Origin of the sequence: Streptomyces sp. DT190 (assembly GCF_049846985.1) — a bacterium.
GTDB lineage: Bacteria > Actinomycetota > Actinomycetes > Streptomycetales > Streptomycetaceae > Streptomyces.
On the sequence record NZ_JBNCNM010000001.1, the window covers coordinates 56163 to 286848 of the forward strand.

Consider the following 230686-nt stretch of genomic DNA (forward strand, 5'->3'; position numbering starts at 1 on the left):
CCGTGGCGAACGGACTGCCCGCGAAGTCGACCCCGACCCGCGAGGTCGTCGCCCTTATGACCGGCCGCAACGTCGAGTACGTCTTCCCGGAGCGGCCCGTCGCCCCGCCGCGCGCCGAACCCGTGCTGACGGTGCGAGGGCTGTCCCGCCAGGGGGAGTTCGAGACCCTCGACCTCGAGGTGCGGCCGGGCGAGATCGTCGGCCTGGCCGGACTCGTCGGCTCCGGCCGCTCCGAGATCCTGGAGACCGTCTACGGCGCCCGCAAACCGACGACCGGTCAGGTGCTGGTCGAGGGCCGGCCGTTGCGGCCCGGCAGCGTCCGCGCCGCCGTCCGCGCCGGGCTCGGCCTCGCCCCCGAGGAACGCAAGGCCCAGGCCCTGCTGATGCTGGAGTCCGTCACCCGCAACGTGTCGGTCTCCTCCATGTCCCGCTTCGCGCGCGCCGGGTGGATCGACCGGGGCGCCGAACTCGGCGCCGCCCGGGCCGCCACCCGCGAGCTGTCGCTGAGGCCCGACAACCCGTCCGTGCCGGTGCGCACCCTGTCGGGCGGCAACCAGCAGAAGGCCGTCCTGGCCCGCTGGCTGCTGCGCGGCTGCAAGGTGCTGCTGCTCGACGAACCCACCCGCGGCGTCGACGTCGGCGCCCGCGCCGAGCTCTACGCGGTCATCCGCCGCCTCGCCGACGAGGGCCTCGCCGTGCTGCTGGTCTCCAGCGAGGTGCCCGAGGTGCTCGGCCTCGCCGACCGTGTCCTGGTGCTGCGCGAGGGACGGGTCGTCCACACGGCCCCCGCGCGCGAACTCGACGAACACCGCGTACTCGACCTGGTCATGGAAGGAAGCCCGGCGTCATGACGCAGCCCGTCTCCCCGCCGCTGGACAGCAGCACCGACAAGGTGCCCCAGGCCCGGCCCCCGGCCTGGCGCGGCCTGCTGTTCCGCGCCGACGTCCGTACCCTGTCCCTGCTCGGCGTGCTCGCCGCGCTGGTCCTCATCGGCGGCATCACCAAGCCCGACGAGTTCCTCGACACCCGCAACCTGCAACTCGTCCTCACCCAGGCGTCCGTCATCGGCGTCGTCACCGTCGGCATGACCTTCGTCATCGTCTCCGGCGGCATCGACCTTTCGGTCGGCGCGATCGTCGCCCTCGCCTCCGTGTGGGCCACCACCGTCGCCACCCAGGAGTTCGGCTTCGCCGGCATCCTCTTCACGGCGATCGTCGTCGGGGTCGGCTGCGGCCTGGTCAACGGGGTGCTCATCGCCTACGGCGCGATGGTGCCGTTCATCGCCACCCTGGCCATGCTGGCCTCCGCCCGCGGCCTCGCCCTGCAGATCACCGACGGCAAGACGCAGATCGTCACCGTGCCGTCCGTGCTCGACCTCGGGGAGCGGGACGCCTACGTCCTCGGCATCCCGCCGCTGGTCATGGTGTTCGCCGTGGTCACGGTCATCGGCTGGCTGGTGCTCAACCGCACCACCTTCGGCCGCCGCACGGTCGCCGTCGGCGGCAACCCGGAGGCCGCCCGGCTCGCCGGCATCGACGTCCGCCGCCAGCGGCTCTACCTCTACCTGCTGTCCGGACTGTGCTGCGGCATCGCCGCCTTCCTGCTGATCATCCTGTCCGGCTCCGGCCAGAACACCAACGGCAACCTCTACGAACTCGACGCCATCGCCGCCGCCATCATCGGCGGCACCCTCCTCACCGGCGGCCGCGGCACCATCACCGGCTCCGTCCTCGGCGTCCTGATCTTCACCACGATCACCAACATCTTCGCCCTGAACAACCTGCAGAGCGACGTCCAGCAGATCGCCAAGGGCGCGATCATCGTCGCCGCCGTGCTGGTCCAGCGCCGTACCGCGAGCACGACCTGAGGAAAGGGTTCACCGCCATGCCAGAGATCACGAGCCGCAGAGGGCTGCTCTTCGGGGCCGCCGCCGTCTCCGCCGGTGCCCTCCTGACGGGGTGCACCAGCAACGAGCCGTCCGAGTCGAAGGACGAGCCGGCGGGCAACAACCAGCCGGCCGCCGACGACAAGCCCGGCAAGCAGGTCACCATCGGCTTCGCCGGACCGCAGGCCGACCACGGCTGGCTCAACGCCATCAACGACAACGCCAAGAACCGCGCCGAGAAGTACTCCGACGTCACCTTGGAGATCACCGAGGGCTCCAACGACACCGCCCAGCAGATCGGCCAGATCGAGACCCTCATCAACAAGAAGGTCGACGTCCTCGTCGTGCTCCCGGCCGACGGCAAGGCCCTCACCCAGGTCGGGTTGAAGGCGATGCGCGCCGGCATCCCGGTCATCAACCTGGACCGGATCTTCAACACCCCGCAGGCCTACCGCTGCTGGATCGGCGGCGACAACTACGGCATGGGCCTCAACGCCGGGCACTACATCGGCGAGAAGCTCAAGGACAAGCCCGACGCCCGCGTCATCGAACTCGCCGGCCTCGACAACCTGGAGCTCACCAAGCAGCGCACCAAGGGCTTCGACGACGCCCTGAAGAACTACCCCAACATCAAGAAGGTCGCCCGCCAGGCCGCCGAGTTCACCGTGGAGTCCGGGCAGGCCAAGATGGCCCAGCTGCTGCAGGCCCAGTCGAAGTTCGACGCGCTGTGGAACCACGACGACGACCAGGGCGTCGGAGCGCTGCGCGCCATCGAGCAGGCCGGGCGCGACGACTTCCTGATGGTCGGCGGCGCGGGCGCGCTGGCCGCGTTCCAGGCCATCAAAAAGGACGACGGCGTGCTCAAGGCGACCGTGCTGTACCCGCCGACCATGGCCGCCTCCGCGATCGACCTCGCCCGCGCCCTCGGCCAGGGCAAGGGCATCGGCGGCATGGCCGAGTTCGAGATCCCCGCCTCCCTCACGCTCTACTCGGCGGTCGTCGACAAGACCAACGTCGACCAGTACATGCCCACCGGCTTCCAGTGATCCCACCCGCACCCCCCACGTGCGCCACCCCGACCAGGACGAGGAGGACACCCGTATGGGACAGCCGCAAGCGCCGTCAGATGGGACCGAGGCAGGCAAACCACCCCTGCGCGTGGGCATGGTGGGTTACGCCTTCATGGGCGCCGCCCACTCGCAGGGCTGGCGCACCGCGGGCCGCGTCTTCGACCTGCCGCTGAACCCCGTGCAGGCCGTGATCTGCGGCCGGGACCGGTCCGCCGTGCAGACGGCGGCCGACCGGCACGGCTGGGCGTCCGTCGAGACCGACTGGCGTGCCCTCGTCGCCCGGGACGACGTCGACCTCGTCGACATCTGCACCCCCGGCGACAGCCACGCCGAGATCGCGCTGGCCGCCCTGGCCGCGGGCAAGCACGTGCTGTGCGAGAAGCCGCTCGCCAACACCGTCGCGGAGGCCACCTCGATGGCCCGGGCGGCCGAGGAGGCGTACGGGCGGGGGCAGGTGGCGATGGTCGGCTTCAACTACCGCCGGGTGCCGGCCACCGCCCAGGCCCGCCGGATGGTCGCCGAGGGCCGGCTCGGGCGGCTGCGGCACGTGCGCGTGACGTACCTCCAGGACTGGCTGGTGGACCCCGAGTTCCCGCTGACCTGGCGGCTGCGCAAGGAGCAGGCCGGCTCGGGCTCGCTGGGCGACCTGGGAGCGCACATCGTCGACCTCGCCCAGTACCTGGTCGGGGAGCCGCTGGCCGGGGTCTCCGCGCTGACGGAGACCTTCGTCCGGGAGCGGCCGCTGCCCACCGGCGCCAGCAGCGGACTGTCCTCCGTCTCGGCCGCGGGCAAGGGCGAGGTCACCGTGGACGACGCGGCCCTGTTCACGGCCCGCTTCCCCTCCGGCGCGATCGCCACCTTCGAGGCCACCCGCTACGCCACCGGCCGCAAGAACGCCCTGCGCATCGAGCTCAACGGCGAGCGCGGCTCGCTCGCCTTCGACCTGGAGCGGCTCAACGAGCTGTCCTTCCACGACGGCACCGAGCCGGGCGCGGAGGCGGGCTTCCGCCGCATCCTCGTCACCGAACCCGACCACCCCTACCTGGAGGCCTGGTGGCCGCCGGGCCACGGCCTCGGCTACGAGCACACCTTCGTCCACCAGGTCCGCGACCTCGTCCACGCCATCGCCGAGGGCCGCCGCCCCGAGCCCTCCTTCACCGACGGGCTCCAGGTGCAGCGGGTGCTCGCCGCGGTGGAGGAGAGCGCCGAGAAGAACTCCGTCTACACCCCGATCGCGGTCTGAGGAGGCCCCTTTCCATGCCGCGCACCTTCACGCTCTTCACCGGCCAGTGGGCGGACCTGCCCCTGGAGGAGGTCTGCCGCCTGGCCCGCGACTTCGGCTACGACGGCCTCGAACTCGCCTGCTGGGGCGACCACTTCGAAGTCGACAAGGCGCTGGAGGACCCCTCCTATGTGGAGTCCAGGCACCAGCTCCTCGACAAGTACGGCCTCAAATGCTGGGCGATCTCCAACCACCTGGTCGGCCAGGCCGTCTGCGACGCCATCATCGACGAACGGCACCAGGCGATCCTCCCGGCGGCGATCTGGGGCGACGGTGACCCGGAAGGGGTCCGGCAGCGGGCCGCCGAGCGCATGAAGGACACCGCGCGGGCCGCGGCCGCCTTCGGCGTCGACACCGTCATCGGCTTCACCGGCTCCGCCATCTGGCACCTCGTCGCCATGTTCCCGCCCGCGCCCGACGCGATGATCGAACGCGGCTACCAGGACTTCGCCGACCGCTGGAACCCGATCCTGGACGTCTTCGACGCCGAGGGCGTGCGGTTCGCGCACGAGGTCCACCCCAGCGAGATCGCCTACGACTACTGGACGACCCAGCGGGCCCTCGAAGCCGTCGACCGGCGCCCCGCCTTCGGCCTCAACTTCGACCCCTCGCACTTCGTGTGGCAGGACCTCGACCCGGTCGGCTTCCTGTGGGACTTCCGCGACCGCATCTATCACGTCGACTGCAAGGAGGCCCGCAAACGCCTCGACGGCCGCAACGGCCGGCTCGGCTCCCATCTGCCCTGGGGCGACCCGCGGCGCGGCTGGGACTTCGTCTCCGCCGGGCACGGTGACGTGCCCTGGGAGGACGTCTTCCGGATGCTGCGCTCCATCGACTACCAGGGCCCGGTCTCCGTCGAGTGGGAGGACGCCGGCATGGACCGGCTCCAGGGGGCACCCGAGGCGCTGACCCGCCTCAAGGCCTTCGACTTCGAACCCCCGAGCGCGTCCTTCGACGCGGCGTTCAACAGCTGAACCGCACACCCGGCCCAGGTCGGGGACGGGGACCGGCACCTCCCGCCGGTCCCCTCTCCGACCTGCCCGGATACCGCTTTGTCCTGCGCTGGGAGAAAGCTGAACCGATCCTGACGCAAGGGGTGTTCGCCCCGGACGGAGACGGTTACCGTCCTTGAAGTGTTCAGGACACACGCACCTCCGGGGTGACGGCGCACCCCGGCGCCCGCACCGCACGTCTTCGTACCCACCCCGTACGGCCCACCCGTTCCCGGAGGGACTTCGTGCACAGAACCAGCCCCACCCGCACCCGCACCCCCAGACGGCCCACCCTGCGCACCACCCTCGCCCTGTTCACCGGCCTGCTCCTGGCCGTGGGCACCCCCGCCACCGTCGCGGGCGCCCACCCCGGTCACCCGGAGCACGACGAACCGGCGGCCGCCGAGGGCCAGTTCCAGCAGGTTCCGCTCGCCAAGGGCGAGCCCGAGACGGGCGAGCCGATGTCGCTCGCCGTGCTCCCCGACCGCAGCGTCCTGCACACCTCGCGCGACGGCACGCTGCGCCTGACCGACCAGGGCGGCGTCACCAAGGTCGCCGGCAAGATCCCCGTCTACACCCATGACGAGGAAGGCCTCCAAGGCGTCGGCGTCGACCCGGACTTCAAGAACAACCGGGCGATCTACCTCTACTACGCCCCGCCGCTGGACACCCCCGCGGGCGACGCCCCGGAGACCGGCACCCCCGAGGACTTCAAGAAGTTCGACGGCGTCAACCGCCTCTCCCGCTTCACGCTGAACGCCAACGGCACGCTGAACCTGGCCAGCGAGAAGAAGGTCATCGACGTCGCGGCCTCCCGCGGACTGTGCTGCCACGTCGGCGGCGACATCGACTTCGACGCCGAGGGCAACCTCTACCTGTCCACCGGCGACGACACCAACCCCTTCGCCTCCGACGGCTACACCCCCATCGACGACCGGCCGGGCCGCAACCCGGCCTTCGACGCCCGCCGCAGCTCCGGCAACACCAACGACCTGCGCGGCAAGATCCTGCGCATCAAGGTCGCCGAGGACGGCTCCTACACGATCCCCGAGGGCAACCTCTTCGCCCCGGGCACCGACAAGACCCGCCCCGAGATCTACGCGATGGGCTTCCGCAACCCGTTCCGGATGAGCGTCGACGACAAGACGGGCATCGTCTACGTCGGCGACTACGGCCCCGACGCCGGCGCCGCCGACCCCGAGCGCGGCCCGGCCGGACAGGTCGAGTTCGCCAAGGTGACCAAGGCGGCCAACTTCGGCTGGCCGTTCTGCACCGGGAACAACGACGCCTACGTCGACTACGACTTCGCCACCAAGGAGTCCGGCGCGAAGTTCGACTGCGCCGCCCCGAAGAACACCTCCCCGCACAACACGGGCCTGGTCGACCTGCCGCCCGCGCAGGCCGCCTGGATCCCGTACGACGGCGGCTCCGTGCCCGAGTTCGGCACCGGCTCCGAGTCCCCGATGGCCGGCCCGGTCTACCGCTACGACCCCGAACTCGACTCCAGCGTGAAGTTCCCCGAGGCCTACGACGGCGACTTCTTCGCCGGTGAGTTCGGCCGCCGCTGGATCAAGCGGATCGAGCAGACCGGGGACGGGGCGGTCGCGAAGATCAACGACTTCCCCTGGACCGGCACCCAGATCATGGACATGGAGTTCGGCCCCGACGGCGCGCTCTACGTCCTCGACTACGGCGTCTCCTGGTTCCAGGGCGACGAGCACTCCGCGCTGTACCGGATCGAGAACGCCGAGGACGGCTTCTCCCCGATCGCCGAGGTGAGCGCCGACAAGACGTCCGGAGCGGCCGGGCTGAAGGTCACCTTCACCGGGTCCGCCAAGGACGCCGACTCGACCGACCTCACCTACAGCTGGGACTTCGGCGACGGCACCAAGGGCGAGGGCCTCAACCCCACCCACCGGTACAAGAAGGCCGGCACCTACAGCGCCACCTTCACCGCCAAGGACCCCGAGGGCAACACGGGCAACGCCAGCGTCCGGATCGTGGTCGGCAACACCGAGCCCAAGGTGACGATCGAGACCCCGGCCAACGGCACCCTGGCCGCCTTCGGCCAGCCCGTCCCCTTCAAGGTGAAGGTCACCGATCCCGAGGAGACCGTCGACTGCTCCAAGGTCAAGGTCACCTACAGCCTCGGCCACGACTCCCACGCCCACGAACTGACCAGCGAGATGGGCTGCGAGGGCACCCTGAAGCCGCCGCCCGGTGACGGCGGCCACGACCCCAACGCCAACATCTACGGCGTCGTCGGCGCCAGCTACACCGACGGCGGCGCGAACGGCCAGGAGGAGCTGACGGGCACCGCCCGCACCGTCCTGCAGCCGCTGCACCGCCAGGGCGAGCACTTCACCACCCAGTCCGGCGTGTCCGTCATCGACAAGACCGGCGCCCACGGCGGCAAGACCGTCGGCGACATCAGCGACGGCGACTGGATCTCCTTCACCCCCTACCGGTTCGACGGCCAGAAGAAGCTGACCGTACGGGCCTCCTCCGGCGGCGCGGGCGGTTTCGTCGAGCTGCGCACCGGCTCGCCCGAGGGACCGCTGCACGGCTCGGCGTACATCCCGCCGACCGGCGGCTGGGAGACGTTCCAGAACGTCGACGTGCCGCTGCGGTCGCTGCCGAAGAAGACCACCGACATCTACCTGGTCTTCAAGGGCGGCGAGGGCGCGCTGTTCGACGTGGACGACTTCGAGTTCTCCAAGGAGCCGTTCAAGGGCGGCAGGAAGGTCCTGGTCTTCTCCAAGACCGCCGGCTTCCGCCACGACTCCATCCCGGCCGGCATCGCCGCACTGAAGGAGCTCGGCGGCCCGGCCGGCATCACGGTCGACGCGACCGAGGAGGCCCGTCAGTTCACCACCACCAACCTCGCCAAATACGACGCCGTGGCCTTCCTGTCCACCACCGGCGACGTCCTCAACGCCGAGCAGCAGAAGGCGTTCGAGGACTACGTGGCCGGCGGCGGCGGGTACATGGGCATCCACGCGGCGGCCGACACCGAGTACGACTGGGAGTTCTACGGCGGCCTCGTCGGCGCCTACTTCCACTCGCACCCGGCCATCCAGAAGGCCACCGTCCGCGTCGAGGACCACGACCACCCGTCCACCGCGCACCTGGGTGACGCCTGGGAGCGCACCGACGAGTGGTACAACTACCGCACCAACCCGCGCGAGCAGGCCAAGGTCCTCGCCACCCTGGACGAGACCACCTACCAGGGCGGCACCATGAAGGGCGACCACCCGATCGCCTGGTGCCAGAGCTACGGCGGCGGCCGGTCCTTCTACACCGGCGGTGGCCACACCAAGGAGTCCTACACCGACGAGGCCTTCCGCGCCCACCTGCTCGGCGGCCTGCAGTACGCCACCGGCCAGGTCAAGGCGGACTGCAAGCCGGGCAAGGACTACCGGAAGATCTTCAACGGCCAGACCCTGGACGGCTGGAAGCAGGCCGGCCCCGGCAAGTTCGTCGTCAAGGACGGCGTGATGGAGTCCGAGGGCGGCATGGGCCTGCTCTGGTACCAGGCCAAGGAACTCAAGTCGTACTCCCTCAAGCTCGACTGGAAGATGCGGGGCGACGACAACTCCGGGATCTTCGTGGGCTTCCCCGCCTCCGACGACCCCTGGTCCGCGGTGAACAAGGGCTACGAGATCCAGATCGACGCCACGGACGCCGCCGACCGCACCACGGGCTCGGTCTACTCCTTCAAGTCGGCCAACATCAAGGCCCGTGACCAGGTTCTGCGGCCGCCCGGCCAGTGGAACTCCTACGAGATCAAGGTCCAGGGCGAACGCCTCCAGGTGTTCCTCAACGGAGTCAAGATCAACGACTTCACCAACAAGGACCCCCAGCGGAGCCTGACCGACGGCTACATCGGCCTGCAGAACCACGGCGCCGACGACCAGGTCTCCTTCCGCAACATCCAGCTCAAGGAACTGCCCGTCCAGGGCCAGTGAACGGCGGCGGGCGGGGGACGCCGGACCCCCGCCCGCCGTCTCCCCCCTCCCCCCGGGTTCGCGCACGACCAGGAGGCTGCCCATGTCCGCGTCCCTCTCCCGACCGCGTGTGGGGGTGTGGCTGATCGGAGCCCGAGGCTCCGTCGCCACCACCGTCGTCACGGGGTGCGCCGCCGTCACCGCGGGACTGCACCCGCCCACCGGCATGGTGACCGAGACCCCCGCGTTCTCCGACAGCGGCCTGCCGGCCCTGTCCGACCTCGTCTTCGGCGGCCACGACACCCTCGACTGCCCGCTGCCCAAGCGCGCCGAGACCCTGACCGCCGGCGGCGTCCTGCCCCCCGGCGTGGCCACCGCCGTCGGCGCCGAACTCGGCGCCGCCGACCGGGAGATCCGCCCCGGCGGCCCCACGCCCGGCGACACCCGCAGCGAGGCCGACCTGATCGCGGCCTTCACCCACGACATCCGCGACTTCACCCGCCGCCACGCACTGGAGCGGACCGTGGTGGTGAACGTCGCCTCCACCGAACCCGCCTCCCAGGGCCCCGGCGCCCCGCTCCCGGCCAGCACCCTGTACGCCCTGGCCGCCCTGCGCGCGGGCTGCCCCTACGTCAACTTCACCCCCTCCGAGGGCATGCACCACCCCGTAGCCGCCCGCGAGGCCGAAGGGAGCGGCCTGCCCTTCGCCGGCCGGGACGGCAAGACCGGGCAGACCCTGCTGCGGGCCGTGCTGGGCCCGATGTTCGCGCAGCGCGCCCTGCGGGTCCGGGCCTGGTCCGGCACGAACCTGCTCGGCGGCGGAGACGGCGCCGCCCTGGCCGACCCGGCCGCGGCCGCCGCGAAGAACGCCGGCAAGGAACGCGTCCTCGCCGACACCCTCGGCGGCGTCCCCGAGGGCGAGGTGCACATCGACGACGTGCCCGCCCTCGGCGACTGGAAGACCGCCTGGGACCACATCGCCTTCGACGGTTTCCTCGGCACCCGCATGGTCCTGCAGACCATCTGGCAGGGCTGCGACTCGGCACTGGCGGCCCCCCTGGTGCTCGACCTCGCCCGGCTGACCGCCCGCGCCCACGAGACGGGCTTGTCCGGCCCGCTCGACGCCCTCGGGTTCTACTTCAAGGACCCGGTGGGACGGGGACCCGCGGGCCTGTCCGAGCAGTACGAGGAACTGGTCCGGTTCGGGCGGGGGCTGGGGCGGGCCGGGGCAGCGGGCGACGGGACAGGGCCGGGGGAGCGGTCCGGCACGGGGGAGCGGTCCGGCACATCGGGAGAAGCACTGTGACCCTGCGCGAGAACCCGTGCGCGTGCACCGCCGGCCCGCCCACGGCCGGCGGTGAGGGCGGCGCGCACCACAAGGCCTCCTGCCCGTCCTCGTCGTCGGCGGCGGGCGGGCCGGCGGACGGGCGCACCGCCGGGGCGTCCGTGGCCGACGGCGACCGCACGGCAAGCGACACGGGCCTCGGTGCGGGCACGGGCAGGACTCCGGGCGTGAGGGTGGGCACGGACACGGCTCTCGGCGCGGGCACCGGTATGGCCCTTGGCGTGGGCGCGGGCACCGGCATCGCCCTTGGCGCGGGCACGGGCGCGGCTCTCGGCCTGGGCAGCGGCTCGGCCCGCGTGGGCACCGGCCGCCGCTCGCGCACGCGGCGCGCGTGGGCCGAACTCCTGCGGCTGCCGGCCCTGTTCAGCGTCCCCGGCGACGCCCTGGCCGGCGCGGCCGCGGCCGGGGCGCGGCCCGGCGCCCGCACCCTGCTGGCCATCGGTTCCTCCCTCTGCCTCTACGAGGCCGGCATGGCCCTCAACGACTGGGCGGACCGGAACATCGACGCCGTCGAACGCCCGCACCGCCCCCTGCCGTCCGGCCGCATCCGCCCCGCCGCCGCACTCACGGCGGCCTGCGCGCTCACCGGGGCAGGACTCGCCCTGGCCGCCCGCGCCGGACGACCGGCCCTGGCCGTGGCCGCACCCCTGGCGGTCACCGTCTGGGCATACGACCTCGGCCTGAAGCACACCCCGGCCGGCCCTCTGGCCATGGGGGCCGCCCGGGGCCTGGACCTGCTCCTGGGAGCCGCGGCCACCACCGGCCGCCCCGGCCCGGCCCTGCCCTCCGCCGCCCTCCTCGGCACCCACACCGTCGCCGTGACGACGGTCTCCCGCCACGAGGCCCAGGGCGGCGCACCCCTGGCCCCACTGGCGGCCCTCGCGACGACCGCCCTGCTGACCCGTCTGGTGACGCACCGATCCGCGAGGCCGGCGCCCGGCCGACCGCCGGCGGACACGCTCGGGGCGTCGGGCCCTCGATCCGTCCGGGATCCCTCCGGGCGTCCGTCCGCGTCGACCCTGCTCACCGGCGCTTGCGCGGCCGCCTACGCCGCGACCGCCGCCCGCCCGTACGTCCACGCCGCCCTGAATCCCTCACCTCCGCTCACCCAACGCGCCGTCGGCGCAGGCATACGCGCCACGATTCCCCTCCAGGCCGCTCTCACCGCGCGCGCCCGGGGCACGGCCGGAGCGCTCCTCATCGCCGCCCTCGCCCCCATGGGAGCCAAGTTCGCGAAGAAGGTGAGCGTCACGTGAGCTCACGGAGTCCTGCCCTCGGCGCCCTCCCCGCCCTCCGTTTCGGCTACGGCACCAACGGTCTCACCGACCTGCGTCTCGACGACGCGCTCCGCCTCCTCGCCGACCTCGGCTACGACGGCGTCGGCCTGACCCTCGACCACATGCACCTCGACCCGCTCGCCCCCGACCTCGCCGACCGCACCCGCCGTGTCGCGCACCGGCTGGACGCGCTGGGCCTGGGCGTCACCGTGGAGACCGGCGCCCGCTATGTGCTCGACCCGCGGCGCAAGCACGGCCCGTCCCTGCTCGACCCGGACCCCGACGACCGGGCCCGCCGCGTCGACCTCCTCGTCCGGGCCGTGCGCGTCGCCGCCGACCTCGGCGCCCACGCGGTGCACTGCTTCAGCGGCATCGTCCCGGAGGGCACCGACTCCGGCACCGCCTGGAAACGCCTCACCGAGACCCTCACCCCCGTCCTGGACGCCGCCGCCGACGCCGGCATCCCGCTCGCCGTCGAACCCGAACCCGGCCACCTCCTCGCCACCCTCGCCGACTTCCACCACCTGCGCCGCGCCCTCGGCGACCCCGAGCCGCTCGGCCTGACCCTCGACATCGGCCACTGCCAGTGCCTCGAACCCCGCCCGCCGGCCGACTGCGTGCGGGAGGCCGGACCCTGGCTGCGGCACGTCCAGATCGAGGACATGCGGCGCGGCGTCCACGAGCACCTGCCCTTCGGGGACGGGGAGATCGACTTCCCGCCGGTCCTGGCGGCCCTCGCCGCCACCGGCTACCAGGGCCTGACCGTCGTCGAACTGCCCCGCCACTCCCACGCGGGCCCGCACTTCGCCGCCCACTCCCTGCCCTTCCTCCGCCACGCCGAGCGCGCCGCGGCCACCGCGCCGCCGTCCCCCGCTCCGGCCCTCCAGCAGGCCGCGCCACCCCACGGCGCTCCCTCCACCACCCCTGAAGGGAGCAGCACCCCATGACCCACCACCGCGCCACACCCACGGCGAGAACCGAGAACACCGCTCCCCCCGCCCCCCTGCCCCCACTCGCCGAGCTCCGCCACCGCCTGACCGCCGAACTCGACGAGCCCGCCCGTACCTGGCTGGAGCGCGCCCTGGACGAGGCCGCCGCCCATCCCGGCATCCACGGGCCCATCTCCGCCTGGGAGCTGCGTCTCGCCGAGGCCGGCCGCCGCTGCGGGCCCGCGCACGCCGACACCGCACGCGTCCTCATCCTGCACGCGGCCCGGGCCGGCACCGAGGCCCTGACCCGCGTGTACTTCCAGGGCACCGCCGACGAGCGCCGCGCCGTCCTGCACGCCCTGCCCCACCTCGTGCCCGGGCCCGCCGCCCTGCCGCTCGTCGAGGACGCCCTGCGCACCAACGACACCCGGCTTCTCGCCGCCGCCGTCGGCCCGTACGCCGCCCGGCACCTGGATGCCCACGCCTGGCGGCACGCCGTGCTGAAGTGCCTGTTCACCGGCGTGTCCGTCGAGCAGGTGGCGGAGCTGCCCCGGCGGGCCCGCGGCGACGGCGAACTCGCCCGGATGCTGGGCGACTACGCCGCCGAACGCACGGCCGCCGGCCGGCCCGTCCCCGAGGACCTGTACCGCGTCCTGGACCTGACCGAGTCCGCGACCGCCGCCCCGGGCCCGGACCACCCCCACGGCAAGGAGTCCTGATGCGCATCTTCGACCCCCACATCCACATGACCTCCCGGACCACCGACGACTACGAGGCCATGTACGCCGCCGGCGTCCGCGCCGTCGTGGAGCCCGCCTTCTGGCTCGGGCAGCCCCGCACCTCGCCCGCCTCCTTCCGCGACTACTTCGACGCCCTGCTCGGCTGGGAGCCCTTCCGCGCCGCCCAGTACGGCATCGCCCACCACTGCACGATCGCCCTCAACCCCAAGGAGGCGAACGACCCGCGCTGCGTGCCCGTCCTCGACGAACTGCCCCGCTATCTCGTCAAGGACAACGTCGTCGCCGTCGGCGAGATCGGCTACGACTCGATGACCCCCGCCGAGGACACCGCCCTCGCCGCGCAGCTGCAGCTCGCCGCCGACCACGGCCTGCCCGCCCTGGTGCACACCCCGCACCGCGACAAGCTCGCCGGGCTGCGCCGCACCCTCGACGTCGTCCGGGAGTCCGCCCTGCCCGCCGAACGCGTCCTGGTCGACCACCTCAACGAGACCACCGTCAAGGAGGCCAAGGACAGCGGCTGCTGGCTGGGCTTCTCCGTCTACCCGGACACCAAGATGGACGAGGAGCGGATGGTCGCGATCCTGCGCGCCTACGGCCCCGAGCAGGTCCTGGTCAACTCCGCCGCCGACTGGGGCAGGAGCGACCCCCTCAAGACCCGCAAGGTCGCCGACCTGATGCTCGCCGAGGGCTTCGACGAGGACACCGTCGACCAGGTGCTGTGGCGCAACCCCGTCGCCTTCTACGGACTCAGCGGCCGGCTGAACCTCGACGTCACCGGCACCGAGGCCACCCACGAGGGCAACTCCATCCTGCGCGGCGCCCCGAAGGACCCGCACGAGCCGGTCCCCGGGCCCGGGGACACCGCCGGCGTCCCCGCCGCGGGGGCGTGAGCCATGCGCTTCCGCCACCCGGACGGCACCACCGTCCACCTCGCCTACTGCACCAACGTCCACCCCGCCGAGACCCTCGACGGCGTCCTCGCCCAGCTCCGCGACCACTGCGAACCCGTCCGCCGCCGCCTCGGCCGCGACCGGCTCGGCATCGGGCTGTGGCTCGCCAGGGACGCCGCCCACGCCCTCGTCACCGACCCGTCGGCGCTGCGGGGCCTGCGCACCGAACTCGACCGGCGCGGCCTGGAGGTCGTCACCCTCAACGGCTTCCCCTATGAGGGCTTCGGAGCCGAAGAGGTCAAATACCGCGTCTACAAACCCGACTGGGCCGATCCGGAACGCCTCGACCACACCACCGCCCTGGCGCGCGTCCTCGCCGGGCTGCTCCCCGACGACGTCACCGACGGCACCATCTCCACCCTGCCCCTGGCCTGGCGCACCGCCTACGACGACCGGCGCGCCGAAGCCGCCACGACGGCGCTGCGCACCCTCGCCGAACGCCTCGACGCCATCGAGGACCTCACCGGCCGCTCCCTGCGCGTCGGACTGGAGCCGGAACCCGGCTGCGTCGTCGAGACCACCCGCGACGCCATCGCCCCGCTCACCGCGATCGGCCGCGACCGCATCGGCATCTGTGTGGACACCTGCCACCTCGCCACCTCCTTCGAGGACCCGCACACCGCCCTGGACGCCCTCGCCGAAGCCCGCGTCCCCGTCGTCAAGTCCCAGCTCTCCGCCGCCCTGCACGCCGAACACCCCCATCTGCCCGAGGTCCGCGAGGCACTCGCCGCCTTCGCCGAACCCCGCTTCCTGCACCAGACCCGCACGGCCACCGCCGCCGGGCTGCGCGCCACCGACGACCTCGACGAGGCCCTCGCCGGACACGCCCTGCCGGACGCCTCACCCTGGCGCTCCCACTTCCACGTCCCCCTGCACGCGGCCCCCGCCGCGCCCCTCACCTCCACCCTCCCGGTCCTGAAGGCCGCACTGACCCGGCTCGTCGGCGGCCCGGCCCCGCTCACCCGCCACCTGGAGGTCGAGACCTACACCTGGCAGGCCCTCCCGCCCGAGCTGCGCCCCAAGGGCCGCAGCCAGCTCGCCGACGGCATCGCCGCCGAACTCACCCTCGCCCGCGACCTGCTGACGGACCTCGGCCTGAAGGAGCTGCCATGAGCACCCCCGAGCAGCCGGCCCCGGCCGGCGCCGACCGGCCCACCCCGCTCCTCGTCCTCGACGTCGTCGGCCTCACCCCCCGTCTCCTCGATCACATGCCCCACCTCAAGGCCCTCGGCCGGTCCGGCTCCATGGCCCCGCTCGGCACCGTCCTGCCCGCCGTCACCTGCGCCGCCCAGTCGACGTTCCTCACCGGCACCATGCCCTCGGAGCACGGCATCGTCGGCAACGGCTGGTACTTCCGCGAACTCGGCGACGTCCTGCTGTGGCGCCAGCACAACGGGCTCGTGGCCGGCGACAAGCTCTGGGACGCCGCCCGCCGCGCCCACCCCGGCTACACCGTCGCCAACATCTGCTGGTGGTACGCCATGGGCGCCGACACCGACATCACCGTCACCCCCCGCCCCGTCTACTACGCCGACGGCCGCAAGGAGCCCGACTGCTACACGCGGCCACCCGCCCTCCACGACGAACTCACCGAGGAACTCGGCGTCTTCCCCCTGTTCCACTTCTGGGGCCCCGGGGCGGACCTCGTCTCCAGCCGGTGGATCATCGACGCGACCCGCCACGTCATCCGCACCCGCCACCCCGACCTGGCGCTGTCCTACCTCCCCCATCTCGACTACGACCTGCAGCGGTTCGGCCCGGACGACCCGCGTTCCCTGAAGGCTGCCGCCGACCTCGACACGGCCCTGGTCCCGCTCCTGGACGAGGCCCGGGCCGAGGGACGCACGGTCGTCGCGCTGTCCGAGTACGGCATCACCCGGGTGAACCGGCCGGTCGACATCAACCGCGCCCTGCGCCGCGCGGGCCTGCTGGAAGTGCACACGCAGGACGGCATGGAGTACCTGGACCCGATGGCCTCACGGGCCTTCGCGGTCGCCGACCACCAGATCGCCCATGTCTACGTGCGCCGCCCCGAGGACCTCGACGCCACCCGCGCGGCCCTGGACGGTCTGCCCGGCATCGAGCAACTCCTGGACGACGAAGGCAAGAAGACCCACCATCTCGACCATCCGCGCGCCGGCGAACTCGTCGCCGTGGCGGAGCCGGACGCCTGGTTCACGTACTACTACTGGCTCGACGACGCCCGCGCACCCGACTTCGCGCAGCTCGTCGAGATCCACCGCAAACCCGGCTACGACCCGGTCGAGCTGTTCATGGATCCCCTCGACCCCTACGTCAAGGTCAAGGCGGCCACCGCGCTGGCGCGCAAGAAACTCGGCATGCGCTACCGCATGGCGGTGGTGCCCCTGGATCCCTCACCTATTCGCGGCAGCCACGGCCGCCTTCCGCAGAGCGACGACGACGGTCCGCTCCTCATCTGCTCCACCCCCCGCGCTGTCGGCGACCGCGTCGCGGCCACCGATGTGAAGTCACTGCTGCTCCGACTCGCCGGTCTCGGCTGAGGCCGTAGCCCTCAGTCCCGACCGGTCACCAGTGAAGCACTCACCACTGACAACGCCCCGCGATCACGAGGAGTTCCCCGCATGAGCCGCTTCTCCCAGCCCGACCCGGAGCTGAGCCACCGCCTCAGCAGACGAGGCATGCTCGGCGTGGCCGCCGGTGCCACCGCCGCCGCCCTGCTCGGCGCCGCGGCCCCCGCGACCGCCGCCCCCGCGGCCACCACCGGCACCGCCGCCGGCGCCAAGGGCCGCGGCCGGCCGGTCCTGCCGCCCGGCCGCCTCGGCATCCAGCTGTACAGCCTGCGCGACAAGGTCTCCACCCTCGGCTTCGGCCCCGTCTTCGCCGAACTGGAGCGGTACGGCTACGACGAGGTCGAGTTCGCCGGCTACACCCAGGGCTCGGCGGGACCCATCACGCTCGCCCAGCTCAAGCGGCTGGCGCGCAGCCACGGCCTGAACCCGATCGGCAGCCACGTCGGCTACTACTCCAGCGACCCGAACGCCTACACCTTCGCGCAGAACCTCACCAAGGTCCTCGACGACGCCCAGGCCCTCGGCCTCAAGCACATCGGCACGGCCTCCGGCCCGTTCCGCTACGGCTCGACCGTCGACGCCTTCAAGCGCGCCGCCGAGGACTTCAACACCTACGGCGCCGCGGCGAAGGCCCGGGGCATGAAGTTCTACCAGCACAACCACTCCGAGGAGTTCTCCTTCGCCACCGACAACCCCAAGGTCCGCCTCTACGACATCCTGCTCAAGGAGACCGACCCGGACCTGGTGTACCTGGAGATGGACATCTACTGGGCGTACGTCGGCCAGTTCCGCTTCTCCAAGCGGCCCGACGGCACGGCCGCGCCGTTCGAGCCGCTCGACTACGTCCTGCGGCAGCCCGACCGCTTCCCGCTGTTCCACGTCAAGGACGGCGAGAGCGCCCCGCAGGACCCGTACGGCTACCGCATGACCGACGTCGGCGACGGCGACATCGACTACCAGCGGTTCATCTCCGCCGTGACCCGGCTGCGCGGTCACCGCCTGGCCCACCACTGGCAGGCCGAGCACGACAACCCGGCCGAGTCCTTCACCTTCGCCCGCCGCTCCAGCGCGCACCTGCACTCGCTGCGGGAGAAGTGCTGACAGCGGCGACGGCATGAGGAGGCCCCTCCCCGGCCGGGGAGGGGCCTCCTCACGTGGGGCGGGCTCAGCCCACGGGCCGGGTCCGGCCGGGATCGGGCCCGCCGGTCCCACCTGGGCGGTGGACGCGGCCGTGCGGGTCGGTCGTGCGGCGGGTGGGGACGGTGCGCGGCGGCGCCGGCACGGACACTGCGGCGGGCGGCAGCGGTGTCATGTCAGGTCGTGTCCTCGCCGAGCGGTTGCGGGTTCGGGGAGATGCGGCGCGGCTGCTTGTCGCGCCCCGGCGGTGTCAGGAACACGGCCACGCAGCCGGCGAAGAGGGAGATGGAGCCGGCCAGGACGAAGGCTCCGGAGTGCCCCCAGGCCCCGACGACCACGGCACCCATGCCGGCGCCCAGACCGGAGACGAGCTTGGCGCTGTAGACCATGCCGTAGTTGGACGCGTTGTTGTTCTCACCGAAGTAGTCGGCCGTGAGCGCGGCGAACATCGGGAAGATGGCGCCGCCGCCGAAGCCGGAGACGGAGGAGAAGACCAGGAACAGCGGGAGGTTCTCGGCGTTCGCCGACCAGAGGATGCCGTACTGCGACAGGCCCAGGATGACGCACACGACGAGCAGGCACCGCTTGCGGCCGTAGAGGTCGGAGAGCCAGCCGATGACGCCGCGGCCGGTGCCGTTGACGATGGCCTTCAGGGACATGGCCGTGGCGACGATCCCGCCCGCGAATCCGGCCTCCTCGCCGATCTCCACCTGGAAGGCGATGCCGAAGATGTTCACGCCGGACGTGCACGCCAGGCAGAACCACATCAGGGCCACCCGGCCGGTCTTCCACGCCTCCCTGGGGGAGTACTGGCGCACCGCCGGCGGGTTCATGCGCAGCGAGCGGGCCGCGCGCGGGTCCTTCGGCGGGTTGAGCGGGTCGATGTCGGCGGGCCACCAGTTCTTCGGCGGGTCCTTGAAGAAGTAGCCGGAGCAGGCCACGATCCCGGCCAGGAACACGCCCACCGAGACCAGCACCCAGCGGAAGTTGGTGAGGTCCATGTAGCCGTTGAAGAGGAACACGAAGGGCACCGAGCCGTAGGCGAAACCGCCGTTGACGAAGCCGGTCTTGCCGCCCTTGCGCTCCGGATACCACTTGCCGACCATGTTGACGCAGGTGGCGTACACCATGCCCGCGCCCATGCCGCTGAACATGCTGAAGCCGATGTAGGCGAAGACGACGTGCGGCGCGAAGGCCAGGGAAAGGTAGCCCATGAGGGTCCCCACCGCGCCGCACATCATCGCCCAGCGGGCCGGAAGCCTTCCGCTCTCACGCAGTTTTCCCGCGGGGAAGGCCACCGCGGCCTGGAAGAAGACCCAGACGGTCATCATCCAGAAGATGTGCATGCTGTTCCAGCTGTGCGCCGTGTGCAGGGTCTCCTCGGCGGACGCGAACGCGTACTCGGCGGAGGAGATGCCCATCATGCCGATCCAGGGCAGGATCACCATCCACTTGCGTTTGCGGCCCATGATGTCGATGTCGGTCTCACCGAGGCGGTAGACGCGACCGTTCGCGTCGGTGACCTCCCGGTAGGGAACCGTGGTGGGCAGATCGGTCGTTGTCATGTCGTGTCGCACCCCTTGCGTCGAAAGATCTGGCCAGCGCCCCCTGTCCCATGCCTTTCGTGCGCGTGCGGGTCCCGGGGCCGGCCGACGCGCACCGTCGGCCGGCCCCCCGCTGCCTCACCTCATGTACCGCCCCCCAGCAGCCCCGCCTCCCGCGCCCAGCGGTACTTCGCGCCGAGCACGGCCACCGGCTTCTCGGTCGTGTACGGGTACGCCACGACCCCACGCTCGAAGAGGTACTGGCAGGCCTCCTCGACCTCCACGTCGCCCGCCAGCGACGCCACCACGGGCTTCTCGATCCCGCGCTCGCGGAACTCGGCCACCACGCGCGCGGTGAGCTCGGCGAAGACCATCGGGGGAGTGACGATCGTGTGCCAGTAGCCCAGGACCAGCGCGTGGATGCGCGGGTCCTCCAGCCCCAGCCGGATCGTCGCCTCGTACGTCGACGGCGGCTCGCCCCCGGTGATGTCCACCGGGTTGCCCGCCGCCCCGAAGGGCGGGATGAACGTGCGGAACGCCTCGTCCAGGTCCGGCGGGATCTCCATCAGGGACAGGCCGTTGTCCGTCACGGCGTCCGAGAGCAGCACACCGCTGCCGCCGGCGCCCGTGATGATCACGACGTTGTCGCCCCGGGGAGCGGGCAGCACGGGCAACGCGCGCGCGTACTCCAGCATGTCGTTCAGCCCGGGCGCCCGGATGACACCGGCCTGCCGGAGGATGTCGTCGTAGACCGCGTCGTCACCGGCCAGGGCGCCGGTGTGCGAACCGGCCGCCCTGGCACCGGCCGCGGTCCGGCCCGCCTTGAGCACGACCACCGGCTTCTTCGGCACGGTCGCCCGTGCGGCCGCCACGAAGGCGCGGCCGTCCTTCAGGTCCTCCAGGTGCATCGCGATGCACTCGGTGTGCGGGTCCTCGCCGAACCAGGTCAGCAGGTCGTCCTCGTCCAGGTCCGACTTGTTGCCGAGCCCGACGATCGCGGACACACCCGTCTTGGTGGTGCGCGCGAAGCCCAGGATGGCCATCCCGATGCCGCCCGACTGCGAGGTCAGCGCCACCCCGCCCTTGACGTCGTACGGCGTGCAGAAGGTGGCGCACAGGTCCTGCCAGGTCGAGTAGTAGCCGTAGATGTTCGGCCCCAGCAGCCGTACCCCGTACCGCTCGGCGATGGCCACGATCTCCGCCTGGAGTTCGTGCTCGCCGGTCTCCGCGAACCCCGAGGGGATGAGCACGGCGTTCGGGATCTTCTTGCGTCCCACCTCTTCCAGCGCCGCGGCCACGAACTTGGCGGGGATCGCGAAGACCGCCACATCCACCTCACCGGGAACGTCGGTGACACTCTTGTACGCCTTGCGGCCCAGAATGTCGTCGGCCTTGGGGTTCACCGGGTGGATGTCGCCCGCGAAACCTCCGTCGACGAGGTTGCGCATCACGGAGTTGCCGATCTTGCCCTGCTCGTTGGAGGCGCCGATGACGGCGACCGCGGTGGGCTGCATCAGGCGGCGCATCGAGGCGAGGATCTCCTCCCTCGAGTACGTCCGGCGCGGCGGGGGCTGCGACTCGGCGAGGATCACCCGGATGTCGGCCGCCACCGCCCCCTGCGCGGTGGCGATCACCGGGTTGAGGTCGACCTCCGCGATCTCGGGGAAGTCGGCGACGAGTTCGGAGACCCGCCGGATCTGCTCCGCGACGGCCCACCGGTCCACTCCCGGCCGGCCGCGCACCCCGCGCAGGATCTCCGCCGAGCGGATCGAGTCCAGCATCGACAGCGCCTCGTCGGCGTCCACCGGCGCGAGCCGGAAGGTGACGTCCTTGAGGACCTCGACGAGCACCCCGCCGAGCCCGAACGCGACCACCTTGCCGAACGTCGGGTCCGTGACCGCTCCGACGATGACCTCCTGCCCCTGCGGCAGCAGTTCCTGCACCTGCACGCCCGAGATGCGGGCCTTCGGGTCGTAGGCGCGCGCGTTGTCGACGATGGTGTGGAACGCGGCCCGCACGTCGGCTGCGCCCTCGACGCCGACGATCACCCCGCCCGCGTCGGTCTTGTGCAGGATGTCCGGCGAGACGATCTTCATCACGACCGGTCCGCCGAAGCGCGCGGCGAACGCGACGGCCTCGTCGACGTCGGTCGCCAGTTCCTCGCCCGGTACGGCGATGCCGTACGCGTCGGCGAGCACCTTGCCCTCGGGCGCGGTCAGCGCGGTCCGGCCCTCGGCCCGCACGGAGTCGAACAGGGAGCGCACCCGCGCCAGGCGGTCCTCGGCCATCACGTCAGATCACCCCGTTCGACTTGAGCAGGCGCACTTCCTCGTCACCGAGGCCGAGTTCGCCGACGTAGACCTCTTCGTTGTGCTCGCCGAGCAGGGGGGAAGTGGTCACCTCGACGGGTGAGTCGGACAGCTTGAGCGGGCTGCCGACCGTCACGAACTCGCCCCGCTCCGGGTGGGGCACGGTGACGACCATCTCGTTGGCGACCAGCGACCGGTCCTCGATGATCTCCCGCGTGGACAGGATCGGCCCGCACGGGATGTTGTGCGCGTTGAGCCGCTCCAGCACCTCCCACTTGGGCAGGGTCGAGGACCACTCCTCGATCAGCTGGAACATCTTGCTGAGCTTGGGCAGCCGCGCCTCGGGCGTCGCCCACTCGGGGTCGTCGGCCAGCTCGGGCCGGCCGATGAGCTCGCTGAGCGGACGCCAGCCGACGGGCTGCACGATGACGTACACGTAGTCGTTCGGCCCGCCCGGCGCACACTTGACCGCCCAGCCGGGCTGGCCGCCGCCGGAGGCGTTGCCGGACCGGGGAACCTCGTCGCCGAAGTCCTCGTTGGGATATTCAGCGAGCGGCCCGTGTGCCAGACGCTGCTGGTCCCGCAGCTTCACCCGGCACAGGTTCAGTACGGCGTGCTGCATGGCCACGTTGACCCGCTGCCCGCGACCGGTGCGCTCCCGTTGGTAGAGCGCGGCGAGGATGCCCGCCACGGCGTGCACACCCGTCCCCGAGTCCCCGATCTGGGCCCCCGTCGCCAGCGGCGGCCCGTCCTCGAAGCCGGTGGTCGACATCGACCCGCCCATGGCCTGCGCGACGACCTCGTACGCCTTGAAGTTGGTGTACGGGCCCTCGCCGAACCCCTTGATGGAGGCATAGACGATACGCGGATTGATCTCCTGGATGCGGTCCCAGGTGAAGCCCATGCGGTCGACCGCGCCCGGCCCGAAGTTCTCGACCATCACGTCGGAACGCCGGATCAGTTCGGTCAGGATGTCCTTGCCGCGTTCGGTCTTGGTGTTGAGGGTGATGCTCCGCTTGTTGCAGTTGAGCATCGTGAAGTAGAGGGAGTCGACGTCCGGCAGATCACGCAACTGCTTGCGCGTGATGTCACCGGTCGGTGCCTCCAGCTTGACGACGTCCGCGCCGAGCCAGGCGAGCAGCTGGGTCGCCGAGGGCCCGGACTGGACGTGGGTCATGTCCAGGACGCGGATGCCGTCGAGAGCCCTGGTCGAGGTCTGGGTCATGCCAAGCGCTCCTCACTTGTACATGGTCTGGTTCATGGTTCCGGGGGCGTACGCGTCGGGGTCGACCCAGACGTTGATCAGGGACGGCTTGCCGGACTCGCGGGCGCGCCGCAGGGCCGGGCCGATGTCGGCGGGGTCGCGGACCTCCTCGCCGTAACCGCCCAGCATCTGGGCGAACTTGTCGTAGTGGACGTCGCCGAGGGTGTTGCCGACCCGCTCGCGGTCCTTGCCGTACTTGGCGGCCTGGCCGTAGCGGATCTGGTTCATGGAGGAGTTGTTGCCGACGATGCCGACGAAGGGGAGGTCGTAGCGGACCAGGGTCTCGAAGTCCCAGCCGGTCAGGGAGAAGGCGCCGTCGCCGAAGAGCGCGACGACCTCCTTGTCGGGCCGGGCCTGCTTGGCCGCGAGCACGAACGGGACGCCGACACCGAGCGTGCCGAGCGGGCCCGGGTCCATCCAGTGCCCGGGCGACTTGGGCTGCACGACCTGCCCGGAGAAGGTGACGATGTCGCCGCCGTCGCCGATGTAGATGGAGTCCTCGGTGAGGAAGTCGTTGATCTCGCTGACCAGGCGGTAGGGGTGGATGGGTGAGGCGTCCGACCGCAGGCTGGGCAGCCGCTTCTCCAGGGCGGTCTGCTCGGCCGCCCGCAGCTCGTCCAGCCACTCCTTGCGCCTGGACGCCCCGCCGTTGACGCGCCCGGAGGCGGCCTCGGTCACCGACTTCAGCACGAGCCCGGCGTCGCCGACGATGCCGAGGTCGATGTCGCGGTTCTTGCCGACGGTGCGGTAGTCGAGGTCGATCTGCACGACGGTCGCGTCCGCCGACAGCCGCTTGCCGTAGCCCATGCGGAAGTCGAAGGGCGTGCCGACGATGACGATGACGTCGGCGTTGGAGAAGGCGTACCGGCGCGAGAGCTGGAAGTGGTGCGGGTCGCCGGGGGGCAGGGTGCCGCGTCCGGCGCCGTTCATGTAGGCGGGGATGTTCAGCGTGCGCACCAGCTCGATGGCCGACTCGGTGCCCCGGGTCGTCCACACCTGGCTGCCGAGCAGGATGGCCGGCTTCTCGGCGTGCACGAGCAGGTCGGCGAGTTTCTCGACGGCCTCCGGGTCGCCGGCCGAGCGGGTGGAGGCCCGGTAGGCGCCGGCCCGGGGCACGCGTGCCCGGCCGGCCGGCACCTTGGCGTCGAGCACGTCGCGCGGGATCTCCAGGAAGGAGGGCCCCGGCGCGCCGTGGAAGCACTCGCGGAACGCCATGGACACCATGTCCGCCGCGCGCGCCGTGTCCGGCACGGTCGCCGCGAACTTGGTGATGGGGTTCATCATGTCGACGTGCGGCAGGTCCTGCAGGGAGCCCATCTTGTGCTGGGTGAGGGCTCCTTGGCCGCCGATCAGCAGCATCGGGGACTCCGCGCGGAAGGCGTTGGCGACCCCGGTGACGGCGTCGGTGGTGCCCGGGCCGGCGGTGACCACCGCGCAGCCGGGCCTGCCGGTGATCCGGGCGTAGCCGTCGGCGGCATGGGCGGCGACCTGCTCGTGGCGGACGTCGACCACCTCGATGCCCTCGTCGACGCAGCCGTCGTAGATGTCGATGATGTGGCCGCCGCACAGCGTGTAGATGCGGTCGACCCCCTCGGCCTTCAGCGCCTTGGCTACGAGATGACCACCGGAGATCACGTCCTGGGTGTCGTCGGGCATGGCGAAGTCCTGTCCCTTCGTAGGGGGGTGGAGCGGCTCGCGGTACATTGCATACAGTCGACGAATACTGTATGAAGCTTGTTATCCCGCATCCGGTGGGTGGTGTCCAGGGGGCGTGCGGCACTTTCAGTCAGGAGCCGGAATGGACCTGTACGAACACCAGGCAAGGGAACTCTTCGAAGAACACGGCATCCCGGTGCCGAGGGCCGAGGTCACCGACTCGCCCAAGGAGGCACGGGACATCGCGCGCGGGCTCGGCGGGCGCGTGGTGGTGAAAGCCCAGGTGAAGACCGGTGGACGGGGCAAGGCGGGCGGCGTGAAGCTCGCCGCCGACCCGGCCGCCGCCGAGCTCACCGCCCGTCAGATCCTCGGCATGGACATCAAGGGCCACACGGTCGGCACGGTGATGCTGGCCCAGCCCGTGGACATCGAGGCCGAGTTCTACGTGTCCTACGTGCTCGACCGCGCGGCGGGCCGGTTCCTCGCGATCGCCTCGGCCGAGGGCGGCATGGACATCGAGGAGGTGGCCGCCACCCGGCCCGAGGCCGTGGCCCGCGTCCCCGTCGACCCGGCCCGGGGCGTCACCTCCGCCAAGGCGGGCGAGATCGCCGAGGCGGCCGGACTGCCACCGCAGACCGTCGACGTCCTCGTCCGGCTCTGGCAGGTCCTGGTGCGCGAGGACGCCCTCCTGGTCGAGGTGAACCCGCTCGTGCGCACCCGGCACGGGCGGATCCTCGCCCTCGACGGCAAGGTCACCCTCGACGACAACGCCCGCTTCCGGCAGTCCCGGTGGGGCGCCGACGGCGTGGCGCACGACGACGCGCTGGAGGCCGCGGCCGCCGCCAAGGGCCTCAACTACGTCAAGCTCGACGGCGAGGTCGGCATCATCGGCAACGGCGCCGGCCTCGTCATGTCGACCCTGGACGTGGTCGCGGGCTGCGGTGCGCGCCCCGCCAACTTCCTCGACATCGGCGGCGGCGCCAGCGCCGAGGTCATGGCGGACGGATTGTCCGTCGTCCTGTCCGACCCGGCCGTCCGGTCCGTCTTCGTCAACGTCTTCGGCGGCATCACCGCCTGCGACGCGGTCGCCGACGGCATCGTCCGGGCGCTGGACACCGTCCGGCTGACCAAGCCGCTCGTCGTCCGCCTCGACGGCAACAACGCGGCCCGGGGCCGGGCCATCCTCGACGCGCACGCGCATCCCCTGGTCGAACAGGTCACCACCATGGACGGCGCCGCCGCCCGTGCCGCCGAACTCGCCACCGCGGCCTGAGAAGAGGGAACGCCATGGCCATCTACCTCACCAAGGAGAGCAAGGTCCTCGTCCAGGGCATGACCGGCGGCGAGGGCATGAAGCACACCCGGCGGATGCTCGCCGCCGGCACGAACGTCGTCGGCGGCGTCAACCCCCGCAAGGCCGGCGGGACCGTCGACTTCGACGACCGTGCCGTACCCGTCTTCGGCTCGGTCGCCGACGGCATGCGCGCCACCGGGGCGGACGTCACCGTCGTCTTCGTGCCGCCCGCCTTCGCCAAGGCGGCCGTCGTGGAGGCCGCCGACGCCGGTATCGGGCTCGCGGTCGTCATCACCGAGGGCATCCCCGTGCACGACTCCGTCGCCTTCACCGCCCACGCCCGGCACCGGGGCACCCGCGTCGTCGGACCCAACTGCCCGGGCCTGATCACCCCGGGCCAGTCCAACGCCGGCATCATCCCGGCCGACATCACCAAGCCGGGCCGCATCGGCCTGGTCTCCAAGTCGGGCACGCTGACCTACCAGCTCATGTACGAGCTGCGCGACATCGGCTTCTCCACCTGCGTCGGCATCGGCGGCGACCCCGTCGTCGGCACCACGCACATCGACTGCCTCGCCGCCTTCCAGGACGACCCCGACACGGAACTGATCGTCCTCATCGGCGAGATCGGCGGCGACGCCGAGGAACGCGCGGCGGCCTACGTCCGCGAGCACGTCACCAAGCCCGTCGTCGGCTACATCGCCGGTTTCACCGCGCCCGAGGGCAAGACCATGGGGCACGCGGGCGCCATCGTGTCCGGCTCCTCCGGCACGGCGCAGGCGAAGAAGGAGGCACTGGAAGCGGTCGGTGTCCGGGTGGGCAGCACCCCGACCGAGACCGCCAGGCTCGTGCTCGCGCTGCTCGCCGACCGGCAGCGGGGCGTCTGAACCCCGCCCTTCCGCCCCCGACCGTGCACCGAGAGCGGAGCATCCGCATGGCATCCACCCGCACCCTCAAATCCGGCACGTCCTGGCCCGACGCGTGGCAGCGCTGCCTCGCCGCCGCCCCCGAGGCCTTCCGGGACGACCGGGTCCTCAACCTCTGGAACGCCGCCTGGCAACCCGGCGGCCGGGTCCTGCCCGCCGTCAGCCCGGTCGACGGCAGTCCCGTCGCCGGCCCACCGCGCGTGGACGGGGCCACCGCGCGGCAGGCCGTGCGCGCCGCCCTCGACCAGCACCGGGCCTGGCGGCACGTCCCGCTGGAGGAACGCCGGGCCCGAGTGGCGGCCACCCTCGACGCCCTCGCCGAACACCGGACCCTCCTCGCGCTGCTGCTCGTCTGGGAGATCGGCAAGCCCTGGCGGCTCGCCCTGGCGGACGTCGACCGGGCCGTCGACGGGGTCCGCTGGTACGTCGACGGCATCGAGCCGATGCTCACCGGCCGGGCCCCGCTGGACGGACCGGTGTCCAACATCGCCAGCTGGAACTACCCCATGAGCGTGCTCGTTCACGCGGTGCTGGTGCAGGCACTGGCGGGCAACGCGGTCATCGCCAAGACCCCGACCGACGGCGGTGTCGCCTGTCTCACCCTGGCCTGCGCGCTCGCCGCCCGCGAGGGGATACCCGTGACCCTCGTCAGCGGCAGCGGGGGCGAGCTGTCCGAGGCGCTCGTACGGGCGCCCGAGATCGGCTGCGTCTCCTTCGTCGGCGGCCGCGACACCGGCGCCGCGGTGGCCACGGCCGTCGCCGACCTCGGCAAACGACACGTACTCGAACAGGAGGGACTCAACACCTGGGGCATCTGGAACCACTCGGACTGGGACACGCTCACCGCGGTGGTCCCCAAGCTCTTCGATTACGGCAAGCAGCGCTGCACGGCGTACCCGCGCTTCGTCGTCCAGCGGCAGCTGTTCGACGCGTTCCTCGCGGCGTACCTCCCGGCGGTGCGCGCGCTCAGGGTCGGGCATCCGCTCGCCGTGGAGAAGCCCGATGACCCCTTCCCGGAGCTGGACTTCGGGCCGGTGATCAACGCGGCCAAGGCGAAGGAGCTGCAGGACCAGGTCGCCGAGGCGGTCGAACGCGGAGCGGTACCGCTGCACCGCGGCAGCCCGGACGACGCGCACTTCCTGCCCGGGCAGGACACCTCCGCCTACGTCCAGCCCGTCACGCTCCTCAACCCGCCGCGCTCCTCCCCGCTGCACCACGCGGAGCCCTTCGGCCCGGTCGACACGATCGTCCTGGTCGACACGGAGGCGGAGCTGCTGGCCGCGATGAACGCCTCCAACGGCGCGCTGGTGGCCACGCTGTCCACGGACGACCGGGCCACCTACGAGCGACTCGCCCCGCAGATCCGCGCGTTCAAGGTCGGCCACGGCCGACCCCGTTCCCGGGGCGACCGCGACGAACTGTTCGGCGGCCTCGGCGCGTCCTGGCGCGGCGCGTTCGTGGGCGGCGAGCTGCTGGTGCGCGCGGTGACACGCGGACCGGCGGGGGAGCGGCTGCCGGGGAATTTCCCGGAGTACCAGCTGCTGCCGTGAGGGGGAGGGGGCGGCGTCCGGTGCCGGGTCCTGTGCTCCACCCGGGGGCGGGGCGAGGGCTCGGCGCCGGACGTCGGCGTGCGGTCGGCACACAGGGGCGGCGGCCAGGCGTCATGCCATGCCGCGCCGCAGCCGCCGGTCGGGCCGCCCGCCCGCCCCGACCGCGCGCTCGGCGTCGCGTTCAGCCGATGCCCTGCCGGTCCGGATGCAGGGCGAAGGCGCGGTCCGCGGGGGTCGGGGTCGTGCGGGCGATCTCCTGCCGGAGCAGTTCGCGGTGGCGCAGCAGCGGCTCCCGGCGGTCCTGCGGCGCGAGCAGGAGCAGATCGTCCAGCCCGGCCAGCAGGCGCCGCGACACCTGCGGGTTCCCCACGGCGCAGACCCGCACCTCCGTGAACCCGAGATCCACCAGCTCGGTCCACTCCGGCACGGGCTGCACCAGCCGCACCGCACCGCCCCGGTCCCGGTGCAGCGCGGCGTCCAGCGGACGCCGGCTCATCACGGCCAGGAACTGCACGATGCGGTCCAGCGCCTGGACGGCGGTCGTCGGATCGTTGATCGCGGCCGACAGGGCGCGCAACGCGATGTCGGCCAACTGCCGCAGCCCGAAACCGAGATCCTGGTGGTAGGTCCGCTCCACCCCCACCGAGACGCTGCGGCGCAGCGCCCCGCGCGGCGGGGCGGCCCCACCGTGGACCGCCAGCACGGGCGTGCCCGGCACCACGAAGTCCCCGATCCGCGGGATCAGCCGCAGCACGACCCCGTGCTTGCGCGCCACCCGCACCAGCCGCGCGATGTGCACGTCCCGCAGCACCCCGGCCCGGCCCTCGTGCGGCACCCACGCCGTCGCGGCATCCAGGCCGGGCACCTCCCGCCCGTCCGCCGGCCCGGGCATCGAGGCGGCCACCCGGAAGGACTCCGTGGCGATCCGCGCGATCACCTGGCTGATCCGCATCAGCCGCAGGGTGGTGTTCACGTACAGCACGAAGAGCAGCAGGCTCAGCGCGACCATGCAGAGCGTGAGGGCGGACTGCACCAGCGGCAGCGACGTCACGGCACGGGGGTCGCCCACGCTGTCGAAGGAGGTCAGGACCAGCAGGGTCAGCACGAACGTGGCCAGGAAGACCGCGAAGGTCGCCTTCGTGATCCGGCTGCGGACGAAGAGCCGCACCACACGCGGGGTGAACTGCCCGCTCGCCATCTGCACGGCCACCAGCGAGATGCTGAAGACCACACCGATGAAGGTCATCATCGCCGAGCCGACCGCGCTCACCACGGCCTTCGTGTCCTCGGCGAACCGCAGCAGGTCGTCGAGCGTCTCGTGGTCGCCCTCCTCCTGCAGCGCCTCCACGATGGCCGTGTCCAGCGCCTGCGCCCCCAGCCACACCAGGAAGACGGCGGCCATCGCCGCGGTGGGCGCGAACCAGAACGTGTCCCGCAGGTGCTCCCTGAGCGGTGACAGGGCACGCGGGCGACGCCCCCTGGCAGGGCTCTGCGTCACCATCCAGTCACTCATGGTGTGACCCTAGGGGCAATGGCCCGTGAGGTCCCGGACCCCCGCCCGGCGGACGGAAACGCAGGTGAAAGGCACTCCGAAACCTTGGTATTGTTGTGCCTGTCGCCGCGGGGAGCACCCCTGGCAAGGCGGCAGACACCTGGTCCGGGTGGCGGAATGGCAGACGCGCTAGCTTGAGGTGCTAGTGCCCTTTATCGGGCGTGGGGGTTCAAGTCCCCCCTCGGACACTCATGCGAAAAGGGTGCCGACCAGTTCCTGGTCGGCACCCTTTCTCGTGCCGCGGACGCGGGCGAGATCCTCACGTACGGCAGGGCGACGACCTCCGGACCCTCAGACCCGGTACCCCCGCAGCTTGCGGTACAGCGTCGCCCGGCCTATCCCCAGCGCCGCCGCCGCGCGGGCCTTGTTGCCGCCGTGGCGGCGCAAGGCCTCCAGGATGGCTCCGCGTTCGGCGTGCTCCATCGGGCTGAGAGGGCGCGCGGCCGGACCTTCGCGGACGGCGTCCGGCAGTTCCGCCCGGCGGACCGGGCCGGACTGCCGGCGGTCTTCCGCCAGGGCCCGTACGACGTGGGCCAGTTCCGTGACGTTGCCGGGCCACGGGTACTGCTCCAGCGCGCGCAGGGCGTCCAGGGTCCAGGTCAGCGGCGGCCGTCCCGGCGCCGGGCGCGGGGCGAGGGCCGGCAGCAGCTCCCGTACGTCCTCGGCGCGTTCCCGCAGCGGGGGCAGGGTCACCGTCCGGGCCGACAGGATGTCCAGCAGGCGCTGCAGGCACGGGCCGGCCGGTGTGCCCGGCGTGTACGTGACCAGGAGCGGGGTGTCCGGGCGGGCGTCGAGCAGGGAGTTGAGCGCGGCCACGCCCGGCTGTGCGAGGCGCTCGGCGTGCCGCAGCAGCAGCGGACGGCCGGGCTGCCGTGTCCGCAGGGCCTGTTCGAGTCCGGGATCCTGCGCGGCGTCGGCGTCCTGGACCGGGCCCGGGCCCAGCAGCGCGCGGGCCAGGGCGGACTTGCCCGTGCCCCGCTCCCCGGCCAGCAGCAGTGGCTCCCGGGAGCGCGCCAGCTCCGCCGCACGTGCCACGGCATGCCGCCAGGGGAGCGAGGAGCCGGTCAGGGCGACCGTCGCGGACGGCGGCGGGGCCGGTACCGGAGGCGCCTGATCGCCCAGCGGTTCCAGGACGGCCACGATCCCCACGACGGTGCCGTCCAGGCGCAGCGGTGTGACGTGCGCGGTGCAACCGGCTCCTTCCGGCAGCACCACCGTGCTCGCGGCCGTCTCCGATGCCGTGCCCGCCGCTGTTTCCGCCGCCGTGCTCGTCACCGTTCCCGGCGCCGTGGCCTCCCCGGCTGGCCCCCCGGGTTCCTCCGCGGGGGCCGGGGCCCCGGCGCGTCGCGCGGCCACCGCCGTCCGCTCCAGCGCGTCGAGTACCTCGGGCGTCAGCAGCCCCCGCGCCGCTTCGTTGATCAGCCGGCTGCGGCCGTCGAGGGCGGCCACGGCCCGGTCGCGGCCCCGCGACGCCCGCAGATACGCGTCCAGCAGCACCCGCTCGGCCTGCCCCGACCGCGCCCGCAGTTCCGACTCGACCGCTGCGGCGGCGGCCTCCGCGAGAGCCGCCTGGTGATGGGGCGGCTGGGGATACGGAGCCCGCGGCGTCTGGTGATGCGGCGCCTGGGGACGGGGTCCCGGCACCCACGGGGCGCACAGGCGGCTCGCCACGGTCAGCGTGCCCAGGACCTGGCCGTTGTCCGGGGCGAGCACCGGGACGCTGACCGCGGACACCTCCTGCCACCGGTCCAGGAAGTGCTCGGGGCCGTGCACCTCGGCCCGGCGCCGGGTGCGCAGTGCCAGGGCCGCGCTGTTGTGGCCGACCTCCTGCTCCGCCAGCACGGGGCACGGTTCGACACCGGGCACGCTTCCCGCCGTCCACAGCACGCGCAGCCGCTCGTCGGTCAGCACGAGCAGGGACCGGTCCGTGCCGAGGGCCGGGACGATCCGCTCCAGCACCGGACGGGCCGCGGCGAGCAGCGCCGACTCGGTGGGGCCCACCGGGGGTGCCGGGCGGGCCGCCGGCTCGCCCAGGTCGTGCCGCACCCCGAAGAACCGGGCCCGCCGCCACGCCGCGAGGACCTCCTCCGGCACGCCTGCGGGCAGCGGGTCTCCCGACAGGAAGCGCTCACGGGCCAGGCGCAGTGAGGGCAGGGTGGGGGTGGGGGTGGGGGAAGGATCTGTGGTGGTCACGGCACATCCCACCGTAGCGGGTTCGGTTGAACGGGCAACAACCGCGGTCGCCCGCACGCTCCTTCACACGTCCGGCCGCTGTCTCGTATTGAGACACCCGCGAACCCCCCGCCCCCTCCAGGATCATGACCGCTCGATGTTCCCCGACCCCTCTCGCAGGAGCACCCCGTGTCCACCGTCGTCGAGACCGACGTCCTCATCGTGGGCAGCGGCCCGGCCGCGCTCGCCCTGAGCACCTACGGCGTGCCCAACATCGTCGTCACCCGCTACGCGAGCCTCGCCGACACCCCCCGCGCGCACATCACCAACCAGCGCACCATGGAGGTGCTGCGCGACCTCGGCGTCGAGCAGGAGGTCGTCGCGAAGGCGACCCCGCAGCACCTGATGGGGAACACCACCTTCTGCACCAGTCTGGCGGGCGAGGAGCTGGGCCGGGTGCGCTCCTGGGGCAACGACCCGCTCGCGCGCGCCGGGCACGAACTGGCCAGCCCCACCCGCATGTGCGACCTGCCGCAGCACCTCATGGAGCCGGTCCTCGTCGGCGCGGCCGTCGCCCGCGGCACCCGGCTGCGCTTCGAGACCGAGTACCTCTCCCACACGCAGGACGCCGACGGCGTCACGGCCACCGTCCGCGACCGGCTGCGCGGGGACACCTACCGGATCCGGGCCCGGTACCTGATCGGCGCCGACGGCGGACGGTCCAGGGTCGCCGAGGACGCCGGGCTGCCGATGGGCGGCCGGATGGGCGTGGCCGGCAGCATCAACATCGTCTTCGAGGCGGACCTGACCCGCTACACCGCCCACCGGCCCTCCACCCTCTACTGGGTCCTCGCCCCCGGCGCCACCGTCGGCGGCATCGGCGCCGGCCTGGTGCGGTGCGTACGGCCCTGGAACGAGTGGCTCATCGTCTGGGGCTACGACGTCACCGCGGGCGCCCCCGACCTGACCACCGAGTACGCCGAGTCGGTCGTCCGCAAGCTCGTCGGGGACGACGAGATCCCCGTGACCGTCACCTCGTCCTCGGCGTGGACCGTCAACGAGATGTACGCCGAGACGTACGCCAACGGCCGCGTCTTCTGCGCCGGCGACGCCGTGCACCGTCACCCGCCGTCCAACGGCCTCGGCTCCAACACCTCCATCCAGGACGCACACAACCTCGCCTGGAAGCTCAAGCTGGTGCTGGACGGCACCGCCCACCCCAGGCTGCTCGACTCCTACACCGCCGAACGCGCCCCGGTCGGACGGCAGGTCGTCACCCGCGCCAACCGGTCCATCCGCGAGACCGCGCCCGTCTTCGAGGCCCTCGACGGACTCGCCCCGCAGACCCCCGAACAGCTGTGGGCCAACATCGACGCCCGCAAGGACGCCACCGAGGCCGCCGAGAAGCAGCGTGCCGCGCTGCGTGAGGCGATCGCCTTCAAGGTGTACGAGTTCGACGCGCACGGCGTGGACCTCAACCAGCGCTACACCTCCGGCGCGATCGTCCCCGACGGCACCCCCGACCCCGGTTTCCCCCGCGACCCCGAACTGCACCACCAGCCCTCCTCCCGCCCCGGTGCCCGGCTCCCGCACGCCTGGATCACCTCCGGATCCCGCACGCTCTCCACCCTCGACACGGTCGGCCGGGGCCGCTTCGCCCTGCTGACCGGCATCGGCGGTCAGGCCTGGGTGCGGGCGGCCCGGGAGCAGGACGTCGAGATCGCCACGGTGGTGATCGGCCCGGGGCAGGAGTACGAGGACCCCTACGGAGACTGGGCCAGGTTGCGGGAGATCCCGGACGCCGGCGCGCTCCTCGTGCGGCCGGACGGCTTCGTCGCCTTCCGGCACCCGGGCGCCGCCCCCGAAGCCGCCGGTGACCTGCTCGCGGACGCGCTGCGGCGCATCCTCGGACACGCCTGAGCGCACGCCATGATGGACGAAGCGGACGTCGACGACGAGGAGCCGGCATGACCACCGACGCGACCGGGACCGGCGTCACCGAGCAGGCCGTGGCCAGCCTGGCGGCTACCGCCGACCCGAGACTGCGCGAACTGCTCACCGGGCTCGTGCGGCATCTGCACGACTTCGCCCGCGAGACCCGGCTCACCCCGCAGGAATGGGAGCGGGCGATCGCCTTCCTGACCGCGACCGGGCAGGCCTGCACCGGCACCCGGCAGGAGTTCATCCTGCTGTCGGACGTGCTGGGCCTGTCCATGCTGGTGGAGACCGTGCACGGCGAGCGCGCGCCCGGCACGACCGAGTCGACGGTGCTCGGTCCGTTCCACCTGACCGAGTCGCCGGTGCGCGAACTCGGCGACGACATCGACCTGGTGGGCGGCGGCGAGCCGTGCGTGGTCAGCGGCCGGGTGCGCGCCGCCGACGGCACCCCGCTGCCCGGCGCCCTCGTCGACGTCTGGCAGGCCGACGACCAGGGCTACTACGACGTCCAGCAGCCGGGCGTGCAGCCCGCGGGCAACGGACGCGGGCTGTTCACCGCCGACGCCGAGGGCCGCTTCTGGTTCCGCACCTGCGTGCCGGCGCCGTACCCGATCCCCACGGACGGGCCGGTCGGCGGGCTGCTGCGCGCGACCGGGCGGCACCCCTACCGCCCCGCGCACATCCACTTCATCGCCTCGGCCGAGGGGCACACGCCGGTCACCACGCACCTCTTCGTGGCCGGCGGCGACTACCTCGACTCCGACGCGGTGTTCGCCGTGAAGGAGAGCCTGGTGCAGGACTTCGCCTCGACCGACGACCCGGCGCTGGCACGGGAGTTCGGCGTGCCCAACCCCTTCCGGCACGCCCGCTTCGACCTCGTTCTGGAGCCCGCCGTATGACGTACCAGGACGAGTTCACCTACGAGACCCGGCCGGTGCGCGTCGTGTTCCGGCCCGGTGCGGCCGTCGGCGCCACCCCGGGCGAGGCCGACCGGCTGGGCCTTCGGCGGCTGCTCGTGGTGTGCGGCAGCCGGGGCGAGGCAGTGGCCCGGGCGGTCGCCGACGCGCTCGGCGACCGCTGTGCCGGAGTGCACGCCCAGGCGCGGATGCACGTACCCGTCGAGGACGCCGACCGGGCCGTCGCGGCCGTGCGGGCGGCGGGGGCGGACGGCTGCGTCGCGGTCGGCGGGGGTTCCGCGATCGGCCTCGGCAAGGCGATCGCCCTGTGCACCGGACTGCCGCTGATCGCCGTCCCGTCGACCTACTCCGGTTCCGAGATGACCCCGGTGTGGGGCCTGACCGAGCACGGCGTCAAGCGCACCGGCCGCGATCCTGCCGTACAGCCCCGCAGCGTCGTCTACGACCCCCGGCTCACCCTCTCCCTGCCCGTGCCGCTGACGGTGACCAGCGGTGTCAACGCGCTCGCGCACGCGGTCGAGGCGCTGTACGCGCCGGACGTCTCGCCGCCGGTCGCCGCCATGGCCGAGGAGGGCGTGCGGGAGATGGCCGGCGCGCTGCCCCGGCTGGCCGCCGGCCCGCAGGACCTTCAGGCGCGCAGCCGGGCGCTGTACGCGGCCTGGCTGTGCGGCGCCTGCCTCGGCGCGACCACCATGGGGCTGCACCACAAGCTGTGCCACGTCCTGGGCGGCACCCACGCACTGCCGCACGCCGAGACGCACACGGTGGTCCTCCCCTACGCCCTCGCTTTCAACGCCCCCGCGGCGCCGCGGGCGTTGACCGTGCTGCGCCGGGCGCTCGACGCCGAGGACGTGCCACGGGCCCTGTGGGACCTGGCCGGACGCCTCGGCGCGCCCCGCTCCCTGGCCGAACTGGGCCTCACGGAGGGTGATCTGACCCCGGCGGCCCGGCAGGTGGCGGGAGAGCCGTACGCCAACCCGCGCGCGGTGACGGAACAGGACGCGCGCGGTGTGCTGCGCGCGGCCTACGAAGGAGGCCCGCCCGGTTCGGGCCCGGCGCCGTCGAGGACAGCGGGTGACCGCAAGCCTTCCTAGGGTCGCGGCATGACCGAGACGCAGAAGATCCTTGTCACCGGAGCCACCGGAACCGTCGGGCGCCGGATCGTCGCCGAACTGCTCGCCCGGGGCCACCGGGTGCGGGCCCTGACCCGCGACACCGCGAAGGCCGCCTTCCCGGACGGGGTCGAGGTCGTGCGGGGCGACCTGACCGAGCCCGACGGCCTGGCCCCGGCCCTTCAGGGCGTGACCGGACTCCACCTGATCACGTTCGGCGGCGCCGCCTTCACGCCGCTGCCGACCGGCCCGCGGATCCTGGAACTGGCCCGCGCGGCCGGCGTCCGCCGCGTCACCGTGCTGCACGGCGGTGGCCCGACCCCGCTGGAGGACGCCGTGCGGGCCGGCGGCGGCCTGGACTGGACGGTGCTCATGCCGGTCGAGTTCATGGCGAACGCCCTGGAATGGGCGGACGGCATCAGGGCGTCGGGCGAGGTGCGCGAGCCGTTCACGTCCCGGCTCAGCGCCATGGTCCACGAGGGCGACATCGGCGCCGTCGCCGCGGTCGCGCTGACCGAGGAGGGCCACGCGGGCCAGGAGTACGTGATCACCGGCCCCGAGGTGCTCTCCGTCGGCGACAAGGTGGACACCCTCGCCGCCGCCGTCGGCCGGGAGATCGCCCTGGTCGAGCTGACCGAGGAGCAGGCCGTCGCCCGGTGGCGGGCCGCGTACCTGCCGGAGGACGTGATCGGCTTCCTGCTGCGGACCTACGGCGACACGCCCGAGGTGGGCCGCACCGTCTCCGGCACCGTCGAGAAGGTCACCGGCCGCCCGGCGCGCACCTTCGCCCAGTGGGCCGCCGAACACGCCGGCGCCTTCCGGTGACGGCGTGGAGTGTCTCGTATTGAGACACCCGCGCGTCACGCCGGCACATCAAGATCGACAGGGGGGTGTGACCGCAGCCAGGTGCGGCCGTCGGCGTGCGCTGCAACGCCGCCGGGCGGCCGCACACCCGAAGAAAGGTGAACCACATGGCCCTCGCACTGCTCCGGCGCCGGTGGCTCAAAGGCACCTCCGCCGCAGCGGCGGGCCTCGCCGTCCCCCTCCCGAACGGTGCCGGTGCCGTCGCCCGCGAGGTCGTCGACCCGATGGGCGCGCCCCTGGCCGGCGCGGACGTCACCGTCACCGCCCTGGACACCCACCGGGTGGCCGCCCGCGGTACGACCGACCCGTACGGCTACTTCCTCGCGGCGCTGCCGCCCGCCCGGTACAGCCTGCTGGTCTCCGCGCAGGGCCTGCGGCCGCACCGCGAGACGATCGACATCGCCGCCGGCGCCTCCACCCCCACCGAGCGCGTCTGGCTGCAGCCGGCCGAGGCGCTCCAGCTGCCGAGCCCCGGCACCTGGCTCTTCGACCCCCCGCACACCGCGATCCGGTTCATCGCCAAGCACGTCGGGATGGCCCATGTGCACGGCCGGTTCGAGCGCTTCGACGGCGGCATCCAGGTCGCCCGGGACATGGCCGACTCGCGGGTGCGCGTCCGCATCGACGCCGCCAGCATCACCACCGGCAACACCACCCGCGACAACCACCTGCGCTCCGCCGACTTCCTGGACGTCGAACGCTTCCCGTACATCGACTTCACGAGCACGCGCTTCGCGTACCGGGGCGGCAGCAAGTGGTCGCTGCTGGGCACCCTCACGATGCACGGCGTGAGCCGCTCGGTGTCGCTGGACACGACCTACCTGGGCACGGTCAACGGCGGCTACGGCCAGGAACTGCGCTGCGCGGCCCTCGCGACGGCGGAACTGCACCGCGAGGACTACACCCTCAACTGGCGTTCCATGCTGGCCCGAGGCATCGCCGTGGTCGGCCCGACCGTCCAACTGGAGCTGGACGTCCAGGCGATGTACCGCACCCACGACACACCGACCCCGCCGGAGTAGGTGTCTCGACTGCGCGTTTTCTGAACGGGTGGGAGCGGTCGCCCGACGAGGCGGCCGCTCGCGGGCCAGGAGAACCTGGCTAGTCAGGCCGTCCTTTTCCTGGCGAAATCGCACCCTTGCCGACAAGTCGTCACCGCACGACCCTTTCAAGGTCACCAGTGACCGCAAGGGGGGAAGCGTGCCATTCGGCAGTGGAGACCGAGCTCAGCTTCAGCAGGTCATCGAGCAGCTCGGGAAGCTCGCCACCGACCTCGCCGCCGTCAGGCAGCAGGTCGCGGACCAGCAGGACACCATCAACCAGATCCGTCAGGACACCACCGCCGCCATGACCAGCGGCCTCACCGAGATGCGGGCAATCGCCCGTGACGCTCTGACCCGCACCGACGAAGTCACCAGCGGGCCCCTCGCTGGCATCGGCGGCGAACTCGTCGCCCTCCGAGGAGCCATCAGCCAACTGGACAGCCGACTGCAAGTCAGGGCCGTAGGCCCGCCGGAGACCCCGACGGACCCGCCGAGCCCGGAGCCCGAGGTCGAGAAGCCCCAGGTGACGCCCGATCCGGAACCGCCCGAACTCGCGCCTCAGCCGATCAGCGAACCCGGCAGCATCCCCGAGCCCGACGAAGAAACCCTGCAAGCAGCAGCCGGTATCTCCGCCGCCACCCTCCACGCCCACCGCGACACCTGGGAGTTCCTCGTCAAGCACGCGGGAACGGACCAGCACTTCCACCTCCCGGCCGGCGTCCACGACACCGAAGGCACGATCCTGGCCAAGGTTTCCGGCCCCAGCCTCGTCGCCGCCCTGACCAGCCTCCACAACGTCAGCCACATCGCCGCCGACCCGGGAACTCGCGCCATCGCCGCCCACCTCCACGAGCGACTCACCGAGACCGTGCAAGAGATCCTCACCCGCCCCCACCGCGGCGACGGAGCCGACCCGGTCCGCATCGTCATCGACGACCGAGCCGCCCCGGACGACAGGGGAGACAGCGCGCAGTGACAGCACGGAGCCCTCGATCGCCGCAGCGGGCGAGGGCTCCGGCCCTGAGCTCATGCGCGCGTCATCCGAGCGGAGACGGCATCAGTGGGGCACCGGCCCGGCCCCTCCGCCGGCAGCGTGCACCTCTGCCGCGTGCTTGTGGAACCCTCAAGCGATGGCGGAACTGAGCAGGGACGACGGCCACCCTTTCCGGTGCGAAGTCGAACGGGTCGTCAACGAGGCGGCGCAAGGGCTGCGCACGTTGGACGCCTGCGTGGGGTGGTTCTGCGACCTGGCCCCGACGCGCCGACAGGAGGTGCTGCGGGAAGTCGCCGGCTACGCGATGCAGGCGCATGTCACCGCCGCGGACGGGCGTGCGGGGGTGGCGCGGTCGGGGGTGAAGACCACCGCCAATCCCGCGGTGATGATCTGCATGGACCCGCCCCGCTACGGGTTCGCCGACCTCCCTGCCGCCGAACACGTCGCGGCGTTTCGCGTCCTCGTTTCCGCATTCGCCGTCGCCGACGCGCGCCGCCGCGCGACGTACTGCCAAGGCGCTTGCGGACATCCATGGCACAACCTGGGCTCGTTCGCCGGCTCGCCTGCGCCCGGTCCTGACCGTGTTGAAGGTCAGGAGACGTGCCCAGAGTTGCGGAATGCATCCGAGAGGGCCGGCTCGGGCGTCGGCGGCGCCCCGGCCCCGCCGGAATAATCCCTGGCACCGGCCACTCGCAGCTCCCTACACTCACGCACGTACCCGCGCCGCCCACGACCCGGGCGGTGCGCCGGCGTGACGAACGAAGGGAGACGGCCGTGCGTGATCACACCGCTGCCGCCGTCGCCCTCCCGCGCTACGAGGTGATCCTCGTGTCTTCGTCCCTCCGGTGCCCGCTGCGCGGCGGCATCGGCTGACCGGGACGAACTCCGGGCACTCAGCGCCTACTCGACGTGAGTCGGGTCCGCGCGTCTGCCTGCCCCCTCTCGCCGCCCCGGAATCGCGCTGCCCTTTTCCCGACCCGCATCGAAAGGCCCCGGGCCGTGCGCACCATCCACCACCCGCTCGCCGCCGTCCGCAACCTCGGCATCCTCGCCCACGTCGACGCCGGCAAGACCACCGTCACAGAACGGATCCTGTTCGCCACCGGAACCACGCACAAGCGCGGTGAGGTCCACGACGGCACGACCGTCACGGACTTCGACCCGCAGGAGCGGGACCGGGGCATCACCATCTTCGCCGCGGCGGTCAGCTGCGCCTGGGACGGGCACCGGATCAACCTCATCGACACCCCCGGGCACGTCGACTTCGCCGACGAGGTGGAGCGCGCGCTGCGGGTGCTGGACGGTGCCGTGGCCGTGTTCGACGCGGTGGCCGGGGTGGAGCCGCAGAGCGAGTCGGTGTGGCGGCAGGCCGACCGGCACGGCGTGCCGAGGATCGCGTTCGTCAACAAGATGGACCGGGCCGGCGCGGACCTCGACGCGGCCGTGGCGTCGATCCGGGAGCGACTGCATCCCGCGCCGCTCGCCGTCCAGCTGCCGATCGGCGCGGAGGACGCCTTCGCCGGCGTCGTCGACCTGGTCCGTATGCGCGCGCTGCTGTGGGGCGACGGCGACACCCCGGACGACCTGCCGGTGCCGGACGGCCTGCGGGACGAGGCCCTCGCCCGCCGCCGGGCCCTGGAGGAGGCCGTGGCGGAGCTGCATCCGGGCGCCCTGGAGGAGTACTGCTCCACCGGCGCGCTCTCGGAGCGGACACTCGTCACGGCCCTGCGGGACCTGACCCGGGACGGTGACGGCGTGGTCGTGCTGTGCGGCTCCGCGTACCGCAACCGGGGGATCGAGCCGCTGCTCGACGCCGTCGTGGCCTGGCTGCCCTCGCCGCTGGACGTGCCGCCCGTGCGCGGCACGTACGAGGGCGAGGAGCGGCGACGGCCCGCCGACCCGGCGGCGCCGCCGGTCGCCCTCGCGTTCAAGGTGCAGGCCACCGCGACCGGGCGGCTGACGTACCTGCGGATCTACTCGGGGACGATCGCGAAGGGGGACACGCTGTGGGACGCGACCGCGGGCCGCACCGAGCGGGTCGGCCGGATCCTGCGTGTGCGGGCCGACCGGCACGCGCCGCTGGACAGCGCCGTCGCCGGGGACATCGTCGCCGTCGTCGGGCTGAAGTCGGCCCGGGCCGGTTCGACCCTGTGCGCGCCGGACGCTCCCCTGCTGCTGGAACCGCCCGGTACGCCCGAGCCGGTGGTGTCGGTCGCCGTCGAGGCGCGCGGGGCGGGCGACACCGACCGCCTCGCGTCGGGGCTGGCCCGGCTGACCGAGGAGGACCCCTCGCTGGTCGCGCGCACCGACCCGGAGACCGGGCAGACCGTCCTCTCCGGCATGGGTGAACTGCACCTGGAGGTGGCGGTGGAGAAGCTGCGGCGCGACCTCGGCGTGGAGGTCACCGTGGGCCGGCCCCGGGTCAGTCACCGCGAGACCGTGGGCCGGGGCGTGTCGGGGCTGGTGTACCGGCACGTCAAACAGGACGGCGGGGCCGGGCAGTTCGCCCATGTCGTGCTCGACGTGGAGCCGTACGAGGAGGGCGCCTTCGCGTTCCGCTCGGCCGTGGTCGGCGGGCGGGTGCCCCAGGAGTACGTCCGGGCGGTCGAGGCGGGCTGCCGGGACGCCCTCGCGGAGGGGCCGCTCGGCGGGCACCCGGTGACCGGGCTGCGCGTCACGCTCACCGACGGGGCCACCCATGTGAAGGACTCCTCGGACACGGCGTTCCGCACCGCCGGCCGGCTGGGACTGCGCGCGGCCCTGCGCGCCTGCGCGATGCTCCTGCTGGAGCCGGTCGCCGAGGTCACCGTCACGGTGCCCGAGGACGCGGTCGGCGGTGTCCTCGGCGACCTGGCCGCCCGGCGCGGCCGGGTGACCGGCTCGGTCACCCGGGCGGGCGCGGCGGTCGTCACCGCGACCGTGCCGCTGGCCGAACTGTTCGGCTGGGCGACCCGGTTGCGCAGCCGCACCCAGGGCCGCGGCACGTTCACGGCCCGGCCCACCGGGTTCGCGCCGGCGCCGGTGGCCGCCACCGCGGTGCGGTAGGGACCCGGCCCCTTCCCTTCGGCGTAGGGAAGGGGCCGGCCCGCCCCTACGGGCGGGTCATGAGCGCCCCTGGGCACCAAGTCCCTGGGCACAAGCGCCCCTGCGCATGAGCGTCCCCGGGCACGAGGGCCCCGCGACAGGGGCCCCGTGGGCAGGGACCCCCATGGGCAGGAGTCCCCATGGGCTGGACACGAGCCTCCCTACGGGTAGGACACGATCGTCGACGGCACGGTCGAGGTGCCCGACGTGGGCGCCCCCGTGTCGTTGATGACGCACTCGTACTGCCCGTTGCCGCCCAGCGACACCACGAGCAGGTCGTGGAAGCGCACCCCGGGCCGGTTCGGCGCGGCGAAGCCGTGGTGCTGCACGATGCTCGGGTCGACGTTGTAATAGCAGTAGCTGCCCAGGCCCCAGCCCTCGTGGCTGGTCACGTTGTCCCCGACCCGGTAGGCCGCGTAGCCCTTGACCGAGCCGTTCTGGATCGCGGCCTGGTTCGGCGCGTCGTACGCCTTCTCGTTCTGGAAGAAGATCGTGCGGCCGCGCTCGCCGAACCACTGCACGTCGTACTTGTTGAAGTGCTCCACGAACAGGCCGGTCGCCAGGACGTCGTGGCCGTTGACGACGACGCCGTAGTCGGCCCGGTTGGTCTCCCAGCCGACGCCGTCGCCGTGGTCGGCGCGCCAGACCCAGGTGTGGTCGACGATGGTGTGGCGGCTGTTGACGACCATGCTGGTGGTGGCCTTGCCGGCGCCCGCCCCGCCGATGCGGACGAACACGTCCTGGACGGTGGTCGGGTTGGCGGAGTGGTCCCGGGCGGCCCCGGGCGGGCCGATCTCCAGCAGGGTCGCGGAGTTGACCGGACCGGCGTCGACCAGGAACCCGGCCAGCCGGACGCCGTCGACGTCGGCGACCTTGAGCGCCGTGACCCCGTTGTCGGGGATGAGGGTCGCGTAACCGAGGCCCAGGACCACGGTGTTGGCGCGGTCCACCCGAAGCGGCTGGTCGAGGCGGTAGATGCCAGGCGTCAGCAGCAGGTGCAGGCCTTCGGACAGGGCCTGGTTGAGGGTGGCCGCTGAGACGCCCGGCTTGGCGACGTAGAAGCGGGTCAGCGGCAGGGAGGTGCCGCGCGGGGTGCCGCTGCCCCAGGTGACGCCGCGGGCGTTGGTCCGCTTCTCGGGCAGGAAGACCCGGTACTCGTTGCCGCTGAGGTAGAGGAACGGCTTCTCGCGGGAGACCGGCGTCGTGGCCAGCGTGGTGTACGGCGGGTTGGGGAAGCCCTGCGCGGGAGCGCCCTCGACGCCGGAGAACACCATGTTCCACACGCCGTTGAGCCAGCCGCCGATCGCGCTGTCCCGGGTGTACCACTGCTGCTGCGAGTACGGCTGCACCTGGCCGTCGATCCGGCTGTCGGCGATGTAGCCGCCGCTGGACCAGCCGTACCCGGTCGGGGCGAGGTTGAGGTTGCCGCGGACGTGCATCCGGCGGAACGGGGCGGCCTGGGAGACGGCCCAGCGGTTGGTGCCGTTGACGGGGACCACCGCCAGGTTCTCCGCCGAACGCCAGAAGTTCTGTGTGGCGTTGCCGTTGAACCAGCCCGCGTCGACCGTGATGTCGCCGTTGATGGTGGTGTCGTCGGGGGAGAGGCCGAGGCCGGAGATCGAGGTGTAGAAGCCGATCTGCGCGTTGAGCCCGTGGTAGGTGCCGGGCTTGAACAGCAGCTGGTAGCGGCCGGTGCCGAACTGGGCCGACTCCTGACGCCGGAAGATCTCGTCCAGTCTGCCCTGGATGTTCGGCGTGGAGGGGTCGAAGACGACGACGTTGGGGCCGAGGTCGCCGCCGCCGGGCAGGGCCCGGGCCTTCTTCGTGCGGGCGGGCTTCCTGCCCTCGGCGGGGGCGGCCGCGGCCGTGCCGGGCAGGCCGGCGAGCACGGTGGCCGCCGCGGCGGCGCCGAGGACGGCCCGGCGGCCGGGGGAGGGCAGACCGGATGACGGGGAGTCGGTGGGCATGGGGCGGCTCTCCTGGTTCATGAAGTGAACGGTGTGGGGTGCGGGGAGCGCTCTCTCGCCGCTGAATGGTTCATCCCTGGAACAGTCGCGTCAAGAGGTGCGGCAGGACTTCACGGAGTGCGTCCAAACCCTTGACGGGCCTGCCCTCCGGGGGTTAACTCACGTCCTAAATTAAGCCATGACGACTCCCTCCCGGCGGGGGAGCACGGTCTGGGGGGACGTACTCCCGTACTCCCGGAAGGGACACGAGCAGCATGCGCAGTACCCGAGCCGCGGCCGCAGGCGCCGTCACACTGTCACTCGTCCTCGCGGCCACGGCCTGCGGAGGCGGCTCCGCCACGGGTGGCGGGTCGAACGACTCGCCCAAGACGCTGACGTACTGGGCGTCCAACCAGGGCGCCAGCATCGAGATCGACAAGAAGGTCCTCCAGCCCGAACTCGACAAGTTCGAGAAGCAGACCGGGATCAAGGTGAAGCTGGAGGTCGTCCCCTGGTCCGACCTGCTCAACCGGATCCTCACCGCCACCACCTCCGGCCAGGGCCCGGACGTGCTGAACATCGGCAACACCTGGAGCGCCTCGCTCCAGGCCACCGGCGCCCTGCTGCCCTGGGACGCGAAGAACTTCGACAAGATCGGCGGCCGGGACCGGTTCGTCGACTCGGCGCTCGGCTCCACCGGCGCCGAGGGCGAGGACCCGGCCGCGGTCCCGCTGTACTCGATGTCGTACGCGCTCTACTACAACAAGAAGATGTTCGCCGAGGCGGGCATCTCCAAGCCGCCGGCCACCTGGGACGAGCTGGTCGCCGACGGCAGGAAGCTCTCCAAGGACGGCAAGTGGGGGCTGGGCGCCGAGGGTTCGAACCCGTCCGAGAACATCCACCACGCCTACGTCTTCGCCAAGCAGCACGGCGCCGACTTCTTCACCGCCGACGGCAAGCCGGACTTCACGGGCGACGCCACGGTCGCCGCGGTCAAGCAGTACGTCGACCTGATGGCCAAGGACAAGGTCATCGCACCCGGCAACGCCGAGTACGCGCAGAACCAGTCCGTCAGCGACTTCGCCAAGGGCAAGACGGCGATGCTGCTGTGGCAGTCCGCCTCCGCCAACCTCAAGTCCCAGGGCATGAGCGAGGACGACTACGGCATCGCGCCCGTGCCCGTGCAGTCCGGCACCCCGGGCACCGGCAAGCAGGTCAACTCGATGGTGGCGGGCATCAACCTCGCCGTCTTCAAGAACACCGACAACCTCGACGGCGCCACCACGTTCGTGAAGTTCATGACCAGCGACGACGAGCAGAAGATCCTCAACAAGGCCTACAGCTCGATCCCGCCGGTGAAGACCGCCCAGTCGGACGCCGCGTTCGCCACCCCGGCCAACGCGGTCCTGAAGGACACTCTCGCCAAGAGCGCCGTCGCGCTGCCGCAGGTCGCCGACGAGTCGCAGTTCGAGACGGCCGTCGGCACGGCCATCAAGGACCTGTTCGCCGACGCGGCCGCGGGACGCGCCGTCACCACGGCGTCGGTGAAGGCGGCCCTGGAGAAGGCCCAGCAGCAGATGCCGGCGGCCTGAACGACATGACCACCACGGTTGAAGCCGGCACGCCGCCGGTCCGCAAGAGCCCGTCCGGTGCGGCGCACGGCCCCCGCCGCCGCACCGGACGGATCCGCCGCGTCGGCCTGCCCTACCTGTTGCTGGTGCCCGCGCTGCTGCTCGAACTGCTCGTCCACCTGGTGCCGATGGTGATCGGCGTCGTGATGAGCTTCAAGGAGCTCACGCAGTTCTACATCCGCGACTGGGGCGCCGCCCCCTGGTCCGCCCTGGACAACTACAAGGTGTCGGTGGACTTCGACGCCCCCGTCGGCGAGGCGCTGCTGCACTCCTTCCTCGTCACCGTCGCCTTCACGCTGCTGTCGGTGGGCCTGTGCTGGCTGATCGGCACCGCCGCGGCCGTCTTCATGCAGGACACCTTCCGGGGCCGCGGCCTGCTGCGGGCGCTGTTCCTGGTGCCGTACGCGCTGCCGGTCTACGCGGCCGTCATCACCTGGGTGTTCATGTTCCAGCACGACAACGGCCTGGTGAACCACGTCCTGCACGACCAGCTCGGCCTCACCGACAAGCCGTCCTTCTGGCTCATCGGCGACAACAGCTTCATCGCGCTGCTGACGGTGTCGGTGTGGAAGGGCTGGCCGTTCGCCTTCCTCATCGTGATGGCCGGACTGCAGAACATCCCGCGCGAGCTGTACGAGGCGGCCGCCCTGGACGGCGCCGGGGTGTGGCAGCAGATCCGCCGCATCACCCTGCCGTCGCTGCGCCCGGTCAACCAGGTGCTGGTCCTCGTGCTGTTCCTGTGGACGTTCAACGACTTCAACACGCCGTACGTCCTGTTCGGCAGGACCGCGCCGGCGGCGGCCGACCTCATCTCGGTGCACATCTACCAGGCGTCGTTCGTCACCTGGAACTTCGGCACGGGCTCGGCGATGTCGGTGCTCCTGCTGCTGTTCCTGCTGCTGGTGACGGGCGTGTACCTGGTGCTGACCTCGCGCGGACGGAGGACCGCCTCATGAGTTCGCCCCTGGCCCCGCCGCGGTCCTTCCTGTGGTCCCGGCGCGTCTTCCTGACGCTGCTGACGGGCTTCGTGCTGCTGCCGGTCTACGTCATGGTCTCCAGCTCGCTGAAGCCGCTCGCGGACGTCACGGGCAAGTTCCGCTGGCTGCCGACCGAGCTGACGATCCGCCCGTACATCGACATCTGGTCGACCGTCCCCCTCGCCCGCTACTTCGTCAACTCCCTGATCGTGGCGGGCGCGGCGACGGTCTGCTCGGTGGTGATCGCGGTCTTCGCGGCGTACGCGGTGAGCCGCTACGACTTCCGCGGCAAGCGCGTCTTCACGGTCACCGTGCTGTCGACGCAGATGTTCCCCGGCATCCTGTTCCTGCTGCCGCTGTTCCTCATCTACGTCAACATCGGCAACGCGACGGGCATCGCCCTGTTCGGCTCGCGCGGCGGGCTGATCCTGACCTATCTCACCTTCTCGCTGCCGTTCTCGATCTGGATGCTGATCGGCTACTTCGACTCGGTGCCGCGCGACCTGGACGAGGCGGCGCTGGTCGACGGCTGCGGCCCGCTGGGCGCGCTGTTCCGGGTGGTGGTCCCGGCGGCCGTGCCGGGCATCGTCGCGGTGGCCGTCTACGCCTTCATGACCGCCTGGGGCGAGGTGCTGTTCGCCTCGGTGATGACCAACGACACCACCCGCACCCTCGCCGTCGGCCTCCAGGGCTACTCGACCCTCAACGACGTGTACTGGAACCAGATCATGGCCGCCTCGCTGGTCGTCAGCGTCCCCGTGGTCGCGGGCTTCCTGCTGCTCCAGCGCTATCTCGTCGCCGGCCTGACGGCGGGAGCCGTCAAGTGACCCACCCGTACGTTCCCGAGAGGACCTCCGTGACCATCGACCATGCCGCCCTCCCCGACGACTTCCTGTGGGGCACCGCCACGTCCGCGTACCAGATCGAGGGCGCCGTGGCGGAGGACGGCCGTGCGCCGTCGATCTGGGACACCTTCTCGCACACCCCGGGCAAGACCGCCGGCGGCGACCACGGCGACGTCGCCTGCGACCACTACCACCGCTGGCGCGAGGACATCGCCCTGATGCGGCAGCTCGGCGTGAACGCCTACCGCCTGTCGGTCGCCTGGCCGCGCATCGTGCCGGGCGGCGACGGCCCCGTGAACCCCAAGGGCCTGGCCTTCTACGACGAGCTGATCGACGGCCTGCTGGAGGCCGGCATCACCCCGTCGGTCACGCTCTACCACTGGGACCTGCCGCAGGCGCTGCAGGACCGCGGCGGCTGGCCGGAGCGCGACACGGCCCACGCGTTCGCGGAGTACGCCTCGGTCGTGGCCGGGCGGCTCGGCGACCGCGTCACCCACTGGGCCACCCTCAACGAGCCCCTGTGCTCGGCGTGGATCGGCCACCTCGAAGGCAAGATGGCCCCCGGCTGGACCGACCTGACCGCCGCCGTCCGCGCCAGCTACCACCTGCTGCTCGGCCACGGCCTGGCCGCCGGGGCGATCCGGGCGGCGGTCCCGGACGCCCAGGTGGGCATCGTCAACAACCTCTCCACCATCCACGCCGCCTCCGACCGCCCCGAGGACCTCGCCGCGGCCCGCCGCATGGACGGCCACACCAACCGCTGGTGGCTCGACCCGGTGCACGGCCGGGGCTTCCCGGACGACATGCGCGAGGTCTACGGCGTCGAACTCCCCGAGCGGGACGGCGACTCGGCGGTCATCGCCGCGCCCCTGGACTGGCTGGGCCTGAACTACTACTTCCCGCAGACCGTGGCCGACGACCCGGACGGCCCCGCGCCGTACGCCCGTGCCGTGCGGCGCGAGGGCGTCCCGCGCACCGGCATGGACTGGGAGATCGACGCGGGCGGCATCGAGGAGCTGCTGCTCCGCCTCACGCGGGAGTACGGCGCGCGCCGGCTGTACGTCACGGAGAACGGCTCGGCCTTCCCCGACGTCGTCCGCCCCGACGGCACCGTCGACGACCCCGAGCGGCAGGACTACCTCCTGGGCCACCTCGCCGCCTGCGCCTCCGCCGCCCGCAAGGGCGCCCCGCTGGCCGGCTACTTCGCCTGGTCCCTGCTCGACAACTTCGAGTGGGCGTATGGCTACGAGAAGCGGTTCGGGCTCGTCCACGTGGACTACGCGACGCAGAAGCGGACGATCAAGGGGACGGGGCATCGGTACGCCGAGGTGGTGCGCGACCACCGGAGCCGGGCCCGCAAGGCGGCCTGATCCGAACGCCGGGGTGGGCGGGACGCGGGAGTCCGCGCCCACCCCGGCCCGCTCCGCTTCGACCTATGAACTGTCAGGTACACGCCATCACTCACGGGTCATTCGACCCTTCCCCGCCCCCCTGTGCACATCGAACCGGAGGAGAGCCATGCCGTCCCGTACGCCCCGCACCCTCCTGACCGCGCTCGCGGCCCTCACGCTGCTGACCGCGGGTCCCGCCTTCGCCGCCCCCGCCCCCGAGCCGCGCGCCGCGGCCGCCGCCTGGGACACCGACCGAGCGGCGGCCGCCCACGCCGCGAACCCGGCCGCCGTCACGGCGTCCGGCAGCGAGAACCCCGACACGTCCCCCGGCCGCGCCTTCGACGGCAACGGCTCCACCCGCTGGTCCAGCGACTTCTCCGACACCGCCTGGATCCGCGTCGACCTCGGCTCGACGATCCGCGTCGACCGGGTCGTCCTGGACTGGGAGGCCGCGTACGGCAAGCGCTACGTCCTGGAGGCCTCGAAGAACGGCACCGACTGGACGCCCTTCTTCACCGAGACCGCCGGCACCGGAGGCTCGGTCACGGCCCACACCTACCCCCAGGAGGTCACGGCCCGCTACGTGCGCCTGCGCGGCGTCGAACGCGCCACCCCCTACGGCTACTCCCTCTGGTCGATGAGGGTCTACGGCGGCGAACCGGCCCCCGCCTCCACGACCCGCACCAACCTCGCCCTGAACCACCCGGCCTACGCGAACTACTACCAGCACGCCGGCAACTCCCCGGCGTTCGTGACGGACGGCGGCCGGCCGGCGGACCTCAAGGCCGACGTCAGCCGCTGGTCGAGCGACTGGAACGCCAACCGCTGGGTCTCGGTCGACCTCGGCGCACCCGCGACGATCGACTCGGTCGACCTGTACTGGGAGGCGGCCTACGCCGTCGACTACGAACTCCAGGTCTCCGACGACAACCGCACCTGGCGCACGGTGTACCGCCCGTCGGCCGCCGAGGTCGCGACGCGTCGCGCGAACGTGAAGTCACCGGCGGAAGCCGTCGGCCTGCACGACTCCGTCCGGCTGCCCCAGCCCGTCACGGGCCGCTATGTCCGCATGCTCGGCAAGGAACGGCGCTCCTTCCACAACCCGGCCCCCGCCACGGCCCAGTTCGGCTACTCCCTCTACGAGTTCGAGGTCTGGGGCACGGGAGGCAGCGCGACGGCCGCGTACCCGGCACTGCCCGTCGAGCAGACCGGCACCTACCGCACCACGTTCTTCGACGACTTCACCGGCCCGGCCCTGGACCGCGGCAAGTGGCGGGTGGTGCGCACGGGCACCGAGATGGGCTCGGTCAACGGCGAGGCGCAGGCGTACGTCGACTCGACGGACAACATCCGCACGGAGAACGGCGCCCTGCTGCTGTCGGCGAAGCACTGCAAGGGCTGCACACAAGCGGGCGGCGCCACCTACGACTTCACCTCCGGCCGTATCGACACCCACACCCGGTTCGACTTCACCTACGGCAAGGTCAGCGCCCGCATGAAACTCCCGGTCGGCGACGGCTTCTGGCCGGCCTTCTGGCTCCTGGGCAGCGACGTCGACGACCCCTCGGTCGGCTGGCCCTCCTCCGGCGAGACCGACATCATGGAGAACATCGGCTACGCGGACTGGACCAGCACCGCCCTGCACGGCCCCGGCTACTCGGCGGACGGCAACATCGGCGCCCGCCAGGTGTACCCCGGGGGCGGCCGCGCGGACGAATGGCACACCTACGCGGTCGAATGGACCCCGACGACGATGCGCTTCTTCGTCGACGACCGCCTGGTCCAGGAGACGACCCGCAACAAACTGGAGTCCACCCGCGGCCAGTGGGTCTTCGCCCACCACCAGTACGTGATCCTCAACCTGGCCCTGGGCGGCGCCTACCCCGCCGGCTGGAACAAGGTGACGACCCCCTACTGGGGCCTGCCGCAGTCCAGCGTGGACCGGATCGCGGGCGGGGGAGTGCGGGCGGAGGTGGACTGGGTGCGGGTGGAGCAGAAGGGCTGACCGTCGCGCCGTGCACGGGTCGCCGGGGGCAAGACGAACAACCGCCGGTGCCGCTCCTCGGCCGAGAGCGGTGCGGGGTCCGCCGACGGTGATCCCGGTCGCCTCAGAGCAGGGCCGGAGGTCCCGGTACGTACTCCGGATCCACCTGCGCCGCCAAGTCCTCTCCCGTGCGGGCGTCCGCCCAGGCCCTGGCGTTGCGCAGGTGGAACTCGACCGCGTGACGGTGGAGCCGGGTCCAGTCGCGGACCTGGGCGTCGACCGTCTCGCGCAGGACGTTCAGCGCGTGGCGGTTGTGGGGTTCCAACTCGCCCGACGCCCGGCCCTGTTCCGCCGCGCGGACCCAGGGGGAGTGCACCAGGTGCGTCAGCAGGTCGTCGCCCACCTGTTCCTTGAGGAAGAGCAGGTCGTCCTCGCACGTGACCTTGTTGCCGACGACCGCGACGCGGATGCCGAACTGCTCGGCGTGGTCGCGGTACTGGCGGTAGACCGAGACGCCCTTGCGGGTCGGCTCCGCCACCAGGAACGTGAGGTCGAAGCGGGTGAACAGGCCCGATGCGAAGGCGTCCGCGCCCGCTGTCATGTCGACCACGACGTACTCGCCGGGGCCGTCCAGCAGGTGGCCCAGGTACAGCTCGACCGCGCCGAGCTTGGAGTGGTAGCAGGCCACTCCGAGGTCGGACTCGTCGAACTCGCCCGTCACCATCAGGGGTACGCCGCCGGCCCGGCCCACGTGGCGGGCGTGCAGTGCGTCGTCGCCCAGGGGGCGCAGGAGGCGCGAGCCGCGGCCGGGCGGGGTCGTCTTGAGCATCGCCTCGGTGGAGGTGATGCGCGGGTTGTCGCCCCGGAGAAAGTCCTTGATCTCGGCGAGACACGGGCCCAGGGGGACGGCGGGCCGTTCCTCGAGGCCCAGGGCCTCGGCCAGGTGCTGGTTGATGTCGCCGTCGACGGCGAGGACCGGGGCGCCGGAGCGCGCGAGGTGGCGGGAGAAGAGCGCCGACAGCGTGGTCTTGCCGCTGCCGCCCTTGCCGACGAACGCGACCCTCATGACCGGCCCGGCGTTTTGAAAATGGATGTCATGTGACTAGGTTTTAGGGAGTGACCGTCGCCACTGTCAAATCCCCTGGGCCGATCGGGCCGGACCGTGGTGCATAGGATGTGCAAGTGCGTGTCCAGAGCAGTAAGCGTCCCGCCCGGTTCCTCGCCGCCCTCGTCCTCCTCCCCGGACTGGCCGGCTGCTTCGCCTCACCCGGCGGGGAGTCCTCGTCGGACGGCGCGCAACCCGGCTCCCGGCTGCGCGTCGCCCTCGCCTTCCCGCCCGCCGAGAACTTCTCGCCGTACGGAGCCGACGCCACGCTGCTCAGCCGCCTCGGCGTCACCGAAGGACTGACCGCGCTGGACGCCAACGGCGCAGCGACCCCCGCACTCGCCCGGTCCTGGACCCGTGTGAACGAGCGCACCTGGCACTTCACCCTGCGCGAGGCCACCTTCCAGGACGGCACCGAGGTCACCCCGTCGGCCGTGGCCGGTGCGCTCACCCACGCGGCGGAGGCGAAGCCCGTGCCCGCCCCCCTCGCCGGCGTCACCCTCACCGCGCGGCCCGACGGCGACGACGGCGTACGGGCCACGACCGCCGCCCCCGACCCCGTCCTGCCCATGCGCCTGGCCGGCCCGAGCCTGGCGGTCCTCTCCCCGAAGGCCTACCGGAAGCCGGGCCACCCCACACCGGTCGGCACCGCCACGGGCCCCTTCGAGATCATCCGCGTCGACGGCACCGGCTCCGCCACCCTCGACCGCTTCGAGGATCACTGGGGCGGCCTCGCCCAGGCCTCCGGCATCGACGCGCGCTTCGTCAAGGACGGCACCGCCCGCGCCAACGCCGTACGCACCGGCGACGTCGACATCGCCGAGGCCGTGCCCGTCGCCCAGGCCGCCACCCTCGACGGGGACGCCCGCCGGGAGGCCGGCACCACGCGCACCACCAGCCTGCACCTCAACACCAGGAGCGGCCCCTTCGAGGACCCCCGGCTGCGCGCCGCCGCCCGCGCGGCGATCGACTCCTCCGCCCTCGTCAAGGGTGTCTTCGAGGGGTACGCCGACCCGGGCGCCGGCCTCTACGGCCCCGCCGTCACCTGGGCGAAGGGCAAGCGCGTGAAGCCGTCCGGGCGGGCCGCGCCGGCCCGGCCCGACGGGACCTCCCTCACCCTCGCCACGTACGACAACCGGCCCGAACTCCCCGAGGTGGCCCAGGTCGTGCAGCAGCAGCTGGAGAAGGCCGGGTTCGAGGTGAAGCTGCAGGTGCGTGAGTACTCGCGGCTGGAGAGCGACGCGCTGGCGGGGAAGTTCGACGCCTTCATCGGCGCCCGCAACAGCCTCCTGGACACCGGTGACCCCGTCGGCATCCTCGCCGGCGACTACACCTGCGACGGCGGCTACAACCTCGCCCTGCTGTGCGACCGGAAGGTCGACCGGGCCGTCGCGAAGGCCGACCGGGCCGACGGCACGGGGGAGCGGCAGGACGCGGCGATGGCCGCGGAGGCGGCGATCCTCGGCACGGACGCGGTCGTGCCGCTCGCCCACCAGCGGATCGTCCTCGGCGTCTCCCCGAAGGTCCGGGGCGTGCTCCTCGACCCCTACGAGCGGACCCTGGTGGGGCCCGGCACGCGTCGCTGAACGGGCCTCCCGCGTCAGGCCGGCATCCGCGTGTCGACCACGCAGCTGATCTCGATCGACTGCCCGGGGAAGGTCAGTTCGGTGGCGCCCAGTGCCGTGCTGACCGGGCGGTGCGAGCCGAAGTAGGTGCGGTTGGCCTCCGCCACCACCTCCGCGTTGCGCACCAGGTCCACCACGTACAGCGTCTGCGAGACGATCTGGTCGCGGGTGACGCCGTAGTGGGCCAGGACCTTGTCGAGGTTGACGTAGGTGCGCGCGAGCTGCGCGGCCACGTCGTCCTCGGGGCTGAAGCCGCCCGCGTCGTCGAAGGAGAGCTGGCCGGAGACGTGGATCAGCTCGCCGGACCTGATCGCCTGCGTGTAGCCGAAGTACTTCTCGGCCGGGATGCCGTGGTCATAGAGGTCGAGGGTGGTCATGGTTCCCGTCCTTCCGTCGAGCCCGGGTCCGTCCGTGCTCTCTTGTGGTTACTCAGGAACCGTAGGAGAGTGAACGCCGGCCTGGAAGAACGCACTTTTCGGTGACAGGGGAACCAGATGGTGACCAAGCAGCTCAGGGACGTGCCGGAGAACGCGGACCTCCGGCGGGCGGACTCGCTGGCGCGGGAGATCTTCTCCGACGTCGCCAACAAGTGGGCGCTGCTGATCATCGAGGCCCTCGGCGAACGCACGCTCCGCTTCAGCGAGTTGCGCGACGAGGTCGAGGGCGTCAGCCACAAGATGCTGACCCAGAACCTGCGGATGCTGGAGCGCAACGGCCTGGTCGACCGGACGGTCCACCCCACCGTGCCGCCCAAGGTCGAGTACACGCTTACCGAACCGGGCCGGGCCCTGCGCGCCACGGTCGACCTGATTTGCGGCTGGACCCATGAGTACCTCGGTCACATCGAGGCGGCCCGGGGGCGCTTCGGCGCCTGACCGGGCCGGGGCGTCAGCCCGCGACCAGTTCCCGCACCGGACGCGGCGCCGGGGCCTCCTCGGTCCGCGACGTCCGGTACAGCCACAGCACGTCCCGCCCGAACGACCAGACCAGCAGCGCCAGGGCCAGCGCGGCCACGCCGAAACCGGCCGCGTACGGCAGCAGTTCGGCGCCCGCCAGCAGAAGGAGCACGCCCTGCAGGGCGGCGACCGTCTTGCGGGCCGTGCTCGGCGGGAGCGCCGCCGTCAGCCAGGGCCAGACCCGGGCCGCGGCGACGAAGACGTACCGCATGCCGCCGATCAGCAGCACCCACGGTCCCAGTTGCGTCGCCACGTACACGCTCAGCACCAGGATCAGGAACGCGTCGACCTCCATGTCGAAGCGCGCGCCCAGCGGGGACGAGGTGCCGGTGCGGCGGGCGACCTTGCCGTCGACGCCGTCCAGGATCAGCGCCACCGCCGTCAGACCGACGAACAGCGACACCGGGGGCGAACTCTGGAAGGAGTCCGCGACCAGCGCGGTCACGCCGCCCACCAGGGTGGCCCGGCCGAGGGTGACCCGGTTCGCCGCGCCGAACGAGCGCAGTCCGGAGCGGTGCAGGGCCCGGGAGAGGACCGCCCAGGTGGCGATCGCGAACGCGAGGCCGCTCAGCCAGCCCACCGGGCCCATCCCGATCGCCGTGCCGATTAGGGCCAGCAGCAGGACCTGCACACCCGCCCCCACGGCGGTCTCCTGCTGGACGAACCTCGCGTCGTACGTGTTGTTCAGGGCCACCGAACACCCTCCGGCCGTGTGACAGAGTCGATCAACGCCGCTACCTTGTGCGCGGCCTGTGCACCCCTCGGTACGCAAGCAGCTTCCCGATCGTTCAGGAGGACCTCGATGAAGCACACCGGACGCGCTTTCTGGATCGACTCGCCTGGCCGAGGCGCGATCCGGGACGTCGCCCTGCCGGATCCCGGCGAGGGCGAGGTGCTGGTCCGCACGCTGTTCTCCGGCGTCAGCCGCGGCACCGAGACACTCGTCTTCCGCGGCGGCGTGCCCGTCAGCCAGCACTCGGTCATGCGGGCGCCCTTCCAGGAGGGCGACTTCCCGGGCCCGGTGAAGTACGGCTACCTCAACGTCGGCGTGGTGGAGGAGGGACCCGAAGCGCTCGCCGGCCGGACGGTGTTCTGCCTCTACCCGCACCAGACCCGCTACGTCGTGCCGGCGAGCGCCGTGACGCCCGTCCCGGACAGCGTGCCCGCCGAACGGGCCGTGCTCGCCGGAACGGTGGAGACCGCCGTCAACGCCCTGTGGGACGCCGCGCCCCTGATCGGCGACCGGATCGCCGTGGTCGGCGGCGGCATGGTCGGCTGCTCGGTCGCCGGGCTGCTCGCCCGGTTCCCCGGCGTCCGCGTCCAGCTGGTCGACGCCGACCCCGCCCGCGCGAAGACCGCCGAGGCGCTCGGTGTGTCCTTCGCCACCCCGCAGGACGCCGACGGCGCCTGCGACCTGGTCGTCCACGCCAGCGCCACCGAACAGGGACTCGCCCGGTCCCTGGAGCTGCTCACCGCCGAGGGCACCGTCGTCGAACTGAGCTGGTACGGCGACCGGAAGGTGAGCCTGCCGCTCGGCGAGGCCTTCCACTCCCGGCGCCTGGCCATCCGCTCCAGCCAGGTCGGCACCGTCTCCCCGGCCCGCCCCGGCCGCACCTACGCCGACCGGCTCGCCCTCGCCCTCGATCTGCTCGCCGACCCGGCGCTCGACGCCCTCGTCACGGGCGAATCCGCCTTCCAGGACCTGCCCGAGGTGCTGCCGCGGCTCGCCTCGGGGGAGATCCCCGCCCTGTGCCACCGGGTCCGTTACGACGAGAGCGATTGACGCATCGGCTGACGATTCGTTCCATCAGGTACGACATCGGCCGGGACAAGAGCGCCTGACCTGAGAAAAGACGTAGCCGACGCTGAACGGGGGAAGGCAAGCAGCCGTACTACCCGGCATCCCCGGCAGCCATCGCGGGGGAGCAGACGCGCCGCACCTGGAGGGTCGTCCGTTGTTCAGCATCACCGTCCGCGATCACATCATGATCGCCCACAGCTTCCGCGGCGAGGTCTTCGGACCGGCGCAGCGCCTGCACGGCGCCACGTTCCTGGTGGACGCCACGTTCCGGCGCGAACAGCTGGACGAGGACAACATCGTCGTCGACATCGGACTGGCCACCCAGGAACTGGGGGCCGTCGTCAGCGAGCTGAACTACCGCAACCTCGACAACGAACCGGACTTCGCCGGGGTCAACACCTCCACGGAGTTCCTGGCGAAGGTCATCGCCGACCGGCTCGCCGAGCGGATCCACAAGGGCGCGCTGGGCGAAGGCGCCAAGGGCATCGCCGGCCTCACCGTCACGCTGCACGAGTCGCACATCGCCTGGGCGAGTTACGAGCGTGCGCTGTGACCGACACCACCCTCGAGCGGCCCGGGCCGACCGGACCGGCGGCACCGGCGCGGCTCGACTACGTGCCCGTGCAGCACGCCGCCCTGAAGAACGCCGAGATCATCCCGATGTCCCTGCGCACCGTGCACTTCGTGCTGCCGGGCGGTGTCGACGACCTGGCCACCCCGAGCGGCGGCAACGCCTACGACCGGCGCGTCTGCCTGGACCTGCCCGGCTTCGGCTGGCAGGTCAGCAAGCACACCGTCGCCGGTGAGTGGCCCCGGCCCGGGGCGGCCGCCCGGACGGAACTCGCCCGCGCGCTCGCCGCGTTGCCCGACGGCGCCGTCGTCCTGCTCGACGGGCTGGTCGCCTGCGGTGTGCCGGAGATCGTCGTCCCGGAGGCGGAACGGCTGCGCATGGCCGTGCTCGTGCACCTCCCGCTCGGCGACGAGACGGGACTCGACGCGACGGTCGCCGCCGAACTCGACGCCAGGGAGCGGGCGGTGCTGCGGGCGGTGCCCGCGGTGATCGCCACCAGCGACTGGGCGGTCCGCCGGCTGGTCGCCCACCACGGGCTGCCCCCGGAGCGGGTCCATGTCGCGGCCCCCGGCGCCGACATCGCGCCCCTCGCGCCCGGCACCGACGGTGTGTCGCGGCTGCTGTGCGTGGCCGCCGTGACCCCGCGCAAGGGACAGCACCGGCTGGTGGAGGCCCTGGCCGCGGTGACCGACCTGCCGTGGAGTTGCGTGTGCGTCGGCGCCCTCACCCAGGACCCGGAGTACGTCGCCCATCTGCGGTCCCTGATCGCCCGGCACGGCCTGCAGGACCGGCTGGAGCTGGCCGGACCGCAGTCCGGCGCCGCGCTGGACGCCAGTTACGCCACCGCCGACCTGATGGTCCTCACCTCCTACGCCGAGACCTACGGCATGGCCGTGACCGAGGCGCTGGCCCGGGGCATCCCGGTGCTGGCGACGGACGTCGGCGGCCTGCCCGAGGCGGTCGGCCGCGCCCCCGACGGCGGCGTGCCCGGCATCCTCGTCCCGCCGGAGAACCCCGCCGCCATCGCCGCCGAACTGCGCGGCTGGTTCGGCGAGGCGGACGTACGACGCCGGCTGAAGGCCGCCGCCCGCGGCCGCCGCGCCGCCCTCGACGGCTGGGCGACGACCGCACAGAGCCTGGCGGCGGTCCTGCGCCGGCTTCCGACCGAACCCCGGAGGGCCGTATGACGAACCCGGCGACGACCAGGCGCAGCGGGCCGATCCCGGCCCGGCCCGGGCGCGTGGAGGCCGTGGACGCGCAGGACGGCGTGACGCCCGGCGCGGGCGCCCCGGACGCCGGCTCGGGTTCCGGTTCCGTTTCCGGTCCCGGTGGTTCGCACGCGGCGGGGCGGTCCGCCGAGGTCGCGGAGGCGAGTGCCGGCGCGCGGGGCGGGACCGGCCGGGAGAGCTCCACCGGCACGGTCCCCGCGTGGCCCGGACCCACGGGCCCGGCCGCGCCGGTCCAGGCCGCCGGTGCGGTCATCCCCGGCGCCGGCCCCAGCGGCACACCCGGCTCGCGCCCCACCGTCAAGCTGCGCGAGGCCTCTCCCGAGGATCCGCCCCGCTACGCGCCCGAGTGGCTGGAGCTGCGCGAGCCGGCCGACGCCGCCGCGCGGGCCCACGACCTGCTCGACCCGCTGCGGATCCGGCTCGCCAACATGCCGGGCAAGCCGGGCGGTGTCGTCATCCACGACCTGGGCTGCGGCACCGGCTCGATGGGCCGCTGGCTCGCCTCCCGCCTGGACGGCGCGCAGCACTGGATCCTGCACGACCGCGACCCCTACCTGCTGCACTTCGCCGCCGTCGCCTCCCCGCGCTCGGCCGCCGACGGCAGCCGGGTCAGCGTGGAGACGCGGCGCGGTGACGTCGCCCGCCTCACCGCGGACGCCCTGCACGGCGCCTCCCTGGTGACGGCGTCCGCCCTGCTCGACGTCCTCACCCGCGAGGAGATCGACACGCTCGCCGCCGCCTGCGCCGGAGCGGGCTGCCCCGCCCTGCTGACGCTGTCCGTGGCCGGGCGCGTGGAACTGACCCCCTCCCACCCGCTCGACGCGGAGATCGCCTGGGCGTTCAACGACCACCAGCGCCGCGACGGCCTGCTCGGCCCCGACGCGGTCACGGCGGCGGCCGAGGCGTTCTCCGAGCACGGCGCGACCGTACGGCTGCATCCGAGCCCCTGGCGGCTCGGTCCCGAGCAGGGCGCGCTCACCGAGCAGTGGCTGCGCGGCTGGGTCGGCGCGGCGGTCGAGCAGCGTCCCGAGCTGCGGGCGGAGGCGGAACTCTACCTGAACAACCGTCTGCGGCAGTGCGCGGCCGGTGAGCTGCGCGTCACGGTGCACCACACCGACCTCCTTGCCCTGTGCCGTCCGGTGGGCGGAGCGTCATGACCCCCCGGGCGACGGGCACGCGCCCCCGGCCCGCGCCGGCCCTGCCGACGACGGAAATGCCGGGCCCGGCCCGGGCGACCCCGGCCCGGCCGGTTCCGGTGGTCCTGGTGGCCCCGGCGGACTCCGGGCGGGCGCGCCGCCGCCACGCCGGCCGGACCGGGGTGACCGTGCCCGCCGCCGCGTCCGGCACCGGGCACGGCGACGTGGCGGTCGTGGTGCTGTCGGGCCCCGACAGGGGCGCCTCTTCGGAGCACCGCACGGGCGAGGGCCACACGGCCCGCTCGGCCGAGCGTGCGGACGCGGCAGGCTCAGGCGAGGCATTGGACGCGGCGCGTACCGCCGGGCTGCCGGACATGGACATGCCGCGCACTGCCGAGGTTTCGTACACGGCCCGGACCGCCGACGGTTCGGGTGCGGCGCGCAACGCCGAGCTTTCGGCTACGGCCCGCCCCGCCGAGGTTTCGGACGCGGCCGGTCCCGCCGAGCCATTGGACGCGGCGCGCACCGTCGGGCTTTCGGGCACGGCGCGTGCTGCCGGGGGTTCGGGCACGGCGCGCACCGCCGAGGTTTCGGACGCGGCCCGCCCCGCCGAGCCATCGGACGCGGCCCGCCCCGGCGAGCCGTCGGACGCGGCCCGCACCGCCAAGCCATCGGACGCGGCCCGCCCCGCCGAGTGTTCGGACGCGGCCCGCCCCGGCGAGGTACCCGACGTCCCGTCGTCCACGACGGACTCGGCGGTGCCCGGTCACCGCACCGGGGCCCCCGTGCCCGGCTCCCCGCGGGCCTTCCTCGCCCGGCTCGGTTCGCGGAAGGCGCGGACGCGGCTCGGGACCGTCGCCGGGGTCGCCATCGTCGGGGTGCTGTTCTGGCGGCTCGGCACCGGTGCCTTCGTGGACGGGCTGCGCCGGATCGACGCCGTGACGCTGCTGCTCGCGCTCGGGATCGGTGCCGTCACCACCGTGTTCAGCGCGTGGCGGTGGGCCCTGGTCGCGCGCGGTCTGCGCATCCGGCTGCCGTTCGGGCCCGCCGTCGCCGACTACTACCGCGCGCTGTTCCTCAACGCGGCCCTGCCCGGTGGTGTCCTCGGCGACGTCCACCGGGCGGTGCGGCACGGGCAGAGCCAGGGTGACCTGCGGCGCGGTGTGAAGGCCGTCGTCCTCGAACGGGCCGCCGGGCAGCTCGCGCTGTTCGCCGCGGCCGCGGTGGTCCTGCTGACCATGCCGTCCCCGGTGCTCGGCCAGGCCCGCCACATCGCCCCGCTCGCGGCCCTGGCCGGACTGGGCGCCCTCGCCGTCGTCCTCGCGCTGCGCATGAACCGGGCCGCGTCCGCGCGCCGGGCCGGGAAGGCGCGCGCGCTGCTCGCCGAGGCACGCGAAGGTCTGCTGTCCCGCCGCAACGGACCCGGAGTGCTTGCCTCCTCGGTGGTCGTCCTGGCAGGTTACGTCGCCATGTTCGTCCTCGCCGCCCGCGTCGCCGGGACCACCGCCTCCGTGGCCGTGCTGGTGCCGCTCGCGGTGCTGGCCCTGCTGGCGATGGGACTGCCGCTGAACGTCGGCGGCTGGGGTCCCAGGGAGGGCGTCACCGCCTGGGCGTTCGGCGCCGCGGGCCTCGGCGCCGACCGGGGCCTGGCCGTCGCCGTCGTCTACGGGGTGCTCAGCCTCGTGGCGAGCCTGCCCGGCCTGGCCGTCCTCGTCGCCCGCTGGTACGGGGGCCTGCGCGCCGCGGACCGGGCCCGCGCCGCCGCGGCGGGCCCGGACGCCGGCCCCGCGCCGCGGAGTGCCTACGCCTCGGAGGTCAGCATCGAGAAATACGTCCCGAAGGATTCCGCGAGGCTCGCCAGGAGTTCCTTCCCCTTTTCCGCCGAACCCAGTGAAGGACGGCCGATGACACCGGAATCGGTATAGCCGGACATGCCGAGGGTGAGCAGATGACGCCGGTCGTCAGCGACGAAATCGGAGGTCTCATAACCGGGTCGGAGCATTTCGGGATGAGCGTGCAGAAGGATGGAGGTTTCTATTTCCCCCGCGTGCATGTCGGTGAGCAGCGAGGTGACCACACCCGCCCGCTGACGCGCCGCCTCCCAGTCCTCCGGGGCCGGGAAGAGCGCCATCCGCTCGCCGCGGGCGGACGACTCCTGAACGACGTTGCCCAGCACGTAGTTACCGCCGTGCCCGTTGACCACCACCAGGGCGTCGACTCCGGACCGGCGGAGCGACGCCGCTATGTCCCGTACCACCGCATGAAGGGTCACCGAGGAGATGCTGACGGTCCCCGGCCAGGCCGCGTGCTCGTGCGAGCACGAGATCGTCACCGGAGGAAGGAGGTGCACCGGGTACGTGCCGGCGATCTCCCGCGCGACGGCACAGGCGACGAGCGTGTCGGTCGCCAGCGGAAGATACGGACCGTGCTGCTCGAAGCTGCCCACGGGAAGCACCGCGACCTGCCGTGAGACATCGGCGCCCCGCGTCCGTACGTCCTCCGTGGTGTCCGCCGGCACCAGTTCACTCATCACGTCACGGCCTTTCGTCTCTGCTTAGGAACTCGAGAATCATGACAGACAACATTGGCGTACTCGGCAAGAAGTCACCGCAGCGGACCGGCGTGGAACGCGTCGTGAATGCACCCCTGCCCACCGTGTACGGGAAATTCCAGGCGATCGGCTACATGGACCACGACCGCGGGGACGAACAGGTGGCCCTGGTCCACGGCGAGATCGGCACGGACGACGTCCTCATACGGCTGCACTCGGAATGCCTCACCGGTGACGCCTTCGGCTCCCAGCACTGCGAGTGCGGCGACCAGTTGGACGCCGCCCTGCGCGCGGTGGTCGCCGAGGGCGCCGGTGTCGTCGTCTACCTCAGAGGGCACGAGGGCCGCGGCATCGGCCTGCTCGCCAAGCTGCGCGCGATGGCCCTGCAGGCGGAGGGCCTGGACACCGTCGAGGCCAACCTCGCGCTCGGCCTGCCGGTCGACGCGCGCGACTACGGCGTGGCCGCCCGCATCCTGGACGACCTGGGCGTGCGCTCCGTGCGCCTGATGTCCAACAACCCGCGCAAGCGCGAGGCACTGGTGAGCCACGGCATCGGCGTCGCCGAGCAGGTGCCGCTGCTGATCCCGCCGTGCGAGAACAACATCACCTACCTGCGGACCAAGAGGGAGCGCCTCGACCACCACCTGCCCCACCTGGACGCGGTGGTCAGCTCCTCCTGACACGCCGGGGCCGGTTCCGGCCCCCCGCGACGTGACCTGGGCGGATTCGTGCGCGACCCGTAGTCGGGCCGCGTACGCTTCGTGAACGTCCGCCCCTTGAGCGTCGGCCCCCACGCGGCCGACGCCTCACGTCCGGAGGCTCACCCGGTATGACCGAGCTCCATCTGTGGCTGCGCCACGAGGCCCGAACGACCGAGCGCCGCACGCCCGTCGTGCCCGACGACGCCCGTCGGCTCGTCGAGCACGGAGTGGCGCTGACCGTCGAGGAGTCCCCGCAGCGGGTCTTCCCGATCGAGGAGTACGAGGCGGCCGGCTGCCGCGTCGCCCCCGCGGGCTCCTGGGTGTCGGCCCCGCGGGACGCCGTCGTGCTCGGGCTGAAGGAACTGCCCGGCCGGCCGGACGAACTGACGCACCGGCACATCTTCTTCGGCCACGCCTACAAGGGCCAGCCGGGAGCCGCGGAGCTGCTGGGCCGCTTCGCCGCCGGCGGCGGGACGCTGTTCGACCTGGAGTACCTGGTGGACGACTCCGGCCGGCGCCTCGCCGCCTTCGGCTTCTGGGCGGGCTACCTGGGCGCCGCCCTGGCGGTGCTCCGGCACCGGGGCCGGCTGCGGGCGCCGCTCGTGCCGACGACCAAGGCCGAACTGGACGAGACCCTCAAGCCCGCCGCCGACGACGCCGACTTCACCGGCCTGGTCGTCGGCGCCCTGGGGCGCAGCGGCCGGGGCGCCCGCGTGGCCTTCGCCACCGCCGGTGTGGACCCGACCTGCTGGGACCTCGACGAGACCCGCGACCTGGACCGTGCCGCCCTGCTGCGGCACGACGTGATGGTGAACGCGGTGCTCGCCACCGGCCCCGTCCCGCCGTTCCTGCGCGAGCAGGACCTCGACAGCCCCGACCGCCGCCTGCGCACCCTGTGCGACGTGACGTGCGACGTCGGCTCACCGCTCAACGTCCTGCCCGTGTACGACGAGACCACCAGCTGGGACGAGCCGGTGCGGCGGCTGCGCGCGCAGCCGCCGCTCGACCTGATCGCCATCGACAACCTGCCCTCCCTGCTGCCGCTGGAGTCCAGCGCCGACTTCTCGGCCGCGCTGCTGCCCCAGCTGCTCGACTTCGGTGTCACCGGGCCCTGGGGGCGCTGCCTCGACCGGTTCCGCCAGGCGAACCGTGAGCACGGCTTCGAGAAGGGGGACGTCCTTGACCACTGACCCGGTCCCCGCGAGCGGCACCGTCCACTGGATCGGCGCCGGCCTGTCCACCGGCAGCGGCCTGGCCGCGCTGTGCGACACCGCCGAGCGCGTACGGCTGTGGCACCGCACCGAGAGCCGCGCCGCCGACGCCCTGGGCCGGCTGGGCCTGGCCGGCCGGGCCGAGCCCCGCGCCTACACCCTGGCCGCACTCACCGCCGAACTGGCGCCCGGCGACGTCGTGGTGTCCATGCTGCCCGCGCCCGGGCACGCGCCGCTGCTCGCCGAGTGCGTACGGCTGGGCGCCCACTTCGCCTGCTCCAGCTATGTGTCGGAAGCGGTGCTCGCGCAGGTGCCCGCCGCCGAGAAGGCCGGGGTCGTCGTCCTCACGGAGGCCGGGCTCGATCCCGGAATCGACCACCTCTTCGCGCACGACCTGGTGGCCCGGGCCCGGGAGGCGATCGGCGACCGGACGCCCGCCTCGTACACCCTCACCTCCTACTGCGGCGGCGTCCCCGCCGTGCCGAACGACTTCACCTACCGCTTCAGCTGGGCCCCCGCGGGCGTCCTCAACGCCCTGCGCTCCCCGGCCCGTTACCTCGACGGCGGTGCCGAGACGGTGGCCGAGCGCCCCTGGGAGGCGACCCGGCGGCACGTCGTCGACGGGGAGACCTTCGAGGTCTACCCCAACCGCGACAGCGTCCCCTTCGTCGCGCAGTACGGGCTGCCGCAGGCCTGGGCCCCGCGGACGTTCGTGCGGGGCACGCTGCGCCTGGAGGGCTGGCTGCGGGCCTGGGACGCGGTGTTCGAGGAGCTCGAGCGCGGCGACGACGCCCGGATCGCCGAGCTGGCCCGGGAACTGGCCGCCGCGTACCCGACCACGGACGACGACCGGGACCGGGTCGTCCTCGCCGTGTCCCTGGACGTGCGGTCCGACGGTGGAGCGGCCTGGTCCGGCAGCTACCTCCTGGACCTGGTGGGCGACGCCGGGGAGAGCGCGATGGCCCGCTGCGTCTCGCGCACCCTCGCCCTGGGCGTCCGCCACGTCCTGGACGGTTCCCTGCCGCCGGGCCTGAGCCGGGCGGCCGAGACGGCGGCCAGGTCACGGCAGTGGCTCGGTGAACTCGGCCGTGACGGGATCGAGTTCACACTCCGGGTCGACAGTTAGCCGACCGGGGCCCGGTCGGTGAGGGCCTCGTGCACGAGTCGCTTGAGGTCCTTGAAGACCGTGTGCGGGGTCTTGGGCCGCACCTGTGTCATGAACTGCACCGTCAGGTCGCGGCCCGGGTCCACCCAGAACGTCGTCGTGGCCACGCCGCTCCAGCCGAAGGCGCCGAGCCCGGACGGCACCTGGGTGCGGCCCGGGTCGATCACCACCGAGCAGTTGAAGCCGAAGCCCAGCCCCTCGTTGCCGGGCTCGTCGTGGGCGGGGCGGCTGCCGAAGGCGCGCAGATCGGCGCCGCCGGGCAGGTGGTTGCGGGTCATCAGGTCCACGGTCGCGGGGGCCAGGAGCCGGACGCCGTCCAGTTCGCCCCGGCGCCGCAGCAGCTCCATGAAGCGGTGGTAGTCGTGGGCCGAGCACACCATGCCGCCGCTGCCCGACAGGAACCGCGGCCGGCCCCGCAGTGGCAGCCCGGGGGTCGGCTCGATGCCGCCGCCCTCCTTCTCGCCGTACATCTCGGACAGCCGGGGCGCCTGCTCGTCGGTGACGTGGAAGCCCGCGTCGGTCATGCCGAGCGGCCCGAAGATCCGCTCGGCGCAGAACGCGTCGAGCGGCCGGCCGGAGACGACCTCGATGACGCGGCCCAGGACGTTGCTGGCCACCGAGTAGTTCCACTGGGTGCCCGGCTCGAACTGCAGGGGCAGGCTCGCGTACACCTCGATGGTCTCGGCCAGGTCGGCGCCCGGCGGCACGGACGACTCCAGACCGGCCCGGCGGTACAGGGCGTCGACCGGGTGGGAGTGGTAGAAGCCGAAGGTCAGGCCCGAGGTGTGGGTCAGCAGGTGCCGGACGCGTATGGGTCCGCCGGCCGGACGGGTCCGCACGTCGTCGCCCGAGCCGCCCACCCAGACCCGCGGCTCGGCGAAGGCGGGCAGGTGGTCGGCGACCGGGTCGTCCAGGGAGAGCCGGCCCTCCTCCACGAGCAGCAGCGCGGCGACGGCGGTGACCGGTTTGGTCATGGAGTAGACCCGCCACAGCGTGTCGGGCTCGACGGGGAGCCCGGCGGCCAGGTCGCGTGATCCGTGGGTGGCGAGGTGGGCGACGCGTCCGCCGCGGGCGATCGAGACGAGGAACCCGGGCAGCCGCCCCTCCTCCACGAAGCGGGCGAAGTGCCGGTCCAGGCGCTCCAGCGCCCGGGGGTCCAGCCCCGCCTCGACCGGTTCGACCTCTTCTCGCAGCTGTGCCATGGCTCTTCCTCCGTCGCGCTCGTCGAGGTGAGATCCGGCATACCCCGCCCGGACCGCCTCCGATCCCATCCTGCTGCAGGAAGCCTTCATGATCGCGCAGGAGGAGGCGGGCGGGCACGACGGTGTGAACGAAGGGGCGGCGGGGGAGCGACGGTGCGACGCGGGGGCGTGGGGGCCGTACGGCCGGCCCCCACGTCCCGCGCCCGACCGCTCAGGTGCTCAGACGGCCACCTTGTCGGCCCGCGCCGCCGGACGGGCGGCGCGCTCGCCCAGCGCCTCGGTGGGCACCCGGTGGGTCTCCCGCGCCGACACCGCCGCGAGCACCGGCGGTACGCACAGCGCCGCCGTGAACAGGGCCACCGCCGACCAGTCGTCCCCACCCGGCCCGGCGATCTGCGCGGCGAACGTCACCGCGAAGCCGGCCGCAGCGAAGCCGATCTGGGTGCCGATGGCCACGCCCGACAGCCGCACCCGGGTCGCGAACATCTCGCCGTAGAAGGCCGGCCACACGCCGTTCGCCGCGCTGTAGACGACGCCGAAGCAGATAACGCCCGTCACGAAGGTCAGCGGGTAGGAGCCCGTGGAGACCGCCCACAGGTACAGGAACATCGTCACCGCGCTGCCGGCCGCGCCGATCAGGAACACCGGGCGGCGGCCGATCCGGTCGGAGAGCGTGGCCCACAGCGGGATCGCCGCCAGCGCGACGACGTTGGCCAGGGCGCCCACCCAGAGCATGGCCGTGCGGGACATGCCGACCGCGTCGCTGGTGGCGTACGCCAGCGCCCACACCGTGAAGATCGTGCTGACCGAGGCGATCAGCGCCGCCGCGATCACCCGCAGGACATCCGCCCAGTGCTCGCGCACCAGCACCAGCAGCGGCATCTTCACGACGCCCTCCTCGGCCGCCTGCTGGGCGAACGCCGGCGTCTCGTCCAGCTTGCGCCGGATGACGTACCCGGCGACGGCGACCGCGACGCTCAGCCAGAACGGCACCCGCCAGCCCCACGACAGCAGCTGCTCCTCGGGCAGCGCCGCGACGGGGATGAAGACCAGCGTGGCCAGCAGCTGGCCGCCCTGTGTGCCGCTGAGGGTGAAGCTGGTGAAGAAGCCGCGCCGGTCCGGTGGTGCGTGTTCCAGCGTCATGGAGTTGGCGCTGGCCTGCTCGCCCGCGGCCGAGATGCCCTGCAGGACCCGGCACAGCACCAGCAGCACCGGGGCGAGGGTGCCGACCTGGTCCCGGGTCGGCAGACAGCCGATCAGGAATGTGGACAGGCCCATCAGCATCAGCGTGAAGACCATGATCTTCTTGCGGCCGAGCCGGTCCCCGAAGTGGCCGAGGACCAGCGCGCCGACCGGGCGGGCGGCGTAGGCGACACCGAACGTGCCCAGCGACAGCAGGGTCGCGGTGGCCGGATCGGACTCGTCGAAGAACACCTCGGGGAAGATCAGCGCGGCGGCGCTGCCGTAGATGAAGAAGTCGTAGTACTCCAGTGCGCTGCCGATCCACGCGGCGGTGGCGGCTTTCCTGGGCTGGGCGGGCGGGGCGGCGGCCCCTTCGGGCGTGGCGGGGACGGACACGGCGGCTCCTCGGGGGGCTCCACCACAGGCGGAGCGGGACACGGGGCGAGCAGAGGGGGACGGGCCGGATCGCGGCTAATTAACCCACTGGGTAGTTAGTAGGGGATGGCCAGTGATGCTGCGCTCGCCTGCCGCCGGTGTCAAGGGGTCGTGCGCCGGGCGTTCAGCCGGTCGTGCGCTCCGCCGTCAGGTACGCGATCACCATGTCGCCGAGCATGGCCCGGTAGTGCGCGCGCTGCGCCGGATCGAGCAGGTCGCGGCCGAACAGGGCGCCGAAGGTGTGCCGGTTGGAGACCCGGAAGAAGCAGAACGAGGAGATCATCGCGTGCAGGTCGACGGCGTCGACGTCGGCCGTGAACAGGCCCGACTCCCGCCCCGACGTCAGGATCCGGCGGATCACGTCCAGGGCCGGTGAGCCGATCCTGCCGAGCCGCTCGGAGCCGGCGATGTGGTGCGCCTCGTGGATGTTCTCGATGCTGACCAGGCGGATGAAGTCCGGGTGCTGCTCGTGGTGGTCGAAGGTCAGCTCGGCCAGGCGCCGGATCGCGGCCACCGGGTCGAGGTGGTCGACGTCGAGTTGCTGCTCGGCCTCGCGGATCACGCCGTAGGCCCGCTCCAGCACGGTCGTGAACAGCTGTTCCTTGCCGCCGAAGTAGTAGTAGATCATCCGTTTCGTGGTGCGGGTGCGGGCGGCGATCTCGTCGACGCGGGCCCCGTCGTACCCGGCCCGGGCGAACTCCTGGGTGGCGACGTCGAGGATCTCGGCCCGGGTGCGGGCGGCGTCACGGATGCGCTCGCCGGGACGTGCCGGTTCTTCGACGCTGGTCATCAGGTTCCTTCGGGCGGAGGGTCCGGTGCCGGTGATTGTAGAAGCAGGGACCCGGCCGCCCGGGGGTCTTCCCGGGCCCGCCCTCGGCTGATATAGCTAACGTACTAGTTCGTACATTGGTGAGCGCTCGGGAGGCGTGCGTGCCCAAGGACTCGTATCTGGCCGGACTGATCGGTTCCGGCATCGGACCGTCGCTCAGCCCGGCTCTGCACGAGCGAGAAGCCGACCGCCAGGGCCTGCGCCTGCTGTACCGGCTCATCGACATCGATCCCCTCGGCCTGCCGCCCGAAGCCGTGGGCGACCTGGTGCGGGCCGCCCGCGACCTGGGGTTCGACGGGCTCAACATCACCCACCCCTGCAAACAGCTCGTCCTGGAGCACCTGGACGCGCTCGCCCCGCAGGCCGAGGCGCTGGGCGCGGTGAACACGGTCGTCTTCGAGGACGGCCGGGCCGTCGGCCACAACACGGACGTCACCGGCTTCGCCGCGTCCTTCGCCCGAGGCCTGCCCGACGCGCCGCTGGAGCGGGTCGTGCAGCTCGGCGCCGGCGGTGCGGGCGCGGCCGTCGCGCACGCCCTGCTCACCCTCGGCGCCGGACACGTCACCGTCGTCGACGCCCTGCCCGGGCGGGCCGCCGCCCTCGCGGACGCCCTGAACCGCGCCTTCGGCACCGACCGGGCGGCCGCCGCGTCCCCGGACCGGCAGGCGGGGCTGCTCGCGCACGCCGACGGCATCGTCCACGCCACCCCCACCGGCATGGCCGCCCACCCCGGCCTGCCCCTGCCCGCCGGACTGCTCCACCCCGGTCTGTGGGTCGCCGAGGTGGTCTACCGCCCGCTGGAGACCGAGCTGCTGCGCACCGCCCGTGCGCTGGGCTGCGCCACCCTCGACGGCGGCGGCATGGCCGCCTTCCAGGCCGCCGACGCGTTCCGTCTGTTCACCGGGCGGGAACCCGACGCCGCGCGGATGCTGGCGGACCTGACCGAACTGGCCGGCGTCGTCGGCGCACGCCACTAGGAAGGGACACCGACGTTGCGCACGTCCATCGCCACCGTCTCCCTCAGCGGATCCCTCACCGAGAAGCTCGACGCTGCCGCCCGGGCCGGGTTCGACGGGGTGGAGATCTTCGAGAACGACCTGCTGGCCAGCCCCCTCGCCCCCGAGGACATCCGGGCCCGCTGCGCCGACCTGGGCCTGGGGATCGACCTGTACCAGCCGATGCGGGACATCGAGGCCGTCCCCGAGCCCGAGTTCGCCCGGAACCTGCGGCGCGCGAGGCACAAGTTCGAGCTGATGCGCAGACTGGGCGCCGACACGGTCCTCGTCTGCTCCAGCGTCTCCCCGCACGCCGTGGACGACGACGCCCTCGCCGCCGAGCAGCTCAGCCGGCTCGCCGACGCGGCACGCGAGTCCGGGGTCCGGGTGGCCTACGAGGCGCTGGCGTGGGGCCGGCACGTCAGCACCTACGACCACGCCTGGCGCATCGTCGAGGCGGCCGGGCACCCCGCGCTCGGCACCTGCCTGGACAGCTTCCACATCCTCTCGCGCGGCTCGGACCCCCGGGGCATCGAGGACGTCCCCGGCGAGAAGATCTTCTTCCTCCAGCTCGCGGACGCCCCGCTGCTCGCCATGGACGTCCTGCAGTGGAGCCGCCACTACCGCTGCTTCCCCGGCCAGGGCGGCTTCGACGTCGCGGGCCTGGTGCGGCACGTACTCGCCACCGGGTACGACGGGCCGCTGTCGCTTGAGGTGTTCAACGACGTGTTCCGGCAGGCCGAGTCCGGCCCGACCGCCGTGGACGCCCGGCGCTCCCTGCTGCTCCTGCAGGAGGCGGTGGGGCGGGCGGCGCTGCCGGGCCCCGTCGTCCCGACCGGGGTCGCCTTCGCCGAGCTGGTCACCTCCGACGCCGAGCCCCTCACGGCCCTGCTGAAGGCCCTGGGCTTCACCCGTACCGCACGGCACCGCGGCAAGCCCGTCGCCCTGTGGGAGCAGGGGGACGCCCGGATCCTGGTCAACACCGGCCCGGCCGTCCGCCGGGACGGCGCCCAGCTCGCCGCGATCGGCCTGGAGTCGCCGGACCCGGCCGGGGCGGCCCGGCGCGCCGAGGCGCTGCTCGCGCCCGTGCTGCCGCGCCGCCGGGCGAGCGAGGACGCCGCGCTGGAGGCGGTCGCCGCCCCCGACGGCACGGAGCTGTTCTTCTGTCCCACCGGCCGCCCGGAACCCCCCGACTGGCGGGCCGACTTCGAGGACACCGGGGAGGCCGCCACCGGCCGGGGCATCAGGGCCGTCGACCACCTCGCCCTCACCCAGCCCTGGCACCAGTTCGACGAGGCGGCCCTCTTCCACCGCGGGGTGCTCGGCCTGGACGCGCAGGAGAGCGTGGACGTCGCCGACCCCTACGGGCTGCTGCGCAGCCGGGCGCTCACCAGTGCCGACGGCGGCGTCCGGATCGTCCTCACCGTCGGCGCCGCGCCCACGGACGACACCGTCCACGCCCAGCACATCGCCCTGGCCACCGACGACGTGGTCGCCGCGGCCCGGGCCTTCCGCGCGGCGGGCGGCGGCCTGCTGCCCGTCCCGGCCAACTACCACGACGACCTCGCCGCCCGCTTCGACTTCGCCGACGGCGAGCTGGAGACCTACCGGGACCTCGGCATCCTCTACGACCGCGACGCCCGGGGCGTCTTCCGCCACTGCTACACCCGCACGGTCGGCCGGGTCTTCTTCGAACTGGTCCAGCGCGACGGCGGCTACCGGGGCTACGGCGCGGCCAATGCGCCGGTGCGGCTGGCGGCGCAGCACGCGGTGCGCGGACTCACTGGCGGCTGACGGTCCGGGTGACGCCGGTGACGACCGTCGTGGCGAGGATCCAGCCGGTGAGGACCAGGGCGTAGGAGAGCCACTGGTACCAGCCGGTGGGCGCGAACGCGCCCTCCTGGCCGAAGGAGATCACCGGCAGCAGCAGATCGAGGGTGTAGAAGACGGGGTTGAACTCGGGGGCCTCGCCCGGCTTCAGCGGCTCGGGGTGGTGCAGGGCGTAGGCGAGGGAGCCCGTCAGCAGCAGCGACACCAGCCAGCCCGCCGCGCGCAGCGGGCGGAAGCCGTAGCCGACGGTGGCGTCCTGCACGCGGCCCCACAGCCTGCCGTACCAGGGCAGGGTGGCGCGCCGACGGCGCTGCTTGGCGAGCTGGACGAGGCGGGCGGCGTCGTCGTCGCCGATCCGGCGGTAGGCGGCGGTCAACTGCTCGTAGGCGTGCGGGACATAGCCCTCGCGGTCCCGTTCCAGCATCGTCAGGCGCCGCTCGGCGGGTTCGTGCGGGGTGAGGGAGGTGTAGACGAGGCTGTCGAGGAGGACCTCCCCGGGAACCTTGTCCGGGTCCAGGAACAGCACGTCCACGTGGGCGCGGCGCAGGTTGAGCGCGCCCGACACCGGCGGGCCGTTGCGCAGCCACAGCTCTCCGATCGTGCAACTGCTGGCTTGCAGCGCCGTGCCACCGGGATGGGCCAGGCGGGCGCGGGAGAAGTCCAGACGGCCCGCGACACGGGCGCCGCGCAGGCCGATCCAGCCGCGCACGTCCGCCTCGCGCAGCAGGACGTCGCCCTCCACGGTGAGGGTGACCGCGTCGAGCGCGGCCGTCTCCGGCCCGGCGTCCAGCCGCGCCCCGCTGAGGTCGATCGTGCCGGCGGTGGAGGCACCCGTCAGCCGGATCTCGCCGCGCGTGCGCAGCCCCGGCGCCGACAGGCCGTCGCCGACGGTGACGTGGTTGAGCTGGAGCGCGGGCTGCCCGGCCGGCGGTTCGCCGGCGTCGGCCCCGTCCAGGAACAGCGCTCCGGCTATCTGCGCCCCGGCGAGCCGGACGGGACCGGCGAAGCGGCAGCCCGACAGGCGCAGCAGGCCGTCCACGCGCAGGTTCTCGGCGCTCAGCCCGTGGCAGCACGGAGCCGCGCAGGTTGAGCTGCCGCAGCCGCGCCGCGTACAGCACGGGCGGGTGCTCGAAGAAGCAGCCGCTGAGGCGTACGGCGTGGTCGACGTCGGCGTACTGCAGGCGGAGCTCGCCGGTGATGCGCGCCCCCGCCAGCCGGAGGGCGGCCGTCTCGCCCTCCTCCTGCGGAGCGTTCAGCAGCAGGGCCCGCAGCACGGCGGCCCGTACGGTCCGTTCGGGTCCCCAGGCCGCGCCCCGCGCCGGGTCCTCGTCCGCCGGGTCGCGCCAGTCCACGTCCGCCCCGTGTGCGAAGGCCCGCCACACCCGCTGCTCGGCGGGGGTCATGCCGTCGATCTCCATCAGCGGGGACTCTGGCGCGCCCGGCCGGAGGCTGTCAACTCACCTCCGGCCGGGGCCGGTTACGCCCTGGTGTTCCACTCCGCGATGACCGGCCGGCCGTGTTCGGCCGACAGCCGGCAGAGGGTGCCCGTCTCCAGCCGGAACAACCGCCCCTCCGACGGCGGCAGGCCCAGCCGGCGGGCCGTCAGGACGCGGAGGAAGTGGCCGTGCGCCACCAGCAGCACGTCGCCCCCGGGCAGCGCCTCGGCCACCCGGGCCAGCACCCGGTCGGCGCGCTTGCCGACCTCCTCGGGGGACTCCCCGGGCCCGTCGGGCCCGGACGGGGCCCCGTCGCTCCACAGGTCCCAGTCGGGGCGGGTGCGGTGTATCTCGTCCGTGGTGACGCCCTCGTAGGCGCCGTAGTACCACTCGTGCAGGTCAGGGTCCTGCTCGGTGCCCGTCAGGCCCGCGAGCGCGGCGGTGCGCACCGCGCGGGCGAGGGGGCTGGTGAGGACGAGCGCGAAGGGACGGCCCGCCAGGAGCGGGGCCAGCGACCCGGCCTGCTCCTCACCGCGCGGGGTGAGGGGCAGGTCGGTGAAGCTGGTGTGCTGTCCGCTCCGGCTCCACTCCGTCTCGCCGTGGCGGACCAGCAGCAGATCACCCACGGTGCTACGCCTTCTTCGCGGACTCGACGGCGTGACCGCCGAACTGGTTGCGCAGCGCCGCGATCATCTTCATCTGCGGCGAGTCGTCCTGCCGGGAGGCGAACCGGGAGTACAGGGAGGCGGTGATGGCGGGCAGCGGCACGGAGTTGTCGATCGCCGCCTCCACCGTCCAGCGTCCCTCGCCGGAGTCCTGGGCGTAGCCGCGCAGGTTCTCCAGGTGCTCGTCCTGGTCGAGCGCGTTGACCGCGAGGTCGAGCAGCCAGGAGCGGATGACGGTGCCGTCCTGCCAGGAGCGGAACACCTCGCGGACGTTGTCCACGGAGTCCACGGCCTCCAGCAGTTCCCAGCCCTCGGCGTAGGCCTGCATCATGGCGTACTCGATGCCGTTGTGGACCATCTTGGCGAAGTGCCCGGCGCCCACCCGCCCGGCGTGGACGTAGCCGTACGGGCCCTCCGGCTTGAGCGCCTCGAAGATCGGCCGCAGCCGGTCGACGTACTCCTTCTCGCCGCCGACCATGAGGGCGTAGCCGTTCTTCAGGCCCCACACGCCGCCGGAGACGCCGGCGTCGACGAAGCCGATACCGCGCTTGCTCAGTTCCTCGGCGTGCTTCTCGTCGTCCGTCCAGCGGGAGTTGCCACCGTCGACCACCGTGTCGTACGGCTTGAGCAGGCCGGCGAGCTGGTCGATGACGTGCTGCGTGGGGGCGCCGGCCGGGACCATCACCCAGACCGTGCGGGGCGCCTCCAGCTGGTTGACGAGGTCGGCGAGGCTGGAGGCGTCCGACTTCTCGGGGTCGGTGTCGTAACCGATGACGGTGTGGCCGGCGTTGCGCAGGCGCTCGCGCATGTTGCCGCCCATCTTGCCGAGACCCACAAGTCCGATCTGCATGTCAGTTCACTTCCCGAAGGTTGCGGTAGGCGGCCACCAGGGCGGCCGTGGACGGGTCGAGACCGGGGACGTCCGCGCCCTCGGTCAGGGCGGGTTCGACGCGCTTGGCGAGGACCTTGCCGAGTTCGACGCCCCACTGGTCGAAGGAGTCGATGTTCCACACCGCGCCCTGGACGAACACCTTGTGCTCGTAGAGGGCGACGAGCTGGCCGAGGACCGACGGGGTCAGCTCGGTGGCCAGGATCGTGGTGGTGGGGTGGTTGCCCTGGAAGGTGCGGTGCGGCACCTGCTCCTCGGGCACGCCCTCCGCGCGCACCTCCTCGGCGGTCTTGCCGAAGGCGAGCGCCTGCCCCTGGGCGAACAGGTTCGCCATCAACAGGTCGTGCTGCGCCTTGAGTTCGTCGCTCAGCTCGGCGACCGGCCGGGCGAAGCCGATCAGGTCGGCCGGGATGAGCTTGGTGCCCTGGTGGATCAACTGGTAGTAGGCGTGCTGCCCGTTGGTGCCGGGCGTGCCCCAGACCACCGGCCCGGTCTGCCACTCCACCTCGCGCCCGTCCCGGCCGACGTACTTGCCGTTGGACTCCATGTCGAGCTGCTGGAGGTAGGCGGTGAACTTGGACAGGTAGTGGCTGTAGGGCAGGACGGCGTGCGACTGGGCGTCGTGGAAGTTGCCGTACCAGATGCCCAGCAGGCCCATGATGAGCGGGGCGTTGGCCTCGGCGGGGGCGTTGCGGAAGTGCTCGTCGACGATGCGGAAGCCGTCGAGCATCTCCCGGAAGCGGTCCGGGCCGATCGCGATCATCAGGGAGAGGCCGATCGCGGAGTCGTACGAGTAGCGGCCGCCGACCCAGTCCCAGAACTCGAACATGTTGTCGACGTCGATGCCGAACCCGGCGACCTTCTCCGCGTTGGTCGACAGCGCCACGAAGTGCCGGGCGACCGCCTTCTCGTCGCCCCCGAGTCCCGCCAGCAGCCAGGACCGCGCCGAGGTCGCGTTGGTGATCGTCTCGATCGTGGTGAAGGTCTTGGACGCGACGATGAACAGCGTCTCCGCCGGGTCCAGGTCGCGGACGGCCTCGTGCAGGTCGGAGCCGTCCACGTTCGACACGAAGCGGAACGTCAGCGAGCGGTCCGTGAAGGGCCGCAGCGCCTCGTAGGCCATCGCCGGTCCGAGGTCGGAGCCGCCGATGCCGATGTTGACGACGTTGCGGATGCGCTTGCCGGTGTGGCCGGTCCACTCGCCCGAGCGGACCCGGTCCGCGAAGGCGGCCATCTTGTCCAGCACGGCGTGCACGCCCGGCACGACGTTCTCCCCGTCGACCTCGATCACCGCCTCCCGCGGCGCCCGGAGCGCGGTGTGCAGCACGGCCCGGTCCTCGGTGGTGTTGATCTTCTCACCGCGGAACATGGCGTCCCGCAGCCCGAAGACGTCGGTGGCGGCGGCCAGTTCCTGGAGCAGGGCCAGCGTCTCGTCGGTGATCAGGTGCTTGGAGTAGTCGATGCGCAGGTCGCCGACGTGCACGACGTAGCGCTCGGCGCGGCCCGGGTCCGCCTCGAACAGCTGCCGCAGGTCCGGCTGCGGCAGGGCGTCGGCACGGTGGTCCTCCAGGGCGGTCCACTCGGGCCGGCGGGTGAGCCGGGGCGAGCCGGCGGGGGAGTCAGACATGAGCGGGGGTCTCCTCGGTTGCCTCGCCGTTCAGGGCGATGGCGTACATCTCGTCCGCGTCGAGGCGCCGCAGCTCCTCGGCGATGAGTTCGGAAGTGGCACGGACCTTCAGTGCCAGGGTCCGGGACGGCTGGCCCGGCAGGGTCAGCGTGGCCAGCGGCCCTTCGGGGCGGTCGATGACGATCTCGCCGTTCTCGGTGCCCAGCCGCACGGCCGTCACCACCGGCCCGGCGGTGACCACGCGGTCCACCCGGACGTGCAGCCGGGCCTCCAGCCAGCGGGCCAGCAGCTCGGCGGCCGGGTTCTCGGCCTCGGCCTCCACCGCCGCCGAGATCACCTGCACCCGGGCCTGGTCCAGGGCCGCCGCCAGCATCGAGCGCCAGGGCGTCAGCCGGGTCCAGGCCAGGTCGGTGTCGCCGGGCGCGTAGGAGCGGACCCGCCGCTGCAGGGTCCCGAGCGGGTCCTCGACGGCGTACAGGTCGGTGATCCGCCGCTGCGCCAGGGCGCCGAGCGGGTCCTTGGAGGGGACGTCCGGGGCGTCCACCGGCCACCACACCACCACCGGCGCGTCCGGCAGCAGCAGCGGCAGCACGACCGAGTCGGCGTGGTCGGACACCTCGCCGTAGGTCCGCAGGATCACCGTCTCGCCGGTGCCCGCGTCGGCGCCCACCCGGACCTCGGCGTCCAGCCGGGAGGACTGGCGGTCGCGCGGGGTGCGGGCGTGCCGCTTGATGACGACCAGGGTGCGTGAGGGGTGCTCGTGCGAGGCCTCCTCGGCCGCCTTGATCGCGTCGTAGGCGTTCTCCTCGTCCGTGACGATCACCATCGTCAGGACCATGCCCACGGCGGGGGTGCCGATGGCGCGGCGGCCCTGCACCAGCGCCTTGTTGATCTTGCTTGCCGTGGTGTCGGTCAGGTCGATCTTCATGGCCTGCGCCAGCTCCGTCCGTCTCGTGCGAGCATCTCGTCGGCTTCCGCGGGTCCCCAGCTGCCCGAGGCGTACTGCGCGGGCCGGCCGTTCGTGGCCCAGTACTGTTCGATCGGGTCGAGGATCTTCCAGGACTCTTCCACTTCCTGGTGGCGCGGGAACAGGTTGGCGTCGCCCAGGAGGACGTCCAGGATCAGCCGTTCGTACGCCTCGGGGCTCGATTCGGTGAACGACTCGCCGTAGGCGAAGTCCATCGTCACGTCCCGGATCTCCATCGACGTGCCCGGCACCTTGGAGCCGAAGCGGACCGTCATGCCCTCGTCCGGCTGGACGCGGATGACGATCGCGTTGGCGCCGAGCTCCTCGGTGGCGGTGGAGTCGAAGGGGGAGTGCGGGGCCCGCTGGAAGACCACCGCGATCTCCGTCACCCGGCGGCCGAGCCGCTTGCCGGTGCGCAGGTAGAACGGGACACCGGCCCAGCGCCGGTTGTCCACCTGCAGCCGGATCGCGGCGTAGGTGTCGGTCGTGGAGGACGGGTCGATGCCCTCCTCCTCCAGGTAGCCGCGCACCTTCGCGCCGCCCTGCCAGGCCGCCGCGTACTGCCCGCGCACGGTGCCCTGCCCCAGGTCCTGCGGCAGCCGCACGGCCTTGAGGACCTTCAGCTTCTCGGTCAGCAACGAGGGGGCGTCGAACGCGGCCGGCTCCTCCATCGCGGTGAGCGCCATCAGCTGCAGCAGGTGGTTCTGGATGACGTCACGGGCGGCGCCGATGCCGTCGTAGTAACCGGCCCGGCCGCCGATGCCGATGTCCTCGGCCATGGTGATCTGCACGTGGTCGACGAAGGACCGGTTCCAGATCGGTTCGAACATCTGGTTGGCGAAGCGCAGCGCCAGGAGGTTCTGGACCGTCTCCTTGCCCAGGTAGTGGTCGATGCGGAAGACCTGCTCCGGATCGAACACCTCGTGCACGATCCGGTTGAGCTCCTCGGCGGAGGCCAGGTCGTGCCCGAACGGCTTCTCGATGACCGCGCGGCGCCAGGAGCCCTCCGGGGCGTCGGCCAGCTTGTGCTTCTTCAGCTGCTGGACGACCTTGGGGAAGAACTTCGGCGGCACCGAGAGGTAGAAGGCGTAGTTGCCGCTGGTGCCCCGGGAGGCGTCCAGCTCCTCCACGGCGGAGCGCAGCTGCTTGAACGCCGTGTCGTCGTCGAAGTCGCCCGGGATGAACCGCATGCCCTCGGCGAGCTGCTGCCAGACCTCCTCGCGGAACGGGGTGCGGGCGTGCTCGCGCACCGCGTCGTGCACGACCTGCGCGAAGTCCTGGTCCTCCCAGTCCCGGCGGGCGAAGCCCACCAGGGAGAAGCCCGGCGGCAGCAGGCCGCGGTTGGCCAGGTCGTACACGGCCGGCATCAGCTTCTTGCGGGACAGGTCGCCGGTGACGCCGAAGATGACGAGCCCGGAGGGGCCCGCGATCCTGGGCAGGCGGCGGTCGCGCGCGTCGCGCAGCGGGTTGGTGAAGTCGGGGCCGGCCCCGTCCGTGCGCGGGGCGGCGGCTCCCACCGGGCCGGCGTCGCCGCTCTGCCCGTCTTCGGCCGCCTCCGTCGTGCCGCCGTCGCCGGTCCGCTCGCCCTCGGCCGTCCCGGCCGTGCCGTCGGCCCCGGTCTGCTCGACCCCGGCCGCCTCCTGGGCCGCCCGGGCCTCCTTGTCCTCCTTGGTCCCCTTCGTCTCCTGCTCGGCCGTCCGGTGGATGCCCTCGCTCATTCCGCGTCAACTCCCTCGCTGTTCAAGGACTTGGTGACCGCGTCCAGCAGGTCCTGCCAGGCCACCTCGAACTTGGCCACTCCCTCGTCCTCCAGTTGCCGCACCACCTCGTCGTACCCGATGCCGAGCCGTTCGACGGCCGCCAGGTCCGCCCGGGCCCGGTCGTAACCGCCGGTGACCGTGTCGCCCCGGACGTCGCCGTGGTCGGCGACGGCGTTCAGCGTGGCCTCCGGCATGGTGTTGACCGTGCCGGGGGCGACCAGTCCGTCCACGTACAGGGTGTCCTCGTAGGCGGGGTCCTTCACACCGGTGGAGGCCCAAAGGGGGCGCTGGCGGTTCGCCCCGGCCTCCTCCAGGGCCTGCCAGCGCGGCCCGGCGAAGGCCTGCTCGTACGCCTCGTAGGCGAGCCGCGCGTTGGCCAGGGCCGCCCGGCCCTTCAGGGCGAGGGCCTCGTCCGTGCCCAGCAGCGTCAGCCGCTTGTCGATCTCGGCGTCCACCCGGGAGACGAAGAACGACGCCACCGAGTGCACGGCCGACAGGTCCAGGCCCGCCGCCCTCGCCCGCTCCAGACCGGCGAGGTAGGCGTCCATCACCTCGCGGTGGCGCTCCAGGGAGAAGATCAGGGTCACGTTGACACTGATACCCGCGCCGACCACCTCGGTGATCGCGGGCAGCCCCGCCTTCGTCGCCGGGATCTTGATCATCACGTTGGGGCGGTCCACCAGCCAGGCCAGCTGCCGGGCCTCGGCGACGGTGGCCGCCGTGTCGTGGGCCAGCCGGGGGTCGACCTCGATGGAGACCCGGCCGTCCCGGCCGCCCGTCGCCTCGTACACCGGGCGCAGCACGTCGGCGGCGGCCCGGACGTCGGCGGTCGTCATCATCCGGACGGCCTCGTCGACGGTCACGCCCCGCACCGCCAGGTCGGCGAGCTGCTCCTCGTAGCCGTCGCCGGAACCGATGGCGGCCTGGAAGATCGACGGGTTCGTGGTGACGCCGACGACGCCCTTCGTCCGCACGAGCCGGGCCAGGTGGCCGGACTCGATCCGCCGGCGGGACAGGTCGTCCAGCCAGATCGACACGCCCGCCTCGGACAGGCGCTTGAGTGCTCCCGCGGTCGCGGTTGCTTCGGTCACAGTGATCATCTTCCTTCGGGCGGTCGGATCAACCGCGTGCGGCGGCCAGGGATTCCCGGGCGGCCGCGACGACGTTCTCGGGGGTGAAGCCGTACTCGGCGAACAGGGTCTTCGCGTCGGCGGAGGCGCCGAAGTGCTCCAGGGAGACGATGCGTCCCGCGTCCCCCACGAACCGGTGCCAGGTCAGGCCGATGCCGGCCTCGACCGCGACCCGGGCCTTCACGGACGGCGGGAGCACACTGTCGCGGTAGGCCCGCGGCTGCTGCTCGAACCACTCCACGGACGGCATCGACACCACCCGGGTGCCGATCCCCTCGGCCTGCAGCGCCTCGCGCGCGGCGACGGCGAGCTGCACCTCGGAACCGGTGGCCACGATCACCACCTCGGGCACCTCGGTGGAGGAGTCGGCGAGGACGTACCCGCCGCGCGCCGCGTCCGGGTTCGGCTCGTACGTGGGCACACCCTGACGGGTGAGCGCCAGACCGTGCGGGGCCGGGTCGGTGGTGTGCCGCCGCAGGATCTCGGCCCAGACGACCGCGGTCTCGTTGGCGTCGGCGGGCCGTACGACGTTCAGGCCGGGGATGGCCCGCAGCGCGGCCAGGTGCTCCACCGGCTGGTGGGTCGGGCCGTCCTCGCCCAGGCCGACCGAGTCGTGCGTCCACACGTACGTCACCGGCAGCTGCATCAGGGCCGACATGCGGACGGCGTTGCGCATGTAGTCGGAGAAGACCAGGAAGGTGCCGCCGTAGATCCGCGTGTTGCCGTGCAGGGCGATGCCGTTCATCTCGGCGGCCATGGAGAACTCGCGGATGCCGAAGTGCACGGTGCGGCCGTACGGGTCGGCCTGCGGCAGCGGGTTGCCCCGCGGCAGGAAGGACGACGTCTTGTCGATGGTGGTGTTGTTGGAACCGGCGAGGTCGGCGGAGCCGCCCCACAGCTCGGGCAGGACCGCGCCGAGCGCCTGGAGCACCTTGCCGGACGCCGCACGGGTCGCGACCGCCTTGCCCGGCTCGAACACCGGCAGGGCGTCCTCCCAGCCCTCGGGCAGGTCGCCCTTGCTGACGCGGTCGAAGGTCGCCGCCCGCTCGGGGTGCTCACCGCGCCAGGCGGCGATCCGCTTGTCCCAGGCGGCGTGCGCCTCGGCGCCCCGGTCCAGCGCCGTGCGGGTGTGGGCCAGCACCTCGTCGGCGACCTCGAAGGTCCGGTCCGGGTCGAAGCCGAGCAGGCGCTTGGTGGCGGCGACCTCCTCCTCGCCGAGCGCCGAGCCGTGCGAGGCCTCGGTGTTGCGGGCGTTCGGGGCGGGCCAGGCGATGATCGTGCGCATCGCGATGATCGAGGGGCGCGCGGTCTCGGCCTGCGCCGCCCGCAGCGCCGCGTGCAGTGCCCGCACGTCGACGTCGCCGTCCTCCTGCGGGGCGATGCGCTGCACGTGCCAGCCGTAGGCCTCGTAGCGCTTCAGCACGTCCTCGGAGAACGCGGTCGCGGTGTCGCCCTCGATGGAGATGTGGTTGTCGTCGTAGAGGAAGACCAGGTTGCCGAGCCGCTGGTGGCCGGCGAGCGAGGAGGCCTCGGCGGAGACGCCCTCCTGGAGGTCGCCGTCGGAGACGATCGCCCAGACGGTGTGGTCGAAGGGCGACTCCCCCTCGGGGGCGTCCGGGTCGAACAGGCCGCGCTCGTAGCGGGCGGCCATGGCCATGCCGACCGCGTTGGCGACGCCCTGGCCCAGCGGTCCGGTGGTGGTCTCCACCCCCGCGGTGTGGCCGTACTCGGGGTGCCCCGGCGTCTTCGAGCCGTGCGTGCGGAACGCCTTCAGGTCGTCCAGCGCCAGCTCGTAGCCCGCGAGGTACAGCTGCGTGTAGAGGGTCAGGGAGGTGTGCCCGGGGGAGAGGACGAAGCGGTCACGACCCGTCCACTCCGGGTCGGCCGGGTCGTGCCGCATCACCTTCTGAAAGAGCGTGTACGCGGCCGGAGCCAGGCTCATGGCGGTGCCGGGGTGCCCGTTGCCCACCCGCTGCACGGCATCGGCCGCCAGCAGACGGGCGGTGTCGACGGCACGCCGGTCGAGATCGGTCCATTCGAAGCTGTCCGCTGTCTGCGTGCTCATCTTCAAGAAGTCCTCGATAGGAGCGAAGTGGCTGGTCTGACACGTTCAAAATTAAAAGTCTGACTTTTTCCGTGGAAGGTCGCGGTGTGTCAGCCTGTGGTGAAAGTGGGACACCCGCGGGCGGCCGGGGTGGCACGGCACGGTGACGGGGCGGTACGAGACGGACATGGCGGACAGAAGCATCCACGGCGGCGACGGGATCAGAACGTTCCCCTTCCCGGTCGAGCTGAGCGTCGGCGGAGTCGGCATGCAGGTCGGCCCGATGGGCACCGGCCGCACCTGGCACGCCGACGCGCCGCTGGAGCGCGTGCACCGCATCGACTTCCACGTCGTGATGCTGTTCGGCGCGGGCCCGGTCCGGCACATGGTCGACTTCACCGAGTACGAGGCCGGCGCCGGGGACCTGCTGTGGATCCGCCCGGGGCAGGTCCACCGCTTCTCGCGCACCAGCGAGTACCGCGGAACGGTGCTCACCATGCAGCCGGGCTTCCTGCCCCGCTCGACGGTGGAGGCCACCGGCCTGTACCGCTACGACCTGCCGCCGCTGCTGCGCCCCGACGCCGCCCAGCTCGCCGGACTGCGCGCCGCGCTCGGCCAGTTGCGGCGCGAGTACGAGGACACCGCCACGCTGCCCCAGAGCCTGCACACCGCCGTCCTGCGCCACTCCCTGACGGCGTTCCTGCTGCGTCTGGCCCACCTGGCGGCCAGTGCGGCCGAGGCGCAGCGGCAGTGGACCGACTCCACGTTCACCCTCTTCCGGGACGCCGTGGAGCGGGACTTCGCCACCAACCACAGCGTCAGCGCCTATGCCGACGCGCTCGGTTACTCCCGCCGCACCCTGGTCCGCGCGGTCCGGGCCGCCACCGGCGAGACGCCCAAGTCCTTCATCGACAAGCGCGTGGTCCTGGAGGCCAAACGCCTCCTCGCCCACACCGACCTGCCGATCGGCCGGGTGGGGGTGGCGGTCGGCTTCCCGGACGCCGCCAACTTCTCCAAGTTCTTCCACCAGCACACGGACCGGACTCCGGCGGCGTTCCGCGCGGAGTTGCGCTGAGCACGCCCAAAAGGGGCTCCACGCGTGCGTGGAGCCCCTTCCCGGGTTCGGATCAGCGCCCGAAGGTGAACCAGTTGACGTTCACGAAGTCCGCGGGCTGTCCACTGGTGAAGGTCAGATAGACGTCGTGGGTGCCCGTCACGGAGCCGATGTCGGCGGGAACCGTCCGCCACGACTGCCAGCCGCCGGTGTTGCCCACCGCGAAACTCCCGATGGGCGCGTTGCTCCGGCTGTCCAGCCGTACTTCGACCAGCCCGCTGACGCCGGCGGCGGCGCCGCTCGCGACCCGGGCGCTGAACTGCCGGGCCGCCGTGGAACCGAAGTTCACGCCCTTGAACTGCAGCCAGTCGCCGTTGGCCAGCGCGCCGACGTTCTGGCCGCCGCCGGAGTCGGTGGTCGTCTCGGTCATGGTGCCGGACTGGCCGTCGAAGGACTCGGCCTGGATGGTGCCGTAGGCGTCGCGGTTGCCGGTGGGCGGAGGCGTGGTGCCCCCGCCACCCGAGGACAGCACCTGCACGTAGTCGACGAGCATCGCGTGGCCGGGCTGGGTGCCCGCGTCCGGGCCGCCGCCGAACGCGTCCGGGAAGCCGCCGCCCATCGCCACGTTGAGGATGATGAAGAAGCCGTGGTCGGTGGCGTTGCGCCAGGTCGTGGCGTCGACCTGGTTGGCGCGCACGGTGTGGAAGTTGACGCCGTCGAGGTAGAAGCGGATCTCCTCCACGCTCGTCGAACGGTCCCACTCCATCCGGTAGGTGTGGAAGCCCGCCTGGCAGGTGGTGCCCTGGCAGGTGGTCGAGGAGCCGATGCCGCTGGTCTCGTTGCAGGGGCCGCCCGGCGAGGTGCCGCAGTGCATCGTCGCGAACACCGTGTTCATGCCCTGGGTGTTCTCCATGATGTCCAGCTCGCCGACCGCCGGCCAGTTCCAGTAGTTGCCGCGGTACGGCGCGCCGAGCATCCAGAACGCGGGCCAGTAGCCCTTGGCGGCGGCCCCGGTGACGTTGGGCACCTGGATGCGCGACTCGACGCGGAGCTTGCCGCCGGCCGGGGGCTGGAAGTCGGTGCGGTTGGTCTCGACACGGCCGGAGGTCCAGTTCCCGGCGGCGTCGCGGCGGGGTGTGATGCGCAGGTTGCCGTTGCCGTCGAGGGAGACGTTGTCCGTGCTGCTCGTCATCGTCTCGATCTCGCCGGTGCCCCAGTTGGCGGGGCCTCCCGGGTAGCCCTTGCCGGTGGCGTACTGCCAGTTCGCGGTGTTGACGCCGCTGCCGGCGGGGCCGGTGAAGTCGTCGAGGAACACCTGCGTCCAGCCCGACGGGGGCGGCGGGGCCGCGGCGCCGGCCGGCGGGGTGGCGACCGCTGCGGCGGCCGCCACGAGGCCGAGCGTGCCGGCGACGGCGACGAACACCCGCCTGAGGGAGCGGGGTCTGCGGGGGGTGCTTGAGGTCTCGCTCATGTGGGGGCTCCTCGGGGAAGGGGGTGAGAGCGCTCTCAAAGTGCCGCCAATGTGCTCCGCCGCGTCGGGGCCGTCAAGGGATGAAGACGAGAAAACCAGGGCGCGGTCGCCGGGTGCAGAGCCTGAACGAAACGAACCGGGATCAGCCGGGCGCCTGCTCGCCACGCTGCGGTTCCGGAGCAGCCGACCAGCGCTTCACGTACCGGCCTACGGCGTCGTCCATGACCAGCACGAGGGCGACGACGATCGCGGGCGTCCAGTCGGGCAGTCCGCCGGCGGCCAGGACGATGACGAGGGGCATCCCGACGACCGTCATCAGCAGCCACCGCACCCCGTGCTGCCACCACCGGTGCGCCGCCAGCCACCGTGCCCACCGTCGTGCCCACCGCCGTGCCCCGTCCGACCGCGCCATCGCCGCTCTCCCCCCGTCGAGCACCTCGCCGGGTTCGACTCGCGCCGGGGCACGACGGTTGCCCCCGGGTTGTGAAACGGGCCCGGCGGGGCACTCGGGACGCACAACCCGGTCCAGGCAGCAGGAGGCACCCGTGGCCGTACGACATCACCTGATCCGAGTCCCGCCGAGCGCCGTGTGGGACGTCCTCGCCGACGGCAACCGCTACGGGGAGTGGGTGGTGGGCACCTCCGAGTCCCACCCGGTGCGCGGGCACTGGCCGCACAAGGACGCCGCGATCCGCTACCGGGTCCGGCTCGGTCCCGTGCATCTGGACAACGAGACGACCGTGCGCCACTGCGAGGTGGGCAGCCGGCTGGAGCTGGAGGCCAACGCCGGTGCGCTCGGTACCGCACGCATCGCGATCGAGCTGCGGCCCTGGGGCGAGCACTGCCTGGTCATCGTCGACGAGCATCCCCTGCGCGGGGCCGGTGGCCGGCTGCACAACGTCGGCTTCGAAGCGCTGATCCAGTTGCGCCACCGCGCCATGCTGGCCCGGCTGGCCCGCCTGTGCGAGGCCGAGGCCGGAGTGGGGACGGAGGGCGGCGGCCGCCGCGCCCTGGGCCAGGTGACCGTCGGCTCCGACCCGGACGGGGCCCGCCGTGCCTGACGCCGTGGTGATCGGCGCGGGACCCAACGGCCTGGTGGCCGCCAACCTCCTGGCGGACGCCGGGTGGGGTGTCGAGGTGCTGGAGGAGCAGCCCGAACCGGGTGGCGCGGTGCGCCACGACCGGGGCGTGGACCCCGCCTTCGTCAACGACCTGTTCAGCTCCTTCTATCCCCTCGCGGCCGCCTCGCCGGTCCTGGCCACCCTGCGTCTGCAGGACCACGGACTGCGCTGGAGCCACGCGCCCAGCGTGCTGGCGCACCCCCTCACCGACGGCAGCTGCGCCGTCCTGGACCGCGACATCGCGACCACCGCCGCCTCCCTCGACGCCTTCGACCCGGCCGACGGTGACGCCTGGCGGCGGCTGCACGACGTGTGGCAGGGCCTGCGCCCCGACCTCCTGGACGCCCTGTTCACCCCCTTCCCGCCGGTGCGCGCGACGGCCCGGCTGGCGCTGCGGCTGCGCGCGGCGGGCGGCCTGCGCATGGCCCGCTCCCTGGTGCTGCCGGTGCGCCGCCTGGGCGAGGAGGAGTTCCGCGGCCAGGGCGGCCGGCTGCTGCTGGCCGGCAACGCCCTGCACGCCGACCTCGCACCCGAGTCGGCGGGCAGCGGCGGCTTCGGCTGGCTGATGGCGATGCTGGGGCAGACGTACGGCTTCCCGGTCCCGGCGGGCGGCTCCGGCGCGCTGACCTCGGCCCTGGTGCGCCGTCTGGAGAGCCTCGGCGGGCGAGTGCGCTGCGGGCAGCGCGTCGAGCGGGTCGTGGTCCGCGGCGGGCGGGCCGTCGGGGTGCGCACGGCGGCCGGTGACGCAGTGCCCGCACGCCGCGCGGTGCTCGCGGACGTCTCGGTGCCCGCCCTGTACGGGCAGCTGGTCGAGCCCGAACACCTGCCCGCGCAGCTCCTGGACGACCTGCGGCGCTTCCAGTGGGACTTCGCCACCTTCAAGGTCGACTGGGCGCTCGACGGCCCGGTGCCCTGGCAGGCCGAGCAGGCGGCCGGAGCCGGGACCGTGCACCTGGCCGACGGCATGGACGAGCTCACCCGGTTCGCCGCCCAGATCGCCATGCGGCAGGTCCCGGACCGCCCGTTCGTGATCTTCGGCCAGATGACCACCTCCGACGCCACCCGCTCCCCGCGGGGCACCGAGTCGGCCTGGGCCTACACCCACATCCCGCACGAGATCCGCGCCGACGCGGGAGACGAGGGCATCACCGGCGACTGGTCAGCCAAGGACCAGGAGCTCTTCGCCGACCGGGTCGAGCGCCAGGTGGAACGGTTCGCGCCGGGCTTCCGCGAAAGGATCCGGGCCCGCCGGATCCTGGCGCCCCCGACGCTGGAGGCGATGGACGGCAATCTCGCGGGCGGCGCCATCAACGGCGGCACGACCGCGATGCACCAGCAGCTCGTCTTCCGCCCCCTGCCCGGCACCGGCCGCCCGGAGACCCCGCTGCCCGGCCTGTACCTCGCCTCCTCGGGAGCCCACCCGGGCGGCGGCGTGCACGGCGCTCCCGGAGCCAACGCCGCCCGGGCCGCGCTGCGCCGCAACCTGCCGCCCGGCCTCGCCGGGGCGCAACGGCTGCTGGCCCGCCGCGACCGCACCGGAACCAGGCGCCGAACCCCGTAGCCCCCAGCGGGCGGGAAGGAGGGCGGCCCATGCGCAGCAGTCCGCTCGCCGACCGCACGGTCGTCATCACCGGGGCCGCCCGCGGCGTGGGCGCCGCCCTGGCCCGCGCCACCGCCCGGCGCGGCGCCCGCGTGGCGCTCCTCGGGCACGAGAGGAGCTCCCTGGAATCGGTGGCCGCCTCCCTGCCGGGCCCGGCGCTGGCCGTGGAGGTGGACATCACCGACCTCTCCGCCCTGCGGGCGGCCGCCGGGACCGTGCGCGACGCCCTCGGCCGCCCCTCGGCGGTGGTGGCGAACGCCGGTATCGCCGAGGGCGGCGCGTTCCTGGACTCCGACCCGGACGTCTGGCGGCGCGTGATCGACGTCAACCTCACCGGCAGCGCCCACACGGCCCGGGCGTTCCTGCCGGACCTGTTGGACACCGCGGGCTACTTCCTCCAGGTCGCCTCCCTGGCGTCCATCGGCGCCGCCCCGCTGATGAGCGCCTACTGCGCCTCCAAGGCGGGCGTCGAGGCGTTCGCGCACGCCCTGCGGGCGGAGGTGGCGCACCGGGGCGTGGGCGTCGGCATCGCCTACATCAACTGGACCGACACCGACATGATCCGCGACGCCGACCGCCACGCCGTGCTGCGGGAGCTGCGCGCCCACATGCCCCCGCCCGCCCGCCGCGTGCACCCCGTGGACGAGGTCACCGCCCGCCTGGCCGAATGCCTGGAGCGCCGCCGCACGGCGGTGTACGTGCCCGCCTGGCTGCGGCTGGCCCAGCCGGTCCGCTCGGCCCTGCCGCCCGTGGTGCTGCGCGTGGCGCGGCGCGCGCTGCCCCGCCTGGAGGCCTCCGGTTCGCTCCGCGCCACCGGGCCGCTCGGCGCGGGCGGCAGGGCCGACAGCGCGGCGGCGCGGCCCCCGGCCTGACGCGGGCGGCCCCGTCCGGCGCGGATGACGGACACTGGTCGGCAGGGGAAGGGAGGCCGACCGTGCTGACCGCAGTCCGCGAACAACTGGGCCAGGCCCTGTTCCGCCGCGTCGCGGGACCCGGCGGGCCCGCGACACGTGCGCGCATCCACCACACGCCCGGGCCGCGCTGGTTCGGGCCCGACCGGCCGATCCGCACGGTCCACGGCGACGCCTCCATGTTCATCGGCGGCCTCGCCGCGCTGCTGCTGCAGTCGCTGCACCCCCTGGCGATGGCGGCGGTCGCCGGGCACTCCGGCTACCGCGGTGATCCGTGGGGCCGCCTGCAGCGCACCAGCACCTTCCTGGCCGTCACCACCTACGGCACGGACGAGGACGCCCGGCTGGCCGTCGACCGGGTCCGGGCCATCCACGCGCGCATCCGCGGCACGACGGCCGAGGGCGAGCCGTACCACGCGGCCGACCCGCACCTGCTGGCCTGGGTGCACGCCGCCGAGACGGACAGCTTCCTGCGCGCCCACGAGCGCTACGGGGCCCGTCCCCTGGACGCCGCGGGCTACGACGCCTACGTCGCCGACACCGCCCGCGTCGCCGCGGCCCTGGGCGCCGAGGACCCGCCGCGCAGCCGCCGCGAGCTGACCGAGCGGCTGACCGCCTACCGGCCCGAGCTGCGGGCCACGCCCGAGGCCCGCGCGGCCGCCCGCTTCCTGCTCTTCCAGCCGCCCCTGCCCCTGGCGGTGCGCCCCTTCTACGGCGGCCTGGCCGCCAACGCCGTCACCCTGCTGCCGCCCTGGGCACGCGGCATGCTGTGGCTGCCGCGGGTGCCGGTCGTGGAGTACCTCGCCGTCCGCCCCACCGGGCAGGCCCTGACGCGGACCATCCGCTGGGCGATGACCCCGGGCCGGGAGGCGTCAGGGCTGCCACCCCAGCGCGCGTGAGATGCCCCGCGCCGCCAGCCGCACCGCCGGGGCCAGGACCGGGACCTGGGCGTCCGCGTAGGGCACCACGACGGACACGGCGGCGGTGACCGAACCGTCCGCGCCGCGCACCGGCGCCGCCACCGACAGGGCGTCCTCCGTCACCTGCCGGTCGCTCACGGCGACACCCGACCGCCGCACCTCGGCCAGCGCCCGCCGCAGCCGTACCGGGTCGGTGATCGTGTACGGGGTGAAGGAGGCCAGCTCGCCCGCGCAGTACGCGTCCTGCAGCTCCGGGCCGCCGTGGGCCAGCAGGGCCAGTCCGACGCCGGTGGCGTGCAGGGGCCAGCGGGCGCCGACGCGGATGTGCACCCCGACCGCCGACCGCCCCGACAGCCACTCGGTGTAGACGACGTCCCGGCCGTCCCGCACGGCCAGCTGCACGTTCTCGTGCGTCGCCTCGTACAGGTCCTCCAGGTACGGCAGCGCGATCTGCCGCAGGGCGAGTCCGCGCGGGGCCAGAGCGGCGAGCTCCCACAGCCTGAGTCCCACGTGGTAGACGCCGGACTCGTCCCGCTCCAGGGCGCCCCACTCGGTGAGCGCCCCGACCAGCCGGTGCGTGGTGGTCAGGCTCAGTCCCGCCCGCCGGCTGATGTCCGTCAGGCACAGGGCCGGATGCTCGTGGTCGAAGGCCGCGAGCACGGACAGCAGCCGGCCGGAGGCGGTAGGGGCGGTCATGGCCGGGCGTCCCCCGGGTGGGACAGGTCGTAGGGACGGGGGTAGGCGGCCGGGCGGTAGGCCACGTAGCGGGGCGCGGACGCCGGATCCTGCTGCCTGGCGCGGGAGTTGAGGGCGCGCGGCGAGGCGTCCCAGCGGCCCGTGTCCAGGCGGTGCTCCAGGGTGCGCAGGGCGGCCAGCGTCTCGCCGGTGGTGAACGTGCAGTGGCCCGGGCCGTCGACGTACGCCTGCCGCAGCAGACCCGCGGAGCCCGCCGCGCCCGCCGCCCGCCGGTAGGCGCTCTCGGCGTGCACCGGAATCAGCGCGTCGCCGGTCGTGTGGAGGGTCAGCTGCGGGTCGGCGAGCCGGCCGGAGAGCACGCTGGTGTTCCGCATCCACCGCACGGCCGGCGGGTCGGCGGCGATCCGGGGCGCCCGGTCCAGGGCCGACAGGTCGGTGCGCAAGGACAGTCCCGCCTCCTTGTAGAGCTCGGTCACCTCTTTGTACAGCGGGGAGCGGGCCAGCAGGGCGGAGTAGTCGACGCCGGTGTTCCAGGACGGGTTGCCGCCCGCCCGGGCCTCGGCCTCCTGCCGCCAGGCGAACGCGGGCATCTGGAGCAGCCCCCGGACGGCGGCGTACTGGTTGGCCTGCTGCCCCTGCCAGTCGGTGGGGCCGGGCTCGATCTGCGCGGCGTCGTTGTAGCCCGGGATGCCGTGCAGGGCGGCGGCGAGGGCGATGCGGGCCCGGCCCTGCGGCGTCCGCTGGGCGGCCTCGGCCTTCGAGGTGAGCGACTTGGCCGCCGCGACTGCCTCGGCCTGGTCCGCGAACCCCGCGAGCCGGACGCCGGAGCCGGGGGCGAGCAGGGTGCGCAGCGCGAACACCGGGTCCAGAGTGCTGTTCCAGTTGGCGATTCCGCCCTGCAGCAGGCCGCACATCGACAACGACCCGTCGAACCGGCCGGCGTGCCGCTCGGCGAGCATGCCGGTGACGAAACCGCCGTACGAGGTGCCCCAGGCGAGGCTGCGGCGGGCCTTGCCGAACGTCGAGGTGAACAGGTCCAGGGTGGCGAGCTGGTCGGGCACGGCCTCGGTGACGGCCCAGCCGTTGGTCGCGTAGGACGAGCCGATCAGTGCGTATCCCTCGGCCAGCAGCCGGTCCCGGGCGGCCGGACCGGGCGTGTTCTGGGCCGGGTTGGGGGCGCCCGCCGGGGTGTACCCGTGGCTGTAGAGCAGCACCGTGCCGTTCCAGGACGCCGGTACGTCCATCACGTACGCGGCGCCGGAGGGCAGCCGGCCCTCCAGGTGGGTGGGGGTGGCGGCGGCCCGCGCGGGCAGGGCGGTGGCGGCCAGGGCCAGCGTGGCGGTCAGCAGGGCGAGGCGGATCCTCAACGGGGGGTCCCTTCCAGGGCGGGGGAGGTGGCGGGGGAGTCGAGGGCGTCGGTGTGGGTCTCGCGCAGCCGCCACACGGTGACCGCGGTGATCGCCGCGCCCGCGCACAGCAGCAGCGACACCGGTGTGCTGCCGCCGCCGAAGGAGGCGAGGAGGCTGCCCGCGATCAGCGGGGAGAACCCGGCGCCGATCAGGGTCGCCCCCTGGTAGCCGAGGGAGGCGCCGGTATAGCGCACGCGGGTGCCGAACATCTCGCTGAGCAGGGCGCCCAGCGGCCCGTACATCGTCGACTGGGCGACGCCGTGGCCGAGGGCCAGGGCGAGGATCAGCAGTCCGGGCGAGCCGGAGTCGACCAGGGCCAGCACCGGGAAGGCGAGCGCGGCCGAGGCGAGCGCACCGGTGAGGACGACGGGCCGGCGCCCGACCCGGTCCGACAGCGCGGACGCGGTGGGCAGCACCACGAGGGCCACGCAGGAGGCGACGGTCACCGCGGTCAGCACCTGCGGGCGGGTGTACCCCTGGTCGACGGCGTAGGAGATCATGAAGCTGGTCAGCAGCGACTGGGCGGTGAAGGCGCCGATGCCCACGCAGGCGGCCAGCAGCACGGGCTTGGGGCGGCGCAGCACCTCCAGGATCGGCGGCCCGGCCACCGGCTCCGCGCGCACCTGCGCGAACAGCGGGCTCTCGGCGACCCGCAGCCGGACGAACAGCCCGACGGCCAGCAGCACGATGCTCAGCAGGAACGGCACGCGCCAGCCCCAGGAGCGGAACTGCTCGTCCGGCAGGGCGGCGACGAGCGTGACCACACCGGCGGACAGCACGGAGCCGAGCGGGGCGCCCAGCTGCGTGAAGCTGGACCACAGGCCGCGCCGGGAGCCCTGCGTGTGCTCGGCGTGCTCGACGACCATCAGCATCGCGCCGCCCCACTCGCCGCCGATCGCGAGGCCCTGCACCACGCGCAGGGCGACCAGCAGCACCGGCGCCCAGACACCGATCGCGTCGTAGGTGGGCAGCAGGCCGATGAGGAAACTGCCCGCCCCCATCAGGACCATGGTCAGCAGCATCATCGACTTGCGGCCGAGCCGGTCGCCGAAGTGGCCGAAGACGATGCCGCCGAGGGGGCGGGCGAGGTAGCCCGCGGCGAAGGTGCCGAAGGCCGCGACGGTGCCGACCGCCGGGTCGGCCCGCGGGAAGAACAGGTCGCCGAAGACGAGGGCGGCGACCGTGCCGTAGACGAGGAAGTCGTAGAACTCGACGGTCGTGCCCAGCAGGCCGGACACGGCGACGCGGCGCAACTGCCGTGGATCGGGGGCGGGACGGGCGGCTGACGGGGATGACTGCACGGTGGGCTCCCTGGGGACGGGGCGCGGTTGGTCCGTGAAGTTATGCATCCCTGGTGCAGCAGTCAATCATTTGCACAACATCAGTGGGAGCCGGTCAGGTCAGGCCGTCCTCCGCGATCCGCAGCAGCAGCGCGTGCAGCGTCTCGCGCTCGGACGGGTCCAGGGGACCCAGGAGTTCGCCGGTCACGCGCAGGCCGGCCTCGTCGGTGTCGCGCAGGAAGGCGCGCCCGGCCCCGGTCAGGACGACGATCCGGCTGCGGCGGTCGTCGGGGGAGGGGCGGCGCTCGGCGAAGCCCAGCTTCTCCAGGTCGTCGACCAGGCCGACGATCGCGCTCGGGTCGTAGCCGAGCCGGCTGCTCAACTCCCTCTGCAAAGCACCCTCGGTGGTGGCGAGGAAGCGCAGCACCGCGTAATGGCGCAGGCGCAGGCCCGACTCCTGCAGGCAGGCGTTGAAGAGCTGCCCCGAGCGCAGGCCCAGGCGGTACAGCAGATAGCCCGTGTCGGCGTGCAGCCCTCGCATCCAGGGCTCGTCCGCGTCGATGGGCTTCGGGGTGGCGTTCTGGCGTGTGATGGCGGGCTCCCTGTGCTCGGTGCGTCCCGGAGATTCCAGCATCCCGCACCCGTGGATCACAACAACTATTGACGTCAACAATTATTGCTTTTAGCTTCGATCTCGTGAGCCGACCCCTGGGCTCGCACCGAACCCCCGTGTGAAGGGATCCCCCGTGCCCCGCATCGATCTCTCCGGCAAGGCCGCCGTCGTCACCGGCGGCGGCCGGGGCCTCGGCCTCGCCTACGCCCGTGCCCTGGCCGCCCACGGCGCGTCCGTCGTCGTCAACGACATCGACGAGGCCGTGGCGGCGGCGGCCGTGAAGTCCCTCCGGGAGGCCGGCGGCAGGGCCGTCGCCGAGGTCGTCCCGGTCGGCACCGCCGAAGCCGCCGAGCGGCTGGTGGGCCGCGCCGTCGAGGAGTTCGGCCGGCTGGACGTCCTGGTCACCAACGCGGGCATCCTGCGCGACAAGGTGCTGTGGAAGATGTCCGACGAGGACTTCGACGCGGTGCTCACCACCCACCTCAGGGGCACCTTCACCTGCGCCCGGGCCGCCGCCGTCCGGATGCGCGAGCAGGGCGGGGGCGGCACCCTGATCCTGGTCGGCTCCCCGGCGGGCCAGCGCGGCAACTTCGGCCAGACGAACTACGCCGCCGCCAAGGCCGGCATCGCGGCGATGGCCCGCACCTGGTCGATGGAGCTGGGCCGGGCGGGCATCACCGTCAACGCGATCGTGCCGGTCGCGGCGACCGCGATGACCGAGACGATCCCGGCCTTCGCCCCGTACGTCGAGGCCCTGCGCGCCGGTGAGCCGCTGCCGGACGTCCTGCGCAAGGGCGAGGGCTTCGGCACCCCCGAGGACTGCGCGGCCCTCGTGCCCTTCCTCGCCTCCGAGGCCGCGCGCGGCGTCACCGGTCAATGCATCGGCATCGGCGGCGACAAGGTGGCACTCTGGTCGCATCCGCAGGAGATCCGGGCGGCCTACGCCGACGGCGGCTGGACCCCTGACGCCCTCGCGGACGCCTGGCCCACCTCGGTCGGCGCCGAGCTCCAGCCGGTCGGCATCCCGGCGCCGAAGCTCCCGGAGGCGTGATGGAACCCTCCCTGAAGGTCGAGGACCTGGTCGCGATCGACGTCCACACCCACGCCGAGGTCTCCGCCAGGGGCCACTCCTCCCTCGACGACGACCTGCACGCCGCCTCCTCGGCCTACTTCAAGGTCGAGGGCAAGCGGAAGCCCACGCTGGAGGAGACCGCCGCCTACTACCGCGAGCGGAGGATGGCCGCGGTGATTTTCACGGTGGACGCGGAGTCCGCGACCGGCACCCCGCCCGTCCCCAACGAGGAGGTCGCCGAGGCGGCCGCCGCCAACCCGGACGTCCTCATCCCCTTCGCCTCCGTCGACCCCTTCCGGGGCAGGGCGGGGGTGCGGCAGGCCCGCCGCCTGGTCGAGGAGTACGGGGTGAAGGGCTTCAAGTTCCACCCCAGCATCCAGGGGTTCTTCCCCGACGACCGCGCGGTGGCGTACGGCCTGTACGAGGTGATCGAGGAGACCGGCGCGATCGCCCTGTTCCACACCGGGCAGACGGGCATCGGCGCCGGCGTCCCCGGCGGGGGCGGGATCAGGCTGAAGTACTCCAACCCGCTCCACGTGGACGACGTGGCGGCCGACTTCCCGCACCTGAAGATCATCCTGGCGCACCCGTCCTTCCCCTGGCAGGACGAGGCCCTGGCCGTCGCCACGCACAAGCCGGGCGTGCACATCGACCTGTCCGGCTGGTCGCCGAAGTACTTCCCGCCGCAGCTCGTGCAGTACGCCAACACCCTGCTGAAGGACAAGGTCCTCTTCGGCTCCGACTTCCCCGTCCTCACCCCCGACCGCTGGCTCGCCGACTTCGACAAGCTGACCATCAAGGAGGAGGTCCGGCCGAAGATCCTCAAGGAGAACGCCGCCCGCCTGCTCGGGCTGGCCGCACCGCAAGGGGCGTGACATGCGCAACGAGGGACTGGGGTCGTGGCCCGCCCGCCGGGCCCGCAAGACCCCGCACCGCACCGCCCTGGTCCACGGCGGCCACGCCGTCGACTACGGCACGCTGCACACCCGCACCACGCGTCTGGCCCACGCCCTGCGCGCCCGGGGCGTGCGCCGCGGCGACCGCATCGCCTACCTGGGCCCGAACCACCCCTCCTACCTGGAGACCCTGTTCGCGGCCGGCACCCTCGGCGCGGTCTTCGTCCCGCTCAACATCCGCCTCACCGGACCGGAGATCGCCTACCAGCTCACCGACTCCGGAGCGAAGGCCCTCGTGTACGGCCCCTCCCACGCCGGCCTGGTCGCGGGCCTGCCCGGCAGCACCGATGTCCGTCTCTACCTGGAGACCGGCCCGGAGTACGAGGCGGCCCTCGCCGAGGCGTCCGGGGAGCCGGTCGACGAACCGGTCGGTGCCGACGACACCTGCATCATCATGTACACCTCGGGCACGACCGGCCGCCCCAAGGGCGCCATGCTCACCCACGGCAACCTCACCTGGAACGCGCTGAACGTCCTCGTCGACACCGACCTGACCGCCGACGAACGCGCCCTGGTCTGCGCCCCGTTGTTCCACACGGCCGGGCTGAACATGCTGACCCTGCCGGTCCTGCTCAAGGGCGGCGCCTGCGTCCTGGTCGAGGCCTTCGACCCGGACGCCGCCTTCGACCTGGTCGCACGGCACCGGATCACCTTCATGTTCGGCGTGCCGACCATGTTCGACCGGATGGCCCGGCACCCGCGCTGGCCGGACGCCGACCTGTCCTCGCTGCGCCTCCTCACCTGCGGCGGCTCCCCGGTCCCCACCCCGCTGATCGCCGCCTACCAGGAGCGCGGACTGACCTTCCTGCAGGGCTACGGCATGACCGAGGCCGCCCCCGGCACGCTCTTCCTGGACGCCGAGCACGCCGTGAGCAAGGCGGGGTCGGCGGGCGTGCCGCACTTCTTCAGCGACGTGCGCGTCGTACGGCCGGACCTGACACCGGTCGACGTCGGCGAGGTCGGGGAGGTCGTGGTGCGGGGGCCGCACGTGATGCCCGGCTACTGGGGGCTGCCCGAGGAGACGGCCGCGTCCTTCGCCGACGGCTGGTTCCGCAGCGGCGACGCCGCCCGGGTCGACGAGGACGGCTACGTCCACATCGTCGACCGCCTCAAGGACATGATCATCTCCGGTGGCGAGAACGTCTACCCCGCCGAGATCGAGGACCGGATCCTCGCCCACCCCGACGTCGCCGAGTGCGCGGTGATCGGCGTGCCCGACGCCACGTGGGGCGAGGTGCCGCGCGCGGTCGTGGTGGCCCGCGAGGGCGCCGTCCTCGACCCCGGCGAGGTGCTCGCCTCCCTCGCCGGGCGCCTCGCCAAGTACAAGATCCCGAAGTCGGTGGTCCTCGCGGACGCACTCCCGCGCACCGCCTCCGGGAAACTCCTCAAGTCCCGCGTCCGTACCCGCTACGGCAACCCGTAAGGAACCGCATGACCATCACCGTCAACGGCCTCGGCGAACTGAGGAAGCTCGCCGGCGGCGACCTCGGCAGCAGCGAGTGGATCGAGGTCACGCAGGAGCGCGTCGACACCTTCGCCGACGCCACGGGCGACCACCAGTGGATCCACGTGGACCCCGGGCGGGCGAAGGAGGGCCCCTTCGGCGCCCCCATCGCGCACGGCTACCTCACGCTCTCCCTGTTCATCCCGCTCTTCACCGAGCTGCTGGACGTCCGAGGCGTGACGACGAAGGTCAACTACGGTCTCGACAAGGTGCGTTTCCCGTCCCCCGTGAAGGTGGGCTCCCGCATCCGGCTGACCGCACGGCTCGACGAGGTCGAGGACGTGCCGGGCGGCGCGCAGATCACCGTGGCGGGCACCATCGAGATCGAGGGCGCCGCCAAGCCGGCGGCGGTGCTGCGGAGCCTGTCGCGGTTCTACGCCTGAGGCCGGACGGGCACCAGGTCCAGCAGACGTTCCGAGGCCGCCCGGGCGAGGGGCGAGAGCCGTTCGTGCACGGTCCGGAACGTCTTCTCGGCCTGCTCCGCCGGCCAGTCGTCCGGCAGGTGCTTCACCGGCAGGCGCGGGTCCCGCCGGACGATCCGCAGCCACTCCGTCTGCAGGCGCAGGCGCAGCACGAGCGCGTCGTCGGCGTCCGGCAGGTCGTCCTCCCAGGGCTGCCAGCGCCGCACGAAGCCCGCGTAGCGCGCGGCCAGGTCGGACAGCTCCCAGGTCTCCTCGATCATCTGCCCGATGTCCATGCCGGCGTCCGCCTGCGCCCGGAACACCTTCACGTGGGCGGACAGACCGAGTTCGGCCACCAGGGCCGACACGTCGATCTCGCCCGGGGCGATCCACAGGCCGTTGAACAGCGGGCCGAAGCCGCTCCAGGTGAGCCGGGAGCGCAGGTCGTGGCGCTGGCGCTGCCAGGACTCGGGCAGCGAGAAGCCGAGCAGGGTCCAGGTGCCGTCCCAGTGCCGGTTGACGGCACCGGTCCGCCAGATGCGCTGCTCGCCGTCGCGCAGCACCGCCTCCGCGCGGCCGGTCAGCCCGAAGTACATGCGGCGCCCCTCACGCTGGCGGCGCAGCAGGTCGCGGCCGGCCATGCGGGTCAGCGTGGAGCGGGTGGCCTGCTCGCCGATGCCGGCGCGGGCGAACACGTCGATGACGCTGCCCGAGTACACGCACACGTCACGGCCGAGCACCTGGTCGCCCAGGAACGTCAGCATCAGGGACTGGGGCCGCAGCGACTCTTCACCGGTCACGCGGCCCACCGTACCTCCGCCCGATCAGTCCGTGACCTGCCGGTACGCGGCGGGGGAGCCGGCCACGCCGACGAAGACGGGGTGCGACCGGAACCAGGTGTCCGCCCACGGGCCGCCGTCCCCGGGCGGGTGCGGCACCGGCCCGTGCGGGTCGACCGCGGCACCGAGGCAGCCGGTGCCGTGCCGGTTGCCGTCGCTGCCGCGCAGCCGGATGCGGAACGACTCCGCGCCCGCGCTCAGCGGGTCGCGCAGCGTCCAGGTGCCCGTGCGGCCGGAGACGTCGACCGACCGGACGCCCCCGGTGTCCGGGGCCTTCCAGGTGTCACGATCGGCGACCGGGCCGCGCACCGCGCCCCGGATGACGTCGACGTGCGCCAACTCGGGCAGGACGCCGTGCGGGGTGGGCCGCGAGGCGGTCGTCACGCTGAGGTGCGGCGTCAGCCGGTCACCTGGGCGCACCCGCAGCCGGCCGCCCGGCGGATGGTGGCGCACGCGCCTCGTCCGGGCCGTGGTCGTGCCAGGTGCACAGGGGTGTTCCGGTGCGGACGGGAAGCGGAGGGGGTCAGAGAACGCGCAGCGTCCAGCTCCAGCGGTGGACACCGGCCGGGACGAGATAGGAGGCGAAGGTGTCGGGCCCGCACGAGGCGGTGCCCAGCCCGCGGTGCGCCGCGTCGATGTGCACCACGCACCCCGCCCGCGGCACCAGTTCGTCATGGTGCGCCACGGCCGTGAGGTCCGCCGCGCGGTGCCGGGTCACCGAGACCTGCCTGGGCCGGTCCAGCCGCACCGCGAGGCCCGTGGCGTCCGGCGCGGACAGCGTGAACCGCCGCACACCGTGCCGTCCGCCGCTCTCCTGCGGGCGCAGGTACGGCGTGAACAGCTCGTCCACCGGCAGCGCGTGGTGACCGACGGGCGCGCCCGCGGCCCGGTCCGGATACGACTCCCAGGGGCCCTGCCCGAACCACTCCCACAGGGTGAGCCCCGCGACCGTCTCGAACACCGTGCCGACCCGGGCCACGTCGTGCAGGGTCCCGGGCAGCTCGGCGCACTCCTCGACGAGCAGCCCGTCCTCGACGGCCGTGAACACCTGCTCGTGCCGGACGGTCCCGCCCGCGCAGTGGTGGTCGGCGACCACCGTCACCCGGCCCGGTTCACGCCGTACGGCCACGACCTCACGGGTGGGCCGGTCGAGGCCCCACGCGCGCCAGCGGTCCGCCATGCCGCCCAGTTCGTCGTTGTCGGTGGGCGCCCGCCACAGCGACAGCGCCGGCGCGGCCGTCAGCAGCGGATGGACCAGCAGCCCGTCGTCGCCGACGTCGACCGTGTGCCGCGCGACGCGGGCGCGTGGCGCCGGGGACGCCGCCCGCAGCCGCACCCGGGGCAGGCACACGACCGTGCCGCGCGGCGCCCAGGGCTCGTCGCTGGCCGTCGTGACGCGCAGCGTCAGCCACGCCTCGCCGCCGTCCTCGGGCAGCGTGAACGGCAGCGGCACCGCGGCCGTCTCGCCGGGCCGCAGGTCGGGCAGGTCGGCGGGGGCCGTCAGGGTGCCGCCGTCGGCGAGGGACAGCTCCCACTCGCCGGCCAGCCAGTCCAGGCCCCGGAAGTGCTGGTGGTTGCTCAGGACGACGCCCTCGTGCCGGAAGCACGCGATGCGCACCGGCGCGGCGATCTCCCGGTGCTCGAACAGCACCGGCTTGGGGGTGCGGTCGGGGAAGACGACCCCGTCGGCGATGAAGGCGCCGTCGTGGTCCGTCTCGCCGAAGTCGCCGCCGTACGCCCAGCGGTGCCCGGGCGCGGCGACACCGTTGCCGTAGAGCCCGGCTCCCCCGCGCCCGGCTGGTCTGCCGTCGCTCACACGCTGCAGGATGCCGTGGTCCCAGAACTCCCAGATGAATCCGCCCTGAAGACCCGGGGTGGCCTCGATGGCCGCCCAATGGTCCGCCAGCGTGCCGTTGCTGTTGCCCATGGCGTGCGAGTACTCGCACTGGATGAGCGGCTTGGTCTGGGTCCCCGACTCGGCGTGCGCGACGCACTCCTCCAGTGGCGCGTACATCGGGCAGGCGATGTCGGAGGCCACGCCGGGATCGGCCCAGCCGAGCCGGGCGGCGCCCTCGTACTGCACCGGACGGGTCGGGTCGTGCCGGCGCACCCAGCCGGCGGCCGCGTCGTGGTTGGCACCGTAGTCGGACTCGTTGCCCAGCGACCAGACGATGACGCACGGGTGGTTCTTGTCGCGCAGCACCATCCGCGCGACCCGGTCGACGAAGGCGGCCAGGTAGCGCGGGTCGTCGGCGAGTTCGTGCGCGTGGTCGTGGGACTCGATGTCGGCCTCGTCGACCACGTAGAAGCCGAGCTCGTCGGCGAGGTCGTACAGGGCCGGGTCGTTCGGGTAGTGCGCGGTGCGGATCGCGTTGAAGCCGAACCGCTTCAGCAGGACGAGGTCGGCGCGCAGGTCCGCGGGCGTCACCGCCCGGCCGGTCAGCGGATGGAAGTCGTGCCGGTTGACGCCCCGGATGAAGACGCGTTCGCCGTTGACCAGCAGGTCGCGGCCGACGATCTCGACGTCGCGGAAGCCGACGCGGTGCCGGGAGGTGTCGGCGACCGTGCCGTCGGCGCGGTGCAGGCGGACGGTCAGGCCGTACAGCTCGGGCGTCTCGGCGTTCCAGGCGCGCACGTCCGGCACGACGGTGCGCAGCCGTGCCTCGCCGAGGAAGGCGGAGACCCGCTCGTCCTCGGCGTTGGCCCGGTCGAACTCCGCGTCCTGCGTGAGCGGGTGCCCGTCCAGTTCCCCGCTGACGTACCAGCCCCGCGGCAGCGCCCCGCCCGCGTCCCGCACCCGGCAGTCCACCCGCAGGTCCCCGTCGCGGCGGGCCCGCACGGTCACGTCCGCCAGCCGCAGCGGGTCGGTCGCGTACAGCAGCACCGAGCGGGTGATCCCGCCGTGCCACCACTGGTCCTGGTCCTCCAGGTGCGACGCGTCGGACCACTTGACGACGGTCAGGCGCAGGACGGCCCGCTCACCGGGGCGCACCACGTCCGTCAGGTCGAACTCGGCGGCCAGGTGGGAGTCCTTGGAGATCCCGACGGGCCGCCCGTCCACGTGCACCAGCAGCACGCTCTCGGCGGCGCCGACCTGGAGCACGATCCGCTGCCCGGCCCACCCGGCCGGCACGTCGACGTCACGCTCGTACACCCCGGTCGGGTTCGCGGCCGGCACGCCGGGCGGGAACTCGGGGAACGGCATACGGACGTTGAGGTAGTGCGGGAGGTCGCCGGTGCCCTGCAGCGTCCACACCCCCGGCACGTACGCCGACGACCAGGACCGCCCGGGCGGGGCGTCCGGCGCGGGCAGCAGCTGGAAGCGCCAGTCCCCGTCGAGGACCACGGCCGCGGAGCGCCGGTCCACGGCGTTCATCGGCAGCCGCCCCCAGGAGGTCACCTCGGGTGCCTCCCAGGGGCGCAGGGCGAGCAGGGGATCGCTCGTCATCCGCGGACGGCTCCCTTCGCCAGGTCGCCGATGATCTGCCGGGCACCGATCGCGAACACGATCAGCAGGGGGATCAGGGCGAGCAGCGCGCCGGTCATCACCATGCCGTAGTCGGTCGTGCCGTGCGTGCCGTTGAGCTGGGACAGCGCCACCTGGAGCGTGACGTTGCCGGGGTCGGTGAGGGCGATCAACGGCCAGGCGTAGTCGTTCCACTGGCCCATGAAGGTGAAGATGCCGAGGAACGCCAGCCCCGGGCGGACCACGGGCAGGGCCACGTGCCAGTACTGGCGCAGGAAGCCGGCCCCGTCCAGCCGGGAGGCGTCGATCAGTTCGTCGTGGATGGCGCTCTTCATGTACTGGCGCATCCAGAAGATGCCGAACGCGTTGGCCGCCGCCGGCACGATCAGCGACGTCATCGACCCGATCCAGCCCAGCTTCGCCATGATCACGAACTGCGGGATGGCCTGGAGCTGCATCGGCACCATGAAGATGAGCATCAGCAGCGCGAACAGCGCCCGCTTGCCGGGGAAGTCGAACTTGGCGAAGACGAAGGCCGCGAGGGAGTCGAAGAACAGCACCAGCACCGTCACGGTGACCGCGACGAGCAGGGAGTTGAACATCGAGCCGAAGAAGTCGACGGTGTCGAAGAGGCTGCGGACGTTCTCCGTGAAGTGCGAGCCCGGCAGCAGCTTCGGCGGGTAGGAGAAGATCTCGGTCGACGTGTGCGTCGACATGACGACGGCCCAGTAGAAGGGGAAGGCCGACAGCAGCAGGCCGAGGACGAGGACCGCGTGCAGTGCGATGCCCCGGCCGCGGGAGCCCTTGATGGATGCCATGGTGACCGTGCCTCCCTAGTCTTCGCCCCGGCGCCGCACCAGGCGCCAGTTGATGATCGAGAAGAGGACGACGACGAGGAAGATGCCCCAGGCCACGGCGGCGCCGTAGCCGAAGTCGTTGTTGTCGAACGTCTGCTGGAAGAAGTAGAGGACCATCGTCCGGCCGGCGTGGTCGGGGCCGCCCGAGAACGTGGACTCGTTCGCCGTGGTCTGCAGCAGCACCTGCGGTTCGGCGAAGCTCTGCAGCCCGGTGACCGTCGAGACGACCAGCACGAACAGCAGGGTCGGCCGCAGCAGCGGCAGCGTGACCCGGAAGAAGGTCTGCACCGGCCCCGCGCCGTCGATCCGCGCCGCCTCGTACATCTCGCCCGGGATCGTCTGCAGTCCGGCGAGGAAGATGATCGCGTTGTAGCCGGTCCACTGCCAGGTCATCAGCGTCGCGATGGCGACCTTGATGCCCCACGGCGTGTTCAGCCACGCCACCTGGTCCAGGCCCACCGCCTGCAACAGGGCGTTCACGAGTCCGAAGTTGGTGGAGAACACCGAGCCGAAGACGATCGCGACGGCGACGATCGAGGTGACGTTGGGCAGGAAGTAGGCGAACCGGTAGACGTTCTTGAAGCGGACCGCCGAGTTGAGCATCACGGCCGTCACCATCGCCAGGAAGATCATGGGGAAGGTGGCCAGCGCCCAGATGATCAGGGTGTTCCCGATGGAGCTCCAGAAGTCGGTGTCGCCGAGCAGATAGCGGAACTGCGCCAGGCCGGCCCACTCCATCGCGCCCAGGCCGTCCCAGCGGTGGAAGGACAGATAGAGCGAGAAGCCGACGGGGACCAGGCCGAAGCAGAGGAAGAGCAGGTAGAACGGGGAGATCGCGGCGTAGAGCCGCCAGTGGCTCGCCACGCTCCTGCGGCGGTGGACCGCCGGTGTCCCGGTCGCGACCGCCGGGGGCTTGCCGACCGTGGGTGCGGTGGTCATCAGTACGTCACCCCCAGGTGGTCCGCGATGCGCCGGCACTTGCCCATGGCGTCCTTCCAGGCCTTGTCCGGGTCCTTGCCGAGGACGCCGACGTTCTTGATCTCGTCGCGGACCGGCTGCCCGAGCGCGATGTCGTAGGGGCTGTTGTAGGCCACCGGGATCCTTTCGGCCGCCGGGCCGTAGACGTCCATGGTGATCTGGCCGCCGAAGAACGGGTCGGGCTCGCGCAGCTTGCTCATCGCGTACGAGGCCGGGGTCGACGGGAAGAGCCCGGCGTCGACGAAGCCTTGCGCCTGGTTGTCCGCGTCGAGCATCCAGGTGATGATCTCGAAGGCCCGCTCGGGCTCCCGGCACGCCTTGGTGATCGCCAGGAAGGAGCCGCCGACGTTGGACGGGCCGCCCGGGCACTCGGCCACCCGCCATCGGCCCTTGGTCTTCGGCAGGCCGAGCTTGAGGTCGCCGGCGGCCCAGGAGGCGTTGAGCTGGCTGGGCAGCAGTCCCCGCTCGGCGGCGGAGTTCCAGTCCGGGGTGCCGCTGACGATGTCCGACACCAGACCGCGCCGTCCGGCCTCCACGGCCCGGTCCCAGCAGGCGCGGACGTGCCGGCCGTCGCCGATGAAGTGCCGGTCCTGATCGACGAACCGGGTGGTGCCCTGCCCGAGCGACATCTCGAAGACGCTGCCGACGTCGGTGAGCAGGAACGCCCCGGGCACCCGCTTGCGCAGCCGCTCGCCGGCGGCGAAGAACTTCTCCCAGGTGTCCAGCTCGCGGGAGACGTCGGCCGGCTCGTGGGGCAGCCCGGCCTTCTCGAACACGGCCGGCTGGTAGTAGTGCACGACCGGGCCGACGTCGATGGGGAAGCCGACCAGCGAGCCGTCGTCCGCGACGCCCTGCTGCCACTTCCAGTCCAGGTACCGGCTCTTGAGCTTCTCGGCGCCCAGCGTCCGCAGGTCGACGAACTGGTCGGCGTTCGGCAGGTAGGAGGCCATGTCCTCGCCCTTGAGCCCGGCGATGTCGGGGATGTGGGCCCGGCCGGCCAGGGTGGTGATCAGCTTGGACCGGTAGTAGCCGCCGATCTGCTGGGCCTTGAGGTCGACGTCCTTGCCGTAGCGCGCCTTGGCCTCCTCGACGACGGTGTCGCTGAGACCGCCGCTCCAGTACCACAGGACCATGTTCCGGCCGGTCGAACCGGCCGGGACGGCGCAGCCGGTCGCCAGGCCGCCCAGTGCCGTGGCGGCCGTCGTGGCCAGGCCCGCGCGCAGCAGGCCTCTTCGTGAGAGCCGCACAGCTCCCACCGCCTTTCGGATCTGTTCGTGATGTCGCTCGTCAGGGGGCACGTGGGGGGCGTGGGGGAGGGGGTCAGGGCCGCGGTGCCGGAGGGGTGACCGGTGCGTGCCGGACCGGTGGCCCCGGGTCGTCGGGGAGCCGGTCCGCGAGGAAGCCGTACGCCCGCTTCAGTTCGGGGTCCGTCAGCGCGCCGAACCAGCGGTGGACGCCGTACCAGCCCGGGGCGGCGAGCGCCCCGCCGTGGTGCCGCACCGAGAGCCCGGCGGCGAGCACCGCGAACCGCAGCCGCTCCTCCAGCGGCCAGCCGCCGAGCGAGGCCGCGACGAAGCTCGCGCCGAAGACGTCGCCGGCACCGGTCGCGTCCAGGGCGTCGACGTCGAGGGCGGGGACCTCGGCGTACTCCCCGGTGATCTGGTCGACGGCGAGCGCGCCGTCCCGGCCCCGGGTCACGACCGCCACCGGCACCAGTTCGCAGAGGGCGCCGAGCGCCGCGAGCGCGCTGTCGGTACGGGTGTAGGCCATCGCCTCGGCCTCGTTGGGGAGGAAGGCGTGGCACAGGGCGAGCTGGTCCAGCAGGTCCGTGGACCACTGCCGGGTGGGATCCCAGCCGACGTCGGCGTAGACCCGGGTGCCGTTCGCCGCGGCCTTGGCCAGCCACCCGCGCGGTTCGGCCTCCAGGTGGACCAGGGCGGTGCGTGCCGGGGGCGGGTCGCCCATCAGCGCGTCCTGGGAGAACGGCGGCTCCGAGCCGTGGGTGAGCAGGGCCCGGTCGTGTCCGTACGCGACGGAGACGGTGACCGGGGTGGGCCAGCCGTGCGCCGTGCGGGAGAGCGAGAGGTCGACGTGCTCCTGGGCGCCGAGGACGTCCCGGCAGTACGCGCCGTAGAAGTCGTCGCCGAACACGGTGGCCAGCGAGGTGCGCAGGCCGAAGCGGGCGGCGGCCACCGCGAGGTTCGCGATGCCGCCCGGGCCGCAGCCCATGCCCCCGGTCCAGATCTCCTCGCCGGGTGCCGGCGGCCCGTCCAGGCCCGTGAGCACGAGGTCGTAGAAGAGCAGCCCGGTCAGCAGCACATCGGGCCGGTCGTCGTCCACGGATGCGTCCTCTCGCTCGGGCTTCGACGGAGATCGTCAAAACTCGTCATTTCTGTGAGCGGAATCGTGCGCCGCGCGGCGAGATTGGTCAATACCCGAGCACAAATAAGCATGGCCATGATTGAAGATGACGAGTAATGTGCACGGCGTGCTGGCAGAACGACGACATCAACTCATCCTGCGGGCCCTGCGCTCAGGCGGCCCCGCGGCTGTGACCGACCTCTCCGAGCAGCTGGGCGTGAGCCCGGCCACCATCAGGCGTGACCTGGTGAAACTGGAGGAGGACGGCCTGCTGACGCGGGTCCACGGCGGCGCCGTGGTCGAGGAGGGCGACCAGCCCTTCGCCGAGGTCGCCGAGGTGCGCGTCCCGGAGAAGGACGCCATAGCGGAACGCGCCGCCGCCATGATCGACGACGGTCAGTCGGTGCTGCTGGACATCGGCACGACCGCCTACCGCCTGGCCCGGCAGCTGCACGGCCGCCGGCTCACCGTGATCACCAGCAACCTGGTCGTCTACGAGGAGCTCGCCGACGACGAGGGCATCGAGCTGGTCCTGCTCGGCGGCATGGTGCGCCGCGAGTACCGCTCCCTGGTCGGCTTCCTCACCGAGGACAACCTGCGCCAGCTGCACGCCGACTGGCTCTTCCTCGGCACCAGCGGCGTGCGGCCCGGCGGGCAGGTCATGGACACCACGGTCGTCGAGGTGCCGGTCAAGCGCGCCATGATCAAGGCCGGTGAGAGGGTGGTCCTCCTCGCCGACGCGGCGAAGTTCCCCGGGCACGGCATGGCGAAGGTGTGCGGTCCCGAGGACCTGGACGTGGTGGTGACGAACGCGCCGCCCGACCCGGCCACGCGGGCCTCCCTGGAGGAGGCGGGCGTCGAGGTCGTCGTGACGGGAAGGACGCAGTCGTGAACGCTTCCCCGGGGCCGACGGCCCGGACCGCGCGACGGCGCGGCGCACCGCGAGGACGCGCTCTCTCGACCGCCGGGCCGCAGCGGACCCGGGACGAAGCACAGCGAACGAGGCGACGCGCGACCGGTGCTCCCGGCGCCCCGCGCGCACCCCACGGAGTCGGAGGAACCCGGTGAAACTGACGATTCTGGGCGGCGGAGGATTCCGCGTACCACTGGTGTACGGGGCGCTCCTGCAGGACCACGCCGAGGGCCGGGTGACACGGGTCGTCCTGCACGATCTGGACGCCGGACGGCTGTCGGCGGTCACGCGGGTCCTCGCCGAGCAGGCGGCCGGCGTCCCCGACGCCCCCGAGGTGAGCTCCACCACCGACCTCGACGAAGCCCTGCGCGGCGCCGACTTCGTGTTCTCCGCGATCCGCGTGGGCGGCCTGGAGGGCCGGGCGAACGACGAGCGCGTGGCCCTGGCCGAGGGTGTCCTCGGCCAGGAGACGGTCGGCGCCGGCGGCATCGCCTACGGCCTGCGCACGGTCCCGGTCGCCGTCGACATCGCCCGCCGGGTGGCCCGGCTCGCGCCCGACGCCTGGGTCATCAACTTCACCAACCCGGCCGGCCTGGTCACCGAGGCCATGTCCCGCCACCTCGGCGACCGCGTCATCGGCATCTGCGACTCCCCGGTCGGCCTCGGCCGCCGTATCGCGCGGGTGCTCGGCGCGAACCCGAAGGAGGCGTTCATCGACTACGTGGGCCTCAACCACCTCGGCTGGGTGCGCGGGCTGCGTGTCGCCGGCCGGGACGAGCTCCCGCGCCTGCTCGCCGACCCCGGCCTGCTCGGCTCCTTCGAGGAGGGCAGGCTCTTCGGCGCGGACTGGCTGCGGTCCCTGGGCGCGATCCCCAACGAGTACCTGCACTACTACTACTTCAACCGCGAGACCGTGCGTGCCTACCAGCGGGCCGAGAAGACCCGCGGCGCCTTCCTGCGGGACCAGCAGGCCCGCTTCTACGCCGAGATGCGCAACCCCGACGCCCCCGCGCTGAAGGTCTGGGACGACACCCGCGCCGAGCGCGAGGCCACCTACATGGCCGAGAACCGCGAGAGCGCGGGCGCCGGCGACCGCGACGAGGACGACCTGTCCGGCGGCTACGAGAAGGTGGCCCTCGCGCTCATGCGGGCCATCGCCCGGGACGAGCGCACCACCCTGATCCTCAACGTCCGCAACCGGCACACGCTGTCGGTCCTGGACGGCGACGCCGTCATCGAGGTGCCCTGCCTCGTCGACGCCAACGGCGCACACCCCGTCACCGTCGACCCGCTGCCCGGCCACGCCACCGGCCTGGTCTGCGCGGTCAAGGCCGTCGAGCGCGAGGTCCTGGCCGCCGCCGGCTCCGGCTCCCGGGCGAGCGCCGTCAAGGCCTTCGCGCTGCACCCGCTGGTGGACTCGGTCACCGTGGCCCGCCGGCTGGTGGAGGGCTACCGCGAGGTCCATCCGGGTCTCGCGTACCTCGCCTGAACGTCGTACGGTAAGCGCTTTCCCGCCCGCTCTCCCCGTTCCCTGGAGACAGTCCCATGCACGACGAAAGCCGCCGGATCGAAGAGCGCGTGCAGCGCCTCCACGACCAGCGCATCAAGCCCGCGGTCTACGCGGCCACCGTCCCCCTCCAGGTCCGGGCCTGGCAGGCCCCGGGCGAGCCGGTGCCCTTCGAGGAGGCGGCCGCGGCGTCCTACGAGCCGTTCGCCATGGGCACCCCGTGGGGCCCGCCCTGGGGCACCACCTGGTTCCGCATGAGCGGACAGGTGCCCGAGGCGTGGGCCGGCCGGCGCGTCGAGGCCGTCATCGACCTCGGCTTCACCGGCGACTGGCCCGGCAACCAGGCCGAGGCCCTCGTCCACCGCACGGACGGCACCCCGCTGAAGGCCGTCAACCCGCTCAACCAGTACGTGGCGATCGCCAACCCGGCGCTCGGCGGGGAGACGGTCGAGTACCTGGTGGAGGCCGCCTCCAACCCGGACATCCTCGCCGACGACTTCGCCAGGCCCACGCCCCTGGGCGACAAGCGCACCGCGGGCGACCAGCCCCTCTACACCTTCCGCAGCGCCGACATCGCCGTCCTCGACGAGGAGGTCTGGCACCTCGACCTCGACGTCCAGGTGCTGCGCGAGCTGATGCTGGAACTCGGCGAGCACGACCCGCGCCGCCACGAGATCGCGCACGCCCTCGACCGGGCGATGGACCTGCTCGACCTCGACGACGTCTCCGGCACCGCCCCCGCCGTGCGCGAGGCGCTGCGTCCGGCGCTGTCCAAGCCCGCGCACGCCAGCGCGCACACGGTCTCCGGCGTCGGCCACGCCCACATCGACTCCGCCTGGCTCTGGCCGATCCGCGAGACCAAGCGCAAGACGTCCCGGACGTTCTCCAACGTCACGTCCCTGGCCGACGAGTACGAGGACTTCGTCTTCGCCTGCTCGCAGGCCCAGCAGTACGAGTGGGTGCGCGACCACTACCCCAAGGTCTGGGCCCGCATCCAGGAGTCCGTCAGGAAGGGCCAGTGGGCCCCGGTCGGCGGCATGTGGGTCGAGTCCGACGGCAACCTGCCCGGCGGCGAGGCGGTCGCCCGCCAGTTCGTCCACGGCAAGCGGTTCTTCATGGACCACTTCGGCATCGAGACCAAGGGCGTGTGGCTGCCGGACTCCTTCGGCTACAACGCGGCCTACCCGCAGATCGCCAAGCTCGCCGGGAACGAGTGGTTCCTCACCCAGAAGATCTCCTGGAACCAGACCAACAAGTTCCCCCACCACACCTTCTGGTGGGAGGGCATCGACGGCACCCGCATCTTCACGCACTTCCCGCCCGTCGACACCTACAACGCCCGCTTCAGCGGCGAGGAGATGTCCCGGGCGGTGCGCAACTACGCCGAGAAGGGCGGCGCCTCCCGCTCCCTGGCCCCCTTCGGCTGGGGCGACGGCGGTGGCGGCCCCACCCGCGAGATCATGGAACGCGCCCGCCGGCTGGCCGACCTGGAGGGCTCGGCGAAGGTCGTCGTCGAACACCCCGACGACTTCTTCGCCAAGGCCCACGCGGAGTACCCGGACGCGCCCGTGTGGGTCGGTGAGCTGTACCTGGAGCTGCACCGCGCGACCTACACCTCCCAGGCCCGCACCAAGCAGGGCAACCGCCGCTCCGAGCACCTCCTGCGCGAGGCCGAGCTGTGGGCGACCACGGCGGCGCTGCACGCACCGGCCTACGCCTACCCGTACGAGAAGCTGGACCGGCTGTGGAAGACGGTGCTGCTCCACCAGTTCCACGACATCCTGCCCGGCTCCTCCATCGCCTGGGTGCACCGCGAGGCCGAAGCCGAGTACGCCCGGGTGGCCGAGGAACTGCGGGCGCTGACCGCCGAGGCGGTGACCGCGCTCGGCGCGGGCGGGCCCCGCGTGTTCAACGCCGGCCCCTGCGACCGCGCCGAGGTGATCCGCGCCGCGGACGGCGCACCGGTGTACGTGGAGGTGCCGGCGAACGGCTCCGCACCGCTCACCGGCACCGAGCCCTCGCAGCCGGTCACGGTGGACGGCCGGACCCTCGACAACGGACTGGTCCGCGTCGAGGTCGCCGAGGACGGCACCCTGGCGTCGGTGTACGACCTGCGCGCCCGCCGCGAGGTCCTCGCCGAGCCGGGCAACCTGCTCCGCCTCCACACCGACCTGCCCAACTACTGGGACGCCTGGGACATCGACAAGCACTACAGGAACCGCTACACGGACCTCCTCGACGCCTCGTCGGTCACCGTCGTCGAGCAGGACCCGCTCCTCGGCGCGATCCGCGTCGAGCGGGACTTCGGCACGGGCTCGAAGATCACCCAGACGATCACCGTCCGCGCCGGCAGCCCCCGCGTCGACATCGAGACCGACCTCGACTGGCACGAGACGGAGAAGATCCTCAAGGCGGCCTTCCCGGTCGACATCCGCGCTCCGCACTCCTCCGCCGAGATCCAGTTCGGCCACATCCAGCGCCCCACCCACACCAACACCAGCTGGGAGGCGGCCCGCTTCGAGGTCTCCGGCCACCGCTGGGTGCACATCGGCGAGCCCGGCTACGGCGTCGCCGTCATCAACGACTCCACCTACGGCCACGACGTCACCCGCACGGTCCGCGAGGACGGGGGCACCACCACCACCGTCCGCCTCAGCCTGGTCCGCGCCCCGCGCATCCCGGACCCCGAGGCCGACCAGGGCCGCCACCGTTTCACCTACGCGCTGCTGCCCGGCGCACGCATCGAGGACGCCGTCGCCGAGGGCTACGCCCTCAACCTGCCGCTCAGGACGGCCGAGGCGGCGGGCGCCCCCGCACCCGTCGTCTCCGTGGACGGCGAGGGCGTCACGGTGGAAGCGGTGAAGCTCGCCGACGACACCTCCGGCGATGTCGTCGTACGGCTCTACGAGTCACGCGGCGGCCGTGCCACCGGCGTCCTGCGCACCGGATTCCCGCTGGCCGGCGCCCGGATCACCGACCTGCTGGAGCGCCCGCTGCAGGACGCGGAGGTCACCGGTGACGGGGTCGCCGTCACCCTGCGGCCCTTCCAGATCCTCACCCTCCGCCTGCGCCGGAGCTGACCCATGGCCATGCAACCGTGGTTCACCGACGCCAAGCTCGGCATCTTCGTCCACTGGGGCGTCTACGCCGTCGACGGCGTCCAGGAGTCCTGGTCGTTCTACGACGGCGTCGTCCCCTACGACCGGTACATGTCCCAGCTCGACCGCTTCACGGCCGCCCGCTACGACCCGCGCGACTGGGCGGAACTCTTCGCGCGGGCCGGCGCGAGGTACGCCGTGCTGACCAGCCGCCACCACGACGGGGTCGCCCTGTGGGACACCGCCCACGGCGACCTCAACGTGGGCCGCGACCTGATCGGCGGTTACGCCGAGGCCCTGCGCGAGCAGGGCCTCAAGGTCGGCCTCTACTACTCCCACTCGGACTGGAGCCACCCCGACTACGCCTCCACCCGCAAGCCCGGCCGCCCGCCGGAGCAGGAGGACAACCGCTACTCGGAGGCCGCCGCCGAGCACGAGGACCTTCAGGCCTGGGAACGCTACCTGGCCTACCGGGACGGCCAGATCCGCGAACTCACCAGCCGCTACCGGCCCGACCTGATGTGGTTCGACGGCGAGTGGGAGCGCAGCGAGGAGCAGTGGCGCATCCCCGAACTCGCGGCCCTCGTCCGCTCCGAGGTGCCGGACGTCGTCTTCAACGCCCGCATGCTCGGCGAGGGCGACTACGCCACCCCCGAGCAGGGCGCCCCCGTCGTCCCGCCGGACGGCCCCTGGGAGCTGTGCCTGACCGTCAACGACTCCTGGGGCCACCAGCACCACGACCACCACCACAAGTCGGTCGATCAGCTGATCCGCTACTTCACCGAGACCATCGGCGGCGGAGGCAACCTGCTGCTCGGCATCGGCCCGCGCGAGGACGGCACGATCACGCCCGAGCAGCGACAGCGCCTCGAAGGCCTCGGCGACTGGATCGCCCGGCACACACAGGCCGTCCACGGCACCGAGCGGGGGCTGCCACCCGGCCACCACTACGGCCCGAGCACCCTCTCCAAGGACCGCCGCACCCTCTACCTGACCCTCTTCGACGCCCCGCGCGCCGAGATCAACGTCCGGGGCCTGCTCAGCCGGGTGCGCCGCGTCTCGGTGCTGGGCAGCGGCACGGAACTGGCCCACGAGGTCACCGGCGGCCTCCACGAGACGCCCGGCGTCCTGTGGATCCGGCCCCCTTCCGCGGCCGACCTCGACCCGCACGCCACCGTGCTGGCCGTCGAACTGGAGGGGGAACTGGAGCTGTACCGCGGCACCGGCCGCTTCTGACGGACGTCCTCCGTGGGCGGGGCGTCATTCCTCCCGCTCCGCCCACGGGTGCCGCGTGCGGCGGTCAGAGCGGCAGTGCCTCGACCGCGGTGGCCTGCGCGGGCGCCCCGACGGAGTCGGCCGGCACCGCGGGCAGCGGCTCCGCAGGGGTCTCCGGACGCTGCTGCGGCAGCGACACCGGCCGCAGCGGACGCGGCCCCGACACCACGGTGTAGTCCTGCCCCAGGAACGGCGGGACCACCTCACCCGGGTCCTCACCCAGCGCCAGCTGCACGGCGGCCCACGGCGCGTTGACACCGCACAGGGACAGCTGGTGCAGGCCGCCCGCCGGGCGGGTGTTGACGTCCATCAGGACCGGCCGGTCCCCGAACATCCGGAACTGGATGTTGGACAGGTGGTGCAGCCCGAAGCCCTCGGCGATCAGGCGGGCCGGGTCCAGCCACTGCTCGTGCAGCGTGAAGCCGCGGCGGCGGCCGTTCTTGGTACGGCCGACGGCCATCCGGACGCGGTTGTCCGTACCGGTCAGGCAGTCCACCGACACCTCGGGCTGCTCCAGGCGCGGCATCACCAGCCAGTCGACCGGCTCCTCGCCCCGCCGCAGCGCCTCCAGCACCAGGTCCAGCGGCACGTACGGGCTCGGGAAGCCGTTCAGCTGCACCATCGAGAACGGCGAGCGCGTGATCACGCGGAAGCCCACGCCGCCCGCCCCGGACGCCGGCTTGAAGCACGCCTTGTGCCCGGCGGCCTCCAACTCCTCGACGGCCGCGACGAGTTCGTCAGCCGAGCGGACCCGCCACCACGGCGGCACGGGCACCCCGATGGCCTGCACCGCCTCGTAGGCGATCACCTTGTCCTGGAAGACGGCCACCGCCTCGGGCGGCGGCGCCAGCACCGCCGTGCCGGCCGCCTCGAACTCGGCGCGGTGGGCCACGATCGCCGACTGGTGCAGCCGGGGCACGAACACGTCGATCCCGCGCCGCGCGCACTGGTCCAGCGCGTACTCGACGTACCCGGCCGGGGACAGGCCCTCGGGTTCGAGCTCCGCCGTGTCGGCCGCGGCCAGCACGGGAGAGTCGGGGTCGCCGTGGGTGGCGTGGATCTCGACGGCCCGGTCGCTGGGATTTCTCCGCAGCTGATCCATGAAGAACACGTTCTCCGCGTACGTGCGGTTGAGCCAGACGCGTACGCGAGAGACCATGCAGGCCGCCTTTCACGGTTCGCGGGCAGGGCGCGGCAGCCCGTGCCCGGGCAGGATGAATGGAGGGACACCAAACCGCCCCTGAGAAAGGGAAGTTTCGAAGCGGTGGTGTTGGGGCAGATCATACGGCTTCGGCGGGCTGTCGCGTGCAACGCGCGTGTTACGGATCGCCGGGCGGTGCTCCCCGGGCCGCCCTTGTCCCCGGCGGGCGAATGTGATCTCGTGGGGGTGGCGTGCGCGAAGCGCGGAGGGGGCGAGAGGTGACGTCGACGGCCGGGGGAGCCGGACAGCTGCTGGCCATCAGCGATCTGCACATCGGCTATCCGGAGAACCGCGCCCTCGTCGAGGAGATGCGGCCCCTCTCGGACGACGACTGGCTGCTCGTCGCCGGTGACGTGGCGGAGACCGTGGCCGACATCCGCTGGACCCTCAAGACGCTCGCGGCCCGCTTCCGCAAGGTCGTCTGGGTGCCGGGCAACCACGAACTGTGGACCCATCCGAGCGACCCGGTCACCCTGCGCGGTGTCGCCCGGTACGAGTATCTGGTCGAGCTGTGCCGGGAACTGGGCGTGATCACACCGGAGGACCCCTACCCGGTCTGGCGGGGCCCCGGCGGCCCGGTGGCCGTCGCCCCGCTGTTCCTGTTGTACGACTACTCGTTCCTGCCGGCCGGGTGCGCGACCAAGGAGCAGGGCCTGGAGTACGCCCAGGGCACCGGGATCGTGTGCACCGACGAGTACCTGCTGCACCCCGATCCGTACCCCAGCCGGGAGGCCTGGTGCTGGGCCCGGGTCGCACAGACCGAGCGCAGGCTCGCCGAGCTGCCCGCGGACCTGCCGGTGATCCCCGTCAACCACTATCCGCTGCACCGGCATCCGATGGACGTCCTGTGGCACCCCGAGTTCGCCATGTGGTGCGGGACGGCCCTGACCGACGACTGGCACCGCAGGTTCCCGGTCCACACGATGGTCTACGGCCATCTGCACATTCCCCGCACCACGTTCCACGAGGACGTGCGCTTCGAGGAGGTCTCGGTGGGCTATCCCCGCGAATGGCGCAAGCGGTCCCGGCCGCCGGGGCGGCTGCGGCGCATCCTGCCGGGGGAGGGCGAGGAGCGGTGATCGAGGAGTTGCTGCCGCAGACCGTGGTCACGGTCGAGGCGTACGGCCACGACGGCCCGGACACCCCGCTGTACCCCGAGGAGGCGGCCCTCGTGGCGCGGGCGGTGCCCAAGCGGCAGCGGGAGTTCGCGGTGGTGCGCTCCTGCGCCCGGCGCGCCATGGAGAAGCTCGGTGTGCCGCCGCAGCCCATCCTGCCCGGGGAGCGCGGTGCCCCCGGCTGGCCGGCCGGGCTGGCCGGCAGCATGACCCACTGCGAGGGCTACTGCGCCGCCGCCCTGGTGCGCGCCGGCGACCTGGCCTCCCTCGGGATCGACGCGGAGACCGACGCGCCGCTGCCGGAGGGGGTTCTGGAGGTGGTGGCCCTGCCGGGCGAGGCGGAGCGGCTGCGCCGGCTCACGGAGCAGCGTCCCGGTGTGCACTGGGACCGGGTGCTGTTCAGCGCGAAGGAGTCCGTCTACAAGGCGTGGTTCCCCCTCACCGGGCGGTGGCTGGACTTCATGGAGGCCGACATCGAGATCGCCCCCGACGGCGGCTTCGCCGCCCGCTTCCTCGTCCCCGGACCACTGCTGGGCGGTCACCGGCTCACCCACTTCGACGGCCGCTGGGCCACGGGCCGGGGCTTGGTGCTGACCGCGGTGAGCGTGCCGCACCCCTGAGCGGTGGACGGGACCCCTGCGGTCGGCGTCGGGGCCCACCGGGCCGGTCGCCCGGGCGTGCCGTGCGACGCGGTGCCTCGCCGCCGGAACCGGCCTCACCCGGAGCCCGATCCCGGGCTCCGGCGCGACACCCGATTCGGGCCGGGCCGGAACCCCGTGCTCCGGCGTCGGGGCCGGGCCGGAACCCCGGTCGCTGGGGGCCGGGCCGGGCCGCGCGTCCCGGTCGGGCCGGAACCCCGGCTTCTGGGGTCCGGGCCGGGCACGAGCTCCGGCCTCGGGCCCCTCGGCTCGACTCGGAGCCCCGTCCCGGCCCCCGGCCCGACTCGGAGCCCCGTCCCGGACCTCCGCTCAAGGGCCCGGTTCCGGGCACCAGCTTTCCAGCAGGCGGAAGAAGGCCTCCTCGTTGCCCGTCAGGCCCGCCCGCTCCAGGGCCTGTTCCGCGTCGGCCAGGACGGCGGGCGGGACGACCGGGGGGCCCGTCCGCGAGTCGAAGGCGGCGCGGACGGTGTGCAGCAGCCGCAGATACGCCTGGACGGCGGTGCGCTCGCGGTCGGTCAGTACGGCGGTGGGCATCGGTCGGCTCTCCCCGTGTCGGCGTCGTCGCTCCCCGCGCCTCGCGGCGCGACGCCCCGCACAACCGGGGCGCACCTCCAGCTTGCCGCCCACCACTGACAATCCTGCCCCGCCGCCTTCCGGTTCGCCCGCTCGGCGCAGGCCGGGACCGCCGGCCGGTCAGCTCTGCGGCCCCCGGTAGCCCAGTGACGCCTCGATCCGTCCCGCCAGGTGATCCCGCTGCGCGGACGCCCGCGCCGCCGAACCCGACAGCCACGTCCGGCACTTGCTGGCGAGCAGCAGACCGAAGCTCTCGGCCTCCTTCTCGTCGTCCAGGTCGAAGCGCGTACGCGCGGCGACCTTCAGCACGGTCGCCTCGAGGTCGGCACCGTCGGCGAGCAGCCGGGCCGCGACGGCCGCGCCCTCGACGTGGTGGGAGCAGTGCCCGGCCTTCATGTGCCACAGCTCGTGCCCCAGGATCACCAACTGGTGGTCGGGGGCGGTGCGTTCCTCGATCACGACGAGGTCCTGCTCGGCCATGTCGAGCCAGAGCCCGCTGGCGGTCCCGGGCGGGAAGGCGGCCGTACGGAAGTGGACGGGACGGCCGCGGCGTCTGCTCATGGCGCCGCACAGGGCGGCGTACAGCTCGTCGGGCCGGGCCGGCGCGGGGAGGGTCAGCTCCGCGACCAGCTCGCCGCACAGACGGCGCATTTCCTTACCGATGCCCACAGTTCTCCCCACGGTCACGACTCGGGCCGCTTGACGCTCTCCAGGAGCATGTCCAGCCACTCGGCGACCTTGTCGCGGTGCTGGTCGGTGGGCAGCTGCGCGGCCCGCCAGGCGATGCCGCGCACGCCGTGGTCCTGCAGCAGCCGCTCCAGTGGGTCGTCCGCCGCCGCGGCCGCCTCCCGCTCCCGGTCGGCGAGCTTCTGCAGCAGCTCCTGCTCGGTGTGCTGGAGGGCGCTCACCAGGGCCTCGGGATCCTCCGCCGTGAGGAAACCGGCGTGCACCCGGAAGAACCGCTGCAGGGCGTCGCAGTGCTCCATGGTGGGACGGCGGTCGCCGTTGATGAGGGCGCCGGCCTGCTGCCGGGACATGCCCGCGCCGTCGGCGATCTCCTGCTGGGTGTACTTTCGGCCGTTGGGCTTGAGCCGGGTGCGGCGCAGCAGGTCCAGGCGCTGCAGGAACCGGGCCTGCACATCGGGTTCACCCGCGGGCCGGCCGCTGAGCAGGGCCTTGACCACCGGCTCCGGGACGCCGGAGGCGACGGACAGCCGGCCGGTGTCGAAGACCTCGGCGTGCGGCACGCCGAGCCGGTCGGCGAGCGCGGTGACACGGGAGACGACGGCCGGCAGCACGGCCGTACGCGTGGCGCCCGGACCCTCGACGAAGCCACCCGTCACCGACGATTCTCCTACGTCTCTCACAGGCTTCTCACAAGCGGATGCCGTGACTTACCCGGCGTGAACTTCCCGGAGCGTAGCCGGTGCCTCGAACTCACATCCAGGTCTCGCCACAACTGTGGCCAATTTCAGCCGTCAACAGGCACGAAATGCCACGATAGTTGACACGCCTCAGCCCGGGGCACCAGGATCGGGACGCCGCGTCAAGGCCGCACAGGCAAGAGGGGTGACCTCCCGATGGCATTTCAGGCAGGAGGGCAGCGGCCGGCACCGCGGCCCGTCCCCGAGACTCCAGAGGCCCAGGCCTACCTGGAAGACTGCGCCGGGCTTCTGGAGGCCGTCTCCTTCCCCTCGCTCGTCGTCGACCACTGCTGGGACGTCGTCCTCACCAACAGTGCCTTCCGGTCACTTTTCGGCGGAGTCGGCCCGCACCCCACGGCCATGCCGGACGTCAACTTCCTGCGGTTCGTGCTCTTCCACCCCGACGCGCCCACGGTGCTCGGCGAGCACGAGGCGAGCTGGTGCCTGCCGATGCTCGCGCACTTCGCGCGGACGGTGGAGAGCCACGGCCCCGACCACGGCCTGCAGGCCGTCCGCCGTGACATCGCGCAGGACCCCATCATGGAGGCGGCCTACCGGCACGGCCTGCCGCACTGGATCCGCGCGGTCGGCGAGGAGGCCGCCGAGATCGACGGCGCCGTCCGGCCGCTGCTGCACCCGGACCCGCGCTGGGGCGCCACCGACTGCCGGGTCGTCGCCGAGACGTCCCGGACGCTGGAGCGACTGGGCTGCACCCGGGTCACGTTCGTCCTGCGCGAGGCCCGGCGCACCGCCTCCCGGGACCGCAGGCCGCGCCGCACCGCCTCTCACCTGAGGGTCGTCCCGGCGGCCGACTGACCGCCCCCCGCGGCGGACAAGAGGGCTCCGCTCTCTTCCCGGCCGGTGTGCTGTGTGACATAGTACTGCCGTGAGCAAGCCGCTGACCTGCGATGTCGTGGTGATCGGCGCCGGAGTGGTCGGCGCCGCCTGCGCTCTGTACGCGGCCCGGGCCGGTCTGGACACCGTCGTGGTCGACCGGGGTCCGGTGGCCGGCGGGACGACCGGCGCGGGGGAGGGGAACCTCCTCGTCTCCGACAAGGAACCCGGCCCCGAACTGGACCTGGCCCTGCTCTCCGCCCGTCTGTGGGCCGAACTGGCCGCGGAAGGACTGGGCGAGGCCGTCGAGTACGAGGCCAAGGGCGGGCTCGTCGTCGCCGGTACCGACGCGGCGCGGGCCGGGCTGGAGGAACTCGCCGCCGGGCAGCGCGAGTGGGGGGTCGAGGCGGTCGCCGTGCCGCCCGACCGGCTGGCCGAGCTGGAGCCGTTCCTGGCGCCCGGCCTCGCAGGCGGCGTGCACTACCCGCAGGACGCCCAGGTGATGCCCGCCCTCGCGGCCGCGCACCTGCTGCGCGCCTCGGGCGCCCGGCTGTGCGCCGGCCGCGAGGTGACCGGGATCCTGCGCGGCACCAGCGGGGCCGTGCGAGGGGTGCGCACCGACCGGGGCGACCTCCACGCCGCCGCGGTCGTCAACGCGGCCGGCACCTGGGGCGGTGCGGTGGCCGCCCGGGCGGGGGTGTCGCTGCCGGTGCTGCCCCGCCGCGGCTTCGTCCTGGTCACCGAGCCGCTGCCGCCCCGCATCCGGCACAAGGTGTACGCCGCCGACTACGTGGCCGACGTCGCCAGCGACGCGGCGGAACTGCAGACCTCCCCGGTGGTGGAGGGCACGCCCGCCGGGCCGGTCCTCATCGGCGCCAGCCGTGAACGGGTCGGCTTCGACCGCTCGCTCTCGCTCCCGGCCCTGCGCGCGCTGGCGGCGGGCGCGACCCGGCTCTTCCCGTTCCTCACCGGGGTGCGGGCCATGCGCGCCTATGCCGGGTTCCGGCCCTACCTGCCCGACCACCTGCCCGCGATCGGCCCGGACCCACGGGTGCCCGGCCTGTTCCACGCCTGCGGCCACGAGGGCGCGGGCATCGGGCTGGCCACCGGCACCGGGCACCTGATCGCCGCGCTGCTGACCGGGCGGGCGCCCGGCCTGGACCCCGGTCCGTTCCGCCCCGACCGCTTCCCCGAGGAGGCCGCGTGAATCCCCTGGAGCTGGTGGAGGCGCGCCCCGGGCCCGCCTTCACGGTCACCTTCGACGGGCGCCCGCTCCGGGCCCTGCCCGGGCAGACGGTCGCCGCCGTGCTGTGGGCCGCGGGCGTCACCTCCTGGCGCACCACGCGCGGCGCGGGCCGGCGGCGCGGGGTGTTCTGCGGCATCGGCGTCTGCTTCGACTGCCTCGTGACCGTCAACGGCCGCCCCAACCAGCGGGCCTGCCTGGTCCCCGCCCGCCCGGGCGACTCGATCACCACGCAGGACGGCACCGGACACGAGGAGGCGCGCCATGCGCACTGACCCTGCTGCGCCGGGCGCCGGAGGCGTGGCCGTGGCCGTGGCCGTGCTGTCCGGCTCCGTCTCGGCCGGGTGTGATCGGGGCGCGGCGGGTTCGGGCCGTGGGGCCGGGAAGGCGGAGGGGCGGGGCGTGCCGGCCGGCTCGGCCGTGCCGGGGGCCCGAGGCGGGGCGGTGGCCGTGGTGCCGGGCTCCGTCTCGGCCGGGTGTGTTCGGGGCGTGGCGGGTTCGGGCCGTGGAGCCGGGAAGGCGGAGGGGCGGGGCGTGCCGGGGGCCCGAGGCGGGGCGGCGGTCGTGGTGCCGGGCTCCGCCCCGGCCGGTCGGGCGTGGCTGTGGCCGGGCGGGCATCGGCCGTGCCCAGGAGGCCGGGCCGGTCGGTTCCGCCGAGGGGTGCGGGGGACGGGAAGGGGCGGGGCATGCGCACCGACCTGGCTGTGATCGGTGCCGGACCGGCCGGGATCGCCGCCGCGCTCGCGGCCCGCGCGCGCGGTGTGCGGGTCACGCTCGTCGACGCCGCGCCCGAGCCGGGCGGCCAGTTCCACCGGCAGCCCGCCGCCGGGCTGGGGGCGCGGCACCCCGAGGCGCTGTACCACCGGTGGCGGACCTGGGAGCGGCTGCGGGACGGACTCGCCGACGGCTCCGTGCGCACCCTGACGGACCACCACGTGTGGTGCGTGGAGCGCACATCGGACGGATTCACCGTGCACGCGCTGCTCGGGCCCGAGCAGGAGGAACCCGCCGAACTGCACGCCCGGTCCGTGCTGCTGGCGACCGGCGGGTACGAGACCGTGCTGCCCTTCCCCGGCTGGACGCTCCCGGGCGTGGTCACCGCCGGGGGAGCGCAGGCCATGCTCAAGGGCGCGCTCGTGGTGCCCGGGCGCCGGGCCGTCGTGGCCGGGTCCGGCCCGCTGCTGCTGCCCGTGGCGACCGGGCTGGCCTCCGCTGGGGTCGAGGTCGCGGCCCTGGTGGAGTCCACCGCCCCCGGACGCCTCGGCCGCCGGGCCCGGGACCTGGCCGGCAAGGTCCCGGAGGGCGCCGGTCACGCCGTCCGGCTGCTGCGCCACCGCGTCCCGGTCCTGGTCCGGCACACCGTGCTCCGCGCCCACGGCGACGACCGGCTCACCGGGGTCACGGTCGCCGCCCTCGGCACCGACGGCCGGGTCCGGCCCGGGACCGAACGGGACCTGGACTGCGACACCCTCGCCGTCGGCCACGGCATGCTCCCGCACACCGACCTCGCGGAGAGCCTCGGCTGCCGTCTCGACGGGCTCGCCGTGGCCGTCGACGACGAGCAGCGCACCGACGTGCCCGGCGTGTGGGCGGCCGGGGAGACCACCGGCATCGGCGGCGCGGCCCTCGCCCTCGCCGAGGGACACATCGCCGGCTGCTCCGCCGCCGCCCGACTGCGCGGCACCGTCCCCGACCCGGCCCCGGCCGCCCTCAAGGCCCGCCGGCAGCTCAGGAGGGCCGCCGCCGCCCTCGACTCCGCCTGCGCGCCGCCCGCGCACTGGACCGAGCAGCTCACCGACGACACCGTTCTCTGCCGCTGCGAGGAGGTCACCGCCGGGGCCGTGCGCGACGCCCTGGACCTCGGGGCGGGCGACGAACGGACGGTGAAACTGCTGACCCGGGCCGGGATGGGCTGGTGCCAGGGTCGGATGTGCTCCACCGCGGTCGCCGCCCTGGCCGGCCGCGCGCCCACCCCGGCCCGGCGGCCGTTCGCCCGCCCCGTACCGCTCGGCGTCCTCGCCCGGCACCACCCCCAGGAAGGACCGTCATGACCGATCACCGCCCCTGGCGCGGCGTCCTCGTCGCCACCGCGCTCCCCCTGCGCGACGACCTGTCCGTCGACCACGACCGGTACGCCGAGCACTGCGCCTGGCTGGTCGGCAACGGCTGCGACGGCGTCGTACCGAACGGCTCCCTCGGCGAGTACCAGGTGCTCACCCCGGAGGAGCGCACCCGGGTCGTCGAGACGGCCGTCGCCGCGGTCGGGGGTGAGCGCGTCATGCCCGGCGTCGCCGCCTACGGCGCGGCCGAGTCCCGGCGCTGGGCCGAACAGGCCGCCGAGGCCGGCTGCCGGGCGGTGATGCTGCTGCCGCCCAACGCCTACCGCGCCGACGAGCGTGCCGTCCTCGGCCACTACGCCGAGGTGGCGAAGGCGGGCCTGCCGGTCGTCGCGTACAACAACCCGATCGACACCAAGGTCGACCTCGTGCCGGAACTGCTCGCCCAACTGCACGGCGAGGGCCTCATCCAGGGCGTGAAGGAGTTCTCCGGCGACGTCCGCCGGGCCTACCGCATCGCCGAACTCGCCCCGGAACTCGACCTGCTGGTCGGGGCCGACGACGTCCTGCTGGAGCTGGCCGTCGCCGGGGCGAAAGGCTGGGTGGCGGGGTATCCCAACGCGCTGCCCCGGGCCTCGGTCGAGCTCTACCGCGCGGCCGTCGCCGGCGACCTCGGCACCGCGCTGCCGCTGTACCGGCAGCTGCACCCGCTGCTGCGGTGGGACTCGCGGGTGGAGTTCGTCCAGGCCATCAAGCTGTCCATGGACCTCGTCGGACGCCACGGCGGCCCGTGCCGCCCGCCCCGGGTGCCGCTCGCGCCCGAGCAGGAGGCCGCCGTCCGGGCCGCCACCGAGAAGGCCGTCGCCGCCGGACTCTCCTAACGAAGGACCGATCATGCGCAGCAGACTCGTCCTGCACGCCGTCGACTCGCACACCGAGGGCATGCCGACCCGGGTGATCACCGGCGGCCTCGGCACCCTGCCCGGCGCCACCATGAACGAGCGGCGGCTGTGGCTTCGCGAACACCGCGACGACGTCAAGCAGTTGCTGATGAACGAGCCGCGCGGCCACTCCGCCATGAGCGGCGCGATCCTGCAGCCGCCGACCCGGCCCGACTGCGACTGGGGCGTCGTCTACATCGAGGTCTCCGGCTATCTGCCGATGTGCGGGCACGGCACCATCGGCGTGGCGACCGTGCTCGTCGAGACCGGCATGGTCGAGGCCGTGGAGCCGGTCACCACCATCCGGCTCGACACCCCGGCGGGCCCGGTCGTCGCCGAGGTGGCCGTCGAGGACGGGGCCGCCAAGGCGGTCACCCTGCGGAACGTGCCCTCCTTCGCCGTCGGCCTCGACCGCGAGGTCACCCTCGCCGACGGCCGGACGGTGACCTACGACCTCGCCTTCGGCGGCAACTTCTACGCCATCCTGCCGCTGGAGCGGTTCGGCCTGCCCTTCGACCGGTCCCGCAAGGACGAGATCCTCGCCGCCGGCCTGTCCCTCATGGCCGCCGTCAACGCAGAGGGCCCGCCGGTCCACCCGGAGGACCCCTCCATCCACGGCCTGCACCACGTCTACCTGGCCGCCCCCGGGTCCACCGCCCGGCACTCCCGGCACGCCATGGCCATCCACCCGGGCTGGTTCGACCGCTCGCCCTGCGGCACCGGCACCAGCGCCCGCATGGCCCAGCTCCACGCGCGCGGCGAACTGCCGCTGCACACCGAGTTCCTGAACGAGTCCTTCATCGGCACCCGATTCACCGGCAGACTGCTCGGCACCACCGAGGTCGCCGGGCATCCGGCCGTCCTGCCCAGCTTCACCGGCCGCGCCTGGATCACGGGAACGGCCCAGTACCTGCTCGACCCCGACGACCCGTTCCCGGCCGGGTTCGTCCTGTAGACCCGGCCCGCCCGTCCACCACGAGAGGAAACCCCGACCGTCATGGCCCCGCAGCACACCCCCGCCCTGCCCGTGCTCGGCAGCAGGAAGCCCAGCCACCGGGAGCGGGTCGCGGACGCGCTGCGGGCCGCCCTGATCGCCGGCGAACTGCGCCCCGGAGAGGTCTACTCGGCGCCCGGCCTCGCCGCCCGGTTCGGTGTCTCCGCCACCCCCGTGCGCGAGGCCATGCTCGACCTGGCCAAGGAGGGCCTGGTCGACACCGTGCCCAACAAGGGCTTCCGGGTCACCGCCGTCTCCGACCGGCAGCTCGACGAGTACACCCAGATCCGGGCGCTGATCGAGATCCCCACCACGGCCGGTCTGGCCGTCACGGCCGACCCGGTGGCGCTGGAGGCGCTCCGCCCGGTCGCCCGGGAGATCGTCTCCTCGGCCGCGGCGGGCGACCTCATCGCCTACGTCGAGGCGGACCTGCGCTTCCACCTCGGCCTGCTGGCCCTCGCCGGCAACGAGCACCTCGTCGACGTCGTCCGCGACCTCAGGCGCCGCTCCCGGCTGTACGGGCTGACCGCCCTCGTGGAGCAGGGACGCCTGGAGGCCTCGGCGGAGGAGCACCTGGAGATCCTGGACGCGCTGCTCGCCCGCGACGAGGAGGCCGTCCGGGCGGTGATGACCCGGCACCTGGGACATGTCCGGGGCCTGTGGGCAGCGCCCTGACCCACTTCTTTGCGCAATTACGCAAGCAGCTTGCGTAAATTGCGCTACGCTTGCGGGCATGACGCGACGACTTGCCGAGGTGGCGAAGAAGGTCGGGGTCAGCGAGGCCACGGTCAGCCGGGTGCTCAACGGCAAGCCCGGAGTCTCCGAGCCGACCCGGCAGGCGGTGCTCTCCGCCCTGGACGTGCTGGGCTACGAACGGCCCACGCAGCTGCGCGGTGAGCGGGCCCGGCTGGTCGGCCTGGTCCTGCCCGAGTTGCAGAACCCCATCTTCCCGGCGTTCGCCGAGGTCATCGGCGGCGCTCTGGCCCAGCTCGGGCTGACGCCGGTGCTGTGCACCCAGACCCGGGGCGGCGTCTCGGAGGCGGACTACGTGTCGCTGCTGCTCCAGCAGCAGGTCTCCGGAGTCGTCTTCGCCGGCGGGCTCTACGCCCAGGCCGACGCGCCGCACGACCACTACCGGCAGCTGGCCGAACGGAACATCCCGGTCGTGCTGGTGAACGCGGCCATAGGGGACCTGGGCTTCCCCGGGGTGTCCTGCGACGACGCGGTGGCCGTCGAGCAGTCCTGGCGGCATCTGGCCTCCCTCGGGCACGAGCGGATCGGACTGGTGCTGGGCCCCGCCGACCACGTCCCCTCGGCGCGCAAACTGGCCGCGGCGCGGGCCGTCGGGCACGTCCCCGACGAGTTCGTCGCCCGGGCCATGTTCTCCATCGAGGGCGGCCACGCGGCGGCCGCCCGGCTCATCGACCGGGGTGTCACCGGCTTCATCTGCGCCAGCGACCCGCTCGCCCTGGGGGTCGTACGGGCCGCCCGCCGCAAGGGTCTCGACGTGCCCGCGCGGATCTCGGTCGTGGGCTACGACGACTCCGCGCTGATGAACTGCACCGAGCCCCCGCTGACCACGGTCCGCCAGCCCATCGAGGCCATGGGCAAGGCCGTCGTGGAGCTGCTGAACGCGCAGATCAGCGGCGGCTCGGTGGCCGCCGAGGAGCTGCTGTTCGAGCCGGAGCTGGTGGTGCGCGGGTCGACCGCACAGGCGCCGCGCCTCTGAGATCCGTTCTGCTGTCGAATAATTACATATTCTGCGCGACATCTTGCGGTCGGATGTCGCCGGTGCTTGAGTGTGCGGCGCCCCCTCGCTCCTTTCCTGAGGCGTCCACTCGCTCCTGCCCTAAGGGGTCCACCGATGAGAAGCACCGGGATCCGCCGCACCGTCGCCGCGCTCGGCGTCAGCGCCCTCGCGCTGACCGCCTGCGGCTCGAACACCGACGAGTCCGCCGGCGGCAAGACCCGCATCACGGTCAACTGCATGCCGCCCAAGAGCGCCAAGACCGACCGCGCGTTCTTCGAGGAGGACGTCGCCTCCTTCGAGAAGCAGAACCCGGACATCGACGTCGTGCCGCACGACGCGTTCCCCTGCCAGGACCCGAAGACGTTCGACGCGAAACTCGCCGGCGGGCAGATGGAGGACGTCTTCTACACGTACTTCACCGACGCCCGGCACGTCGTCGACATCGGCCAGGCCGCCGATCTCACCCCGTACCTCAAGGAGTCCAGGAGCTACGGCACCCTGCAGAAGCAGCTGCGCGACATCTACACCGTCGACGGCAAGGTCTACGGCATCCCCCGCACCGGCTACTCGATGGGCCTGATCTACAACAAGGCTCTCTTCGAGAAGGCCGGCCTCGACCCCGGCAAGCCGCCCACCACCTGGGCCGAGGTCCGCACCGCCGCCAAGCGGATCGCCGGACTGGGCGACGGCACCGTCGGCTACGCCGACTACAGCGCCCAGAACCAGGGCGGCTGGCACTTCACCGCCGAGCTGTACTCCCAGGGCGGCGACGTCGTCAGCGCCGACGGCAAGCGCGCCACGATCGACACCCCCGAGGGCCGGGCGGTGCTGCAGACCCTGCACGACATGCGCTGGACGGACCGGTCGATGGGCAGCAAGCAGCTCCTCGTCATCAACGACGCCCAGCAGATGATGGGTTCGGGCAAGCTCGGCATGTACCTCGCCGCCCCCGACAACATCCCGATCCTGGTCAAGGAGAAGGGCGCCGACTACGAGGACATCGCCATCGCCCCGATGCCCGGCGGCAGGGCCACCCTCGTCGGCGGCGACGGCTACATGGTCAGCAAGAAGGCGAGCCCCGCGCAGATCCGCGCCGCCCTGAAGTGGCTGGACCACATGTTCCTCACCCCCGGCGACGGCTTCCTCGGCGACTACGCCCGCGCCAAGAAGCACGACGCCCCGGTGGGCCTGCCCGAGCCGCGCCTGTTCACCGGCGCCGCCGACGCCGAGGACCAGCGGGTCAAGAAAGCCAACGCCAACGTCCCGGTGGGGAACTACCAGTCCTTCCTCGACGGCAACCAGCGCCTGGACATGAAGATCGAGCCGCCGCACGCCCAGCAGATCTACTCCGTCCTCGACGGGGTCGTCTCCGCCGTCCTGACCAAGGAGGACGCGGACATCGACCGGCTGCTGAAGGACGCGTCCGGCAAGATCGACGGCATCCTGGCGCGGGGCTGAGCCCTGTGCGGAACACGAAGCCGATGCCGGTGAAGACCGCCGGGCCCCGCTCCCGTCCGGCGATCGAGGCCCGCCCGGCGCAGGCGCCGCCCCCGGCAGGGGACCGGAGGCGGCGCCGCCTCGCCGACCAGGGCCGCGCCTACGCCTTCCTCCTCGGCGGGCTGGTCTGTTTCGCCCTGTTCTCCTGGTACCCGGCGATCCGCGCGGTCGTCATCGCCTTCCAGAAGTACACGCCGGGCGCGGACCCGGAGTGGGTCGGCACCGCCAACTTCACCCGTGTCGTGCAGGACCCCGAGTTCGCCGCCGCCTGGCGCAACACCCTCACGTTCACGCTGCTGGCCCTGCTGATCGGCTTCGCCATCCCGTTCGTCCTGGCCCTCGTCCTCAACGAACTGCGCCACGCCCGGGCCTTCTTCCGGGTGGTGGTCTACCTGCCGGTGATGATCCCGCCGGTGGTCAGCGCCCTGCTGTGGAAGTGGTTCTACGACCCCGGCGCCGGCCTCGCCAACGAGGCGCTGCGGCTGCTGCACCTGCCGACCTCGAACTGGTCCAACGGCGCCGACACCGCCCTGGTCTCCCTCGTCATCGTCGCCACCTGGGCCAACATGGGCGGCACCGTCCTGATCTACCTGGCCGCCCTGCAGGCCGTCCCCGGCGAGCTGTACGAGGCGGCCGAACTGGACGGGGCGAGCCTGCTGCAACGCGTTCGGCACGTCACGGTCCCGCAGACCAGGTTCGTCATCCTGATGCTGATGCTCCTGCAGATCATCGCCACCATGCAGGTGTTCACGGAACCGTTCGTGATCACCGGAGGCGGCCCGGAGAACGCCACGGTCACCGTCCTCTACCTGATCTACAAGTACGCCTTCCTCTACAACGACTTCGGCGGTGCCTGCGCGCTGAGCGTCATGCTCCTGCTGCTGCTCGGCCTGTTCTCCGCCGCCTACCTCCGACTCACCCGGACCGACGGGGAGGCCGTATGAGCAGCACCCGTACCCTCGTCTCCCCGGCCGTCCTGGCCCGCCCGCGCGGCCGGGCCGTCTACTGGAGCGTCTTCACCGGCGTCGTGCTGCTCTTCGCGCTCGCCTTCCTCTTCCCGGTCTACTGGATGGCCACCGGCGCGCTGAAGTCCCCCGACGAGGTGGCCCGGACCCCGCCGACGCTGGTCCCGCGGGACTGGCGGTTCAGCGGTTACACCGACGCCTGGGAGCTCATGGAGCTGCCCACCCACCTGTGGAACACGGTGGTCCAGGCGGCCGGCGCCTGGCTGTGCCAGCTGGTGTTCTGCACGGCCGCCGCCTACGCCCTGTCCCGACTGCGGCCCGTCTTCGGCAGGGTGATCCTGGGCGGCATCCTCGCCACCCTGATGGTCCCGGCGCAGGCGCTCGTCGTGCCCAAGTACCTGACCGTCGCCGACCTCGGCCTGCTCAACGACCCGCTCGCCATCTGGCTCCCGGCCGCGGCCAACGCCTTCAACCTCTACCTGCTCAAGCGGTTCTTCGACCAGATCCCGCGCGATGTGCTGGAGGCCGCCGAGATGGACGGCGCCGGGCGGCTGCGCGTGCTGTGGTCGATCGTGCTGCCGATGTCCCGGCCCGTCCTGGGCGTCGTCTCGATCTTCGCGCTGGTCGCCGTCTGGCAGGACTTCCTGTGGCCGCTGATGGTCTTCTCCGACACAAGCAAGCAGCCCATCAGCGTCGCCCTCGTCCAGCTGTCGCAGAACATCCCGCTGACCGTGCTCATCGCCGCCATGGTGATCGCCAGCATCCCCATGGTCGCCCTGTTCCTCGTCTTCCAGCGGCACATCATCGCCGGGATCAGCGCGGGCAGCACGAAGGGCTGACGCCGCCGACCCCTTACGACGAAAGGCACCGACCGTGGGACAGCCCACCCCCGCCTCCCCGCACGACGACTGGTGGCGCGACGCCGTCATCTACCAGGTGTACGTCCGCAGTTTCGCCGACGGCGACGGCGACGGCACCGGCGACCTCGCGGGCGTCCGCGCCCGGCTGCCCTACCTCGCCGACCTGGGCGTGGACGCCCTGTGGTTCACGCCCTGGTACCTGTCGCCGATGAAGGACGGCGGCTACGACGTCGCCGACTACCGGGCGATCGACCCGGCGTTCGGCACCCTGGCCGAGGCCGAGAAGCTCATCGCCGAGGCGCTCCAGCTCGGCATCCGCACCATCGTCGACATCGTGCCCAACCACGTCTCCGACCGGCACCCGTGGTTCCGGGCGGCGCTGCGGGGAGGCCCGGAGCGCGAGCTGTTCCACTTCCGCCCGGGGCGCGGCGCCGACGGTGAACTCCCCCCGAACAACTGGCGTTCCGAGTTCGGCGGCCCCGCCTGGAGCCGGGTCCCCGACGGCTCCTGGTACCTCCACCTGTTCGCGCCCGAGCAGCCCGACCTCGACTGGTCCCACCCGGCGGTCCGGCAGGAGCACGAGGACATCCTGCGGTTCTGGCTGGAGCGGGGCGTGGCCGGTGTCCGCATCGACTCGGCCGCCCTGCTGATGAAGGACCCGGCCCTGCCGGACCTCACCGAGGGCGCCCCGCACCCCTACGTCGACCGCGACGAACTCCACGACGTCTACCGCTCCTGGCGGGCGATCGCCGACGAGTACGGGGGAGTCTTCGTGGGCGAGGTCTGGCTCCCGGACACCGAGCGCTTCGCCCGCTACCTGCGCCCCGACGAGCTGCACACCGCCTTCAACTTCTCCTTCATGACCTGCCCCTGGGAGGCGCGGCGGCTGCGCCGCTCCATCGACGAGACGCTCGCCGAACACGCCCCGGTGGGCGCCCCCGCCACCTGGGTGCTGTGCAACCACGACGTGACCCGCACGGTCACCCGCTACGGCCGCGAGGACACCGGCTTCGACTTCGCCACCAAGGCGTTCGGCGTCCCCACCGACCTGGCCCTCGGCACCCGCCGGGCCCGCGCCGCCGCCCTGCTGTCGCTGGCCCTGCCCGGCGCCGTCTACGTCTACCAGGGCGAGGAACTGGGCCTGCCGGAGGCCGACATCCCCCCGGACCGTATCCAGGACCCGATGCACTTCCGCTCCGGCGGCACCGACCCCGGCCGGGACGGCTGCCGGGTGCCGCTGCCGTGGACGGCGGCGGCACCGCACGCCGGCTTCGGCGGCGAGCCCTGGCTGCCCCAGCCCGAGGACTGGCCCGCCTACGCCGCCGACCGGCAGGCCGAGGACCCCGCGTCGATGCTCAGCCTCTACCGCGAGGCGATCCGGCTCCGCCCGGCCTTCGGTGGCGGCCCGCTCACCTGGCTGCCCGCCCCGGACGGCGTCCTCGCCTTCCGCCGCGCCACGGGCATCTGCGTGGTCAACCTGGCCGGCACCCCCGCCGACCTGCCCGCCCACCGCGCACTCCTGCTCGCCGGCGGCCCGCTGGACGCCGACGGGCGGCTGCCCGAGGACACCGCGGTCTGGCTGCGCGCCTGAGACCGCACCGCGTCGTCCCCCACCCCCACCACGAAGGGATCAGCCGATGCACGTCCGCAGACCTGTCAGGAGCATGCCATCTGTGGCGGTGGCCGTCGCCATGGCCGCCGGCACCCTGGTCGCCCTGACCCCCGCCCCGGCGCACGCCGCCGCGGGTGCCACCGTCCCCTTCACCTCGGTCGAGGCCGAGTCGGCCGGCGGCACCGGCACGCGGATCGGACCCGACCACACCCAGGGCACCCTCGCCTCGGAGGCCTCCGGCCGCCAGGCCGTACGGCTCTCCGCCGGGCAGCGCGTGGAGTTCACCGTGCCCCGCGCGGCCAACGCGGTGAACGTCGCCTACAGCGTCCCGGACGGCCAGTCCGGCTCACTCGACGTCTACGTCAACGGCCGCAGATTGGCGGCGACGATCCCCGTGACGTCGAAGTACTCCTACGTCGACACGCCCTGGATCCCCGGCTCCAGGACCCACCACTTCTACGACAACGCCCGCCTGCTGCTCGGGGAGAACGTCCAGGCGGGCGACAAGGTCGCCCTCCAGGCGGCGAACGTCCAGGTCACCGTGGACGTGGCGGACTTCGAGCAGGCGCCGGGCCCCGCCTCCCAGCCCGCCGGGTCGGTCTCCGTCACCGCCAGGGGCGCCGACCCCACCGGCCAGGGCGACTCCACCCAGGCCTTCCGCGACGCCATCGCCGCCGCGCGGGGCGGGGTGGTGTGGATCCCGCCGGGCGTGTACCGGCTCACCTCGTCGCTGAACGGCGTGCAGGACGTCACCCTGCGGGGAGCCGGCCACTGGCACTCCGTCGTGCGCACCTCACGCTTCATCGACCAGTCGAGCTCCTCGGGCAACGTCCACATCAAGGACTTCGCCGTGATCGGCGAGGTCACCGAGCGGGTCGACTCCAGCCCGGACAACTTCGTCAACGGCTCGCTCGGGCCGAACAGTTCCGTCTCCGGCATGTGGCTCCAGCACCTCAAGGTGGGCCTCTGGCTGACCGGCACCAACGACAACCTGGTCGTGGAGAACAACCGCTTCCTCGACATGACCGCCGACGGACTCAACCTCAACGGCCACGCCCGCGGCGTCCGCGTCCGCCACAACTTCCTGCGCAACCAGGGCGACGACGCCCTCGCCATGTGGTCGCTGAACGCGCCGGACGTCGACAGCAGCTTCGAGAACAACACCGTCACCCAGCCGAACCTCGCCAACGGCATCGCGATCTACGGCGGCACCGACATCACCGTACGGAACAACCTGGTCTCCGACACCAACGCCCTCGGCAGCGGCATCGCGATCTCCAACCAGAAGTTCCTCGACCCCTTCCACCCGCTGGCCGGCACGATCACCGTCGACGGCAACACCCTCGTGCGCACCGGCGCGATGAACCCCAACTGGAACCACCCCATGGGCGCGCTGCGGGTCGACTCCTACGACAGCGCGATCGAGGCACAGGTGCGGATCACCGGCACCACGATCACCGACAGCCCCTACAGCGCCTTCGAGTTCGTCTCCGGCAGCGGGCGCGGGTACGCGGCGAAGAACGTCACAGTCGACGGCGCGACCGTGCGGAACACCGGCACGGTCGTCGTCCAGGCGGAGACCCGGGGAGCCGCCACCTTCCGCAACGTCACGGCGACCGGCGTCGGCGCCGCGGGCGTCTACAACTGCCCCTACCCGGCCGGCTCCGGCACCTTCGACCTCACCGACGGCGGCGGCAACTCCGGCTGGAGCAGCACCTGGTCCGACTGCTCCAGCTGGCCGCAGCCCGGCCAGGGCAACCCCGACCCGGACCCGGGCCGCAACCTCGCCCGGGGCCGCCCGGTCACGGCCACCGGCTCCCAGGACGTCCACACGCCCGGCAGGGCGGTCGACGGTGACGCGAACAGCTACTGGGAGTCCGCCAACCACGCCTTCCCGCAGTCGCTCTCGGTCGACCTCGGCTCCCGGCAGGCGGTCCGCCGCCTGGTGCTGAAGCTGCCCCCGCTCAGCGCCTGGCAGGCCCGTACCCAGACGCTGTCCGTCCAGGGCAGCGCGGACGGCTCGACGTGGTCGACGGTGGTCGCCGCGAGGGACCACCGCTTCGACCCGGCCACCGGCAACACGGTCACGGTCGCGCTGCCCGACGGCACGGACGTGCGCCATCTGCGGCTGCACGTGACGGCCAACACCGGCTGGCCGGCCGCCCAGTTCAGTGAAGTGGAGGCATATCTGTCCTGACCGGCCCGGACGCCTCGCGCTTCGCCGCCCGGACCTGCTCGTACACGCGGGTGCGCAGCTCGGCGAAGCGCGGGGCCACCCGCGTGTGCACCTGGTCCCGCTCGGCCGGCAGATCGACCTTCAGCTGCTCCCGGACGACCGTCGGGGAGGCGGACAGCACGATCACCCGCTCACCCAGGTACACGGCCTCGTCGATGTCGTGGGTGACGAACAGGATCGTGACGGCGCGCTCCCGCCACAGCCGCCGGACCAGGTCCTCCAGATCGGCCCGGGTCTGGGCGTCCACCGCCGCGAAGGGCTCGTCCATCAGCAGCACCTCGGGCTCGTAGGCCAGCGCCCGGGCGATGGCCACCCGCTGCTGCATCCCGCCCGACAGCTGCCACGGATAGGCACCGGCGGCGTCCGCGAGCCCCACCGACTCCAGGGCGTCCGCGACCAGCGCCCGGCGCCGCTGCCTGCCCAGCCTCTTCTGCTTCAGGGGCAGTTCGACGTTCTGCGCGACCCGCAGCCACGGGAACAGGCTGCGGCCGTACTCCTGGAAGACGAACGCCATCCCGGGTGGCGGCCCGTCCACCGGCCGGCCCGCCAGCCGCACCTCGCCGGCGGTCGGGGCGAGCAGGCCGCCGACGCACTTCAGCAGGGTCGTCTTGCCGCAGCCCGAAGGACCGACGACACAGACCAGTTCGCCCGCCTCGACCGAGAAGGTCAGGTCCCGCACCGCCTCCGTCCGCCGCCCGGAACCCTCGTAGACCTTGCGCAGGCCGTGTACGTCGAGCATGGACCGCCCTTTCGCGGGGTTCACGGGGACCGCCGGCCGGCCTCGCGCAGGCCGTGGTACCAGCCGAGCACCCGCCGCTCGGCCAGCCGGAAGAGGACCGAGAGGCAGAAGCCGAGCAGACCGAGGAGCAGGATCCCGGTCCACATGTCGGCGATGGCGAAGCCGCGCTGGAACTGCACGATGGTGAAGCCGAGTCCGTTGCTGGCCGCGAACATCTCACTGATCACCATGAGGATGATCCCGACCGACAGCGCCTGGCGCAGACCCGCGAAGATCTGCGGGCTCGCCGAGCGCAGCACCACGTCCCGCAGCCGGGCCGCGCCCGTGATCCCGTAGGAGCGGGCCGTCTCGGCCAGTACCGGGTCCACCGCCCGGACGCCCTCGACCGTGTTGAGCAGCACCGGCCACACGCAGCCGCTCGCGATCACCACGATCTTCATCGTGTCCCCGATGCCGGCGAACAGCATGATGACCGGCACCAGCACCGGAGGCGGCACCGCCCGCAGGAACTCCAGCACCGGTTCGCACAGTGCCCGCACCCGCCGGTGGGAGCCGATGACCGTCCCCAGCGCCACCCCGGCGAGCGCGGCGGCGGCGTACCCCGCCGTGAGCCGCAGCACGCTGGGCAGCACGTCCCCGCGCAGCCGCTCGGCCGTCCACACGTCGGGGAAGGCACCGAAGATCGTGCGCAGCGGCGGCCAGTAGACGTCGGTGCTGCCGGCCGACGCCACCCACCACACGGCCACCAGCACCGCGGGCAGGGCGAGAGCGAACAGCAGCCGCAGCAGGACCCGTTCCCGGCCGCTCGGCGCCGCTCGGCCGCGGGGGACGGCCGGCGAGGCCGGGGGGACCCCCTTCACACCGCCACCTCCGCGCGCACCGACTGGTGCCAGGCCAGCGCCCGCCGCTCCACCGTCCTCGCCCCCACGTTGATCAGCAGCCCGAGCACCCCGGTCACCACGACGAGCGCGTACATCTCCGGCACCGCCTGCGAGGTCTGCGCCACCGCGATCCGGGCGCCGAGCCCCGGTGCGCCGATGACCAGTTCGGCGGTGACGGCGAGGATCAGCGCCACTGCCGCGGCCAGCCGCACCCCGGTCATGACGTACGGCAGCGCCGTCGGCCACAGCACGTGCCGGATCCGCGCCCAGGCGCCCAGGCCGTACGAGCGGGCCGTCTCCTCCGCGACCGGGTCGACGTCCCGCACCCCGTACAGCACCTGGATCAGCACCTGCCAGAACGCGGCGTAGACCACCAGCAGCAGCACCGAGCGCAGTTCCGTGCCGTACAGCAGCACCGCCAGCGGGATCAGCGCGACCGACGGGATCGGCCGCAGGAACTCGATCGTGGAGGCGGTCGCCTCGCGCAGGTACGGCACCACCGAGATCACCACACCCGCGACGACCCCCGCGCCCACGGCGATCGCCAGGCCCAGCGCCCAGCCGGTGAGGGTGTCGCCGAGCGCCGACCAGAAGGCACCGTCGGAGAGTTCACGGCCGAGCGCCCCGGCGACGCAGTGGGCCGGCGGGAAGTAGTCCTCGTCGACCAGGCCGAGCCGCGGCACCGCCTCGCCCAGCAGGACGAACACCGCGAGCCCGGCCGCGCCGAGGGCGGCGTCGGCGCCCCTCACGGCAGCAGCTCGTCCAGGTCCGGCGCCTTGTCGAACAGGCCGTCCCGCTCGCCGAGTTCGGCCAGCCGCTCGATCGACGGCCGGTCCGGCTCGACCGGATAGCGCGGCAGGGTCAGCTTCTGCAGCAGGGTCGCGGGGATCTTCGTGTAGGTGGTCAGGATCTGCCGGACCTCCTCCGGGTGGCTGTCGGCGTACCTCAGCGACTCGGCCGTCGCCTCCTGGAACCTCTTCACCAGCTCCGGGTTCTTCGCGGCGTACTGCTGGGAGGTGAAGTACATGGCCACGGTGAGGTCGGGTGACACGTCGTGGAAGTTCGACGCGATCTCCTTGCCGCCCGCGGCCTCGACGGTGGCCAGGGCCGGTTCCGGGGTGCAGGCGGCGTCGACCTGCCCGCCGGCCAGCGCGGCCGGCATCTGGTCGAAGGGCATCTCGACGAACTCGACCTCGGCGGGGTCGCCGCCGTCCTTGCGGACGGACTCCTTGATCGAGGTGTCGCAGATGTTGTTGAGGGTGTTGACCGCGGCCTTCCTGCCCTCCAGCTGCCGGGCGGAGGTGAGCGGGGAGCCCTTCCCCACGGTGATGGCGGCGAAGTCCGCGCCGTCCTTGCCGGTGGACGCGGCACCGTTCGCCACGGCCTTCACGGGCACGTTCTTGGCCCGGGCGACCAGCAGCGAGGTGGTGTTGCTGAAGCCGAACTGGAACTGGCCGGAAACGACCCCGGGCACGATCGCGGCCCCGCCCTGGGCCGGCGACAGCTCCAGCTCGATGCCGCGGTCGGCGTAGAAGCCCTTCTTCCGGCCGAGGTAGATGGGCGCCACGTCCAGTACGGGCACGATGCCGACCTCGACGGTGGTGGAACCGGACGCGCCGGCCCGGTCCGGCCCGTCGGAGCCGGACGAGCCGCAGGCGGTGACGGCGGCCAGGACGGACAGGGCCGTGAGGCCGACGAGCGGACGACGCATGGCTCCCCCTGTGGGACCGGCTGAGGTGCTCCGACAGGCTGTGCGCAGGCAGGACGGACGTGCTCAGCGGGAACCTAGAGCCCGCCCGGAGCCATGGTCAATGCACGTGCGGTGGAGGCTTGTTGAAAGCGGCACCTTCGGGTCAGAGGTCCAGCACCAGCCGCCGCCCGCGGCAGCGGGACACGCAGATGAGCATGGTCTCGCCCGCCGCGCGTTCCTCGTCGGTCAGGACCGAGTCACGGTGGTCCGGCTCACCCTCCAGCACGTCCGTCTCGCACGTGCCGCAGGTGCCCTCGGTGCAGGAGTACAGCACCTCGACCCCGGCGGCGCGCACGGCGTCCAGTACGGACACGCCGGGCTCCACGGTCAACGTCCGTCCCGAACGGGCCAGTTGCACCTCGAAGGCGGTGTCCTGACCTGTCTCCTGCTCCTTCGGCCGGAATCGCTCGACCCGCAGCACCCCGGACGGGCAGCGGGCCTCCACCGCGTCCAGCAGCGGCCCGGGGCCGCAGCAGTAGACCAGGGTGTCCCCGGGCAGGCCGTCCAGCACCGGGGCCAGGTCCAGCAGCCCCGTCTCGTCCTCCGGCGCGAGCGTCACCCGGTCCCCGTAGCGGTCCAGTTCGCCGGTGAAGGCCATCGACCGGCGGGTGCGTCCGCCGTACAGCAGCGTCCACTCGGCGCCCGCCGCCTCGGCCGCCGCCAGCATCGGCAGGATCGGGGTGATGCCGATGCCCCCCGCGACGAAGCGGTAGCGGGCGGCGGGCTCCAGACGGAAGGTGTTGCGGGGGCCGCGCACCCGCACCTTGTCGCCCTCGCCCAGCCGCTCGTGCACATGGGCCGAGCCGCCCCGCCCGGCGCTCTCGCGCAGCACCGCGATCCGCCAGGCCGACCGGTCCGCCGGATCGCCGCACAGCGAGTACTGCCGCTCCAGGCCGGGGCCGAGGACGACGTCGAGGTGCGCGCCCGGCTCCCAGGCCGGCAGCGGCTCGCGCAGTGGGTGGCACAGGGTGAGGGCGAGCACGCCCTCGGCGGCCGGCTCCCGCCGCCGGACGACGAGTTCCGGGACGTACCCGCTCATGTGCCGTCCTCACGTGGTGCGTCGGTCGCGTGTCCCCGCGGATGGGCGAGCATCCACTCCCACATCTCGACCGGGTCCTGCGCGGTGTGCTCGCGTCCGCAGTGGCAGGTGCCGTGCAGCAGGTCGGTGCCCGGCAGCCAGTCGACGCGGTAGACCTCGCCCGTGGACCCGCTCACCGGACGCTCTCCACGGGCTTGGCGCCCTCCTCGGCCAGCCGGGCGAGGATACGGCGGGCGGCCAGACCGCCGGTGTCGATGTTGATGCTCAGTTCCTGGTAGCCGGTGCGCTCGGTGCCGAGGGTGCGCTGCAGCAGGTTGAGCGCGGTGACGTCCTGCATGACGACGGTGTGGTTGTTGCCCCGCAGGAACTCGGTGACCTCCTCGTCGTCCGTCGCCCAGTCGCGCGAGACGGCCCAGAAGTCGTACACCCGGCCGTCGCCGGACGGGGTGATGGCGTAGGTGATCTCGGTGTGGAAGCCGTGCGGGTCGCCGCCGTCGGCCTCGGGCAGCACACCGACCGGGGCGATGCGGCTGTGCAGCAGGTACAGGCAGGGCGCGTGGTACTCGATGTCCTGCCAGCGGGTGATCCGGCCCTCGATGCCGGTGGAGCGGGCGTAGAAGGGCGGGCACTCGGCGTCGTCCATGTGCCGGCTCACCCGGACGATCCCGGCGCCCTCGTCGACCTCGGTCGTGATGGGCGTCTCGGCGACCTCGGGCGTGCCGATGTACCCGCCGTGCAGATACGTCTCGTGCGACAGGTCCAGCAGGTTGTCGACGAGCAGTCCGTAGTCGCAGTCGATGGGCTCCATGCCGCGCACGGTGACCCAGCCGGGGGAGTCCAGGTGCCGGGCCCGGGGGATGGACCGCGGGTCGGCGAGCGCCGGGTCGCCGATCCACACCCAGATCAGCGAGTCCTGCTCGACGACGGGGTAGGAGGCGACGCGGGCGGTCCGCGGCACGCGTTTCTGGCCCGGCACGTACACACACGTGCCGGTCGTGTCGTACGTGAAGCCGTGGTAGCCGCACACGATCCGGTCGCCGTCGAGCCGCGTCGGCGCCTCCGACAGCGGGTATCGGCGGTGCACGCACCGGTCGTGCAGCACCACCGGGGTGCCGTCCTCCTCGGTGCGGTAGAGCACGAGCGTCTCACCGAGCACCGTCCGTCCGAGCAACTCCCGCCCCACTTCGTGGCTGTAGGCGGCGACGTACCACTGGTTCCTGGCGAAGGCGGTCATGTGCGGCATGGCACGGGCTCCCGTCTGTGGTGGTGCCGTCATCGTCGGCGCGCGGCGCCCGGCCCTGCAACGGCCCTTCCGCCCGGCGGAAGAGCCGCTGCCCAGACGACGCGGTCCGAGGTCGGCCGGACCGCCGACACCACGCAGATCACCGCCGCGTACCTGGGGGACAGCCCCGCGGTCGGCACGTACCGGCCGTCTGCCTCTCCGCGTGTCCCGGACCCTCCCCGGCGAGCGCATCGGCGCACCCTTCGTACCGGCGACTTTCACACCCCCGTCACGCGCCCCTTCCGTGGCGTTTGGTGTCCCTGAAACACTCCTTCCGCGCAGATTCCGTCACGTTCCGGCCATCCCGCACCTCAGGATGAGAGGTCTGTCCTACATGTCCGAAGTCAACCGGCGCCGCTTCCTTCAACTCGCGGGCGCCACCACGGCCTTCAGCGCCCTGTCCGCGAGCATCCAGCGCGCCGCCGCCCTTCCGGCGAACCACCGCACCGGGTCGATCGAGGACGTCGAGCACATCGTCGTCCTCATGCAGGAGAACCGTTCGTTCGACCACTACTTCGGCACCCTGAGAGGCGTCCGCGGCTTCGGCGATCCCCGCCCGGTCACCCTCGACAACGGCAAACCGGTCTGGCACCAGGAGAAGGACGGCAAGGAACTCCTGCCGTTCCACCCGGACGCCGACGACCTCGGCATGCAGTTCCTGGAGGGCCTGCCGCACTCCTGGCCCGACGGGCAGCAGGCCTACAACGGCGGCAAGTACGACCGGTGGGTGCCCGCCAAGGGCACCACGACCATGGCGTACCTGACCCGCGAGGACATCCCCTTCCACTACGCCCTCGCCGACGCCTTCACCGTCTGCGACGCCTACCACTGCTCGTTCATCGGCTCCACCGACCCCAACCGCTACTACATGTGGTCCGGGTACACCGGCAACGACGGCACCGGCGGCGGCCCGGTCCTGGACAACGCCGAACTGGGCTACGGCTGGACGACCTACCCCGAGCGCCTGGAGCAGGCCGGCGTCTCCTGGAAGATCTACCAGGACATCGGCGACGGCCTCGACGCGGCCGGTTCCTGGGGCTGGATCGAGGACGCCTACCGCGGCAACTACGGCGACAACTCGCTGCTGTACTTCGACAAGTACCGCACCGCCCGGCCCGGCGACCCCTGGTACGACAAGGCCCGCACCGGCACCGACGTCAAGAACGGCGACGGCTACTTCGACCGGCTGCGCGCCGACGTCAAGGCCGGCAAGCTCCCGCAGATCTCCTGGATCGCCGCGCCCGAGGCCTTCTCCGAGCACTCCAACTGGCCCTCGAACTACGGCGCCTGGTACATCGCCCAGGTCCTGGACGCCCTCACCTCCAACCCCGAGGTGTGGTCGAAGACGGCCCTGTTCATCACCTACGACGAGAACGACGGCTTCTTCGACCACGTGGTGCCGCCGCTGCCGCCGAAGGACGCCTCCCGCGGTCTGTCCACCGTCGACGTCTCCCTCGACCTGTTCCCGGGCGACGGCCGGAAGACGGCCGGCCCCTACGGCCTCGGCCCGCGCGTGCCGATGCTGGTCGTCTCCCCTTGGAGCAAGGGCGGCTACGTCTGCTCCGAGACCCTCGACCACACCTCGATCCTGCAGTTCATGGAGCGCCGCTTCGGCGTGCGCGAGACGAACATCTCGCCGTGGCGCCGGGCGATCTGCGGGGACCTGACGGCCGCGTTCGACTTCTCCCGCAAGGACGCGCGCCCGGCACCGCTGCCCGGCACCGACGGCTACGAGCCGCAGGACCGCGAACGCCACCCCGACTACCGGCCGACGCCGCCCGCCGACCCGCGTATGCCCCGGCAGGAGCGGGGGCTGCGCCGCTCCCGGCCGCTGAAGTACGCCCCGCACGTGGACGCCTCGGTCGACGCGGCGGCCGGCCGGCTCACCCTCACCTTCGCCTCCGGGCCGAAGGCGGGCGCCGCCTTCCACGTCACCTCCGGCAACCGGACCGACGGCCCCTGGACGTACACCACCGGGGCCGGCCGGACGCTGCGGGACACCTGGAACTCGGCCTACTCGGCGGGCTCCTACGACCTGACCGTGCACGGCCCGAACGGCTTCGTGCGGGTCTTCAAGGGCTCGAACAAGGCGGCCGGCTGCGAGGTCACCGCCCGCCACAAGGGCGACGACATCGAGCTGACGTTCACCAACCAGGGCTCCGGCACGGCCCGGCTCAGGCTCGCCGACGGCTACGGCGGCAGGCCCTCGACCGTCACCGTGCGCCCGGGCGCGACCGTGCGGCGGACCGTCGACCTGGCCAGGAGCCACCGCTGGTACGACCTGACCGTCACCGCCGAGGGCGACCCGGCCTTCCTGCGGCGGTTCGCGGGGCACGTCGAGAACGGGCGGCCGGGCGTGAGCGACCCGGCGATCATCACCGCGTAGCCGAAGTGAGGTGCCCCGGATCGTGCGGCCGGGGCACCCACGCCGGTCCGGCAGCGGCCGGACCCGCCTCCAGCGCCAGGACGGCGGCCACCGGGTGGTCGTCGTCCGCCGGCTCCCGCTCCTGAGGGGGCGCCGCCCTGCTGAGCATCATCACGCCCCAGGAGGCCAGGCCGGCCCCGGTGACCGCGAGCAGAACGCCGGCCGGGCCGCCCTGGAGGCGCTCGCCGAGCAGCGACAGGCCGATCACCGCGGCGGCCAGCGGATTGGCCAGGGTCACCGCCGCCAGCGGACCGCCCAGGCCGCCCCGGTACGCCGTCTGCGACAGCAGCAGCCCGCCGGCCGCGAACGCCGCCACGAGCAGCGCCACCGCGACGACCTGGAGGCTCAGCAGCGGACCGGTACGGTCCGTCGCGGCCACCGTCACGGTCTGGGTGAGGGCCGAGGCGACTCCGGAGGCGACGCCCGAGGCGGTCGCGTGCCGCAGACCGGGCCGGGCACCCGGACGGGACAGCACCCCGATGAGGGCGGCCGTGGCTCCCGCCACCACCAGCGCCTCGGGCACGCTCAGCACGTCGTCGGGCGCGGGACCGGACGCCGTGACCAGGATCGCGCCGAGGCCCAGCAGGGTCAGCCCGGTGCCCCGCCACTCGACCGCGGTCACCCGCCGTCCCGCCAGCCGCGCCCCGAGCGGCACCGCCGCGACCAGGGTGAGGGCGCCGAGCGGCTGGACCACCGTCAGCGGGCCGTACCGCAGCGCCACGACGTGCAGCAGCGCGGCCGAGGCGTTCAGCCCGACCGACCACCACCAGGCGCCGCTGCCGAGCAGGCGCAGCGCGCCACCCGCGGTGCGCGAGGCCAGCCGCTCCTGGGCGACGGCCGCGCCCGCGTAGGCGACGGCGGAGACCAGGGACAGCGCGACGGCGGCCAGGACGGCGCTCATCGGCCCGCCCCCGCCAGCACCTGCTCCTCGCGCTGCGCCGGGACGAGCGGGCGCCGCGCGCGGCCGGCGGTGGTCGTCGTGCGGTGCGGGAGGTGGAGGACCGCCAGCGCCAGGCCCAGCAGGGCCGCCGCCACGATCGCGTCGAGCCAGTAGTGGTTCGCGGTGCCGACGATCACCAGCAGCGTCAGCAGGGGGTGCAGCAGCCACAGCCACCGCCACCGCGAGCGGGTCGCGGCGATCAGTCCGACCGCCACCATCAGCGCCCAGCCGAAGTGCAGGGAGGGCATCGCCGCGAACTGGTTCGACAGGGAGTCGGTCGCCGGGTCGCCGTACACCGACGGCCCGTACACCCGCGCGGTGTCGACGAGACCGGTCGCGGCCAGCATGCGCGGCGGGGCCAGCGGGAAGAGCAGGTGCAGCACCAGGGCGGCGGCGGTCACCGCGGCCAGCACCCGGCGGGCCCACACGTAGTGGGCCGGACGGCGCAGGTAGAGCCAGATCAGGAAGGCGGCGGTGGCCGGGAAGTGGACGGCCGCGTAGTACGTGTTCGCCAGCTGCGCCAGGCCGTCGCCGTGCAGCAGCAGGGACTGCACCGCGCTCTCGCCGGGCAGGTGGACCGCTCGTTCGGCGTCCCACACGCGGTGCGCGTGGTGGAAGGCCTCGCCGGTGTGGCCGGTGGCCAGCTGCCGGCCGAACTTGTAGACGAGGAAGAGCCCTGCGACGAGCAGGAGCTCCCGGACGAGCGGCGGTCGCGCTATCGCGTCGGACCCCGCCGGCGCAGGCTCGGTGCGGGCATTCATCCCCCGGCCCCTTCGATGACGGTGGTGCTGTTATCGGTACGAGTGCGTACCGATACGCCAGTGTACCGATACGCCCGAGTACCGGTACACTGGCGTATCGATAGACCTTCGACACAGCACCGGCCGGGAATACTCCGGCCGCCGACGAGAGCCGGGAGCACACGCCATGACGTCGCAGGCTGCGGACCGACCCGAGCAGGTCGGTTCCTCGCGCCGCTCCAAGATCACGCCGGAGCGTGAGCAGGAGTTCTTCGACGCCGTGCTGGAACAGCTCCGCGAGTGCGGTTACGACGCCCTGACCATGGAGGGGATCGCCGCCAGCACCCGCTGCAGCAAGTCCACGCTGTACCGCCAGTGGAAGACCAAGCCACAGTTCGTCGCGGCGGCGCTGCGGTCGCACCGGCGCACGCGCTGCGTCGACACCGGGTCGTTCGCGGAGGACCTGCGCGAGGCCGCCCGGGCGCTCGGCGACCTGTCGGGCCGCGACACCAAGCTCCTGCACGCGCTCACCCACGCCGCCACCCAGGACCCCGAGTTGCAGTGCGCACTGCGCGAGGCGGTCGTGGAACCGGAGATCGCCGCGCTGAAGGAGATCGTCCGGCGCGGGGTCGAGCGCGGCGAGGTACCGGCCGACCATCCGGCGCTGCCGTACGTCCCTGCGCAGATGCTGGGCGTACTGCGGCTGCGGCCCGTCCTGGAGGGCCGGCCCGCCGACCCCGACTACCTCGTGCGGTTCGTGGAGGCCGCGGTGCTGCCGACCCTGGGCCTGACCTGAGACCCGGGCCGCCGTCCCCGGATGACCGGACGGCGACCCGACCGCGCCGACCCGTGGGGACGGGGGCGGCGCGCACCCCCCGGCCGGGTGGGGTGCCCCTGTGAGCGGCGGGGGCGCCCCACTCGGCCGACCGGTGTCCGGCGGGGCGCCGGGTCAGACGTCCTGACCGTTGCCGCTGCCCGTCGACTTCTCGATGCCGCGGGTGATCTCGTCCAGGACGGACTCCTGCTGGTCGGCGTCTACGCCGAACCGGACGACGACCATCAGCTTCGCGTTCGCCGGGGAGGGGAACGCCAGCGACTCGACGATGCCGTCGGCGCCCTTGCTCGTGACGGCCTTCCAGCGGACCAGGTAGCCCTTCTGGCCGGCCACCGTCACGGCCTCGGAGGCCAGCACGTCGTGGGAGGTGATCCCGCCGTAGGACTTCCCGCCGTAGGACTCCTCGGCGTTCGCCGCGATGTCCGCCTTGGCGATCTCCTCGGGGGTGTCGCCCTTGGTGCCGAGCGCGATGGCCGGCGCGGAGTAGGCGCCGCCCTCGGTGCAGGTGGCGGCGGTGTCGCCGGGGCACTTGTAGGAGTCTTCGGACATCACCTGCGCACCGGCCTGCCCCTGCTGCCCGTACCACCCCTTCGGGATCGGCAGGCTGATCCCGCTGACGGCGTCGGTCACGGAGCCGCTCCTGATCCTCGGGGGCTCGGACTGCTCGGGCCGCGGACTCTGCCCACCGGACCCTCCGGAGCCGCCCTCGCCTCCGGATCCACCGTTGCCTCCGGACCCGCCCGGGCCTCCGAACGGGCCGCCCTGGCCGCCCGGAGCCTGGGACGTGGCGGAGCCGCCGCCGTTGTCCGTCAGCGCGTACACCCCGACACCGATCCCGGCGAGCACCACGACGGCGGCCCCGACGGCGATCCCGGCCCGCAGCCGTCGGGAGCGGGGGGCGGGCGGAGGTGCGGCGGGGTGACCGGGGGCGGTGGCGTACCCGGGGTATGCGGGGACGCCCGGGTAGCCGGGGGCGTGGCCGGGGTGGCCGACCGCGCCGGGCGGATACGGGGGAGAGCCCGCCCCGGGGTGGGCGCCGGGGAACGGATGGCTCGCGGCGGCGGAGTGGCCGTCCGGGGCGGGGCTTACGGAGGCCGTACTCGCCGCCGAGGGCGGGAAGCCCTCCGCGGAGCCGTGCCCCGCCGCAGGACCCGACGTCGGGGCGGAGGCGGCATCCCCTGCGGAGACCTGCTTCTCCATGGAGACGGGACCGGCCGGGGCGTCCGAAGCCTCGTCCGCGGCCGGTGCCGGGTGTGCCGCCCGGGCCGGATCGGAGTCGGCCGTCGCGGCGGGGGTGCCTGTCGGTGAGTCGTCCGCGGCCGGTGCCGGGTGTGCCGCCCGGGCCGGATGGGAGTCGGCCGTCGCGGCGGGGGTGCCTGTCGGTGAGTCGTCCGCGGCCGGTGCCGGGTGTGCCGCGCGGGTCGGATCGGGGTTGGCTGTCGCGGTGGGGGTGCCTGTCGGTGAGTCGGTCGCTGCCGGTGCCGGGTGTGCCGCGCGGGTCGGATCGGGGTTGGCTGTCGCGGTGGGGGTGCCTGTTGGCGAGTCGGCCGCGGCCGGTGCCGGGTGTGCCGCCCGGGCCGCATCGGAGTCGGCCGGTGCGGCCGGGGTGGCTGCTGCTCCGGCCGGATCGCGGTCGGCCTCCGTGCCCGTCGCCGCGGCCGTGTTCCCCGCCGGAGGCTCATCCGCCGCCGAGCCCGCCGAGCCCGCCGAGCCCGCCGAGCCCGCCGAGCCCGCCGAGCCCGCCGAGCCTGCCGAGCCCGCCGGACGCGCGTCCGCGTCCGGCGCCGGTATCGCGTCCGCCCCGCCGCGGGGCTCCCCCGTACGGTCCGGATCCCCGACGGCCGCCGCCGCGGGGCCCCCGGCCCCGGGGTGCTCCTTCGGGCGGATGTGGGGCGTCCACGCCCTGCCGTCCCACCAGCGCTCGGTGGCGGGGCCGTCCGCTGTCTGTCCGGGGTCCGGGTACCACCCGGGAGGAGTCTCGCGCGTCATGCCCCCACCGTATGAGGCAACGGTGAAAGAGGCATGAGAGGCCCCGGGCCCGATCATCCCAGCAGCAGCCGCACCGGCCGTCGCGCCGCCGGGGGCGGAAGCCGCAGCCCGCCCTCGCCCGGCGTCACCGACCCCAGCACCCGCGGACCCCGCGCCCCCGTGCTCGCCGGCTCCGCCCCCGGCAGGCCGTGCACCGTGAGGAACCCCAGCACCGCGAACGCGTACGCCTCCTTCGCGTCCGACGGCAGCCCCAACTCGTCCGACGCGCGCAGGGGTACCCCCTCCAGTCGTCGCGCGAGCATCCGCGTCAGCACCGGGTTGCGCGTGCCCCCGCCCGAGGCGATGACCTCCGTCGCACCCACCGACCGCACCGCGTCCGCCACCGTCCGTGCCGTCAGCATGGTCAGGGTGGCCACGACGTCCTCGGCCGGCAGCGTCCCGAACCCGGCCAGCGCGTCCCGCAGATGACCGAGGTGGAACAGCTCCCGGCCCGTCGTCTTGGGCGGGGGCAGCGCGTAGTACGGCTCCCGCAGCAGCCGCTCCAGCAGCGGCCCGTGCACCCGGCCGCGCGCGGCCAGGGCCCCGTCCTCGTCACAGGCCAGGGCACCGCCGCTGAAACCGCGGGCCGCCGCGTCGATCAGGGCGCAGCCCGGCCCCGTGTCGAAGGCCGTCCCGTCGGGCGCGGTGAGGTTGGCGACACCACCGATGTTGAGCGCGACGGGCCGCCCGGGCCGGCCGCGCAGCCACAGCAGGTCGACCAGGCCGACCAGCGGCGCCCCCTGCCCGCCGGCGGCGATGTCGCGCGGCCGGAAGTCGGCGGCCACGGGCAGCCCGGTCGCCTCGGCGATCCAGGCCGGCTGCCCCAGCTGCAGCGTGCCGTGCACCGCCGCCCCCTCGACCCAGTGGTAGACCGTCTGCCCGTGCGAGGCGACCAACTCGGCGCGTGAACAGCAGAGTTCACGGTCGGCCCGGACGGCGGCGGCCGCGAAGGCCTGCCCGATCCGGGTGTCCAGGCGGCACACCTCGGCCAGGGTGGTCGTCCCGGGCGGCAGCGCGCCGGCCAGCGCCTCGCGCACGGCCTCGTCGTACCGCTCGCTCACCATGCCGAGCGGCTTCAGCACCAGGCTGTCGCCGGCCAGGCAGATATCGGCCGCCGCCGCGTCGATCGCGTCGTACGACGTGCCGGACATCAGACCGATCACCCGCATCCGCTCACCACCCTCGTCCGCTCGGCACGGCCGTCCGCCCACCGGCCGCATCCGTCGTGACCCGCATCCGTCGTGACCCGCATCCGTCGTGACCCGCATCCGCCGTCACCCTCCTCCGCTCGGCACGGCCGTCCGCTCACCCGGCCCGGTCCGCCACCGCCGCCCTGTCCGGCGCACCGGCCCGCCCTCCGGGCAGCAGCGCGAGCACGCTCACCGCGCACGTCCCCGCCGCGTAGTACGCCGGGATGTCCACGCTGCCCGTCCGCTCGATCGTCTCCGTGATGATGAGGCCCGCGCAGCCCGAGAACACCGCGTTGGACAGCGCGTAGGCGAGCCCCAGGCCCGTGTAGCGCACCCGGGCCGGGAACATCTCCGACAGCATCGCCGGACCCGGGCCCGCCATCAGTCCCACCACCGCTCCCGCACCGAACACCGCCGCACCTTTCACGGTGTTGGAGACGCCCGGCTCCTGCAGAAGGTCGAGCAGCGGCACCGCGAGGACCACGACCAGCGCCGCCCCCGTCAGCATCACCGCCCGCCGCCCCACCCGGTCGCTGAGCAGCCCGGCCGGGAGGATCGTGACGGCGAAGCCGAGATTCGCCAGCACGGTGGCGACCAGCGCCTGCTGGAAGGTCGCACCCAGCGAACTCTGCAGGTACGACGGCAGCACGACGAGGAAGGTGTAACCGGCCGCGGCCCAGCCCATGATCCGCCCGGCGCCCAATGCGACGGCCCGCGCGACCTCGCGCCCGGGCGGTGCCCGCAGCGACCGCTGCGCCTCGAACTCCGGCGTCTCGTCCAGCCGCAGCCGCAGCCACAGCGCCCCCAGCCCCAGCGGCAGGGTCAGCAGGAACGGCAGCCGCCAGCCCCACGCACCGAGTTGCTGAGCCGTCAGCACCGTGGCGAGCAGCGCCGCCACGCCCGCGCCCGCCAGCAGCCCGAGCGCCACCGTGAACGACTGCCATGACCCGTACAGCCCGCGCCGGCCGGGCGGGGCGGACTCCGTCATCACCGACACCGCACCGCCGAACTCCCCGCCGGCCGACAGCCCTTGCACCACCCGCAGGAAGGTCAGCAGCCACGGGGCCAGGGCGCCCGCCTGCGCGTGGGTCGGCAGCGCGCCGATCAGTGCCGTCGCCACCGTCATCAGCGTGATCACCAGGACCAGCACGGGGCGCCGCCCGACCCGGTCACCGAGACGGCCGAAAAGCGCCGCTCCGACGGGACGGAAGAAGAACGCGAGCGCGAACGAGGCGTACGTGCGCACCAGACCCTCGGCCTCGATGCCGCCCTCCGGTGTGAAGAACCGCGCGGCGATGATCGTCGCGAAGTAGCCGTAGACGCCGAACTCGTACCACTCGATGAGGTTGCCCACCGACCCGGCGACCAGCGCCCGTCGGCCCCGCCGAGTGTCCCGGTCGCGGTGAATGTGCGTCACCTCCCTTGCAATTGCACGCCGTTGACGTGAAGACGGCTGGTGACGGCCCGGGCGCGTCGTCCGGACGCACCCGGTGTCACCCGTCACGGCAACAGGTGCCCCGACCATCCTCCACTCAGGCAATCGGACGGCTACGCTCGACGTCTGTACGTCGTTCGGGCGACTTGGGGAGGTAGCGGGATGACGGAGGTACGGCCACCGGCCGCCGCCTCGGCTTCCCTGTGGGAGCGTGACGAGGAAGTCGCCGCCGTCACACGGGCGGTCGACAGCCTGTGCGCGGACCGCTCCTCGACCGGCGGGCTCATGGTCTTCTGCGGCGAGGCCGGACTCGGCAAGACGGCGCTGCTGGCCGAAACCCGCCGCATCGCCGAGGCACGCGGCTGCACGGTCTGGTCGGCCCGCGGCGGCGAGACCCTCAGGTCGGTCCCCTTCAACGTGGTACGGCAGCTGCTGCAGCCGGCCCTGGTGTCGATGCTGCCGGAGGAGGCCCGCGAGTACCTCGGCGACTGGTACGACATCGCCGGACCCGCCCTCGGCATAGCGGACCCCGGTGACCGGCAGGCCGACCCGCAGGGCGTGTGCGACGGCCTGGTCGCGGCCGTGCGGCGGCTCTCCCGCCGGGACTGGCCCCTGGTGCTGCTGATCGACGACGCCCACTGGGCCGACCAGGAGACCCTGCACTGGCTCGCCGGACTGGCCGGGCGCCTGGACGAGATGTCCGTCCTGGTCGTGGTCACCCACCGCCCGGGCGACCTCACCGGCGCGAGCGCCCGCCACCTGGACACCGTGGCGGCCGCCGCCGACGGCCCCGTGGCCACCCTGAGCGCCCTCACCCCGGACGCGACGGCCGGGCTCACCCGGGCCACCCTCGGCCGGCACGCGGACGCCGCGTTCTGCCGCGAGGTCTGGGCCGTCACCGCCGGCAACCCCTACGAGGCCGTCGAACTCCTCGCCCGGGTGCAGGACAGCGAACTCGAACCGGTCGAGGCCCGGGCCGGAGAGCTGCGCGAGCTGAACCGCTCGGCCCGCGGCGGCGGTCTCGTGGCCCGGCTGGAGGAACTCGGCATCGACGCGACCAGGTTCGCCTGGGCCGCCGCCATCCTCGGCACCGGCATCTCCGTCGACCTGGTCGCCAAACTGGCCACGCTCAGGCCCAAGGACGCCCGCCGCTGCGCCGAACTGCTGCGCACCGCCCGCATCCTGACCGCACCGGACCCCGCCACCGGCCGCGGTGCCGAGGGCGACCTGGAGTTCGTCCACCCGCTCATCGCCACCGCCGTCTACAACTCCATCCCCGACGCCCTGCGCACCGCCATGCACGGCATCGCCGCCCGCATCGTCACCGACGAGGGACACGGCGCCGCGGCCGCCGCCCGGCACCTGCTGGAGGTGCACCCGGACGACGACGAGGAACTCGTCGGGCAACTGCGCGAGGCCGCCCGCGAACACCTCGCCGTCGGCGCCCCGGACGCCGCCCGCCGCTGCCTGGAACGGGCCCTGGAGGAACCGCCCCGGCCCGAGTCGCACCCGCACGTGCTCTACGAACTGGCCGAGGCCACGTTCCTGACCGCGCCCGCCCGCACGATCGGCCATCTGCGCACCGCGCTGTCCATGCCCGGACTCGACGGCGACCAGCGGGTGGACGCCGTCTTCCGGCTCTCCCAGGCGCTCCTGCACAACGACCAGCTGGAGGAGGCGGTCCGCACGGTCGAGGCGGAGGCCGCCCGCCTCGGGCCCGGGCCCGCCCGGATGCGGCTGCAGGCCGTCCACTTCATGTGGGAGGGCATCCACGCCGGGGAGGCCACCTCGCCCGGCCGCTCCCAGCGCCTGGCCGAGCTCGCGGCCACCTGCACCGGCCGGGACAACTCCGAACGCGCGCTGCTGATCCTGCGCGGCTTCGACGCCCTGATGCACGGCGAGAACGCCGAGGAGGTCGCCGAGCTGTGCGACCGCGCCCTCGTCAACGGCCGGCTGGCGCCGGGCCTCGGCTGGACCGACACCGAGTGGGGCATCGAACTGCTGCTGATGCTGGCCAACGCCTACGGGTTCACCGACCGCCTCGACCGCGCCGAGACCCTCTACAACGAGGCCCTGCGCGCCTACGAGACGGCCGGCTGGAGCGGCGGCCACCTGGCCCTGGCCCACGCCTACGTCGGGCTCGGCCACCGCAGGCGCGGCCGCCTGAAGGAGGCGGAGGCCTCCCTGCGCGAGTCGCTGCGCCTCGCCGAACGCGTCGGCCGCGGCCTGCCCCTGTACTGGTCGGCGACCTGCAACCTCGTCGACACGCTCCTCGCCCGCGGCCGGGTCGAGGAGGCCTGGGACGTCGCCGAGCGGTACGGCTTCGCCCCGCCCTACCCGTCCACGATCGTCCTGCCCGACCCGCGGTCGGTGCGCGGCCGGCTGCTGCTGGCCGTCGGCCGCACCAAGGACGGCATCAACGAACTGGAGGCCGCCGAGAAGGCGGCGGCCGCGCGCGGGCACCACAACCCGGTGCTCGTCCCCTGGGCGACGGACCTCGCCCGCGCCCTCAGCACGGAGGACCCGGCCCGTGCCGCCCGGCTCGCCGTCGACGTCCGCCGCCAGGCCGAACGGTTCGGCACGGACACCGCCATAGGAGAGGCCCTGCGCTGCGCCGCCGCCCTGGAGACCGGCCAGCGCGCGGTCCGGCTCCTGGCCCGGGCCGTCACCTACCTGGAGGCCTCGCCCTGCCAGTACGAGCACGCGGCGGCGCGCGTCGAGTACGGCATCGCCGCCCGCTCGGCGGCCGACCTCCGGCGCGGCCTGGACCTGGCGGTCTCCTGCGGCGCGGACGGACTGGCGGCGCGGGCGCGCGCGGAACTGGCGACGGGCGCCGGCCTGCGGTGACCACCCCGCCCGGGTGACTCAGACGCGGACCAGCTGGTCCGTCACCGCCGCCAGCCGGGCCCGCACGGCCGGGTCGTAGGCCGCCTCGTGGGCCCGTGCCGGGCGCGTCCCGTCGAAGTAGCGGCCGGTGCCCGCGTCCCGCGTGGCCAGGGCCAGCAGGGCGGCCGCCCCGTCGGCGACGGTGTTCCAGGGCGTGACGCCCGCCTCGCGCACCATCGCCGTGTCCATGTAGGTCGCCGGGTGCAGCACGTTCACGGTGACGCCGGTGCCCCGCAGCTCCTCGGCGAGGGCGAAGGTGTGCGCGGCGAGCGCGAACTTGCTGCGGCGGTACGCCGCGGTCCCGTCGTAGCCGCGGCCCGACTCGGGGTCGTCGAAGTCGGGCGGCTCCTGCCCGGCCGAGCCGACGTTGACGATCCGGGCCGGCGCGTTCGCCCGCAGCACGGGCAGCAGCGCCCGGGTCAGCACGACCGGCGCGAGGTAGTTGACCGCGAGCCGCAGCTCGTGCCCGTCGGCGCTCAGCTCACGGCCCGCACCAGGCGCCCCGGAACCCACCCCCGCGTTGTTGACCAGCACGTCGAGGTCCGGATGCGCGTCGGCGACCCGCGCGGCCAGCTCGCGCACCCGGTCCAGGGAGGCGAGGTCCGCGACGAACGCCTCGGCGTCGCCCTCGGCGCGCAGCTCCCCGGCCAGCCGCTCGGCGCGCTCCGCGTCCCGGCCGTGGACGAGGACGACGTGCCCGGCGCGGACCAGTCCGGCGGCGGCGTACCGGCCGAGCCCGGAGGTGGCGCCGGTGATCAGGATGGTGGACATGCCCCCACCGTAGGCACGCCGGCCGGAGCCGGGCGAGCTGCTGCCGGGCGTACGACCGGCAGGGTCACCCTCCCGTGCCCTCCTGCTCCGCCAGCACCCGCTGGGCCGTCGCGAACGCCGAGTTGGCCGCCGGGACCCCGCAGTACACCGCCGTCTGGAGCAGTACCGCGCCGATCTCCTCGGGGGTGAGCCCGTTGCGGCGGGCCGCCCGGACGTGCAGGGCCAGCTCGTCGTGGTGGCCGTGCGCGACCAGCGCGGTGAGGGTGATCATGCTGCGCTCGCGGCGCGACAGCGTCGGGTCGGTCCAGATCTCGCCCCAGGCGTAGCGCGAGATGAAGTCCTGGAAGCGCGCGGTGAAGGGCGTCTGCCGGGACTGCGCCCGGTCCACGTGCGGGTCGCCGAGCACCTCGCGCCGCACCTCCATGCCACGCCCCGCCGGCCGGCCCAGGTGGGAGCGCAGCGCGGCCAGCACCTCCTCGGGGCGCTCGGCGGGCGCCAGGTGCGAGGCGCCGGGGATCTCCACCAGCGCCGCGTCCGGCACCGCGTCGGCGATCTCCCGCAGATGCGCCGGCGGTGTCGCCGGATCCTCGCGGCCGGCGACCAGCAGGGTGGGCAGGGCGATCTCCGGCAGCCGGTCCCGCAGATCGAACGCGGCGAGCGCGTCACAGCAGGCGGCGTACGCCTCCGGGTCGGCCCGGCGGTGGTCCGCCACCAGTTCCGGCACGGTGAACCCGGGCGTGAACCAGCGCGCGTCGGCGCCGTCGGCCAGCTCGGCCAGCCCTTCCCGCCGCACCCGCGCGGCCCGGTCGCGCCACGCCTGCGCCCCGCCGAAGTGCGCCGACGAGCAGATCACGGCCAGCGAGGAGAGCCGCTCGGGGTGGTGCACCGCCAGCTGCAGCCCCACCGCCCCGCCCAGGGACACCCCCGCGTACGCGAACCGCTCGACGCCGAGCGAGTCGGCGAGTGCCAGCACCAGGCCGGCCAGGTCGCCCACCGTGGCGCCCGCCGTGAGCAGACCGGCCGGCGAACGGCCGTGCCCCGGCAGGTCCCAGCGGACCACGCGATGGGTGACCGACAGCTCCGGCGCCACCTTGTCCCACAGGGCGCCGGAGGTGCCGAGCGAGGGTCCGAGCAGCAGCGGGGGAGCGGAGGCGGGGCCTTCGGCACGGTGATGCAGCAGGGTCAACGTCGCTCCAGGGCACGGTCGGTGAGGACTCCGGCGGAGCCCGTGTAGTGCGTGGGGTCGAGGTCGGCGTCCGCGAGTTCCGGTGCGTCGGCGAGCGGACGCCCCTCGGCGGCCAGCCGGGTCAGCAGTTCCTTGGCCCGGGCGCGGCCCAGCACGTCGGCCAGTTCGGCGGACAGCCGCTCGGAGACGATCGCCCCGCCGGTCAGGTCCAGGTGGGCGCGCATGGCCTCGGGCCTGACCCGCAGGCCCTCGGCCAGTTCGGAGGTGTCCCGGGCGGCGCCGCCGGCCAGCCGCAGCAGGTCCCGCAGCGGCTCCCACTCGGCGTGCCAGGCCCCGGCGGGGCGTTCGTCCTCCGCCGCCATCGCCCCGTACAGCGTGGCCGCGAGCTGCGGGGCCCGCCGGGCGGCGGCGGCGACGAGGGTGGACCGCACCGGGTTCGCCTTGTGCGGCATGGCGGACGAACCGCCGCCGCTGCCCTCCGCGACCTCGGCGATCTCGGTGCGCGACAGGGTTAGGACATCTACGGCGATCTTGCCGAGGGCGCCCGCGGTGAAGGCCAGGCACCCGGCGAGGTCCGCGACGGGCGTGCGCAGCGTGTGCCAGGGCAACTCCGGCGCGCGCAGTCCCAGTTCGCGGGCGTACGCCACCGGCAGCGCGGTCGGATCGCTCGCGCCGTACGCGCCGAAGGCCGCCAGCGTGCCCGCGGCTCCGCCGAGTTGGACGGGCAGCGCGTCCCGCACGGCGCTCACCCGGTCCCGTGCGTCGAGCACCAGCGACCGCCATCCGGCGGCCTTCAGGCCGAACGTCGTCGGCACGGCGTGCTGGGTGAGCGTCCGCCCCGGCAGCGCCGTGCCGCGGTGCCCGGCGGCCAGCCGGGCCAGGGCCCGTTCGGTGCGCCCGAGGTCGGCGAGGACGACGTCCAGGGTGCGCGCGGCGACCAGCATGGCCGCGGTGTCGAGGATGTCCTGGCTGGTCGCGCCCCGGTGGACGTAGGCGCCGAAGGGGTCGCCGACGGCCTTCGTCAGCTCCGCGACCAGGGGGATGACCGGGTTGCCCCCGGTCCGCGCCCGGGCCGCCAGGGACCGTACGTCGAAGGCGCCGGAGCGGGCCGCCTCGGTCACCGCGCCGGCCGCCTCGGCCGGCGCCAGTCCCAGCGCCGCCTGGGCGCGGGTCAGCGCGGCCTCCGCGTCGAGCAGGGCCCGCAGGTACGCGTCGTCGCCGGTCGCGGCAGCAGCCTGCGAGCCGGCCCATCCGGGCGCGAGCAGACCGGGGTCGCCGGGGGGAGATGTCACTGGAACTCCAGGAAGACCGTCTCGCCTTCGCCCTGAAGGCGGATGTCGAAACGGTACGTGCCGTCCGGTTCCCCGGCGGCGATCAGCGTGTCGCGCCGCCCGTCCGGCACCCGGGACAGCAGCGGATCGGCCGCGAGGGCGGCGGCGTCGCCCGGCAGGTAGATCCGGGTGTACAGATGCACCAGCAGCCCGCGCGCGAAGACGCACACACTCAGGTACGGGGCGCTGCGCCCGCGCGCACCGGGCCGCAGCGTCCGCGCGTACCAGTGGCCGTTCGCGTCGGTCTGGATGCGCCCCCAGCCCGTGAACTCCACGCCGTTGCGCCCCAGGAAGCCGCCCGAGGCCGGGTCGCGCCGCATCGAGCCGTCGGCGGTGGGCAGGTTGCCCCGCGGGTCCGGGCCCCACAGCTCGATCAGCGCGTCGGGCAGCGGCGCGCCCGCGCCGTCGGTGACGTACCCGTGCACGGTGATGGTGTCCGGGTGCCCGGCGGGCGCGATGTCCTCGCCGCCGCGGAACGGCAGGGCGTGGCCGTAGAACGGCCCGACGGTGTGCGAGGGCGTGGGCAGCACGTTCTCGGGACGGCTGGTGTCGATCCTCGTCATGGCAGCTCAGCGTCCTTCTTCGATCCAGGTGGCCCGGGGGCCGTCCAGCACGATGTCCCAGTGGTAGCCCAGGGAGAACTCCGGCACCGACAGGCTGTGGTCGTACGTCGCGACCAGCCGCTGCCGGGCCGCGTCGTCGGTCACCGACTGGATGATCGGGTCGTAGGGGAACAGCGGGTCGCTCGGGAAGTACATCTGCGTCACCAGGCGCTGGGTGAACGCCGTGCCGAAGAGCGAGAAGTGGATGTGCGCGGGCCGCCAGGCGTTGAGGTGCTGGCGCCACGGGTACGGGCCGGGCTGGATGGTGGTGAAGTGGTAGCGGCCCAGGTCGTCGGTGAGGGTGCGGCCCACACCGGTGAAGTTCGGGTCCAGCGGGGCGTCGTGCTGCTCGCGCTGGTGGGCGTAGCGGCCCGCCGCGTTGGCCTGCCAGATCTCCACGAGCTGGCCGCGCACCGGGCGGCCGTCCCGGTCCAGCAGCCGGCCGGAGACGGTGATGCGCTCACCGATCGGCTCGCCGTCGTGCTGCCGGGTGAGATCGTTGTCGATCTCGGTGACGTCCCGCTCGCCGAAGGCCGGGGAGGCCAGCTCCACCAGCTCCGGGTCCTGGCTCACGTCGATCGTGACGGGCGGCTGCTCGGGGTGCCGGAGCACCGAGGAGCGGTACGGCGCGTAGTCGCGGCGCGGCTGGTGCTCGACGGGACCCCCGCCGGCGAGCCGCTTGTCGTAGGCGGCGCGCTCGGCCGCGATCTCCTGGTCGATGTCGTGCTGCGTGAGAGTCATGGAAGTCCCTGGGGTACGTGAACTCTTCTTGATGTGCGGCTCCGCCGCGTGCGGCCCGCCGAGGAGCGCGGATCGCGTGGGCGGCCAGGTCGTCGGGGCGCACGCCGGCCAGCCCGCCGTTGTAGCGGCCGATCGGGGTGCGGACCGCGTCGACGAGGTAGACGGCCTTCACTTCAGGCCCTCCGGCACGGTGAGTTCGGCGGCGGTCCGGGCGGCGATGTCGGCGGCGCCCACGCCCGGCGCGGTCTCCACCAGGACGAGGCCGCCGTCGGTGACGTCGAGAACGCCGAGGTCGGTGATGATCCGGTTCACGCAGCCCTTGCCGGTCAGTGGCAGGGTGCACTCGGCGAGGATCTTCGGTGCGCCGTCCTTCGCGGTGTGGGTCATGACGACCACGACCGTGCGGGCGCCGTGCACGAGGTCCATCGCCCCGCCGATGCCGGTGACCAGCTTGCCGGGGACGGCCCAGTTGGCGAGGTCGCCCCGCTGCGACACCTGCATCGCGCCCAGCACGGCGACGTCGATGTGCCCGCCCCGGATCATCGAGAAGGACAGGGCCGAGTCGAAGAACGACGCGCCCGGCAGCACCGTCACCGTCTCCTTCCCGGCGTTGATCAGGTCCGGGTCGACGGCGTCCTCGGTGGGGTAGGGGCCGGTACCGAGGATGCCGTTCTCGGATTCGAGGACGACCTCGACGCCCTCGGGGAGGTGATTCGGGATGAGGGTGGGCAGGCCGATGCCGAGGTTGACGTACTGGCCGTCCCGCAGCTCCCGGGCCGCCCGCGCGGCCATCTCCTCGCGCGTCCAGGCCATCAGGACCTCACCGTCCGCTGCTCGATCTTCTTGTCCGCCGCCTGCTCGGGGGTGAGCGCCAGCACCCGCTGCACGAAGATCCCCGGCAGGTGCACCGCGTCCGGGTCGATCGCGCCGGGCTCCACCAGCTCCTCCACCTCGGCGATCGTCACGCGCCCGGCCATCGCGGCCAGCGGGTTGAAGTTCCGGGCGGACTTGCTGAAGACCAGGTTGCCGTGCCGGTCGCCTCGGGCGGCCCGGACCAGGGCGAAGTCGGTGCGGATGCCGCGCTCCAGCACGTATGCGGTGCCGTCGAACTCGCGGACCTCCTTGGGCGGCGAGGCCAGCGCGACCCCGCCCTGCCCGTCGTAGCGCCACGGCAGCCCGCCGTCGGCGACCTGCGTGCCCACCCCGGCGGGCGTGTAGAAGGCGGGGATCCCGGCGCCGCCGGCCCGCAGCCGCTCGGCCAGCGTGCCCTGCGGGATCAGCTCGACCTCCAGCTCCCCGGCCAGGTACTGCCGGGCGAACTCCTTGTTGGCGCCGATGTAGGAACCCGTCACCCGGGCGATCCGGCCGGCGGCCAGCAGGACGGCGAGGCCCGACTCCATGGCCCCGCAGTTGTTGGAGACCACCGACAGCCCGGACACCCGGCGCTCGTGCAGTGCCTCGATCAGTACGTTCGGCACCCCGCTGAGCCCGAAACCGCCCACCGCGAGCGACGCGCCGTCCGGCACGTCGGCCACCGCCTCCAGGGCCGTGTCGACCACCTTGTCCATCCGGGAAGCCCCATCTCTTCCGCGCGACCCGACCCAAATAGTCAGGGCACTGAGTATTTCCGCGAGTCGTTTCTCACGCTGCCACCGGGACGCGAGGGCGTCAAGACCCCGTTCTGTCAGGCTACTGTCGTCTGCACGGGCGGCAGACAGCTGCGCGGTGGTCGCCTATTGTTCAGTGCACCGACGAAATCGACCGAGGGGTGCACATGGCGGCGGCGGACCTCACCACCCATCCCGGGCACCTGGCCCGGCGGCTCCAGCAGGCGCACTACCTGCTGTGGAACGCGATGGTCTCCGAGGAGATCACCTCGCCCCAGTACGCGGTCCTCAACACGCTCGTCGACGAGCCCGGCCTGGACCAGCGCACGGTGGGGGAGCGGGTCGGGCTCGACCGGTCCACCGTCGCCGAGGTGGTCAGCCGGCTCAGCCGGCGCGGGCTGCTCGACAAGGTCCGCGACCCGCAGGACGGCCGCCGCTCCCTGCTGCGCCTCACGGACGAGGGGGCGCGCACGCACCGCAGGCTGACCCTGCGCACCGCCCGGATGAACCAGGTCTTCCTCGCCCCGCTGACCGCCGACGAGCGGACGGTGTTCTTCGACCTCGTCCGGCGGGTGGCGGACGCGGCCGAGGGCCTGCGCCACCCCGAGGAGCCCGTGGCCACGCCCCGCTGAGGGGCGAGGGCCGGTCAGGAGGCCTGGGCGTACACCACCCACACCTGGCCCGGCGCGAAGTTCACCGGGGAGCCGTCGCCGGTGGTGAACGCGGTGCCGTCGGTGGCCTGCGGGCGCTTCCAGACCGCCTCCCAGGCCCGGCCGTCGCGCAGCACGGTCGCCTTCCCCGCGCCCACCGTCTCGGTGTACGGCGAGGTGTTGCCGAGGAAGTCCCGGAAGCCGGACGCGCGGACCTTCACGTACTGCACGACGACGGTCGCCGCCGTCATCCGCTCGCCGCCCGCGGTGGTGGCGGGAGCGCCGTCCATGCCGACCAGCCAGCGGTCCCGGTCGTCGGACCAGGTGAAGGTGAAGCGGGCCGCCGGGTAGCGCACGGTCCGTGAGGTCGTCGGCGCGCCCCCGGCCGGGGCGGAGCCGTAGCGGAAGCCGGTGGTCAGGGCCGCCCGGCCCGGCGCCTCGGGCACGATCCGCCCGGGCCGCAGGAAGAGGTTGTGCGGGGCGGCCCGGTCGCTGCCGCGGTAGAAGGCGTCGGGGGCGTCGGAGGGCGTCACCGCCCTCAGTGGCGCCTCGTCGATCAGCGGCAGGAGCTTCTTCTGCGCGCCGGAGAACACCAGCGTGGGCCGCTGGAACTGGCGCAGCAGCTCCAGATCGGACTCACGGGCGCTGCGCACCGGTCCGACGGTGTTCGGAACCCGCGTCGCGTACACCGCCATCAGCCGGCTCAGCCCGCCCTCGACCTGCTCCACGTAGACCACGTCGGCGGCGTCGACGCCGGTGTGCGGACGCGCCGAGGCCGCGTTGTCGAGCTTGACCGCGAGCGCGGCGGGGCCGGTCGCGGAGGGCGAGGCGCCGCGCTCCGAGGCGCCCGACGATCCCCGTCCGTCGTCGGGGGTGCCGCCCCCGCCGGTGCAGCCCGCCGCCAGGGCCGCCGTCACCGTGACGGCCAGCAGTGTCGCCGTCGTCGCGGCACGCCGTCCGCGCGCCCTTCGTCCCTTGCCCACCGTCGCCACCGCGCCACCCGTCGTCGATGTGTCTTGATTGTGCGCTTATCTGACCATCCACGACCAGACCTGTTCGTCGCTGACGGGAGGGTGTCCCGGCGGCGTCCGTCGATCGGCGCAAAGGTTCAGCGCGGGGCGCTCGGGTACCCGGACCGCGCCGACCGATGGACGCGCATGCCGACGGAGGGAGCGCGCAGCGATGAGGGCAGTGACCTGGCAGGGCAAACGGGATGTGCGGGTGGAGAACGTGCCCGATCCGAGCATCCAGGAACCGACGGACGCGATCATCCGCATCACCTCCAGTGGCCTGTGCGGATCCGACCTGCACCTGTACGAGGTGCTCACGCCGTTCATGACCCCGGGCGACATCCTCGGCCACGAGCCCATGGGCATCGTCGAGGAGGTCGGCGCGGGCGTCCCGGACCTCCAGGTGGGTGACCGGGTCGTCGTCCCGTTCCAGATCGCCTGCGGCAACTGCTGGATGTGCCTGACCGGCCTGCCCACCCAGTGCGAGACCACCCAGGTCACCGGGGAGGGCATGGGTGCCGCCCTGTTCGGCTACACCCGGCTCTACGGCGCGGTGCCGGGCGCCCAGGCCGAGTACCTGCGGGTCCCGCAGGCGCAGTTCGGCCCGATCAAGGTTCCCGAGGGCCCGCCCGACGACCGCTTCGTGTACCTGTCCGACGTGCTGCCCACCGCCTGGCAGGCCGTCGCCTACGCCGACGTCCCGCAGGGCGGCAGCATCGCGGTGCTCGGCCTCGGACCCATCGGCGACATGGCCTGCCGGGTCGCCCAGGTGAAGGGCGCCGGACGCGTGTTCGGCATCGACCTGGTCCCGGAGCGGCTGGCCCGGGCCCGCGCACGGGGCGTGGAGACCTTCGACCTGCGGTCCTTCGACGACGAGAAGGAACTCGTCGGCGCGATCCGCGACCAGACCGACGGCCGCGGCCCCGACGCCGTGATCGACGCGGTGGGCACCGAGGCCCACGGCAGCGCGGTGGCCCGGCTGGTGCAGAACACCGCCGCCCTGCTGCCGCGCAAGCTGAGCGGTCCGATGTCCGAGCGCTTCAGCGTCGACCGGCTCGGCGCCCTCTACACCGCCATCGACCTGGTGCGCCGCGGCGGCACCATCTCGCTCTCCGGCGTCTACGGCGGCATGGCCGACCCGATGCCGATGCTCACCCTGTTCGACAAGCAGGTGCAGATGCGGATGGGCCAGGCGAACGTGCGCCGCTGGAGCGACGAGATCATCCCGTACCTCACCGACGAGGACCCGCTGGGCGTGGACGACTTCGCCACCCACCGGGTGCCGCTGTCCGAGGCGCCGCACGCGTACGAGATGTTCCAGCGCAAGCAGGACGGCGCGGTCAAGATCCTGATGCAGCCCTGAGCGGCCCCGGCCTCACGCGCCGAGGATCTCCGCGAGGTCGTAGCGGACCGGCTCCTCCAGCTGCGCGTACGTGCAGCTGGAGGGGGTCCGGTCCGGGCGCCAGCGGCGGAAACGGGCGGTGTGCCGGAAGCGCTGCCCGTTCTCCATGTGGTCGTAGGCCACCTCGGCCACCCGCTCCGGCCGCAGCGGCACCCACGACAGGTCCTTCCGGCCCGACCAGCGGCTCGGCGCACCCGGCAGCCGCGCCGACGCGTGGGCGGCCTCGTCGGACCAGGCCGCCCAGGGGTGGCCGGAGACGTCGTCCATGCGCAGCGGCTCCAGCTCCCCGACCAGCTCGGCCCGGCGCTTCATCGTGAAGGCCGCGCACACGCCCACGTGCTGCAACGCGCCCCGGTCGTCGTGCAGGCCGAGCAGCAGCGAGCCCACCACCGGGCCGCTCTTGTGCAGCCGGTACCCGGCGACGACGACGTCCGCCGTCCGCTCGTGCTTGATCTTGAACATGGCCCGTTCGTCCGGTCGGTAGCGCCCGCCGGGCGGCTTGGCGACGACACCGTCCAGCCCCGCCCCCTCGTACTGCTCGAACCAGCGCCGCGCCACCTCGATGTCCGTGGTCGCCGGCGCGAGGTGCACCGGCGCCGTCACCCCGGACAGCGCCTCGGCCAGCCGCTCCCGCCGCTCGGTCAGCGGGGCGTTCATCAGCGACTCGTCACCGAGGGCCAGCAGGTCGAAGGCGACGAGCGAGGCCGGTGTCCGCTCCGCCAGGGTCCGCACCCGCGAGTCCGCCGGGTGGATCCGCTCCGACAGCGCGTCGAAGTCCAGATGTCCCTCCCGCGCGATCACGATCTCCCCGTCCACCACGCACCGCTCGGGCAACCGCTCCCGCACAGCCGCCACGAGTTCGGGGAAATACCTGGTCAGGGGCTTCCCGTTACGGCTCCCGAGCTCGACCTCGTCCCCGTCGCGGAACACGATCGCCCGGAACCCGTCCCATTTCGCCTCGTAGTGCATGTCCGCGGGGATCGCCGCCACGGACTTGGCGAGCATCGGCAGGACAGGGGGCATCACCGGCAGATCCATGGCTCGATTCTGCGCGCGCCCGGGCTGATACGCCCGATGTGCGAGGTATGCGGGCTACGCCTACCGTGACGACATGGGTGACGCGGTGGAACTGGAGGTCGGCGGCCGGACCGTGCGGCTGTCCAGCCCTGACAAGGTCTTCTTTCCCGAGCGCGGTTTCACCAAGCTGGACCTCGCCCGCTACTACATCGCCGTGGGCCCCGGCATCCTGCGCGCCCTGCGCGACCGGCCGACCACCCTGGAGCGCTACCCCGAGGGCGTCACGGGGGAGAACTTCTTCCAGAAGCGGGCGCCGAAGAACATGCCCGGCTGGATCCCGACCGCGCACATCACCTTCCCCAGCGGCCGCAGCGCCGACGAGATGTGCCCCACCGAGGCCGGCGCGGTGGTGTGGGCCGCCCAGTTCGGCACGCTCACCTTCCACCCCTGGCCGGTCCGCCGCGACGACGTCGACCACCCCGACGAACTGCGCATCGACCTCGACCCGCAACCCGGCACCGACTACGACGACGCCGCCCGTGCCGCCCACGAACTACGCGCCGTCCTCGATGAGTTCGGCGGACTGCGCGGCTTCCCCAAGACCTCCGGCGGCCGGGGCCTGCATGTGTTCGTGCCCATCGAGCCGCGCTGGACCTTCACCCAGGTGCGGCGCGCCGCCATCGCCGTCGGCCGGGAGATGGAACGGCGGATGCCGGAGCAGGTGACCATCAAGTGGTGGAAGGAGGAGCGCGGCGAGCGCATCTTCCTCGACTACAACCAGACCGCCCGCGACCGCACGATCGCCTCCGCCTACTCGGTACGGCCCCGCCCGCACGCCCCCGTCTCCGCGCCCCTGCGCTGGGAGGAGGTCGGGGTGGCACACCCGCGGGACTTCGATCTCGCGACCATGCCCGCGCGCTTCGCCGAACTCGGCGACGTGCACGCGGACATGGACGAGCGGCGCTATTCCCTCGAAGCCCTGCTCGACCTCGCCCGCCGCGACGAACACGACCACGGTCTTGGCGACCTGCCGTACCCGCCCGAGTATCCGAAGATGCCGGGGGAGCCCAGACGGGTACAGCCGAGCAGGGCGCGCAAGCAGGCCCCTCCTACAACTCCTTGATCCGGATGTCGCGGAACGAGACCACGTCCGTCGTGCCGTGCACCTGGAGCCCGATGTAACCGGAGGCGAACCGCCGCCCGTCCGTGCCCGGGTCGTCCGCGCGGGGCGGGGTGAACTCCTGGCCACCGGTGTTGTCGAACTCGTTGATCAGCACGCCGTTGCGGAACACCGAGTAGTGCTGGCCCTCCACCCGGATCTCGTAGTCGTTCCAGGTGCCCTTCTGCGTCACGCCGGCACCCGCCAGGCCCACGCGGTCGAAGCCGTAGACCGAGCCGGTCTTGTACATGTCGCCGTCCGGGCGGTCGAGCACCTGCACCTCGTGCCCGTACTTGATGGCGACCCACTCGGGCCGGGACTCCTCCGGGTGGTCGTGGACCCACGGGAAGCGCACGAACACACCGGAGTTGGTGTTGCCCGTGCCCGGGGCGTCGTCGCGCCACTGCAGCTTCAGCGAGAAGTCGCCGTACTTGCGCTGCGGGAACCACAGCATGCCCATCCCCGGGGTGGTGGTGCTGGAGGTGATCGTGCCGTCCGCGTTCAGCCCGAACGAACCGCCGCCCACCTGCTGCCACTTGGCCAGGGACGCCGCGCTGCCGTCGAAGAGCGACCGGTAGCCCTCGGTCTGCCCCGGCTTGCCGATGCCCGACTGGCGGGCGGCCTTGCGGATGGCGTTGTACTCCCGCTGGTCGACGACCCCTTCCTTCAGCAGGGCGTCGAGGACGGACGTCACGTGCTTGAGGAACAGCGCGTGGGACGTCCACTCCTTCTCGTCCTCGATCAGCTCGCCGATCCGGCACCGGTTGTCGGTGACCCGGTTGCGCACCCCCGAGTCGATGGTGCCGACGAACACCGTCAGCCGCTCGTCGTACTCGGGGCAGTCCGGCGCCGGGACGCCGCCGGAGACGACCGTGAAGGTGACCGTCCGGGCCGCCGAGGTGTTGCCCGCCTTGTCGGTCGCCCGGTACGCCACGCTGTGCGCGCCCGCCCGGTCGACCACCACCGGGGCGGTGTACGCCAGGTACGGACCGCCGTCCAGCGAGTACTCGATCCGCTCGACGCCCGAGCCGTGCGCGTCGCTCGCCGTGACGGTCACCCGGGCGCTGTTGACGTACGCCCCGTCGGAGTTCTTCGTGCCCTCGACGGTCACGCCCGTCACCGGCGGGGTGGTGTCCTGCGGCGGCGCCGCGGCCACCGTGAACCGCACGCTCTTCTCCGCCGCCACGTTGCCCGCCTTGTCGGTGGCGCGGTAGCGGACGGTGTGCTCGCCCACCTGGTGCACCATCACGGGCGCGGTGTAGGGCTGCCAGGCGCCGGAGCCGATCGCGTACTCGATCGTGTTGACCCCGGAGCCGGTGTCGGAGGCGGAGACGGTGACCGTCGCCATGTCGATGTACGCCCCGTCCGCATCGCGCTCGCCGGTCACCGTCGCCGAGGTCTCCGGCGCGGTGGTGTCGTCCGACTGCGGCGCCACCACCGTGAACGCGGTGCTCTTCTCGGCGGACACGTTGCCCGCCTTGTCGAACGCCCGGTAGCGGACCGTGTGCGTGCCGACCTGGTCCACCACGACCGGCGTGGTGTACGGCTGCCAGGCACCCGCCTCGCCGAGCGCGTACTCGATCCGGTCGACACCGGACCCGCCCTCGTCCGTGGCGTGCAGCGCCACGCTCGCGGAGCCGACGTACTCGCCCTGCGTGTTCTGTGTGCCGCTCACGTGCGCCGACGCCTCGGGCGCCGTGGTGTCCTCGCCCGTGCCCTCGGTCACCGTGAGGATGCCCTGCATCTGGCCGTGGCCGGGGATGGTGCAGTGGTAGAAGTACCGGCCCGGCGTGAGCGTGACCTGGGCGGTGTGCTTGCCGCCCTGGGCGTCGTTCGGGTTGGCCAGGATGTTGAGCTGCACGTCGTTGTTGAACTCGGGATCGCTGGTCACGAACGTCAGCGTGTGCGGCATGCCCGTGGTGTTGCCGGTGGCCGCGCTGTTCTCGAAGACGATCGTGGCCTGGCCGGCGACCGCCGTCTTCGGGGCCGACAGGTACTTGTCGATGTCGTTGCCGGCCGTCCAGGTGAGCACCTGTTCGGCGGCCGGCGCCTGTGCCTGCCCGGCGGCGGGCATCGCCTGCACGCCGAGCATCACGAGCAGGGCGGCCAGCAGGGCGGCCCACATCCTCCGGTGCCGGATCACTCGGTCCCCCTCGCCAGCTGACCGGCGGCCGGGGTCGGCCCGCCGCCCTTGTAGACGACCCGCCACAGGGCCGACTTGGAGTCGGAGGTGAAGAAGCCGCGCCCGTAGTCGAGGACGTACAGCGCGCCGTCCGGACCGAACTTCCAGTCCATCAGGTTCTTGATGCCGTCGTTGCCGATCGGCACGATCTTCTTCAGCGACTCCGCGTGCACCGGCAGACCGCCGTCTCCTTGCGTCTTCGGGTCCATGAGCACCGCGTGGCGCGGCTGGTCGGCGTCGTAGAAGTCACCGACGAACCACTTGCCGTCCCAGTAGGCCGGCCACTTGACGGTGCTGTCGGCCGCGACCGCGCCGGACCGGTACACCGGCCCGTTCATGGCCGCCTGGCCGCCGCCCTTGAGCCAGGGCAGCTTGTACGTGGCCTCCTCCGGCTTGTAGGAGGGGACCCCGTTCGCGTCCCGCGGGTAGTCCGGGGCGCCGCCCGACGGCGAGTACCAGATGTTGTTGCCGGTCACCGGCGGCAGGTTGACCAGGCCGTCGTTGTTCGGCGACTCGTTCTTCGGGTGGTCGCAGTCGTACCAGCCCAGCGGCTTGGACGGATCCGGCAGATTGCGGTCGCGGTAGGGCTGCTTGTTGCCCATGCAGTAGGGCCAGCCGCGGTTGCCCGCCTTCGTGATGGCGGCGAACGTGTCGTACTTGGCCGGACCCCAGGTGGTCGAGGGCGAGCCCGCGTCCGGTCCCACCCAGCCCGCGTAGAGCACGTCGGTCGACTGGTCGACGAAGATACGGGCGGGGTTCCTGACCCCCATCACGTAGATCTCGCCGCGTGTCTTGCCGCCGCCCTCGTCGGTCTCCTTGCCGGTGAAGAGGTTGCCCTCGGGCAGGGTGTACGTGCCGTCCGGCTCCGGGTGGATGCGCAGGATCTTGCCGTTGAGGTTGTTGGTGTTGCCGGCCGTGCGGCGCGCGTCCGCGAAGGAGACGCCCTTGTAGTTCGGCTCCGGGTTGTTGCCCGAGTAACCGCCGCTGAAGCCGCTGGAGTTGTTGTCACCGGTGGCGATGTACAGGTTGCCCTTGGAGTCCCAGGCCATCCCGCCGCCCGCGTGGCAGCAACTGTGGATCTGCACCGGCCACTTGAGGAGCACCTTCTCGCTGGACAGGTCCAGCTTGCCGGTGCCCTGGTCGTAGGTGAACCGCGAGACCCGCCGCTCCGCCATCCGCGTGTCGCGGTTGATCGCCGCGTGCGGCGTGTAGTGCAGGTAGACCCAGCCGTTCCGGGCGAACTGCGGGTCCAGCTCGATGCCGAGCAGGCCCTCCTCGACCTTGACCAGTTCGTCGCCGCCGCCCTTGTTGCCGAAGACGGTCAGCGCGCCGGCGAGGGTGACCTGCTTGGTCCTGGGGTCGTAGACGTGGATCTCGCCCCTGCCCTTGCCGATGTCGGGGTTGTTCCAGTCGGTGATCACCGGCTGCGAGGAGTCGGCGCCGCCCCGCCCGATGTAGAAGACGCGACCGTCGGGCGCGGTGACCAGTCCGTGCGGTTCGCCGATCTGGTCGTTCTGCCCCGGCTGGTTGGGCTTGGTCAGCCGCTCCGCCGCGTAGTTGGCGTTGATGGTCGCCTTGCAGTCGGCCTGCTCCAGCCGGGTGGTCCACATCAGCGCACCGCGCAGGTGCGCCCGGAAGTCGACCTCGTCGTACGACGACACCGTGCCGCCCATGCCCGTGTAGAAGGAGCGGCCGCCGTCGTAGTCCCGGCACCAGCTGACCGGGTGGTCCGAGCCGTTGGCGCCCGTGCCCGGCTGGTACGTCGACTCCCGCACCCGGGCCACGGTGTGGACGTCGCCCGAGGGGTTCTTCACCCAGTTCAGCCACTTGTCCGGGCGCTTCCACTGCACCGGCAGGTCCTTGGTGGCCGGGTGCCGGCGGTCGCCGACCTCCACGGTCGCCCGCTGCACCGCCGCCGGGCCGGCTGCGGCCGGGCGGGCCCCCACCAGACCGGTGAACCAGTCGGAGTACGGCTCCGCGCGCGCCGCGTCATGGATGCCGACGAACCCGCCGCCGGCCTCCATGTAGGCCTCCAGGCCCGCCTCCTGCTCCGGTTCGAGGACGTCGCCCCCGCCGGTCAGGAACACGATCGCGTTGAAGCGGCCGAGCCTGGTCTCGTCGGTGAACACCGAGGCGTCGCCGGTCGCCTGGACCTTGAAGCGGCGGTCGGCCGGGCCGGACAGCCCGATGTCCTCGATGGCCTCGATGGCGGCGTTCACCACCGGCGACTCCTCGCCTGCCGCCGAGCCGTGGAAGATCAGCACCCGTACGTTCGCGCCGCCCGGTGGCGACTTGATCGACATCGTTGTCAAGGATGGGTCCGGATATGGACGCGCACTCGCTGTGGGGCCCGACAGCAGCCCGGCGGTCACGACACCGGCGGCCACGGAGGCCGCCCAGACGCGTCTCTTCTTGCTCAGCCCTCGTAAGTGCATGGGCACCTCCTCGGTCACGGCGACACCGCCAAGGAAGCTAAACCCCTTTGCCCAAGACGCCAATACCTATGACCGGGATGGCACCAACTTTGTCTTGAGTGTGGATAAACGCCGGCGCGGCCGGTACCGTCTCACCGGTTCATCTCAGGTACGCCTCCGTAAAAGCCTTACCAGGGTGGGGAGTTCCGCATGGACAGACGCAGCTTCAACCGGCGTGTGCTGCTCGGCGGCGCCGCCGTCGCGACATCGTTGTCCGTGGCGCCGGAGGCCATCAGCGCCGACGGACCCGCGAAGACGGCGCCCGCCGGGGGCGAGGTGAAACGCATCAGGATGTACGCCGAGAAGCTGGCGGACGGTCAGATGGGCTACGGCCTGGAGAAGGGCAAGGCCACCGTCCCCGGCCCGCTGATCGAGCTCAACGAGGGCGACACCCTGCACGTCGAGTTCGAGAACACCATGGACGTGCCGGTGAGCCTGCACGTCCACGGCCTGGACTACGAGATCACCAGCGACGGCACGAAGATGAACCGCAGTCACGTCGAGCCGGGCGGTACCCGCACCTACACCTGGCGCACCCATGCCCCAGGCCGCCGCAAGGACGGCACCTGGCGGGCGGGCAGCGCGGGCTACTGGCACTACCACGACCACGTCGTCGGCACGGACCACGGCACCGTCGGGCTGCAGAAGGGCCTGTTCGGGCCGGTCATCGTGCGCCGCAAGGGCGACGTCCTGCCCGACGCCACGCACACGGTCGTCTTCAACGACATGCGCATCAACAACAAGGCGCCGCACTCCGGGCCGAACTTCGAGGCCACGGTCGGGGACCGGGTCGAGTTCATCGTGATCACGCACGGCGAGTTCTACCACACGTTCCACATGCACGGTCACCGCTGGGCGGACAACCGCACGGGCATGCTGACCGGCCCCGACGACCCCAGCCAGGTCATCGACAACAAGATCACCGGTCCGGCCGACTCGTTCGGCTTCCAGGTGATCGCGGGGGAGGGGGTCGGGGCCGGCGCCTGGATGTACCACTGCCACGTGCAGAGCCACTCCGACATGGGGATGGTCGGACTGTTCCTGGTGAAGAAGCCGGACGGGACCATCCCCGGCTACGACCCGCACGAGCACGAACACGGGCACGAGCAGGAGGCGGCGGAGGGCGGACACGACCACTGAGGGGGGCGTGACACCCGGCAGACGGTGGCGAGAGCGCTCTCACCCGGCGGCGCGCCCGGGGCTATCCTGATCCGCAGCCGCAGGTGAGGAGCCCCGAAGTGACCGACACAGCGCCGCGTCCCACCCTGGAGGCCGTGGCCGCCCGGGCCGGTGTCTCGCGGGCCACCGTCTCCCGCGTGGTCAACGGCGGGGACGGCGTGCGCGCCATCCTGGTGGAACGGGTGCGCCAGGCCGTGGAGGAACTGGGGTACGTGCCGAACCAGGCCGCCCGCTCCCTGGTCACCCGGCGGCACGACGCGGTCGCCGTCGTCGTGGCCGAACCGGAGAGCCGCGTCTTCGCCGACCCCTTCTTCGCGCTCCAGCTGCGCGGCATCAGCAAGGAGCTCACGGCCCACGACAACCAGCTGGTGCTGCTCCTCACGGAGGGCCGGGACGACCACGCCCGGGTCGCCCGCTACCTCGCCGGCGGGCACGTCGACGGGGCGCTGGTGTTCTCCCTGCACCTGGACGACCCGCTGCCGGAGCTGATCCAGCGGGCCGGTGTCCCCACCGTCTTCGGCGGGCGGCCCGGCTGGAGCGGCGACCGGCGCGACGTGGTGTACGTCGACAGCGACAACCGCGGCGGCGCCCGCGACGCCGTCCGCCACCTGGCCGGCCTCGGCCGCACCCGGATCGCCCACATCACCGGCGCCCTGGACCAGACCTCGGCGGTGGACCGGCTGGACGGCTACCGGGACGTCATGGGCGACGCCGACCCGCGGCTGATCGCCGAGGCCGACTTCACCCCGGCCGGTGGCGAGCGGGCGATGCGCGAACTCCTCGCCCGCTGCCCCGGCCTGGACGCGGTGTTCGCCGCGAACGACCTCATGGCCTCCGGCGCCCTGCGCGTGCTGCGCGAGTCCGGGCGCCGCGTGCCGGACGACGTGGCCGTCATCGGCTTCGACGACATGCAGCCCGTCGCCGAGCAGACCGACCCGCCCCTGACGACGGTCCGGCAGGACATCGAGGAGATGGGCCGGCTGATGGCCCGCCTCCTGCTGAACGGTCCCGGCCCCGGCGCCCGGCCGGAGGATCCGGCCGCCACACCGTCCAGCGTGGTCCTGCCGACGACGCTGGTGCGGCGCGGATCGGCTTGAGGCCAGTCCTCCGGCGGCGGGGCTAGCCCTGGGGCGGCTCGGTCCGGATCACCGCGAAGCGGGCACCCCAGGGGTCGGTGAGCTTCGCGACGCGGCCGACGTCCGGCAGGTCCCTGGCGGGCATGCGCACGGTGCCGCCGCGCTCCTGGGCGAGAGCCGCGACGGCGTCCGGGTCGGCGACCTCGAAGTACGGCAGCCAGTGCGGCTCCTGCTCGGCCGGATCGTCGGCGAGCGGCACCACACCGCCGAACATGGCGTCCTCGCCCTCCCCGGCCGGGCCGAACGTGGTGTAGGCGCCGCCCGGCATGTCCACGCCGTAGGTCTCCAGGCCGAGCACGGAGTGGTAGAAGGCGGCCGCGGCCGGGACGTCCGCCGTGTACAGCTCGGCCCAGCACAGCGCGCCGGGTTCCCCGACGACGTCCATGCCCCGGGTCCGGCCCGGCTGCCACAGGCCGAAGGGCACCCCGGCCCGGTCGGCGAGGATCGCCGTCCGGCCCAGGTCCTGGACGTCCATGGGCGGCAGCAGCACCGCGCCGCGCGCCTGCCGGGCCGCCTCGGCCGTGGCGTCCGCGTCCGGGGCCTGGAAGTACACCGTCCAGGAGGGCGGCCCCTGCTCCGGCGTGGTCTGCATGCCGCCGGCGACGGTCCGCTCGCCGAGCTGGAAGAGGCCGTACCCGCCGACCTCGGGCCCGCCGGGCCGGAACCGCCAGCCGAACAGGGCTTCGTAGAAGGCCGCCGCACCGTCGACGTCGGGGGTGCCGAGATCGATCCAGTTCGGAGCGCCGGTGACATAACGGGTGGTGAGCATGTCGCCCTCCTCGCACAGGGGCCCGTTCGTCTGCTCTGCCGAGTCTCGCACCGCCGGAGGGCCGGTGCCGCGCCGCCGCGCGGCCGGGTGCGGTCGGGCCGGGCGCCCGGTCCGGGCGTCCCGTCCGGGTTCCGCGCGCCGCCGTGCACCGAGGGCTGCGCCGCGCGACGATCGACCACGATGCCGCGCGACGAGCGACCGCAGGGTCGGGCGGCGATGGACCATGAGGCGGGGCGACGTTCGATCACTGCGCGGGGCGACGATCGACCACCGCGCCGGGGCTGTGAACGCGGCGTTGATCTCGCGTTGATCGAACGTTTTGCGGCGGCCGGAACGCTTTCGGTCATGCACATCGACACGATCACCCCACCCGAACTCGCCTGGCAGCAGGAAGCGTTGTGCGCGCAGACCGGGGCGGAGTTCTTCTTCCCCGAACCCGGCAGTTCGGTGCGCGAGGCCAAGCGGATCTGCGGCCTGTGCCCGATCCGCACGGCCTGCCTGGAGTACGCGCTCGACCACGACGAGCGCTTCGGCGTCTGGGGCGGCCTGTCGGAGAAGGAGCGGCTGGAACTGCGCAAGGCGGCGCGGTAGCCGCACGGCCGGTGCGGCGCCCGGCCCGCGTTCACCGCGCGCGGGGCCCCGGCCGCTCGTGGCGGACGGGGGCCTCAGGTCAGGGGTGCCGGGTGACCGTCAGGCGCCGGCGCGGGCCGCCATGCGGGCCTTGCGCGCGGCCAGCTTCTCGTCGAACTTCGCGGCCTCCGCGTCCAGTCCGCTCATGTACAGTCCCAGCTCCTCCTGCGCCTTGCGGCCCTCGGGGCCCAGGCCGTCGATCTCCATGATCTTCAGGAAACGCAGCACGGGCTGCAGGACGTCGTCGTGGTGGATGCGCAGGTTGTAGACCTCGCCGATCGCCATCTGCGCGGCGGCGCGCTCGAAGCCGGGGATGCCGTGACCGGGCATCCGGAAGTTGACGACCACGTCGCGGACGGCCTGCATGGTCAGGTCCGGGGCGAGGTCGAACGCCGCCCGCAGCAGGTTCCGGTAGAAGACCATGTGCAGGTTCTCGTCGGTCGCGATGCGGGAGAGCATGCGGTCGCAGATCGGGTCGCCGGACTGGTGGCCGGTGTTGCGGTGCGAGATGCGGGTGGCCAGCTCCTGGAACGCGACATAGGCGATCGAGTGCAGCATCGAGTGGCGGTTGTCCGACTCGAAGCCCTCGCTCATGTGGGACATCCGGAACTGCTCCAGCTTGTCCGGGTCGACCGCGCGCGAGGTGAGCAGGTAGTCGCGCATCACGATGCCGTGCCGGCCCTCCTCCGCGGTCCAGCGGTGCACCCAGGTGCCCCAGGCGCCGTCACGGCCGAAGAGGGAGGCGATCTCGTGGTGGTAGCTGGGCAGGTTGTCCTCGGTCAGCAGGTTGACGACCAGCGCGATACGGCCGATCTCCGTGACCTTGGACTGCTCCTTCTCCCAGGCCTCGCCGTCCTCGAAGAAGCCGGGGAAGTTGCGCCCGTCGCTCCACGGCACGTACTCGTGCGGCATCCAGTCCTTGGCGACCTGCAGATGCCGGTTGAGCTCCTTCTCGACCACTTCCTCCAGTGCGTACAGCAGCTGAGCGTCGGTCCAGGTGCCGGCGGGGCTGCCGAAATGGGGAGTGGTGATCGTCATGGACTCTCCAGGGGGACATACGTACGAGCGGTGTGCAGTAACTTACGGCATCGTAGGCTACGTCTCCGTAGGTTACGAGCCCGTAGGTTAAGCGTGCCGTAAAGGCCGCTGATCAGCGGAGACGTCCGGGGGGAGGACCGGGGCCGGGGACCCGCAGGTAGGCGGCGGGGCGGTCGGCTCCCTCGGCGCGTCAGACGTACAGCTCCCGCAGCCGGACCGAGAGGCATGTCACACAGCCTTCGAGCTTCTCGAACTCGCTGATGTCCACGACGACCGGTTCGTACCCGAGGTCGGAGAAGAGTTCCGCGGTCTTCGGGGCGCTCGCGGCCATGAGCAGTTTGCCGCCGCCCAGCAGCACGACGTGCGCGCCGGCCTCCTCCGGCACGGGCAGGAAGCGGGCGAACAGCGACGGCGCGTCCATCTGGGGGATGTGGCCGATGACCGTCCCGTCGGGCAGGGCCGTCACCGCCGACTTCAGGTGCAGCACCTTGCTCACCGGCACGGCGACGACCCGGGCGCCGAGCGGCTCGAACGCGGCGCGCAGCTGCTGGACGCCGGCGGCGTTGGTGCGCCCGCCGCGGCCCACATACACTGTGTCGCCGATCTTCAGGACGTCACCGCCGTCCAGCGTGCCCGGCTCCCAGATCCAGTTCACCGAGCAGCCCAGACCGGCCACGGCCTCCTCGACCCCGGCGGTCTCCGCGCGCCGGGAGTCGGCGCCCGGGCGGGCGATCAGCGCCACGTTCCGGTACAGCACGACCGTGTCCTCGACGAACACCGAGTCCGGGCAGTCGTCGGCCGGCTCCACCTCGATGGTCTCCCAGCCGTGCGTGCGCAGGGCCTGCACGTACGCCTCCCACTGCTCGCCCGCGAGGTCGGCGTCGATCCCCTCCCGCTCGATGTGCGTCACCAGGCCTTCGGCGAGGCGTGGGCTGGGGCGGCGGACGAGGGCCTTCTTGCTGGGCACGAGCGTGACTCCGTATCGGATGGGACGTGTCTGGACCACACCGACAGGGTTCCCGGGATCGGCCGGAATCCATCGGGCGTCGGCCGACCATCATGCAGGGCGGACGGGGGAGAGGACACCCCCGGAGCCCACCGGCGTCGCCCGACCGTGTCCCCCGGCCCCTGCTCCACACCCTCCGCGAGACGCCCCCAGGCCCCGGCGATCCCCGCCGGTCCTGCCGCCGCGGGCTGCGATGCCCGGTGTGGCCGCCGCCCCCTGCCGGAGACGGCATCGGCCGGGCACCCGGTGCCTGCGGGCCCGCGGCGGCCGTCCGGCGTGCGTCCCGGGTGTCCCGGCACCCGGCGTTGCTGCGGTGCCTCCCCTCGGGGCGGCAGCGGCCGGATCGCCGGGCCTCCCGGCCCGCCGTGGTCGGCCACGTCGTCCACTGGGTGTTCCGGCGGCCGGTGTCGCCGCCGCCGGGCGGGCGGACAGTGGGGCCCGTCCGGGCCCCTGACCCGCCCTTGCGGGCGCCGTGCTTGCCGGGTCATGCGAGGCCGGGCGTCGCCCCTTGGGAGCGGGCAGCGGGGCCCCGCACGTGGGGGCCCTCTGGCTCGCCGCCGTCGCCCACCGCGCTCACCGGCCCAGCGGGCCAGCGGACCAGCGGCCCCACCGGCCTTACGGGCTCACCGGGCCCACCGGCCTTGCGGGCTCACCGGTCTCACCGGCTCACCGGGCCCACCGGCCTTACGGGCTCACCGGCCTTACCGGGCCACCGGCCGCACCAGGCCACCGGCCGCACTGGGCCCACCGAGCCACCGGCCTCACCGGGTACCGGCCCCACCGGATCCACGCCCCACCGCCCTACTGACCCCACCGCCCCACCAAGCCCTCGTAGCCCCCGTAGCCCCCGTAGCCCCCGCGGAGTTCACTCCGCCACGTCGGCACCCGGCCGCACGACGAAGCGTCGCAGGTGCTGCCCGGTGAACGATCCGGGCGCTTCCAGGAGTTGCCGTGGTGTTCCCTCGAACATGACCTCGCCGCCGTCCCGGCCGCCGTCCGGGCCCAGGTCGATCACCCAGTCGGCCCGGGCGACCACGTCGAGGTTGTGCTCGACGACGACCACCGTGTTGCCCGCGTCGACCAGCCGGTCCAGCAGGGCGATCAGGCCCGCCACGTCCGCCATGTGCAGACCGGTCGTCGGCTCGTCCAGCACGTAGACCGCGCCCGTGCGGTGCAGCCGTGTCGCCAGCTTGATGCGCTGCCGCTCACCGCCGGACAGCGTGGACAGGGGCTGGCCGAGCGTCAGGTAGGTCAGTCCGACGTCCCGCAGCGCGCACAGCCGGCGCCGTACGGCCCGGTCCTCGAAGAAGTCGAGCGCCTGGTCGGCGGTCATCTCCAGGACGTCGGCGATGGAGTTGCCCCGCAGGGTCAGCCGCAGCACCTCCTCCTTGAAGCGCCGCCCCTCGCAGTCGTGGCAGGTCGTGGTCACCGGGTCCATGAAGGCGAGGTCGGTGCAGATGACGCCCCGGCCCTCGCAGGTGGCGCAGGCGCCGCCGGAGTTGAAGCTGAACAGGCCGGCCTCCGCCCCCGTCTCCCGGGCGAAGATCTTCCGGACCGTGTCCATGATCCCCAGGTAGGTCGCCGGCGTGGACCGGCCCGAGATGCCGATCGCCGACTGGTCGACCACCACGGCCTCCTCGTGGGCGGCGGTGAACTCCCCGACCAGACTGCTCTTGCCCGACCCGGCGACCCCGGTCACCGCCGTGAGCACGCCGGTGGGGAACCGTACGGTCACGTCGCGCAGGTTGTGCCGGTCGGCGCCCTTGACCCACAGTTCCCCGGTGGCCCGCCGCACCTCCTCCTTGACGGCCGGGCGCCGGCGCAGACAGCGCCCGGTGAGCGTGCCGGACGCGGCCAGCTCCCGGGGCGTCCCCTCGAACACCACCGTGCCGCCCCCGGCGCCGGCGTCAGGCCCCATGTCGACCACGTGGTCGGCGAGGGCGATGACGTCCGGGTCGTGCTCGACGACCAGCACGGTGTTGCCCTTGTCGCGCAGCCGCAGCAGCAGGTCGCCGAGGCGGCCCACGTCCCGCGGGTGCAGCCCGACGCTCGGCTCGTCGAAGATGTACGTCATGCCCGTCAGGCTGGAGCCGAGGTGCCGCACGGTCTTCAGCCGCTGTCCCTCCCCGCCGCTGAGCGTGGCGGTCTCCCGGTCGAGGCTGAGATAGCCGAGGCCGATCGCCTCGATCCGCTCCAGCGCCGCCACGGCCGCCCGGGCGATGGGCCGTGCGACGGGGTCGCCGATCTCCTTCAGTACGCCGATCAGGTCCGTGACCTGCATGCGCGTGCAGTCGGCGATCGAGCGGCCGTCGATCCGGGTGGCGAGCGCCGCCGCGTTGAGCCGTGCTCCCCGGCAGGCCGGGCAGACGCCCTCCACCAGGAACTCCCGGACCAGGTCACGGGTCTTCTGGCTCATGCCCGACAGGTCCCGCTTCAGGTACAGCCGCTCGAAGCGGTCGGCGAGGCCCTCGTACTCGGTGGTCCAGGTGCCTCCGCTGCCCTGGACGGTGACCGTGCTGCCGGGCCGCCCGCGCATCAAAAACTCCCGCTCGGCGGCGGTGAACCGCCCCACGGGCTTGTCCGGGTCGAGGTCGGGGCTGTTGGTGTACGTCCGGCCCTGCCAGGTCCCCGCGGCGAACGGCGGGAAGCGGACCGCGCCGCCGGCGAGGGAGCGCTCCGGGTCGAGGATGCGGTCCCAGTCGGGCCCCACCACGCGCCCGAGACCGTCGCACTCGGGGCACATGCCCGACGGGTCGTTGAACGAGTAGGCCGTGGCCGGCCCGGCGCTCGGCGTGCCGTGCCGGGAGAACAGGACGCGGATCACCGAGTAGACGTCCGTCATGGTGCCGACCGTCGAGCGGGAGTGGCCGCCGACCGGCCGCTGGTCCACGACGATCGCGGGGGTGAGATGCTCCAGGCCGTCCGCGTGCGGCCGTTCGAACTTGGGCAGCCGGTTGCGGACGAACCACGGATAGGTCTCGTTGAGCTGGCGCTGCGACTCCACCGCGATCGTGTCGAAGACGACCGAGGACTTCCCCGACCCCGAAACGCCGGTGAACACGGTCAGCCGGCCCTTCGGGATGCGGAGCGTGACGTCCTTGAGGTTGTTCTCGCGGGCTCCGGTCAAGGTGATGAAAGCGGACATGCACCCGACGCTAGGCGGAATACCCGACAGCCTCTGGCGTGATTTCCTTCAGTTCCCCCTCCTCCAGCAGCAGCCAGCGGGTGACGCCGATCGACTCCAGGAACGGCAGGTCGTGGCCGGCCACGACCAGCGCCCCCTCGTAGGAGTCCAGGGCCGTGGTCAGCTGCCGCACACTGGCCATGTCCAGGTTGTTGGTCGGCTCGTCCAGCAGGAGCAGCTGCGGCGCGGGCTCGGCCAGCATCAGGGCGGCCAGGGCCGCCCGGAAGCGCTCACCGCCCGACAGCGTCGCCGCCCGCTGGTCGGCCCGGCCGCCCCGGAACAGGAAGCGGGCCAGACGCGCCCGGACCCGGTTGTTGGTGGCGCCCGGCGCGAAGCGGGCCACGTTCTCGGCGACCGTCAGCTCCCCGTCCAGGACGTCGAGGCGCTGCGGCAGGAACCGCAGCGGGACGTGCGCCGTCACCTCGCCCGACTCCGCAGCCAGCTCCCCGGTGATCGTGCGCAGCAGCGTGGTCTTGCCCGCGCCGTTGCGCCCGATCAGCGCGACCCGTTCGGGACCGCGCAGTTCCAGCGCGCCCCGGACCCGGGCCCCGTGAGGCAGCACGACATCGCGCAGGGTCAGGACCGTGCGCCCCGGCGGGACGGCCGTGAACGGCAGGTCGACGCGGATCTCGTCGTCGTCCCGTACGGCCTCCACCGCCTCGTCGAGCCGCTCCCTGGCCTCGGCGAGCTTCTCCTCGTGCATGATCCGGTGCTTGCCCGCGGACACCTGGGCCGCGCGGCTCCTGAGCTTCATGACGGCCCGGGGCTCGCGCTTGGTGTCGTACATCTTCTGGGCGTACCGCTTGCGGCGCGCCAGCTTCACCTGCGCGTCGGTCAGTTCGCGCCGCTGCCTGCGGAGGTCGGCCTCGGCGACCCGCACCATGCGCTCGGCCGCCTCCTGCTCGGTCTCCAGGGCCGCCTCGTAGGCGGAGTAGTTCCCGCCGTACCAGGTGATCCCGCCGGAACGCAGGTCCGCGATCTGGTCGACGAGGTCCAGCAGTTCCCGGTCGTGGCTGACGACGACCATGACGCCCGGCCAGGACCGGACGGCCTCGTACAGCCGCCGCCGGGCGTACAGGTCCAGGTTGTTGGTCGGCTCGTCCAGCAGCAGCACGTCGGGCCGGCGCAGCAGCAGCGCGGCCAGCCGCAGCAGGACGGACTCGCCGCCCGACACCTCGCCGGTGGAGCGGTCCAGCCCGACGTGGCCGAGGCCGAGTGCGCCGAGCGCGGCGAGGGCGCGCTCCTCGACGTCCCAGTCGTCGCCGACGGTCTCGAAGTGCTTCTCGGCCACGTCGCCCGCCTCGATGGCGTGCAGCGCCGCACGCCGCGCGGCGATGCCGAGTGCCTCGTCGACCCGCAGGCCGGTGTCGAGCGTGACGTTCTGCGGCAGGTAGCCGACCTCGCCGGTGACGCGGACGGTGCCGTCGGCCGGGGCCAGGTCACCGGCGATCAGCTTGAGCAGGGTCGACTTGCCCGAGCCGTTGACACCGACCAGGCCGGTCCGGCCGGGGCCGAACGTGGCGTCCAGGTCCTCGAAGACGGGCGAGCCGTCGGGCCAGGTGAACGACAGGGATGTGACAGTGACGGAAGCGGAGGAAGCGGAGGAAGTGGACATGGTGGCCTCACTCGCGGTTGCTCGAAGCGGTCAGGGGCACACGCGTGTCGAGACACCTGCGACCCGTGAGGAGGCACCACGGGCATGAGAAGAGCCCTGCGCCGGGGGACGGCTCGGACGCCGAGGTCGCACGCAGCGCACACACCTCACGGGTGCGGCGCGGTGTCTCAGGACCTCAGACGAGCAACGTCCTTCTCCTCTCGGCGGCAACAGGACCGCTGTACACCGTAGGAGGGGGTACAGGGCCTGTCAACGCGTTAACCGAAGCCGTCCCCCCGCCTCTGGAGGCCCCGTGTCCCACGGTTCGCTCACGCTGCCGGCCCGGCTGTCGCTGCTGGCCTGGGACACCGCACGGCCCCCGGCCGGCGGCGCCGCCCAGCCGGCCGGCCCGGTGCGCGCGGGCGCCCTCGTCGACCTGGCCCGGCGCGGCCTGCTCGTCGACGAGGACGGCATCGCCACACCGGTCGACATGGACTCCCGCAGCGGTGACGCGGTCCTCGACGGACTGCTGGAACTCGTCCACGAGTCGTGCCCGCACTCCTGGCGCACCTGGGTGACGCTGCGGGCCCGGGTGACCTCCGACGCCGTACGGGAGCAGCTCGTGGCCGGGGGATACCTACGGGCGGAGAAGAGACGCGTCCTCGGGGTGTTCCCGTCCGTGGAGTACGCGCTGGAACGCGCCGCCGCGGTGAAGGTGCTGCGGGAGGAGACGCGGGAGGTGCTGCACGGGCCGCTGCCGGCCGAGGCGGTCGCGGAACGGGACGCGGCGGTCGCCGTGCTGGCGGACGCGGCGGACCTGCTCGGCGTGAGCACCGGCGAACAGCGCGTGGCGGAGCTGACCGAACAGGCCGGGGCGTCGGTGCCCGGGCTCGCGCGGATCGTGCGCGAGGTGCGGGCGGCGGTGGCCGCGACGGTGCCCGTGCCGGCCCCGATCTGACCCACCACCCTGTCGGATTCCTGCCAGCCACCCTGCCGGGGCGGCTGGTTGAGTGGCGGGCATGACGAGACAGCACGACCGCGCCGCCGCCTTCCACGCCCTGCACGTCCCCGGCACCCCACTGGTCCTGCCCAACGCCTGGGACGCCGTCAGCGCCCGGCTCGTGGAGGAAGCCGGTGCCGCCGCGGTCGCCACGACCAGCGCGGGACTCGTGTGGGCGCTCGGGGCGCCGGACGGCGAACGCGTGGACCGGGACGCCGCGCTGGCCGCCGTCGGCCGCATCGCCCGCGCCGTGACCGTCCCCGTGTCCGCGGACATCGAGAGCGGCTACGCGCCGGACGCGGAGGGCGTCGCCGGTACCGTCCGCGCGGTCCTCGCCGCCGGGGCGGTGGGGGTGAACATCGAGGACGCGGTGCACGGCGCCGCGGCGGGCGGGCCGCTGCGCGGCGTCGCCGAGCAGGCCGAGCGGATCGCCGCCGCGCGCGAGGCGGCCGACACGGCGGGGGCGCCGCTGTTCGTCAACGCCCGGATCGACACCTTCCTCGGCGGCGCCGGGGGAGTGGACGTCACCCTGGAGCGGGCCGCCGCGTTCCGCGCCGCGGGCGCCGACGGGATCTTCGTCCCCGGGGCCGTCGACCCGGGGACCGTGAAGGAACTCGTGGCGGGCGTCGACGCGCCGCTCAACGTCATGGCCGGCCCCGGCGCCCCGCCGGTCGCCGAACTGGCCGCGCTGGGCGTCGCCCGCGTCAGCACCGGCTCGGGCCTCGCGCAGGCCGCGCACGCCCTGGTCCGCCGGGCCGCACGGGAGCTGCTGGGCACCGGCACCTACCGGTCGCTGACCGGGGCACTCGACTACGGCCGGGTCAACGCCCTTCTCGACGACTCGCGTTGACGCTCAGCAGGCGTCGCGCATGAGCTCCGCCAGGTCGTGGTCCAGGTCCAGCTGCAGGTGCTCGAGGCCCACGGGCACCAGCTCGCTCGTCGCCTCCAGGAACCTGCGGATCTCGCCCGAGCGGACGTGCACCACGGCGGTGCCCTCGGGAGCGTGGAACTCCAGCACCGTGCGGTCGTAGCCGTAGGGCCGCACCCGTACGTCGCCGTGCCCCTCGGGGTTCGCGAGGCCCGCGGCGAGCAGCTCGCGGGAGAAGGTCCAGCACACCTCGACACCTTCCAGCGTGGCCGGGGCGGGGAAGGTCATGCGGACGGCGAACGGGTCGCGTCGGTCGTAGTGCAGCGTCGCGGGAATGCTCGGCATACGCGGCGCGGCGGCGACGAGGCGGGCCTCCACGGGCTGCTCGATGACGATGGACAACGCCTTGCTCCCTTGTGACGGCTGGACGGACACGTCCGGGCGGATGAGGCCTGGCATGGGAAGAGACGACGGAATCGGCCATTCCGTGCACCCGAAGTGCGAGTGACCTCCGTCACCGCCTTCATGCACGGGAGTGACCCGGCTCTCCTCGTGTGCCCCGAAGGGCGGACGCGACGCCTGCGGGAACGCCGGGCGGGGCCGCGAGGCCGTCTGGACGGCACCCGGGCGGTGGGCTAGCTTGCCCGCCCATGAGGCGCATGGGGAGCACGCGACGGACGGGACGGACAAGACGCGGCGTGACGGCGGCGACGGTGTGCGCGGCGGCACTGGCCGCCCTGACCGCCGGACCCGCGGGGGCGGGTGAGCCGGAGCGCGGGCCGCACTGGGAGCTCAAGGACACCGGCACCCCGGACGTACGGTTCCGCGGTCTGGCCGCCGTCGGCCGGAACACCGCCTGGGCCGCCGGGACCTCCGGCACCGTGCTGCGCACCACCGACGGCGGGGCCACCTGGCGGAACGTCTCACCGCCCGGCGCGGGGGAGTTGCAGTTCCGGGACGTCGAGGCCTTCGACGCGCGCCGGGCCGTCGTCCTGGCCATCGGCGAGGGCGAGGCGTCCCGCGTCTACCGCACCGACGACGGCGGAGCGACCTGGACGGAGTCCTTCCGCAACACCGACCCGAGGGCCTTCTACGACTGCCTCGCCTTCTTCGACCACCGCCACGGCCTCGCCCTGAGCGACCCGGTGGACGGCAGGTTCCGCATCCTGTCGACCGGCGACGGCGGCCGGACCTGGACGGTGCTGCCCGACCGCGGCATGCCGCCCGCGCAGGAGGGGGAGGCCGGGTTCGCCGCGAGCGGCCAGTGCCTGGTGACCTCCGGACCGAAGGACGTCTGGATCGCCACCGGCGGGGCCGCGCAGGCGCGCGTGCTGCACTCCGGTGACCGCGGACACACCTGGAGGGCCACCGGCATGCCCCTGCCGGCGGGCGACCCGGCCCGCGGCGTCTTCGCGCTGGCCTTCCGCGACCGGGCCCACGGCCTCGCCGTCGGCGGCGACTTCCGGCCCGGGGAGCCCTCGCCCCGCGCCGCCGCGCGCACCTCCGACGGCGGCCGCACCTGGCGTCCCGCCGCCGCGCCCCCGGCCGCCTACCGCTCCGGTGTGGCCTGGCTCCCGCACAGCCGCACCGCCGCCCTCGCCGTCGGCCCCACCGGCACCGACCTCACCACCGACGCGGGCCGCACCTGGCGGACGGTCGACACGGGCTCCTACGACACCGTCGACTGCGCCCCGGACCACGGCTGCTGGGCCGCCGGTGAGAAGGGACGGGTGGCCCGCCTGGAGCACCGGGCGAGCGGTATGCGGTGAGGGTTGGCAGTGTGGGTACTCGTTCGCTGATCGTGAAAGGAAGTGAGCGAGAATGCCACGCGGTTCGAGCTCCAAGCGGGAGCGCCAGTACGAGCACATCAAGGAGAGCGCGAAGGACCGGGGCGAAAGCACCGGCCGCGCCAAGGAGATCGCCGCACGGACGGTGAACAAGGAACGCGCCCGCTCCGGCGAGTCGAAGACGGCCAGCCGCACCTCCACGAAGGACATGTCGTCCGGCAGGCGCGGCGGCCAGCGGTCGGGGCAGGGCTCCCAGGGCCCCACCTACGACCAGCTGTACCAGGAGGCCAAGCGCAAGGGCGTGGAGGGCCGTTCGAGCATGAACAAGAGCCAGCTGCAGCACGCGCTGGGCAAGTGAGGCGGACGCCCGGAGAGGCCGGCGGGACACCCTGGTCCCGTCGGCCTCGGCATGGCCCGTAGGCTCGGGGCACCATGACGACCGTACGCATCCCCGAGGACTGGCCCGCCACCGAGGAGCAGGCCCGCGCCGTCCAGGACACCCTGCGCGAGCGGGTGATCCTCGACGAACCGGGCCCGCCGCCCGGGACCGGCCGGGTGACCGGAGTCGACGTCGCCTACGACGACGAACGGGACGTCGTCGCGGCGGCCGCGGTCGTCCTGGACGCGGCGAGCCTCGACGTCGTCGCCGAGGCCACCGCGGTGGGCCGGATCTCCTTCCCCTACGTGCCCGGGCTGCTCGCCTTCCGCGAGATCCCCACGGTGCTGGCCGCCCTCGACGCCCTGCCGTGCGACCCGGGCCTGGTCGTCTGCGACGGCTACGGCCTCGCCCACCCCCGCCGCTTCGGCCTCGCCAGCCATCTCGGCGTCCTGACCGGCCTGCCCACGATCGGCGTCGCCAAGAACCCCTTCACCTTCACCTACGACGACCCGGACACCCCGCGCGGCAGCAGCTCGGCGCTGCTCGCCGGCTTTGAGGAGGTCGGCCGCGCCCTGCGCACCCGGGACGGGGTCAAGCCGGTCTTCGTCTCCGTGGGCCACCGCGTCGGCCTGGCCGCCGCCTGCGCCCACACCCTCGCCCTCACCCCCGCGTACCGCCTCCCGGAGACCACCCGCAGGGCGGACGCGCGGTGCCGCGAGGCGCTCCGGGCGGCCTGCTCGGCCTGACCCGCCACCCGCCGGCGGCCCACCTCCCGGTACCGCGAGTCGCGGATCGCCGGCCCGGTCCGCCCGCCGGGTCCTTCGCCAACGCTTCCTCTTCCAGGGAGACTTCGAGGCACATCGCATGCGTCGGAAGTGAGTACGACCTCTGAGTACGTGTACGGATGTCCGGCCGGTGTCCTCTCGGCAGGCTGGCGGGCATGACGACGCACCGCGCCCCCAAGCCAGTTGCCGGCCCGACCCAGACGGTCGAGCGGGCCGTCACCATCGGGCTGATCCTCGCCGTGCTGGCCGGCCTCGCCTGGATCGCCGGGATGATCTACACCATCGCCGAGTGGCCGCTGTAGCCACCCGGCGCCGTCTCAGCGGACCGCCGCCACGCGGAAGCGGATGCCCGCCGCCCGCAGCCGGCCGACGAGCGCGTCCCCCATCGCGACCGCCGTGGTGACCTGGCCGGCCGTCCGGGGCAGTTCGTCGAAGGCCAGGCACAGCGCCGACTCGGCCAGCATCTTCGCCGTCTCGCCGTAGCCGGGATCGCCGCCCGAGACCTCCGTGTACACCCGCCGGCCGCCGCCCTCGCCCACGAAACGCACGGAGAACCAGCTACGGGCCCGCTTCTCGGGACCGGGCCCGTCCCCGGACTTCAGCCGGTCCGACAGCCGGCGCCGCGCGGCGGGCACCTGGGCCGCCGCGACCAGCGCGCCGACCGCCGCGACCCCGCCCACCGCGACCGGCAGCCGGCGGACGGCCGCGTACTGGCGGTAGCGGAAATCGGGTCCGTAGCGGTCCAGCGCCGACGCCGAGCGCCGCACGATCTGCGGGTCGATGGTCGGCATCGGCAGCGCCCACGCCCCGACCTCCTTGGCGAACCGCGGCCGGCCCAGCGGCGCCGAGGCCCGCCGTCCCACCAGCCGCGGCTCGTGCCGCCGCCGGTCCCGCGCGGCCGCCGCCATCTCCCGCTGCCGGGCGAACTGGCCGAGGGCGGAGGCGAAGGTGCCGCCCGAGAACGTCGCGTCGACCGTCACGAAGCCCTCGACGCTCAACGGCACGTCCTGCGGCAGCTGCTGCACGGTGAAGTACACGCCGAGGTCGTGCGGGATCGAGTCGAATCCGGCGGCGTGCACCAGCCGCGCCCCGGTCTCCCGCGCGCGAGCGTCGTGCCGGACGTACATCAGGTCCACGAACTCGGGCTCGCCGCACAGGTCCAGGTAGTCCGTCCCGGCGTCCGCGCAGGCGGCGACGAGTTCCTCGCCGTACCGCACGTACGGGCCGACCGTCGTGGCCACCACGCGCGCCTGCCCGGCCAGGGCGTGCAGCGAGGCCGGGTCGGACACGTCCGCCCGGAGCACGCCGATCTCCGCGCCGCCGGACAGCCGCTCCCGCAGCCGTGCCAGCTTCTCCTCGCTGCGGCCGGCGATCGCCCAGCGCAGTCCGGCGGGCGCGTGCGCGGCCAGGTACTCGGCGGTGAGGGTGCCGGCGAAACTGGTGGCTCCGAAGAGCACGATGTCGTACGGACGGTCCGTCCTGTTTTGCCTGCTCATGACACCCCTCGGTCGTGCAGCCCGTGCCGTTGTCGGTGGCCGAGGCTAGCGTGAGCGGTGCGGAGCCCGACGACGAGCCCGGAGGAACGCGATGGCCGTGCCCAGGAATGCCCTGAAGAAGTGGGAGAAAGCCCGCGCGTTCGCGCTGGGGCTGCCGGGCGCCGTCGAGGAGTTCCCGTGGGGCGAGTCCGTCGCGAAGGTCAACGGCAAGGTGTTCGTCTTCCTCGGCGTCCAGGACGGCAGTCACCCCCTGGGGGTGACGGTGAAGCTCAAGGACGAGACGGCGCACGCGCACGCGCTGGCCTGCCCCGGCGCCGAGCCCGCCGGCTACGGCCTGGGCAGGGCGGGCTGGGTGAGCGTCCCGCTGGAGCGGCAGGGCGCCCCGGCCGCGGAGATCCTCTGCGACTGGGTGGAGGAGAGCTACCGGGTGATCGCCCCGAAGCGGCTGACAGTCGAACTGGACGCGGACTGACCCCGTCCGGCAGATTGCTAAGCGCTTGCTCGTTCAGGCCTTGTGCCGAGTGGAACGTGTTCTTAGCATCACTGGTGTTACATCACTTGTGTCACAGCACTGGGGGCTGGATGACCACGGCAAGGACGCCCGCAGACGGCCCGCTCACCGGCGTGCGCGTGGTCGAGCTGGCCGGCATCGGGCCCGGCCCGTTCGCCGCCATGCTCCTGGCCGACCTCGGCGCCGACGTCGTACGCGTGGACCGGCCCGGCGGACCCGGGCTCGGGATCGACCCGGCGCGTGACGTCACCAACCGCAACAAGCGCTCGGTGGTCGTCGACCTGAAGGCGCCCGACGGCCCCGAGCGGGTGCTCGACCTGGCCGCTCGCGCCGACGTCCTCGTCGAGGGCTACCGCCCCGGCGTCGCCGAACGCCTCGGCGTCGGACCCGGGGACTGCCACGCCCGCAACCCGCGCCTGGTCTACGGCCGGATGACCGGCTGGGGCCAGGACGGCCCGCTCGCCCCGCGCGCCGGGCACGACGTCTCCTACATCGCCCCCACCGGCGTCCTCGGCATGATCGGCCGCCCCGGCGAGCCGCCGCCGGTCCCCGCCAACCTGCTCGGCGACTACGCGGGCGGCTCCCTCTACCTCGTGGTCGGCGTCCTCGCCGCCCTCCACCACGCGCGGGCGACGGGCACCGGTCAGGTCGTGGACGCCGCCATCGTCGACGGCACCGCCCACCTCGCCTCGATGATCCACGGCATGCTCGCCGCCGGCGGCTGGCAGGACCGCCGCGGCGCCAACCTCCTCGACGGCGGCTGCCCCTACTACGGCACGTACGAGACCGCCGACGGCCGGTACATGGCCGTCGGCGCCCTGGAGCCGCGGTTCTACGAGGAGTTCCTCACCCTGCTCGGGATCGGGGACCAGGGCGCCGCCCGCACGGACGTCGCCCGCTGGGGCGACCTGCGCGAGCAGGTCGCCGCCCGCTTCAGCACCCGCACCAGGGACGAGTGGACGGCCGTCTTCGAGGGCACCGACGCGTGCGTGGCGCCCGTGCTGTCGCTGCGCGAGGCCCCGCACCACCCGCATCTGGCAGCCCGCGGCACCTTCACCGACCACGGCGGCATCACCCAGCCCGCCCCGGCCCCCCGTTTCTCCGCGACCCCGACCTCCGTCCGCAGCGGCCCGGCCCGGCCGGGAGCCGACACGGCGGACGTCGCCCGGGACTGGGACCTCCCCGGGCTGCTTCCCTCGTCCCGCACCCCTCAGTGAAAGGCCTCCCCGTGAGCACCGAAGCGTATGTGTACGACGCGATCCGCACCCCGCGCGGCCGCGGCAAGGCGAACGGCGCCCTGCACGGCACCAAGCCCATCGACCTGGTCGTCGGACTCATCCACGAGATCCGCGCCCGCTTCCCGGACCTGGACCCGGCCGCCGTCGACGACATCGTGCTCGGCGTGGTCGGCCCGGTCGGCGACCAGGGCTCCGACATCGCCCGGATCGCCGCCATCGCCGCGGGGCTGCCCGACACGGTCGCGGGCGTGCAGGAGAACCGCTTCTGTGCCTCGGGCCTGGAGGCCGTCAACCTGGCCGCCGCCAAGGTCCGTTCCGGCTGGGAGGACCTGGTCCTCGCCGGCGGCGTCGAGTCGATGTCCCGCGTGCCGATGGCCTCCGACGGCGGCGCCTGGTTCAACGACCCGATGACCAACCTCCAGGTCAACTTCGTGCCGCAGGGCATCGGCGCCGACCTCATCGCCACCATCGAGGGCTTCTCCCGGCGCGACGTCGACGAGTACGCCGCGCTCTCCCAGGAGCGGGCCGCCACCGCGATGAAGGACGGCCGCTTCGACCGGTCCGTCGTCCCGGTGAAGGACCGCAGCGGCCTGGTCGTCCTCGACCACGACGAGTTCCCGCGCCCCGGCACCACCGCCGACTCCCTCGCCAAGCTGAAGCCGTCCTTCGCGGACATCGGCGAACACGGCGGCTTCGACGCCGTCGCGCTCCAGCAGTACCACTGGGTGGAGAAGATCGACCACGTCCACCACGCGGGCAACTCCTCCGGCATCGTCGACGGCGCCTCGCTCGTCGCGATCGGCTCCAAGGAGGTCGGCGAGCGCTACGGCCTCACGCCCCGCGCGCGGATCGTCTCCGCCGCCGTCTCCGGCTCCGAGCCCACCATCATGCTCACCGGACCCGCCCCCGCCACCCGCAAGGCCCTCGCCAAGGCGGGCCTGGCCATCGACGACATCGACCTCGTCGAGATCAACGAGGCCTTCGCGGCCGTCGTGCTGCGCTTCGTGAAGGACATGGGCCTGTCCCTGGACAAGGTCAACGTCAACGGCGGCGCGATCGCGCTCGGCCACCCCCTCGGCGCGACCGGCGCGATGATCCTCGGCACCCTCGTCGACGAACTGGAGCGCCAGGACAAGCGCTTCGGCCTCGCCACGCTGTGCGTCGGCGGCGGCATGGGCGTCGCCACGATCGTCGAGCGCATCTGACCCCCTCCCGACGGATCACACGGAGCACCTCCACATGAGCACTGAGTCCACCACCATCCGCTGGGAACAGGACCGCACCGGCCTCGTCACCCTGGTCATCGACGATCCGAACCAGTCCGCGAACACCATGAACCAGGCGTTCCGCGACTCCCTCGCCGCCGTCACCGACCGGCTGGAGGCCGAGAAGGACACCATCAGGGGCGTCATCATCACCTCCGCCAAGAAGACCTTCTTCGCCGGCGGCGATCTGCGCGACCTGATCCGCGTCACTCCCGAGACGGCCCAGGAGCTGTTCGACGGCGGCATGGCGATCAAGCGGAACCTGCGTCGCATCGAGACCCTCGGCAAGCCCGTCGTCGCCGCCCTCAACGGCGCGGCCCTGGGCGGCGGTTACGAGATCGCGCTGGCCTGCCACCACCGGATCGCCCTGGACGCGCCCGGCTCGAAGATCGGCTGCCCCGAGGTCACCCTCGGCCTGCTGCCCGGAGGCGGCGGAGTCGTCCGCACCGTCCGCCTGCTGGGCATCGCCGACGCCCTGCTCAAGGTCCTGCTCCAGGGCACCCAGTACAGCCCGCGCCGCGCCCTGGACAACGGCCTCGTCGACGAGGTCGCCGACAGCCACGAGGACATGCTCGCCAAGGCCAGGGCCTTCATCGACGCCAACCCCGAGTCACAGCAGCCCTGGGACAAGCCGGGCTACCGCATCCCGGGCGGCACGCCTGCCAACCCCAGGTTCGCCGCGAACCTGCCCGCCTTCCCCGCCACCCTGCGCAAGCAGACGGGCGGCGCCCCCTATCCCGCCCCGCGCAACATCCTCGCCGCCGCCGTCGAGGGCTCCCAGGTCGACTTCGAGACCGCCCAGGTCATCGAGGCCCGCTACTTCGTCGAACTGGCCGTCGGTCAGACCTCGAAGAACATGATCCAGGCGTTCTTCTTCGACCTCCAGGCCGTCAACTCCGGCGCCAACCGCCCCAAGGGCGTCGAGCCCCGCACGGTCCGCAAGGTCGCCGTCCTCGGCGCCGGCATGATGGGCGCCGGCATCGCCTACTCCTGCGCCCGCGCCGGCATCGACGTCGTCCTGAAGGACGTGTCCCTGGAGGCCGCCCTCAAGGGCAGGGGCTACTCCGAGAAGCTGTGCGCCAAGGCGGTCGCCAAGGGCCGTACGACCCAGGAGAAGGCCGACGCGCTGCTCGCCCGCATCACGCCCACCGCCGAGGTCCAGGATGTGGCCGGCTGCGACGCGGTCATCGAGGCCGTCTTCGAGGACACCTCCCTCAAGCACAAGGTGTTCCAGGAGATCCAGCACGTCGTCGCCCCCGACGCGCTGCTGTGCTCCAACACCTCCACCCTGCCCATCACCGCCCTCGCCGAAGGCGTCGAGCGCCAGGCCGACTTCATCGGACTGCACTTCTTCTCGCCGGTCGACAAGATGCCGCTCGTGGAGATCATCAAGGGCGAGCGCACGGGCGAGGAGGCGCTGGCCCGCGCCTTCGACCTGGTCCGGCAGATCAACAAGACGCCGATCGTCGTCAACGACTCGCGCGGCTTCTTCACCTCCCGCGTCATCGGCCAGTTCATCAACGAGGGCGTCGCCATGGTCGGCGAGGGCATCGAGCCCGCGTCGGTCGAACAGGCCGCGGCCCAGGCCGGCTACCCGGCCAAGGTCCTGTCCCTGATGGACGAGCTGACACTGACCCTGCCCCGGAAGATCCGCGCCGAGTCCCGGCGCGCGGTCGAGGAGGCCGGCGGCACCTGGACGCCCCACCCGGCCGACACGGTCATCGACCGCATGGTCGACGAGTTCGGCCGCACCGGCCGCAGCGGCGGCGCCGGCTTCTACGACTACGACGAGGACGGCAGGCGCGCCGGGCTCTGGCCGGGCCTGCGCGAGCACTTCACCCGGCCCGAGCACCGCATCCCGTTCCGGGACATGCAGGAGCGCATGCTGTTCTCCGAGGCGCTGGACACCGTCCGGCTGCTGGAGGAGGGCGTGCTGACCTCCGTCGCCGACGCCAACATCGGCTCCGTCTTCGGCATCGGCTTCCCCGGCTGGACCGGTGGCGTGCTGCAGTACATCAACGGCTACGACGGCGGCGCCGCAGGTGTCGGACTGCCCGGCTTCGTGGCCCGCGCGCGGGAGCTCGCCGAGCGCTACGGCGACCGGTTCACGCCGCCGGCCCTGCTCGTGGAGAAGGCGGAGAAGGGGGAGCGCTTCAGCGACTCAGCCCGCGGCTGACCCGCCGGAGTCCCCGGTCAGCCACTCGCCCAGCTCTTCCTTGAGCGAGCGCTGGAACGCGGTGAGGAGCGCCTGCACCACCAAGGGGTGCATGTGCGCCGACAGGGACCGCACGTCCCGCGCGTCACGCTCGGCCACCTCGCCGCGGAAGAGCTGGGAGAGCTCCCGGGCCGCGGCGCGGGCGTGTTCGAGCAGGACCTTGCGCGCCGCGGAGATCGCCTCCGGGGAGAGAGGGACGTCCAGCAGCCCGGCGCCCAGCCGGAGCAGGCCCAGGTCGGCCTCGAAGCCGTCCTGGGCGGGCCGGACCACGCCCATCGCGACGAGCCGCTCGACGTCCTCCTCGTCCAGCGGCCGCCCGGCTCGCCGGGACAGTTCCCCGCGGGTGACCCTCGCGACGGTGTCCGGCGCCCAGGACGCCACCACCGCCCGGTGGACGGCCAGGTCGTGCGCGCTCACGTCCGGCGGCAGCCGGCGCAGGTACCGCTCGATGCCGGCCAGCGTCATGCCCTGGTGCTGCAGCTCCTCGATCAGCGCCAGCCGGGCCAGGTGCTCCGGCCCGTAGCGGCCCACGCGCCGGGGACCGAGCACCGGTGGCGGCAGCAGCCCCTTCGTGCCGTAGAAGCGGACCGTGCGCACCGTGACACCGGCCCGGGCGGCCAGTTCGTCGATCGTGAGGGTCGGCTCCTCGGCGTCGGTCGTCATGTGCAGCAGTATCGCTGTCTCACCACTGCTGTGACACCACATCCGCAGCAGCCGATGGCCATGCGGTGAACGCCGGGCGGCCGCTGTGCGCATCCGCGGGGGACCTTGTGAGAAGTCACGCTCTGTGACGCCGCTCACCGTGTGTCGGCTGAGGCGTGTGGGAAAGTGCTGCCTTGGTCTGTGCCGCGTCACAAGGGTGGTGCGGGCCAACGCACTGTACGGACCCCGGGCCCACGACGTCCGGGGCGATCCAGGAAGTGGAACCACCCGTGAGCAAGGACGCCGTGAACACGGCTGCGGCCACGCCGCGTACCGATGCGGCCCGGGTGCCCGCGGACGCGGGCGACGCCGGCTACAGCAAGGACCTCAAGGCCCGCCACGTCAACATGATCGCCATCGGCGGCGCGATCGGCACCGGTCTCTTCCTGGGGGCAGGCGGCCGGCTGCACAACGCCGGCCCGGCGCTCGCACTGGCGTACCTGGTGTGCGGCGTCTTCGCCTTCTTCGTGGTCCGGGCCCTCGGCGAGCTGGTCCTGTACCGCCCCTCCTCCGGTTCGTTCGTGTCGTACGCGCGCGAGTTCCTCGGTGAGAAGGGCGCCTACGTCGCCGGCTGGATGTACTTCCTGAACTGGTCGACCACCGGCATCGCCGACATCACCGCGATCGCGCTCTACACGCACTACTGGAGCCTGTTCACCGACATCCCGCAGTGGGTGCTCGCCCTGGTCGCCCTCGCGGTGGTGCTGGCCGTGAACCTGATCTCGGTGAAGATCTTCGGCGAGATGGAGTTCTGGTTCGCGATCATCAAGGTCGCGACGCTGGTCGGCTTCATGCTCATCGGCATCTTCCTGCTCGCCACGCAGCACGAGGTGGGCGGGCACACCCCGGGCCTGAGCGTGATCACCGACAACGGCGGCGTCCTCCCGCACGGCGTGATGCCCGTCGTCCTCGTGATGCAGGGCGTGATCTTCGCCTACGCCGCGCTGGAACTGGTCGGCGTCGCCGCGGGCGAGACCGCCGAGCCGGAGAAGGTCGTCCCGCGCGCGGTGAACTCGATCATGTGGCGCGTCGGCCTGTTCTACGTCGGCTCGGTCGTCCTGCTGGCCCTGCTGCTGCCCGGTTCGGTCTACTCGGCCGACCAGAGCCCCTTCGTCACGGTCCTGTCGAAGATCGGCGTCCCGGCCGCGGGCGACGTGATGAACCTGGTGGTCCTCACGGCCGCCATGTCCTCGCTCAACTCCGGCCTGTACTCCACGGGCCGCATCCTGCGCTCCATGGCGATGGCCGGCTCGGCGCCCAGGTTCACCGCCCGCATGAACCGCAGCCAGGTCCCCTACGGCGGCATCCTGCTCACCTGCGGGGTCTGCGTGCTCGGCGTCGGACTGAACTTCCTGGTCCCCGCCCAGGCCTTCGAGATCGTGCTGAACGTCGCCTCCCTCGGCATCATCAGCACGTGGGTGATCATCATGATCTGCCACCTGGTCTTCGTCCGCCGCGCCAAGGCGGGTCTGGTCGCCCGGCCCTCCTTCCGCCTCTTCGGCAGCCCGGTCACGGAGATCGCCACGATCGCCTTCCTGCTGGCCTGCCTCGCCATGATGTGGAACGACCCCGAGGTCGGCCGCAGGACGCTCCTGCTCATCCCGCTGATCGCGATCATGCTGGTGGCGGGCTGGTACGGCATCCGCCGCCGCGTCTCCCGGACGGCGGACCGGGAACTGTCCCGCCTGACGAAGTAGCGGACGGGGCCCGGCTGTCAGTGGCCTCGCCTACGGTGGCGTCATGTCGGGGATCAACCACGTCCGGGGTGACGCCACCGTTCCGCCGGTGAAGGGCGGGCAGGGCCCGGGAGCCGGGTGCCTCCGTGCACATGCCCCGGATCGGCTGCGGTCCGGCCGGGGGGGGCACCAGGTCCCGCGTGGAGCCGCTGATCGAGGAGCGGCTGGTGCGCCGGGGCATACCGGTGACGGTGCACGACCACGGGGAGTGAGCCCCGGGTTCAGTCCCGGCCGTCGAAGGACCGGACCAGGCAGTCGGCCAGGCGGTGCGCGAGCGTCCCGTCGGGGTCCAGGCGGGGGTTGAAGATCGCCACGTCGAGGCCCACGGCCGCGCCGGAGGACAGGGCCGTGCGCAGGACCGTCTCCAGCTCCTGCCAGGTCAGGCCGTCCGGCTGGCGGTAGTCGACGGCGGGCATGAGCGCGTCGTCCAGCACGTCGACGTCGAGATGCACCCAGAACCCGGCGCCCGCGCCGTCGCCGCCCAGCAGCCCGACCGCGCGCCGGGCCGCCTCGCCCGCCCCCAGGGCGCGCACAGTGTCCAGTTCCATCGCGTGCAGCGCGTCCGGCAGCGGCTGCATCCCGAACGCCGCGGACTCCTCCGCGTCCCGGAACCCCAGCGCGACGACGTCCTCGTCCCGCACCAGCGGGCCCCGGCCCTCCAGGTCGGCCAGGACGCGCGGGCCGCGCCCCGTGGCCAGCGCGAGTTCCATCGAGGCCACCTCACCGGCCGGCTCCGCCTCCGGCTGGTAGAAGTCCGTGTGCCCGTCGAGGAAGAGCAGCCCGTGCCGGTCCCGGCGGCGCAGCGCGAGCAGGTTGCCGAGCAGCACGCTGCAGTCGCCGCCGAGCACCAGCGGGAACCGGCCGCCGTCCAGGACACCGCCGACGGCGTCGGCCAGCGCCGCGGAGTACGCCGCGATGCCGCCCGGGTTCAGCACCCCGGTCGACGCGTCCCGCTCCGGGTCGTACGGCGGCGGCTCGACCCGCCCCGCGGCGTCCGCGCCGAGCGCGTCGGCCAGCCCGGCGCCCAGCAGCGCCGGCGCCAGGTCCTCCACCCCCGTCGGGCGCAGCCCGAGCGCGGACGGTGCCTCGATGATCGCCACGTTCCGCATGCCCGGCTCCTTCGTCGGCAGCCCTCGCAGCACGCCGCCGGGCCCATACGCCCGGCGCGTACGGGCCCACCGTAGACCGCCCGGCACGGCGCGGCGCGTCAGTGACGGTGCCCGACGCCCCGCGCGGGCCCGCCGTGCTCGTGCACCCCGTTGGTCGCCGCGATCTTCTTCCACGACCTCGGCTGCGGGACCGCCTTGCCCGCCTTCGCGACCGCCGCGGCCCGGGCCGCCGGCACGTCCGGCTTGGACGGCTGGAACAGCCACGTGTCGAAGAGGGCGGCCAGCGGCTTGCCGGACACCTCCTCGGCGTACCGCTGGAAGTCGGCGACCGACGCGTTGCCGTGGGCGTACTTCTGCGGCCAGCCCTTCAGGATCGCGAAGAAGGCCTCGTCGCCGATCGCGTTGCGCAGCGCCTGCACGGCCAGCGCGCCCCGGTCGTAGACCGCGATGTCGAACTGGTCGTCCGGGCCGGGGTCCCCGGGCCGGACCGTCCAGAACGGGTCGTCGGCGGGGTGCGAGGCGTACACGTGGTCGGCGAGCTCCTGCGCCGTCCCCTCGCCCTCGTGCTCGGACCACAGCCACTGCGCGTACCGGGCGAAGCCCTCGTTGATCCAGATGTCCTTCCAGCCCTTGAGGGACACCGCGTCCCCGTACCACTGGTGGGCCAGCTCGTGGACGACGACGGACACGTTCGACCCGTTCGCGAACTGCCGGGGGCTGTAGTACGGACGGGTCTGGGTCTCCAGGGCGTATCCCGTCTTCGTGTTCGGCACGTACCCGCCGAGCGCGTTGTACGGGTAGGGCCCGAAGTACCCGCTCAGCCAGTCCGCGATCTCGCCGCTGCGCTCGATGCTCGCGCGGGCCGCGCCGGCGTGGTCGCCCAGGTCCTTGCTGTAGGCGTTGACGACCGGGATGCCGCTGTCGGTCGTGCCGGTGGTGAGGTCGAACTTCCCGACGGCGAGCGTCGCGAGGTACGTGGCCTGCGGCTTGCTGGAGCGCCAGTTCCAGCGCGTCCAGCCGAGCCGTGAACTGGTCGACTGCAGCGTGCCGTTCGAGATCGCCTGGGTGCCGTCCGGGACCAGCACGGACACGTCGTAGGTGGCCTTGTCGAGGGGGTGGTCGTTGCTCGGGAACCACCAGGCGGCCGCCTCCGGCTCGTTGGCCGCGACACCGCCGTCCGGGGTGCGGTGCCAGCTGGTGAATCCGTAGGCCCGCTTCGACGACGGCACGCCGTGGTAGCGCACGACGACCGTGGCGGCCGCGCCCTTCGCCAGCGGGGTCTTCGGCGTGATCTCCAGCTCGTGCTCGCCCGAGGCCGTGAACGAGGCCCTGGTCCCGTTGACGCGCACCTCGTCGACGTCCAGCAGGAAGTCGAGGTTGAAGCGCGACAGGTCCTGCGTGGTGCGGACCACGAGGGTCGCCGTGCCCTCCAGCTCGTCCGTCGCCGGCTGGTACTTCAACCGGAGGTCGTAGTGGGAGACGTCGTATCCGCCGTTGCCGTAGGCCGGGTAGTAGGGGTCGCCGATACCCGGCGCGCCGGGGGAGTGGGGGGCGGCCGATGCCGGGATCGCCAGCAGGAGGACGGCCGCTGCCAGGGCTCCCGGCACGATGATTCTGCGGTGCACGCAAGGCTCCAAGTCGTAGGTCCCGAAGTCTGTCCGGAGCCTATTGACTCCCTGTGCCTCTGGTCATGTCCATGGCCCCTGCTGTCACACGATCGCCATTCGGCCGACATGAGACACCAGCCCCGCCGGCCGCCTCCGGACACGCCGGTCCGTCAGCGGCCCTCTTCTGAACAGGAGTTCACCGATGTACCGTCCGGCGCATGCCGAAACGCACGCGCTTCACGACCTGGAGACCGCTCGCGACGGCGGCCACGGCCGCCCTGATGGCCACACTCCTCACCCCGGCGGCCGCCCAGGCCGCCCCCCGCGGGAGCGAACCCGTCCACTCCTACGAGAACGCCATCCGCGAAGCCGTCTGGGTGGACACCCGGCTCGACGGCGACGGCGACGGGAAGACCGACCGGGTCGCCGTCGACATCGTCCGCCCCCGCGAACCCGCCGCCCAGGGCCGCAAGGTCCCCGTCATCATGGACGCCAGCCCGTACTACTCCTGCTGCGGGCGCGGCAACGAGAGCCAGAAGAAGACGTACGACGGACACGGCGACGTCGTGCAGATGCCGCTGTTCTACGACAACTACTTCGTTCCGCGCGGCTACGCCGTCGTCGGCGTCGACCTGGCCGGAACCAATCGCTCGGACGGCTGCGTCGACGTCGGCGGCCGCTCCGACGTCCAGTCCGCGAAGGCCGTCGTCGACTGGCTGAACGGCCGCGCCAAGGCCTACACCACCCGCACCGGCACGACCCGCGCCGAGGCCGGCTGGACCAACGGCCGCACCGGCATGATCGGCAAGAGCTGGGACGGCACCATCGCCAACGGCGTCGCCGCCACCGGCGTCGAGGGCCTGGAGACCATCGTCCCGATCAGCGCCATCTCCTCCTGGTACGACTACTACTTCCAGCAGGGTGCCCCGCTGTACGACTCCGGCCCCGACTGGCTCTCGAACTACGTCAACAGCCCCGACGCCCGCGCCAAGTGCGCTGCCGTGCAGCGGAAGCTGGTCGACGGCGCGCCGCGCACCGGCGACCTGACCCCGCTGTGGAGCGAGCGCGACTACGTGAAGGCCGCCCGCAAGGTCCGCGCCAGCGTCTTCCTCGTCCACGGCATGCAGGACCTCAACGTCCGCATGAAGCACGTCGGCCAGTGGTGGGACGCCCTCGCGAGGAACGGCGTCGACCGCAAGATCTGGCTCTCGCAGACCGGCCACGTCGACCCCTTCGACTTCCGGCGCGCGGAATGGGTCGACACCCTGCACCGCTGGTTCGACCACGAACTCATGGGCTACGACAACGGCATCGACCGCGCGCCCATGGCCGACATCGAGCGCGCGCCCGACCAGTGGAGCACCTCCCGGACCTGGCCGCCGACCGGCACCCGCGCCGCCACCCTGCGCCCCGGCCCGGGCACCCGGGACGGTGTCGGCACCCTCGGTCTGCACCGCCGCCACGGCACCGAGACCGTCACCGACGACCCCGGGCTCAGCGAGACCGACTGGGCCGCGAGCATCGACCGGCCGACACCGGAGAAGGCCGGCTTCGTCACCGGACCGCTCACCCGCGACCTGCGCCTGTCCGGGTCCTCCGAGGTCACCGTCACCGCCACGCCCTCCACCCCGACGGCACACCTCTCCGCCGTCCTCGTCGACGTCGGCCCCGCGACCATCCGCGACTACGCCGACCCGGGTGAGGGCATCACCACGCTCGCCGACCGCACCTGCTGGGGCGCGAGCACCGCCGGCGACATCTCCTGCTTCAAGGAGACGAAGGCGAAGACCGCCGACGTCGACTACACGATCGTCAGCCGCGGCTGGGCCGACCTGGGCAACCACGCCTCCGAGGCCAAGGGCACCCCGCTCACCCCGGGCAAGCGGTACACCATCACCCTCGACCTGGCCGCCACCGACCACGTCGTGCCGAAGGGCCACCGCCTGGCGCTGATCGTGGCCGGCACCGACAAGGACCTCATCGACCCGCCCGCCGACCGGCCGGAGCTCAGCCTCGACCTCGCCCGCACCTCGGCCCGCGTGCCGTTCGCCGGCGGAGCCGCCGCCTTCGCCCGCGCCACCGCCGGCGCCGCCTCCGTCACGCCCGGCGCCGACCTCCTGGACGGCGTACGGGAGCCGCGCACCACGAACCGCGTCCCGGGGGGAAGCCAGTGATCCGCGCCCGCGCCCTGACCCTGACCGCCGCGGCACTCGCCGCGTCCCTGATCACCGTCCCGGCCGAGGCGACGGCCCCGGACGCCCCGCCCCGCACCGGCTTCGAGCGGACGAACGGCGCCCGCTGGACCACCCAGCCCGAGGAGCAGGACTTCCTCCGGGCCGTCGACCGCTCCGGCAGCCGCGTCTCCGTGTCCCGCTTCGGCACGACCGAGCAGGGCCGCCCCCTGCAACTCGTGCGCATCGGCACCCGGGCCGCTGCCAACAAGGTGCTGCTCGTGTGCAGCCAGCACGGCGACGAACCCTCCGGCCGCGAGGCCTGTCTGACCACGATCCGCGACCTGGCCCACGCCCGGGACAGCCGCACCCGGCGCTTTTTGGACCGCACCACCGTCCTCGTGGTGCCGACCGCCAACCCGGACGGCCGGGCCGCGAACACGCGCGGCAACAGCGACGGCGTCGACATCAACCGCGACCACCTGGCCCTGCGGACCGCCGAGGGGCGCGCCCTGGCCGCCGTGATCCGCGACCAGCGCCCGGACCTCGTCTACGACCTGCACGAGTACGGCGCCACACCCCCGTACTACGACAAGGCCCTGTTCGACCTCTGGCCGCGCAACCTCAACACGCACGACGCGGTCCACGAGGAGGCGCGGACCCTGTCCGGGGCGTACGTCCGGCCCGCCGCGCAGCGGGCCGGGCACTCGACCGGCACCTACGGCATCTGGACCGACCCCGTGACGGGCGAGCCGACCCGGCAGGTCGCCGGGGACGGGCAGGAGCGCATCCTGCGCAACATGTCCGGCGTGAAACACTCCGTCGGCCTGCTCATCGAGAGCCGCGTGGACCCGCTCACCGACGCCGAGAAGGCCGACGAGGCGCTGAACAACCGGCGCCGGGTGACCTCGCAACTGGCCGCTCTGGAGGGCTTGTTCGGCTACACCGACGAGCGCCGCGGCCGGATCGAGGCGGCCACGGGCCGAGCCCGCCTCGCCGGCTACGCCGCCACGGGGCCGGTCTACGTCGGCGGCGCCGACAACGACCCGCCCGAACCGGCGGACGTCATCGCCGACCCGCCCTGCGGCTACCGGCTCACGGCCGCCCAGTACGCCGAGGTGGGAGACGAACTCGCCCTCCACGGCGTGCGTGTCCGCAAGGACGCCCGGGGCGTGCTCGTCCCCGTGCGCCAGTCCCTGCGGGCCCTGGTCCCTCTGCTGCTCGACGACCGGGCCGAGTACCACCTCACAGGAGGTTCACGCGAAACCACGTGCTGAGGGGGGTGAAAATCCGCCACACGTGGTAGCAGCGTTACGGAGGAACCGATTCTCCGAGCTGTTCCGATGAAAGGTGCCGCCAGTGACGCAAGAACGACCAAGCGACAAGGACTCCCCCGAGGGAGCCGCGCTGCCGGGGTCGGAAGCGGGCCTGCCCGGCCGGGACCGGCCGCAGACCGACCGCATCGTCTTCGGCGTCACGGCGGTGCTCACGCTGGCCTTCGTGGTGTGGGGCGCCGCGGCGACCGACTCCCTCGAATCCGTCTCCACCAGCATGCTCAGCGGTCTGATGCACAACGGCGGCTGGGCGTTCATGCTGGCCGCCTCCGGCTTCGTCGTCTTCGCCCTGTGGCTCGCGATCAGCCGTTACGGCCGTATCCACCTGGGTGCCGAGGGCGAGGAGCCGGAATTCCGCACGGTCTCCTGGGTCGCCATGATGTTCAGTGCCGGCATGGGCATCGGCCTGATGTTCTACGGCGTGAGCGAGCCGCTGTCGCACTACGGGACGCCCCCGCCGGGCACCGACCCGGCCGACTCCGGCGAACGCATGGAGACGGCCATGGCGACCACCCTCTTCCACTGGACGCTCCATCCCTGGGCGATCTACGCCGTGGTGGGTCTCGCCATCGCCTACAGCACCTTCCGCAGGCGCCGGCGGCAGACCATCAGCGCCGTGTTCACCCCGCTCATCGGCAAGAAGAACGCCAACGGCGCCGCCGGCCGGGTCATCGACATCCTCGCGATCGTCGCGACCGTCTTCGGGTCCGCCGCCTCCCTGGGGCTCGGCGCGCTGCAGATCGGCTCCGGAGTGCAGGAGCTCGACTGGATGGACGAGGTGAGCACCGGGCTGCTGGTCACGATCATCGCGGTGCTGACCCTGGCCTTCGTCGCGTCGGCGGTGTCGGGCGTGGAGAAGGGCATCCAGTGGCTGTCCAACACCAACATGGTGCTGGCGCTGGTGCTCGCCCTGTTCGTGTTCATCGCCGGGCCGACCATCATCGTCCTGGACCTGCTGCCCACCTCGGTCTTCGCCTACCTCGGCGACCTGCCCCGGCTGGCCGGGCGCACGGAGGCCAGCGGCGGCGAGGGCGTCGCGGACTGGCTGGGCAGCTGGACCGTCTTCTACTGGGCGTGGTGGATCTCCTGGACACCCTTCGTCGGCATGTTCATCGCCCGGATCAGCCGGGGCCGCACCATCCGGCAGTTCGTCGGCGGTGTCATCCTCGTGCCCAGCACGGTCAGCCTGATCTGGTTCGCGATCTTCGGCGGCTCGGCGATGAAGATGCAGGAGCAGGGGCGGCTCGGCAAGGAGGCGACCCCGGAGGGCCAGCTGTTCGGCGTGCTCCAGGAGTTCCCGATCGCCACGGTGACCAGCCTGCTCGTGATGATCCTGGTCGGCATCTTCTTCGTCTCGGGCGCGGACGCCGCCTCCATCGTCATGGGCACGCTGTCGCAGAAGGGCGCACTCGAACCGGGCCGTCTGGTCGTGGTGTTCTGGGGCGTGGTCACCGGCGCGGTCGCCGCGATCATGCTGATGGTGGGCAGCGGGCAGGGCGACGCCCTGACCGGTCTGCAGAACCTCACGATCCTCGCGGCGGCACCGTTCGTCGTCGTGATGACCTTCATGTGCGTCGCCCTCATGCGCGACCTGCGCCGCGACCCGGTCATCGTGCGCGAGCAGATGGGGTCCGAGGCGGTCGAACTGGCCGTCATCGAGGGCCACAAGAAGTACGACGGAGAGTTCGAGCTCCGCGTCGGCCCGGGCCGCGGGCCGGACGTCGAGGGAGACCCGATCGGCAAGCACTGACGCCGACCACCCCAGGGCGCCCCGGCCTCCGGCCCGGGGCGCCCCGTCGTTTCCACGGACCGGCCGGGACCGCACCGACTCCGCGTGCCCGGGGCGTACCGGGACGGCTGGGGCCCCGCTCCACAGCGGGCGCGCGAAGACGGTTGCGGCCCTCCGTCCCGAAGACCGGACGACCCCCAGGAGGAGCGGCCCGCCGGCGCGGATGCCGTGCCGCGTGCCGCCCGTTCCGCACGGTGCGCTCCCCGCACCAGTGGCGCGAAGGCAGCCGCGTACGCCCCGGCCCGAAAGCCTGAGGGCGCCCGTGAGGCCGCTTGCCTGGGCGGATGCCGTGCCTCGCCCGGCGCGGGGGCCGTCCTGCGCGCCCGGCGTGAAGCCCGTGCGGAACCGTCCAGGCCCGCCGCCCGGGCGGCCGCCGACCCGTACGGCCTCGTTCCGCGCGGCCCACACCCAACGCTCCGGCGCGCACGCCGCCCCGTGCTCCCCGGGCCCGCCGAGGGCATACCGCTCCGGTCGGGCGCTCGCCCCGGGCGCGCTCCGCGCGGCTCGTCTCAGCCCGTGGCCAGCCGCGCCGCCTCCCGCGCGCAGCCCCACGCCACCGTGACGCCCGCGCCGCCGTGGCCGTAGTTGTGCACCAGGAGCCGGCCGTCCGGCAGGGTGTCGCGCTCCAGGCGGACCGCCGGGCGGGTGGGTCGCAGCCCGACCCGGTGCTCCAGGACCTTCGCCCCGGCGACCTCCGGCCGCAGCGCCGCGCAGCGTGCGACGATCGTCTCGGCCGTCGCGGGGTCCGGCTCCAGCGACCACGCGTCCTCCTCCGCCGTACCGCCGAGGACGAGCCCGCCCGGCTGCGGGAACAGGTACGCGTACTCCCCGGAGGCGTCACTGGAGACCAGCCACGTGTCGATCCCGGGGTTCGCCACGACCACCAGCTGCCCCCGCACCGGCCGGACGGACGGATCCGGCACCAGCTCCCGCGCCGCGAGCCCCGTGCAGTTGACGACGACCGGCGCGTCGGCCTCCGCGAACGAGGACACCGCACGCGCCTCGACCACCCCGCCCGCCGCGACGAACCGCTCCCGCAGCCACGCCAGATGCACCGGCATGTCGACGAGGGGCAGCCGCGCGCGGACTCCCGGCCCCGCGTACTCCCCGGGCGTGGCGGCCCGCAGCCCCGGCACCCGTTCCGCCAGCCACCCGGTCACCTCGTCGAGCCGGGTCTCGCCCAGTACCCCTTCGACCATGCGTACGCCGGTGGGACCGGGCCGCGCGGCCAGCTCCTCGTACACCTCCAGCGACCGCAGGGCCCACGCCCGCACCCGTTCCACCGGCTCGATCCGATAGGGCCACCACAGCGCACCGGCGACGGCGGAGGTGGTCGCCTCCGCGACGTCCCGCGTCCACACCCGCACCCGCCGCCCGCCCTCGGCGAGCACCACCGCGGTCGTCAGCCCGATGACCCCGCCACCCACCACCACGATCTCGTCGCTCAGTTCCCCAGCCATGGCCGGACCGTAGCGGAATATGTCATGCCGTGCTCAGATCACGCCCTGTGTGGGGATACTCACCCCATGTGCGCCGAGTACACGACCTTCGGCCTGGCACCCGCGATGCGGGCCGGCGGCGTCCTCACCGACGGTGGCTACCAGGTCCACCGGGACTTCCTGGACTTCATCGTCGACGGACGCCCGCTGCTGTTCCGGCTCTCCGACCTCGACGCGGTCTCCCCGCTCGCCTCCGACGTCCCACCCGCGATCTTCACCGCCCAGGTCCGCAGCCTGCTCCTGGAGAGCCCGGCCCCGCTGCCGGGGGACCGGTACGTCGTCTACGGCTGCCCGGAGTGCGAGGACCTGGCCTGCGGCGCCGTCACCGCGGTGATCCGCCGCGACGGCGAGGACGTCATCTGGCGGGACTTCGCCTGGCAGACCGACGAACGGGCCGACCTCGAACGCAACGGCTACCACGGCATCGGCCCGTTCCGCTTCCGCGGCGGCGAGTACCGGACCGCCCTGACCGCCCTGCTCGACGGCTCCGCCCCCGACCCCCGCCGCCGCGTCCTGCTGATCGGCGCCCGCGTCGCCGTCCTGGCCAAGCTCGCCGCCGCGCTGCGCACCATCGGCGTCGGCGCCGACATCGCCCACGACGCCCACGGCGTCCCCGACGACGAACTGCGCGGCTACGGCGCGGTCGCCTTCGGCCCGGGCACCGCCGAGCGCGAACGCGCCGCCGTCCGCGACGCCTTCGCACGCGCCCGGCTCCCCGTCGCCCTCGTCGACGGCCTCGCCCCGATCGTCCCGCTCCTGGTCGCCCAGATCGAACAGGCCCTGGACCGCAGCCCCACCGGTCAGCGCCGCCTCACCGCGCTGACCGCCGACGGTGCCGCCGCCGACGTCGAGGTCACCTCCACCTGCCGGGTCACCCTCACCGCCTACCGCCTCGACCGGCTCTCGCGCACCCACGTCCACGACCTCTTCGACGGCGTCCTGGAGCCGGGCCGCCACCGCCTCGCCCTGGACCCGAAGGCGGTGAAGGGCCAGTCCTTCCTCGTCGCACGCACCACCGGAAGCGTCCTGGCCACGGCCGTGACCCACGGGGCCGCCCACTAGGATCGGCCCTGACATGACTGCCACCCTCGTCGCCAAGAACCTCGCCGCCGGCCACGGCGACCGCGCCCTGTTCACCGGACTCGACCTCGTCGTCGCGCCCGGCGACGTGATCGGCCTGGTCGGCGCCAACGGCGCGGGCAAGTCCACCCTGCTGCGGATGCTGGCCGGCCTCACCGCCCCCGAGCAGGGCGAACTGCGCCTGTCCCCGCCGACCGCCACCGTCGGCCATCTGCCGCAGGAGCCGGACCGTCGGCCCGGCGAGAGCGTACGGGCGTTCCTGGCCCGCCGTACCGGCGTCGCAGAGGCCCAGCGGCTCATGGACGAGGCGACCCAGGCCCTGGTCGACGGGGCGCCCGGCGCCGACGACGCCTACGCCACCCACCTGGAGCGCTGGCTCGGCCTCGGCGGCGCCGACCTCGACGACCGCGCCGAGGAGGTCGCGGACTCCCTCGGCCTCGCGGTCGACCTGGACCAGCCGATGACCTCCCTGTCCGGCGGCCAGGCCGCCCGCGCCGGACTCGCCTCCCTGCTGCTGTCCCGCTACGACGTCTTCCTCCTGGACGAGCCGACCAACGACCTCGACCTGGACGGCCTGGAGCGCCTCGAACGCTTCTTCGCCGGCCTGCGTGCCGGCACGGTCGTCGTCAGCCACGACCGCGAGTTCCTCACCCGCACGGTCACCAAGGTCCTCGAACTCGACCTGGCCCAGGCGCGGATCAACCTCTACGGCGGCGGCTACGAGGCCTACCTGGAGGAGCGGGACGTCGCCCGCCGGCACGCCCGCGACGAGTACGAGGAGTACGCCGACAAGAAGGCGGCCCTCCAGGACCGGGCGCAGATGCAGCGCTCCTGGATGGACAAGGGCGTGCGGAACGCGCGCCGCAAGGCGGGCGGCGACAACGACAAGATCGGCCGCAAGTTCCGCAGCGAGGCCAGCGAGAAGCAGGCCGCCAAAGCCCGCCAGACCCAGCGCATGATCGAGCGCCTGGACGTGGTCGAGGAGCCCCGCAAGGAGTGGGAACTGCGCATGGAGATCGCGTCGGCGCCCCGCTCGGGCGCCGTCGTCGCGACCCTGCGGGACGCCGAGGTGCGCCGCGGCGACTTCCTCCTCGGCCCGGTGTCCCTGCAGATCGACTGGGCGGACCGGGTGGCGGTGACCGGCGCGAACGGCGCCGGCAAGTCCACGCTGCTCGCCGCCCTGCTCGGCCGCGTCCCGCTGGACGCCGGACACGCCGCGCTGGGCTCGGGCGTGCTGCTCGGCGAGGTCGACCAGGCCCGCAAGCTGTTCCACGGCGAGGAGCCCCTGCTCGACGCGTTCCGCGCGGCCGTCCCCGACACCGAACCGGTCGAGGTCCGCACCCTCCTGGCCAAGTTCGGTCTCAGGACGGACCAGGTGCTGCGCCCCGCGGCGACCCTCTCCCCGGGTGAGCGCACCCGGGCCGCGCTGGCCCTGCTCCAGGGCCGCGGGGTCAACCTGCTGGTCCTCGACGAGCCGACCAACCACCTGGACCTGCCCGCCATCGAGCAGCTGGAGTCGGCCCTCGACGCCTACCAGGGCACCCTCCTGCTGGTCACCCACGACCGGCGCATGCTGGACGCCGTGCACGTCACGCGCCGCCTGGAGGTGGCGCACGGCAAGGTGACCGAGCGCCGGTGACCGAGCGCCGGTGACCGCGCACCGGGCGACCGAGCGCTAGCCGGCCGCCAGGCGCCGCGCGAGGGAGGGGTAGTCGACGACGAACCCCTCCGCGTCGAACTCCAGGTCGCTGCGGAAGTCACCGGAGGCGAAGCGGACCCGCCCGGGCGCCAGATGCGTGTACGTCTGCCGCGAGGGCCGCACCGCGAGGTCCGGCACGGACACCCAGGCCATCAGCAACTCCAGCTCGCCCGGCCCGCGATGGAGCCCGTGCCGCAGCACCGGCATGGAGTTGGTCAGCGGGCACAGCCCGAGATCGCAGTCCAGGGCGCCGTCGACCTCACTGAGCCGTTCGCCGTCCGCGGTCCATCCGCCGCCGCCGTCGTGCCGCAGATCGAGCGTGCGGCTGCCCGCCGCGGATTCGACCGTCACCCGCAGCCGCCGGGTGACGAACCCGTCGCCGGTGTCCAGGTCGTAGGTGACCCAGTACGGCTCAGGCTCGGTCCCGACGGCCCTCCCACGCGCCCGCAGCACGCCGTCCCGCACCTGGACCCAGGCGGTCTCGACCCCCCGGCTGGCGGACACTTCCCAGGTGAGAACGCGTGCGGCGGACATAACGCCCAGTCTAGATCCGCCGCGTCAGCGGCGGCCGTTCCCGGGATCGACCAGACCGGCGCGGCGCAGAGCGTCGGCCATCGCGCTGTTGGCCGGCGCCGGCGCCTGCCGCGACCCGCCGCCCTGGCCCCCGCGACCACCACCGCCCTGTCCGCCGCGACCGCCGCCCTGACCACCCCGGCCACCGCCGGCGCCCTGGCGCTGCTGAGGCGGCCGCCCGCCCCGCTGGCGGCGCTCGCCGCGCTCGCCGGAGCCGCCGCCCTGGCCGTCCTGCGGAGCCGCCTCGTCGTCCAGGCGCAGCGTCAGCGAGATCCGCTTGCGCGGGATGTCGACGTCGAGGACCTTCACCTTGACGATGTCGCCGGGCTTGACGACGTCCCGCGGGTCCTTGACGAACGTCCTCGACATCGCGGACACGTGCACCAGACCGTCCTGGTGGACACCGACGTCGACGAACGCCCCGAAGGCGGCGACGTTCGTCACGACGCCCTCCAGGATCATCCCGGACGACAGGTCGGAGATCTTCTCGACGCCCTCCTTGAAGGCGGCCGTCCTGAAGGCCGGACGCGGGTCACGGCCCGGCTTCTCCAGCTCCTTGAGGATGTCGGTGACGGTCGGCAGACCGAACGTCTCGTCCACGAACTCCTGCGGCCTCAGCGAACGCAGCACCGCCGTGTTGCCGATGAGCCCGGCGACCTCCTGCCCGGCCGTCTTCACCATGCGCCGGACCACCGGATAGGCCTCCGGGTGCACACTCGACGCGTCCAGCGGGTCGTCGCCGCCGCGGATCCGCAGGAAGCCCGCGCACTGCTCGTACGCCTTCGGACCGAGCCGCGCCACCTTCTTCAGCTCGCCGCGGGACCTGAACGGCCCGTTCTGGTCGCGGTGCGCCACGATGTTCTCGGCGAGGCCGGAGGTGATGCCGGAGACCCGGGCGAGCAGCGGCGCCGAGGCCGTGTTGACGTCCACGCCCACGCCGTTCACACAGTCCTCCACGACCGCGTCCAGCGAGCGCGACAGCTTCACCTCGGACAGGTCGTGCTGGTACTGGCCGACGCCGATCGACTTCGGGTCGATCTTCACCAGCTCGGCCAGCGGGTCCTGCAGCCGGCGGGCGATCGACACGGCGCCGCGCAGCGACACGTCCATGTCGGGCAGCTCCTGGGAGGCGAAGGCGGACGCCGAGTACACCGACGCGCCGGCCTCGGAGACCATCACCTTCGTGAGGTTCAGCTCCGGGTGCCTGGCGATCAGTTCCCCGGCCAGCTTGTCGGTCTCGCGGGAGGCCGTGCCGTTGCCGATGGCGATCAGCTCGACCGCGTGCTCCTTCGCCAGCCGGGCCAGCTTGGCGATGGCCTCGTCCCAGCGGTTGGCCGGGACGTGCGGGTGGATGACGTCCGTGGCGACGACCTTGCCGGTCGCGTCCACCACGGCGACCTTCACACCCGTACGGAAGCCGGGGTCGAGGCCGAGCGTCGCGCGCGTGCCCGCCGGGGCGGCGAGCAGCAGGTCGCGCAGGTTCGCCGCGAAGACCCGCACCGCCTCGTCCTCGGCGGCCGTGCGCAGCCGCAGCCGGACGTCGATGCCGAGGTGGACGAGGATGCGGGTGCGCCACGCCCAGCGGACCGTGTCCGTCAGCCACTTGTCGGCGGGGCGGCCCCGGTCGGCGATTCCGAACCGGTGCGCGACGATCCCCTCGTAGGACGACGGCCCGTCCGTCGGCTCCTCGGGCTCCAGGACGAGGTCGAGGACCTCCTCCTTCTCACCGCGCAGCATGGCCAGGACCCGGTGCGAGGGCAGGTCCGTGAACGGTTCGGCGAAGTCGAAGTAGTCGGCGAACTTGGCGCCCGCCTCCTCCTTGCCCTCCCGCACCTTGGCGGCCAGCCGGCCGCGCACCCACATGCGCTCGCGCAGCTCCCCGATCAGGTCGGCGTCCTCGGCGAACCGCTCGGTGAGGATCGCCCGGGCGCCGTCCAGGGCGGCCTGCGGGTCCGCCACGCCCTTGCCGGCGTCGACGAACGCGGCGGCCGCGGCGAGGGGGTCGACGGTCGGATCGCCGAGCAGCCCCTCCGCCAGCGGCTCCAGACCGGCCTCGCGCGCGATCTGCGCCTTGGTGCGCCGCTTGGGCTTGTACGGGAGGTAGATGTCCTCCAGGCGCGCCTTGGTCTCGGCGTCCCGGATCCGGGCCTCCAGCTCCTCGGTGAGCTTGCCCTGCTCGCGCACCGACTCCAGGATCGCGGCCCGCCGCTCCTCCAGCTCCCGCAGGTAGCGCAGCCGCTCCTCGATCGTGCGCAGCTGCGCGTCGTCGAGCGTCTCGGTCGCTTCCTTGCGGTAGCGCGCGATGAAGGGCACCGTGGAACCGCCGTCGAGCAGCTCCACGGCGGCCCTGACCTGCCGCTCCCGTACGCCGAGTTCCTCGGCGATCCTGCCTTCGATGGACACTGCGCTGATGGACCCGCCGGACCCGGGTGTCGTCACGATGCCGTACCGCCTTCTCCACTGAGGTTGCGCGGCAATTGTGGCAGGTGACACCGACAGCCGGGGATCAGGGCGGCACGCGGCGGGCCGTCGCCGGGGTCAGGCGCGGCGGCTGCGGGTGGAGGACGAGGCCCCGCCGAAGAGCCGGGCCAGGGCCCGGAAGGGCAGCGTCACGACGGTGGCGATGGCCCCGCCGATCTGGCGCAGCACGTCTGCGATAGCACGGAACACGAAATTCCCCTTTCTCCACTCCGGCCGCGGCGGCCGGTGGGGAGCGAGTACCGCGCAGACGCTTCACCATGCGTCACGATCGAACGCGCGTGCCCGGAACGGTCCCGGAGCTGCGGCGGGCGGCCCCTCCCGGAGCCCCTCAGCCCTTGCCGATCAGGTCCGCCGGGAACGCCCCCGCGAGCGCCGCGGCCCGCGCGAACCCGTGGCCCAGCTCGGTCAGCCGGGCCACGCCCTCCGGGCCCAGGTGCTCGTACGGCGCCCGGTCGAGGCGGTCCGTCTCGTGCTCGATCCCGTCGCGCAGGGCGGTGCCCTGCTCGGTGAGCTCGCCGTTCCCGTCCAGCAGCCCGCGCTCGCGCAGCCGGTCCGAGGCCGCGTCCCACTCCTGCCGGCTCCAGCCCCGGGTGCCGCACACCCACTTCGGGGTCATGCCCTTGCCCGTCGCCGTGTGGGTCACCAGCGCCTCCAGGCCGTCGAGGCCCGCGGACATCAGGGCGGCCAGGTGCCCGTCGCCCCGGTGCTCGCGCAGCAGGGTCGCCGCGTGCCAGTACGCGAGGTGCGGCTCCTCGGGGACGGGCAGGTCGGCGTGGGCGGCGTACAGCGGCCGGGCCTCGCGCGCGCAGGCCTCGGCGGCACGCAGGGCGAGCCGGGCGGCCTCCGCCATCTCCGCCGACGCCACGGCCTCCTCGCCGAGCAGCCGGCGCAGGGTCGCGTCCACCGCACGCACGCGTGCGGCCAGCACCTGACCGGGCGTGGCGGTCTCCCACACCGCGGGCACGTGCCGGGCCACCAGCTCGTACTTGTAGTTGTAGAAGGCCGCGGCCACCGGCCCGGCGCCGACCGGCCCGAAGGCGGCGGCCCGGGCGGCGAAGTTCACGGCCCGGGGGTCGGTGATCCCGACGGCCCCCAGTTCCCGGCCCAGTTCCGGTGAGAAGTAGTGCGTCGCGTGCAGGGTGTTGAGCACGTTGTGGCAGCGTCGGCCGGCGCGCGGCTCCAGGGCGGCAGTCGTCATGCCGCGCAGGTTACCAACCGCTTGGTATGGACTCCACGGCCGTGCCGTCCATGGCAGGAAAGGTGGGGTACTCGTCATTGCGGCCGTGCGCCGTACCCGAGCACCATCGACGGCATGGCCCCGCACACGGTTCTCGCCGTCCTCTTCGACGGCGTGCAGAGTCTCGACGTCACCGGGCCGGTGGAGGTCTTCGCGGGCGCGGAACTGCTCGCCCCGGGGACGTACCGGATCCGCACCGCCTCCCTGGACGGCACGCCCGTGCGCACCACCAGCGGCCTGACCCTCGTCCCCGACGCGGCCCTGAGCGCCGTGCCCGACCCGGACGTCCTCCTGGTCCCCGGCGGGACCGGCGGCCTGCGGCCCGACGCGCGCCTGGTCGACTGGGTGCGCGCGCACGGGCCCCGCGCCGGGCGGCTGGTCTCCGTGTGCACCGGCGCGACCGTGCTCGCCGCGGCCGGGCTGCTGGACGGCCGGCGCGCCACGACCCACTGGGCCTACTGCGACCGGCTCGCCCGCGACCACCCGGCCGTCGAGGTCGACCCCGACCCGGTCTACGTCCGCGACGGGCACGTCGCCACCTCCGCCGGGGTGACCGCCGGCATCGACCTGGCCCTGGCGCTGGTCGAGGAGGACCTGGGCCGGGACGCCGCCCTCACCATCGCCCGGCACCTGGTGGTGTTCCTGCGCCGGCCGGGCAACCAGGCCCAGTTCAGCGCCCAGCTCGCGGCCCAGACCGCCCGCCGCGAGCCCCTGCGCGAGGTCCAGCGGCACATCGCCGAGCACCCGGACGCCGACCTCTCGGTCGAGTCCCTGGCCGCCCGGGCCCGCCTCTCACCCCGCCACTTCGCCCGCGCCTTCCGGGCCGAGACCGGCATGACGCCCGGCCGCTACGTGGACCGCGTCCGCCTCGAACACGCCCGCCGCCTCCTGGAGGACACCGCCGACGGCATCGAGGAGATCTCCCGCACCAGCGGCTACGGCACCCCGGAAGCCATGCGCCGCGCCTTCGTCAAGGCCCTGGGCACACCCCCGGCGGAGTACCGCCGCCGCTTCCGCCCGGCGACCACGCCCTGAGCCCCCGCACACCGACCGCCGACCACCTCCGGAAGGGCCCCCATGCAGATCGCCATCGTCCTCTACGACCGCTTCACCGCACTCGACGCCGTCGGCCCGTACGAGACCCTCGGGCGGCTGCCGGGCGCGGAGACCGTCTTCGTCGCCGAGGAGCCCGGCCCCGTGCGCAACGACTCGGGCAGCCTCGCCCTCACCGCAGACCGGGCGCTGGCCGACGTGCCGAACCCCGACATCGTCGTCGTCCCCGGCGGCCCCGGACCGCTCCCGCTGGCGGCGGACGGCCCCCTGCTCGCCTGGCTGCGCGCCGCCGACGCCACCAGCACCTGGACCACGTCCGTGTGCACCGGCTCCCTGCTGCTCGCCGCCGCCGGACTCCTGCGGGGCCGCCGCGCGACCTCCCACTGGCTGGCCCTGGAGGAACTGGCACGCCTCGGCGCCGAGCCGACGGGGGAGCGGGTCGTCACCGACGGCAAGTACGTCACCGCCGCCGGCGTCTCCGCCGGCATCGACATGGGACTGACCCTGCTCGGCCGGATCGCCGGCGACGACCACGCCCGGATCGTGCAGCTCGCCACCGAGTACGACCCGCAGCCGCCCTACGACGCCGGATCGCCGCAGAAGGCCCCCGCGCACCTGGTCGACCTGGTGCGGACCCACGCGGGCCTCATCCTGACGTAGGCACGCTCCAGCCGAACCGCGGCGGCCTGCGCTCCAGGAACGCGGCGACCCCCTCGGCGGCGTCGCCGCTCGCGCGGGCCTGCCCGGCCCAGTGCGCGTCCCGGTCCGTGCGGCCGTCCGCGAACTCCTTGGCCGCCGCCTGCGTCAGCTGCGAACGCGACACCAGCACCCGGGCGAACTCGGCGACCCGCTTGCCGAGTTCGCCCTCGGGCAGCACCTCGTCGACCAGCCCGGTGCGCAGCGCCCGGCCCGCGTCGATCAGCTCCCCGGAGAACAGCAGGTACTTGGCGGTGGCCGGTCCCACCAGGGACACCAGCCGCCGGGTCGAGGACGACGGGTACACGATGCCGAGCTTCGCGGGCGTCACCCCGAACAGCGCCCCCTCCTCGGCGAACCGCAGATCGCAGGCCGCCGCCAGCTGCGCCCCGCCGCCCACGCAGTGCCCGCGGATCGCCGCGAGCGTCGGCTTGGGGAACGCCGCGAGCGCCTCCTCGGCCCGTACGGACAGCCCCTGCGCCTCCTCGGGCGAGCCCCGCAGCGTGGAGATGTCGGCCCCGGCGCAGAACGTCCGGCCCTCCCCGGTCAGCACCAGCACCCGCACGGCGGGATCGCCCGCGAGCCGCTGAAGCAGCGGCGGCAGGGCGCTCCACATCGCGGCCGTCATGGAGTTGCGCTTCTCCGGACGGCTGATGACGACCGTGGCGACCGACTCGGCCACGCTGTACTGCACCTGCGGATCCATGCGCCGGATGCTATCCGGAGGCCAAACCCGTACAACCCGAATAGTTCGCCGAGACGGCACAACAGGGACAGGACCAGTCCCACAACTGACCGTGTCATACGCCAACGGTCAGAAGTGCTCGATATCTGCTGACTTCTGTTCAGCCCCGGGGGCAGGAGCGCATCGTTACCAACACTCGGGGTGTGGCGACAATCGAGCGCGAGGGTGGCGACCCGACGATGGACGACGACGGGCGGGTGTCCGGTCCACGCCCGGAGGGCGGCGCGGCGTCCCTCGGTCCCGGGCCCGCGGACCCGCTGCCGTACGAAGGGGTCTGGCGGTTCACCGCACCGTCCGTCGACGCCTCGGTGCCGCAGGCGCGGCACGCCGTGCGGGACCTGCTGCGCCGTCAGGGGGTGCCGGTCCCGGACGACATCGCCCAGGGCCTGTTGCTGATCGTCTCGGAACTGGTGACGAACGCCGTGAAGCACGCGGCCGTGCTGTCGCCGACGATCGCGGTCGAACTGGCCGTCGGTGCCGAGTGGTTGCGCGTCTCCGTGGAGGACAACCACCCCTACCGTCCGACGGCCCTGGAGACCGACCACGGCCGGACCGGCGGCCGCGGCCTGCTCCTCGTGCGCGAGATCACCCGCGAGGCGGGCGGGGTGTGCGAGGTCGAGTACACCGCGAGCGGCGGCAAGGTGATCTGGGCCGCCCTGCCCCTGCGGCCCGCCCGCCTCTCCTAGGCTCCGCCGCCGGGGCCCCGCCTCACCAGCCGGCCGAGGTGCCCGTCAGTTCCCTGATGGCCGGGCGGGCGGCGTCCAGGACCGTCATGAACCAGGCCGAGAAGGTGTCCTTGGCGTGCCGCTCCGCGAGTTCCGGCGGCGTCACGAACGCCGTCGACGCCACCTCCTGCGGGTCCGGCCGCAGCACGGCCTGCACCATGCCGACGAAGAGGTGGTTGTACTCCTGCTCCACCAGGCCCGACTCCGGGTCCGGGTGGTTGTAGCGGACCGTGCCCGCCTCGGCCAGCAGGGACGGGGAGGCGCCGAGCTCCTCGAAGGTCCGCCGCGCCGCCGCCGCGAAGGGCGCCTCACCCGGGTAGGGGTGGCCGCAGCAGGTGTTGGACCACACACCGGGGGAGTGGTACTTGCCCAGCGCGCGCTGCTGCAGCAGCAGCCGGCCGTACTCGTCGAAGAGGAACACGGAGAACGCGCGGTGCAGCTGTCCGGGCGGCTGGTGTGCGGCGAGCTTCTCCGCGGTGCCGATCGTCACGCCGTCCTCGTCGACCAGTTCCAGCAAAATCGCGTCTGCGGTGCCGTTCGACGGGCTGTGCGTCGCGGTGGCAGGTGTGATCGGCATACCCATCCTTCACATCGGTCTTCGCGCCCCAAGTCTGCCGTACGAATCCGGCACTCCCGGCACTTCGCTGCCCCCGCATGTCCCGCGCGGTGGCGCGGGAGGTCGGGCGGCGCCGCTGGGACGCCGGAAGAGGGACCCGGGAGGGGATCGTGCCCGGCCCCATGGGCCGAAAATCGTCCCCGCGGGTGCGCTGAGAGCCAGGGCGCCCGCGCGCGCCGGAGGGCCGTGCACCCCGGCGCACACCCGTCGCCGTGCGCCCCACCGGCCCCCGCAGCCCCACCGGCCCCACCAGAGGACTCCCTCAGTGGCAGAGGCGGGCCTCGTGCTCCGCGTGCCCGCTCGGCTCCAGCTGGAAGGTGCAGTGCTCCACGTCGAAGTGGTCGCCCAGGCAGTTCTGCAGCTCGTGCAGCATCTTCTCGTGCCCTATGGCGCTCAGCGCCTCGGAGTTGACGACCACGTGCGCCGACAGCACCGGCATGCCGGAGGTGATCGTCCAGGCGTGCAGGTCGTGGACGTCCTCCACCCCGTCCGTGCCGAGGATGTGCGCCCGCACCTCCGCCATGTCGACGCCCTTGGGCGCCGCCTCCAGCAGGACGTCGAGGGTCTCGCGCAGCAGCTTCAGCGTCCGGGGCACGATCATCAGCGCGATCACCAGCGAGGCGATCGGGTCGGCCGCCTGCCAGCCCGTGAGCATGATCACCCCGGCCGAGACGATCACCGTGACCGACCCCAGCGCGTCCGCCGCCACCTCCAGGAAAGCGCCGCGCACGTTCAGGCTCTCCTTCTGGCCGCGCATCAGCAGCGCCAGCGACACCAGGTTCGCGACCAGACCGATCACACCGAACAGCAGTGCCAGCCGGCCCTCGGTCTGCGCCGGGGTGAGGAAGCGCTGCACCGACTCGTAGACGACGTATCCGCCGGCCCCGAGCAGCAGTACGCAGTTGGCCAGGGCGGCGAGGATCTCGGCGCGCGCGTAGCCGAAGGTGGCCCGCTCGCTCGGCGGGCGGTTCGCGAAGTGGATCGCGAGCAGCGCCATGGCCAGGCCCAGCGCGTCCGTCGCCATGTGCGCCGAGTCCGCGACCAGCGCCAGCGAGTCGGCGAGGACACCACCGACGATCTGGACCGCCACGATGCCGAGCGTGATCGCCAGCGCGACCCGCAGCCGGCCCCGGTACGCCGAGGTGGCCGTACCGCCGCCCGGCCCGCCGTGCGCGTGCCCGTGATCGTGCCCAGCCCCCATGAAAAGCCACCCTCCCGCGTCCGCATCATCCTGCTCGGGCACACCACTTAACTACGGGGAGGGGGTATGTGCAACGCGGCACTGAACACCGTTGTCATGTGCCCTGACCTGCGGAAACGATATGCAGGTCAGGGCGCTCCACCGCGTGCCCCGGCCGGGTCAGGAGCCGCGGTGGAGCTGCCAGCCGCGCCAGGCCGACTCGGCCATCTCGCGCACCCCGCGCCGGGCGGTCCAGCCCAGTTCCGCGGCGGCCCGCGCGGCGGACGCGACCGCACGCGGCGCGTCCCCGGGGCGGCGCGCCTCGACGACCGGGGGCCGCCGGTCGCCGGTGACCTCGCCGATGACCGTGATCAGCTCGCGCACCGACACGCCCTCGCCGCGGCCGATGTTGACCGTCAGATCGCCCGTGACGCCGCCCTCGGCGAGCCGCCGGGCCGCCGCCAGGTGCGCCTCGGCCAGGTCGGCGACGTGGATGTAGTCACGGACGCAGGTGCCGTCCGGGGTCGGGTAGTCGTCGCCGAAGATCCGCGGCGCCTCGTCGCGGGTCAGCCGGTCGAACACCATCGGCACGATGTTGAACACGCCCGTGTCCGCCAGCTCGGGCGCGGCCGCCCCCGCCACGTTGAAGTAGCGCAGGCACACGGTGGAGATGCCGTGCGCCCGGCCCGCCGCCCGCACCAGCCACTCCCCGGCGAGCTTGGTCTCGCCGTACGGGTTCACCGGCGCGCAGGGCGCGTCCTCCGTGATGAGGTCCACACCGGGGTCGCCGTACACGGCCGCCGAGGACGAGAACACGAACCGCTCGATCCCCGCCTCGGCCACCGCCTCCAGCAGCGTGGCCAGGCCGCCCACGTTCTCCCGGTAGTACCGGGTCGGCTGCGCGACCGACTCAGCGACCTGCTTGCGCGCCGCGAGATGCACCACACCCGTCACGCCGTGCTCCGCGCACACCCGCTTCAGCAGCGCCCCGTCGAGCGAGGAGCCCCGCACCAGCGGGACGCCGGACGGCAGCCGCGCGGGCACCCCTGCGGAGAGGTCGTCCAGGGCCAGGACGCGCTCCCCGGCCTCCGTCATGGCCCTGGCCACATGGGCCCCGATGTAGCCGGCCCCGCCGGTGATCAGCCAAGTCATGGTCGCCCACCCTATGCCGCCACCCCCGCGGCAGGCGCAATGTCCCCGATGTCCGGTACGGGGGGCGCGGTTTGTGGGGCGGCCCCCGGATCCCCGATGATGATCGCGGCAAGGGCTTGGGCGAACTGTGTCGATCCATCTGCCGAACGGGTGGTGAACGCGCCCTTCCCGGCATCCGATAGCCTCTGCCGACAGCCGCCCGGGAGCCACCGGTGCGGGCGCCCCCATCATGCACATCACCGGCGCGGACGCGCCGGGACCAGGGAGTGAATTCGGTTGTCGACCGCCATCCTCACCGGTCAGCCGGTCCCCGGATCGTCGATCGAGGGCGACCTGCGGTCCCTCGGGTTCGACGTCCGGGTCGCGGCCGACGCCGCCGAGGCCGAGACGCTGCTCGCCGAGGTGCCCGGCGACCAGCGGGTCGCCCTGGTCGACGCCCGCTTCGTCGGACACGTGCACGCGCTGCGCCTCGGTCTCACCGACCCCCGCTTCCCGCTCGCCGCGATCCCCGGCGCGGTCACCGCCCGCCCGGCCGGACGCCAGGCGCTCACCCGGGCCATGGCCCGGGAGAACTCCGCGGGCGGCGGCACCACCCTGGTCGACAGCCTCGCCGACCGCGTCCTGGGCGCCCTGGACGCCGACGGCACCGATGTGCACCGCCCCGAACTGGGCACCCTGGTCGCCGCCGTCCCGGCCGACCCGCAGGCCCGCAACGAGGCCCGGCAGGCGGTGGCGGACGTCGACGACGAGGCCGTCCGCCTGAAGTCGGCCGTGAAGGCCCGCGACGGCTTCTTCACCACCTTCTGCATCAGCCCGTACTCCCGCTACCTCGCCCGCTGGTGCGCCCGCCGGGGCCTCACCCCGAACCAGGTCACCACCGCCTCGCTGCTCACCGCCCTCATAGCGGCGGCCTGCGCCGCCACCGGCACCCGCGGCGGCTTCGTCGCGGCCGGCGTCCTGCTGATCGCGTCCTTCGTGCTGGACTGCACCGACGGCCAGCTCGCCCGCTACTCCCTGCAGTACTCCACGCTCGGCGCCTGGCTGGACGCCACCTTCGACCGGGCCAAGGAGTACGCCTACTACGCCGGCCTCGCCCTCGGCGCCGCCCGCGGCGGCGACGACGTGTGGGCCCTGGCGCTCGGCGCGATGGTCCTGCAGACCTGCCGGCACGTCGTGGACTTCTCCTTCAACGAGGCCAACCACGACGCCACCGCCAACACCAGCCCCACCGCCGCCCTCTCCGACCGGCTCGACAGCGTCGGCTGGACGGTCTGGCTGCGCCGCATGATCGTCCTGCCCATCGGCGAGCGCTGGGCGATGATCGCGGTCCTCACGGCCGCCACGACGCCCCGCATCACCTTCTACGCGCTGCTCATCGGCTGCGCCTTCGCCGCGACGTACACGACGGCGGGCCGCGTCCTGCGCTCGCTGACCCGCAAGGCCCGGCGCACCGACCGCGCGGCGGTCGCCCTGGCGGACCTCGCGGACAGCGGCCCGCTCGCCCAGGGCCTCGCCGCGGCGCTCCGCAAGCCCGCGCGCTCGCTGCCGGGCTTCACGGCACCCGCCGTCGCCCTTCTCGGCGGTCTCGCCGTCGTCCTCACCTGCGCGCTGACCGGCTTCGGCGGGCCCTGGCCGGTCGTCGCCGCACTCGTCCACGCGCTGACCTCGGGCCTCGCCGTCGCCCGCCCCCTCAAGGGCGCCCTCGACTGGCTCGTGCCCCCGTTCCTGCGCGCCGCCGAGTACGGCACGGTCCTGGTCCTGGCGGCCCGGGCGGACGTGAACGGGGCCCTTCCTGCGGCTTTCGGGCTGGTGTCCGCGGTCGCCTACCATCACTACGACACGGTGTACCGCATCCGCGGCAACGCCGGAGCGCCCCCCTCCTGGCTGGTGCGTTCCATCGGGGGGCACGAGGGCCGGACGCTGCTCGTCACCGTCCTCGCCGCGCTGCTCACCGCCTCGCAGTTCACGGTCGCGCTCACGGTCCTCGCCGTGGCCGTGGCCCTGGTGGTGCTCGTCGAGAGCATCCGCTTCTGGGTCGCCGCCCACCAGGGTGGCGCGCCCGCCGTACACGATGAAGGAGAACCCGCATGATCGGCCTCGTGCTGGCGGCCGGCGCCGGACGGCGTCTGCGCCCCTACACCGACAGCCTTCCCAAGGCGCTGGTGCCGGTGGGTCCTGCGGGCATAGAGGGCGAACCCACGGTTCTCGACCTGACCCTCGCCAACTTCGCCGAGGTCGGCCTCACCGAAGCCGCGATCATCGTCGGCTACCGCAAGGAGGCCGTCTACGCGCGCAAGGAGGCGCTGGAGGCGAAGTACGGCCTCAAGCTCACCCTCATCGACAACGACAAGGCCGAGGAGTGGAACAACGCCTACTCCCTGTGGTGCGGGCGTGACGCCCTCAAGGACGGCGTGATTCTCGCCAACGGCGACACCGTCCACCCGGTCTCCGTCGAGAAGACGCTGCTCGCCGCCCGCGGCGACGGCAAGAAGATCATCCTGGCCCTCGACACGGTCAAGGACCTGGCCGACGAGGAGATGAAGGTCGTCGTCGACCCCGCCCGGGGCATGACGAAGATCACCAAGCTGATGGACCCCGCCGAGGCCACCGGCGAGTACATCGGCGTCACCCTCATCGAGGGCGACGCGGCCCCCGAGCTCGCCGACGCGCTCAAGGCGGTCTGGGAGACCGACCCGCAGCAGTTCTACGAGCACGGCTACCAGGAGCTGGTCAACCGCGGCTTCCGCATCGACGTGGCGCCCATCGGCGACGTCAGCTGGGTCGAGATCGACAACCACGACGATCTCGCCCGTGGACGGGAGATCGCATGCCAGTACTGACCCGGCTGATCCCCTCGCCGCTCGTCGTCGACATCCGCCCGGGTGCCCTCGACGACCTGGCCTGCGTCCTCGCCGACGAGCGCATCTCGCACTCCGGCCGCCTCGCCGTCGCCGTCAGCGGCGGCTCGGGCGCCAAGCTGCGCGAGCGCATCTCGCCGAGCATGCCCGGCGCCACCTGGTACGAGGTCGGCGGCGGCACCCTCGACGACGCGGTCCGGCTGGCGAGCGACATAAAGGCCGGCCACTACGACGCCGTCGTCGGCCTCGGCGGCGGCAAGATCATCGACTGCGCCAAGTTCGCCGCGGCACGCGTCGGCCTGCCCCTGGTCGCCGTGCCGACGAACCTGGCGCACGACGGTCTGTGCTCGCCGGTCGCCACCCTCGACAACGACGCGGGCCGCGGCTCCTACGGCGTGCCGAACCCGATCGCGGTCGTCATCGACCTGGACGTCATCCGTGAGGCCCCGGTCCGTTACGTCCGCGCCGGCATCGGTGACGCCGTCTCCAACATCTCGGCGATCGCCGACTGGGAGCTGGCCAACCGCGTCAAGGGCGAGCGGATCGACGGCCTCGCCGCGGCGATGGCCCGCCAGGCCGGCGAAGCCGTCCTGCGGCAGCCGGGCGGCATCGGCGACAACGGCTTCCTCCAGGTGCTCGCCGAGGCGCTCGTCCTCAGCGGCATCGCCATGTCGGTGTCGGGCGACTCGCGGCCGTCCTCCGGGGCGTGCCACGAGATCAACCACGCCTTCGACCTGCTCTACCCGAAGCGGGCCGCCGCCCACGGCGAGCAGTGCGGTCTCGGCGCGGCCTTCGCGATGTGGCTGCGTGGAGCGCACGAGGAGTCGGCGTACATGGCGGAGGTCCTGCGCCGCCACGGTCTGCCGGTGCTGCCGGACGAGATCGGCTTCACGACGGACGAGTTCGTCAAGGCCGTCGAGTTCGCCCCCGAGACCCGCCCCGGCCGTTACACCATCCTCGAACACCTCGACCTGAACACCGAACAGATCAAGGACACCTACACCGACTATGTCAAGGCCATCGGTAGCTGAACTACGCCCCGTCGTTCACCCCGCAGGGGTGAAGGACCGGCGCAGCGGTGAGCACTGGATGGGACGCCTCTACATGCGCGAGGTGTCCCTGCGGGTCGACCGCTACCTGGTCAACACCAGGGTCACGCCCAACCAGCTCACGTACCTGATGACCGTCTTCGGTGTGCTCGCGGCCCCGGCACTGCTCGTGCCGGGGATCCCGGGCGCCGTCCTCGGCGTGGTGTGCGTCCAGATGTACCTGCTGCTGGACTGCGTCGACGGCGAGATCGCGCGCTGGAAGAAGCAGTACTCGCTCAACGGCGTCTACCTCGACCGCGTCGGCGCCTACCTCACCGACGCCGCGGTGCTCACCGGCTTCGGTCTGCGCGCCGCCGATCTGTGGGGCACCGGCCGCATCGACTGGCTGTGGGCCTTCCTCGGCACCCTGGCCGCCCTCGGCGCCATCCTGATCAAGGCCGAGACCGACCTCGTCGGCGTCGCCCGCCACCAGGCCGGCAAGCCGCCGGTCAAGGAGGCCGCCGCCGAGATGCGCTCCTCCGGCATGGCGCTGGCCCGCAAGGCCGCCGCCTTCCTGAAGTTCCACCGTCTCATCCTCGGCATCGAGGCGTCCCTGCTGATCCTGGTCCTCGCGATCGTCGACCAGGCCCGCGGCGACCTGTTCTTCTCCCGGCTCGGCGTGGCGGTGCTGGCCGGCATCGCCCTGGTGCAGACGCTGCTGCACCTGGTGTCCATCCTGGCTTCGAGCAGGCTGAAGTGAGCGGCATGAAGGTCGGTGCCGTCATCATCACGATGGGCAACCGCCCCGACGAGCTGCGCGCCCTGCTCGACTCGGTCGCCAAGCAGGACGGCGACCCGGTCGAGGTGGTCGTCGTCGGCAACGGCTCGCCCGTCCCGGACGTCCCCGAGGGCGTCCGCACGATCGAGCTGCCCGAGAACCTCGGCATCCCCGGCGGCCGCAACGTCGGCATCGAGGCCTTCGGCCCGTCCGGCCGGGACGTCGACATCCTGCTCTTCCTGGACGACGACGGGCTGCTCGCCGGGCACGACACCGCCGAGCTGTGCCGCGAGGCGTTCGAGGCCGACCCGAAGCTCGGCATCATCAGCTTCCGCATAGCCGACCCCGAGACCGGCGTCACCCAGCGCCGCCACGTCCCCCGGCTGCGCGCCGCCGACCCGATGCGCTCCTCCCGCGTCACCACCTTCCTGGGCGGCGCCAACGCCGTCCGCACCCGCGTCTTCGCCGACGTCGGCCCCCTGCCCGACGCGTTCTTCTACGCCCACGAGGAGACCGACCTGGCCTGGCGGGCCCTCGACGCCGGCTGGATGATCGACTACCGGTCGGACATGGTGCTCCACCACCCGACGACCGCCCCTTCGCGGCACGCGGTCTACCACCGCATGGTCGCCCGCAACCGCGTCTGGCTGGCCCGCCGCAACCTCCCCGCGCCCCTCGTCCCCGTCTACCTCGGCGTGTGGCTGCTGCTCACCCTCCTGCGCCGCCCCTCCCGCCACGCGCTGCGGGCCTGGTTCGGCGGATTCCGCGAGGGCTGGGCCACCTCCTGCGGACCCCGCAGGCCCATGAAGTGGCGTACGGTGTGGCGGCTGACCCGACTGGGCCGGCCCCCCGTCATCTGACAAGCTCGTACCGCGAGAATCCGGGAGTACCGGAGGGGCCGTACCCTGGCCCCCGGCTCATGCCAGGCCCGCACAGGCCGCGCATCTCGAAGACGAAAGTTTCCACTAGTGAGTGAGACAACGCACGACGCCACGGTCGCGGTGAGCGCGCCCGCGGCGCCCGACGAGGGCCTCACGGCGAGGGAGCTCGCCGAACAGCACGGGCTGAGCGTGAGCGGCGCCCGGCCGTCCCTCATCGAGTACGTCCGTCAGCTCTGGGGACGGCGGCACTTCATCCTCGCCTTCTCCCAGGCGAAGCTGACCGCGCAGTACAGCCAGGCCAAGCTCGGCCAGCTGTGGCAGGTGGCCACGCCGCTGCTCAACGCGGCCGTGTACTTCTTCATCTTCGGCCTGCTCCTGGAGGCCGACCGGGGCATGTCCCGCGAGGTGTACATCCCGTTCCTGGTCACGGGCGTGTTCGTGTTCACCTTCACGCAGAGCTCGGTGATGGCGGGCGTGCGCGCGATCTCCGGCAACCTCGGCCTGGTGCGGGCCCTGCACTTCCCGCGCGCCGCCCTGCCGGTCTCCTTCGCGCTGCAGCAGCTGCAGCAGCTGCTGTTCTCGATGATCGTGCTGTTCGCCGTCGCCATCGGCTTCGGCCACTACCCGGACCTGTCCTGGGTGCTGATCGTGCCGGTGCTGGTCCTGCAGTTCTGCTTCAACACCGGCCTGGCGCTGATCATGGCCCGGGCGGGCGCCAAGACCCCCGACCTCGCGCAGCTGATGCCGTTCGTGATGCGGACCTGGATGTACGCGTCCGGCGTGATGTTCTCCATCCCGATCTTCCTTGAGGACAAGCCCTCCTGGATCGCCAACGTCCTGCAGTGGAACCCGGCCGCGATCTACATGGACCTGATGCGCTTCGCCCTCATCGACGACTACGGCTCGCAGTACCTGCCCGACCACGTCTGGGCGGTCGCCGGCGGCTGGGCCGTGCTCTTCGCCCTTGGCGGCTTCGTGTACTTCTGGAAGGCGGAGGAGAGGTACGGCCGTGGCTGAGCAGAAGCAGGACGCGCGGATCCCCACCGTCATCGCGGACGAGCTGCACATCGTCTACCGCGTCAACGGCGCCAAGACCGGCAAGGGCAGCGCCACCGCCGCCCTCAGCCGCATCCTGAAGCGCGGCTCCGACGACGCCGCGCGCGGGGTGCGCACGGTGCACGCCGTGCGCGGGGTCTCCTTCGTCGCCTACCGGGGCGAGGCCATCGGCCTGATCGGCTCCAACGGCTCGGGCAAGTCGACCCTGCTGCGCGCCATCGCCGGCCTGCTGCCCGCCGAGCGGGGCAAGGTCTACACCGATGGCCAGCCCTCGCTCCTCGGCGTCAACGCGGCCCTGATGAACGACCTCACCGGCGAACGCAACGTCATATTGGGCGGCCTCGCCATGGGCATGTCCCGCGAGGAGATCAAGGAGCGCTACCAGGACATCGTCGACTTCTCCGGCATCAACGAGAAGGGCGACTTCATCACCCTGCCCATGCGCACCTACTCCTCGGGCATGGCGGCCCGGCTCCGGTTCTCCATCGCCGCGGCCAAGGACCACGACGTCCTGATGATCGACGAGGCGCTGGCCACCGGCGACCGGAAGTTCCAGAAGCGCTCCGAGGACCGCATCAGGGAGCTGCGCAAGGAAGCCGGCACGGTGTTCCTGGTCAGCCACAACAACAAGTCCATCCGCGACACCTGCAACCGGGTGCTGTGGCTGGAGCGCGGCGAGCTGCGCATGGACGGCCCCACCGACGAGGTGCTCAAGGAGTACGAGAAGTTCACCAACAAGTAGGCCGGCTCGGCCCGGGCCCCGGCGGAACTGTTCCGGCGGGGCCCCGCGTCTGCAAAGGAAACGTCAACTCCGGCCGTTTCCAGGAAGCTTGGGGCCAATCGGTGTGTTCTCGTGATGTGCGGGACACCCAGGCGATCCCCGATGCGTTGTACAACGTAAGCTGTACCGGTCCCGAAACACGGCAATCAGGGCGATAATGCGCGACACCGCTTGTCGGGTCGCCGTGCGGGCGGCCGGGCGGCGTGTCCGAAATAGTGCGTATTGGGTCGGCAGTGTAGAACGGGAGATGTGACGGCGATGGCTACGGAAACTCCCCAGCTCCACGCAGCACGTGCCGTCCCCGGGCCGGGCAGCCGGCGGTGACGGGAACCGGCACGGCCCGCGCCCTCGACCCGGAGCGCGGCACCCTCGACAAGGCCGCCGGCGAGAACTTCCCGGTGGCCCCCTTCTTCCTGCCCCGGGCCTGGCGCACCGACCTCAGGGCCGTCTACGGCTTCGCCCGCCTCGTCGACGACATCGGCGACGGCGACCTCGCCCCCGGCGGCGCCGACGCCCGGCTGCTCGGTGTCACCCCGCAGGAGGCCGGCGACCGGCTGGTCCTGCTCGACGCCTTCGAGGCCGACCTGCGCCGGGTCTTCGACGGCACGCCCCGCCACCCGCTGCTGCGCCGCCTCCAGCCGACCGTCCGCCGCCGCCGGCTGACCCCCGAGCCGTTCCTCGGCCTGATCGCCGCCAACCGCCAGGACCAGCTGGTCAGCCGGTACGAGACCTACGACGACCTGCTCGCCTACTGCGAGCTGTCCGCCAACCCCGTGGGCCGTCTCGTCCTCGCCGTCACCGGCACCTCGACCCCGGAGCGGATCCGCCGCTCCGACCTGATCTGCACCGCCCTGCAGATCGTCGAGCACCTCCAGGACGTCGCCGAGGACCTCGGCCGGGACCGGGTGTACCTGCCCGCCGCCGACATGAAGCGCTTCCACGTCCAGGAGGCGGACCTCGCCATGAGCACCGCCGCAGCGCCGGTCCGTGCCCTGATCGCGTACGAGGCGCAAAGGGCCCGGGACCTGCTGGATGAAGGCGCCCCCCTGGTGGGTAGCGTCCACGGCAGACTGAAGCTGCTGCTCGCGGGATTCGTGGCGGGGGGAAGGGCGGCCCTGCGCGCCGTCGCCGCCGCCGACCACGACGTACTTCCCGGCCCGCCCAAGCCCGGCAAGCTCCAGCTGCTGCGTGAGGTGGGCGTGACCCTGCGAGGAGAGGGGTGATCCGGACCGTGGAGTCGGAACCACACGCGTCCCCGCCGGTACTCGCCGCCTACAGCTACTGTGAGGCCGTCACCGGGCGGCAGGCCCGTAACTTCGCCTACGGCATCCGCCTGCTGCCGACGGCCCAGCGCCGGGCGATGTCGGCGCTGTACGCGTTCTCGCGGCGGGTCGACGACATCGGCGACGGAGCGCTCGCCGACGACGTCAAGGTCGCCCGGCTTGAGGAGACCCGGGCGCTGCTCACCCGGATCCGCGAGGGCCGCGTCGACGAGGACGACACCGACCCGGTGGCCGTCGCGCTCACGCATGCCGCCGGGCACTTCCCCATCCCGCTGGGCGGGCTGGACGAGCTCATCGACGGGGTCCGGATGGACGTCCGCGGTGAGACCTACGAGACCTGGGACGACCTGAAGGTCTACTGCCGCTGTGTGGCGGGAGCCATCGGGCGCCTCTCGCTCGGTGTCTTCGGCACGGAACCGGGGGCGCGTGGAGTGGAGCGCGCGCCCGAGTACGCCGACACGCTCGGCCTCGCGCTCCAGCTCACCAACATCCTGAGAGACGTCCGCGAGGACGCCGAGGGCGGGCGCACGTACCTGCCCGCCGACGACCTCGCCAAGTTCGGCTGCTCGGCGGGCTTCAGCGGGCCGAGACCACCCGAGGGCTCCGACTTCGCGGGCCTCGTGCACTTCGAAGTGCGGCGGGCCCGCGCCCTGTTCGCCGAGGGCTACCGGCTGCTGCCCATGCTCGACCGGCGCAGCGGCGCCTGCGTCGCCGCCATGGCCGGCATCTACCGCCGCCTCCTGGACCGCATCGAGCGCGACCCGGAGGCCGTGCTGCGCGGCCGGGTCTCGCTGCCCGGCCGGGAGAAGGCGTACGTCGCCGTGCGCGGACTGTCCGGCCTGGACGCCCGGCACGTGACCCGGCGGTCCGTCAGGAGGCGCCCATGACCGGCGAGGTCACCCCCGTCGGCGGAAAGCGGCGGGCAACCGTCCGGCCGGGACCCGCGTCCCTGACGGAGACGGCCGGCCGCGCACGCTGCGGGCAGCACGGCCGCCGCGCAGGGGAGGGTGCGTGATGACCCACGGCACGCGGTCCCACGGACCGGTCGCGCAGGGACGGCACACCGTCGTGGTGGGCGGCGGGCTCGCCGGCGTCACCGCCGCGCTCGCGCTCGCCGACGCCGGCGTGCGCGTCACGCTGCTGGAGGGCCGGCCCAGGCTCGGCGGCCTGGCCTTCTCGTTCCGGCGCGGCGACCTCACCGTCGACAACGGCCAGCACGTGTACCTGCGTTGCTGCACCGCCTACCGCTGGTTCCTCGACCGCATCGAGGGCGCGGCCCTGGCCCCGCTGCAGGACCGGCTCGACGTGCCCGTCGTGGACCTCGCGCGGCCCGCGGGGCGGCGGCTCGGCAGGCTGCGGCGCGACGCGCTGCCCGTGCCCCTGCACCTGGGCCGCGGCCTCGCCGGCTATCCGCACCTGTCGCTCGCCGACCGCGCCCGGGTGGGCCGGGCCGCCCTCGCGCTCAAGCGGCTCGACCTCGCCGACCCGGCGCTGGACGCGCAGGACTTCGGCAGCTGGCTGGCCGCGCACGGCCAGTCGCCGCGCGCGGTCGAGGCCCTGTGGGACCTCGTCGGCGTCGCCACCCTCAACGCGGTCGCCTCCGACGCCTCCCTGGGCCTGGCCGCGATGGTGTTCAAGACCGGCCTGCTGTCCGACCCGGGCGCGGCCGACATCGGCTGGGCGCGCGTCCCGCTGGGCGACCTGCACGACGGGCTGGCCCGCAAGGCCCTCGACTCCGCGGGCGTCCGCACCGAGGTCCGTACCCGCGTCACCGCCGTCTCCCGGAACGCGGCCGGCGGGTGGCGCGTCGAGGTGCCCGGCGAGACGCTCGACGCGGACGCCGTCGTCCTCGCCGTACCGCAGCGCGAGGCGTACGACCTGCTGCCCGAGGGCGCCCTCGACGAGCCCGAGCGGCTGCTGCGGATCGGCACCGCGCCCATCCTCAACGTCCACGTGGTCTACGACCGCAAGGTCCTCGCCCGGCCCTTCCTCACCGCCCTCGGCACCCCGGTGCAGTGGGTGTTCGACCGGACCGAGGCGTCCGGGCTCGGCTCGGGCCAGTACCTGGCCGTGTCCCAGTCGGCGGCCCAGGACGACATCGACGCGCCCGTGGCCGTGCTGCGCGAGCGGTACCTGCCGGAGCTGGAGCGGCTGCTGCCGCTCGCCCGGGGCGCCGAGGTGAGGGACTTCTTCGTCACCCGGGAGCGCACCGCGACGTTCGCTCCCGCCCCCGGCGTCGGGCGCCTCAGGCCCGGCGCCCGCACCAAGGCATCCGGCCTCTGCCTGGCCGGAGCGTGGACCGCCACCGGGTGGCCCGCGACCATGGAGAGTGCGGTCCGCAGTGGTGTGAGCGCGGCGGACGCCGTGCTGGCCGCCCTGGGCCGGCCCCGTCCCCGCCACCTCTTCGAGCTCGAGGAGGCGGCGTGATGCCCGCCCGGGCCGGCGCGGCGGGCGGCCCCCGCACCCCCGGTACCGCAACAAGAGGAGAGACTGTGCCCACTGTGCCCCCGGCCTCGAGGACTGCCGAGGCGGTGGACGTGACCGCGCTGCTGGAGCGCGGCCGGACCCTGGCCACTCCGGTGCTGCGGGCGGCCGTCGACCGCCTGGCGCCTCCCATGGACACGGTCGCCGCCTACCACTTCGGCTGGATCGACGCGCAGGGCAGGCCCGCCGAGGGCGACGGCGGCAAGGCCGTGCGCCCCGCCCTCGCGGTGCTGTCCGCCGAGGTCGTGTCCGCCGCCCCCGAGACCGGCATCCCCGGCGCCGTCGCCGTGGAACTCGTCCACAACTTCTCCCTCCTCCACGACGACCTCATGGACGGCGACGAGCAGCGCCGCCACCGCGACACGGTCTGGAAGGTGCACGGTCCCGCCCAGGCCATCCTGGTCGGCGACGCCCTGTTCGCCCTCGCCAACGAGGTCCTCCTCGAACTCGGCACCGTCGCGGCCGGCCGCGCCACCCGCCGCCTGACCACCGCCACCCGCGCCCTGATCGACGGCCAGGCCCAGGACATCTCCTACGAGCACCGCGACCGCGTCAGCGTCGAGGAGTGCCTGGAGATGGAGGGCAACAAGACCGGCGCCCTGCTCGCCTGCGCCAGCTCCATCGGCGCCGTCCTCGGCGGCGCCGACGACCGCACCGCCGACACGCTGGAGAAGTACGGCTACCACCTGGGCCTCGCCTTCCAGGCCGTCGACGACCTGCTCGGCATCTGGGGCGACCCGGTCTCCACCGGCAAGCAGACCTGGAGCGACCTGCGCCAGCGCAAGAAGTCCCTGCCGGTCGTCGCCGCCCTCGCGGCCGGCGGCTCCGCCTCGCAGCGGCTCGGGGAGATCCTCGCCGCCGACGCCAAGGCCAGCGACTTCGAGAACTTCTCGGAGGAGGAGTTCGCGGCCCGCGCCGCCCTGATCGAGGAGGCCGGCGGCCGCGAATGGACCGCCGAGGAGGCACGCCGTCAGCACACCATCGCCATCGAGGCCCTCGACACCGTGGACATGCCCGACCGGGTGCGGGCACAGTTCACGGCGCTCGCGGACTTCGTCGTCGTACGGAAGAGATGATCACTATCGGCCGAATAACCCTCGCGTAGTCGCCGGCCGGTGCCCCGAGCCAGCACGGAGCACCGGCCGACGGCGGACCCACAGCAGCTGCACACCTTGCACCACTGCACGAAGGGGAAGCCATGACAGCGACGACCGACGGAAGCACCGGGGCCACTCTGCCGCCCCGCGCCGCCGCGGCCAGCGACACCGAGACCCCCGGGGCGGCCGGGGCAACCGAAACCGCCGCCCGCGCCGTCCGGCGCGCCACCGACTTCCTGCTCTCCCTCCAGGACACCGAGGGCTGGTGGAAGGGCGACCTCGAGACCAACGTCACGATGGACGCCGAGGACCTGCTGCTCCGTCAGTTCCTCGGCATCCGCGACGACAGGACCACGCAGGCCGCCGCGCTCTTCATCCGCGGCGAGCAGCGCGAGGACGGCACCTGGGCCACCTTCCACGGCGGCCCCGGCGACCTGTCCGCCACCGTCGAGGCCTACGTCGCCCTGCGTCTCGCGGGGGACCCGCCCGACGCCCCGCACATGGCGAAGGCCGCCGAGTGGGTCCGCGCACAGGGCGGCATCGCCGCCGCCCGGGTCTTCACCCGCATCTGGCTGGCCCTGTTCGGCTGGTGGAAGTGGGAGGACCTGCCCGAACTCCCGCCGGAGCTCATCTTCTTCCCGTCCTGGGTGCCGCTCAACATCTACGACTTCGGCTGCTGGGCCCGGCAGACCATCGTCCCGCTGACGATCGTCTCCGCGAAGCGCCCGGTCCGCCCCGCGCCCTTCCCGCTCGACGAGTTGCACACCGACCCGGCCCACCCGAACCCGGCCAGGCCTCTGGCACCGCCGCTGAGCTGGGACGGGGCCTTCCAGCGGATGGACAAGTGCCTGCACGCCCTGCGGAAGGTGGCCCCGCGCAGGCTCCGCAGGGCCGCGATGAACAGCGCCGCCCGCTGGATCGTCGAACGGCAGGAGAACGACGGCTGCTGGGGCGGCATCCAGCCCCCGGCGGTGTACTCGATCATCGCCCTCCACCTGCTCGGCTACGACCTTCAGCACCCGGTGATGCGGGAGGGACTGGCGTCCCTGGACCGGTTCGCCGTCTGGCGCGAGGACGGGGCCCGCATGATCGAGGCCTGCCAGTCGCCCGTGTGGGACACGTGCCTGGCCGCGATCGCGCTCGTGGACGCCGGACTGCCCGCCGATCACCCGCAGTTGGTGAAGGCGGCCGACTGGATGCTGGGCGAGGAGATCGTCCGGCCCGGCGACTGGTCGGTGCGGCGGCCCCAACTGCCGCCCGGAGGCTGGGCGTTCGAGTTCCACAACGACAACTACCCCGACATCGACGACACCGCCGAGGTGATCCTCGCGCTGCGCCGGATCGCCCACCACGACCCCGAGCGGGTCGACCGGGCCATCGGGCGCGGCATGCGCTGGACGCTCGGCATGCAGTCCAGGAACGGCGCGTGGGCCGCCTTCGACGTCGACAACACCAGCCCCTTCCCGAACCGGCTGCCCTTCTGCGACTTCGGCGAGGTCATCGACCCGCCCTCCGCGGACGTCACCGCGCACGTCGTCGAGATGCTCGCCGTGGAGGGCCTCGCCCACGACCCGCGCACGCGGCGCGGCATCGAGTGGCTGCTGGCCGAACAGGAGCCGGACGGCAGCTGGTTCGGACGCTGGGGCGTCAACTACGTCTACGGCACCGGGTCCGTGGTCCCGGCGCTGGTCGCCGCCGGCATCCCCGCCGCCCACCCGGCGATCCGGCGGGCGGTGGCCTGGCTGGAGTCGGTCCAGAACGACGATGGCGGCTGGGGCGAGGACCTGCGCTCCTACCGGGACGCGAGGCGGTGGAGCGGCAGGGGCGCCTCGACCGCCTCCCAGACGGCGTGGGCGCTGATGGCGCTGCTCGCGGCGGGGGAGCGGAACTCCAGGGCCGTCGAACGCGGCGTCGCATGGCTGGCCGCCACCCAGCGGGAGGACGGCTCCTGGGACGAGCCGTACTTCACGGGGACCGGCTTCCCCTGGGACTTCTCGATCAACTACCACCTCTACCGCCAGGTCTTCCCGCTCACGGCGCTCGGCCGGTACCTGCACGGCGAGCCCTTCGCCGACCGGCTCGAGGGGAGCTGATGAGCGCGCAGCCCGCCCCGGCCCCGCTGCTGATCGCCTGCGCGCTCGGCATCGAGCAGTTCGCCCTGCGCGCGGGCGGACGGGGCGGCGCCGGAGGTCCCGTCACCGTGCTGCGCACCGGCATGGGACCGGCGGCGGCCGAGCGGGCCGTCACCCGGGTGCTGGCCGATCCGGCCCTGCGCGGCGCCGCCGTGCTGGCCACCGGCTTCTGCGCCGGCCTGGCGCCCGGGATGCACCCGGGCGACCTGGTCGTCGCCGAGGAGACCCGCGACCCGCGCTCCACGACCCCCTGCGTCGGGACGGAGCTGCTGGTCGAGGAGCTGGGGCGGACGGTACCCGGGCGGACCGTGCATACCGGGCCGCTGACCGGCTCCGATCACGTGGTGCGCGGCCCCGAGCGGGCCGATCTGCTCGCGACCGGCGCGATCGCCACCGACATGGAGTCGGCCGCCACGCTCCTGAGCGCCGTGCGCGCGGGCGAGCGCCCGGTTGCGGCCGTCCGGGTGGTCGTGGACGCTCCTGAACATGAACTCGTCCGGATCGGCACGGTGCGCGGTGGAATATCAGCTTTCCGTGTTCTTCGTTCGGTCCTTCCCGCTTTCTTCGAATGGCACCGTTCCTTGCTGCTCCCCAGGAGGTGAGCCAGATGGCCATGCCGCTCCGACAGTCCATCAAGGTCGCTACGTACTTGGCTGAACAGAAGCTCCGGCGGCGGGACAAGTTCCCCCTGATCGTCGAGCTGGAGCCGCTGTTCGCCTGCAACCTCAAGTGCGAGGGCTGCGGCAAGATCCAGCATCCGGCCGGGGTGCTCAAGCAGCGGATGCCGGTCGCCCAGGCCGTGGGGGCGGTCATGGAGTCCGGCGCCCCGATGGTGTCCATCGCCGGCGGCGAGCCGCTGATGCACCCGCAGATCGACGAGATCGTGCGTCAGCTCGTGGCCAAGCGGAAGTACGTCTTCCTCTGCACCAACGCCATGCTGCTGCGCAAGAAGATGGACAAGTTCACGCCCTCGCCCTACTTCGCCTTCGCGGTGCACATCGACGGCCTGCGCGAGCGGCACGACGAGTCCGTGGCCAAGGAAGGCGTCTTCGACGAGGCGGTGGAGGCGATCAAGGAGGCCAAGCGGCGCGGCTTCCGGGTGACCACCAACTCGACCTTCTTCAACACCGACACCCCGCAGACCATCATCGAGGTGCTGAACTTCCTCAACGACGACCTCCAGGTCGACGAGATGATGATCTCGCCCGCCTACGCCTACGAGAAGGCACCCGACCAGGAGCACTTCCTCGGCGTGGAGCAGACCCGGGAACTGTTCAAGAAGGCCTTCGCGGGCGGCAACCGGCGGCGCTGGCGGCTCAACCACTCCCCGCTCTTCCTGGACTTCCTGGAGGGCAAGGTCGACTTCCCGTGCACGGCGTGGGCGATCCCGAACTACTCGCTCTTCGGCTGGCAGCGCCCCTGCTACCTGATGAGCGACGGGTACGTGCCGACGTACCGGGAGCTGGTCGAGGAGACCGACTGGGACAAGTACGGACGCGGCAAGGACCCGCGCTGCGCCAACTGCATGGCGCACTGCGGCTACGAGCCCACCGCCGTCCTCGCGACCATGGGATCGCTGAAGGAGTCGCTGCGCGCCATGCGCGAGACGGTCTCCGGGAACCGGGAGTGAGGGCATGACCGCCGTCGGGCTGGGAGTCCCGGAGGTGCCCCCGCGGCCGGTGGCCGAGCGGCGCGCCTCGCGCCGGATCCAGGTCGGTACGGTGCCGGTCGGGGGCGGGGCCCCGGTGTCGGTGCAGTCCATGACGACGACCCGCACCTCGGACGTCGGCGCCACGCTGCAGCAGATCGCCGAGCTCACCGCGTCCGGCTGCCAGATCGTCCGGGTCGCCTGCCCCACGCAGGACGACGCGGACGCGCTGGCGACCATCGCCCGCAAGTCGCAGATCCCGGTGATCGCCGACATCCACTTCCAGCCCAAGTACGTCTTCGCGGCCATCGAGGCGGGCTGCGCGGCCGTGCGCGTCAACCCGGGCAACATCAAGCAGTTCGACGACCGGGTCAAGGAGATCGCCCGGGAGGCGAAGGACCACGGCACCCCGATCAGGATCGGTGTCAACGCCGGGTCGCTGGACCGCAGGCTGCTGCGGAAGTACGGCAGGGCCACCCCCGAGGCGCTCGTGGAGAGCGCCCTGTGGGAGGCCTCGCTGTTCGAGGAGCACGACTTCCGCGACCTCAAGATCTCCGTCAAGCACAACGACCCGGTCGTGATGATCGAGGCGTACGGGCAGCTGGCCGAAAGGTGCGACTACCCGCTGCACCTGGGCGTCACGGAGGCGGGGCCGGCCTTCCAGGGCACGATCAAGTCGGCGGTGGCGTT

General features: G+C 73.0%; 192 protein-coding genes, 1 tRNA gene and 6 pseudogenes (2 of these 199 only partly in view). 116 read left to right on the forward strand and 83 right to left on the reverse strand.

The genetic code is table 11. The features are described 5' to 3' along the window. From ACPXCS_RS00240 to ACPXCS_RS00305, 14 genes are all read left to right on the forward strand, one after another. A protein-coding gene (locus tag ACPXCS_RS00240) for a sugar ABC transporter ATP-binding protein (RefSeq protein ID WP_425945817.1) crosses the window boundary here: on the forward strand, positions 1-851 show its 3' portion. 667 nt of this gene lie to the left of the window's left edge; only the last 851 of its 1518 coding nucleotides appear in the window; its start codon lies off the left edge, out of view; it ends in the stop codon at positions 849-851. Then, complete coding sequence (locus ACPXCS_RS00245) at positions 848-1867, forward strand: ABC transporter permease (RefSeq protein WP_425945818.1); 1020 nt, start codon at positions 848-850, stop codon at positions 1865-1867. The genes ACPXCS_RS00240 and ACPXCS_RS00245 overlap by 4 nt, the downstream gene beginning before the upstream one ends. A gap of 17 nt (positions 1868-1884) precedes the next feature. Continuing rightward, positions 1885-2931, forward strand: coding sequence for a substrate-binding domain-containing protein (locus tag ACPXCS_RS00250; protein ID WP_425945819.1), 1047 nt, complete (start codon positions 1885-1887; stop codon positions 2929-2931). 55 nt (positions 2932-2986) lie between these two features. Further along, positions 2987-4198: a Gfo/Idh/MocA family protein gene (locus tag ACPXCS_RS00255; RefSeq protein WP_425945820.1), complete on the forward strand. Its 1212-nt coding sequence runs from the start codon at positions 2987-2989 to the stop codon at positions 4196-4198. Between the two features lie 14 nt (positions 4199-4212). Further along, a complete protein-coding gene (locus ACPXCS_RS00260; protein ID WP_425945821.1) occupies positions 4213-5211 on the forward strand; it encodes a sugar phosphate isomerase/epimerase family protein in 999 nt (332 codons plus the stop codon). 263 nt (positions 5212-5474) lie between these two features. Continuing rightward, positions 5475-9197 carry a ThuA domain-containing protein gene (locus ACPXCS_RS00265; protein WP_425945822.1) on the forward strand — a complete coding sequence of 1241 codons (3723 nt, stop codon included), beginning with the start codon at positions 5475-5477 and terminating at the stop codon, positions 9195-9197. A gap of 82 nt (positions 9198-9279) precedes the next feature. Continuing rightward, positions 9280-10482 (forward strand): inositol-3-phosphate synthase, encoded by a 1203-nt coding sequence (locus ACPXCS_RS00270; protein WP_425945823.1) that lies wholly within the window; start codon positions 9280-9282, stop codon positions 10480-10482. A gap of 248 nt (positions 10483-10730) precedes the next feature. Further along, positions 10731-11777: an SCO3242 family prenyltransferase gene (locus ACPXCS_RS00275; protein ID WP_425946107.1), complete on the forward strand. Its 1047-nt coding sequence runs from the start codon at positions 10731-10733 to the stop codon at positions 11775-11777. Continuing rightward, on the forward strand, positions 11774-12745 hold the full coding sequence (locus tag ACPXCS_RS00280) for a sugar phosphate isomerase/epimerase family protein (RefSeq protein ID WP_425945824.1): 972 nt from the start codon (positions 11774-11776) through the stop codon (positions 12743-12745). The genes ACPXCS_RS00275 and ACPXCS_RS00280 overlap by 4 nt, the downstream gene beginning before the upstream one ends. Next, on the forward strand, positions 12742-13446 hold the full coding sequence (locus ACPXCS_RS00285; RefSeq protein ID WP_425945825.1) for an EboA domain-containing protein: 705 nt from the start codon (positions 12742-12744) through the stop codon (positions 13444-13446). The genes ACPXCS_RS00280 and ACPXCS_RS00285 overlap by 4 nt, the downstream gene beginning before the upstream one ends. Beyond that, the gene (locus ACPXCS_RS00290; protein ID WP_425945826.1) at positions 13446-14357 is read left to right on the forward strand and encodes a TatD family hydrolase; all 912 of its coding nucleotides are present in this window, start codon (positions 13446-13448) and stop codon (positions 14355-14357) included. Before ACPXCS_RS00285 ends, ACPXCS_RS00290 begins: the two co-directional genes overlap by 1 nt. A 3-nt stretch (positions 14358-14360) precedes the next feature. Then, positions 14361-15530: a metabolite traffic protein EboE gene (gene eboE, locus ACPXCS_RS00295; protein ID WP_425945827.1), complete on the forward strand. Its 1170-nt coding sequence runs from the start codon at positions 14361-14363 to the stop codon at positions 15528-15530. Further along, positions 15527-16939 carry a nucleotide pyrophosphatase/phosphodiesterase family protein gene (locus tag ACPXCS_RS00300; protein ID WP_425945828.1) on the forward strand — a complete coding sequence of 471 codons (1413 nt, stop codon included), beginning with the start codon at positions 15527-15529 and terminating at the stop codon, positions 16937-16939. The genes eboE and ACPXCS_RS00300 overlap by 4 nt, the downstream gene beginning before the upstream one ends. Before the next feature lie 81 nt (positions 16940-17020). Beyond that, on the forward strand, positions 17021-18070 hold the full coding sequence (locus ACPXCS_RS00305; protein WP_425945829.1) for a sugar phosphate isomerase/epimerase family protein: 1050 nt from the start codon (positions 17021-17023) through the stop codon (positions 18068-18070). A gap of 212 nt (positions 18071-18282) precedes the next feature. Here the strand turns inward: ACPXCS_RS00305 and ACPXCS_RS00310 are convergent, their stop codons facing one another. The 4 genes from ACPXCS_RS00310 to ACPXCS_RS00325 form a co-directional block, all read right to left on the reverse strand. Then, complete coding sequence (locus ACPXCS_RS00310; RefSeq protein ID WP_425945830.1) at positions 18283-19671, reverse strand: OFA family MFS transporter; 1389 nt, start codon at positions 19669-19671, stop codon at positions 18283-18285. A gap of 122 nt (positions 19672-19793) precedes the next feature. Further along, a complete protein-coding gene (locus ACPXCS_RS00315; protein WP_425945831.1) occupies positions 19794-21938 on the reverse strand; it encodes an acetate--CoA ligase family protein in 2145 nt (714 codons plus the stop codon). Positions 21939-21942: 4 nt separating this feature from the next. Beyond that, positions 21943-23184, reverse strand: coding sequence for a formyl-CoA transferase (gene frc, locus ACPXCS_RS00320; RefSeq protein WP_425945832.1), 1242 nt, complete (start codon positions 23182-23184; stop codon positions 21943-21945). A gap of 12 nt (positions 23185-23196) precedes the next feature. After that, positions 23197-24879 carry a thiamine pyrophosphate-binding protein gene (locus tag ACPXCS_RS00325; protein WP_425945834.1) on the reverse strand — a complete coding sequence of 561 codons (1683 nt, stop codon included), beginning with the start codon at positions 24877-24879 and terminating at the stop codon, positions 23197-23199. Positions 24880-25021: 142 nt separating this feature from the next. Between ACPXCS_RS00325 and sucC the strand changes: the two genes are divergently transcribed. Genes sucC through ACPXCS_RS00340 form a run of 3 tightly spaced genes read left to right on the forward strand, consistent with a single transcriptional unit; the run spans position 25022 to position 28649 of the window. Further along, positions 25022-26152: an ADP-forming succinate--CoA ligase subunit beta gene (gene sucC / locus ACPXCS_RS00330; RefSeq protein ID WP_425945835.1), complete on the forward strand. Its 1131-nt coding sequence runs from the start codon at positions 25022-25024 to the stop codon at positions 26150-26152. A 14-nt stretch (positions 26153-26166) separates the two neighbouring features. Continuing rightward, on the forward strand, positions 26167-27060 hold the full coding sequence (gene sucD, locus ACPXCS_RS00335) for a succinate--CoA ligase subunit alpha (RefSeq protein WP_425945837.1): 894 nt from the start codon (positions 26167-26169) through the stop codon (positions 27058-27060). Between the two features lie 47 nt (positions 27061-27107). After that, positions 27108-28649: an aldehyde dehydrogenase family protein gene (locus ACPXCS_RS00340; RefSeq protein ID WP_425945838.1), complete on the forward strand. Its 1542-nt coding sequence runs from the start codon at positions 27108-27110 to the stop codon at positions 28647-28649. Positions 28650-28830: 181 nt separating this feature from the next. Here the strand turns inward: ACPXCS_RS00340 and ACPXCS_RS00345 are convergent, their stop codons facing one another. Next, on the reverse strand, positions 28831-30162 hold the full coding sequence (locus tag ACPXCS_RS00345) for a DUF2254 domain-containing protein (protein ID WP_425945839.1): 1332 nt from the start codon (positions 30160-30162) through the stop codon (positions 28831-28833). A gap of 142 nt (positions 30163-30304) precedes the next feature. Here ACPXCS_RS00345 and ACPXCS_RS00350 point away from each other — a divergent pair. After that, a tRNA-Leu gene (locus ACPXCS_RS00350) sits at positions 30305-30389 on the forward strand. Positions 30390-30492: 103 nt separating this feature from the next. Here the strand turns inward: ACPXCS_RS00350 and ACPXCS_RS00355 are convergent. Continuing rightward, the gene (locus tag ACPXCS_RS00355) at positions 30493-32394 is read right to left on the reverse strand and encodes a helix-turn-helix domain-containing protein (RefSeq protein WP_425945840.1); all 1902 of its coding nucleotides are present in this window, start codon (positions 32392-32394) and stop codon (positions 30493-30495) included. A 168-nt stretch (positions 32395-32562) separates the two neighbouring features. On the opposite strand from ACPXCS_RS00355, the gene ACPXCS_RS00360 reads away from it, so the two are divergent. From ACPXCS_RS00360 to fusA, 8 genes are all read left to right on the forward strand, one after another. Continuing rightward, entirely contained in the window at positions 32563-34293 is a 1731-nt protein-coding gene (locus ACPXCS_RS00360) for an FAD-dependent oxidoreductase (RefSeq protein WP_425945841.1), read from the forward strand. A gap of 47 nt (positions 34294-34340) precedes the next feature. After that, the gene (locus ACPXCS_RS00365; RefSeq protein WP_425945842.1) at positions 34341-35210 is read left to right on the forward strand and encodes an intradiol ring-cleavage dioxygenase; all 870 of its coding nucleotides are present in this window, start codon (positions 34341-34343) and stop codon (positions 35208-35210) included. Further along, complete coding sequence (locus tag ACPXCS_RS00370; protein ID WP_425945843.1) at positions 35207-36322, forward strand: maleylacetate reductase; 1116 nt, start codon at positions 35207-35209, stop codon at positions 36320-36322. Before ACPXCS_RS00365 ends, ACPXCS_RS00370 begins: the two co-directional genes overlap by 4 nt. Before the next feature lie 9 nt (positions 36323-36331). Continuing rightward, a complete protein-coding gene (locus tag ACPXCS_RS00375; protein ID WP_425945844.1) occupies positions 36332-37165 on the forward strand; it encodes an NAD(P)H-binding protein in 834 nt (277 codons plus the stop codon). A gap of 146 nt (positions 37166-37311) precedes the next feature. Then, the gene (locus tag ACPXCS_RS00380; protein ID WP_425945845.1) at positions 37312-38226 is read left to right on the forward strand and encodes a YceI family protein; all 915 of its coding nucleotides are present in this window, start codon (positions 37312-37314) and stop codon (positions 38224-38226) included. A gap of 178 nt (positions 38227-38404) precedes the next feature. Beyond that, positions 38405-39223, forward strand: coding sequence for a hypothetical protein (locus tag ACPXCS_RS00385; protein WP_425945846.1), 819 nt, complete (start codon positions 38405-38407; stop codon positions 39221-39223). A 154-nt stretch (positions 39224-39377) separates the two neighbouring features. Then, complete coding sequence (locus ACPXCS_RS00390; protein WP_425945847.1) at positions 39378-39914, forward strand: DUF5958 family protein; 537 nt, start codon at positions 39378-39380, stop codon at positions 39912-39914. A 326-nt stretch (positions 39915-40240) separates the two neighbouring features. Further along, positions 40241-42286 (forward strand): elongation factor G, encoded by a 2046-nt coding sequence (gene fusA / locus ACPXCS_RS00395; RefSeq protein ID WP_425945848.1) that lies wholly within the window; start codon positions 40241-40243, stop codon positions 42284-42286. A 200-nt stretch (positions 42287-42486) separates the two neighbouring features. Here fusA and ACPXCS_RS00400 read toward each other — a convergent pair whose 3' ends face one another. After that, a complete protein-coding gene (locus tag ACPXCS_RS00400) occupies positions 42487-44292 on the reverse strand; it encodes a coagulation factor 5/8 type domain-containing protein (protein WP_425946108.1) in 1806 nt (601 codons plus the stop codon). Positions 44293-44546: 254 nt separating this feature from the next. Here ACPXCS_RS00400 and ACPXCS_RS00405 point away from each other — a divergent pair, with 254 nt between their 5' ends. From ACPXCS_RS00405 to ACPXCS_RS00425, 5 genes are all read left to right on the forward strand, one after another. Beyond that, positions 44547-45863 carry an ABC transporter substrate-binding protein gene (locus ACPXCS_RS00405; RefSeq protein WP_425945849.1) on the forward strand — a complete coding sequence of 439 codons (1317 nt, stop codon included), beginning with the start codon at positions 44547-44549 and terminating at the stop codon, positions 45861-45863. A 5-nt stretch (positions 45864-45868) separates the two neighbouring features. Continuing rightward, positions 45869-46858: a carbohydrate ABC transporter permease gene (locus ACPXCS_RS00410; protein ID WP_425945850.1), complete on the forward strand. Its 990-nt coding sequence runs from the start codon at positions 45869-45871 to the stop codon at positions 46856-46858. 8 nt (positions 46859-46866) lie between these two features. Next, complete coding sequence (locus tag ACPXCS_RS00415; RefSeq protein ID WP_425946109.1) at positions 46867-47706, forward strand: carbohydrate ABC transporter permease; 840 nt, start codon at positions 46867-46869, stop codon at positions 47704-47706. 29 nt (positions 47707-47735) lie between these two features. Further along, positions 47736-49094 carry a GH1 family beta-glucosidase gene (locus ACPXCS_RS00420; protein WP_425945851.1) on the forward strand — a complete coding sequence of 453 codons (1359 nt, stop codon included), beginning with the start codon at positions 47736-47738 and terminating at the stop codon, positions 49092-49094. 148 nt (positions 49095-49242) lie between these two features. Continuing rightward, positions 49243-51120 (forward strand): discoidin domain-containing protein, encoded by a 1878-nt coding sequence (locus ACPXCS_RS00425; protein ID WP_425945852.1) that lies wholly within the window; start codon positions 49243-49245, stop codon positions 51118-51120. 103 nt (positions 51121-51223) lie between these two features. Here the strand turns inward: ACPXCS_RS00425 and ACPXCS_RS00430 are convergent, their stop codons facing one another. Next, on the reverse strand, positions 51224-52165 hold the full coding sequence (locus ACPXCS_RS00430) for an AAA family ATPase (protein ID WP_425945853.1): 942 nt from the start codon (positions 52163-52165) through the stop codon (positions 51224-51226). Positions 52166-52275: 110 nt separating this feature from the next. Between ACPXCS_RS00430 and ACPXCS_RS00435 the strand changes: the two genes are divergently transcribed. Continuing rightward, a complete protein-coding gene (locus tag ACPXCS_RS00435) occupies positions 52276-53790 on the forward strand; it encodes an ABC transporter substrate-binding protein (protein WP_425945854.1) in 1515 nt (504 codons plus the stop codon). Positions 53791-53804: 14 nt separating this feature from the next. Here ACPXCS_RS00435 and ACPXCS_RS00440 read toward each other — a convergent pair whose 3' ends face one another. Then, positions 53805-54206, reverse strand: coding sequence for a RidA family protein (locus ACPXCS_RS00440; protein ID WP_425945855.1), 402 nt, complete (start codon positions 54204-54206; stop codon positions 53805-53807). A 117-nt stretch (positions 54207-54323) separates the two neighbouring features. Between ACPXCS_RS00440 and ACPXCS_RS00445 the strand changes: the two genes are divergently transcribed. After that, positions 54324-54704, forward strand: a complete 381-nt coding sequence (locus ACPXCS_RS00445) for a winged helix-turn-helix transcriptional regulator (protein WP_425945856.1) — start codon at positions 54324-54326, stop codon at positions 54702-54704. Between the two features lie 13 nt (positions 54705-54717). Here the strand turns inward: ACPXCS_RS00445 and ACPXCS_RS00450 are convergent, their stop codons facing one another. After that, entirely contained in the window at positions 54718-55479 is a 762-nt protein-coding gene (locus tag ACPXCS_RS00450) for a CDP-alcohol phosphatidyltransferase family protein (RefSeq protein ID WP_425945857.1), read from the reverse strand. Positions 55480-55587: 108 nt separating this feature from the next. Here ACPXCS_RS00450 and ACPXCS_RS00455 point away from each other — a divergent pair, with 108 nt between their 5' ends. The 5 genes and pseudogenes from ACPXCS_RS00455 to ACPXCS_RS00475 all read left to right on the forward strand — a co-directional run. Next, positions 55588-56568: a zinc-dependent alcohol dehydrogenase gene (locus tag ACPXCS_RS00455; RefSeq protein ID WP_425945858.1), complete on the forward strand. Its 981-nt coding sequence runs from the start codon at positions 55588-55590 to the stop codon at positions 56566-56568. A 172-nt stretch (positions 56569-56740) separates the two neighbouring features. Beyond that, positions 56741-57139, forward strand: a complete 399-nt coding sequence (locus ACPXCS_RS00460; RefSeq protein ID WP_010043117.1) for a 6-pyruvoyl trahydropterin synthase family protein — start codon at positions 56741-56743, stop codon at positions 57137-57139. After that, positions 57136-58344, forward strand: coding sequence for a glycosyltransferase family 4 protein (locus tag ACPXCS_RS00465; protein WP_425945859.1), 1209 nt, complete (start codon positions 57136-57138; stop codon positions 58342-58344). Before ACPXCS_RS00460 ends, ACPXCS_RS00465 begins: the two co-directional genes overlap by 4 nt. After that, positions 58341-59543: an SAM-dependent methyltransferase gene (locus tag ACPXCS_RS00470; protein WP_425945860.1), complete on the forward strand. Its 1203-nt coding sequence runs from the start codon at positions 58341-58343 to the stop codon at positions 59541-59543. Before ACPXCS_RS00465 ends, ACPXCS_RS00470 begins: the two co-directional genes overlap by 4 nt. Before the next feature lie 359 nt (positions 59544-59902). Beyond that, positions 59903-61162, forward strand: a pseudogene (locus tag ACPXCS_RS00475) (lysylphosphatidylglycerol synthase domain-containing protein); the annotation flags it as partial. Between the two features lie 161 nt (positions 61163-61323). Here ACPXCS_RS00475 and ACPXCS_RS00480 read toward each other — a convergent pair. Beyond that, positions 61324-62052 (reverse strand): creatininase family protein, encoded by a 729-nt coding sequence (locus ACPXCS_RS00480; protein WP_425945862.1) that lies wholly within the window; start codon positions 62050-62052, stop codon positions 61324-61326. Between the two features lie 41 nt (positions 62053-62093). On the opposite strand from ACPXCS_RS00480, the gene ribA reads away from it, so the two are divergent. The 3 genes from ribA to ACPXCS_RS00495 all read left to right on the forward strand — a co-directional run bounded on the left by ribA (position 62094) and on the right by ACPXCS_RS00495 (position 65111). Beyond that, positions 62094-62753 (forward strand): GTP cyclohydrolase II, encoded by a 660-nt coding sequence (gene ribA, locus ACPXCS_RS00485; protein WP_425945863.1) that lies wholly within the window; start codon positions 62094-62096, stop codon positions 62751-62753. Positions 62754-62902: 149 nt separating this feature from the next. After that, on the forward strand, positions 62903-63964 hold the full coding sequence (locus ACPXCS_RS00490) for a saccharopine dehydrogenase (protein WP_425970885.1): 1062 nt from the start codon (positions 62903-62905) through the stop codon (positions 63962-63964). Continuing rightward, positions 63954-65111 (forward strand): saccharopine dehydrogenase family protein, encoded by a 1158-nt coding sequence (locus tag ACPXCS_RS00495; protein ID WP_425945865.1) that lies wholly within the window; start codon positions 63954-63956, stop codon positions 65109-65111. Before ACPXCS_RS00490 ends, ACPXCS_RS00495 begins: the two co-directional genes overlap by 11 nt. Here the strand turns inward: ACPXCS_RS00495 and ACPXCS_RS00500 are convergent. From ACPXCS_RS00500 to ACPXCS_RS00510, 3 genes are all read right to left on the reverse strand, one after another. Next, positions 65108-66352, reverse strand: a complete 1245-nt coding sequence (locus ACPXCS_RS00500; RefSeq protein ID WP_425945866.1) for a serine hydrolase domain-containing protein — start codon at positions 66350-66352, stop codon at positions 65108-65110. The two genes, ACPXCS_RS00495 and ACPXCS_RS00500, sit on opposite strands and share 4 nt — an antisense overlap. Before the next feature lie 219 nt (positions 66353-66571). Beyond that, positions 66572-67930 carry an MFS transporter gene (locus tag ACPXCS_RS00505; protein WP_425945867.1) on the reverse strand — a complete coding sequence of 453 codons (1359 nt, stop codon included), beginning with the start codon at positions 67928-67930 and terminating at the stop codon, positions 66572-66574. A gap of 163 nt (positions 67931-68093) precedes the next feature. Continuing rightward, positions 68094-68759, reverse strand: coding sequence for a TetR family transcriptional regulator (locus tag ACPXCS_RS00510; protein ID WP_425945868.1), 666 nt, complete (start codon positions 68757-68759; stop codon positions 68094-68096). Positions 68760-68899: 140 nt separating this feature from the next. On the opposite strand from ACPXCS_RS00510, the gene ACPXCS_RS00515 reads away from it, so the two are divergent. Together ACPXCS_RS00515 and ACPXCS_RS00520 are read left to right on the forward strand one after the other, a co-directional pair. Next, positions 68900-69775, forward strand: coding sequence for a shikimate dehydrogenase (locus ACPXCS_RS00515; RefSeq protein WP_425945869.1), 876 nt, complete (start codon positions 68900-68902; stop codon positions 69773-69775). 15 nt (positions 69776-69790) lie between these two features. After that, positions 69791-71587: a bifunctional sugar phosphate isomerase/epimerase/4-hydroxyphenylpyruvate dioxygenase family protein gene (locus ACPXCS_RS00520; protein ID WP_425945870.1), complete on the forward strand. Its 1797-nt coding sequence runs from the start codon at positions 69791-69793 to the stop codon at positions 71585-71587. Here ACPXCS_RS00520 and ACPXCS_RS00525 read toward each other — a convergent pair. The 8 genes and pseudogenes from ACPXCS_RS00525 to tkt all read right to left on the reverse strand — a co-directional run bounded on the left by ACPXCS_RS00525 (position 71574) and on the right by tkt (position 82162). Continuing rightward, a pseudogene (locus ACPXCS_RS00525) lies at positions 71574-73041 on the reverse strand (membrane-associated oxidoreductase). The gene ACPXCS_RS00520 and the pseudogene ACPXCS_RS00525 sit on opposite strands and share 14 nt — an antisense overlap. Positions 73042-73100: 59 nt before the next feature. Then, entirely contained in the window at positions 73101-73685 is a 585-nt protein-coding gene (locus ACPXCS_RS00530) for a histidine phosphatase family protein (RefSeq protein WP_425945871.1), read from the reverse strand. Positions 73686-73689: 4 nt separating this feature from the next. Then, the gene (gene gnd / locus ACPXCS_RS00535) at positions 73690-74574 is read right to left on the reverse strand and encodes a phosphogluconate dehydrogenase (NAD(+)-dependent, decarboxylating) (RefSeq protein WP_425945872.1); all 885 of its coding nucleotides are present in this window, start codon (positions 74572-74574) and stop codon (positions 73690-73692) included. Between the two features lies 1 nt (position 74575). Next, complete coding sequence (gene pgi / locus ACPXCS_RS00540; RefSeq protein WP_425945873.1) at positions 74576-76240, reverse strand: glucose-6-phosphate isomerase; 1665 nt, start codon at positions 76238-76240, stop codon at positions 74576-74578. After that, the gene (opcA, locus tag ACPXCS_RS00545; RefSeq protein WP_425945874.1) at positions 76233-77168 is read right to left on the reverse strand and encodes a glucose-6-phosphate dehydrogenase assembly protein OpcA; all 936 of its coding nucleotides are present in this window, start codon (positions 77166-77168) and stop codon (positions 76233-76235) included. The genes pgi and opcA overlap by 8 nt, the downstream gene beginning before the upstream one ends. After that, positions 77165-78925 (reverse strand): glucose-6-phosphate dehydrogenase, encoded by a 1761-nt coding sequence (gene zwf / locus ACPXCS_RS00550; protein WP_425945875.1) that lies wholly within the window; start codon positions 78923-78925, stop codon positions 77165-77167. Before zwf ends, opcA begins: the two co-directional genes overlap by 4 nt. After that, positions 78922-80067 carry a transaldolase gene (gene tal, locus ACPXCS_RS00555; protein ID WP_425945876.1) on the reverse strand — a complete coding sequence of 382 codons (1146 nt, stop codon included), beginning with the start codon at positions 80065-80067 and terminating at the stop codon, positions 78922-78924. The genes zwf and tal overlap by 4 nt, the downstream gene beginning before the upstream one ends. 19 nt (positions 80068-80086) lie before the next feature. Further along, positions 80087-82162 (reverse strand): transketolase, encoded by a 2076-nt coding sequence (gene tkt, locus ACPXCS_RS00560; protein ID WP_425945877.1) that lies wholly within the window; start codon positions 82160-82162, stop codon positions 80087-80089. A 166-nt stretch (positions 82163-82328) separates the two neighbouring features. On the opposite strand from tkt, the gene ACPXCS_RS00565 reads away from it, so the two are divergent. Next, complete coding sequence (locus ACPXCS_RS00565; protein ID WP_425945878.1) at positions 82329-83216, forward strand: AraC family transcriptional regulator; 888 nt, start codon at positions 82329-82331, stop codon at positions 83214-83216. 52 nt (positions 83217-83268) lie between these two features. On the opposite strand, the gene ACPXCS_RS00570 is transcribed toward ACPXCS_RS00565, so the two are convergent. Continuing rightward, the gene (locus tag ACPXCS_RS00570) at positions 83269-84666 is read right to left on the reverse strand and encodes a glycoside hydrolase family 16 protein (protein ID WP_425945879.1); all 1398 of its coding nucleotides are present in this window, start codon (positions 84664-84666) and stop codon (positions 83269-83271) included. Between the two features lie 142 nt (positions 84667-84808). Then, a complete protein-coding gene (locus tag ACPXCS_RS00575) occupies positions 84809-85078 on the reverse strand; it encodes a hypothetical protein (RefSeq protein ID WP_425945880.1) in 270 nt (89 codons plus the stop codon). A 133-nt stretch (positions 85079-85211) separates the two neighbouring features. On the opposite strand from ACPXCS_RS00575, the gene ACPXCS_RS00580 reads away from it, so the two are divergent. The 4 genes from ACPXCS_RS00580 to ACPXCS_RS00595 all read left to right on the forward strand — a co-directional run bounded on the left by ACPXCS_RS00580 (position 85212) and on the right by ACPXCS_RS00595 (position 89197). Then, positions 85212-85727, forward strand: coding sequence for an SRPBCC family protein (locus ACPXCS_RS00580; RefSeq protein ID WP_425945881.1), 516 nt, complete (start codon positions 85212-85214; stop codon positions 85725-85727). Further along, a complete protein-coding gene (locus ACPXCS_RS00585) occupies positions 85720-87348 on the forward strand; it encodes a phytoene desaturase family protein (protein ID WP_425945882.1) in 1629 nt (542 codons plus the stop codon). Before ACPXCS_RS00580 ends, ACPXCS_RS00585 begins: the two co-directional genes overlap by 8 nt. A 29-nt stretch (positions 87349-87377) precedes the next feature. After that, positions 87378-88259, forward strand: a complete 882-nt coding sequence (locus ACPXCS_RS00590) for an SDR family oxidoreductase (protein WP_425945883.1) — start codon at positions 87378-87380, stop codon at positions 88257-88259. Positions 88260-88321: 62 nt separating this feature from the next. Beyond that, positions 88322-89197, forward strand: a complete 876-nt coding sequence (locus ACPXCS_RS00595; RefSeq protein WP_425945884.1) for an oxygenase MpaB family protein — start codon at positions 88322-88324, stop codon at positions 89195-89197. On the opposite strand, the gene ACPXCS_RS00600 is transcribed toward ACPXCS_RS00595, so the two are convergent. From ACPXCS_RS00600 to ACPXCS_RS00615, 4 genes are all read right to left on the reverse strand, one after another. Beyond that, a complete protein-coding gene (locus ACPXCS_RS00600; protein ID WP_425945885.1) occupies positions 89171-89914 on the reverse strand; it encodes an IclR family transcriptional regulator in 744 nt (247 codons plus the stop codon). The two genes, ACPXCS_RS00595 and ACPXCS_RS00600, sit on opposite strands and share 27 nt — an antisense overlap. Then, positions 89911-91281 (reverse strand): alpha/beta hydrolase family protein, encoded by a 1371-nt coding sequence (locus ACPXCS_RS00605; RefSeq protein ID WP_425945886.1) that lies wholly within the window; start codon positions 91279-91281, stop codon positions 89911-89913. The genes ACPXCS_RS00600 and ACPXCS_RS00605 overlap by 4 nt, the downstream gene beginning before the upstream one ends. Beyond that, the gene (locus ACPXCS_RS00610; protein WP_425945887.1) at positions 91278-92624 is read right to left on the reverse strand and encodes an MFS transporter; all 1347 of its coding nucleotides are present in this window, start codon (positions 92622-92624) and stop codon (positions 91278-91280) included. The genes ACPXCS_RS00605 and ACPXCS_RS00610 overlap by 4 nt, the downstream gene beginning before the upstream one ends. A 94-nt stretch (positions 92625-92718) precedes the next feature. Next, positions 92719-93237 carry a MarR family winged helix-turn-helix transcriptional regulator gene (locus tag ACPXCS_RS00615; protein ID WP_425945888.1) on the reverse strand — a complete coding sequence of 173 codons (519 nt, stop codon included), beginning with the start codon at positions 93235-93237 and terminating at the stop codon, positions 92719-92721. 112 nt (positions 93238-93349) lie between these two features. Here ACPXCS_RS00615 and ACPXCS_RS00620 point away from each other — a divergent pair, with 112 nt between their 5' ends. Genes ACPXCS_RS00620 through ACPXCS_RS00635 form a run of 4 tightly spaced genes read left to right on the forward strand, consistent with a single transcriptional unit; the run spans position 93350 to position 97131 of the window. Continuing rightward, complete coding sequence (locus ACPXCS_RS00620) at positions 93350-94267, forward strand: SDR family NAD(P)-dependent oxidoreductase (protein ID WP_425945889.1); 918 nt, start codon at positions 93350-93352, stop codon at positions 94265-94267. Continuing rightward, positions 94267-95163 carry an amidohydrolase family protein gene (locus tag ACPXCS_RS00625; RefSeq protein ID WP_425945890.1) on the forward strand — a complete coding sequence of 299 codons (897 nt, stop codon included), beginning with the start codon at positions 94267-94269 and terminating at the stop codon, positions 95161-95163. Before ACPXCS_RS00620 ends, ACPXCS_RS00625 begins: the two co-directional genes overlap by 1 nt. Position 95164: 1 nt before the next feature. Continuing rightward, positions 95165-96667 carry an acyl-CoA synthetase gene (locus ACPXCS_RS00630; RefSeq protein ID WP_425945891.1) on the forward strand — a complete coding sequence of 501 codons (1503 nt, stop codon included), beginning with the start codon at positions 95165-95167 and terminating at the stop codon, positions 96665-96667. Between the two features lie 8 nt (positions 96668-96675). After that, positions 96676-97131, forward strand: a complete 456-nt coding sequence (locus ACPXCS_RS00635; protein ID WP_425945892.1) for a MaoC family dehydratase — start codon at positions 96676-96678, stop codon at positions 97129-97131. Here ACPXCS_RS00635 and ACPXCS_RS00640 read toward each other — a convergent pair. The 7 genes and pseudogenes from ACPXCS_RS00640 to ACPXCS_RS00670 form a co-directional block, all read right to left on the reverse strand. Beyond that, entirely contained in the window at positions 97122-97949 is an 828-nt protein-coding gene (locus ACPXCS_RS00640; RefSeq protein WP_425945893.1) for a PaaX family transcriptional regulator C-terminal domain-containing protein, read from the reverse strand. The two genes, ACPXCS_RS00635 and ACPXCS_RS00640, sit on opposite strands and share 10 nt — an antisense overlap. A gap of 24 nt (positions 97950-97973) precedes the next feature. After that, positions 97974-98423 (reverse strand): annotated as a pseudogene (locus tag ACPXCS_RS00645) (histidinol-phosphatase); the annotation flags it as partial. Between the two features lie 88 nt (positions 98424-98511). Next, a complete protein-coding gene (locus ACPXCS_RS00650; protein ID WP_425945894.1) occupies positions 98512-101436 on the reverse strand; it encodes a glycoside hydrolase family 2 TIM barrel-domain containing protein in 2925 nt (974 codons plus the stop codon). After that, the gene (locus tag ACPXCS_RS00655; protein ID WP_425945895.1) at positions 101433-102272 is read right to left on the reverse strand and encodes a carbohydrate ABC transporter permease; all 840 of its coding nucleotides are present in this window, start codon (positions 102270-102272) and stop codon (positions 101433-101435) included. The genes ACPXCS_RS00650 and ACPXCS_RS00655 overlap by 4 nt, the downstream gene beginning before the upstream one ends. 15 nt (positions 102273-102287) lie before the next feature. Next, complete coding sequence (locus ACPXCS_RS00660) at positions 102288-103250, reverse strand: carbohydrate ABC transporter permease (RefSeq protein ID WP_425945896.1); 963 nt, start codon at positions 103248-103250, stop codon at positions 102288-102290. Next, positions 103250-104536, reverse strand: coding sequence for an extracellular solute-binding protein (locus ACPXCS_RS00665; RefSeq protein ID WP_425945897.1), 1287 nt, complete (start codon positions 104534-104536; stop codon positions 103250-103252). The genes ACPXCS_RS00660 and ACPXCS_RS00665 overlap by 1 nt, the downstream gene beginning before the upstream one ends. A 73-nt stretch (positions 104537-104609) precedes the next feature. Next, positions 104610-105629: a carbohydrate kinase family protein gene (locus tag ACPXCS_RS00670; RefSeq protein ID WP_425945898.1), complete on the reverse strand. Its 1020-nt coding sequence runs from the start codon at positions 105627-105629 to the stop codon at positions 104610-104612. Between the two features lie 148 nt (positions 105630-105777). On the opposite strand from ACPXCS_RS00670, the gene ACPXCS_RS00675 reads away from it, so the two are divergent. From ACPXCS_RS00675 to ACPXCS_RS00690, 4 genes are all read left to right on the forward strand, one after another. After that, complete coding sequence (locus ACPXCS_RS00675; protein ID WP_425945899.1) at positions 105778-106542, forward strand: DeoR/GlpR family DNA-binding transcription regulator; 765 nt, start codon at positions 105778-105780, stop codon at positions 106540-106542. A 172-nt stretch (positions 106543-106714) separates the two neighbouring features. Then, positions 106715-108052, forward strand: a complete 1338-nt coding sequence (locus ACPXCS_RS00680; protein ID WP_425945900.1) for a 6-phospho-beta-glucosidase — start codon at positions 106715-106717, stop codon at positions 108050-108052. Between the two features lie 56 nt (positions 108053-108108). Next, a complete protein-coding gene (locus ACPXCS_RS00685) occupies positions 108109-111150 on the forward strand; it encodes an alpha-mannosidase (protein WP_425945901.1) in 3042 nt (1013 codons plus the stop codon). A gap of 3 nt (positions 111151-111153) precedes the next feature. Then, positions 111154-112404 carry an alpha-L-fucosidase gene (locus tag ACPXCS_RS00690; RefSeq protein WP_425945902.1) on the forward strand — a complete coding sequence of 417 codons (1251 nt, stop codon included), beginning with the start codon at positions 111154-111156 and terminating at the stop codon, positions 112402-112404. A 64-nt stretch (positions 112405-112468) separates the two neighbouring features. Here the strand turns inward: ACPXCS_RS00690 and ACPXCS_RS00695 are convergent, their stop codons facing one another. Next, entirely contained in the window at positions 112469-113602 is a 1134-nt protein-coding gene (locus ACPXCS_RS00695; protein WP_425945903.1) for an ATP-grasp domain-containing protein, read from the reverse strand. 260 nt (positions 113603-113862) lie between these two features. Between ACPXCS_RS00695 and ACPXCS_RS00700 the strand changes: the two genes are divergently transcribed. Further along, a complete protein-coding gene (locus tag ACPXCS_RS00700; protein ID WP_425945904.1) occupies positions 113863-114723 on the forward strand; it encodes a metallophosphoesterase family protein in 861 nt (286 codons plus the stop codon). After that, complete coding sequence (locus ACPXCS_RS00705; RefSeq protein ID WP_425945905.1) at positions 114720-115379, forward strand: 4'-phosphopantetheinyl transferase family protein; 660 nt, start codon at positions 114720-114722, stop codon at positions 115377-115379. The genes ACPXCS_RS00700 and ACPXCS_RS00705 overlap by 4 nt, the downstream gene beginning before the upstream one ends. Positions 115380-115727: 348 nt before the next feature. Here the strand turns inward: ACPXCS_RS00705 and ACPXCS_RS00710 are convergent, their stop codons facing one another. From ACPXCS_RS00710 to ACPXCS_RS00720, 3 genes are all read right to left on the reverse strand, one after another. Beyond that, complete coding sequence (locus ACPXCS_RS00710; protein ID WP_425945906.1) at positions 115728-115952, reverse strand: hypothetical protein; 225 nt, start codon at positions 115950-115952, stop codon at positions 115728-115730. Positions 115953-116111: 159 nt separating this feature from the next. Further along, positions 116112-116642, reverse strand: coding sequence for a toxin-antitoxin system, toxin component (locus ACPXCS_RS00715; RefSeq protein ID WP_425945907.1), 531 nt, complete (start codon positions 116640-116642; stop codon positions 116112-116114). A gap of 32 nt (positions 116643-116674) precedes the next feature. Then, positions 116675-117334 carry a helix-turn-helix domain-containing protein gene (locus ACPXCS_RS00720; RefSeq protein ID WP_094053727.1) on the reverse strand — a complete coding sequence of 220 codons (660 nt, stop codon included), beginning with the start codon at positions 117332-117334 and terminating at the stop codon, positions 116675-116677. Positions 117335-117571: 237 nt separating this feature from the next. Here ACPXCS_RS00720 and ACPXCS_RS00725 point away from each other — a divergent pair, with 237 nt between their 5' ends. From ACPXCS_RS00725 to ACPXCS_RS00785, 13 genes are all read left to right on the forward strand, one after another. Further along, positions 117572-118231, forward strand: coding sequence for a hypothetical protein (locus ACPXCS_RS00725; RefSeq protein WP_425945908.1), 660 nt, complete (start codon positions 117572-117574; stop codon positions 118229-118231). Between the two features lie 70 nt (positions 118232-118301). Then, on the forward strand, positions 118302-119456 hold the full coding sequence (locus ACPXCS_RS00730) for an NAD(P)/FAD-dependent oxidoreductase (RefSeq protein WP_425945909.1): 1155 nt from the start codon (positions 118302-118304) through the stop codon (positions 119454-119456). After that, entirely contained in the window at positions 119453-119767 is a 315-nt protein-coding gene (locus tag ACPXCS_RS00735; protein ID WP_425945910.1) for a (2Fe-2S)-binding protein, read from the forward strand. Before ACPXCS_RS00730 ends, ACPXCS_RS00735 begins: the two co-directional genes overlap by 4 nt. A gap of 411 nt (positions 119768-120178) precedes the next feature. Next, entirely contained in the window at positions 120179-121543 is a 1365-nt protein-coding gene (locus ACPXCS_RS00740; RefSeq protein ID WP_425945911.1) for an FAD-dependent oxidoreductase, read from the forward strand. Next, on the forward strand, positions 121540-122430 hold the full coding sequence (locus ACPXCS_RS00745) for a dihydrodipicolinate synthase family protein (RefSeq protein ID WP_425945912.1): 891 nt from the start codon (positions 121540-121542) through the stop codon (positions 122428-122430). The genes ACPXCS_RS00740 and ACPXCS_RS00745 overlap by 4 nt, the downstream gene beginning before the upstream one ends. A 13-nt stretch (positions 122431-122443) precedes the next feature. Then, positions 122444-123445 carry a proline racemase family protein gene (locus tag ACPXCS_RS00750; protein WP_425945913.1) on the forward strand — a complete coding sequence of 334 codons (1002 nt, stop codon included), beginning with the start codon at positions 122444-122446 and terminating at the stop codon, positions 123443-123445. 42 nt (positions 123446-123487) lie between these two features. Then, entirely contained in the window at positions 123488-124159 is a 672-nt protein-coding gene (locus ACPXCS_RS00755) for a GntR family transcriptional regulator (RefSeq protein WP_425945914.1), read from the forward strand. 58 nt (positions 124160-124217) lie between these two features. Further along, positions 124218-125213 carry a LacI family DNA-binding transcriptional regulator gene (locus ACPXCS_RS00760; RefSeq protein ID WP_425945915.1) on the forward strand — a complete coding sequence of 332 codons (996 nt, stop codon included), beginning with the start codon at positions 124218-124220 and terminating at the stop codon, positions 125211-125213. Between the two features lie 135 nt (positions 125214-125348). After that, positions 125349-126692 (forward strand): ABC transporter substrate-binding protein, encoded by a 1344-nt coding sequence (locus ACPXCS_RS00765; RefSeq protein WP_425945916.1) that lies wholly within the window; start codon positions 125349-125351, stop codon positions 126690-126692. 23 nt (positions 126693-126715) lie between these two features. Continuing rightward, positions 126716-127675 carry a carbohydrate ABC transporter permease gene (locus tag ACPXCS_RS00770; RefSeq protein WP_425945917.1) on the forward strand — a complete coding sequence of 320 codons (960 nt, stop codon included), beginning with the start codon at positions 126716-126718 and terminating at the stop codon, positions 127673-127675. Next, on the forward strand, positions 127672-128535 hold the full coding sequence (locus ACPXCS_RS00775; RefSeq protein WP_425945918.1) for a carbohydrate ABC transporter permease: 864 nt from the start codon (positions 127672-127674) through the stop codon (positions 128533-128535). Before ACPXCS_RS00770 ends, ACPXCS_RS00775 begins: the two co-directional genes overlap by 4 nt. A gap of 34 nt (positions 128536-128569) precedes the next feature. After that, on the forward strand, positions 128570-130147 hold the full coding sequence (locus tag ACPXCS_RS00780; RefSeq protein ID WP_425945919.1) for a glycoside hydrolase family 13 protein: 1578 nt from the start codon (positions 128570-128572) through the stop codon (positions 130145-130147). Positions 130148-130220: 73 nt separating this feature from the next. Then, positions 130221-132365 (forward strand): discoidin domain-containing protein, encoded by a 2145-nt coding sequence (locus ACPXCS_RS00785; RefSeq protein WP_425945920.1) that lies wholly within the window; start codon positions 130221-130223, stop codon positions 132363-132365. Here the strand turns inward: ACPXCS_RS00785 and ACPXCS_RS00790 are convergent. The 7 genes from ACPXCS_RS00790 to ACPXCS_RS00820 form a co-directional block, all read right to left on the reverse strand. Further along, positions 132337-133143: an ABC transporter ATP-binding protein gene (locus ACPXCS_RS00790; protein ID WP_425945921.1), complete on the reverse strand. Its 807-nt coding sequence runs from the start codon at positions 133141-133143 to the stop codon at positions 132337-132339. The genes ACPXCS_RS00785 and ACPXCS_RS00790 overlap by 29 nt on opposite strands. Before the next feature lie 20 nt (positions 133144-133163). Then, the gene (locus ACPXCS_RS00795; RefSeq protein ID WP_425946110.1) at positions 133164-133928 is read right to left on the reverse strand and encodes an ABC transporter permease; all 765 of its coding nucleotides are present in this window, start codon (positions 133926-133928) and stop codon (positions 133164-133166) included. Between the two features lie 71 nt (positions 133929-133999). Next, positions 134000-134773 carry an ABC transporter permease gene (locus ACPXCS_RS00800; protein WP_425945922.1) on the reverse strand — a complete coding sequence of 258 codons (774 nt, stop codon included), beginning with the start codon at positions 134771-134773 and terminating at the stop codon, positions 134000-134002. Next, positions 134770-135735 (reverse strand): ABC transporter substrate-binding protein, encoded by a 966-nt coding sequence (locus tag ACPXCS_RS00805; RefSeq protein WP_425945923.1) that lies wholly within the window; start codon positions 135733-135735, stop codon positions 134770-134772. The genes ACPXCS_RS00800 and ACPXCS_RS00805 overlap by 4 nt, the downstream gene beginning before the upstream one ends. 142 nt (positions 135736-135877) lie before the next feature. Continuing rightward, positions 135878-136813, reverse strand: coding sequence for a PDR/VanB family oxidoreductase (locus ACPXCS_RS00810; protein ID WP_425945924.1), 936 nt, complete (start codon positions 136811-136813; stop codon positions 135878-135880). After that, entirely contained in the window at positions 136810-136989 is a 180-nt protein-coding gene (locus ACPXCS_RS00815) for a hypothetical protein (RefSeq protein ID WP_425945925.1), read from the reverse strand. Before ACPXCS_RS00815 ends, ACPXCS_RS00810 begins: the two co-directional genes overlap by 4 nt. Beyond that, entirely contained in the window at positions 136986-138056 is a 1071-nt protein-coding gene (locus ACPXCS_RS00820) for a Rieske 2Fe-2S domain-containing protein (protein WP_425945926.1), read from the reverse strand. The genes ACPXCS_RS00815 and ACPXCS_RS00820 overlap by 4 nt, the downstream gene beginning before the upstream one ends. A gap of 373 nt (positions 138057-138429) precedes the next feature. Here ACPXCS_RS00820 and ACPXCS_RS00825 point away from each other — a divergent pair, with 373 nt between their 5' ends. Further along, on the forward strand, positions 138430-140481 hold the full coding sequence (locus ACPXCS_RS00825) for a phosphocholine-specific phospholipase C (protein ID WP_425945927.1): 2052 nt from the start codon (positions 138430-138432) through the stop codon (positions 140479-140481). On the opposite strand, the gene ACPXCS_RS00830 is transcribed toward ACPXCS_RS00825, so the two are convergent. After that, positions 140471-141421 (reverse strand): hypothetical protein, encoded by a 951-nt coding sequence (locus ACPXCS_RS00830; RefSeq protein ID WP_425945928.1) that lies wholly within the window; start codon positions 141419-141421, stop codon positions 140471-140473. The two genes, ACPXCS_RS00825 and ACPXCS_RS00830, sit on opposite strands and share 11 nt — an antisense overlap. Beyond that, positions 141418-142221 carry a phosphatase PAP2 family protein gene (locus ACPXCS_RS00835; protein WP_425945929.1) on the reverse strand — a complete coding sequence of 268 codons (804 nt, stop codon included), beginning with the start codon at positions 142219-142221 and terminating at the stop codon, positions 141418-141420. Before ACPXCS_RS00835 ends, ACPXCS_RS00830 begins: the two co-directional genes overlap by 4 nt. A gap of 166 nt (positions 142222-142387) precedes the next feature. On the opposite strand from ACPXCS_RS00835, the gene ACPXCS_RS00840 reads away from it, so the two are divergent. Then, on the forward strand, positions 142388-142996 hold the full coding sequence (locus tag ACPXCS_RS00840; protein ID WP_425945930.1) for a TetR/AcrR family transcriptional regulator: 609 nt from the start codon (positions 142388-142390) through the stop codon (positions 142994-142996). A gap of 153 nt (positions 142997-143149) precedes the next feature. On the opposite strand, the gene ACPXCS_RS00845 is transcribed toward ACPXCS_RS00840, so the two are convergent. From ACPXCS_RS00845 to ACPXCS_RS00860, 4 genes and pseudogenes are all read right to left on the reverse strand, one after another. Beyond that, entirely contained in the window at positions 143150-144235 is a 1086-nt protein-coding gene (locus ACPXCS_RS00845) for a hypothetical protein (protein WP_425946111.1), read from the reverse strand. A gap of 708 nt (positions 144236-144943) precedes the next feature. Further along, a pseudogene (locus tag ACPXCS_RS00850) lies at positions 144944-145081 on the reverse strand (hypothetical protein); the annotation flags it as partial. After that, positions 145078-146232 (reverse strand): anhydro-N-acetylmuramic acid kinase, encoded by a 1155-nt coding sequence (locus tag ACPXCS_RS00855; RefSeq protein WP_425945931.1) that lies wholly within the window; start codon positions 146230-146232, stop codon positions 145078-145080. The pseudogene ACPXCS_RS00850 and the gene ACPXCS_RS00855, both read right to left, overlap by 4 nt. Before the next feature lie 136 nt (positions 146233-146368). Then, on the reverse strand, positions 146369-147670 hold the full coding sequence (locus ACPXCS_RS00860; protein WP_425945932.1) for an MFS transporter: 1302 nt from the start codon (positions 147668-147670) through the stop codon (positions 146369-146371). Between the two features lie 180 nt (positions 147671-147850). Between ACPXCS_RS00860 and ACPXCS_RS00865 the strand changes: the two genes are divergently transcribed. Next, complete coding sequence (locus tag ACPXCS_RS00865) at positions 147851-150535, forward strand: ATP-binding protein (RefSeq protein ID WP_425945933.1); 2685 nt, start codon at positions 147851-147853, stop codon at positions 150533-150535. An 18-nt stretch (positions 150536-150553) separates the two neighbouring features. On the opposite strand, the gene ACPXCS_RS00870 is transcribed toward ACPXCS_RS00865, so the two are convergent. The 8 genes and pseudogenes from ACPXCS_RS00870 to ACPXCS_RS00905 all read right to left on the reverse strand — a co-directional run bounded on the left by ACPXCS_RS00870 (position 150554) and on the right by ACPXCS_RS00905 (position 156773). Further along, positions 150554-151345 (reverse strand): SDR family NAD(P)-dependent oxidoreductase, encoded by a 792-nt coding sequence (locus ACPXCS_RS00870; protein WP_425945934.1) that lies wholly within the window; start codon positions 151343-151345, stop codon positions 150554-150556. 64 nt (positions 151346-151409) lie between these two features. Further along, positions 151410-152531, reverse strand: a complete 1122-nt coding sequence (gene pcaD / locus ACPXCS_RS00875) for a 3-oxoadipate enol-lactonase (RefSeq protein WP_425945936.1) — start codon at positions 152529-152531, stop codon at positions 151410-151412. Further along, entirely contained in the window at positions 152528-153823 is a 1296-nt protein-coding gene (pcaB, locus tag ACPXCS_RS00880; RefSeq protein ID WP_425945937.1) for a 3-carboxy-cis,cis-muconate cycloisomerase, read from the reverse strand. The genes pcaD and pcaB overlap by 4 nt, the downstream gene beginning before the upstream one ends. Further along, positions 153820-154425 carry a protocatechuate 3,4-dioxygenase subunit alpha gene (pcaG, locus tag ACPXCS_RS00885; protein ID WP_425945938.1) on the reverse strand — a complete coding sequence of 202 codons (606 nt, stop codon included), beginning with the start codon at positions 154423-154425 and terminating at the stop codon, positions 153820-153822. Before pcaG ends, pcaB begins: the two co-directional genes overlap by 4 nt. Before the next feature lie 6 nt (positions 154426-154431). Continuing rightward, a complete protein-coding gene (gene pcaH / locus ACPXCS_RS00890) occupies positions 154432-155205 on the reverse strand; it encodes a protocatechuate 3,4-dioxygenase subunit beta (protein ID WP_425945939.1) in 774 nt (257 codons plus the stop codon). 67 nt (positions 155206-155272) lie between these two features. Further along, positions 155273-155377, reverse strand: a pseudogene (locus ACPXCS_RS00895) (acetyl-CoA acetyltransferase); the annotation flags it as partial. Further along, a complete protein-coding gene (locus tag ACPXCS_RS00900; RefSeq protein ID WP_425945940.1) occupies positions 155374-156018 on the reverse strand; it encodes a CoA transferase subunit B in 645 nt (214 codons plus the stop codon). The gene ACPXCS_RS00900 and the pseudogene ACPXCS_RS00895, both read right to left, overlap by 4 nt. Then, on the reverse strand, positions 156018-156773 hold the full coding sequence (locus ACPXCS_RS00905) for a CoA transferase subunit A (protein WP_425945942.1): 756 nt from the start codon (positions 156771-156773) through the stop codon (positions 156018-156020). Before ACPXCS_RS00905 ends, ACPXCS_RS00900 begins: the two co-directional genes overlap by 1 nt. A gap of 206 nt (positions 156774-156979) precedes the next feature. Here ACPXCS_RS00905 and ACPXCS_RS00910 point away from each other — a divergent pair, with 206 nt between their 5' ends. Continuing rightward, positions 156980-157444 (forward strand): MarR family winged helix-turn-helix transcriptional regulator, encoded by a 465-nt coding sequence (locus ACPXCS_RS00910; protein WP_425945943.1) that lies wholly within the window; start codon positions 156980-156982, stop codon positions 157442-157444. Between the two features lie 14 nt (positions 157445-157458). Here ACPXCS_RS00910 and ACPXCS_RS00915 read toward each other — a convergent pair whose 3' ends face one another. After that, positions 157459-158445, reverse strand: a complete 987-nt coding sequence (locus ACPXCS_RS00915) for a DUF3048 domain-containing protein (protein ID WP_425945945.1) — start codon at positions 158443-158445, stop codon at positions 157459-157461. Positions 158446-158644: 199 nt separating this feature from the next. Between ACPXCS_RS00915 and ACPXCS_RS00920 the strand changes: the two genes are divergently transcribed. Continuing rightward, positions 158645-159835, forward strand: a complete 1191-nt coding sequence (locus tag ACPXCS_RS00920) for a zinc-dependent alcohol dehydrogenase (protein WP_425945946.1) — start codon at positions 158645-158647, stop codon at positions 159833-159835. 12 nt (positions 159836-159847) lie between these two features. On the opposite strand, the gene ACPXCS_RS00925 is transcribed toward ACPXCS_RS00920, so the two are convergent. Beyond that, positions 159848-160912 carry an ATP-dependent DNA ligase gene (locus ACPXCS_RS00925; RefSeq protein WP_425945947.1) on the reverse strand — a complete coding sequence of 355 codons (1065 nt, stop codon included), beginning with the start codon at positions 160910-160912 and terminating at the stop codon, positions 159848-159850. Positions 160913-160985: 73 nt separating this feature from the next. Here ACPXCS_RS00925 and ligD point away from each other — a divergent pair, with 73 nt between their 5' ends. Further along, the gene (gene ligD, locus ACPXCS_RS00930; protein WP_425945948.1) at positions 160986-162014 is read left to right on the forward strand and encodes a non-homologous end-joining DNA ligase; all 1029 of its coding nucleotides are present in this window, start codon (positions 160986-160988) and stop codon (positions 162012-162014) included. Here ligD and ACPXCS_RS00935 read toward each other — a convergent pair. Beyond that, positions 162001-164175 carry an OmpL47-type beta-barrel domain-containing protein gene (locus tag ACPXCS_RS00935; RefSeq protein ID WP_425946112.1) on the reverse strand — a complete coding sequence of 725 codons (2175 nt, stop codon included), beginning with the start codon at positions 164173-164175 and terminating at the stop codon, positions 162001-162003. The genes ligD and ACPXCS_RS00935 overlap by 14 nt on opposite strands. A 14-nt stretch (positions 164176-164189) precedes the next feature. Next, positions 164190-166667 (reverse strand): ThuA domain-containing protein, encoded by a 2478-nt coding sequence (locus tag ACPXCS_RS00940; protein ID WP_425945949.1) that lies wholly within the window; start codon positions 166665-166667, stop codon positions 164190-164192. Positions 166668-166856: 189 nt separating this feature from the next. On the opposite strand from ACPXCS_RS00940, the gene ACPXCS_RS00945 reads away from it, so the two are divergent. Further along, positions 166857-167846, forward strand: coding sequence for a multicopper oxidase domain-containing protein (locus ACPXCS_RS00945; RefSeq protein ID WP_425945950.1), 990 nt, complete (start codon positions 166857-166859; stop codon positions 167844-167846). A gap of 98 nt (positions 167847-167944) precedes the next feature. Then, on the forward strand, positions 167945-168982 hold the full coding sequence (locus ACPXCS_RS00950; RefSeq protein ID WP_425945951.1) for a LacI family DNA-binding transcriptional regulator: 1038 nt from the start codon (positions 167945-167947) through the stop codon (positions 168980-168982). 22 nt (positions 168983-169004) lie between these two features. Here ACPXCS_RS00950 and ACPXCS_RS00955 read toward each other — a convergent pair whose 3' ends face one another. Further along, positions 169005-169790: a VOC family protein gene (locus ACPXCS_RS00955; RefSeq protein ID WP_425945952.1), complete on the reverse strand. Its 786-nt coding sequence runs from the start codon at positions 169788-169790 to the stop codon at positions 169005-169007. A gap of 345 nt (positions 169791-170135) precedes the next feature. Between ACPXCS_RS00955 and ACPXCS_RS00960 the strand changes: the two genes are divergently transcribed. Continuing rightward, positions 170136-170381 (forward strand): WhiB family transcriptional regulator, encoded by a 246-nt coding sequence (locus tag ACPXCS_RS00960; protein ID WP_425945953.1) that lies wholly within the window; start codon positions 170136-170138, stop codon positions 170379-170381. A gap of 99 nt (positions 170382-170480) precedes the next feature. Here the strand turns inward: ACPXCS_RS00960 and ACPXCS_RS00965 are convergent, their stop codons facing one another. The 4 genes from ACPXCS_RS00965 to ACPXCS_RS00980 all read right to left on the reverse strand — a co-directional run bounded on the left by ACPXCS_RS00965 (position 170481) and on the right by ACPXCS_RS00980 (position 177263). Next, positions 170481-171458, reverse strand: a complete 978-nt coding sequence (locus ACPXCS_RS00965; RefSeq protein WP_425945954.1) for an acyl-ACP desaturase — start codon at positions 171456-171458, stop codon at positions 170481-170483. A 190-nt stretch (positions 171459-171648) separates the two neighbouring features. Next, the gene (ddaH, locus tag ACPXCS_RS00970) at positions 171649-172425 is read right to left on the reverse strand and encodes a dimethylargininase (protein WP_425945955.1); all 777 of its coding nucleotides are present in this window, start codon (positions 172423-172425) and stop codon (positions 171649-171651) included. A 904-nt stretch (positions 172426-173329) separates the two neighbouring features. Continuing rightward, complete coding sequence (locus ACPXCS_RS00975) at positions 173330-175609, reverse strand: ATP-binding cassette domain-containing protein (RefSeq protein ID WP_425945956.1); 2280 nt, start codon at positions 175607-175609, stop codon at positions 173330-173332. A 10-nt stretch (positions 175610-175619) separates the two neighbouring features. Further along, entirely contained in the window at positions 175620-177263 is a 1644-nt protein-coding gene (locus ACPXCS_RS00980; protein ID WP_425945957.1) for an ABC-F family ATP-binding cassette domain-containing protein, read from the reverse strand. A 292-nt stretch (positions 177264-177555) separates the two neighbouring features. Between ACPXCS_RS00980 and ACPXCS_RS00985 the strand changes: the two genes are divergently transcribed. Together ACPXCS_RS00985 and ACPXCS_RS00990 are read left to right on the forward strand one after the other, a co-directional pair. Then, a complete protein-coding gene (locus tag ACPXCS_RS00985; RefSeq protein ID WP_425945958.1) occupies positions 177556-178200 on the forward strand; it encodes a GOLPH3/VPS74 family protein in 645 nt (214 codons plus the stop codon). 61 nt (positions 178201-178261) lie between these two features. Beyond that, positions 178262-179092: an isocitrate lyase/PEP mutase family protein gene (locus ACPXCS_RS00990; RefSeq protein ID WP_425945960.1), complete on the forward strand. Its 831-nt coding sequence runs from the start codon at positions 178262-178264 to the stop codon at positions 179090-179092. 3 nt (positions 179093-179095) lie between these two features. Here the strand turns inward: ACPXCS_RS00990 and ACPXCS_RS00995 are convergent, their stop codons facing one another. Beyond that, positions 179096-179512 carry an SsgA family sporulation/cell division regulator gene (locus ACPXCS_RS00995; protein ID WP_425945961.1) on the reverse strand — a complete coding sequence of 139 codons (417 nt, stop codon included), beginning with the start codon at positions 179510-179512 and terminating at the stop codon, positions 179096-179098. 257 nt (positions 179513-179769) lie between these two features. Here ACPXCS_RS00995 and ACPXCS_RS01000 point away from each other — a divergent pair, with 257 nt between their 5' ends. From ACPXCS_RS01000 to mmpA, 4 genes are all read left to right on the forward strand, one after another. After that, positions 179770-180879, forward strand: a complete 1110-nt coding sequence (locus tag ACPXCS_RS01000) for a WD40/YVTN/BNR-like repeat-containing protein (RefSeq protein WP_425945962.1) — start codon at positions 179770-179772, stop codon at positions 180877-180879. A 52-nt stretch (positions 180880-180931) separates the two neighbouring features. Beyond that, positions 180932-181255, forward strand: coding sequence for a plasmid stabilization protein (locus ACPXCS_RS01005; RefSeq protein ID WP_425945963.1), 324 nt, complete (start codon positions 180932-180934; stop codon positions 181253-181255). A 74-nt stretch (positions 181256-181329) separates the two neighbouring features. Continuing rightward, positions 181330-182022: an endonuclease V gene (locus ACPXCS_RS01010; protein ID WP_425945964.1), complete on the forward strand. Its 693-nt coding sequence runs from the start codon at positions 181330-181332 to the stop codon at positions 182020-182022. A gap of 194 nt (positions 182023-182216) precedes the next feature. Further along, positions 182217-182363 (forward strand): morphogenic membrane protein MmpA, encoded by a 147-nt coding sequence (mmpA, locus tag ACPXCS_RS01015; RefSeq protein ID WP_356922707.1) that lies wholly within the window; start codon positions 182217-182219, stop codon positions 182361-182363. Positions 182364-182378: 15 nt separating this feature from the next. On the opposite strand, the gene ACPXCS_RS01020 is transcribed toward mmpA, so the two are convergent. Then, a complete protein-coding gene (locus ACPXCS_RS01020) occupies positions 182379-183557 on the reverse strand; it encodes a saccharopine dehydrogenase family protein (RefSeq protein WP_425945965.1) in 1179 nt (392 codons plus the stop codon). Between the two features lie 91 nt (positions 183558-183648). Here ACPXCS_RS01020 and ACPXCS_RS01025 point away from each other — a divergent pair, with 91 nt between their 5' ends. The 4 genes from ACPXCS_RS01025 (at position 183649) to ACPXCS_RS01040 (ending at position 188747) form a co-directional block, all read left to right on the forward strand. Then, on the forward strand, positions 183649-184029 hold the full coding sequence (locus ACPXCS_RS01025; protein WP_425945966.1) for an MmcQ/YjbR family DNA-binding protein: 381 nt from the start codon (positions 183649-183651) through the stop codon (positions 184027-184029). A 110-nt stretch (positions 184030-184139) separates the two neighbouring features. Continuing rightward, positions 184140-185285 (forward strand): CaiB/BaiF CoA transferase family protein, encoded by a 1146-nt coding sequence (locus ACPXCS_RS01030; RefSeq protein ID WP_425945967.1) that lies wholly within the window; start codon positions 184140-184142, stop codon positions 185283-185285. Between the two features lie 11 nt (positions 185286-185296). Next, complete coding sequence (locus tag ACPXCS_RS01035; protein WP_425945968.1) at positions 185297-186511, forward strand: acetyl-CoA C-acetyltransferase; 1215 nt, start codon at positions 185297-185299, stop codon at positions 186509-186511. A gap of 34 nt (positions 186512-186545) precedes the next feature. Beyond that, positions 186546-188747, forward strand: coding sequence for a 3-hydroxyacyl-CoA dehydrogenase NAD-binding domain-containing protein (locus tag ACPXCS_RS01040; protein ID WP_425945969.1), 2202 nt, complete (start codon positions 186546-186548; stop codon positions 188745-188747). Here the strand turns inward: ACPXCS_RS01040 and ACPXCS_RS01045 are convergent. Next, complete coding sequence (locus ACPXCS_RS01045) at positions 188733-189449, reverse strand: MerR family transcriptional regulator (protein ID WP_425945970.1); 717 nt, start codon at positions 189447-189449, stop codon at positions 188733-188735. The genes ACPXCS_RS01040 and ACPXCS_RS01045 overlap by 15 nt on opposite strands. Before the next feature lie 269 nt (positions 189450-189718). On the opposite strand from ACPXCS_RS01045, the gene ACPXCS_RS01050 reads away from it, so the two are divergent. Continuing rightward, positions 189719-191185, forward strand: coding sequence for an amino acid permease (locus tag ACPXCS_RS01050; protein ID WP_425945971.1), 1467 nt, complete (start codon positions 189719-189721; stop codon positions 191183-191185). Between the two features lie 95 nt (positions 191186-191280). Next, positions 191281-191436 (forward strand): annotated as a pseudogene (locus tag ACPXCS_RS01055) (Appr-1-p processing protein); the annotation flags it as partial. Between the two features lie 9 nt (positions 191437-191445). Here the strand turns inward: ACPXCS_RS01055 and ACPXCS_RS01060 are convergent. Both ACPXCS_RS01060 and ACPXCS_RS01065 read right to left on the reverse strand, forming a co-directional pair. Then, the gene (locus tag ACPXCS_RS01060; RefSeq protein WP_425945972.1) at positions 191446-192333 is read right to left on the reverse strand and encodes an arginase family protein; all 888 of its coding nucleotides are present in this window, start codon (positions 192331-192333) and stop codon (positions 191446-191448) included. Positions 192334-192431: 98 nt separating this feature from the next. Further along, positions 192432-193958: a M1 family metallopeptidase gene (locus tag ACPXCS_RS01065; protein ID WP_425945973.1), complete on the reverse strand. Its 1527-nt coding sequence runs from the start codon at positions 193956-193958 to the stop codon at positions 192432-192434. A 200-nt stretch (positions 193959-194158) separates the two neighbouring features. On the opposite strand from ACPXCS_RS01065, the gene ACPXCS_RS01070 reads away from it, so the two are divergent. The 3 genes from ACPXCS_RS01070 (at position 194159) to ACPXCS_RS01080 (ending at position 199195) form a co-directional block, all read left to right on the forward strand. Further along, entirely contained in the window at positions 194159-196114 is a 1956-nt protein-coding gene (locus tag ACPXCS_RS01070) for a Xaa-Pro dipeptidyl-peptidase (protein WP_425945974.1), read from the forward strand. Next, entirely contained in the window at positions 196111-197388 is a 1278-nt protein-coding gene (locus tag ACPXCS_RS01075; RefSeq protein WP_425945975.1) for a M14 family metallopeptidase, read from the forward strand. The genes ACPXCS_RS01070 and ACPXCS_RS01075 overlap by 4 nt, the downstream gene beginning before the upstream one ends. Before the next feature lie 82 nt (positions 197389-197470). Beyond that, a complete protein-coding gene (locus ACPXCS_RS01080) occupies positions 197471-199195 on the forward strand; it encodes a BCCT family transporter (protein WP_425945977.1) in 1725 nt (574 codons plus the stop codon). A gap of 548 nt (positions 199196-199743) precedes the next feature. Here ACPXCS_RS01080 and ACPXCS_RS01085 read toward each other — a convergent pair. After that, positions 199744-200694, reverse strand: a complete 951-nt coding sequence (locus tag ACPXCS_RS01085; RefSeq protein WP_425945978.1) for an FAD-dependent oxidoreductase — start codon at positions 200692-200694, stop codon at positions 199744-199746. Between the two features lie 66 nt (positions 200695-200760). Between ACPXCS_RS01085 and ACPXCS_RS01090 the strand changes: the two genes are divergently transcribed. Both ACPXCS_RS01090 and ACPXCS_RS01095 read left to right on the forward strand, forming a co-directional pair. Then, positions 200761-201795 carry an oxidoreductase gene (locus ACPXCS_RS01090; RefSeq protein ID WP_425945979.1) on the forward strand — a complete coding sequence of 345 codons (1035 nt, stop codon included), beginning with the start codon at positions 200761-200763 and terminating at the stop codon, positions 201793-201795. 13 nt (positions 201796-201808) lie between these two features. Further along, complete coding sequence (locus ACPXCS_RS01095; RefSeq protein WP_425945980.1) at positions 201809-203452, forward strand: ABC-F family ATP-binding cassette domain-containing protein; 1644 nt, start codon at positions 201809-201811, stop codon at positions 203450-203452. A gap of 36 nt (positions 203453-203488) precedes the next feature. Here the strand turns inward: ACPXCS_RS01095 and ACPXCS_RS01100 are convergent, their stop codons facing one another. From ACPXCS_RS01100 to ACPXCS_RS01115, 4 genes are all read right to left on the reverse strand, one after another. Beyond that, the gene (locus ACPXCS_RS01100; RefSeq protein WP_425945981.1) at positions 203489-204046 is read right to left on the reverse strand and encodes a putative glycolipid-binding domain-containing protein; all 558 of its coding nucleotides are present in this window, start codon (positions 204044-204046) and stop codon (positions 203489-203491) included. A gap of 24 nt (positions 204047-204070) precedes the next feature. After that, positions 204071-206524 (reverse strand): Tex family protein, encoded by a 2454-nt coding sequence (locus ACPXCS_RS01105; RefSeq protein ID WP_425945982.1) that lies wholly within the window; start codon positions 206522-206524, stop codon positions 204071-204073. A gap of 99 nt (positions 206525-206623) precedes the next feature. Beyond that, a complete protein-coding gene (locus ACPXCS_RS01110) occupies positions 206624-206755 on the reverse strand; it encodes an LPFR motif small protein (RefSeq protein ID WP_252100478.1) in 132 nt (43 codons plus the stop codon). Between the two features lie 139 nt (positions 206756-206894). Further along, positions 206895-207764, reverse strand: a complete 870-nt coding sequence (locus ACPXCS_RS01115; protein ID WP_425945983.1) for an SCO6745 family protein — start codon at positions 207762-207764, stop codon at positions 206895-206897. Positions 207765-207878: 114 nt separating this feature from the next. Here ACPXCS_RS01115 and ACPXCS_RS01120 point away from each other — a divergent pair, with 114 nt between their 5' ends. Both ACPXCS_RS01120 and ACPXCS_RS01125 read left to right on the forward strand, forming a co-directional pair. Continuing rightward, positions 207879-208838 carry a GlxA family transcriptional regulator gene (locus ACPXCS_RS01120; protein ID WP_425945984.1) on the forward strand — a complete coding sequence of 320 codons (960 nt, stop codon included), beginning with the start codon at positions 207879-207881 and terminating at the stop codon, positions 208836-208838. A gap of 42 nt (positions 208839-208880) precedes the next feature. After that, positions 208881-209516 carry a DJ-1/PfpI family protein gene (locus ACPXCS_RS01125; protein WP_425945986.1) on the forward strand — a complete coding sequence of 212 codons (636 nt, stop codon included), beginning with the start codon at positions 208881-208883 and terminating at the stop codon, positions 209514-209516. Here the strand turns inward: ACPXCS_RS01125 and ACPXCS_RS01130 are convergent. Further along, positions 209503-210258, reverse strand: a complete 756-nt coding sequence (locus ACPXCS_RS01130) for an enoyl-CoA hydratase/isomerase family protein (protein ID WP_425945987.1) — start codon at positions 210256-210258, stop codon at positions 209503-209505. The genes ACPXCS_RS01125 and ACPXCS_RS01130 overlap by 14 nt on opposite strands. Positions 210259-210476: 218 nt before the next feature. Here ACPXCS_RS01130 and ACPXCS_RS01135 point away from each other — a divergent pair, with 218 nt between their 5' ends. Beyond that, complete coding sequence (locus ACPXCS_RS01135) at positions 210477-210983, forward strand: ATP-binding protein (RefSeq protein WP_425946113.1); 507 nt, start codon at positions 210477-210479, stop codon at positions 210981-210983. A gap of 22 nt (positions 210984-211005) precedes the next feature. Here the strand turns inward: ACPXCS_RS01135 and idi are convergent, their stop codons facing one another. The 3 genes from idi to galE form a co-directional block, all read right to left on the reverse strand. Further along, positions 211006-211599: an isopentenyl-diphosphate Delta-isomerase gene (idi, locus tag ACPXCS_RS01140; protein WP_425945988.1), complete on the reverse strand. Its 594-nt coding sequence runs from the start codon at positions 211597-211599 to the stop codon at positions 211006-211008. A gap of 301 nt (positions 211600-211900) precedes the next feature. After that, a complete protein-coding gene (locus tag ACPXCS_RS01145) occupies positions 211901-212839 on the reverse strand; it encodes a cation diffusion facilitator family transporter (RefSeq protein WP_425945989.1) in 939 nt (312 codons plus the stop codon). Between the two features lie 159 nt (positions 212840-212998). Beyond that, entirely contained in the window at positions 212999-213970 is a 972-nt protein-coding gene (gene galE / locus ACPXCS_RS01150; protein WP_425945990.1) for a UDP-glucose 4-epimerase GalE, read from the reverse strand. Between the two features lie 276 nt (positions 213971-214246). On the opposite strand from galE, the gene ACPXCS_RS01155 reads away from it, so the two are divergent. The 16 genes from ACPXCS_RS01155 to ispG all read left to right on the forward strand — a co-directional run. After that, on the forward strand, positions 214247-216061 hold the full coding sequence (locus tag ACPXCS_RS01155; RefSeq protein WP_425945991.1) for a DUF5941 domain-containing protein: 1815 nt from the start codon (positions 214247-214249) through the stop codon (positions 216059-216061). After that, positions 216058-216810 (forward strand): sugar phosphate nucleotidyltransferase, encoded by a 753-nt coding sequence (locus tag ACPXCS_RS01160; RefSeq protein WP_425945992.1) that lies wholly within the window; start codon positions 216058-216060, stop codon positions 216808-216810. The genes ACPXCS_RS01155 and ACPXCS_RS01160 overlap by 4 nt, the downstream gene beginning before the upstream one ends. After that, positions 216798-217859, forward strand: coding sequence for an iron-containing alcohol dehydrogenase family protein (locus ACPXCS_RS01165; protein WP_425945993.1), 1062 nt, complete (start codon positions 216798-216800; stop codon positions 217857-217859). The genes ACPXCS_RS01160 and ACPXCS_RS01165 overlap by 13 nt, the downstream gene beginning before the upstream one ends. Next, complete coding sequence (locus ACPXCS_RS01170; RefSeq protein ID WP_365095410.1) at positions 217837-218616, forward strand: CDP-alcohol phosphatidyltransferase family protein; 780 nt, start codon at positions 217837-217839, stop codon at positions 218614-218616. The genes ACPXCS_RS01165 and ACPXCS_RS01170 overlap by 23 nt, the downstream gene beginning before the upstream one ends. Positions 218617-218621: 5 nt before the next feature. Further along, a complete protein-coding gene (locus ACPXCS_RS01175) occupies positions 218622-219494 on the forward strand; it encodes a glycosyltransferase family 2 protein (protein WP_425946114.1) in 873 nt (290 codons plus the stop codon). Between the two features lie 108 nt (positions 219495-219602). Next, positions 219603-220532, forward strand: a complete 930-nt coding sequence (locus ACPXCS_RS01180; RefSeq protein WP_425945994.1) for an ABC transporter permease — start codon at positions 219603-219605, stop codon at positions 220530-220532. After that, on the forward strand, positions 220525-221313 hold the full coding sequence (locus ACPXCS_RS01185; RefSeq protein ID WP_425945995.1) for an ABC transporter ATP-binding protein: 789 nt from the start codon (positions 220525-220527) through the stop codon (positions 221311-221313). The genes ACPXCS_RS01180 and ACPXCS_RS01185 overlap by 8 nt, the downstream gene beginning before the upstream one ends. Before the next feature lie 359 nt (positions 221314-221672). Beyond that, complete coding sequence (gene hpnC, locus ACPXCS_RS01190; protein WP_425945996.1) at positions 221673-222575, forward strand: squalene synthase HpnC; 903 nt, start codon at positions 221673-221675, stop codon at positions 222573-222575. Then, a complete protein-coding gene (gene hpnD, locus ACPXCS_RS01195) occupies positions 222572-223522 on the forward strand; it encodes a presqualene diphosphate synthase HpnD (protein WP_425945997.1) in 951 nt (316 codons plus the stop codon). The genes hpnC and hpnD overlap by 4 nt, the downstream gene beginning before the upstream one ends. Further along, the gene (locus ACPXCS_RS01200; protein WP_425945998.1) at positions 223519-223650 is read left to right on the forward strand and encodes a DUF6380 family protein; all 132 of its coding nucleotides are present in this window, start codon (positions 223519-223521) and stop codon (positions 223648-223650) included. The genes hpnD and ACPXCS_RS01200 overlap by 4 nt, the downstream gene beginning before the upstream one ends. Further along, entirely contained in the window at positions 223650-225062 is a 1413-nt protein-coding gene (gene hpnE, locus ACPXCS_RS01205; RefSeq protein WP_425945999.1) for a hydroxysqualene dehydroxylase HpnE, read from the forward strand. Before ACPXCS_RS01200 ends, hpnE begins: the two co-directional genes overlap by 1 nt. Further along, positions 225062-226195 carry a polyprenyl synthetase family protein gene (locus ACPXCS_RS01210; protein ID WP_425946000.1) on the forward strand — a complete coding sequence of 378 codons (1134 nt, stop codon included), beginning with the start codon at positions 225062-225064 and terminating at the stop codon, positions 226193-226195. The genes hpnE and ACPXCS_RS01210 overlap by 1 nt, the downstream gene beginning before the upstream one ends. A 122-nt stretch (positions 226196-226317) precedes the next feature. Next, positions 226318-228309 carry a squalene--hopene cyclase gene (gene shc, locus ACPXCS_RS01215; RefSeq protein WP_425946001.1) on the forward strand — a complete coding sequence of 664 codons (1992 nt, stop codon included), beginning with the start codon at positions 226318-226320 and terminating at the stop codon, positions 228307-228309. Next, entirely contained in the window at positions 228309-228950 is a 642-nt protein-coding gene (locus ACPXCS_RS01220) for a 1-hydroxy-2-methyl-2-butenyl 4-diphosphate reductase (RefSeq protein WP_425946002.1), read from the forward strand. The genes shc and ACPXCS_RS01220 overlap by 1 nt, the downstream gene beginning before the upstream one ends. Before the next feature lie 5 nt (positions 228951-228955). After that, the gene (hpnH, locus tag ACPXCS_RS01225; RefSeq protein ID WP_425946003.1) at positions 228956-229978 is read left to right on the forward strand and encodes an adenosyl-hopene transferase HpnH; all 1023 of its coding nucleotides are present in this window, start codon (positions 228956-228958) and stop codon (positions 229976-229978) included. 4 nt (positions 229979-229982) lie between these two features. Continuing rightward, positions 229983-230686 carry the 5' portion of a flavodoxin-dependent (E)-4-hydroxy-3-methylbut-2-enyl-diphosphate synthase gene (gene ispG / locus ACPXCS_RS01230; RefSeq protein ID WP_425946004.1) on the forward strand. It continues 454 nt past the right edge of the window, so only the first 704 of its 1158 coding nucleotides appear in the window; it begins with the start codon at positions 229983-229985; its stop codon lies off the right edge, out of view.

Bases quoted from the DNA above. Each gene is read 5' to 3' on its own strand.
- ACPXCS_RS00245 (WP_425945818.1), top strand. From the start codon at position 848: ATGACGCAGCCCGTCTCCCCGCCGCTGGACAGCAGCACCGACAAGGTG.
- ACPXCS_RS00250 (WP_425945819.1), top strand. From the start codon at position 1,885: ATGCCAGAGATCACGAGCCGCAGAGGGCTGCTCTTCGGGGCCGCCGCC.
- ACPXCS_RS00255 (WP_425945820.1), top strand. From the start codon at position 2,987: ATGGGACAGCCGCAAGCGCCGTCAGATGGGACCGAGGCAGGCAAACCA.
- ACPXCS_RS00260 (WP_425945821.1), top strand. From the start codon at position 4,213: ATGCCGCGCACCTTCACGCTCTTCACCGGCCAGTGGGCGGACCTGCCC.
- ACPXCS_RS00270 (WP_425945823.1), top strand. From the start codon at position 9,280: ATGTCCGCGTCCCTCTCCCGACCGCGTGTGGGGGTGTGGCTGATCGGA.
- ACPXCS_RS00275 (WP_425946107.1), top strand. From the start codon at position 10,731: ATGGCCCTTGGCGTGGGCGCGGGCACCGGCATCGCCCTTGGCGCGGGC.
- ACPXCS_RS00285 (WP_425945825.1), top strand. From the start codon at position 12,742: ATGACCCACCACCGCGCCACACCCACGGCGAGAACCGAGAACACCGCT.
- ACPXCS_RS00290 (WP_425945826.1), top strand. From the start codon at position 13,446: ATGCGCATCTTCGACCCCCACATCCACATGACCTCCCGGACCACCGAC.
- eboE (WP_425945827.1), top strand. From the start codon at position 14,361: ATGCGCTTCCGCCACCCGGACGGCACCACCGTCCACCTCGCCTACTGC.
- ACPXCS_RS00300 (WP_425945828.1), top strand. From the start codon at position 15,527: ATGAGCACCCCCGAGCAGCCGGCCCCGGCCGGCGCCGACCGGCCCACC.
- ACPXCS_RS00305 (WP_425945829.1), top strand. From the start codon at position 17,021: ATGAGCCGCTTCTCCCAGCCCGACCCGGAGCTGAGCCACCGCCTCAGC.
- ACPXCS_RS00310 (WP_425945830.1), bottom strand. From the start codon at position 19,671: ATGACAACGACCGATCTGCCCACCACGGTTCCCTACCGGGAGGTCACC.
- ACPXCS_RS00315 (WP_425945831.1), bottom strand. From the start codon at position 21,938: ATGGCCGAGGACCGCCTGGCGCGGGTGCGCTCCCTGTTCGACTCCGTG.
- frc (WP_425945832.1), bottom strand. From the start codon at position 23,184: ATGACCCAGACCTCGACCAGGGCTCTCGACGGCATCCGCGTCCTGGAC.
- ACPXCS_RS00325 (WP_425945834.1), bottom strand. From the start codon at position 24,879: ATGCCCGACGACACCCAGGACGTGATCTCCGGTGGTCATCTCGTAGCC.
- sucC (WP_425945835.1), top strand. From the start codon at position 25,022: ATGGACCTGTACGAACACCAGGCAAGGGAACTCTTCGAAGAACACGGC.
- sucD (WP_425945837.1), top strand. From the start codon at position 26,167: ATGGCCATCTACCTCACCAAGGAGAGCAAGGTCCTCGTCCAGGGCATG.
- ACPXCS_RS00340 (WP_425945838.1), top strand. From the start codon at position 27,108: ATGGCATCCACCCGCACCCTCAAATCCGGCACGTCCTGGCCCGACGCG.
- ACPXCS_RS00345 (WP_425945839.1), bottom strand. From the start codon at position 30,162: ATGAGTGACTGGATGGTGACGCAGAGCCCTGCCAGGGGGCGTCGCCCG.
- ACPXCS_RS00365 (WP_425945842.1), top strand. From the start codon at position 34,341: ATGACCACCGACGCGACCGGGACCGGCGTCACCGAGCAGGCCGTGGCC.
- ACPXCS_RS00370 (WP_425945843.1), top strand. From the start codon at position 35,207: ATGACGTACCAGGACGAGTTCACCTACGAGACCCGGCCGGTGCGCGTC.
- ACPXCS_RS00375 (WP_425945844.1), top strand. From the start codon at position 36,332: ATGACCGAGACGCAGAAGATCCTTGTCACCGGAGCCACCGGAACCGTC.
- ACPXCS_RS00380 (WP_425945845.1), top strand. From the start codon at position 37,312: ATGGCCCTCGCACTGCTCCGGCGCCGGTGGCTCAAAGGCACCTCCGCC.
- ACPXCS_RS00390 (WP_425945847.1), top strand. From the start codon at position 39,378: ATGGCGGAACTGAGCAGGGACGACGGCCACCCTTTCCGGTGCGAAGTC.
- ACPXCS_RS00400 (WP_425946108.1), bottom strand. From the start codon at position 44,292: ATGCCCACCGACTCCCCGTCATCCGGTCTGCCCTCCCCCGGCCGCCGG.
- ACPXCS_RS00405 (WP_425945849.1), top strand. From the start codon at position 44,547: ATGCGCAGTACCCGAGCCGCGGCCGCAGGCGCCGTCACACTGTCACTC.
- ACPXCS_RS00410 (WP_425945850.1), top strand. From the start codon at position 45,869: ATGACCACCACGGTTGAAGCCGGCACGCCGCCGGTCCGCAAGAGCCCG.
- ACPXCS_RS00425 (WP_425945852.1), top strand. From the start codon at position 49,243: ATGCCGTCCCGTACGCCCCGCACCCTCCTGACCGCGCTCGCGGCCCTC.
- ACPXCS_RS00430 (WP_425945853.1), bottom strand. From the start codon at position 52,165: ATGAGGGTCGCGTTCGTCGGCAAGGGCGGCAGCGGCAAGACCACGCTG.
- ACPXCS_RS00440 (WP_425945855.1), bottom strand. From the start codon at position 54,206: ATGACCACCCTCGACCTCTATGACCACGGCATCCCGGCCGAGAAGTAC.
- ACPXCS_RS00445 (WP_425945856.1), top strand. From the start codon at position 54,324: ATGGTGACCAAGCAGCTCAGGGACGTGCCGGAGAACGCGGACCTCCGG.
- ACPXCS_RS00455 (WP_425945858.1), top strand. From the start codon at position 55,588: ATGAAGCACACCGGACGCGCTTTCTGGATCGACTCGCCTGGCCGAGGC.
- ACPXCS_RS00470 (WP_425945860.1), top strand. From the start codon at position 58,341: ATGACGAACCCGGCGACGACCAGGCGCAGCGGGCCGATCCCGGCCCGG.
- ACPXCS_RS00480 (WP_425945862.1), bottom strand. From the start codon at position 62,052: ATGAGTGAACTGGTGCCGGCGGACACCACGGAGGACGTACGGACGCGG.
- ribA (WP_425945863.1), top strand. From the start codon at position 62,094: ATGACAGACAACATTGGCGTACTCGGCAAGAAGTCACCGCAGCGGACC.
- ACPXCS_RS00490 (WP_425970885.1), top strand. From the start codon at position 62,903: ATGACCGAGCTCCATCTGTGGCTGCGCCACGAGGCCCGAACGACCGAG.
- ACPXCS_RS00500 (WP_425945866.1), bottom strand. From the start codon at position 66,352: ATGGCACAGCTGCGAGAAGAGGTCGAACCGGTCGAGGCGGGGCTGGAC.
- ACPXCS_RS00510 (WP_425945868.1), bottom strand. From the start codon at position 68,759: ATGACCAGCGTCGAAGAACCGGCACGTCCCGGCGAGCGCATCCGTGAC.
- gnd (WP_425945872.1), bottom strand. From the start codon at position 74,574: ATGCAGATCGGACTTGTGGGTCTCGGCAAGATGGGCGGCAACATGCGC.
- pgi (WP_425945873.1), bottom strand. From the start codon at position 76,240: ATGTCTGACTCCCCCGCCGGCTCGCCCCGGCTCACCCGCCGGCCCGAG.
- opcA (WP_425945874.1), bottom strand. From the start codon at position 77,168: ATGAAGATCGACCTGACCGACACCACGGCAAGCAAGATCAACAAGGCG.
- zwf (WP_425945875.1), bottom strand. From the start codon at position 78,925: ATGAGCGAGGGCATCCACCGGACGGCCGAGCAGGAGACGAAGGGGACC.
- tal (WP_425945876.1), bottom strand. From the start codon at position 80,067: ATGATCACTGTGACCGAAGCAACCGCGACCGCGGGAGCACTCAAGCGC.
- tkt (WP_425945877.1), bottom strand. From the start codon at position 82,162: ATGAGCACGCAGACAGCGGACAGCTTCGAATGGACCGATCTCGACCGG.
- ACPXCS_RS00565 (WP_425945878.1), top strand. From the start codon at position 82,329: ATGGCGGACAGAAGCATCCACGGCGGCGACGGGATCAGAACGTTCCCC.
- ACPXCS_RS00570 (WP_425945879.1), bottom strand. From the start codon at position 84,666: ATGAGCGAGACCTCAAGCACCCCCCGCAGACCCCGCTCCCTCAGGCGG.
- ACPXCS_RS00575 (WP_425945880.1), bottom strand. From the start codon at position 85,078: ATGGCGCGGTCGGACGGGGCACGGCGGTGGGCACGACGGTGGGCACGG.
- ACPXCS_RS00590 (WP_425945883.1), top strand. From the start codon at position 87,378: ATGCGCAGCAGTCCGCTCGCCGACCGCACGGTCGTCATCACCGGGGCC.
- ACPXCS_RS00600 (WP_425945885.1), bottom strand. From the start codon at position 89,914: ATGACCGCCCCTACCGCCTCCGGCCGGCTGCTGTCCGTGCTCGCGGCC.
- ACPXCS_RS00615 (WP_425945888.1), bottom strand. From the start codon at position 93,237: ATGCTGGAATCTCCGGGACGCACCGAGCACAGGGAGCCCGCCATCACA.
- ACPXCS_RS00625 (WP_425945890.1), top strand. From the start codon at position 94,267: ATGGAACCCTCCCTGAAGGTCGAGGACCTGGTCGCGATCGACGTCCAC.
- ACPXCS_RS00630 (WP_425945891.1), top strand. From the start codon at position 95,165: ATGCGCAACGAGGGACTGGGGTCGTGGCCCGCCCGCCGGGCCCGCAAG.
- ACPXCS_RS00635 (WP_425945892.1), top strand. From the start codon at position 96,676: ATGACCATCACCGTCAACGGCCTCGGCGAACTGAGGAAGCTCGCCGGC.
- ACPXCS_RS00650 (WP_425945894.1), bottom strand. From the start codon at position 101,436: ATGACGAGCGATCCCCTGCTCGCCCTGCGCCCCTGGGAGGCACCCGAG.
- ACPXCS_RS00655 (WP_425945895.1), bottom strand. From the start codon at position 102,272: ATGGCATCCATCAAGGGCTCCCGCGGCCGGGGCATCGCACTGCACGCG.
- ACPXCS_RS00660 (WP_425945896.1), bottom strand. From the start codon at position 103,250: ATGACCACCGCACCCACGGTCGGCAAGCCCCCGGCGGTCGCGACCGGG.
- ACPXCS_RS00685 (WP_425945901.1), top strand. From the start codon at position 108,109: ATGCACGACGAAAGCCGCCGGATCGAAGAGCGCGTGCAGCGCCTCCAC.
- ACPXCS_RS00690 (WP_425945902.1), top strand. From the start codon at position 111,154: ATGGCCATGCAACCGTGGTTCACCGACGCCAAGCTCGGCATCTTCGTC.
- ACPXCS_RS00695 (WP_425945903.1), bottom strand. From the start codon at position 113,602: ATGGTCTCTCGCGTACGCGTCTGGCTCAACCGCACGTACGCGGAGAAC.
- ACPXCS_RS00710 (WP_425945906.1), bottom strand. From the start codon at position 115,952: ATGCCCACCGCCGTACTGACCGACCGCGAGCGCACCGCCGTCCAGGCG.
- ACPXCS_RS00715 (WP_425945907.1), bottom strand. From the start codon at position 116,642: ATGCGCCGTCTGTGCGGCGAGCTGGTCGCGGAGCTGACCCTCCCCGCG.
- ACPXCS_RS00725 (WP_425945908.1), top strand. From the start codon at position 117,572: ATGGCATTTCAGGCAGGAGGGCAGCGGCCGGCACCGCGGCCCGTCCCC.
- ACPXCS_RS00740 (WP_425945911.1), top strand. From the start codon at position 120,179: ATGCGCACCGACCTGGCTGTGATCGGTGCCGGACCGGCCGGGATCGCC.
- ACPXCS_RS00745 (WP_425945912.1), top strand. From the start codon at position 121,540: ATGACCGATCACCGCCCCTGGCGCGGCGTCCTCGTCGCCACCGCGCTC.
- ACPXCS_RS00750 (WP_425945913.1), top strand. From the start codon at position 122,444: ATGCGCAGCAGACTCGTCCTGCACGCCGTCGACTCGCACACCGAGGGC.
- ACPXCS_RS00755 (WP_425945914.1), top strand. From the start codon at position 123,488: ATGGCCCCGCAGCACACCCCCGCCCTGCCCGTGCTCGGCAGCAGGAAG.
- ACPXCS_RS00760 (WP_425945915.1), top strand. From the start codon at position 124,218: ATGACGCGACGACTTGCCGAGGTGGCGAAGAAGGTCGGGGTCAGCGAG.
- ACPXCS_RS00765 (WP_425945916.1), top strand. From the start codon at position 125,349: ATGAGAAGCACCGGGATCCGCCGCACCGTCGCCGCGCTCGGCGTCAGC.
- ACPXCS_RS00770 (WP_425945917.1), top strand. From the start codon at position 126,716: ATGCCGGTGAAGACCGCCGGGCCCCGCTCCCGTCCGGCGATCGAGGCC.
- ACPXCS_RS00775 (WP_425945918.1), top strand. From the start codon at position 127,672: ATGAGCAGCACCCGTACCCTCGTCTCCCCGGCCGTCCTGGCCCGCCCG.
- ACPXCS_RS00785 (WP_425945920.1), top strand. From the start codon at position 130,221: ATGCCATCTGTGGCGGTGGCCGTCGCCATGGCCGCCGGCACCCTGGTC.
- ACPXCS_RS00790 (WP_425945921.1), bottom strand. From the start codon at position 133,143: ATGCTCGACGTACACGGCCTGCGCAAGGTCTACGAGGGTTCCGGGCGG.
- ACPXCS_RS00805 (WP_425945923.1), bottom strand. From the start codon at position 135,735: ATGCGTCGTCCGCTCGTCGGCCTCACGGCCCTGTCCGTCCTGGCCGCC.
- ACPXCS_RS00810 (WP_425945924.1), bottom strand. From the start codon at position 136,813: ATGAGCGGGTACGTCCCGGAACTCGTCGTCCGGCGGCGGGAGCCGGCC.
- ACPXCS_RS00820 (WP_425945926.1), bottom strand. From the start codon at position 138,056: ATGCCGCACATGACCGCCTTCGCCAGGAACCAGTGGTACGTCGCCGCC.
- ACPXCS_RS00825 (WP_425945927.1), top strand. From the start codon at position 138,430: ATGTCCGAAGTCAACCGGCGCCGCTTCCTTCAACTCGCGGGCGCCACC.
- ACPXCS_RS00830 (WP_425945928.1), bottom strand. From the start codon at position 141,421: ATGAGCGCCGTCCTGGCCGCCGTCGCGCTGTCCCTGGTCTCCGCCGTC.
- ACPXCS_RS00835 (WP_425945929.1), bottom strand. From the start codon at position 142,221: ATGAATGCCCGCACCGAGCCTGCGCCGGCGGGGTCCGACGCGATAGCG.
- ACPXCS_RS00840 (WP_425945930.1), top strand. From the start codon at position 142,388: ATGACGTCGCAGGCTGCGGACCGACCCGAGCAGGTCGGTTCCTCGCGC.
- ACPXCS_RS00845 (WP_425946111.1), bottom strand. From the start codon at position 144,235: ATGGAGAAGCAGGTCTCCGCAGGGGATGCCGCCTCCGCCCCGACGTCG.
- ACPXCS_RS00855 (WP_425945931.1), bottom strand. From the start codon at position 146,232: ATGCGGGTGATCGGTCTGATGTCCGGCACGTCGTACGACGCGATCGAC.
- ACPXCS_RS00865 (WP_425945933.1), top strand. From the start codon at position 147,851: ATGACGGAGGTACGGCCACCGGCCGCCGCCTCGGCTTCCCTGTGGGAG.
- ACPXCS_RS00870 (WP_425945934.1), bottom strand. From the start codon at position 151,345: ATGTCCACCATCCTGATCACCGGCGCCACCTCCGGGCTCGGCCGGTAC.
- pcaG (WP_425945938.1), bottom strand. From the start codon at position 154,425: ATGACGAGGATCGACACCAGCCGTCCCGAGAACGTGCTGCCCACGCCC.
- pcaH (WP_425945939.1), bottom strand. From the start codon at position 155,205: ATGACTCTCACGCAGCACGACATCGACCAGGAGATCGCGGCCGAGCGC.
- ACPXCS_RS00900 (WP_425945940.1), bottom strand. From the start codon at position 156,018: ATGGCCTGGACGCGCGAGGAGATGGCCGCGCGGGCGGCCCGGGAGCTG.
- ACPXCS_RS00905 (WP_425945942.1), bottom strand. From the start codon at position 156,773: ATGGACAAGGTGGTCGACACGGCCCTGGAGGCGGTGGCCGACGTGCCG.
- ACPXCS_RS00910 (WP_425945943.1), top strand. From the start codon at position 156,980: ATGGCGGCGGCGGACCTCACCACCCATCCCGGGCACCTGGCCCGGCGG.
- ACPXCS_RS00920 (WP_425945946.1), top strand. From the start codon at position 158,645: ATGAGGGCAGTGACCTGGCAGGGCAAACGGGATGTGCGGGTGGAGAAC.
- ACPXCS_RS00925 (WP_425945947.1), bottom strand. From the start codon at position 160,912: ATGGATCTGCCGGTGATGCCCCCTGTCCTGCCGATGCTCGCCAAGTCC.
- ligD (WP_425945948.1), top strand. From the start codon at position 160,986: ATGGGTGACGCGGTGGAACTGGAGGTCGGCGGCCGGACCGTGCGGCTG.
- ACPXCS_RS00935 (WP_425946112.1), bottom strand. From the start codon at position 164,175: ATGTGGGCCGCCCTGCTGGCCGCCCTGCTCGTGATGCTCGGCGTGCAG.
- ACPXCS_RS00940 (WP_425945949.1), bottom strand. From the start codon at position 166,667: ATGCACTTACGAGGGCTGAGCAAGAAGAGACGCGTCTGGGCGGCCTCC.
- ACPXCS_RS00945 (WP_425945950.1), top strand. From the start codon at position 166,857: ATGGACAGACGCAGCTTCAACCGGCGTGTGCTGCTCGGCGGCGCCGCC.
- ACPXCS_RS00955 (WP_425945952.1), bottom strand. From the start codon at position 169,790: ATGCTCACCACCCGTTATGTCACCGGCGCTCCGAACTGGATCGATCTC.
- ACPXCS_RS00960 (WP_425945953.1), top strand. From the start codon at position 170,136: ATGCACATCGACACGATCACCCCACCCGAACTCGCCTGGCAGCAGGAA.
- ACPXCS_RS00965 (WP_425945954.1), bottom strand. From the start codon at position 171,458: ATGACGATCACCACTCCCCATTTCGGCAGCCCCGCCGGCACCTGGACC.
- ACPXCS_RS00975 (WP_425945956.1), bottom strand. From the start codon at position 175,609: ATGTCCGCTTTCATCACCTTGACCGGAGCCCGCGAGAACAACCTCAAG.
- ACPXCS_RS00980 (WP_425945957.1), bottom strand. From the start codon at position 177,263: ATGTCCACTTCCTCCGCTTCCTCCGCTTCCGTCACTGTCACATCCCTG.
- ACPXCS_RS00990 (WP_425945960.1), top strand. From the start codon at position 178,262: ATGACGAGACAGCACGACCGCGCCGCCGCCTTCCACGCCCTGCACGTC.
- ACPXCS_RS01000 (WP_425945962.1), top strand. From the start codon at position 179,770: ATGGGGAGCACGCGACGGACGGGACGGACAAGACGCGGCGTGACGGCG.
- ACPXCS_RS01005 (WP_425945963.1), top strand. From the start codon at position 180,932: ATGCCACGCGGTTCGAGCTCCAAGCGGGAGCGCCAGTACGAGCACATC.
- ACPXCS_RS01010 (WP_425945964.1), top strand. From the start codon at position 181,330: ATGACGACCGTACGCATCCCCGAGGACTGGCCCGCCACCGAGGAGCAG.
- mmpA (WP_356922707.1), top strand. From the start codon at position 182,217: ATGACGACGCACCGCGCCCCCAAGCCAGTTGCCGGCCCGACCCAGACG.
- ACPXCS_RS01020 (WP_425945965.1), bottom strand. From the start codon at position 183,557: ATGAGCAGGCAAAACAGGACGGACCGTCCGTACGACATCGTGCTCTTC.
- ACPXCS_RS01025 (WP_425945966.1), top strand. From the start codon at position 183,649: ATGGCCGTGCCCAGGAATGCCCTGAAGAAGTGGGAGAAAGCCCGCGCG.
- ACPXCS_RS01030 (WP_425945967.1), top strand. From the start codon at position 184,140: ATGACCACGGCAAGGACGCCCGCAGACGGCCCGCTCACCGGCGTGCGC.
- ACPXCS_RS01040 (WP_425945969.1), top strand. From the start codon at position 186,546: ATGAGCACTGAGTCCACCACCATCCGCTGGGAACAGGACCGCACCGGC.
- ACPXCS_RS01045 (WP_425945970.1), bottom strand. From the start codon at position 189,449: ATGACGACCGACGCCGAGGAGCCGACCCTCACGATCGACGAACTGGCC.
- ACPXCS_RS01060 (WP_425945972.1), bottom strand. From the start codon at position 192,333: ATGCGGAACGTGGCGATCATCGAGGCACCGTCCGCGCTCGGGCTGCGC.
- ACPXCS_RS01070 (WP_425945974.1), top strand. From the start codon at position 194,159: ATGCCGAAACGCACGCGCTTCACGACCTGGAGACCGCTCGCGACGGCG.
- ACPXCS_RS01085 (WP_425945978.1), bottom strand. From the start codon at position 200,694: ATGGCTGGGGAACTGAGCGACGAGATCGTGGTGGTGGGTGGCGGGGTC.
- ACPXCS_RS01090 (WP_425945979.1), top strand. From the start codon at position 200,761: ATGTGCGCCGAGTACACGACCTTCGGCCTGGCACCCGCGATGCGGGCC.
- ACPXCS_RS01095 (WP_425945980.1), top strand. From the start codon at position 201,809: ATGACTGCCACCCTCGTCGCCAAGAACCTCGCCGCCGGCCACGGCGAC.
- ACPXCS_RS01100 (WP_425945981.1), bottom strand. From the start codon at position 204,046: ATGTCCGCCGCACGCGTTCTCACCTGGGAAGTGTCCGCCAGCCGGGGG.
- ACPXCS_RS01115 (WP_425945983.1), bottom strand. From the start codon at position 207,764: ATGACGACTGCCGCCCTGGAGCCGCGCGCCGGCCGACGCTGCCACAAC.
- ACPXCS_RS01120 (WP_425945984.1), top strand. From the start codon at position 207,879: ATGGCCCCGCACACGGTTCTCGCCGTCCTCTTCGACGGCGTGCAGAGT.
- ACPXCS_RS01125 (WP_425945986.1), top strand. From the start codon at position 208,881: ATGCAGATCGCCATCGTCCTCTACGACCGCTTCACCGCACTCGACGCC.
- ACPXCS_RS01130 (WP_425945987.1), bottom strand. From the start codon at position 210,258: ATGGATCCGCAGGTGCAGTACAGCGTGGCCGAGTCGGTCGCCACGGTC.
- ACPXCS_RS01135 (WP_425946113.1), top strand. From the start codon at position 210,477: ATGGACGACGACGGGCGGGTGTCCGGTCCACGCCCGGAGGGCGGCGCG.
- idi (WP_425945988.1), bottom strand. From the start codon at position 211,599: ATGCCGATCACACCTGCCACCGCGACGCACAGCCCGTCGAACGGCACC.
- ACPXCS_RS01145 (WP_425945989.1), bottom strand. From the start codon at position 212,839: ATGGGGGCTGGGCACGATCACGGGCACGCGCACGGCGGGCCGGGCGGC.
- galE (WP_425945990.1), bottom strand. From the start codon at position 213,970: ATGACTTGGCTGATCACCGGCGGGGCCGGCTACATCGGGGCCCATGTG.
- ACPXCS_RS01160 (WP_425945992.1), top strand. From the start codon at position 216,058: ATGATCGGCCTCGTGCTGGCGGCCGGCGCCGGACGGCGTCTGCGCCCC.
- ACPXCS_RS01165 (WP_425945993.1), top strand. From the start codon at position 216,798: ATGCCAGTACTGACCCGGCTGATCCCCTCGCCGCTCGTCGTCGACATC.
- ACPXCS_RS01170 (WP_365095410.1), top strand. From the start codon at position 217,837: ATGTCAAGGCCATCGGTAGCTGAACTACGCCCCGTCGTTCACCCCGCA.
- ACPXCS_RS01175 (WP_425946114.1), top strand. From the start codon at position 218,622: ATGAAGGTCGGTGCCGTCATCATCACGATGGGCAACCGCCCCGACGAG.
- ACPXCS_RS01200 (WP_425945998.1), top strand. From the start codon at position 223,519: ATGACCGGCGAGGTCACCCCCGTCGGCGGAAAGCGGCGGGCAACCGTC.
- hpnE (WP_425945999.1), top strand. From the start codon at position 223,650: ATGACCCACGGCACGCGGTCCCACGGACCGGTCGCGCAGGGACGGCAC.
- ACPXCS_RS01210 (WP_425946000.1), top strand. From the start codon at position 225,062: ATGCCCGCCCGGGCCGGCGCGGCGGGCGGCCCCCGCACCCCCGGTACC.
- shc (WP_425946001.1), top strand. From the start codon at position 226,318: ATGACAGCGACGACCGACGGAAGCACCGGGGCCACTCTGCCGCCCCGC.
- ACPXCS_RS01220 (WP_425946002.1), top strand. From the start codon at position 228,309: ATGAGCGCGCAGCCCGCCCCGGCCCCGCTGCTGATCGCCTGCGCGCTC.
- hpnH (WP_425946003.1), top strand. From the start codon at position 228,956: ATGGCCATGCCGCTCCGACAGTCCATCAAGGTCGCTACGTACTTGGCT.